The 225,311-nt window shown below is 68.4% G+C and carries 203 protein-coding genes and 3 tRNA genes (2 of these 206 only partly in view); 103 read left to right on the top strand and 103 right to left on the bottom strand.

From position 1 onward, the window contains the following. Positions 1-208: the 5' end (the start) of an NAD(P)-binding domain-containing protein gene (locus ABUE11_RS09690; protein WP_367065189.1), read on the bottom strand. It extends 1,208 nt beyond the left edge of the window; only the first 208 of its 1,416 coding nucleotides appear in the window; it begins with the start codon at positions 206-208; its stop codon lies beyond the left edge, outside the window. A gap of 188 nt (positions 209-396) precedes the next feature. Between ABUE11_RS09690 and ABUE11_RS09685 the strand changes: the two genes are divergently transcribed. Next, positions 397-2,103, top strand: coding sequence for an amidohydrolase family protein (locus ABUE11_RS09685; RefSeq protein ID WP_367065188.1), 1,707 nt, complete (start codon positions 397-399; stop codon positions 2,101-2,103). A gap of 295 nt (positions 2,104-2,398) precedes the next feature. Here ABUE11_RS09685 and ABUE11_RS09680 read toward each other — a convergent pair whose 3' ends face one another. The 7 genes from ABUE11_RS09680 to ABUE11_RS09650 all read right to left on the bottom strand — a co-directional run bounded on the left by ABUE11_RS09680 (position 2,399) and on the right by ABUE11_RS09650 (position 14,551). Next, complete coding sequence (locus ABUE11_RS09680; RefSeq protein WP_367065187.1) at positions 2,399-3,670, bottom strand: alpha/beta hydrolase fold domain-containing protein; 1,272 nt, start codon at positions 3,668-3,670, stop codon at positions 2,399-2,401. Next, positions 3,671-6,088 carry an acyl-CoA dehydrogenase gene (locus tag ABUE11_RS09675; protein WP_367065186.1) on the bottom strand — a complete coding sequence of 806 codons (2,418 nt, stop codon included), beginning with the start codon at positions 6,086-6,088 and terminating at the stop codon, positions 3,671-3,673. Positions 6,089-6,108: 20 nt separating this feature from the next. Next, positions 6,109-7,755, bottom strand: a complete 1,647-nt coding sequence (locus tag ABUE11_RS09670) for a GMC family oxidoreductase N-terminal domain-containing protein (RefSeq protein ID WP_367065185.1) — start codon at positions 7,753-7,755, stop codon at positions 6,109-6,111. Between the two features lie 179 nt (positions 7,756-7,934). Then, on the bottom strand, positions 7,935-10,391 hold the full coding sequence (locus tag ABUE11_RS09665; protein WP_367065184.1) for a glycoside hydrolase family 3 C-terminal domain-containing protein: 2,457 nt from the start codon (positions 10,389-10,391) through the stop codon (positions 7,935-7,937). A 37-nt stretch (positions 10,392-10,428) separates the two neighbouring features. After that, positions 10,429-12,576 carry a 3-hydroxyacyl-CoA dehydrogenase NAD-binding domain-containing protein gene (locus ABUE11_RS09660; RefSeq protein ID WP_367068795.1) on the bottom strand — a complete coding sequence of 716 codons (2,148 nt, stop codon included), beginning with the start codon at positions 12,574-12,576 and terminating at the stop codon, positions 10,429-10,431. Between the two features lie 32 nt (positions 12,577-12,608). Further along, positions 12,609-13,814, bottom strand: a complete 1,206-nt coding sequence (locus ABUE11_RS09655) for an acetyl-CoA C-acetyltransferase (RefSeq protein ID WP_367065183.1) — start codon at positions 13,812-13,814, stop codon at positions 12,609-12,611. 188 nt (positions 13,815-14,002) lie between these two features. Beyond that, the gene (locus ABUE11_RS09650) at positions 14,003-14,551 is read right to left on the bottom strand and encodes a hypothetical protein (RefSeq protein ID WP_367065182.1); all 549 of its coding nucleotides are present in this window, start codon (positions 14,549-14,551) and stop codon (positions 14,003-14,005) included. A gap of 146 nt (positions 14,552-14,697) precedes the next feature. Between ABUE11_RS09650 and ABUE11_RS09645 the strand changes: the two genes are divergently transcribed. Continuing rightward, positions 14,698-15,864 (top strand): CaiB/BaiF CoA-transferase family protein, encoded by a 1,167-nt coding sequence (locus ABUE11_RS09645; RefSeq protein WP_367065181.1) that lies wholly within the window; start codon positions 14,698-14,700, stop codon positions 15,862-15,864. Between the two features lie 39 nt (positions 15,865-15,903). On the opposite strand, the gene ABUE11_RS09640 is transcribed toward ABUE11_RS09645, so the two are convergent. The 8 genes from ABUE11_RS09640 to ABUE11_RS09605 all read right to left on the bottom strand — a co-directional run bounded on the left by ABUE11_RS09640 (position 15,904) and on the right by ABUE11_RS09605 (position 24,829). After that, entirely contained in the window at positions 15,904-16,344 is a 441-nt protein-coding gene (locus tag ABUE11_RS09640; protein WP_367065180.1) for a nuclear transport factor 2 family protein, read from the bottom strand. Between the two features lie 10 nt (positions 16,345-16,354). Next, the gene (locus tag ABUE11_RS09635) at positions 16,355-17,254 is read right to left on the bottom strand and encodes an SDR family NAD(P)-dependent oxidoreductase (RefSeq protein ID WP_367065179.1); all 900 of its coding nucleotides are present in this window, start codon (positions 17,252-17,254) and stop codon (positions 16,355-16,357) included. A 35-nt stretch (positions 17,255-17,289) separates the two neighbouring features. After that, positions 17,290-18,090, bottom strand: coding sequence for an SDR family oxidoreductase (locus tag ABUE11_RS09630; protein WP_367065178.1), 801 nt, complete (start codon positions 18,088-18,090; stop codon positions 17,290-17,292). A gap of 113 nt (positions 18,091-18,203) precedes the next feature. Further along, positions 18,204-19,862 carry a FadD3 family acyl-CoA ligase gene (locus ABUE11_RS09625; protein WP_367065177.1) on the bottom strand — a complete coding sequence of 553 codons (1,659 nt, stop codon included), beginning with the start codon at positions 19,860-19,862 and terminating at the stop codon, positions 18,204-18,206. Between the two features lie 13 nt (positions 19,863-19,875). Beyond that, positions 19,876-20,925: a ferredoxin--NADP reductase gene (locus ABUE11_RS09620; RefSeq protein ID WP_367065176.1), complete on the bottom strand. Its 1,050-nt coding sequence runs from the start codon at positions 20,923-20,925 to the stop codon at positions 19,876-19,878. 3 nt (positions 20,926-20,928) lie between these two features. Next, a complete protein-coding gene (locus ABUE11_RS09615; RefSeq protein WP_367065175.1) occupies positions 20,929-21,687 on the bottom strand; it encodes an SDR family oxidoreductase in 759 nt (252 codons plus the stop codon). A gap of 27 nt (positions 21,688-21,714) precedes the next feature. Beyond that, positions 21,715-23,463, bottom strand: coding sequence for an FAD-binding protein (locus ABUE11_RS09610; protein WP_367065174.1), 1,749 nt, complete (start codon positions 23,461-23,463; stop codon positions 21,715-21,717). Between the two features lie 169 nt (positions 23,464-23,632). After that, complete coding sequence (locus ABUE11_RS09605) at positions 23,633-24,829, bottom strand: acyl-CoA dehydrogenase family protein (RefSeq protein ID WP_367065173.1); 1,197 nt, start codon at positions 24,827-24,829, stop codon at positions 23,633-23,635. 208 nt (positions 24,830-25,037) lie between these two features. On the opposite strand from ABUE11_RS09605, the gene ABUE11_RS09600 reads away from it, so the two are divergent. From ABUE11_RS09600 to dmpG, 5 genes are read left to right on the top strand one after another with little or no spacing between them, the layout of a single operon-like run. After that, the gene (locus tag ABUE11_RS09600) at positions 25,038-26,024 is read left to right on the top strand and encodes a flavin reductase (protein ID WP_367065172.1); all 987 of its coding nucleotides are present in this window, start codon (positions 25,038-25,040) and stop codon (positions 26,022-26,024) included. A 34-nt stretch (positions 26,025-26,058) separates the two neighbouring features. Beyond that, positions 26,059-26,898, top strand: a complete 840-nt coding sequence (locus tag ABUE11_RS09595; RefSeq protein ID WP_367065171.1) for an alpha/beta hydrolase — start codon at positions 26,059-26,061, stop codon at positions 26,896-26,898. 4 nt (positions 26,899-26,902) lie between these two features. Next, entirely contained in the window at positions 26,903-27,691 is a 789-nt protein-coding gene (locus ABUE11_RS09590; protein ID WP_367065170.1) for a fumarylacetoacetate hydrolase family protein, read from the top strand. Positions 27,692-27,707: 16 nt separating this feature from the next. Further along, on the top strand, positions 27,708-28,616 hold the full coding sequence (locus ABUE11_RS09585; protein WP_367065169.1) for an acetaldehyde dehydrogenase (acetylating): 909 nt from the start codon (positions 27,708-27,710) through the stop codon (positions 28,614-28,616). Between the two features lie 15 nt (positions 28,617-28,631). Next, on the top strand, positions 28,632-29,657 hold the full coding sequence (gene dmpG, locus ABUE11_RS09580; RefSeq protein ID WP_367065168.1) for a 4-hydroxy-2-oxovalerate aldolase: 1,026 nt from the start codon (positions 28,632-28,634) through the stop codon (positions 29,655-29,657). A gap of 249 nt (positions 29,658-29,906) precedes the next feature. Here dmpG and ABUE11_RS09575 read toward each other — a convergent pair whose 3' ends face one another. From ABUE11_RS09575 to ABUE11_RS09545, 7 genes are all read right to left on the bottom strand, one after another. Continuing rightward, the gene (locus ABUE11_RS09575; protein ID WP_367065167.1) at positions 29,907-31,058 is read right to left on the bottom strand and encodes an MFS transporter; all 1,152 of its coding nucleotides are present in this window, start codon (positions 31,056-31,058) and stop codon (positions 29,907-29,909) included. A gap of 172 nt (positions 31,059-31,230) precedes the next feature. Then, positions 31,231-32,175 carry an OB-fold domain-containing protein gene (locus tag ABUE11_RS09570; protein WP_367065166.1) on the bottom strand — a complete coding sequence of 315 codons (945 nt, stop codon included), beginning with the start codon at positions 32,173-32,175 and terminating at the stop codon, positions 31,231-31,233. Positions 32,176-32,177: 2 nt separating this feature from the next. Then, complete coding sequence (locus ABUE11_RS09565; RefSeq protein WP_367065165.1) at positions 32,178-33,392, bottom strand: thiolase family protein; 1,215 nt, start codon at positions 33,390-33,392, stop codon at positions 32,178-32,180. An 84-nt stretch (positions 33,393-33,476) separates the two neighbouring features. Further along, positions 33,477-34,240 (bottom strand): IS5 family transposase gene (locus ABUE11_RS09560; RefSeq protein WP_367065164.1). Its coding sequence is split into 2 segments (ribosomal slippage): positions 33,477-33,925 and positions 33,925-34,240, totalling 765 coding nucleotides; the frame shifts between segments, so codons are not numbered across the junction. 126 nt (positions 34,241-34,366) lie between these two features. Beyond that, complete coding sequence (locus ABUE11_RS09555) at positions 34,367-34,534, bottom strand: hypothetical protein (RefSeq protein WP_367065163.1); 168 nt, start codon at positions 34,532-34,534, stop codon at positions 34,367-34,369. A gap of 11 nt (positions 34,535-34,545) precedes the next feature. After that, positions 34,546-35,310, bottom strand: a complete 765-nt coding sequence (locus tag ABUE11_RS09550) for a glucose 1-dehydrogenase (RefSeq protein WP_367065162.1) — start codon at positions 35,308-35,310, stop codon at positions 34,546-34,548. 34 nt (positions 35,311-35,344) lie between these two features. Then, positions 35,345-36,772: a coniferyl aldehyde dehydrogenase gene (locus ABUE11_RS09545; protein ID WP_367065161.1), complete on the bottom strand. Its 1,428-nt coding sequence runs from the start codon at positions 36,770-36,772 to the stop codon at positions 35,345-35,347. 110 nt (positions 36,773-36,882) lie between these two features. Here ABUE11_RS09545 and ABUE11_RS09540 point away from each other — a divergent pair, with 110 nt between their 5' ends. The 3 genes from ABUE11_RS09540 (at position 36,883) to ABUE11_RS09530 (ending at position 40,269) form a co-directional block, all read left to right on the top strand. After that, entirely contained in the window at positions 36,883-38,214 is a 1,332-nt protein-coding gene (locus ABUE11_RS09540) for an MFS transporter (protein ID WP_367065160.1), read from the top strand. Between the two features lie 17 nt (positions 38,215-38,231). Next, positions 38,232-39,101 (top strand): SDR family oxidoreductase, encoded by an 870-nt coding sequence (locus tag ABUE11_RS09535; protein WP_367065159.1) that lies wholly within the window; start codon positions 38,232-38,234, stop codon positions 39,099-39,101. 67 nt (positions 39,102-39,168) lie between these two features. Beyond that, a complete protein-coding gene (locus ABUE11_RS09530; RefSeq protein WP_367065158.1) occupies positions 39,169-40,269 on the top strand; it encodes a Rieske 2Fe-2S domain-containing protein in 1,101 nt (366 codons plus the stop codon). 261 nt (positions 40,270-40,530) lie between these two features. Here ABUE11_RS09530 and ABUE11_RS09525 read toward each other — a convergent pair whose 3' ends face one another. The 3 genes from ABUE11_RS09525 to ABUE11_RS09515 form a co-directional block, all read right to left on the bottom strand. Then, entirely contained in the window at positions 40,531-41,331 is an 801-nt protein-coding gene (locus tag ABUE11_RS09525; protein WP_367065157.1) for a THxN family PEP-CTERM protein, read from the bottom strand. Positions 41,332-41,527: 196 nt separating this feature from the next. Continuing rightward, positions 41,528-42,973 carry a hypothetical protein gene (locus ABUE11_RS09520; RefSeq protein WP_367065156.1) on the bottom strand — a complete coding sequence of 482 codons (1,446 nt, stop codon included), beginning with the start codon at positions 42,971-42,973 and terminating at the stop codon, positions 41,528-41,530. Positions 42,974-42,979: 6 nt separating this feature from the next. Next, positions 42,980-43,717 (bottom strand): PEP-CTERM/exosortase system-associated acyltransferase, encoded by a 738-nt coding sequence (locus tag ABUE11_RS09515; protein WP_367065155.1) that lies wholly within the window; start codon positions 43,715-43,717, stop codon positions 42,980-42,982. Positions 43,718-44,269: 552 nt separating this feature from the next. On the opposite strand from ABUE11_RS09515, the gene prsT reads away from it, so the two are divergent. From prsT to egtB, 3 genes are all read left to right on the top strand, one after another. Then, positions 44,270-45,910, top strand: a complete 1,641-nt coding sequence (gene prsT, locus ABUE11_RS09510; RefSeq protein WP_367065154.1) for an XrtA/PEP-CTERM system TPR-repeat protein PrsT — start codon at positions 44,270-44,272, stop codon at positions 45,908-45,910. Between the two features lie 126 nt (positions 45,911-46,036). Next, positions 46,037-47,032: an L-histidine N(alpha)-methyltransferase gene (egtD, locus tag ABUE11_RS09505; protein WP_367065153.1), complete on the top strand. Its 996-nt coding sequence runs from the start codon at positions 46,037-46,039 to the stop codon at positions 47,030-47,032. Between the two features lie 12 nt (positions 47,033-47,044). Beyond that, positions 47,045-48,277, top strand: a complete 1,233-nt coding sequence (egtB, locus tag ABUE11_RS09500; RefSeq protein ID WP_367065152.1) for an ergothioneine biosynthesis protein EgtB — start codon at positions 47,045-47,047, stop codon at positions 48,275-48,277. Positions 48,278-48,326: 49 nt separating this feature from the next. Here egtB and ABUE11_RS09495 read toward each other — a convergent pair whose 3' ends face one another. Together ABUE11_RS09495 and ABUE11_RS09490 are read right to left on the bottom strand one after the other, a co-directional pair. Then, positions 48,327-49,607 (bottom strand): aminotransferase class I/II-fold pyridoxal phosphate-dependent enzyme, encoded by a 1,281-nt coding sequence (locus ABUE11_RS09495; protein WP_367065151.1) that lies wholly within the window; start codon positions 49,605-49,607, stop codon positions 48,327-48,329. A gap of 345 nt (positions 49,608-49,952) precedes the next feature. Continuing rightward, entirely contained in the window at positions 49,953-51,929 is a 1,977-nt protein-coding gene (locus ABUE11_RS09490; protein WP_367065150.1) for a U32 family peptidase, read from the bottom strand. Positions 51,930-52,030: 101 nt separating this feature from the next. Here ABUE11_RS09490 and ABUE11_RS09485 point away from each other — a divergent pair, with 101 nt between their 5' ends. From ABUE11_RS09485 to ABUE11_RS09470, 4 genes are all read left to right on the top strand, one after another. Then, on the top strand, positions 52,031-52,261 hold the full coding sequence (locus ABUE11_RS09485) for a hypothetical protein (RefSeq protein ID WP_367065149.1): 231 nt from the start codon (positions 52,031-52,033) through the stop codon (positions 52,259-52,261). Positions 52,262-52,302: 41 nt separating this feature from the next. After that, complete coding sequence (tadA, locus tag ABUE11_RS09480; RefSeq protein ID WP_367065148.1) at positions 52,303-53,433, top strand: tRNA adenosine(34) deaminase TadA; 1,131 nt, start codon at positions 52,303-52,305, stop codon at positions 53,431-53,433. Positions 53,434-53,499: 66 nt separating this feature from the next. Then, positions 53,500-54,477, top strand: coding sequence for an LD-carboxypeptidase (locus tag ABUE11_RS09475; protein ID WP_367065147.1), 978 nt, complete (start codon positions 53,500-53,502; stop codon positions 54,475-54,477). 218 nt (positions 54,478-54,695) lie between these two features. After that, the gene (locus ABUE11_RS09470) at positions 54,696-55,628 is read left to right on the top strand and encodes an adenylate/guanylate cyclase domain-containing protein (RefSeq protein ID WP_367065146.1); all 933 of its coding nucleotides are present in this window, start codon (positions 54,696-54,698) and stop codon (positions 55,626-55,628) included. A 66-nt stretch (positions 55,629-55,694) separates the two neighbouring features. Here ABUE11_RS09470 and ABUE11_RS09465 read toward each other — a convergent pair whose 3' ends face one another. The 3 genes from ABUE11_RS09465 to ABUE11_RS09455 form a co-directional block, all read right to left on the bottom strand. Then, positions 55,695-56,546 carry a MinD/ParA family protein gene (locus tag ABUE11_RS09465; protein ID WP_367065145.1) on the bottom strand — a complete coding sequence of 284 codons (852 nt, stop codon included), beginning with the start codon at positions 56,544-56,546 and terminating at the stop codon, positions 55,695-55,697. Between the two features lie 10 nt (positions 56,547-56,556). Next, positions 56,557-57,330 (bottom strand): GGDEF domain-containing protein, encoded by a 774-nt coding sequence (locus ABUE11_RS09460; RefSeq protein WP_367065144.1) that lies wholly within the window; start codon positions 57,328-57,330, stop codon positions 56,557-56,559. 97 nt (positions 57,331-57,427) lie between these two features. Beyond that, positions 57,428-59,104: a SulP family inorganic anion transporter gene (locus ABUE11_RS09455; RefSeq protein WP_367065143.1), complete on the bottom strand. Its 1,677-nt coding sequence runs from the start codon at positions 59,102-59,104 to the stop codon at positions 57,428-57,430. A 108-nt stretch (positions 59,105-59,212) separates the two neighbouring features. Between ABUE11_RS09455 and ABUE11_RS09450 the strand changes: the two genes are divergently transcribed. Together ABUE11_RS09450 and ABUE11_RS09445 are read left to right on the top strand one after the other, a co-directional pair. Then, the gene (locus tag ABUE11_RS09450; protein ID WP_367065142.1) at positions 59,213-60,442 is read left to right on the top strand and encodes a PLP-dependent transferase; all 1,230 of its coding nucleotides are present in this window, start codon (positions 59,213-59,215) and stop codon (positions 60,440-60,442) included. A 277-nt stretch (positions 60,443-60,719) separates the two neighbouring features. Further along, positions 60,720-61,529 carry a DUF2189 domain-containing protein gene (locus ABUE11_RS09445; protein ID WP_367065141.1) on the top strand — a complete coding sequence of 270 codons (810 nt, stop codon included), beginning with the start codon at positions 60,720-60,722 and terminating at the stop codon, positions 61,527-61,529. 10 nt (positions 61,530-61,539) lie between these two features. Here ABUE11_RS09445 and ABUE11_RS09440 read toward each other — a convergent pair whose 3' ends face one another. After that, positions 61,540-62,190, bottom strand: a complete 651-nt coding sequence (locus ABUE11_RS09440; protein WP_367065140.1) for an arylesterase — start codon at positions 62,188-62,190, stop codon at positions 61,540-61,542. A gap of 24 nt (positions 62,191-62,214) precedes the next feature. Between ABUE11_RS09440 and ABUE11_RS09435 the strand changes: the two genes are divergently transcribed. After that, on the top strand, positions 62,215-62,931 hold the full coding sequence (locus ABUE11_RS09435) for an ABC transporter ATP-binding protein (RefSeq protein WP_367065139.1): 717 nt from the start codon (positions 62,215-62,217) through the stop codon (positions 62,929-62,931). A gap of 93 nt (positions 62,932-63,024) precedes the next feature. On the opposite strand, the gene sstT is transcribed toward ABUE11_RS09435, so the two are convergent. Next, positions 63,025-64,236, bottom strand: coding sequence for a serine/threonine transporter SstT (gene sstT, locus ABUE11_RS09430; protein WP_367065138.1), 1,212 nt, complete (start codon positions 64,234-64,236; stop codon positions 63,025-63,027). A 168-nt stretch (positions 64,237-64,404) separates the two neighbouring features. Between sstT and rlmB the strand changes: the two genes are divergently transcribed. Further along, positions 64,405-65,151: a 23S rRNA (guanosine(2251)-2'-O)-methyltransferase RlmB gene (gene rlmB, locus ABUE11_RS09425; protein ID WP_367065137.1), complete on the top strand. Its 747-nt coding sequence runs from the start codon at positions 64,405-64,407 to the stop codon at positions 65,149-65,151. 45 nt (positions 65,152-65,196) lie between these two features. On the opposite strand, the gene ABUE11_RS09420 is transcribed toward rlmB, so the two are convergent. Genes ABUE11_RS09420 through ABUE11_RS09395 form a run of 6 tightly spaced genes read right to left on the bottom strand, consistent with a single transcriptional unit; the run spans position 65,197 to position 67,855 of the window. After that, positions 65,197-65,583 (bottom strand): VOC family protein, encoded by a 387-nt coding sequence (locus ABUE11_RS09420; protein ID WP_367065136.1) that lies wholly within the window; start codon positions 65,581-65,583, stop codon positions 65,197-65,199. Positions 65,584-65,640: 57 nt separating this feature from the next. Then, the gene (locus tag ABUE11_RS09415; RefSeq protein ID WP_367065135.1) at positions 65,641-66,126 is read right to left on the bottom strand and encodes a VOC family protein; all 486 of its coding nucleotides are present in this window, start codon (positions 66,124-66,126) and stop codon (positions 65,641-65,643) included. Positions 66,127-66,154: 28 nt separating this feature from the next. Continuing rightward, a complete protein-coding gene (locus ABUE11_RS09410) occupies positions 66,155-66,601 on the bottom strand; it encodes an SRPBCC family protein (protein ID WP_367065134.1) in 447 nt (148 codons plus the stop codon). Between the two features lie 25 nt (positions 66,602-66,626). Next, the gene (locus ABUE11_RS09405) at positions 66,627-67,076 is read right to left on the bottom strand and encodes a VOC family protein (RefSeq protein WP_367065133.1); all 450 of its coding nucleotides are present in this window, start codon (positions 67,074-67,076) and stop codon (positions 66,627-66,629) included. A 35-nt stretch (positions 67,077-67,111) separates the two neighbouring features. After that, positions 67,112-67,459, bottom strand: coding sequence for a GFA family protein (locus ABUE11_RS09400; RefSeq protein ID WP_367065132.1), 348 nt, complete (start codon positions 67,457-67,459; stop codon positions 67,112-67,114). A gap of 42 nt (positions 67,460-67,501) precedes the next feature. Then, complete coding sequence (locus ABUE11_RS09395) at positions 67,502-67,855, bottom strand: DUF1428 domain-containing protein (protein WP_367065131.1); 354 nt, start codon at positions 67,853-67,855, stop codon at positions 67,502-67,504. Positions 67,856-67,940: 85 nt separating this feature from the next. Here ABUE11_RS09395 and ABUE11_RS09390 point away from each other — a divergent pair, with 85 nt between their 5' ends. Further along, positions 67,941-68,648: a TetR/AcrR family transcriptional regulator gene (locus tag ABUE11_RS09390; protein ID WP_367065130.1), complete on the top strand. Its 708-nt coding sequence runs from the start codon at positions 67,941-67,943 to the stop codon at positions 68,646-68,648. Here the strand turns inward: ABUE11_RS09390 and ABUE11_RS09385 are convergent. The 3 genes from ABUE11_RS09385 to ABUE11_RS09375 form a co-directional block, all read right to left on the bottom strand. After that, complete coding sequence (locus ABUE11_RS09385; RefSeq protein WP_367068794.1) at positions 68,625-69,218, bottom strand: chromate transporter; 594 nt, start codon at positions 69,216-69,218, stop codon at positions 68,625-68,627. The genes ABUE11_RS09390 and ABUE11_RS09385 overlap by 24 nt on opposite strands. Positions 69,219-69,238: 20 nt before the next feature. Continuing rightward, entirely contained in the window at positions 69,239-70,186 is a 948-nt protein-coding gene (locus ABUE11_RS09380) for an IS481 family transposase (protein ID WP_367065129.1), read from the bottom strand. An 84-nt stretch (positions 70,187-70,270) separates the two neighbouring features. Beyond that, on the bottom strand, positions 70,271-70,867 hold the full coding sequence (locus ABUE11_RS09375; protein WP_367065128.1) for a chromate transporter: 597 nt from the start codon (positions 70,865-70,867) through the stop codon (positions 70,271-70,273). A gap of 152 nt (positions 70,868-71,019) precedes the next feature. Between ABUE11_RS09375 and ABUE11_RS09370 the strand changes: the two genes are divergently transcribed. From ABUE11_RS09370 to ABUE11_RS09355, 4 genes are all read left to right on the top strand, one after another. Further along, positions 71,020-71,865: a fumarylacetoacetate hydrolase family protein gene (locus ABUE11_RS09370; RefSeq protein ID WP_367065127.1), complete on the top strand. Its 846-nt coding sequence runs from the start codon at positions 71,020-71,022 to the stop codon at positions 71,863-71,865. Between the two features lie 93 nt (positions 71,866-71,958). Continuing rightward, on the top strand, positions 71,959-72,291 hold the full coding sequence (locus ABUE11_RS09365) for an SMR family transporter (protein ID WP_367065126.1): 333 nt from the start codon (positions 71,959-71,961) through the stop codon (positions 72,289-72,291). 304 nt (positions 72,292-72,595) lie between these two features. Then, entirely contained in the window at positions 72,596-73,948 is a 1,353-nt protein-coding gene (locus tag ABUE11_RS09360) for a D-serine ammonia-lyase (RefSeq protein ID WP_367065125.1), read from the top strand. Next, the gene (locus ABUE11_RS09355; RefSeq protein WP_367065124.1) at positions 73,945-75,072 is read left to right on the top strand and encodes an FAD-dependent oxidoreductase; all 1,128 of its coding nucleotides are present in this window, start codon (positions 73,945-73,947) and stop codon (positions 75,070-75,072) included. The genes ABUE11_RS09360 and ABUE11_RS09355 overlap by 4 nt, the downstream gene beginning before the upstream one ends. A 27-nt stretch (positions 75,073-75,099) precedes the next feature. On the opposite strand, the gene ABUE11_RS09350 is transcribed toward ABUE11_RS09355, so the two are convergent. Together ABUE11_RS09350 and ABUE11_RS09345 are read right to left on the bottom strand one after the other, a co-directional pair. Next, entirely contained in the window at positions 75,100-75,312 is a 213-nt protein-coding gene (locus ABUE11_RS09350) for a YjfB family protein (RefSeq protein ID WP_367065123.1), read from the bottom strand. A 69-nt stretch (positions 75,313-75,381) separates the two neighbouring features. Then, complete coding sequence (locus tag ABUE11_RS09345; protein ID WP_367065122.1) at positions 75,382-75,972, bottom strand: YigZ family protein; 591 nt, start codon at positions 75,970-75,972, stop codon at positions 75,382-75,384. Positions 75,973-76,075: 103 nt separating this feature from the next. Here ABUE11_RS09345 and ABUE11_RS09340 point away from each other — a divergent pair, with 103 nt between their 5' ends. Further along, a complete protein-coding gene (locus ABUE11_RS09340) occupies positions 76,076-78,493 on the top strand; it encodes a YgiQ family radical SAM protein (protein ID WP_367065121.1) in 2,418 nt (805 codons plus the stop codon). Positions 78,494-78,634: 141 nt separating this feature from the next. Here the strand turns inward: ABUE11_RS09340 and ABUE11_RS09335 are convergent, their stop codons facing one another. Then, positions 78,635-79,831, bottom strand: coding sequence for an amino acid aminotransferase (locus tag ABUE11_RS09335; RefSeq protein WP_367065120.1), 1,197 nt, complete (start codon positions 79,829-79,831; stop codon positions 78,635-78,637). Between the two features lie 111 nt (positions 79,832-79,942). Between ABUE11_RS09335 and uvrB the strand changes: the two genes are divergently transcribed. The 15 genes from uvrB (at position 79,943) to ABUE11_RS09260 (ending at position 91,163) form a co-directional block, all read left to right on the top strand. Then, on the top strand, positions 79,943-82,030 hold the full coding sequence (uvrB, locus tag ABUE11_RS09330) for an excinuclease ABC subunit UvrB (protein WP_367065119.1): 2,088 nt from the start codon (positions 79,943-79,945) through the stop codon (positions 82,028-82,030). A gap of 231 nt (positions 82,031-82,261) precedes the next feature. Further along, a complete protein-coding gene (gene iscR, locus ABUE11_RS09325; protein WP_367065118.1) occupies positions 82,262-82,798 on the top strand; it encodes a Fe-S cluster assembly transcriptional regulator IscR in 537 nt (178 codons plus the stop codon). Between the two features lie 79 nt (positions 82,799-82,877). Then, the gene (locus tag ABUE11_RS09320; RefSeq protein ID WP_367065117.1) at positions 82,878-84,098 is read left to right on the top strand and encodes an IscS subfamily cysteine desulfurase; all 1,221 of its coding nucleotides are present in this window, start codon (positions 82,878-82,880) and stop codon (positions 84,096-84,098) included. 70 nt (positions 84,099-84,168) lie between these two features. Then, entirely contained in the window at positions 84,169-84,570 is a 402-nt protein-coding gene (gene iscU, locus ABUE11_RS09315) for a Fe-S cluster assembly scaffold IscU (protein ID WP_367065116.1), read from the top strand. Positions 84,571-84,577: 7 nt separating this feature from the next. After that, the gene (gene iscA, locus ABUE11_RS09310) at positions 84,578-84,901 is read left to right on the top strand and encodes an iron-sulfur cluster assembly protein IscA (RefSeq protein WP_367065115.1); all 324 of its coding nucleotides are present in this window, start codon (positions 84,578-84,580) and stop codon (positions 84,899-84,901) included. A gap of 71 nt (positions 84,902-84,972) precedes the next feature. Further along, complete coding sequence (gene hscB, locus ABUE11_RS09305; protein ID WP_367065114.1) at positions 84,973-85,491, top strand: Fe-S protein assembly co-chaperone HscB; 519 nt, start codon at positions 84,973-84,975, stop codon at positions 85,489-85,491. Positions 85,492-85,526: 35 nt separating this feature from the next. Beyond that, positions 85,527-87,395, top strand: coding sequence for a Fe-S protein assembly chaperone HscA (gene hscA / locus ABUE11_RS09300; protein WP_367065113.1), 1,869 nt, complete (start codon positions 85,527-85,529; stop codon positions 87,393-87,395). 26 nt (positions 87,396-87,421) lie between these two features. Continuing rightward, positions 87,422-87,760: an ISC system 2Fe-2S type ferredoxin gene (gene fdx / locus ABUE11_RS09295; RefSeq protein ID WP_367065112.1), complete on the top strand. Its 339-nt coding sequence runs from the start codon at positions 87,422-87,424 to the stop codon at positions 87,758-87,760. 94 nt (positions 87,761-87,854) lie between these two features. Continuing rightward, positions 87,855-88,583 carry a DNA polymerase III subunit epsilon gene (dnaQ, locus tag ABUE11_RS09290; RefSeq protein WP_367065111.1) on the top strand — a complete coding sequence of 243 codons (729 nt, stop codon included), beginning with the start codon at positions 87,855-87,857 and terminating at the stop codon, positions 88,581-88,583. Positions 88,584-88,609: 26 nt separating this feature from the next. Then, a tRNA-Val gene (locus tag ABUE11_RS09285) sits at positions 88,610-88,684 on the top strand. A gap of 36 nt (positions 88,685-88,720) precedes the next feature. Then, positions 88,721-88,795: transfer RNA gene (locus tag ABUE11_RS09280), tRNA-Val, on the top strand. 73 nt (positions 88,796-88,868) lie between these two features. Next, positions 88,869-89,972 carry an NAD(P)/FAD-dependent oxidoreductase gene (locus tag ABUE11_RS09275; protein WP_367065110.1) on the top strand — a complete coding sequence of 368 codons (1,104 nt, stop codon included), beginning with the start codon at positions 88,869-88,871 and terminating at the stop codon, positions 89,970-89,972. A gap of 155 nt (positions 89,973-90,127) precedes the next feature. After that, positions 90,128-90,436: a DUF883 family protein gene (locus tag ABUE11_RS09270; RefSeq protein WP_367065109.1), complete on the top strand. Its 309-nt coding sequence runs from the start codon at positions 90,128-90,130 to the stop codon at positions 90,434-90,436. A gap of 29 nt (positions 90,437-90,465) precedes the next feature. Beyond that, entirely contained in the window at positions 90,466-90,861 is a 396-nt protein-coding gene (locus tag ABUE11_RS09265) for a phage holin family protein (RefSeq protein WP_367068793.1), read from the top strand. Then, a complete protein-coding gene (locus ABUE11_RS09260) occupies positions 90,861-91,163 on the top strand; it encodes a hypothetical protein (RefSeq protein WP_367065108.1) in 303 nt (100 codons plus the stop codon). The genes ABUE11_RS09265 and ABUE11_RS09260 overlap by 1 nt, the downstream gene beginning before the upstream one ends. Positions 91,164-91,239: 76 nt before the next feature. On the opposite strand, the gene ABUE11_RS09255 is transcribed toward ABUE11_RS09260, so the two are convergent. Continuing rightward, on the bottom strand, positions 91,240-92,286 hold the full coding sequence (locus ABUE11_RS09255) for a quinone-dependent dihydroorotate dehydrogenase (protein WP_367065107.1): 1,047 nt from the start codon (positions 92,284-92,286) through the stop codon (positions 91,240-91,242). Positions 92,287-92,321: 35 nt separating this feature from the next. Between ABUE11_RS09255 and rpiA the strand changes: the two genes are divergently transcribed. Further along, positions 92,322-93,011, top strand: a complete 690-nt coding sequence (gene rpiA / locus ABUE11_RS09250) for a ribose-5-phosphate isomerase RpiA (RefSeq protein ID WP_367065106.1) — start codon at positions 92,322-92,324, stop codon at positions 93,009-93,011. 30 nt (positions 93,012-93,041) lie between these two features. Here the strand turns inward: rpiA and ABUE11_RS09245 are convergent, their stop codons facing one another. The 5 genes from ABUE11_RS09245 to ABUE11_RS09225 form a co-directional block, all read right to left on the bottom strand. After that, the gene (locus ABUE11_RS09245; RefSeq protein ID WP_367065105.1) at positions 93,042-93,674 is read right to left on the bottom strand and encodes a glutaredoxin family protein; all 633 of its coding nucleotides are present in this window, start codon (positions 93,672-93,674) and stop codon (positions 93,042-93,044) included. Between the two features lie 121 nt (positions 93,675-93,795). Then, positions 93,796-95,826 carry a M3 family metallopeptidase gene (locus ABUE11_RS09240; protein ID WP_367065104.1) on the bottom strand — a complete coding sequence of 677 codons (2,031 nt, stop codon included), beginning with the start codon at positions 95,824-95,826 and terminating at the stop codon, positions 93,796-93,798. A gap of 43 nt (positions 95,827-95,869) precedes the next feature. Further along, complete coding sequence (gene folD / locus ABUE11_RS09235) at positions 95,870-96,718, bottom strand: bifunctional methylenetetrahydrofolate dehydrogenase/methenyltetrahydrofolate cyclohydrolase FolD (protein WP_367065103.1); 849 nt, start codon at positions 96,716-96,718, stop codon at positions 95,870-95,872. Between the two features lie 82 nt (positions 96,719-96,800). Then, positions 96,801-97,427, bottom strand: a complete 627-nt coding sequence (locus tag ABUE11_RS09230; RefSeq protein ID WP_367065102.1) for a response regulator transcription factor — start codon at positions 97,425-97,427, stop codon at positions 96,801-96,803. Next, complete coding sequence (locus ABUE11_RS09225) at positions 97,424-99,967, bottom strand: PAS domain S-box protein (protein WP_367065101.1); 2,544 nt, start codon at positions 99,965-99,967, stop codon at positions 97,424-97,426. The genes ABUE11_RS09230 and ABUE11_RS09225 overlap by 4 nt, the downstream gene beginning before the upstream one ends. Before the next feature lie 168 nt (positions 99,968-100,135). Here ABUE11_RS09225 and aceE point away from each other — a divergent pair, with 168 nt between their 5' ends. The 6 genes from aceE (at position 100,136) to ABUE11_RS09195 (ending at position 108,153) form a co-directional block, all read left to right on the top strand. Continuing rightward, positions 100,136-102,832 (top strand): pyruvate dehydrogenase (acetyl-transferring), homodimeric type, encoded by a 2,697-nt coding sequence (gene aceE, locus ABUE11_RS09220; protein WP_367065100.1) that lies wholly within the window; start codon positions 100,136-100,138, stop codon positions 102,830-102,832. Between the two features lie 18 nt (positions 102,833-102,850). Then, positions 102,851-104,521, top strand: a complete 1,671-nt coding sequence (gene aceF / locus ABUE11_RS09215; RefSeq protein WP_367065099.1) for a dihydrolipoyllysine-residue acetyltransferase — start codon at positions 102,851-102,853, stop codon at positions 104,519-104,521. Positions 104,522-104,534: 13 nt separating this feature from the next. Continuing rightward, a complete protein-coding gene (lpdA, locus tag ABUE11_RS09210; RefSeq protein ID WP_367065098.1) occupies positions 104,535-106,361 on the top strand; it encodes a dihydrolipoyl dehydrogenase in 1,827 nt (608 codons plus the stop codon). A gap of 112 nt (positions 106,362-106,473) precedes the next feature. Continuing rightward, entirely contained in the window at positions 106,474-106,761 is a 288-nt protein-coding gene (locus tag ABUE11_RS09205; RefSeq protein WP_367065097.1) for a putative quinol monooxygenase, read from the top strand. Between the two features lie 63 nt (positions 106,762-106,824). Continuing rightward, positions 106,825-107,103 carry a hypothetical protein gene (locus ABUE11_RS09200; RefSeq protein WP_367065096.1) on the top strand — a complete coding sequence of 93 codons (279 nt, stop codon included), beginning with the start codon at positions 106,825-106,827 and terminating at the stop codon, positions 107,101-107,103. Between the two features lie 105 nt (positions 107,104-107,208). Next, complete coding sequence (locus tag ABUE11_RS09195; protein WP_367065095.1) at positions 107,209-108,153, top strand: class I SAM-dependent methyltransferase; 945 nt, start codon at positions 107,209-107,211, stop codon at positions 108,151-108,153. 80 nt (positions 108,154-108,233) lie between these two features. On the opposite strand, the gene ABUE11_RS09190 is transcribed toward ABUE11_RS09195, so the two are convergent. The 3 genes from ABUE11_RS09190 to ABUE11_RS09180 all read right to left on the bottom strand — a co-directional run bounded on the left by ABUE11_RS09190 (position 108,234) and on the right by ABUE11_RS09180 (position 109,677). Continuing rightward, on the bottom strand, positions 108,234-108,725 hold the full coding sequence (locus ABUE11_RS09190) for an EVE domain-containing protein (protein WP_367065094.1): 492 nt from the start codon (positions 108,723-108,725) through the stop codon (positions 108,234-108,236). After that, complete coding sequence (locus tag ABUE11_RS09185) at positions 108,722-108,970, bottom strand: GlsB/YeaQ/YmgE family stress response membrane protein (protein WP_367065093.1); 249 nt, start codon at positions 108,968-108,970, stop codon at positions 108,722-108,724. Before ABUE11_RS09185 ends, ABUE11_RS09190 begins: the two co-directional genes overlap by 4 nt. 155 nt (positions 108,971-109,125) lie before the next feature. Continuing rightward, positions 109,126-109,677, bottom strand: a complete 552-nt coding sequence (locus tag ABUE11_RS09180; RefSeq protein ID WP_367065092.1) for a C40 family peptidase — start codon at positions 109,675-109,677, stop codon at positions 109,126-109,128. Between the two features lie 184 nt (positions 109,678-109,861). Between ABUE11_RS09180 and mdtD the strand changes: the two genes are divergently transcribed. Beyond that, positions 109,862-111,259, top strand: coding sequence for a multidrug transporter subunit MdtD (mdtD, locus tag ABUE11_RS09175; protein WP_367065091.1), 1,398 nt, complete (start codon positions 109,862-109,864; stop codon positions 111,257-111,259). A gap of 95 nt (positions 111,260-111,354) precedes the next feature. Here mdtD and ABUE11_RS09170 read toward each other — a convergent pair whose 3' ends face one another. Next, positions 111,355-112,023 (bottom strand): cistern family PEP-CTERM protein, encoded by a 669-nt coding sequence (locus ABUE11_RS09170; RefSeq protein ID WP_367065090.1) that lies wholly within the window; start codon positions 112,021-112,023, stop codon positions 111,355-111,357. Between the two features lie 299 nt (positions 112,024-112,322). Between ABUE11_RS09170 and smc the strand changes: the two genes are divergently transcribed. Genes smc through ABUE11_RS09145 form a run of 5 tightly spaced genes read left to right on the top strand, consistent with a single transcriptional unit; the run spans position 112,323 to position 120,409 of the window. Then, positions 112,323-115,847 carry a chromosome segregation protein SMC gene (gene smc, locus ABUE11_RS09165; protein ID WP_367065089.1) on the top strand — a complete coding sequence of 1,175 codons (3,525 nt, stop codon included), beginning with the start codon at positions 112,323-112,325 and terminating at the stop codon, positions 115,845-115,847. 11 nt (positions 115,848-115,858) lie between these two features. Further along, on the top strand, positions 115,859-116,950 hold the full coding sequence (locus ABUE11_RS09160; protein ID WP_367065088.1) for a cell division protein FtsZ: 1,092 nt from the start codon (positions 115,859-115,861) through the stop codon (positions 116,948-116,950). An 8-nt stretch (positions 116,951-116,958) separates the two neighbouring features. Beyond that, complete coding sequence (locus ABUE11_RS09155; protein WP_367065087.1) at positions 116,959-117,333, top strand: hypothetical protein; 375 nt, start codon at positions 116,959-116,961, stop codon at positions 117,331-117,333. Between the two features lie 11 nt (positions 117,334-117,344). Beyond that, positions 117,345-119,456, top strand: a complete 2,112-nt coding sequence (gene ligA / locus ABUE11_RS09150) for an NAD-dependent DNA ligase LigA (RefSeq protein ID WP_367065086.1) — start codon at positions 117,345-117,347, stop codon at positions 119,454-119,456. A gap of 2 nt (positions 119,457-119,458) precedes the next feature. Beyond that, positions 119,459-120,409, top strand: coding sequence for a patatin-like phospholipase family protein (locus ABUE11_RS09145; protein WP_367065085.1), 951 nt, complete (start codon positions 119,459-119,461; stop codon positions 120,407-120,409). 151 nt (positions 120,410-120,560) lie between these two features. Here the strand turns inward: ABUE11_RS09145 and ABUE11_RS09140 are convergent, their stop codons facing one another. After that, the gene (locus tag ABUE11_RS09140; RefSeq protein WP_367065084.1) at positions 120,561-121,598 is read right to left on the bottom strand and encodes an Ldh family oxidoreductase; all 1,038 of its coding nucleotides are present in this window, start codon (positions 121,596-121,598) and stop codon (positions 120,561-120,563) included. Positions 121,599-121,716: 118 nt separating this feature from the next. Here ABUE11_RS09140 and alaS point away from each other — a divergent pair, with 118 nt between their 5' ends. Next, positions 121,717-124,338, top strand: a complete 2,622-nt coding sequence (gene alaS / locus ABUE11_RS09135) for an alanine--tRNA ligase (protein ID WP_367065083.1) — start codon at positions 121,717-121,719, stop codon at positions 124,336-124,338. Positions 124,339-124,406: 68 nt separating this feature from the next. Here the strand turns inward: alaS and trmB are convergent, their stop codons facing one another. The 4 genes from trmB to ABUE11_RS09115 form a co-directional block, all read right to left on the bottom strand. After that, entirely contained in the window at positions 124,407-125,135 is a 729-nt protein-coding gene (gene trmB, locus ABUE11_RS09130; protein ID WP_367065082.1) for a tRNA (guanosine(46)-N7)-methyltransferase TrmB, read from the bottom strand. Beyond that, complete coding sequence (gene gluQRS, locus ABUE11_RS09125) at positions 125,128-126,102, bottom strand: tRNA glutamyl-Q(34) synthetase GluQRS (protein ID WP_367065081.1); 975 nt, start codon at positions 126,100-126,102, stop codon at positions 125,128-125,130. Before gluQRS ends, trmB begins: the two co-directional genes overlap by 8 nt. Continuing rightward, positions 126,099-127,193, bottom strand: a complete 1,095-nt coding sequence (locus ABUE11_RS09120; RefSeq protein WP_367065080.1) for an FAD-dependent oxidoreductase — start codon at positions 127,191-127,193, stop codon at positions 126,099-126,101. The genes gluQRS and ABUE11_RS09120 overlap by 4 nt, the downstream gene beginning before the upstream one ends. Positions 127,194-127,266: 73 nt before the next feature. Continuing rightward, the gene (locus ABUE11_RS09115) at positions 127,267-128,205 is read right to left on the bottom strand and encodes a LysR family transcriptional regulator (RefSeq protein ID WP_367065079.1); all 939 of its coding nucleotides are present in this window, start codon (positions 128,203-128,205) and stop codon (positions 127,267-127,269) included. 116 nt (positions 128,206-128,321) lie between these two features. Here ABUE11_RS09115 and ABUE11_RS09110 point away from each other — a divergent pair, with 116 nt between their 5' ends. The 3 genes from ABUE11_RS09110 to ABUE11_RS09100 are packed head-to-tail and all read left to right on the top strand — an operon-like array spanning position 128,322 to position 129,473. Further along, complete coding sequence (locus ABUE11_RS09110; protein WP_367065078.1) at positions 128,322-129,023, top strand: pirin family protein; 702 nt, start codon at positions 128,322-128,324, stop codon at positions 129,021-129,023. Between the two features lie 35 nt (positions 129,024-129,058). Then, complete coding sequence (locus ABUE11_RS09105) at positions 129,059-129,349, top strand: DoxX family protein (RefSeq protein WP_367065077.1); 291 nt, start codon at positions 129,059-129,061, stop codon at positions 129,347-129,349. A 10-nt stretch (positions 129,350-129,359) separates the two neighbouring features. After that, complete coding sequence (locus tag ABUE11_RS09100) at positions 129,360-129,473, top strand: hypothetical protein (RefSeq protein ID WP_367065076.1); 114 nt, start codon at positions 129,360-129,362, stop codon at positions 129,471-129,473. 70 nt (positions 129,474-129,543) lie between these two features. Here ABUE11_RS09100 and ABUE11_RS09095 read toward each other — a convergent pair whose 3' ends face one another. Genes ABUE11_RS09095 through trpB form a run of 4 tightly spaced genes read right to left on the bottom strand, consistent with a single transcriptional unit; the run spans position 129,544 to position 132,628 of the window. Then, complete coding sequence (locus tag ABUE11_RS09095) at positions 129,544-130,284, bottom strand: arginyltransferase (protein WP_367065075.1); 741 nt, start codon at positions 130,282-130,284, stop codon at positions 129,544-129,546. Next, positions 130,281-131,033, bottom strand: a complete 753-nt coding sequence (gene aat, locus ABUE11_RS09090) for a leucyl/phenylalanyl-tRNA--protein transferase (protein ID WP_367065074.1) — start codon at positions 131,031-131,033, stop codon at positions 130,281-130,283. The genes ABUE11_RS09095 and aat overlap by 4 nt, the downstream gene beginning before the upstream one ends. A gap of 26 nt (positions 131,034-131,059) precedes the next feature. Beyond that, positions 131,060-131,398, bottom strand: coding sequence for a YggL family protein (locus tag ABUE11_RS09085; RefSeq protein WP_367065073.1), 339 nt, complete (start codon positions 131,396-131,398; stop codon positions 131,060-131,062). 21 nt (positions 131,399-131,419) lie between these two features. Then, the gene (trpB, locus tag ABUE11_RS09080) at positions 131,420-132,628 is read right to left on the bottom strand and encodes a tryptophan synthase subunit beta (RefSeq protein WP_367065072.1); all 1,209 of its coding nucleotides are present in this window, start codon (positions 132,626-132,628) and stop codon (positions 131,420-131,422) included. A gap of 209 nt (positions 132,629-132,837) precedes the next feature. Here trpB and ABUE11_RS09075 point away from each other — a divergent pair, with 209 nt between their 5' ends. Next, the gene (locus ABUE11_RS09075; protein WP_367065071.1) at positions 132,838-133,230 is read left to right on the top strand and encodes a hypothetical protein; all 393 of its coding nucleotides are present in this window, start codon (positions 132,838-132,840) and stop codon (positions 133,228-133,230) included. Positions 133,231-133,276: 46 nt separating this feature from the next. Here ABUE11_RS09075 and mmsB read toward each other — a convergent pair whose 3' ends face one another. The 4 genes from mmsB to ABUE11_RS09055 all read right to left on the bottom strand — a co-directional run bounded on the left by mmsB (position 133,277) and on the right by ABUE11_RS09055 (position 137,659). Continuing rightward, positions 133,277-134,173: a 3-hydroxyisobutyrate dehydrogenase gene (gene mmsB, locus ABUE11_RS09070; RefSeq protein ID WP_367065070.1), complete on the bottom strand. Its 897-nt coding sequence runs from the start codon at positions 134,171-134,173 to the stop codon at positions 133,277-133,279. Positions 134,174-134,238: 65 nt separating this feature from the next. Beyond that, entirely contained in the window at positions 134,239-134,658 is a 420-nt protein-coding gene (locus ABUE11_RS09065) for a TfoX/Sxy family protein (RefSeq protein ID WP_367065069.1), read from the bottom strand. Positions 134,659-134,725: 67 nt separating this feature from the next. Next, a complete protein-coding gene (locus tag ABUE11_RS09060; protein WP_367065068.1) occupies positions 134,726-135,886 on the bottom strand; it encodes an acyl-CoA dehydrogenase family protein in 1,161 nt (386 codons plus the stop codon). Positions 135,887-136,141: 255 nt separating this feature from the next. After that, positions 136,142-137,659 (bottom strand): CoA-acylating methylmalonate-semialdehyde dehydrogenase, encoded by a 1,518-nt coding sequence (locus ABUE11_RS09055; RefSeq protein WP_367068714.1) that lies wholly within the window; start codon positions 137,657-137,659, stop codon positions 136,142-136,144. Positions 137,660-137,777: 118 nt separating this feature from the next. Here ABUE11_RS09055 and ABUE11_RS09050 point away from each other — a divergent pair, with 118 nt between their 5' ends. From ABUE11_RS09050 to ABUE11_RS09035, 4 genes are all read left to right on the top strand, one after another. After that, a complete protein-coding gene (locus tag ABUE11_RS09050) occupies positions 137,778-138,713 on the top strand; it encodes a LysR family transcriptional regulator (protein WP_367068713.1) in 936 nt (311 codons plus the stop codon). Positions 138,714-138,799: 86 nt separating this feature from the next. Further along, the gene (locus tag ABUE11_RS09045) at positions 138,800-139,915 is read left to right on the top strand and encodes a PQQ-dependent sugar dehydrogenase (protein WP_367068792.1); all 1,116 of its coding nucleotides are present in this window, start codon (positions 138,800-138,802) and stop codon (positions 139,913-139,915) included. A gap of 32 nt (positions 139,916-139,947) precedes the next feature. Further along, positions 139,948-140,559: an isochorismatase family protein gene (locus ABUE11_RS09040; RefSeq protein ID WP_367068712.1), complete on the top strand. Its 612-nt coding sequence runs from the start codon at positions 139,948-139,950 to the stop codon at positions 140,557-140,559. Positions 140,560-140,720: 161 nt separating this feature from the next. Further along, positions 140,721-142,616, top strand: a complete 1,896-nt coding sequence (locus tag ABUE11_RS09035; RefSeq protein WP_367068711.1) for a propionate--CoA ligase — start codon at positions 140,721-140,723, stop codon at positions 142,614-142,616. 235 nt (positions 142,617-142,851) lie between these two features. On the opposite strand, the gene ABUE11_RS09030 is transcribed toward ABUE11_RS09035, so the two are convergent. From ABUE11_RS09030 to ABUE11_RS09020, 3 genes are all read right to left on the bottom strand, one after another. Beyond that, positions 142,852-143,391 (bottom strand): methylated-DNA--[protein]-cysteine S-methyltransferase, encoded by a 540-nt coding sequence (locus ABUE11_RS09030; protein ID WP_367068710.1) that lies wholly within the window; start codon positions 143,389-143,391, stop codon positions 142,852-142,854. A 59-nt stretch (positions 143,392-143,450) separates the two neighbouring features. Then, entirely contained in the window at positions 143,451-144,947 is a 1,497-nt protein-coding gene (locus ABUE11_RS09025; RefSeq protein ID WP_367068709.1) for an AlkA N-terminal domain-containing protein, read from the bottom strand. A 62-nt stretch (positions 144,948-145,009) separates the two neighbouring features. After that, positions 145,010-145,882, bottom strand: a complete 873-nt coding sequence (locus tag ABUE11_RS09020) for a MurR/RpiR family transcriptional regulator (RefSeq protein WP_367068708.1) — start codon at positions 145,880-145,882, stop codon at positions 145,010-145,012. Between the two features lie 92 nt (positions 145,883-145,974). Between ABUE11_RS09020 and iolC the strand changes: the two genes are divergently transcribed. The 7 genes from iolC (at position 145,975) to ABUE11_RS08985 (ending at position 156,423) form a co-directional block, all read left to right on the top strand. Beyond that, entirely contained in the window at positions 145,975-147,936 is a 1,962-nt protein-coding gene (gene iolC, locus ABUE11_RS09015) for a 5-dehydro-2-deoxygluconokinase (RefSeq protein WP_367068707.1), read from the top strand. Next, entirely contained in the window at positions 147,933-148,739 is an 807-nt protein-coding gene (gene iolB, locus ABUE11_RS09010; protein WP_367068706.1) for a 5-deoxy-glucuronate isomerase, read from the top strand. The genes iolC and iolB overlap by 4 nt, the downstream gene beginning before the upstream one ends. A gap of 96 nt (positions 148,740-148,835) precedes the next feature. After that, entirely contained in the window at positions 148,836-149,810 is a 975-nt protein-coding gene (locus ABUE11_RS09005; protein WP_367068705.1) for a tripartite tricarboxylate transporter substrate binding protein, read from the top strand. A 13-nt stretch (positions 149,811-149,823) separates the two neighbouring features. Further along, the gene (locus tag ABUE11_RS09000) at positions 149,824-150,795 is read left to right on the top strand and encodes a tripartite tricarboxylate transporter substrate binding protein (protein ID WP_367068704.1); all 972 of its coding nucleotides are present in this window, start codon (positions 149,824-149,826) and stop codon (positions 150,793-150,795) included. 79 nt (positions 150,796-150,874) lie between these two features. Further along, on the top strand, positions 150,875-152,263 hold the full coding sequence (locus tag ABUE11_RS08995) for a phosphomannomutase/phosphoglucomutase (RefSeq protein ID WP_367068703.1): 1,389 nt from the start codon (positions 150,875-150,877) through the stop codon (positions 152,261-152,263). 29 nt (positions 152,264-152,292) lie between these two features. Continuing rightward, a complete protein-coding gene (locus ABUE11_RS08990) occupies positions 152,293-153,657 on the top strand; it encodes a 3-deoxy-D-manno-octulosonic acid transferase (protein ID WP_367068702.1) in 1,365 nt (454 codons plus the stop codon). A 57-nt stretch (positions 153,658-153,714) separates the two neighbouring features. Beyond that, positions 153,715-156,423, top strand: coding sequence for a bifunctional acetate--CoA ligase family protein/GNAT family N-acetyltransferase (locus ABUE11_RS08985; protein WP_367068701.1), 2,709 nt, complete (start codon positions 153,715-153,717; stop codon positions 156,421-156,423). 49 nt (positions 156,424-156,472) lie between these two features. Here the strand turns inward: ABUE11_RS08985 and ABUE11_RS08980 are convergent, their stop codons facing one another. The 4 genes from ABUE11_RS08980 to ABUE11_RS08965 form a co-directional block, all read right to left on the bottom strand. Next, complete coding sequence (locus ABUE11_RS08980) at positions 156,473-157,831, bottom strand: TolC family outer membrane protein (RefSeq protein ID WP_367068700.1); 1,359 nt, start codon at positions 157,829-157,831, stop codon at positions 156,473-156,475. 66 nt (positions 157,832-157,897) lie between these two features. Next, a complete protein-coding gene (locus ABUE11_RS08975; RefSeq protein ID WP_367068699.1) occupies positions 157,898-158,236 on the bottom strand; it encodes a rhodanese-like domain-containing protein in 339 nt (112 codons plus the stop codon). A gap of 23 nt (positions 158,237-158,259) precedes the next feature. Continuing rightward, complete coding sequence (locus ABUE11_RS08970; protein ID WP_367068698.1) at positions 158,260-158,970, bottom strand: protein-L-isoaspartate O-methyltransferase; 711 nt, start codon at positions 158,968-158,970, stop codon at positions 158,260-158,262. A 47-nt stretch (positions 158,971-159,017) separates the two neighbouring features. Then, positions 159,018-159,677 (bottom strand): TetR/AcrR family transcriptional regulator, encoded by a 660-nt coding sequence (locus ABUE11_RS08965; RefSeq protein WP_367068697.1) that lies wholly within the window; start codon positions 159,675-159,677, stop codon positions 159,018-159,020. A 132-nt stretch (positions 159,678-159,809) separates the two neighbouring features. Here ABUE11_RS08965 and msrA point away from each other — a divergent pair, with 132 nt between their 5' ends. The 3 genes from msrA to ABUE11_RS08950 all read left to right on the top strand — a co-directional run bounded on the left by msrA (position 159,810) and on the right by ABUE11_RS08950 (position 163,063). Next, positions 159,810-160,358, top strand: coding sequence for a peptide-methionine (S)-S-oxide reductase MsrA (gene msrA / locus ABUE11_RS08960; RefSeq protein WP_367068696.1), 549 nt, complete (start codon positions 159,810-159,812; stop codon positions 160,356-160,358). Between the two features lie 36 nt (positions 160,359-160,394). Next, positions 160,395-160,784, top strand: coding sequence for a hypothetical protein (locus ABUE11_RS08955; protein ID WP_367068695.1), 390 nt, complete (start codon positions 160,395-160,397; stop codon positions 160,782-160,784). Positions 160,785-161,011: 227 nt separating this feature from the next. Next, entirely contained in the window at positions 161,012-163,063 is a 2,052-nt protein-coding gene (locus tag ABUE11_RS08950; protein ID WP_367068694.1) for a TonB-dependent receptor, read from the top strand. 25 nt (positions 163,064-163,088) lie between these two features. On the opposite strand, the gene pdxH is transcribed toward ABUE11_RS08950, so the two are convergent. Both pdxH and ABUE11_RS08940 read right to left on the bottom strand, forming a co-directional pair. Then, entirely contained in the window at positions 163,089-163,757 is a 669-nt protein-coding gene (gene pdxH / locus ABUE11_RS08945) for a pyridoxamine 5'-phosphate oxidase (RefSeq protein WP_367068791.1), read from the bottom strand. A 16-nt stretch (positions 163,758-163,773) separates the two neighbouring features. Further along, complete coding sequence (locus tag ABUE11_RS08940; RefSeq protein WP_367068693.1) at positions 163,774-164,367, bottom strand: gamma-glutamylcyclotransferase; 594 nt, start codon at positions 164,365-164,367, stop codon at positions 163,774-163,776. A 66-nt stretch (positions 164,368-164,433) separates the two neighbouring features. On the opposite strand from ABUE11_RS08940, the gene ABUE11_RS08935 reads away from it, so the two are divergent. Beyond that, on the top strand, positions 164,434-164,970 hold the full coding sequence (locus tag ABUE11_RS08935; RefSeq protein WP_367068692.1) for an OmpA family protein: 537 nt from the start codon (positions 164,434-164,436) through the stop codon (positions 164,968-164,970). Between the two features lie 63 nt (positions 164,971-165,033). Here ABUE11_RS08935 and gloA read toward each other — a convergent pair whose 3' ends face one another. The 10 genes from gloA to hemC all read right to left on the bottom strand — a co-directional run bounded on the left by gloA (position 165,034) and on the right by hemC (position 174,135). Then, complete coding sequence (gene gloA / locus ABUE11_RS08930) at positions 165,034-165,447, bottom strand: lactoylglutathione lyase (protein WP_367068691.1); 414 nt, start codon at positions 165,445-165,447, stop codon at positions 165,034-165,036. Between the two features lie 111 nt (positions 165,448-165,558). Beyond that, a complete protein-coding gene (locus ABUE11_RS08925; RefSeq protein ID WP_367068790.1) occupies positions 165,559-166,173 on the bottom strand; it encodes a hypothetical protein in 615 nt (204 codons plus the stop codon). Then, a complete protein-coding gene (locus tag ABUE11_RS08920; RefSeq protein ID WP_367068690.1) occupies positions 166,173-166,808 on the bottom strand; it encodes an SCO family protein in 636 nt (211 codons plus the stop codon). The genes ABUE11_RS08925 and ABUE11_RS08920 overlap by 1 nt, the downstream gene beginning before the upstream one ends. A 7-nt stretch (positions 166,809-166,815) precedes the next feature. Further along, a complete protein-coding gene (locus ABUE11_RS08915; RefSeq protein WP_367068689.1) occupies positions 166,816-167,412 on the bottom strand; it encodes a cytochrome c in 597 nt (198 codons plus the stop codon). Positions 167,413-167,425: 13 nt separating this feature from the next. Then, positions 167,426-168,073, bottom strand: coding sequence for a cbb3-type cytochrome c oxidase subunit II (locus tag ABUE11_RS08910; RefSeq protein WP_367068688.1), 648 nt, complete (start codon positions 168,071-168,073; stop codon positions 167,426-167,428). Then, positions 168,063-169,718: a cbb3-type cytochrome c oxidase subunit I gene (locus ABUE11_RS08905; RefSeq protein ID WP_367068687.1), complete on the bottom strand. Its 1,656-nt coding sequence runs from the start codon at positions 169,716-169,718 to the stop codon at positions 168,063-168,065. The genes ABUE11_RS08910 and ABUE11_RS08905 overlap by 11 nt, the downstream gene beginning before the upstream one ends. Positions 169,719-170,032: 314 nt before the next feature. Next, positions 170,033-171,295: a heme biosynthesis HemY N-terminal domain-containing protein gene (locus ABUE11_RS08900; RefSeq protein ID WP_367068686.1), complete on the bottom strand. Its 1,263-nt coding sequence runs from the start codon at positions 171,293-171,295 to the stop codon at positions 170,033-170,035. A gap of 20 nt (positions 171,296-171,315) precedes the next feature. After that, positions 171,316-172,398, bottom strand: a complete 1,083-nt coding sequence (locus ABUE11_RS08895; protein ID WP_367068685.1) for a uroporphyrinogen-III C-methyltransferase — start codon at positions 172,396-172,398, stop codon at positions 171,316-171,318. Further along, a complete protein-coding gene (locus tag ABUE11_RS08890; protein WP_367068684.1) occupies positions 172,388-173,212 on the bottom strand; it encodes a uroporphyrinogen-III synthase in 825 nt (274 codons plus the stop codon). Before ABUE11_RS08890 ends, ABUE11_RS08895 begins: the two co-directional genes overlap by 11 nt. Further along, positions 173,206-174,135, bottom strand: coding sequence for a hydroxymethylbilane synthase (hemC, locus tag ABUE11_RS08885; RefSeq protein WP_367068683.1), 930 nt, complete (start codon positions 174,133-174,135; stop codon positions 173,206-173,208). Before hemC ends, ABUE11_RS08890 begins: the two co-directional genes overlap by 7 nt. A gap of 115 nt (positions 174,136-174,250) precedes the next feature. On the opposite strand from hemC, the gene ppc reads away from it, so the two are divergent. Then, positions 174,251-177,100, top strand: a complete 2,850-nt coding sequence (gene ppc, locus ABUE11_RS08880; RefSeq protein ID WP_367068682.1) for a phosphoenolpyruvate carboxylase — start codon at positions 174,251-174,253, stop codon at positions 177,098-177,100. A 9-nt stretch (positions 177,101-177,109) separates the two neighbouring features. On the opposite strand, the gene flhC is transcribed toward ppc, so the two are convergent. From flhC to ABUE11_RS08860, 4 genes are all read right to left on the bottom strand, one after another. Continuing rightward, positions 177,110-177,649: a flagellar transcriptional regulator FlhC gene (gene flhC, locus ABUE11_RS08875; RefSeq protein WP_367068681.1), complete on the bottom strand. Its 540-nt coding sequence runs from the start codon at positions 177,647-177,649 to the stop codon at positions 177,110-177,112. A gap of 51 nt (positions 177,650-177,700) precedes the next feature. Next, entirely contained in the window at positions 177,701-178,030 is a 330-nt protein-coding gene (gene flhD, locus ABUE11_RS08870; protein WP_367068680.1) for a flagellar transcriptional regulator FlhD, read from the bottom strand. Between the two features lie 207 nt (positions 178,031-178,237). Further along, on the bottom strand, positions 178,238-179,014 hold the full coding sequence (gene xth / locus ABUE11_RS08865) for an exodeoxyribonuclease III (RefSeq protein WP_367068679.1): 777 nt from the start codon (positions 179,012-179,014) through the stop codon (positions 178,238-178,240). Between the two features lie 20 nt (positions 179,015-179,034). Then, the gene (locus tag ABUE11_RS08860; RefSeq protein ID WP_367068678.1) at positions 179,035-180,633 is read right to left on the bottom strand and encodes a PLP-dependent aminotransferase family protein; all 1,599 of its coding nucleotides are present in this window, start codon (positions 180,631-180,633) and stop codon (positions 179,035-179,037) included. 182 nt (positions 180,634-180,815) lie between these two features. Here ABUE11_RS08860 and gabT point away from each other — a divergent pair, with 182 nt between their 5' ends. From gabT to ABUE11_RS08845, 3 genes are all read left to right on the top strand, one after another. Beyond that, positions 180,816-182,114, top strand: a complete 1,299-nt coding sequence (gabT, locus tag ABUE11_RS08855; RefSeq protein WP_367068677.1) for a 4-aminobutyrate--2-oxoglutarate transaminase — start codon at positions 180,816-180,818, stop codon at positions 182,112-182,114. Positions 182,115-182,260: 146 nt separating this feature from the next. Beyond that, entirely contained in the window at positions 182,261-183,718 is a 1,458-nt protein-coding gene (locus ABUE11_RS08850) for an amino acid permease (RefSeq protein ID WP_367068676.1), read from the top strand. Positions 183,719-183,822: 104 nt separating this feature from the next. Then, a complete protein-coding gene (locus ABUE11_RS08845; RefSeq protein WP_367068675.1) occupies positions 183,823-185,295 on the top strand; it encodes an NAD-dependent succinate-semialdehyde dehydrogenase in 1,473 nt (490 codons plus the stop codon). A gap of 137 nt (positions 185,296-185,432) precedes the next feature. Here ABUE11_RS08845 and bfr read toward each other — a convergent pair whose 3' ends face one another. Continuing rightward, positions 185,433-185,909: a bacterioferritin gene (gene bfr, locus ABUE11_RS08840; protein ID WP_367068674.1), complete on the bottom strand. Its 477-nt coding sequence runs from the start codon at positions 185,907-185,909 to the stop codon at positions 185,433-185,435. Positions 185,910-186,108: 199 nt separating this feature from the next. On the opposite strand from bfr, the gene ahpC reads away from it, so the two are divergent. Then, positions 186,109-186,684: an alkyl hydroperoxide reductase subunit C gene (gene ahpC / locus ABUE11_RS08835; RefSeq protein WP_367068673.1), complete on the top strand. Its 576-nt coding sequence runs from the start codon at positions 186,109-186,111 to the stop codon at positions 186,682-186,684. A gap of 93 nt (positions 186,685-186,777) precedes the next feature. After that, complete coding sequence (gene ahpF / locus ABUE11_RS08830; RefSeq protein WP_367068672.1) at positions 186,778-188,346, top strand: alkyl hydroperoxide reductase subunit F; 1,569 nt, start codon at positions 186,778-186,780, stop codon at positions 188,344-188,346. Between the two features lie 34 nt (positions 188,347-188,380). On the opposite strand, the gene ABUE11_RS08825 is transcribed toward ahpF, so the two are convergent. Next, a complete protein-coding gene (locus tag ABUE11_RS08825) occupies positions 188,381-190,087 on the bottom strand; it encodes a SulP family inorganic anion transporter (protein ID WP_367068671.1) in 1,707 nt (568 codons plus the stop codon). Between the two features lie 106 nt (positions 190,088-190,193). Here ABUE11_RS08825 and ABUE11_RS08820 point away from each other — a divergent pair, with 106 nt between their 5' ends. From ABUE11_RS08820 to ABUE11_RS08790, 7 genes are all read left to right on the top strand, one after another. Further along, the gene (locus tag ABUE11_RS08820) at positions 190,194-190,541 is read left to right on the top strand and encodes a hypothetical protein (RefSeq protein ID WP_367068670.1); all 348 of its coding nucleotides are present in this window, start codon (positions 190,194-190,196) and stop codon (positions 190,539-190,541) included. A 309-nt stretch (positions 190,542-190,850) separates the two neighbouring features. After that, a complete protein-coding gene (locus ABUE11_RS08815; protein WP_367068669.1) occupies positions 190,851-192,110 on the top strand; it encodes a TolC family protein in 1,260 nt (419 codons plus the stop codon). Positions 192,111-192,248: 138 nt separating this feature from the next. Continuing rightward, positions 192,249-192,839 carry a hypothetical protein gene (locus tag ABUE11_RS08810; protein ID WP_367068668.1) on the top strand — a complete coding sequence of 197 codons (591 nt, stop codon included), beginning with the start codon at positions 192,249-192,251 and terminating at the stop codon, positions 192,837-192,839. Continuing rightward, positions 192,836-193,957 (top strand): HlyD family efflux transporter periplasmic adaptor subunit, encoded by a 1,122-nt coding sequence (locus ABUE11_RS08805; protein ID WP_367068667.1) that lies wholly within the window; start codon positions 192,836-192,838, stop codon positions 193,955-193,957. Before ABUE11_RS08810 ends, ABUE11_RS08805 begins: the two co-directional genes overlap by 4 nt. Before the next feature lie 10 nt (positions 193,958-193,967). Next, a complete protein-coding gene (locus ABUE11_RS08800) occupies positions 193,968-197,087 on the top strand; it encodes an efflux RND transporter permease subunit (protein WP_367068666.1) in 3,120 nt (1,039 codons plus the stop codon). A gap of 35 nt (positions 197,088-197,122) precedes the next feature. Further along, on the top strand, positions 197,123-197,539 hold the full coding sequence (locus ABUE11_RS08795; protein ID WP_367068665.1) for a hypothetical protein: 417 nt from the start codon (positions 197,123-197,125) through the stop codon (positions 197,537-197,539). 125 nt (positions 197,540-197,664) lie between these two features. Continuing rightward, the gene (locus ABUE11_RS08790) at positions 197,665-198,597 is read left to right on the top strand and encodes a hypothetical protein (RefSeq protein WP_367068664.1); all 933 of its coding nucleotides are present in this window, start codon (positions 197,665-197,667) and stop codon (positions 198,595-198,597) included. Positions 198,598-198,752: 155 nt separating this feature from the next. Here ABUE11_RS08790 and ABUE11_RS08785 read toward each other — a convergent pair. From ABUE11_RS08785 to ABUE11_RS08775, 3 genes are all read right to left on the bottom strand, one after another. After that, positions 198,753-198,843: transfer RNA gene (locus ABUE11_RS08785), tRNA-Ser, on the bottom strand. A gap of 89 nt (positions 198,844-198,932) precedes the next feature. After that, a complete protein-coding gene (locus ABUE11_RS08780; protein ID WP_367068663.1) occupies positions 198,933-200,618 on the bottom strand; it encodes a thiamine pyrophosphate-binding protein in 1,686 nt (561 codons plus the stop codon). An 18-nt stretch (positions 200,619-200,636) separates the two neighbouring features. Beyond that, a complete protein-coding gene (locus ABUE11_RS08775; protein WP_367068662.1) occupies positions 200,637-201,557 on the bottom strand; it encodes an amino acid ABC transporter substrate-binding protein in 921 nt (306 codons plus the stop codon). 220 nt (positions 201,558-201,777) lie between these two features. Between ABUE11_RS08775 and ABUE11_RS08770 the strand changes: the two genes are divergently transcribed. Continuing rightward, on the top strand, positions 201,778-202,680 hold the full coding sequence (locus ABUE11_RS08770) for a LysR family transcriptional regulator (protein WP_367068661.1): 903 nt from the start codon (positions 201,778-201,780) through the stop codon (positions 202,678-202,680). 219 nt (positions 202,681-202,899) lie between these two features. Here the strand turns inward: ABUE11_RS08770 and ABUE11_RS08765 are convergent, their stop codons facing one another. Then, positions 202,900-203,814, bottom strand: a complete 915-nt coding sequence (locus tag ABUE11_RS08765) for a stomatin-like protein (RefSeq protein WP_367068660.1) — start codon at positions 203,812-203,814, stop codon at positions 202,900-202,902. A gap of 33 nt (positions 203,815-203,847) precedes the next feature. After that, positions 203,848-204,279 carry an NfeD family protein gene (locus ABUE11_RS08760; protein WP_367068659.1) on the bottom strand — a complete coding sequence of 144 codons (432 nt, stop codon included), beginning with the start codon at positions 204,277-204,279 and terminating at the stop codon, positions 203,848-203,850. Positions 204,280-204,426: 147 nt separating this feature from the next. On the opposite strand from ABUE11_RS08760, the gene ABUE11_RS08755 reads away from it, so the two are divergent. Beyond that, entirely contained in the window at positions 204,427-206,706 is a 2,280-nt protein-coding gene (locus ABUE11_RS08755; protein WP_367068658.1) for an arginine/lysine/ornithine decarboxylase, read from the top strand. Positions 206,707-206,837: 131 nt separating this feature from the next. Here the strand turns inward: ABUE11_RS08755 and ABUE11_RS08750 are convergent, their stop codons facing one another. Beyond that, positions 206,838-208,118: an MFS transporter gene (locus tag ABUE11_RS08750; RefSeq protein WP_367068789.1), complete on the bottom strand. Its 1,281-nt coding sequence runs from the start codon at positions 208,116-208,118 to the stop codon at positions 206,838-206,840. Between the two features lie 176 nt (positions 208,119-208,294). Here ABUE11_RS08750 and ABUE11_RS08745 point away from each other — a divergent pair, with 176 nt between their 5' ends. The 5 genes from ABUE11_RS08745 to ABUE11_RS08725 all read left to right on the top strand — a co-directional run bounded on the left by ABUE11_RS08745 (position 208,295) and on the right by ABUE11_RS08725 (position 212,769). Beyond that, the gene (locus ABUE11_RS08745) at positions 208,295-209,086 is read left to right on the top strand and encodes an SDR family oxidoreductase (RefSeq protein WP_367068657.1); all 792 of its coding nucleotides are present in this window, start codon (positions 208,295-208,297) and stop codon (positions 209,084-209,086) included. Between the two features lie 90 nt (positions 209,087-209,176). Beyond that, positions 209,177-209,596, top strand: coding sequence for a PaaI family thioesterase (locus ABUE11_RS08740; RefSeq protein ID WP_367068656.1), 420 nt, complete (start codon positions 209,177-209,179; stop codon positions 209,594-209,596). 238 nt (positions 209,597-209,834) lie between these two features. After that, the gene (locus ABUE11_RS08735) at positions 209,835-210,851 is read left to right on the top strand and encodes an NADP-dependent oxidoreductase (protein ID WP_367068655.1); all 1,017 of its coding nucleotides are present in this window, start codon (positions 209,835-209,837) and stop codon (positions 210,849-210,851) included. A gap of 56 nt (positions 210,852-210,907) precedes the next feature. Further along, on the top strand, positions 210,908-211,852 hold the full coding sequence (locus ABUE11_RS08730) for a glutathione S-transferase family protein (RefSeq protein WP_367068654.1): 945 nt from the start codon (positions 210,908-210,910) through the stop codon (positions 211,850-211,852). 2 nt (positions 211,853-211,854) lie between these two features. Beyond that, complete coding sequence (locus tag ABUE11_RS08725; protein ID WP_367068653.1) at positions 211,855-212,769, top strand: SDR family oxidoreductase; 915 nt, start codon at positions 211,855-211,857, stop codon at positions 212,767-212,769. Between the two features lie 28 nt (positions 212,770-212,797). Here the strand turns inward: ABUE11_RS08725 and ABUE11_RS08720 are convergent, their stop codons facing one another. Further along, complete coding sequence (locus ABUE11_RS08720; RefSeq protein WP_367068652.1) at positions 212,798-213,445, bottom strand: DUF1566 domain-containing protein; 648 nt, start codon at positions 213,443-213,445, stop codon at positions 212,798-212,800. Between the two features lie 187 nt (positions 213,446-213,632). Here ABUE11_RS08720 and ABUE11_RS08715 point away from each other — a divergent pair, with 187 nt between their 5' ends. Then, positions 213,633-215,066, top strand: a complete 1,434-nt coding sequence (locus tag ABUE11_RS08715; protein ID WP_367068651.1) for an MFS transporter — start codon at positions 213,633-213,635, stop codon at positions 215,064-215,066. Between the two features lie 37 nt (positions 215,067-215,103). Here ABUE11_RS08715 and ABUE11_RS08710 read toward each other — a convergent pair whose 3' ends face one another. Next, entirely contained in the window at positions 215,104-216,183 is a 1,080-nt protein-coding gene (locus tag ABUE11_RS08710; RefSeq protein ID WP_367068650.1) for a DUF72 domain-containing protein, read from the bottom strand. Next, a complete protein-coding gene (locus ABUE11_RS08705) occupies positions 216,184-216,591 on the bottom strand; it encodes a hypothetical protein (RefSeq protein ID WP_367068649.1) in 408 nt (135 codons plus the stop codon). 101 nt (positions 216,592-216,692) lie between these two features. Between ABUE11_RS08705 and ABUE11_RS08700 the strand changes: the two genes are divergently transcribed. From ABUE11_RS08700 to ABUE11_RS08680, 5 genes are all read left to right on the top strand, one after another. After that, positions 216,693-219,077, top strand: coding sequence for a Tex family protein (locus ABUE11_RS08700; RefSeq protein WP_367068648.1), 2,385 nt, complete (start codon positions 216,693-216,695; stop codon positions 219,075-219,077). Between the two features lie 86 nt (positions 219,078-219,163). Next, entirely contained in the window at positions 219,164-219,976 is an 813-nt protein-coding gene (locus ABUE11_RS08695; protein WP_367068647.1) for an HDOD domain-containing protein, read from the top strand. 32 nt (positions 219,977-220,008) lie between these two features. Next, a complete protein-coding gene (locus ABUE11_RS08690; protein ID WP_367068646.1) occupies positions 220,009-220,878 on the top strand; it encodes a fumarylacetoacetate hydrolase in 870 nt (289 codons plus the stop codon). Positions 220,879-220,956: 78 nt separating this feature from the next. Next, positions 220,957-221,877, top strand: a complete 921-nt coding sequence (locus ABUE11_RS08685; RefSeq protein WP_367068788.1) for an alpha/beta hydrolase — start codon at positions 220,957-220,959, stop codon at positions 221,875-221,877. A 20-nt stretch (positions 221,878-221,897) separates the two neighbouring features. Continuing rightward, positions 221,898-222,758: a YbgC/FadM family acyl-CoA thioesterase gene (locus ABUE11_RS08680; RefSeq protein ID WP_367068645.1), complete on the top strand. Its 861-nt coding sequence runs from the start codon at positions 221,898-221,900 to the stop codon at positions 222,756-222,758. 204 nt (positions 222,759-222,962) lie between these two features. Here the strand turns inward: ABUE11_RS08680 and ABUE11_RS08675 are convergent, their stop codons facing one another. Then, positions 222,963-223,901 (bottom strand): folate-binding protein, encoded by a 939-nt coding sequence (locus ABUE11_RS08675; protein ID WP_367068644.1) that lies wholly within the window; start codon positions 223,899-223,901, stop codon positions 222,963-222,965. A 46-nt stretch (positions 223,902-223,947) separates the two neighbouring features. On the opposite strand from ABUE11_RS08675, the gene mltG reads away from it, so the two are divergent. Together mltG and tmk are read left to right on the top strand one after the other, a co-directional pair. Then, the gene (gene mltG, locus ABUE11_RS08670; RefSeq protein ID WP_367068643.1) at positions 223,948-224,949 is read left to right on the top strand and encodes an endolytic transglycosylase MltG; all 1,002 of its coding nucleotides are present in this window, start codon (positions 223,948-223,950) and stop codon (positions 224,947-224,949) included. Further along, positions 224,946-225,311, top strand: partial view of a dTMP kinase gene (tmk, locus tag ABUE11_RS08665; protein WP_367068642.1) — the 5' portion only. 288 nt of this gene lie beyond the right edge of the window; only the first 366 of its 654 coding nucleotides appear in the window; the start codon lies at positions 224,946-224,948; its stop codon lies beyond the right edge, outside the window. The genes mltG and tmk overlap by 4 nt, the downstream gene beginning before the upstream one ends.

The following is a 225,311-nucleotide window of genomic DNA, read 5'->3' as shown; positions in this document are numbered from 1 at the left end:
TGTTGATGTGCAGCGAGCGGTAGATGGAGCTCATGCCGTTGTCGTTGCCGAAGCGCCAGAGCCCGCCCACATAGCTGCCCTTCTCGAACACCTGCACCTCGAGGCCATGCTGGCGCAGCACCTTGGCGCAGACCACGCCGCTGGTGCCGGCGCCAATGATGGCGATGCTGTGGGGGGATCCCGTCCGGGACGGCCTGGGCCTGCTCATAGCCTTGTCTCCATTTATTCGGGGCGCCGCACGGCATGCCATGCGCCCATCGCTTTTGTATGAGGCGCATTCTTTGGTGGCCGGTGGAGGCGGACATCGTCCACAAGGACGATGCCCGGCGGCGCGCCGAATTCGTAGAGTCGCCCATCACAGGACACAGGCGGCCCAGGCGCCGACAGGAGACACAGATGCCCGACTTCGACCTCGTCATCCGCGCCGGCACCATCGTTGACGGCAGCGGCGGCCCGTCACGGCAGGCCGATGTCGGCATCGTCGGCGATCGCATCGTCGCCGTCGGCACGCGGCTGGCAGCGGGGCGCGAGGAGATCGACGCGCGCGGCCTGCTCGTGACGCCGGGCTTTGTCGACGTTCACACCCATTTCGACGGCCAGGCCACCTGGGACGCGCGCCTGTGGCCGGCCTCGCAGCATGGCGTGACCACGGCCGTGATGGGCAATTGCGGCGTGGGCTTTGCGCCATGCCGGCCTGCGGACCGGGAGACGCTGATCGAACTCATGGAGGGCGTGGAGGACATTCCCGGCAGCGCCCTGGCCGAGGGCCTGGCCTGGGACTGGGAGAGTTTTCCGCAGTACCTCGACGCGCTCGCGCGCCGGCCGCGCGACATCGACATTGCCGCGCTGCTGCCGCATGGCCCACTGCGCGTGTACGCCATGGGCGAGCGCGCCGTGCGCCGCGAGGCGGCCAGCGCCGAGGAGCTCGCCGCCATGCAGCGCCTGGTGCGCGAGGGCCTGGCGGCCGGTGCCGTGGGCCTGTCGACCTCGCGCACCATGGCGCACCGCACCAAGCGGGGCGAGCACACGCCGACCTTCGAGGCCGCGCGCGAGGAGCTCGTGGGGCTGGGCCGGGCGCTGGCCGGCCACCCGAGCGCCGTGTTCCAGATGATCTCGGACTTCGACGAGCCCGAGGCCGAGTTCGACATCCTGCGCCGCGTCTGCCGCGAGACCGGCTGCGCCGGCACGCTCACCGTGGTGCAGTACGACCACAAGCCGCGGTTTCACGAGCAGCTGCTGGACATGATTGCCCGCGCCAACGCCGACGGCGAGCGCATCACGGGCCAGGTGATAGGCCGGCCCGTGGGCGTGCTGCTCGGCTTCGACACCTCGCTGAATCCGTTCTCCTGCCGGCCCGCCTATGTGCCGCTGGCGGATCTGCCCATCGCCGAGCGCATCGCCCGGCTGCGCCGGCCCGAGGTGCGCGAGGCCATCCTGAGCCAGGCCGACCATGAGCCCCATGTCTTCATGCAGTACTACGGTCAGGCCTTTGGGCGCATGTTTCCGCTCGACGGCGACCAGCCCGACTACCTGCCGCCGCCCTCGGCCTCGGTGGCTGCCCGCGCCGAGCGCGCGGGGCGCGAGCCCGCCGAGTGGCTGTACGACTACCTGCTCGAGGGCGACGGCACGGCCCTGGTCTACCTGCCCATGGCCAACTACAGCGACAGCGACGGCAGCGCCATAGAGACGCTGCTCTCGCACCCGCACACCGTGCCCGCGCTCGGCGACGGTGGCGCCCATGTCGGGACGATCTGTGACGCGAGCGCCACCACCTTTCTGCTGACCGAATGGGTGCGCAGGCGCCGCGTCTTCACGCTCGAGCAGGCGGTGCACATGCTCACGCAGCGCCCGGCCGCGCTCTACGGCCTGCATGACCGCGGCCGCATCGCCCCGGGCCTCAAGGCGGACATCAACCTGATCGACTTCGACGCGCTGGCGCTCGGCCGGCCGACCATGGTGCGCGACCTGCCCGCCGGTGGCCGGCGCTTTCTGCAGGCTGCGCGCGGCTACCGCGCGACGCTGGTGAGCGGGCACCTCACCTACCGCGACGGCGTAGCGGGCGCGGCCTTGCCCGGGCGCCTGGTGCGGGGTGTGGCCGGCTGAGTTGCGGGCCTGGGCTGGCACGCAGAGGTCGAGTCCCTCATCGCCCGTGACTGCGGGAACCCACAGGTGCGCCAGCCCGCCGGAGCGCGGTGCGTCCTCTCGTCATCCCCGCCTTCGCGGGGATGACGGTAGCTTGTCGATGTCGCGGAAATGGCGGCGACCGTTGTTGCCGGGACGGCGGCAGATTCCCGGTTTGGGGATGCCGACGCGCCGTGGATGACCAGCATCATTTGTGAGCCAAAACCGCCTCTGGCGCCCAAGGGAAGGGCGTAACAAGCTATCAAAAAAAATAGTTTCATGCCTGCGCTCCGGCCCCATGCGATGCGCCGCCGCGCCGCTGCCAGACCTCGTGCTGGCGCTGCAGATGGCGCTGCAGCGCCTCGACGGTCAGGTCGCTGCGCAGTGAGTGCGGCACGTCCCAGGCATGCTGGGCATGGGGCAGCTCGGCATAGAGCACGGGCTGGCGCGACACGGCGCGCAGCCGCTGGGCAAACCACTGCGCCTCCTCGGGCGGGATCAGCGCATCGTGGCTGCCGTGCAGCAGCAGAAACGGTGGCGCGTCGGCATGGACCTGGCTGGCCGGGTCCATGGCGCGCCAGAGCGCCCCGTGGCTGGCTGGGGGGCCCGGCATGATGCTCTTGTCGAGCATGAAGCGCTCGAACACGGCATCGGCCTGGCGCTGGCCCAGAAAATCGTACTTGCCGTACAGGGGCAGGGCGGCCTGCACGGTGGTGTCCACCTCCTCGAAGCCGGGCTGGAATTCGGGGCGGTTGGCGGTCAGTGCGGCCAGTGCCGCGAGGTGGCCGCCCGCCGACCCGCCCGTGATGACAAGATAGTCCGGGTTGCCGCCATGCTCGGCCGCGTGGCGGCGGGCCCAGGCGATGACGCGCTTGACGTCGATCAGGTGTTCGGGCATGGCCACCTTGGGGCTCAGGCGGTAGTCGGCATCGATCACCAGCCAGCCGCAGCGTGCCATGTGCATGAGCAGCGGCATGGACTGCGTGCCCTTGTTGCCGATGATCCAGCCGCCGCCGTGGATGTTGATGAGCACCGGCCTTGGCCTGTCCGCCGGCGTGCGGGGCTTGATGACATCGAGGCGCTGCAGCGGATCGCTCCCATCTATGCCTTCCGCTCCTTCCACGTAGGGCAGGTCGCGCAGCCATTGCACGCGGCGGTCGGCAAACCGCATGGGGCTGAGCCAATGCGCGGGGTCGAGCTTGCGCGGGCCGGCGGGGGTCGTCACACCGGTCACGGCATCGATGCGGTGGCCCGCGCCCAGGCCCCGCAGCCAGGCCCAGGCCAGGCCCGCCACGGCCACGCCATGCAGCAGCAGGGCGAACTGGCCCGCGGGATGACGGGCCGCGCCCAGCAGCCAGAACAGGCCCGCCAGAACCAGGGCGCCCGCGGCCAGCACCACGGCCAGCTCGCTGCCCATGAGCGAGACGATCATGTACAGCCCCGAGCGTGCATCCAGGCTGCCCCGGCGGCGCAGCAGCGCAGCCAGCGTCCAGCACATGCCGATGGCCGCACTCAGCCCTGCGGCCGCCGCCGCCCAAGCGCCCGGCATTTACCGCCCCAGCTGGTTGAAGGGCACGCCCTTGTCGGTGCGCGGCTCGGGCGCCAGGCCCAGCACGCGCTCGCCAATGCTGTTCTTGACGATCTCGTCCGTGCCGCCCGCGATGCGCATGCCGGCCGCGCCGAACCACAGCCGCTCCACGAGGGCGAAGCGCTCGCCGAGCTCGCTGGCCGCGAGCACGCCGCGCTCGCCCTGCAGGTCGATGGCGAAGTAGCTGAAGCCCTGCAGCGTGTGCGCGGCCACGTTCTTGGCGCCGCTCATCTCGGGGCCGGGCTCCTTGCCCTTGCTCAAGGCGGTGAGCGCGCGGCATTGCAGCAGCCACAGCGCCTGGGCATTGAGGTAGAGGTCGGCCAGGCGCTCGCGCATGCGGCCGTCGCGCAGCGCGCTGGCGCCGAGGAAGGGCGTCTCGCGCAGCATCTCGGCCGTGGTGCGCCAGAGCTCGGCGGGCATCACGCCGCCGATCGCCAGGCGCTCGCTCATGAGGCCGGTGAGCGTGACCTTCCAGCCGCCGCCGGGCTGGCCCACCATCTGGCTGTCGGGCACGAACACGTCCTCGAGGAACACCTCGTTGAACTCGGACTCGCCCCCGGCCTGGCGGATCGGTCGCACCGTGACGCCCGGGCTCTTCATGTCGATGAAGAAGGTGGTCAGGCCCTCGAACTTCGGCAGATCGGGGTTGGTGCGCGCGAGCACCAGCCCGTATTGTGCGAACTGTGCGAGCGAGGTCCAGACCTTCTGGCCGTTGAGGCGCCAGCCGCTCTGGCCGCTGGCGTCGTCGACGCAGCGTTCGGCGCGTGTGCGCACCATGCCCAGGTCCGATCCGGCGCCGGGCTCGCTGAGCAGCTGGCACCACAGGTGCTGGCCCGACAGCGCGGGCGCGATGTGGGCGGCGCGCACAGCATCGCTCGCGTGCGCCATGACCGACGGGATCACCATGCCCAGGCTGACGTTGAAGAAGCCCGTGGGCACGTTGTAGCGGCCCTCTTCCTGGCGCCAGATCAGCTCCTGCATGGGCGTGCCGCCGCGCCCGCCCAGGGCGCGCGGCCAGGTGATGGCGCCAAAGCCCGCGGCCGCCTTGCGCGCCTGCCAGTCGCGCGCCGCCTGCATGCGGGCCTCGGGCCTTTGCCCCGCGCCAAAGAAGTCGTCGGGGCGGGTTTTGAGCGTGGCGTTGGCGTCCAGCCAGGCGCGGCATTCGGCGCGAAACGCGGCCTCGGCGGGCGAGTCGTCGAAGTCCATCGAGCCCTCGGTGGCCGGGCCGCGCGTGCTGGTGCTGGCGCCGCCCGCGGGCGCATCGAGCCGGGCCTCGAGCTCGGCCGCGATGCGCTCGCGCCAGACATGCTGGTTGCCCAGCAGCACGGCCTGCTGGCGCGCGCGCCTGTAGAACAGGTGGCAGTCGAGCTCCCAGGTGTAGCCCATGCCGCCGTGGGTCTGGATGTTCTCCTGCGCCGCGAGGCCGTAGGCCAGCGTGGCCGCCACGCGGGCGCTGGCGGCGGCCAGTGCGAGCTCGGGCGCGGGCTCTGCCGGGTTGGCCGCGTCGGCCGCGAGCGCCCAGGCGCCGTAGTAGCAATGCGCGCGCGCCATCTGGTTGGCGGTGTAGATGTCGGCCAGCTTGTGCTTGATGCCCTGGTAGGAGCCTATGGTGCGGCCGAAGGCCTTGCGCTCGCGCGCGTAGGCGGCGGCCATCTCCAGCGCGGCGTCGGCACCGCCGAGTTGCTCGAAGGCCAGCAAAATGGCCGCGCGGTCGCGCACGCGCGCCAGCAGCGCGAGGGCGTCGGCGCCGGCGTCCAGCGCCTCGGCCGGCGTGGCGTCGAACGTCAGCTCGGCAAAGGGCTTGGACGGGTCCAGCGTGGCCAGCGCACGCCGCGCGACGCCCGAGGCGAGCGCGCTGAGCACCAGCACCGGCCTGTGGGCCGCGTCCACGGCCAGCACCACCGCCCATTGGGCGATCAGGCCGTCGGCCACCAGGGCCGCCTTGCCGCTGAGCGTGCTGCCGTCAAAGCGCGGCAGCGCCGTCAGGTCCGGCGCGCCATCGAGGGGCGCGGCCAGCGTGCCGGCCGCGCCATCGGCCACGCGCGGGAGCCAGCGTTGCTGCTGCTCTGCGCTCGCGCCCAGCAGCACGGCCTGCGTGGCCAGGTACAGCGTGGAGGCCAGCGGCACCGGGCTCAGCTGGCGGCCTATCTCCTCGGCCGCCACGCACAGCTCCATGGCGCCGAGCCCGGCGCCGCCGCATGGCTCGGGCAGCATCAGCGCCGTCACGCCCAGGCTGGCGAGACCGGCCCAGACCGCGTCCGCATGCGTGCCCTTGTGCTCCATCACCTGGCGCGCGAGCGCGACGGGCGATTCCTTGGCGAGAAACTTGCGCAGCTGCTCGCGCAGCGCGTTCTGGTCGTCTGAAAAGTCAAAGTTCATGGTTCGGCTTTCTCAAGAATTCAGTCGTTCAGCGGCTCCAGGGCGGGGCGGCCGAGCACCAGGTCGGACCCCTTGTCGCCAATCACCACGGCGGTGGCGTTGGTGTTGCCGCAGATCACGTTGGGCATGACCGAGGCGTCGATCACGCGCAGGCCCTGGACGCCGCGCACCTTGAGGTCGGGCGTGCAGACGGCCAGCGGGTCGTCGGCGCGGCCCATGCGGCAGGTGCCGACCGGGTGGTAGCCCGTGGTCAGGTGCGGGGCCAGCCAGTCCAGCCATTCGGCATCGGTGCGCACCTCGGGGCCGGGGCGTATCTCGGCCTCGACCAGCGCGGCCAGCGCCGGTTGCCGGGCCATGTCGCGCAAGAATCGCAGCGCCCACAGCAGGGCGCGGCGGTCGCGCTCGTCGGCCAGATAGTTCATGCGCAGGGCCGGGTGCACGGCGGCGTCGGCGCTCTTGAGCCGCACCGAGCCGCGCGAGAACGGCCGCACCTGATAGGGCGCGAGCGTCATGCCCGAGAAGGCGTCGGGCTGGGGTGACTTGCTCTTGTCGGTCTGGGCCTCGGCGTTGCCCGTGACCGGCAGGCCGAAGACCTGGATGTCGTTGTAGGGCAGGGCCGGGTCGCTCTTGAGGTAGGCGCCAAACTCGGCCGGCGGGCTGGTCATGGGCCCGCCGCGCGTGAACATGTAGCGCAGCACCGACCCGGCCAGGCCCAGGCCGCGAAAGTTGCCGTTCATGCTCGGCACGCCCGGCTTCATGCGCCAGGACAGCGGCACGCAGGCATGGTCCTGCAGGTTCTCGCCCACGCCCGGCAGGTCGGCCACGACGGTGATGCCGAAGTCGCGCAGCTGCGCGGCCGGGCCCAGGCCCGAGACCATGAGCAGCTGCGGCGACTGGATGGCGCCCGCGCACAGCAGCACCTCGGCGCCCGCGCGCGCGGTCTGCACGGCGCCGCCGGGCAGCTGGTACTCGACGCCCGTGGCGCGCTGGCCCTCGATGACGATGCGGCGCACGAAGGCCTTGGTCACGAGTTTCAGGTTGGGGCGCTGCAGCGCCGGCTCGATCGCGTTGCGGGCGATGGAGGAGCGCCGGCCGCCCAGCATGTTCACCTGGAACACGCCCGCGCCCTTGGCCTCGCCGTCGTTGAAGTCGTCCACCAGCTCGAGGCCGGCCTGGTTCGCTGCCTCCAGCATGGCCTTGGTGGTCGGGTGGATGGAGGGCAGGTCGGCCACCGTGAGCACGCCGCCCTGTCCGTGCAGCCGGTTGCGTATGCGCTGGTTGTCCTCGGTGCGTATGAAGTAGGGCAGCAGCTCGGCCCAGCTCCAGCCCGTGGCGCCGGCGGCCACCCAGTCTGCGTAGTCGTGGCGGTGGCCGCGGATGTAGATCATGCCGTTGATCGACGACGAGCCGCCGACCCGCTTGCCGCGCGGCATCATCAGGCGGCGCCCGCCGGCCCAGGCCTCGGGCTCGGTCTCGTGCATCCAGGAGAAGGCCGGGTTGTAGGTCATCGCGCCCCAGCCGGCCGGCATGTCCACCATCATCGACTTGTGGCTGTCGCCGGCTTCGAGCAGCAGCACGCGCCGCTGGCCGTCCTCGCTCAGGCGCGCGGCCAGCGTGCCACCGGCCGAACCGGAGCCGATGACGATGTAGTCGTACAGCTCGCTCATGGCAGAAGCTCCCGCAGTCCGCTGGCCTGGAGAACCTGCGGCGTGCCGATGGTGCCGGGATCGGGTGGGGTGATGGTCATGGGTTGTGTCTCCTGCGAATGATGGTGTGGTCTGTTGCGCATGTGCCGGCGGGGCCGCGGTGAGATGCCTGGTCGTCGCGTGGCGGGTCTGCTCCTGTGCTATCTCGTGAACGCCACCGTGCTCAGGTTCCTCGACGAGTTGCCTACGTGGAAGCTGTAGTTGCCGCTCGGCGTGACCCACCGGTTGGCGGCCTGGCTCCAGACGCTCAGCGGATGGTTCGACGCGGCGGGGTCGACGGTGATCGTGACCTCACGGGAGGCGCCTGGTGCCAGCTCCACCTTTCTGAAGCCCACGAGGCGCCTGGGCGGCTGCGGGGCTCCGAGGCCATCGGCCTGCGCGGGCAGGCTGACGTAGACCTGCACGACCTCCTGCCCCTTGCGGCGGCCCGTGTTGCGGACCGTCGCCTTCACCTCGTACCCGTCGCCCTTGGCGACCACGCGCGCATGGCTCACGCTGAATGTGGTGTAGGACAGACCATGGCCGAAGGGGAAGGCGGGAGTGACCTGGTTGGCGTCGTACCAGCGGTAGCCGATGTGCAGCCTCTCGGCGTATTCGACGGTGTTCGTCCCCCCGTCGGCCGACACCGTGCCGGGGTACTGAGCCGCGGAAACGTTGTCGAGAAAGCCCTGGCCGACGAACGGGAAGGTCACCGGCAGCTTGCCCGACGGATTTTTCACGCCGAACAGCAGGTCGGCGACGATGTGGCCGTCCTCCTGGCCGGGAAACCAGACTTCGAGGATGGCTGGCCCGCCCGGTCCGACGAGGGCAGGGTCCATGGCCACGCCCGCGTTGTCCTTGAGGACCAGGGCCGTCCTGGTCGGTGCCGCGGCCTGGATGGCCTTGATCATGGCCACGGTCTGGCTGTTCTTCGCGGGGTTGCTGGCCTGCAGTGTCGTGGCAATGCTGCTCGGGCGATCCGCGTACCAGTCGAGGCCGCTGCCCTCGGCCGCGCTGCCCGCGAGCGTCCGGCCGGCCGTGCTCGTGAAGGTCGCGCGGTCGGCGCCCTCCTCGGAGATGGTGCCGGCCATCACGATCACGGCATCGGCGTCCCGGGCCGCGGCGACGGCCGCGGCCAGGTCGCTGTTGTCGTCCTCGACGGTCACCAGCGTCACCGTGGCGCTGGTGTTGCCGAGCGAGCGCAGCACGTTTTGCAGCCCCTGGACCGGGGAGACGGTGTAGTGCGGCACCACGTCGGAGCTGCCGCCGCCGGCGCCCATGGTCTTGCCGACCATGGAGCCACCCGCGACCGCCTGTTGTGCGTAGACCTGGGTGGCCTTGCCGATCACCACCACCTTTTGCACGGCCCGGCTGAACGGCAGCGCTCCGTTGTTCTGCAGCAGCACGGCCGATTGCGTGCCAATGTCGCGCGCCACCCTGCCATTGGCGACGAAGTCGATCGGTGTCGCCTTGACGGGCCGGTCGAAGATGCCGTACTTGAACATCTGCGTGTAGCGCCGCTCGAGCGCCTGGTCGATCCGTGCCTGGACTGTCGTGCCGTCGGCGAGGGCCGCACGCAGTGCGTCCGGCGTCCATTGCTGCGGGGTCGGCATCATGAAGTCCATGCCCGCGTTCATGGAACCGAGCATGGTCTTGGTGGCGAAGAAGTCGGATTGGACATAGCCCGTGAAGCCCCAGTCGCTGCGCAGAATGTCGGTCAGGAGCTCCCGGCTCTCGCACGAGGGCAGGCCGTTGACATAGTTGTAGGCGCACATGACCGAGGCCACCCTGCCGTCCTTGACCGACATCTCGAAGGGCAGCAGGTAGAGCTCGCGCAGCACCTGGCGATCGATGGATTCCTGGATCGTGGTGCGGTTGGTTTCCTGCTCGTTGGCGAGGAAATGCTTGGCCATGGCGATCAGCCCCTTGGACTGGATGGCCTTGATCTCGGCGACCGACATTCTGCCGGTCAGGTAGGGGTCTTCGCCGAAGTATTCGAAGTTGCGGCCCAGTATGGGCAGGCGCGCGAGGTTCATGCCGGGGGCCTCGAACTCGTGCAGTGCGAGGTTCAGCATCTCCGTGCCTATGAGCTCGCCATAGGCGGCCGCCACGGATTCGTCGAACGAGGCGGCCGCGGCCATGGCCGATGGCAGCGCGGTCGCCTTGGCCGAAGAGGGATGGGAGTATGAGGAATGGTCGACCTCCTCGCCCGTGGGCAGGGTCACGAGCACCGGGGGGATGGACGCCGACACGCAGTCGTTCTGGCCCAGACCGACCGGGCCGTTGGTGACGCGAAACGTCGGGATGCCCAGCGCGGCGATGGCCTGCACGTGGCGGCCGCCCTTGCACTCGGGCAGCTCGGGAACGATCTCGGGGACCGAGCCCGTCAGTTGCTGCAGCTTCTGCGCGAGTGTCATCGCGGCGATCAGCTTTCTGGCGCGCTCTCTGGCGATGGCCTCCCGTGCGGCATCCGAGCTTGCCGCGGCCTGCGCCGCGATGATGGAGGCGCTCATCCACGGGTGGACCGGGGCCCGGGGGGCTTCGGTCCCCCCCTGGGCGCCCGTCGCGAAGGCCATGCCGACCGCGAGGGCCAGGGTGCATTGGCGTAGCTTGGGCATGGTCTTCCTCATTCTCGACGCGTTGCGTTCATCGGCCTCAGGCGCGTGCCATGCGGCCGTAGAAGGTCTGGCCCTTGGCGGCCATGTCGCGCAGCAGCTGTGGCGGGCGCAGCTGTTCGCCGAACAGGTCGGCCAGGCGGTCGGCCTCGGCGACGAAGGCCGGCAGGCCTATGCCGTCGATGAAGCAGAACGGGCCGCCGGTGTAGGCCGGGAAGCCCACGCCCAGGATGGAGCCCACGTCGCCGTCGGCGGGGTTGAGCAGCACGCCGTCCTCCATGGCGCGCGCCGCCTCCACGGCCTGCACATAGAGAATGCGCTGCTTCAGGTCGTGGGGATCGGGCTGCTGTGCGGCCAGCGGGTAGATCTCGGCCAGGCCCTTCCAGATGCGCTTGCCGGCCTCGTCGTACTCGTAGAAGCCCTTGCCGACCTTCTTGCCCAGCCGGCCCAGGTCGTACAGCCGCTTGAGCACAGGTACCGAGCGCCCCGCCTTGTAGGTCTCGGGGAAGTCGCGCGCCTGCGCCTGGCCGGCGTGCACGGCCAGCTCGATGGACAGCTCGTCGGTGATGGCCAGTGGCCCCACGGGCATGCCCGCGTGCCTGGCGCAGTTCTCGATGAGCGCCGGGGTGATGCCCTCGGCCACCATGCCGATGGCGTCGTCGACGAAGGCGCCAATGAAGCGGCTCGTGAAAAAGCCCTGGTGGTCGTTGACCACGATGGGGGTCTTCCTGAGCTGGGCGATGAAGTCCAGCGCCTGCGCCAGGGTGGCGTCCGAGGTCTTGCGGCCGCGGATCACCTCGACCAGCGGCATGCGGTCCGCGGGCGAGAAGAAATGCAGGCCGATGAAGCGCTCGGGCCGGCTGCTGGCCTGGGCCAGCAGCGTGATCGGTATGGCCGAGGTGTTGCTGGCCAGCACGCATTGCTCGGGCAGCACGGCGTCGAGCTTCTTCGTGACCTCGGCCTTGACGGCGCGGTCCTCGAACACGGCCTCGACCACCATGTCGGCGTCGCGCAGCAGCTCGTAGTCGGTGGTCGGGGTGATGCGCGCGAGGATGGCGTCGGCCTTTTCCTGCGTGGAGCGGCCCTTCTCGACGAGGCGCCGGAGCGCCTTCTCGGCATAGCCTTTGCCCCGCGCGGCGCTCTCCTGGTCACGGTCGATCAGCACCACATCGATGCCGCGCTGCGCGGCGTTGAGCGCGATGCCGCCGCCCATCATGCCGGCGCCTATCATGCCGAGCTTGCGGCAGCGGAAGGGGGCAAGGCCGGCGGGGCGGTGCAGACCCTTCTCGGCCTTGGTCTTGCTGACGAACAGCGTGCGCACCATGGCGCGCGAGACCTGGCTGCGCGTGAGGGTGGACAGGTATTTGCTCTCGATGCGCAGGGCCTTGTCCATGGGCAGCAGGCTGCCCTCGTACAGGCAGCTCTGGATGGCGTGCGGTGCCGGCAGGTTGTGGTAGGTGTTGGCCTGCACCATGGCGTTGCCGACCACGAAGCTCGGCGCCACGCGCGGGTCGAGCGCGTTGCCGCCGGGAATCCGGAAGCCCTTGGCATCCCAGGGCTGGACGCAGTTGGGCGACTCGAGCAGCCACTTTTTGGCCGTGGCCAGCAGCTCGCCGGCTGGCGCCACGGCGTGGATGATGCCGAGCTCCTTGGCCTTGGCGGCGCTGGCGTGCTTGCCCTCCATGAGGTAGGGTATGGCGCCCATGATGCCGAGCAGGCGCATCAGGCGCTGCGTGCCGCCGGCGCCCGGCAGCAGGCCGACCTGCACCTCGGGCAGGCCCAGCATCAGGCCGGGCGCGTCGGAGGCCACGCGGTAGTGGCAGGCCAGGCAGATCTCCAGGCCGCCGCCCATGGCCACGCCGTTGATGGCGGCGGCGAAGGGCTTGCCGCAGGTCTCCATGCGGCGCAGCAGGCGGGAGAGGGAGGCACATTTGTCGAACAGCTCGTCGGCCGGGATGTCGGCCATGCTGTCGATGTTCTGCTCCATGGTGATCAGGTCGGCGCCGGCGACGAAGGCGTCCTTGCCCGAGGTCACGATGGCGCCCTTGACGCCTGCGTCGGCCGTGATGCGGTCTATGCAGGCCGACAGGCTGTCCATGAACGCCTGGTCGATGACGTTCATGGTCTTGCCCGGATAGTCGATGGTGAGCGTGGCGATGCCGTCGGCGTCGACGGCGTAGCGGATGATGTCTTGCATATCGTCTCTCTTGTTTCGCTGCGTCAGACGCGTTCGATGATCATGGCCGAGCCCATGCCCGCGGCCACGCACAGGGACACGAGCGCGGTCTTCTTGCCGGTGCGCTCGAGCTCGTCCAGGACCGTGCCCAGAATCATGGCGCCGGTCGCGCCCAGCGGGTGGCCCATGGCGATGGCGCCGCCGTTGACGTTCATGCGCTCGTGCGGAATGTGCAGCTCTTCCATCATGGTCAGCACCACGGTGGCGAAGGCCTCGTTGAGCTCCCACAGGTCGATGTCGGAGGGCTGCATGCCGGCGCGCGCCAGCGCCTTGCGCGCCGCGTGGCTCGGGCCGTCGAGCATCAGCGTGGGCTCGGAGCCGATGGCGGCGAAGGAGACGATGCGCGCGCGCGGCTTGATGCCCATGCGGCGCCCGGCCTCGGCATTGCCCACGAGCACGGCGGCGGCGCCGTCGACGATGCCCGAGCTGTTGCCCGCGTGGTGAATGTGCTGGATCTTCTCGACCTGCGGGTAGCGCTGCATGGCCACGCTGTCGTAGCCGTATTTCTCGCCCATCTCGGTGAACGCGGGCTTGAGCTCGGCCAGCGATTCGGCGCTGGTCTGCGGGCGCACGGTCTCGTCGCGCTCGAGCAGTGTGAGGCCCAGGAAGTCCTTGACCGGCACGACCGAGCGGTCGAAGCGCCCCTCGGCCCAGGCCTGGGCGGCGCGGCGGTGGCTTTCGGCGGCGTAGGCATCGACGTCGGCGCGGCTGTGGCCGCGCAGCGCGGCGAGCAGGTCGGCCGAGATGCCCTGCATCACGAAGCGGGTCTTGAACGCCATCTGCGGGTCCTGCGCCCAGGCGCCGCCGTCGGCGCCCATGGGCACGCGCGACATCATCTCTATGCCGCCGCCTATGGTCAGATCGGCCTGGCCGCCCATGACCTTGGCGGCGGCAAACGCCACGGCCTCCAGTCCCGAGCCGCAGTAGCGATTGAGCTGCAGCGCCGGCACGCACTGGTCATAGTCGGCCTGCAGCACGGCCATGCGGGCGATGTTGCCGCCTTGCTCGCCCACGGGCACGACGCAGCCCAGCACCACGTCGTCGACAGCGGCCGTGTCCAGGCCATTGCGCTCGCGCAGCGCCACCAGCGGCCGGCTGGCCAGCCACACGGGCGTCACTTCATGCAGGCTGCCGTCGGGCTTGCCCTTGCCGCGCGGGGTGCGCACATGGTCAAAAATGTAGGTTTCCATCTGAGGTTCCCGAGTCAGGGGTTGGGTTTCACAAAGGCTGGGCGTGGGCCTTGAGCCTATGGGGGCGATTCATCGCGCAGGCGCGATTGCGGGATCTAGTCTGGTGCAGAACGGCCGGTTCTGCGAAGGGGAAAACCCAATTTGGGTACTTTGGTCGGCGCGGCCCGGGCGCATGTTCGAAGTGCATTTCAGTCCTGCTCCTCGTCGTCGGCCGCGAGCAGGGCCTGCAGCTTGGCCGCGAGTTCGAGAATGTCCCGCGCGGCCTCGGCGTTGCGCTTGGTGAACCCGGCATTGACCCCCTGGCGCACCACGAGGCGCTTGCGTTCGTCGCGGTAGAGCCAGCCCTTCTCGATCAGCTGGGCCACCTTGCGCCGCACGGTCTCGCGCGGGATTCCCGTGGCCTGGCTGATGGACAGCGCGTTGCACGGACTCATGAGCTGGCCGCGGCGCTCCATGTCGTCGAGCAGCTTTTCCGGTGCGTCGGCGCCGCTCTTGCGGAAGAACTGCGAGACGTTGTGCAGCGAGATCTCGCCGAGCACGATGATCTGCACCATGTCGCCATCGAACTGGCGGTAAAGGTTTCTCATCAAGGGAACGGTGAAGCCCGCGATCAGGTGCGATATCTGATAGGCATGGCGCTCCATGCGCGCGGCCTTGTCGGACGCGGTCTTGACGGCGCGGGCGGTGCGGCGGCCTGATGTGCTGGGGGACGCGCCGGGGGACGAGGCTGTGGCCATGTTGCCTCCAGGTGAATACATGCTGCGAGCGCAGTATTTCTGCGCCCTGGGCGGCCCGCATACTACAAACGGAGGAGGCGGGCAGCGGGGCGCCTCGTCAGCATCTGCTCCATCGCGCGCCAGGCGCTCCTCCTCCGGTTCCTCTCATGACAGACCCCTCCCCCCATCCAGCTTCGCGCGGCCCCTTGCATGGTGTGCGCGTGATCGAGTTCGCCGGCATAGGCCCCGGACCGTTCGCCGGCATGATGCTGGCCGACATGGGTGCCGACGTGATCGTGATCGACCGCGCGGACCAGGCGGCCGCCGCCGCTCGCTACCCGCGCGCGGCCACGAACCGGGGCAAGCGCTCGGTGGCGCTGGATCTCAAGTCCGAGGCCGGGCGCGATGCCGCATGGGCGCTGATCGCATCGGCCGACGCGCTGATCGAGGGTTTTCGCCCCGGCGTGATGGAGCGCCTGGGCTTTGGCCCCGAGGCCGCGGCCGCGCGCCGGCCCAGCCTGGTCTATGGCCGCGTGACCGGCTGGGGCCAGAGCGGCCCGCTGGCACAGGCGGCCGGCCATGACATCAATTACGTGGCGCTGACCGGCGTGCTCTCCACCTCGCGCCGCGAAGGTCAGGCGCCCGTGGTACCCCCGACCATCGTCGGCGACATGGCGGGCGGCGCGATGTTTCTGGCCTTTGGTCTGGTCTGCGCCCTGCATGAGGCCAGGGCCTCGGGCAAGGGCCAGGTGGTGGATGCGGCCATGATCGACGGCGTGGCCGCCATGAGCACCCTGGTGCACCAGATGCGCTTCAACGGCTTCTGGAGCGACGACGCGCGGCGCAACCTGTTTGCCAACAGCTCGCCCTTCTACGAGGTGTTCGAATGTGCCGACCGCGAGCACATCACGCTGGGCGCGATCGAGCCGCAGTTCTATGCCGAGTTGCTCCGGCGCCTGGGCCTGGACGACGTGAACCCGGCCGGCCAGTACGACCATCGCAGCTGGCCCGCGCTCAAGCAGCGGGTCGCGGCGCGGATCAAGTCGCGCAGCCGCGCCGAATGGCAGGCACTGCTCGAGGGTACGGATGTCTGCTTCGCGCCCGTGCTGAGCCTGGCCGAGGCCGCCGAGCATCCGCACAACGCCGCGCGCGGCCTGTTCGTCGATGTTGAGGGCCAGCGCCAGCCGGCGCCCGCGCCGCGCCTGTCGCGCACCCCGGCCAGGGCGCCGTCGCTGGGCGCGCGCTGCGGCGAGCATACCGACGAGGTGCTGGCCGAACTCGGGCTGGACGGCGAGGCCCTGGCCCGCCTGCGGGCCCAGGGCGCCTGCGCCTGAAGGCCGCGCGCGGCCTGCGCCGCGCCGCGCGGTCGACATTCAGCCGTTCTGGCCCACGACCTCGGCCAGGATGGTCGAGCGCGTGGCGACGATCTTCCACCGGCCGGCGATGCGGCGGTAGGCGTCGTGGTACATCACGCCCAGGCGGCGCGTGGCGCCGGTGTCGGCGTCCAGGTTGAAGTAGGACAGGGCCCAGCGGCCGCGCGCGTTGTCGGCGTCGATCAGCTCAATCTCGGGGTTGGCCCCATGGTGGCTATCGCGCACGCGCGGCTGGCAGGCCAGGCTTTGGTAGAGCGCGATGAAGCTGTCGCGGTCGTGGTAGATGCCCAGCGGGCCGTAGTCGATGGTGATGGGGCCGGTGGCAAAGCAGTCGCGAATCGTCTCGACTTCTTTCAGGTCGCAGGCGTTCAGGTAGCGATGCTTGAGCTGGCGTATGGCCTCCAGGGCCTCCAGGCGCGCGATGCGTTGTTCGATGTCCATGGCAGATCCTTCAGCTCACGCGGGCGGGGTGGAAGGGGCGGGGCGCGCCGAGGAACTCGCGCCAGCTCGGCGGGCTGCGCTCGCCCTCGTCGCGCAGGCCGTATTCCTGCGCGAGCTCGGCCACGATCAGCGTCTGGCCGCTGCGCTGCGCGAGCTGCGGGTCGCGCCAGAGCGCATGGATGGTGCGGCCGACGAACTGTGGGCTTTCGCTGCGTGCCATGAAGTCGCCATAGGCGTCGCTGCGCGCGCGCGCGGCGATCTCGGTGCGCTCGGTGCGCTGCACACCCAGCCACAGCGACAGCGCGGCCACGCCCTGGCCCTCGAAGTCCACGGCCATGTCAAAGGCCATCTTGTCGCAGCCGGCCTTTTGCGCGCCGTAGGCCGGGCCGTGCATGTAGCAGCCCGCGCCGAACGACGAGGTGAACACCACGAGCGCGCCGCCATCGCGCCCCGCGGCCAGCAAGAGCGGCGCGGCGTGGTAGCTCGCGACATAGTGCGAGCGCAGGCCGACGTTGAGCATCTCTGCCTGGGCCAGGGGTTTTTGCCAGAACGGGCCGGGCGCGATCAGGCTGTCGTCGATCGCCAGGGCGTTGTTCACAAGGATGTCGATGCGCCCCTGCTCGGCGGCGATGCGGTCGAACAGGGCGGCTACCTGGTCGTCGTCGCCATGGTCGCAGGCCACGGCAATGCCGCGCCCGCCGGCTGCCGTGACGGCGGCGGCGCTGCTGTGGATGGTGCCGTGCAGCGGCGCGTCGCCGAGCCGGCGCTCGCCCTCACGGGTGCTGCGCCCGGTCACGTACACCGTCATGCCCGCGGCGCCCAGCGCCTGGGCAATGCCCTGGCCTACGCCGCGGCTGGCGCCGGTGACGACGGCGACGCCGCCTGCATTGCCTGGTGGGGTGAATGGCATGGGGATTCCCTTGTCGGTTGAGGTCGGTTGTTGCGTCACGCCTTGGTCTGGGGCAGCCAGGGCACGCCGTTGATGTGGCTGCCGCCATCGACGAACAAGGTGTTGCCCGTGAGGTAGCGGCAATCGTCGCTGGCCAGGAACAGCGCCACGCTGCCGATGTCGTTCTCGGGGTCGCCCATGCGGCCCATGGGGTTCAGGCGCAGCAGCTGGGCGGCGTTGTCGGGGTTGGCCTTGGCGAACTGGCGGTAGGCCTCGGTCGCGGCGCCGGGGCAGATGGCGTTGCAGCAGATGCCGTCGGCCGCCCATTCGCGCGCCGCCGTGCGCGTGAGCGTGCGCAGCGCCTCCTTGGCCATGTTGTAGTCACCCGTGTAGGGGTGGGCGTTGACGCCGTTGAGCGAGCACATGTTGATGATGCGCCCCCAGCCGCGCGCGCGCATGCCGGGCTGGACGGCCTGCATGGCCCACAGTGCGGCCTTGGGCGCCATGTCCATGGCCCAGTCGACGTCCTCGGTCTGCAGGTCCTGCACCGCGGCATAGCCGCGCTGGCCGGGGCGCCGACCCCAGGCGTTGTTGACCAGGATGTCAACGCGGCCAAAGTGGGCAATGGCGGCCTGCACCGTGGCCAGCACCTGGTCCTGGACGGTCACGTCGCAGGCGCTGGTCTGCACCGCCACGCCATGGCTGTGGTGCAGCGCGTCGGCCAGCGCCGCGCAGGCGGCGCCGTCGATGTCGCACAGCCACAGGCTCGCGCCCTCGCGCGCAAAGCGCCGCGCCACTCCGGCGCCTATGCCGGCCGCGGCGCCGGTGATCAGGGCCACTCTGTCGTGCAATCGCATGTCTGTCTCCTCTGGTGTCTCGCCTGCCCGTGCTGTGGATGCTATTGATTGAATAGCTGTCTACGCTTGACTGGCGGGTGCTGGAGGCTGTTTTGGCTTGAAGTTTTCCAGGCCTACGCGGTCTGGCTGGTCTGGCATTGCGCGCGTGCCTGCTGCTGCAGCTCGCGCTTGACCACCTTGTTCGAGGCGTTGACCGGGAACTGCGAAAAGCTCAGCACATGGCGCGGGACCTTGTAGTTGGCCATGTGGGCGCGCGCCCAGGCGATCAGGGCCTGCGGGTCCATGGGCTGGCCGCTGCGCGTGATGACGCAGGCGCAGCCGACCTCGCCCATGCGCTCGTCGGGCACGCCGACCACGGCCACCTGGGCGATGTCGGGGTGGGCCGAGAGCAGGCGCTCTATCTCCGCCGGGTAGCAGTTGAAGCCGCCGACGATGAACATGTCCTTGAGCCGGTCGGTGATGCGCAGGTAGCCGCGCGCGTCCAGCACGCCCACGTCGCCCGTGTGCAGCCAGCCGTCCGCGTCTATGGCCTCGCGCGTGGCGGCCTCGTCCTCGAAGTAGCCCTGCATCACGTGGTAGCCGCGCAGCAGCACCTCACCGGCCTCGCCCGCGGGTACGTCGCGGCCCTGGTCGTCGACGCAGCGCACCTCGGTGCCGGGCAGGGCGTGGCCACAGGTGCTGGCCACGGTCTCGGCGCTGTCGCTGGGCTCGCACAGCGTGGCGCAGCCGCCGCATTCCGTGAGGCCGTAGGCGGTGGTGACGTTGGCGATGCCGAGCTCGCCGCGCATGCGCTCGATGAGCACGGGCGGCACGGTGGCCGCGCCCGTGACCGAGGAGCGCAGCGAGGACAGGTCGTAGCTCTTGAGCTGGGGGTGGGCCAGCATGGTCAGGAACAGCGTGGGCGGGCCGGGCAGAAAGCTGATGCGGTCGCGCGCGATGCGGCCGAGCACGGCGTCGGCGTCGAACACCTGCTCGGGGTAGACCGTGGCGCCGCGCACAAAGGCCGCGACCCAGCCTGCCTTGTAGCCAAAGGTGTGAAAGAACGGGTTGACGATGAGGTAGCGATCGTCCTCACCGAGCTCGACCACGCGCGACCATTCGTCGAACGCGCGGATGGTGGGCCCATGCGCGGCCATCACGCCCTTGGGGCGGCCCGTCGTGCCCGAGGTGAACATCAGGTCGGCCGTGCTTTGCGGCGTCAGGGCCGCCTCGCGTGCCTGCACGGCGTCGGCGGGCACATCCCGGCCGAGCGCGAGGAAGTCCGCCCAGGCGTGGTCACCCGGGCCGCTGACGCCCGCGCGCGTCGTGCCGCGCAGCACCACCACATGGGCCAGGGTCGCGGGCCGGCAGTTCTGCAGCAGGGCGGGGTAGTACTGGTTCAGGAAGTCGCCGATGGAGAACAGCAGGCGCGCGCCGCTGCGCTCGAGGATGTCGGCGGCCTCCGCCCCCTTCATGCGCGTGTTGAGCGGCACCAGAATGGCGCCCGCCGCATGCACGCCGCAGGCCGCGACGATCCACTCGTGCAGGTTGGGCGCCCACAGCGCCACGCGGTCGCCGGCTGCAATGCCCAGGGCGATGAGGCTGCGCGCGACCTGCTCGCTGGCCTGCAGCAGCTGGGCATAGCTCAGCGTGGTGTCGCCATCGACGATGGCGGCCTTGGCGCCATGCTGCGCCGCGGCGCGGCGGATCAGCGCCGGCAGGTGCGGCGGCAGGTGGGCGGGATGGGGTTCGGGCCGGTAGGAGGACGGGCGTAGGGTGGCGGGCGCGGACATGGGGCTTGGGGGATTATTCGGGGAACTGGATACGCAGCTTCTTGCTGGTGGGCACGGACTGGCAGGCCAGGGTCCAGGCCTTGGCCAGGTCCTTCTTGTCCAGGGCCTCGTTGTGGCGCAGGTGCACGCTGCCCTCCTTGACCTGGCACATGCATGAGGCACACATGCCGGCCTGGCAGGAATAGGGCGCGTTGATGCCGGCGCGCAGCGCGGCGTCGAGCAGGGTCTCGGTGCCGGCGCAGCGCAGGTGGTAGGTCTGGCCATCGAGGCGCAGCTCGACCTCGGCCTCGTCCACCGCGTCGGGTACGGGCGCGGCGGCAGGTGCCGGTGCGCCGGCGTCGGCCTCCTCGGGCAGGGAGGCAAAGCGCTCCACGTGGATGCGCTCCTGCGGCATCTCCACGGCCTGCAGCGCGGCCACGGCGGCGTCCATATAGGGGCCGGGGCCGCAGATGAAGGCCTGTGCGCCGCGGCTGTGGCGCGCGAGCTCGGCCAGCTGCGCCACCGAGGGCACGCCCTGCACCGAGTCGAGCCAGTGGATCACGGTCAGGCGCGTGGGGTAGGCCGCGGCCAGGGCGTTGAGCTCGTTCTTGAAAATCACCGAGCGCTCATCGCGGTTGGCGTAGAGCAGCGTGATGCGTCCGCTGCCGCCCTGCAGCGCGCTGCGCAGGATGGAGAACACCGGCGTGATGCCGCTGCCACCGGCGAGCAGCAGAAAGTCGCCGTCGAGTGCCTTGGGCGTGAACACGCCCGCAGGGGGCATGACCTCGATGCTGTCGCCCACGCGCACGTTGTCGCAGACCCAGTTGGAACCGCGCCCGTCCTGCACGCGCTTGATGGTCACACGCGGCGCCTCGTCCACCCCCGGCGCGCTGGACATGGAGTAGCAGCGCGGCAGCCAGTGTCCGCCCACGGGCAGGCGCAGCGTGAGGAACTGGCCCGGCCTGTAGCGGAAGGCCTGCGCGAGCTCGGGCGGCACGGCAAACACCAGGGATTTGGTATCCGGCGTTTCCTCCACCACGGCCTGCACCGTGAGGGCGTGATAGCGCGAGGGGGTGGTGGTCATGATTCAGAGTCCCATGCCGAGGATGGCGCTGTCGGCGCGGATCTCGGCGCCGTTGATGGCGCTGGCCGCGTCGCTGGCGAGGAACACCATGACCTGCGCGATCTTGTCGGGCATGGTGGCGCGGCCCTTGGGGTTGTTCTTGGGGTCGTACAGCAGGAACTTGGCAGGCACGCCCGGGGCGCTGGCCTGCATCATCGGGGTGTAGATGCCGTCCGGGTGCACCGAGTTGATGCGGATCGCCAGGCCATGGTTCCGGCAATACAGCGCCGTGCCACGCGTGATCGAGGCCACGGCGGCCTTGGAGGCGCTGTAGGCGAGGTAGTTCTCGACCGGAAGCCACGACGAGACCGAGGCCATGTTGACGATGCTGCCCCCGCGCTCCTTCATCGCCGCCACGCCGTAGTGGCAGCCGAGGAACACCGAGGCCGCGTTGACCTGCATGAGCTGCTGGAACTGCGCCAGCGTCGCCGTCTCCACATTGCCGGGGATCAGGATGCCGGCGTTGTTCACCAATATGTCGAGCGCGCCAAAGCGCTGCTGGGCGAGCGCGACGGCGGCCTGCCAGTCGGCCTCCTGCGTCACGTCGTGGCGCACGAAGACGGCGCGCTCGCCGCACTCCGCGGCCAGCGCCTGGCCCGCGGCCTCGTTCACGTCGCTGATGACCACGCGCGCGCCCTCACGCACCATGAGCAGCACCACTTCACGACCCACGCCGCTGGCACCACCGGTGACCAGGGCGACCTTGTTCTCAACTTGTCCCATGTGATATGTCCTTGTGGTCGAATGTGTTCATGCCGGCTCCGCGAGCGCAGCGCGTTCGAGCAGCTCGGTGTGCTCCAGCGCAATCGGCTGGCCCGTGATGTGGGCGACGGCGCGGAAGGCAAAGGTCATGGACGGGCCCAGGGTCGAGCCCGCGCCGGGGTAGGACGGCCCCATGACCGAGGCGCTGTTGTTGCCCACGCAGTACAGGCCCGCTATGGGCTGGCCGTCCTCGCCGAGCACGCGCGCGTCGCGGTCGGTGAGCAGGCCGCCCTTGGTGCCGATGTCGCCGGGGTAGAGCCGCATGGCGTAGAACGGACCCTTCTCGATGGGCGCGAGGTTGGGGTTGGGCTTGACGTTGACGTCGCCGTAGTAGCGGTCGAACACGTTGTCGCCACGGCCAAAATCCAGGTCCTTGCCGGTCTTGGCGAACTCGGTCATGCGTTGGGCACTGGCCACCAGGCCCTGGGGGTCGACGCCGATCTGCCGCGCCAGGTCTTCGAGGGTGTCGGCCTTCCAGTACACGGTGTTCAGCCAGCTCTTGCGCAGCTTGCTGTCGGGCACGGCCATGCCGGGCATGATGGGGCCGATGGGGTAGTTGGCGCGGAAGGTGGCGTCGAACACGATCCAGGCCGGCACGGCTCCGCCGGTCTTGGCGTGGTTGGCGTACATGGCCTGCTGGAACTCGGGGTAGGGGCCCGACTCGTTCAGAAAGCGCTCGCCGCGCGCGTTCACCACCATGCAGCCCGGCATGGAGCGCTCGACGAACATGGCGCGGTGCTTTTCCTCGTTGGGCACGAAGATGGTGGGCGCGCCCCAGGTGTGGGCCATGAGGTGCAGCGCGCCGCCCACGGCGGCACCGGCGCGGATGGCGTCGCCGGTATTGCCCTCGGGCGGGGTGGCCACCCAGGCCTGGTTGGTCGGCTGGGGCAGGTATTGCTCGCGCATCTGCTGGTTGCGCTCGAAGCCGCCCGCGCCCAGCACGACGGCGCGGCGCGCGGTCACCGTGACGTCCTGGCCATTGCGGCGCACCACCACGCCGGTCACGCGTCCGTCCTTCTCGGTCAGCGACTGCAGGGGGGACTCCAGCCACAGCGTGATGCCGCGCTTGCGCAGCGCCGTGAACAGGCCGCCCACGAGCGCCTGGCCGCCGGTCAGGCGCCTGTCACGCTTGGTCTTGCTGCGCCAGGGGTAGTCGAGGAAGTAGCGCGCCATCATCCACATCAGCACAAACTTGGCCTTGCGCTCGCGCGCCAGCATGGTGCGCGCCTCGAAGGCGTTGATGTGCATGCGGCCCAGGATCAGCTGGCCCGGGCTGGTGGGGCGCAGCAGCTCCAGGTCCTTCACGCCGAGCTGGGCGGCATTGAAGTCCAGCGGGTCCATGGTGCGCCCGCCGGGCATGGCGCCCTCGAGCGTGGGGTAGTAGTCGGCGTAGGAGGGCACGCAGCGGTAGGGCACGCCGATCTCGCCCAGGTAGCGCGCCATGTGGCGCGCCGTCTCCACATAGGCCAGGATGCGGTCGTCGCTCGCCAGGCCGCGCGCGCAGGTCTTCACGTACTTGAACGCCGCCTGCACGCTGTCGCGCAGGCCGGCCTTCGGCATGTCGTGGTTGTCGGGAATCCAGATGCCGCCACCGCTGATGGCCGAGGTGCCGCCCACCAGGGGCATTTTTTCCACCACCAGGGTTTTCAGCCCCTGGTCCGTCGCGCGGATCGCGGCCAGCAGCGCACCGGCGCCCGAGCCGACCACGACGACGTCATATTCGTTCTGTTCCACCATGTCTCCTTGCGTTGGTTCTCTTGGGGCAGGTTCCCCAACTCCCTCTCCCCGCGGGGGAGAGGGCGGGGGTGAGGGGCGTTTGCACGTGGCTTGGCTCCGGTCCAGCACCCTCACCCCGACCCTCTCCCGCTTGCGGGAGAGGGAGGTATTGCCAGCGGCGTGTCCGGGCTCAGATATACGGATCCGAATTGGGCAGGCCCAGCATCACCGCGCCATGGGCGCGCACATAGGCGTCGGTGTTGTTGGCGATATGGCCGCGGCCGGTGGCGATGTCGCGCAGCACGCGCTCGATCGGGTTGGTCTTGAAGGTGCCGGATGCGGCGCAGGCGCGCAGCAGCTCGTTGACGCAGTCGAACGTGACCTTGGGCACGCTGGCGGCCTGGGCGCGCTGCAGCAGACGCTCTTCCACGGGCATCTTCTCGCCCGTCTTGGCGCAGTGCACGATGCGCGCGTAGTTGCGAAACAGCACCAGCTTGAGCTGATCGCTGGCCATCATGGCCTCGGTCACGGCCTGCTGGGCGTTCACGTCCTCGGCCATCTTGATGCCATGCTTGCCGATGTGCGCGAGCGAGCGCTGGCGGAAGCTCTCGATCGCGCCGTCGAGCGCGCCTATGCACGAGGATGACACTGCGCGCTGGAACACCTGGGTGAACGGAATGCGGTAGAGCCAGCCGGGGTTGGTCTCGCGGCCGGGGCAGCCGGCGTCGCTGTGGTCGTTGGTGCGCTGGGTGCGGTATTCGGGAACGAACACGTCCTCGACCACGATGTCGTGGCTACCCGTGCCGCGCAGGCCGATCACGTCCCAGTTTTGCTCGATGCGGTAGTCCGACTTCGGCACCAGGAAGGTGGTGTGCTCGAGCTGGCCCGAGCCATCCTTCTTGGGCAGCAGGCCGCCCAGGAAGACCCAGTCGCAATGCTCGGAGCCCGTGGAAAAGCCCCAGCGGCCGCTGAAGCGGTAGCCGCCCTCGACGGGCGTGGCCTTGCCCGTGGGCATGTAGGTGGAGGCAATGCGCGTGCCCGTGTCCTTGGCCCAGACGTCCTGCTGGGCCTGCTCGGGGAACAGCGCCAGCTGCCAGGGGTGAACGCCCAGCACGCCATACATCCAGGCGGTGGACATGCAGCCCTCGGCCAGTGTCATCTGGATGGTGTAGAAGACGCGCGGGTCGAGCTCGTAGCCGCCGAAGCGCTTGGCCTGCAGCACGCGGTACAGCCCGGCGTCGGCGATCGCCTTGATGGTCTCGGGCAGCACGCGGCCGTCGCGGTCGGCGGCGTAGGCGCGCTCGGCCAGCATGGGCACGAGCGCGCGGGCGCGGTCGATCAGGGTCAGTGCGTCATGGGTCAGGTAGTCGTCTTGGGCGTTGCTCATGCGGATGTCTCCAGGTGGGTGGTGCCACGGCAACCCAGCATTGCCATGGTGTGCCCGCATCGTCCGCGCATGGCGGGCTTTGTTCATCGTCCGTACGGACTAACGGAAATCACCCCGGAAATCCCGGTTTGCCGCGGCTAGTCCAAGTGGAGGATTCGCGCGCTTGCCATAGGGCGCATGCTGCGTTGGCATTGGTCAAGGAGCGCATATGGAAACAGCACAGAAATTCGACCCCAGGGACTTTCGCCAGGCGCTGGGCATGTTTGCCACCGGCGTCACCATCGTCACCACGCGCGCTGCCGACGGATCGCCCGTGGGCGTGACCGCCAACAGTTTCAACTCCGTCTCCATCGACCCGCCGCTGGTGCTCTGGAGCCTGGCCAAGAACGCGCGCAGCCGGGATGCCTTCACCACCGGGCAGCACTGGAACGTGCACATCCTGTCGCAGGAGCAGGAGGCGCTGTCCAACCTGTTTGCACGCGCGGGCGAGGACAAATTTGGCCAGCAGCAGCTCGAACAGGGTGTGAGCGACGCCCCCCTGCTGCCCGACTGCAGCGCGCGCTTTCAGTGCAAGACCATGTTCCAGTACGACGGGGGTGACCACATCATCTTCGTGGGCGAGGTGCTGCAGTACGACCGCAGCCAGCGCCCGCCGCTGCTCTACGTCACGGGCCAGTATGCGCTGGCCTCGCGCAAGGCGCAGGCCGTCTCCACCGAGGCGCAGGCCGACACGGCCGCCAGCCTGTATTCGGAGAACCTGCTCGGCTATCTGCTGGGTCGCGCGCATTACCAGTTCCTGGGCGGCATCCGCGCGCTGCTCAACGAGCGCGGCCTGTCCGATGCGGACTTTTTCGTGCTCTCGCTCCTGAGCGTGCGCGACGCCATGGCGGGTGCCGACATTGCCGAGCACATTGCCTACACCGGCATCGATGTGGGCGCCGTACTGCTGCAGCAGCTGTGCGACCGCGATTTGCTTCAAAAAGACGAGCATGCAGCGTATACCCTGACTGCGTCAGGCCGCGATTCGATACTGCATGTAATCGCCGCTGCCAAGGCCGAGGAGGCCGATGTGCTGGAGCAGCTCGGAGAGGCAGAGGCGGCGCTGCTGCGCAACCTGCTCAAGCAGTTCATCCGTGCCACCGATCCCGGCCTGCCCAAGCTGTGGACGGCCTCCGCCCCATCCTCTTCCTCCTGATGTATTGCAACCCCTTCCCCGACCAAGGATTCCCATGACACAGAACAGCCCCATCCCCGTCGGCAAGTTTGCCGAGATCGCCCCCGTCGCCGGCAGCGCCCAGACCATCCACTACCACGACCAGGGCGAGGGCGAGGTCGTGATCTTCCTGCACGGTGCGGGCGGTGGCGCCAGCGGCTACAGCAACTTCAAGGGCAACTACCCGGTGTTCGCCGAGGCGGGCTACCGCAGCATCGTGCCCGACCTGCTGGGCTATGGCCTGTCGAGCAAGCCCGACATCGCGCAGTACGACCTGGATTTCTTCGTCGCGGGCGTCAAGGGCCTGGTCGATGCCCTGGGCCTCAAGAACATCACGCTGCTGGGCAATTCGCTCGGTGGCGCCGTGGCCCTCGGCTATGCGCTGGCCTATCCCGACGAGGTCAAGCGCCTGATCCTCATGGCCCCGGGCGGCGTGGAAGACCTGGAGACGTATCTCGCCATGCCCGGCATCGCCAACATGTTCAAGATCTACCAGTCGGGCAAGACCGGCCCCGAGGCCATGCGTGACGTGATGAGCATGCAGCTCTACGACCCCTCGCTGCTGACCGAGGAGATCATCAACGAGCGCGCCCCGATTGCCGCGACGCAGACCCAGGCCGCGCGCTCCATCCTCAAGGTGCCCAACATGACGGCTCGCCTGCACGAGCTCAAATGCCCGGTGTTCGGCTTCTGGGGCGTGAACGACCAGTTCAACCCCGTGAGCGGCACGAACAAGCTCGTGGAGAACTGCCCCCAGGCGCGCATGGTGCTCCTCAACCGCTGCGGCCACTGGGTGCAGGTGGAGCACCGCGACATGTTCAACCGCGCCTGTATCGACTTCTTGAAGAACGGCTGAGCCCATGACCACGACATTGACCGAACAACTGGGCGACGCGCTGTACGAGGCACTGCGCGCACGCCGCACGCTGGCGCCCTTGAGCGACCAGCATGATCTGACCGTGGAGGACGCCTACCGCATCTCGCTGCGCTTTCTGGCGCGGCGCGAGCAGGACGGCGAGCGCGTCATCGGCAAGAAGATAGGCGTGACCTCCAAGCCCGTGCAGGACATGCTGGGCGTGCACCAGCCGGACTTTGGCTTCCTCACCGACCGCATGCAGTACGAGGATGGCGCCAGCGTGTCGCTGTCCGCGGCCGGCCTGATCCAGCCGCGCGCCGAGGGCGAGATCGCCTTCATGCTCAAAAGCGACCTCCAGGGCCCGGGCGTGACGCGCGACGACGTCATGGCCGCCACGGCCTGGGTCGCGCCCTGCTTCGAGATCGTCGATTCGCGCATCAACGACTGGAAGATCAAGATCCAGGACACCGTGGCCGACAACGCCTCCTGCGGCGTCTTCGTCGTGGGCCGCCAGCACACCGACCCGCGCAGCCTGGACCTGGCCGCCGCCTCCATGCAGATGTGGAAGAACGGCGCGCCCGCGGGCAGCGGCCTGGGCAGCGCCGTGCAGGGCCATCCGGCCGAGGCCGTGGCTTGGCTGGCCAACACCCTGGGGGCCTTCGGCATCCCGTTCAAGGCGGGCGAGCTGATCCTGTCGGGCTCGCTCGCGCCGCTCGTGCCCGCGCAGGCGGGTGACCGCTTCACCATGGCCATAGAGGGCCTGGGCGAATGCTCCATCGCCTTCACCGAATGACACAGAAAGGAAATTCATGACCCGCAAGATCAAATGCGCCCTGATAGGCCCGGGCAACATCGGCACCGACCTGCTGGCCAAGCTGCAGAGAAGCCCCGTGCTCGAGCCCGTATGGATGGTGGGCATAGACCCCGAGTCGGATGGCTTGAAGCGCGCGCGCGAGATGGGCATCAAGACCACGCATGAAGGCGTGGACGGCCTCGTGCCCCACATGAAGGCGGACGGCGTGCAAATCGTCTTCGACGCCACCAGCGCCTACGTGCACGCCGAGAACTCGCGCAAGGTCAACGAACAGGGCGCGATGATGATCGACCTCACGCCCGCGGCCATCGGCCCCTACTGCGTGCCGCCGGTGAACCTGCCCGAACATGTGGGCCGGCGCGAGATGAACGTCAACATGGTCACCTGCGGCGGCCAGGCCACCATCCCTATGGTGGCGGCCGTCTCGCGCGTGCAGGCCGTCTCCTACGCCGAAATCGTCGCCACGGTATCGAGCCGCTCGGCCGGCCCCGGCACCAGGAAGAACATCGACGAATTCACCCGCACCACGGCCGGCGCCATCGAGCGCGTGGGCGGCGCCAAAAAGGGCAAGGCCATCATCATCATCAACCCGGCCGAGCCCCCGCTCATCATGCGCGACACCGTGCACTGCCTGGTCGAGGGCGAGCCCGACCAGGCCGCCATCACCGAGAGCATTCACGCCATGCTGCGTGAGGTGCAGAAATACGTGCCCGGCTACAAACTCGTCAACGGCCCGGTGTTCGACGGCCAGCGCGTCAGCGTGTACCTGGAGGTCGAAGGCCTGGGCGACTACCTGCCCAAGTACGCCGGCAACCTGGACATCATGACGGCCGCCGCCGCCCGCACCGCCGAGATGTTTGCCGAGGAAATCCTCGCCGGCAAGCTCACCCTGCAAGCCGCCTGAGCAAGGACACACACCATGACAAAGACAATCACCCTGCACGACATGACGCTGCGCGACGGCATGCACCCCAAGCGCCACCTCATGACGCTCGAGCAAATGAAGTCCGTGGCCCAGGGCCTCGACCAAGCGGGCATGCCGCTGATCGAGGTCACCCACGGCGACGGCCTGGGCGGCAGCTCGGTCAACTACGGCTTTCCGGCCCACAGCGACGAGGAATACCTGGGCGCCGTGATTCCGCTGATGAAGCAGGCCAAGGTCTCGGCCCTGCTGCTGCCGGGCATAGGCACCGTGGATCACCTCAAGATGGCCCACGAGCTCGGCGTCGCCACCATCCGCGTGGCCACGCACTGCACCGAGGCGGACGTCTCCGAGCAGCACATCACCATGGCCCGCAAGCTGAACATGGACACCGTCGGCTTCCTCATGATGGCGCACATGAACAACGCCGAGGGCCTGGTGAAACAGGCCAAGCTGATGGAAGGCTACGGCGCCAACTGCATCTACGTCACCGACTCGGCCGGCTACCTGCTGCCCGACCAGGTCAAGGAGCGCATCGCCGCCGTGCGTGCAGCGCTCAAGCCCGAGACGGAGCTGGGCTTTCATGGCCACCACAACCTGGCCATGGGCGTGGCCAACAGCGTGGCGGCGATTGAGGCCGGCGCCAACCGCATCGACGCCGCGGCCGCGGGCCTGGGCGCGGGCGCGGGCAACACGCCCATGGAGGTGCTGGTGGCCGTGCTCGACCGCATGGGCATTCAAACCGGCGTGGATGTCTGGAAGATCCAGGACGTGGCCGAGGACCTGGTGGTGCCGCTGATGGACTTCCCGATTCGCATCGACCGCGACGCGCTCACCCTGGGCTACGCCGGGGTGTACGGCAGCTTCCTGCTGTTTGCCAAGCGCGCCGAGAAGAAGTACGGCGTGCCCGCGCGCGAGCTGCTGCTGGAGCTGGGCCGGCGCGGCATGGTCGGCGGCCAGGAGGACATGATCGAGGACACGGCCATCACCATGGCGCGTGCGCGTGGGCTGAACGTCGCCTGACGTCGGCCTTGCTCCCCAGAGGCGCCGGGGTGGCTTGCTGCCCCGGCGCTTTTTTTTTGTTGTGGTGAGACGGGGTGTTGGATGCCGCCCGTCACCCTGGTTGTGCATCAGGCCGCAAAACCAGAACCGTCACCCCGGCGAAGGCCGGGGTCCAGGGGCAGGCCCGCGCTGCACATGGGAAGCGACACTACAAAACTGATAGCTGTCTGCGCTTGCCAGTCATGCGCAAACCCCGAAAATCGCTTGAACTCACGCCATCTGCGGCCGGCGCATGGGCCGCAGCCAGCGCACCGCGACGGGCACGCAGGATGACAACAGGGCCAGCACCAGCACCTGGCCGTAGGCGCCATCGGCGCCCATGAGCCTGCCGGCCAGGCCGGGACCTACCATGGAGCCCAGGGCAAAGGCCGCGGGCACCAGCACCACGGCGCGGCCGCTGGCGTCGCTGCGGGCGATGTGGGCGGTCTGCAGCACGCAGCCGCAGGTGAAGGCAAATTCCCACAGCCAGGCACCGGCCGCATAGGGCACAAAGCCCTGGGCCGTGGCCAGCAGGGCCAGGCCCCCCGCCAGGCCGGCCAGCGTCAGCGCCCAGGCGGTGCCCGCCGCCACGCGCGCGCCCAGCGCGGCGACGAAGAAGGCCGCCACGCTGCCCAGGAGCTTGAGCACGGCGAACACCAGGCCCATCTCGCCCGCGCCCACCTTGAGTGCCACGCCGATGCGCTCCAGGAATGCCCACAGGCCGATGTTGCCGACCAGGAACAGCCAGAACACGGCCAGCGCCGCCCAGGCGGCCGCGGGCATGCGGCCGGTCGGCGTGTCGGCGTCGTTCTGGCCCTGGGCGCCGCGCGGCACGCCCCATGCCGACAGGCCCAGCACGGCCACCAGGGCCGCCAGCGCCCAGGCCGCGCCGGGGTAGTGAAACCGCGCGATGACCAGCGGCGGCAGCGCAAACAGCGCGGCCGCGGTGACGGAGAGCTCCACCCCCTGGCGCACGCCGAAGGCGCGCTCCTTGTGCGGCAGATCGACGAGCACGCGCATCCCCAGGCAGGTCATGGTGGAGGCAAAAAAGCCTATGGCCGCCCAGACCACATACATGAGATGGAGCGCCTGCACCTGCGCGCTCAGCGCAAAGCAGGTGGCCGTGGCGGCGGCGCTCAGCGCTGTGAGCCAGCGCCAGTTGAGCCGGTTCATCCATATGGGTGCGCCCAGCGTGCCCATCAAGTAACCGGCAAAGCAGACCGAGCCGAGCAGGCCCACGTCTGCGGGCGCGAGGTGAAAGCTGTCGGCGAGGCTGCCCAGCAGCACCGGCAGGGTGTTGAACGGCAGGCCACCGATGGTGGAGGCCAGGCTGGCCGCGAGCATGAGCGTGACCAGGGAGCGTTGGGTGGAGGATGTGCTCATGCGGTGAGGGCTTTCTCTTGGCTCAAAGGGGGTCGTCATCCCCGCGAAGGCGGGGATCCAGGTGTTGCCCGGCCCATGGCGGCAGTGGATCCCCGCCTTCGCGGGGATGACGCGGGGGCGGGGATGACGCAGTGGGGGGCTGACGGACGGCGAGCGCGGCTTGCGCCTGCTCTTACATGTAGAGCATGACCAGGTCGTTGATGACCGAGGGCCTGTCCTGGCCGACGACGTGGATGTTGATCTCCATGGTCACCTGCGTGCCGCTCTTGACCTGCTCCACGGCCTTGATGCGGTAGCGCGCGCGGATGCGGCAGCCGGACGGAACGGGCGACGGAAAGCGCAGCCGGTCCGAGCCGTAGTTGACCATGTTGTTGAAGCCCGTGACCTCGAACGCCATGGGGAGCTTGAGGCGGCTGATCAGCACCTGCACCAGCGCGCCATGAGCGATGGTGGTGCCGAAGGGGCTTTCGCGCCGTGCGCGCTCGGGGTCGGTGTGTATCCAGTAGTCGTCGCCCGAGAGCTGCGCGAACTGGTCGATGAGCTCCTGTGTCACGGTGATCTCGTTGGACCAGTCGGAATAGCTCTCCGACACCAGGGCGCGCATGGCGTCCAGGTCCTTGCAGTCGATCTTCGGCAGGTTCTGTGCGGGCGCTGCCGGTGCGGCGGGCTCGGCATCCTGGGCTGCGTCGCCCTTGATGACGTCGGGGTGCTTGGACTCCACGGGCGCAAAGCGCAGCAGCGTGGCGTCGCCGGGGCGCTCGTCGAACACCGGGCGCAGGCGCTGGCCCACGCGCAGCTGCTCGGGCGCGGCACCGACCAGCGTGGTGTTGATGTGCACGCCCTCGTCGAGCTCGACCACGGCCAGGAGCTGCGGCATCTCGTCCGTGAACTCGGGCAGCGTGGGCACGCGTGCCACGGTGTAGCTGTAGAGCTGGCCCTGGCCGCTGACCTTGCGCCACGCCAGCTGGCGCGAGCCGCAATGCGGGCAATGCGTGCGCGGGAAGAACAGCCAGTGGCCCTGGTCGCATTGCTGCAGCCGCACCTCGTGCGCCTGCAGGCCGGCCCAGTAGGGGGCGGAGATTTCGGTGGGGTGGGGCAGGGGTTTGTTCCAGGCCATGTTCATGCTCCCTTCAGAATCAATGCGCCTTGTTCGCTCATCACGCCGCCCGTGCCCGAGACATAGGCCAGGTCGTGGCGCGCGAGCTGGCGTGCACCCGCGCGGCCCTGGATCTGCTGCATGGCCTCGATCACCTGGGTCATGCCGCCGGCGCTGCCGGTCTGGCCAAAGCTCAGCTGGCCGCCATGCGTGTTCATGGGGAAGTTGCCCTTGAAGGTGAAGTCGTGCTCGCGCACAAAGTCCAGGCCCTTGCCCTTTTCGGCAAAGCCTGCGTCCTCCAGGGTCAGCAGCACGGTGATGGTGTAGCAGTCGTAGATCTGCGCCATGTGCATGTCGCGCGGCGTGTAGCCGGCCATGGAAAAGGCCTTGCGCGAGGCCGGGCCGATCGGCGTGGCCAGCATGTCGGGCGCGTAGGTGGGCGACTTGGTCTGGATATGCTCGCCGCAGCCCACGATCTGCACCGGGCGGTGCCTGCAGGCCTTGGCCTTGTCTGCGCGCGTGACAACCATGGCGCCGCCGCCGGCCACGGGCATGACGATCTCCAGCATGCGCAGCGGCTCGGCCACCATGCGGGACTGCAGCACATCGTCCACGGTGATGGGCTGGCCGTAGAACATGGCGTCGGGGTTGTGGCAGGCGTTGAAGCGCTGGTCCACGGCGATGCGCGCCAGCGCCGCGGCGTCGTAGCCGTGGATGGCGGCGTAGCGCTGGGCGATCATGGCGTAGCCTGTGTTCTGCGCCATGTGGCCGTAGGGCAGGTCCATCTCGGCCTCGGGCGCGCCAAAGCGTGTGCTGTGGCCGCCAAAGCGCGAGGCCTTCATGACCTCAGCCATGTGGTCGTCATGCGCGGACATGGGCGTCATGCGCGCCGGGATCACGCAGACCACGGTGTCGCACAGGCCAAGCTCGATGGCCGCAGCCGCGCGCCAGACCATGCCCACCGAGCTCGCGCCCCCTAAGTCCACGACCTCGGCAAAGTTCAGGCGCACGCCCAGGTATTCGCCGGCCATGGCGGGCACGAAGCTGCTCGCCTCGTGGAAATGCGGGCCGGTGGTGATCAGGCCGTCCACGTCGGCGAGCGACAGGCCGGCGTCTTCGAGCGCCTGCAACGCCAGGTCGGCCACCTGCTCGAGGTGGAACATGCGCGGGGCCGTGCCGTACTTTTCGGGTTTGTATTGCGCGGCGCCCACCAGCGCCGCCTTGCCTTGGAGTCCCATGCGAAATCCTCTGTGTGTGGATAGTCGATGGGCATTGTCAGCAAGGATGGGGGCGTGCCCATCGTCAAAGTGGACTAGGGCCTGTTAACACATCCGAAGCCCATCAGCGACGAGTACAAAGCTGATGAAGCCGAGGAACATGATGTCGAGTTTCTCGAACCGCGTGAAGATGCGCCGGAAGCCCTTGAGGCGGCGGAATAGACGCTCAACCTCGTTGCGGCGCTTGTACATCTCGCGGTCGTACTCCCAAGGCTCGACGCGGGTACGCAGCGGTGGCACGACGGGGATGTAGCCCAAATCGAGCGCCAACTGGCGCGTCTCGTTGCCCTCGTAGGCCTTGTCCATGAGCAGGTGCAGCGGCCGGTTCGGGGCGCCCAGGCTGGCGAGCAGTTCGCGCCCTTGTGGGGCATCGCCGGCCTGGCCCGGCGACAGTGAGAACGTTATGGCCGTTCGAGCATCCGCGGCAACCATATGAATCTTGGTTGTCCATCCACCTCGAGACTTGCCGATGGATTGGGGGCCGTTTTTTTTAGCGCGCCCGTGCCGTCTGGGTGCACCTTGATGCTTGTGGAGTCCAGTGACACCGCCTCGATCTTGATGCGCACAACCTGAGCCTTCTGCAGTTCCTCGAACATTCTGTCGAGGACCCCAGCCTTGGTCCAGCGGTTCATGCGCGTGTAGATCGTGTGCCAGTTACCGAAGCGCTTGGGCAGTCCACGCCACTTGCAGCCATGCTCGGCTACGTAGAGGATGGCGTTGACGACCTGCAAGTTGCTCAGGCTGACGTTTCCTCGCTGCGTGGGAAGGCAGTGCTCGATCTTGGCGAATTGTTCTGGCGTTATCTCCATGGCTGCCAGTCTGTGCCATGGCGGGCGCAAAAACAATTAGTGTTAACACGCCCTAGAGGGCCCAAAAGAAAAGCGGCGGCATGAATGCCGCCGCGATGAGTGGGCCCGGAGGGGCTTGGTGGGCGCCTACCAGCGCAGCTCGCTGACGGCCCAGCGCGCGGTCTGGGAGCGGTCGCCTTCCTTTGTCTGTGCCGACACGGCCTCGCCACCGGCAAGGTAGCTGTACAGCCGCTCGCCTGTGGTGCCAAGCCAGGACACCAGCGCAACCAGGGCAATGATTTTGGTGATCAACATGGCCATGCCTCCTAGAAGTTGGGCGCTTCCACGCCGCCGTCCACACCCAGAATCTTTCCCGTGATCCAGCTCGCTGCCGGCGATGCCAGGAACAGAGCCGCAGCCGCGATGTCCTCAGCCTGACCCAGCCGCGCCAGCGGTGTGGTGCTGATCATGCGCTCCTTGCGCTCCGGTGTCAAAAACGGCGCCAGTGCGTCGGTCATGATGGTGCCGGGTTCGATGGCGTTGATGCGCACATGCGGGCCGAAGTCCTGCGCCAGGTTGCGCGTGAGTTGGTTGAGCGCCGCCTTGGCCGCGCCGTAGACGCTGAAGTGCTTTTGCGCGTAGCGCGCCGCCACAGAGCTGATGTTGACCACGGCGCCGCCGCCTGCGTCACGCATGGCGGGCACGCATTTCTGGATCATCAGGTAGGCAGGCGTCACGTTCCACACCAGTGCCGCGCTGAATTCGGCGCCGCCCATCTTCATGGGATGGTTGGGGCCGCTGCCGCCCGCGTTGTTGATGAGGATGTTGACCTTGCCGAGCTCGGACACCGTTCGGCTCACCAGGCGGTCCATGGTGGCCTCGTCGCTGATGTCGCCGGCCACCGTGATGGCGCGCCGGCCCAGGGCGGTGATCTCCTGCGCCACGGCGTCAAGGTCTGCCTGGGTGCGCGCGGCCAGGGCGACGTCGGCGCCCGCCTGTGCCAGCGTCAGCGCGCAGGCCTTGCCAATGCCTTTGCCGGCGCCCGTGACGATGGCCACCTGGCCCGCGAGAGAGAACAAGGGATGTGCCATAGGTATTGCTTTCGTGGGTTGTGTGGGACGGTTGTCAGGGGGTCAGCGCGGCGCGCAGCATCTGCTCGAACTGCGGCTGGTAGGGTGGCAACATGCCCCACTCGCGGCGCGGGTCGTGTGCGCCCGCGCTGTACACCGCGCGCTGGTGGCTGAACTCCAGAAAGCCCTCGCGTCCGTGGTAATGGCCCATGCCCGAGGCGCCCACGCCGCCAAACGGTGCGTCGTGCAGTGCCGGGTGCATGGCCACGTCGTTGATCGATACTCCGCCCGAGAGCGTGTGGTCCAGCACCCATTGCTGTTCGGCCGCGTCCTGGCCGAAGTAGTAGAGCGCGAGCGGTCGTTCGCCCTGGTTGATCTCGTGCACCGCATCGGCCATCTGCTCGAAGGTGCGCAGCACCATGGCCGGGCCGAAGATCTCGTGGCGTGCGATCTCGCTGTCGGCGGCGGGGTTGATCACCAGGCGCAGCGGCATCTTGCGCCGGGCCGCACCCTCGGCGCTGGGCCAGTCACCCGCCATGACCACGCGTGCGCCGCGCGCGCCGGCGTCGGCCACGTAGGACTCGACGCGGGCAAAGTGATGGGCGTTGACGACGGGTGTCACGTCGGCATTCGTCGCCAGGTCGGGGTAGAGGCCGCTGTAGACCTCCTGCAGCGCGGCGATCAGGGGTTCGAGCTGCGTGCGGTGCACCCACACCGTGTCGGGCGAGACGCACAGCTGGCCCGAGTTCTGGCTCTTGCCGACGGCGATGCGCTCTGCGGCGTTGCGGATGTCGGCGCTCTGGCCGATGAGCACGGGCGACTTGCCGCCGAGCTCCAGGGTCACGGGCACGAGGTTCTTGGCGGCCGCCTCCATGACCTTCTTGCCGACGGTGGTGGAGCCGGTGAACACCAGGTGGTTCCAGGGCTGGGCGGAGAAGTCGGCGGCCACGGCCGCGTCGCCCGTGACCACGGCCACCACGGTGGGGTCCAGGCAGTCGCGCGCGGCGGCGGCCAGCACCTCGGCGGTGCTGGGGGCCACCTCCGAGGGCTTGAGCACCGCGCGGTTGCCCGCGGCCAGCACACTGGCCAGGGGCGAGAGCAGTGTGAACAGCGGCGCGTTCCAGGTGCCGACGATGCCGACCACGCCCTTGGGCTGATAGCGCACCCAGGCGGTGGCGCCGAAGTTGTCGAACGGGGCGACGCTGGGGCGGGCGTCGTCGCCCATCCAGCCCTCCAGGTGGTCGCGCGCGTGCTTGAGCGAGGCCAAAGAGCCAAGGATGTCGTTGCTCAGGGTAAATACCGGGGGGCGGCCACCAAAATCCTCGCCAATGGCGGCGCACAGGGCATCCGTGTGCTTGAGCAGCATGTCGATCACGGCTTGCAGGCGCTCGCGGCGCACGCTGGCAGGCACCGGGCCCTCGGCACGGAACGCGGCCTGCTGGGCGGCCAGATGCCGTGCAGCGGGGGAGGGAGGAGTGGTCATCGGGAATGTCTCCGTGTGTTGGTATGGGCGCCACGGTAACGGACAGCCGGGGTGCTCCCATCGTCCAAAAAGACGATGCCAGGGAAGATCCCTATCCGGACCATTGCGCCATGCCTGCTTCCTCCACACCTGCCGTGACCTGGCGCGCGCACCTGAGTCTGCTGCTCCTGGCCTTGGTCTACATTTTTTCCTTCATTGACCGGCAGGTCATCGCCGTGCTGATCGAGCCGATCAAGCATGAGTTCGGCGCCAGCGACACGCAGATGGGCCTGCTCAGCGGCCTGGCCTTTGGCCTGCTGTATGCGGTGCTCGGCGTACCCGTGGGCAAGCTCGCGGACAGGTACAACCGGCGCAACATCGTCGCCATCTGCTGCGGCCTGTGGAGCCTGGCGACGCTGGCCTGCGGCGTGGCGGCGCAGTTCTGGCAGCTGCTGCTGGCGCGCATGTCGGTGGCCGTGGGTGAGGCCGGGGGCATGGCGCCGTCGATCTCGGTGGTGTCCGACCTGTATCCCAAGGAGCGGCGCTCGCTCGCCATCAGCCTGTTCATGATGGGCCCGCACTTTGGTGTGCTCATCGGCCTGGCGCTCGGCGCCTGGATTGCCCAGCACTACGGCTGGCGTCATACCTTTGCGGCCTTTGGCATACCGGGCATGGTGCTGGCGCTTCTGGTGTGGCTCCTGGTGATCGAGCCGCGCCGTGGTGCGTTCGAAACCGAGTCGGCGCAGCCTGTGGCGCCGGTGCGCGAGTCGCTGGCCCAGCAGGTGGGGCGGCTGCTGAAGATGGCTGCCTTTCGCCGTCTGGCATTGGCCTGCGGCCTGGCCGGCCTGGCAGGCTATGGCTATGGCGTGTGGATACCGAGCTTTCTCGTGCGCACCCATGGCCTGACGTTGGCCCAGGCGGGCCTGCTGTTTGGTGTGGCCAGCGGTGTGGGTGCGGTGCTCGGGTCGCTGTTTGCGGGCTGGTTGTGCGACCTGTTGGTGCGCCGCAGCGAGCGCTGGCAGATCGGCCTGCCGGCACTGGGCATGCTGCTGGCCGTGCCCTGCGCGCTGGGTTTCATCCTCTGGCCCGAGGGTGGGTACTGGATGCTGGGCAGCCTGCGCGTGCCGCACGCCATGGTGTTCGCTCCCATCTTTGCGTTTTTTGCCAGCTGGTGGCCCTCGCTGTCCTACAGCGCCATCAGCCAGATGGTGGGCGCCGGTGAGCGCGCTGTGGCCGTGGCGCTGCTGAATTTCTTCATCACCCTGTTTGGCAGCGGCTTTGGTCCGCTCGTGACGGGCGTGCTCAGCGATCTGCTGCTGCCCAGTCTGGGCGACAGCGCCCTGCGCTGGGCCCTGGTGTGTCTGATGAGCCTGATGCTGCCCGGTGCCCTGTGGGCATGGGGTGCGATGAGGCCGTATATCGAGAGGCGCGCGGCCCTGGCGGCGCAGCCCATGGTGGCATGAGCGAGAGATACCCATACATGACTGAAACAATGCAGCAACCCGTGGTCTTGATCACCGGCGCCAGCCGGGGCATTGGTGCGGCGACGGCCGTAGCGTTTGGCCGGGCGGGCTGGCGCGTGGCCATTACGGCGCGCACGCAGACGGAGGGCCAGCAGCTCGACCATCAGCTGCGCCGGCCGGACGGGGCCTTGCTCGGCGGCAGTCTGGCCACCACGGCCCAGGCCGTGCAGGCGGTGGGGGCGCAGGTCTTCGCGCATGCCATGGACCTGATGGACAGCGCCTCACTCGACCGCGCGCTCGATGCCGTGCTTGCGCACTACGGGCGCATCGACCTGCTGATCAACAACGCCGTCTACCAGGACCGCGAGATGAACGCGCTGCTGCTTGACCTCGAAGACGACATGCTCGAGCGCACGCTTCAGGGCAATGTGCTGGCGCCGTTCCACCTCACGCGCCGGCTGCTGCCGCGCATGCTGGCCCAGGGTGGGGGGCAGGTCATCAACGTCTGTTCGGGTGCGGGTCAGTACGACCCACCGCTGCCTGCCGACCAGGGCGGTTGGGGCTTTGCCTACGGCGCGTCCAAGGCCGGGCTGATCCGTCTGGCGGGCTGTATCAACCGCGAACTGGGCAAGCAGCGCGTGCGTGCCTACAGCGTCAATCCGGGCGTGGTGACCACCGAGGCCGTCACCGCCACGCTGGGCGATGACGGCATGCTGGCCCAGCGCTACGGTGCCGTCACGCCCGAGGCCATTGCCCAGGCCCTGCTCTGGCTGGCCACCGACCCTGGCGCGCCGGCCTATGCCAGGGGCAAGGGCATGCTGGAGTTGCAGCAGATTGCGCGCGAGCAGGGCTTTGCGCCCGTCGCGAGCGTTTCATCGTCCAAATAGGGTATGCGAAGTTCCACTTTGCTGCCGATGATCACCCCACCCACCCATTCACAAGGAGACAGTTGATATGGCCACTACGAAAGACTATCGCCTGGGCGAGTTCACCTTCCCGCGCGGCTGGTTCATGATTGCGGAGTCCACGGAGCTCGACACCTACAAGCCCCTGGCGGTGCGCTTTTTCGGCAAGGACTTTGCGCTGTACCGCGGCCGCGCCTCGGGTCGCGTGATCCTGCTGGATGCCTATTGCCCGCACATGAAGACGCATCTGGCCGCGCCCAATACCACGAGCTATGTGGTGATCGACGGTCAGGGCACGAATATCGACGGCGACGGCCTGCGCTGCCCGTATCACGCCTGGCGCTTCGGCCCCGATGGCAAGTGCGACGACATTCCCTACCACGAGGGCACCATCCCGGCCTCGGCCTGCGTGAAGAGCTGGACCGTGGTGGAGAGCCTGGGCGCGGTCTGGGTCTGGCATGACCCCGAGGGCGGCGAGCCCGAGTGGGATCACCCGAGCCTGCCCGTGTGGAACGATCCGGCCTGGGTTCAACCCAAGTGGGACCACCTGGGCATGCTGAACCAGCACCCGCAGGAGGTCGTGGACAACATCGGCGACTACGGCCACCTGAGCCCCATCCACGGCTCCACCGTCGTGCGCTATGAAAACGAGTTCAAGGGCATCCACGCCATCCAGCGCCAGTGCGGCGGCCACCGCACCCTGGTCAACGAGAGCGGCGTGAGCCCGGACCTGCACACCATCACCTCCTACCATGGACCCGGGTTGCTGATGTCGCATCTGACGGGCATGGAAGAGTCCTACATGCTGATCGCCCACACCCCCGTGGACGATGGCACGATGAAGGTCTGGCATTGCGTCGTGGTCAAGTCACCCAGCGGCTCGGCCGTGGCCACCAAGACCGACCAGATCGCCGCGGCGCAGTTCCAGAATACGGTGCTGCAGTCCTTCCTGCAGGACATGGAGGTGTGGAACCACAAGGCACCCTGCCTGAACGGCCTGTTCATCCCCAGCGACGGCGCCTTCATGAAGGCACGCATCTGGTACAAGCAGTTCTACAACCCGCGCGCCAAGAAGCAGGAATACCTCGACCAGTGCGAGGGCGTGTATGTGCCCAAGGGCGCCACGCCCTATACGCAGACGGCGGATTGATTCGGTTGCGTGAGTTCATTTCCAAGGTTTTGCCGACATGGCCTGTGAGGGCCATGTCGGTTTTTTGTTTGGCGGTTCGAACCGCGTGGGTTCTGACGGCAGATTCCTTTTTGCTCAGCTGGACATGGTGCGAATACGACGGCATGACCAAGCCAACGAAAAACCGCCCGAGGCCTCACCCGGCGTCGGGCGGTTGATTGCGGCACTGGGAGTCTTTATGTCGCTGTCTTGAGCGTGCAGTGACTCGCAGGCATCAGACCATCAGGCGCTGCGGCGCCGACGGCCAGCATAGCCCAGGCCTGCAAGTGCCAGACCGACGAGGGCGAGGGAACCGGGCTCGGGGACTTGCAGGGGCTGCGACGAGATCGTGATGCCAAAGGGCAGAGAGGTGGACTGTCGCTCCGGTGTCGTAAAGCCCATGCAACCAGCGCCAAGGCCTGCAGCGGCACATGCGGCGTTGGACAGCACGTTCAAGGTTCCTCCGCTGGTCGGGAACGCATTCACAAAATACGTATAGCCGTCGTAGTCAAACGTGTCATTCAAGAAGCCGCTAACCTGCACAAAAATGTCGTTGCAGGGATTGCCCGGAGGGCTTGCTGCAGCACAGCCGCCTGGCCCAGGATTGTTGGGTGTTTCAACGAACCTGATGTCATAACTGATCGTTGGCAAGTTTTGCGCAGGCCCCGCGGGATTGGTCGGGGTCAGCGTCATGGTCACCGTGAGTGTTGCATCCGTCAGGCTTGTGCCGGTGATCGGTCGATTGTTGTGCGTCAGACTCACGCCGGGGGCAATATAGCCGGCCGGCGGGGTGCCGCCACCCCACCAAGTGGGGATATTGGAATCGGCCGCATTGGTGATGACCAGAGAGCTTCGCCCGAATCCGGTGCTGTTTCCCCAAGTCAGTGTTTTTCCAGCATTGGACAGAGTGACACCGGGGTTGGGGGCGTAACTGGTCCAGACGCCCGCACTGTGGACATTCCAGTTGTTGACGGGATCGGCGCTGGCAAATGCGCTGAGGGTTAGGGCGCCTGCGGCGAGAGCGACCTTGCTAAGGGGTTTCATTGTGACTCCTGGTAAGTTGGCTTGAGAGGCGGCCTGATTGCCGCGACAGCACCGTGTGGGGGCATTTCAAACAGCCTCAATCCTCATATGGCAGGAGTCGTGCCAAATCGTTGGTTTTGTCTAAGCTATTGAAATTAAACAAGTTTCAAATTTGTTTGTTGTTCTCCGTGAAAGTGGATGTCAAAAAGTCCGACGGTCACAATGTTCCGACGTAGTCAAACTTGCGCTCGAAGTCCAGCATGGGCCGCCAGGGAAATGCATCGCGTCCGAGCACTTCAATCTCAATGGCAGGAAATCCATGTTGGCTGGACAGTGCACGCAGTTGCTCCAGCAAACCCTGGGCATCGGGCTCCGTGGCGTTGGCCTGTACCCTGAGGCGGACAAGGCCACTGTCAGCCTTTTCGATACGGAATGCACCGCTGAGCCGATTGGCGATGGCGTGGTCCAGGTAGAGCAGTTCCTTGATGCTTTCGACCGATGGCATGCCGGTCGCGCGATCCTTGATACGCCCCTGAACCAGCACCATGGGTAGCCAGGGGGGCTCCATGCCGAGCAGTGCCGCGGCCTGTCTGGCGTCCTGCTCGGGCACGAGACGGACCAGATCGCCTGTGGCATAGCGCGGCAGCGGGATGACGGCATGTGGGTCCAGCATGGTGACGCACAGCTCGCCGAATCCGCTGGCATCCGGGTTGAGGACTTCCAGATGGCTGCGCAGCGGGTTGTAGCAAAAGACGGATGGCACGGCATCGATGGTGCCTGTGGCGCCTGGACCGCAGAGCAGTTGGGCCAGCCCAGCGTTTCTGCGCATGGCGCGGCGCATGCGGATGGTCTCGCGGGTCTCGAACAACAGGTTCAGGCCCAGTTCGCCCACGCCGAACGAGCTGCCGACCACGCGCTCCGGGTCGCTGTCGATGTCGATGCCCATGCGCGCCGCGATGTAGTCGCGCTGAGCCTCCACCAGCACTTCCTCGCCCATGATGACGCTGGTGCGCAGCGCCGGCCAGTCCACGCCGGCCCTTTGTCCTTCATCGAGCAGCCGGCGAATGAACAAGGGGTCAGCGCATAGCAGCGTCTGGGCAAAGCTCGGGCCCACGTCGCGCAGGATGGAGCAGGCCATGTCTTCGCGCACGCTCACATTGGCCACGGCGACCGCGCGCGAGCGAAACACCACGCCCATGGGCAGGCAGTTGACGAGCAGGGTGGGCTTGTCGTCCACGCCAAACATGTCCTGCAGGCCGAGGTCTATGGGGAACCAGCCTTCCTCATGCTGGGCGCGCGCCGTCAGGCGAAAGCCGTAGCTGCGCCCACCACGGCCCGAACTGGTCAGCACATCGGCCAGCATGGAGGCGGGCAGGGGGCGCGAGAGCTGGTTCAGCGCAAAGCGCGCGAAGGTGTTGGTCTTGGTCAGTACGGGCAGGCTGTGCCAGTCGATGTCGGGGCCGATCCGCTGTGGGTCAATGCCGTGCTCCTGCAGCAGTGTCCCGTAGGCCGGACTGTGTCTGGCCGCATCCATGGCAATGCGCAGGGCACGGGCCTGTGCCGCCCCGAGCATGCGCGCGCCACCCATGCGCCTGCCCTGGCGCAGCATGAGCCAGCGCAAGCCGCGCAGCGCGAACGAGGGCAGTAGGGAGAGTAAACCCATCAATGCTCAGGTGTCGGCCAGCGGTTGGCGCATCCAGGCATATAGAGCGGGGTCTCGTTGGCTGAGTTGGTATTCGAGGACTCTGAGGTCGGCGACATAGGGTGCTACCGGGCCGTAGTAGTCGGTGAAGGGCCCGATTTGTTGGAATCCAAAGTTCATGCGCGTAAGTATCCGTGCCAGGGAGCGCTCCATGGCCGCATACCAATACCGAATGTTGTTTTTTACGCTGTAGTGGTACATCTCTCGGTACAGCGTGAGCAGGATTTGCGGCGATGGATTGCGCTTTTCCTGCACTTCCGGTGGCTCTGGCCGCGGTTGGTAGTCAGGAGACAGCATGCCTGCCGGCGGTTTTTCGCCCTGACGGCGGCGGTAGGTATTGTGGACCATGAGCCGGCTGATTTCCGCGGACTGCGCCGCAGGCGGCAGGATGATGTTGTCCAGTACCGATACGCAGTGCGTCTGGAATGGAAATGCCTGAAGCGCATCGGGGAACACCAGACGCACATAGCCGACCAGCTGGTCGGTCTGGTTCAAGGCCGCGAAATGTGCCGAGTTGGCGTCGTACTCGTCGGTTTCCCGCTGTTCGGGATAGTCGCTCGCGGGCAGGAACTCGCATTCCTCGCAGTAGACCTGATAGCGCAACTGCTCGATGGATCGAAAAAGCGCTTTGTCCTGCTGTGGTGATACTGCTTGACCCGTGAAATGGACCGAGAAACCTTGTTGTGGTTGCAATACGGCACTCATGCGGCGTCCTCCTGTTGGGTAGGGATGTCTGACCTGTACTGTGGTGGGGTTGAGATGCGGGGCTTCTGACGAAGCGTGCATGTCGACCAGAACGAGGGAGACCCCTCGTCAATCTGTCAGTCCGGATATTCCCTCAGGATGCCAGCCTTGTCGAAACAATGGATGACATCCGTGTCTTGATGATTCTTGTGAGCACTCCCAACCTCCCTCGTGTCTGCGTTCTCTGGCCTTACCATCGTGAGCCGCATTGTTGGCAACCAGTGTAGGTGCATGCTGGTGCAGCAGCCCCATGGGTTTTGTTCAAGTCGGCTTCGCTGGACATAGGTTGCGCCTATTCAGATGGGGCAGATGGCGCGCGTTCGCGGCCCGCTCGCGCTTGCATATCCTTAGCGAAACCTGACAACTGGCAACATTTGGCTGATGCATGGGTTTGTGGCGTGTACCGGGCGCGGCAGACTATCATTGTCATAGCGTCGCACCTGATTCGAGCGGGTGGATCGGGCCGGGCGAGTGGCCCGAATTCTGGTTGATGCATCACCTTGGAGGACGATCATGAAGGCTGTTTTGTCACGTTCCATGGCTGTCGCCGTGCCGGCGGCCCTGGCCTTGTGGGTGCTGGCGACGGGTGCGCAGGCGCAACAGAGTCCGGTGCAACTCGCGTCCCTGGCTGCGGACAAACCCGCGGTGCCCGCGGAGTTTCACGGCATCACTGCCCCGGATGAGGGAGTGGTGGGAGACATGGCGCAGATAGCCACATTGCTCAATCAGGGCAAGGTCGATCGCGCGCTGAAGGCCATCGATGAACTGCAGAAGAAGCGTCCCGCGGACGTCGTGCCCGTTGTCCTGCGGGGGCGCGCGCTGCTGCAGAAGGGCGACCGTGCAGGCGCGCGACAGGCCCTGGAGCAGGCGCTGCAAATGGATGCCAACTATTTCCCGGCCATCGCCATGCTTGCGGGACTGGACAATGCCGAGAAGCGTCCCGACGCGGCTCGTGCGCGCCTCGAGGGGGCGATCGAGCGTCAGCCCGCCAACGTGTTGGCCTACCGTGCGCTGGCGGAACTGCGCGCGGCCCAGGGTGCCGGCAAGACGGAATTGATCGGCCTGCTGCGCCGGGCCGTCGATGCCGCGCCCAGGAACCCAATGGCGCACCAACTGCTTGCGGAGTTCTTCCTGCGCGTGGGTGATCCCAAGGAGGCGCTGGCCGTGGCGCAGAAGGCGAACACGGCCCTGCCGGACAGTCCGCCGTTGCTCGATGCCTTGGGACGCGCGCAGTCCGCCACGGGCGACTACGGACAGGCCCAGGCCAGCTTTGCCCGCATGGCGGAGCTGTTGCCCAAGTCTCCCTTGCCTTACCTGCGCATGGCCAGCGCCCATCTGCTCGCGGGCGATCGGGCCGCGGCCGAACAGAACCTGCACAAGGCGCTGGAGCTCGATCCACGCTCACTGGAGGCGCAGCAGGGCTTGGCCAGCCTGGCGATGGCGACACAGCAGCCGGCGCAGGCGCTGACCATCAGCCGCAATATCCAGAAGCAAAGGCCCAAGGAGCAGGTGGGCTATGTGCTGGAGGGGCAGATCCACGCGGCAGCCAAGGACTGGGACAAGGCCATCCAGGCCTACCGCACGGGCCTGAAGCAGACGGACAACCCGGCGTTGGCGATACGCCTGCATGACGTGATGATGGCTGCCGGCAAGACCAAGGAGGCCGAGCAATGGGCCACCCAATGGGAGCGCAGCCATGCCAAGGATGCGGCGTTTCCCCTCTACCTGGGCAACCGCTCCATGAGCACCAAGGACCTGCCGGCCAGCCTGGTGCAGTTCGATCGTGTGCTGGCGCTGCAACCGGACAACGCCGTCGTGCTCAACAACCGCGCCTGGGTCAAGGGGCAGCTCGGCCGTGAGGACGCCCTGGCCGATGCCGAGCGCGCCAATGCCCTGGCGCCGAACCAGCCGGCGTTCATGGACACCTGGGCCATGCTGCTGTCCGGCGCGCGGCAGCACGACAAGGCCGTGGAAATACAGAAGAAGGTGGTGCAGCTGCAGCCGCAGGTACTGGTCTACAAGCTCAACCTGGCCAAGGTCTACATCAATGCGGGACAGAAGGAGGCGGCCAAGCCGCTGCTGGATGAACTGGCTCAGGCGGGCGAGGGCTTCCCCGCGCATGCGGAGGTGGAGCAGCTCAGAAAGGGGCTGTGACCTGATCTCTGCCACAGTCGGCGCGGCGCGGCAATAGCGCGGGGGCGGTTTGCGCCCCTGTCCTACCCGCGATGCGCGCCTTGGCCGGCTGTGCGCTGGGGCTGGCGGGTTCTACGCTGCGGCGCTATGCCCCCAGCCGACGTTACGAGTGCAGCGCATGCCGCCAGCCCCCATGGGCTTCGCGCGGTGCAGCGCGTGGCGCTGGCCGGGCCCGCTGCCAGGCAGGAGATCGAGGACGGCCTGTTGGCGCCGCAGGCCCGCATCAGCCCCAAGTACTTCTATGACCGGCGTGGTTCGGAACTCTTCGAGGCCATCACACGCCTGCCGGAGTACTACCTCACGCGCACCGAACGGGCACTCATGCGCGCGCATGGCCGAGCCATTGCCGGCGCCGTGGGGCTTGGCCGCGTGGTCATTGAGCCCGGGGCCGGCAGTTGCGACAAGGCGCGCACCCTGTGCCGCAGACTCGCGGCCACGCATTTCGTGGGCGTGGACATCTCGGCAGATTTCCTGCAGGGGGCTGTGCTGCGCCTGCGTGCCGCGCTGCCGGCGCTCGATGCGCGCGCCGTGGCGGGTGACATCACAGCAGGCCTGCAGCTGCCTGCCGACATACCGCCCGAGCGGCGCCTCGTGTTCTACCCAGGCTCGTCCATAGGCAACTTCGATCCCGCCGACGCCCTGGCATTGCTTGCGCGCATGCGTGCGCTGGCCGGCCCTGGCGGGGGCCTGCTGATAGGCATAGACCTGCCAAAGGACAGGGCCGTGCTGGAGGCGGCCTATGACGATGCGGCCGGCGTGACCGCGGCCTTCAACCGCAATGTGCTCGCGCATGTCAATCGCCTGATCGGCAGTGACTTCGATCCGTGCCGATGGCAGCACAGGGCGTTCTTCAACTGGGCGGCCTCGCGCGTGGAAATGCACCTGGAGGCCCGGGGCCCGCAGCGCGTGCGCTGGCCCGGTGGCGGGCGGGACTTTGCCTCGGGCGAGTGCATCCACACGGAGAACAGCTACAAGCATTCGCTGCCCGCGTTCGAGGCGCTGCTCGCCAAGGCGGGGTTCTGCCGCTGCCAGAGCTGGACCGATGCCCGCGGCTGGTATGCCGTGCTGCATGCGCGTGCATGAAGGCGGTGCGCGATGAACCTGACCGGCGTCGTGCCTTCTGCCACCGATATCGACGGCGATGGCGCCGCCGCGGCGCGGCGCTACGAGGCCGTGCGTGCCGCGAGCCTGGCGCTCGCGCAACCGCTGTCGGCCGAGGATTGCTGTGTGCAGTCCATGCCCGACGCCAGCCCTACCAAATGGCATCTGGCACACACCACCTGGTTCTTCGAGACCTTCATCCTGGAGACGCATGAGCCGGGCTTTCGCCCGTTCGACCCGGCCTTTCGTGAGCTTTTCAACTCCTACTACCAGGGCGTGGGGCCGCAGTATCCGCGGCCCAGGCGCGGCCTGCTCACGCGGCCATCGCTGGCCACCGTGCTCGACTACCGCGCCGCCGTCGATGAGCGCATGCGGCGCCTGCTCGCGCGCGGCCTCCCGCCGGCGCCACTGGCGGCCTTGCTGGAGCTGGGCCTGCAGCACGAGCAGCAGCACCAGGAGCTGATGCTGACCGACATCAAGCATCTGCTGTCCTGCCACCCCCTGTGGCCCGCGTACCGTGATGCGCCGGCGGTGGACGCGCCCGCTGCCTCGGCCGGCCCCGAGTGGCTCGATTGCGCGGGGGGGCTCGTGGAGGTCGGCCACCAGGGCGCGAGCTTTGCATTCGACAACGAGTTGCCGCGGCACAAGGTCTTTCTGCGGCCCTACGCGCTGGCCACATGCCTGGTGAGCAACGGCCGCTATCTGGCCTTCATGGCCGATGGCGGCTATCACAATCCCGCGCACTGGCTGGCCGAGGGCTGGGACTGGTGCCGCGCGCAGCAGCTCGAGCACCCCCTGTACTGGCGCCGCGATGCTGGCGGCTGGAGCGAGTTCACGCTGGCCGGCGCGCGGCCGCTGGCAGCAGACGCGCCCGTCGCGCATCTGTCCTACTACGAGGCCGATGCCTTCGCGCGCTGGGCCGGCGCGCGCCTGCCCACCGAGGCCGAGTGGGAGGGCGCCTGTACCGGGCCGGACCGCGGCGCTCTGCGGCAGATGTTCGGCGTGCTCTGGCAGTGGACGCAGTCGAGCTACGCGCCATACCCCGGCTTTGCCCCCGCGCCCGGCGCCGTGGGCGAGTACAACGGCAAGTTTATGGTCAACCAATACGTGTTGCGGGGCAGCTCCTGCGCCACGCCCGAGGGCCATGCGCGCGTGAGCTACCGCAACTTCTTCCCGACGCCCGCGCGCTGGCAGTTCACCGGGCTGAGGCTCGCCAAGGACTCCTGAAACGATAGCTGCCAGCGCTTGTCCACCAAGCGCTGGAGGCAAAAATCGTTCAAACCGCGTCCAGCGCCTGGTGCAGGTCGGCGAGCAGGTCGTCGATATGCTCGATGCCGACCGACAGGCGCACCATGCCCTCGGTCACGCCGGCCTTGGCCAGTTCGTCGGCGCTGAGCTGGCGGTGCGTGGTCGAGGCCGGGTGCGTGGCCAGCGACTTGGCGTCGCCAATGTTCACGAGGCGTGTGAACAGCTTGAGGGCATCGAGGAAGCGGGCCCCCGCGGCACGCGGGTCGCCATCGGCCCTGAGGCTGAACGACAGAATGCCCGAGGCGCGGCCGCCGAGCTGGCGCTGCACCAGTGCGTGGTCCGGGTGGTCGGGCAGGCCGGCGTAGCGTACCCATTCCACCTTGGGGTGGGCCTGGAGCGCCTCGGCGATCTTTTGCGTGTTCTCGCAGATGCGGTCCATGCGCAGAGCCAGGGTTTCAATGCCCTGCAGGATCAGGAAGGCGTTGTGCGGCGAGATCGCCGCGCCCGTGTTGCGCAGCGGCACCACGCGCACGCGGCCGATGTAGGCGGCCGGGCCCAGGGCCTCGGTGTAGACCACGCCGTGGTAGCTCACGTCGGGCTCGTTCAGGCGCTTGAAGCGCTCCTTGTGCTGGGCCCAGGGGAATTTGCCGCTGTCCACGATGGCGCCGCCCATGCTGTTGCCGTGGCCGGCCAGGTACTTGGTCAGGGCATGCACAACGATGTCGGCGCCATGCTCGATGGGGCGCAGCAGGTAGGGACTGGGCACGGTGTTGTCCACGATCAGCGGCACGCCATGGGCATGCGCCACGTCGGCGAGCGCCCGGATGTCGGTCACGTTGCCCAGCGGGTTGCCGATGGACTCGCAGAACACGGCCTTGGTGCGCGCGTCGATCAACTTGGCAAAGCTGGCCGGGTCGCGCGGGTCGGCAAAGCGCACCTCCAGGCCCTGCTGCGGGAAGGTGTGGGCGAACAGGTTATAGGTGCCGCCATAGAGCGTGCTGGCCGAGACGATGTTGTCGCCGGCCTCGGCGATCGCCTGGATGGCATAGGTGATGGCCGACATGCCTGAGGCCACGGCCACGGCGGCAATGCCACCCTCGAGCGCCGCGACGCGTTTTTCCAGCACGTCGGTCGTCGGGTTCATGATGCGCGTGTAGATGTTGCCCGGCACCTTGAGGTCGAACAGGTCGGCGCCATGCTGGGCGCTGTCGAAGGCGTAGGCCACGGTCTGGTAGATGGGCACGGCCACGGACTTGGTGGTCGGGTCGGGCGAATAGCCTGCGTGGACGGCCAGGGTTTCAATGCGCATCGCTGTCTTCCTTTGCTTGGGGTTGTGATGACCGTGCATTGTCGGTCAAGCAAAGGGGCAATTCCGGTCACTTGCGCGATGGCCGCCATGGTGGGGTGGCAGGCCGCGTGGATCCCCGCCTGCGCGGGGATGACGAGGGCGTGGATGGGGTGGCGTTGCACCACCTCCGTCATTCCCGCGAAAGCGGGAATCCAAGGATGCGATGAGCACCATGGTGGGGTGGCAGGCCGCGTGGATCCCCGCTTTCGCGGGGATGACGATGGGGACGGAAGGGGGTAGAACCACCTCCGTCATTCCCGCGAACGCGGGAATCCAGGGGTGCGATGGCCGCCCTGGGCTGCGGGCCTACACCGGCCGCGTGCGGTAGAACTGCAGCGGGTGCTCCCGCATCTCGCGCTGGTGCTGGGCGATGACGGATTTCTTCATCCTGCCCACCACGTGCATCTCGCAGGGCTTGCAGTCGAAGACGAGCTTCAGTTTTTCCTTGCCGTTGATGAGCTGCAGCGGCTCCGCGCGGATCGTGCCCTTGACGCCGATCACCCCCTTGGCCTGCTTGGGGCACAGGCTCATGCTGTAGCGCACGCAGTGCTTGGTGATCATCAGGCTGACCTCGCCTTCCTCTTCCTTGGCCTCGTAGGCCGCGGCGATCACCTTCACGCCGTGCTTCAGATAGAAGTCATGGGCCTTGTGGTTGAACACGTTGGCGAGATACGTGAGTGTGTCCTCGGGGAAGGGCACGGGCGGCTCCACGGGCGCGGCGCGCTGCAGGCGCACAAAGCCCTTGGCGCGCGCGTCCTCGAGCGCGGCCACGGCGTCTCGGCGCAGCTGGTTCAGGGCCGAGGCGGGCACGAACCAGGGCTGGGTGAGCGTCAGCGCGATGTCGTTCACGGCGAAGATCGTGGCGCCAAAGCGGGCCAGCTGCTCGCGCAGCTGGCCTTGCGCGCGGGCGGCGTCGCTCGCCGGCTGGTGCGGCTGCACGATGGCGGCGCTGCCGATGAAGCCGTCCTCGTCGGTGAGCGTGAGCGCAAAGCCGTCGGCCGTCTCGGCAAGCTCGGCCCACAGGCCTATGCGGCGCTCGCTGGATTTCTTGTCCAGCGTACGCACCCAGTCCATGTCGCGGTTGCGGTTGATCTCCAGGCCCTTGCGCAGATCCTTGAAGCCGTGGACGTCGTCCTTGGGGAAGACGCGCCAGATGCCTTTCTTCGGCGCCACGCATTCGGCGCGGTTGATGTGCACGCCGACGAGCTCCTTTTGCAGATCCCAGTAGCACAGGCCGTCGCCGTTGTGCAGCACCGTGGACTTGTCGCCGACCTCGAGCTCGAACCATTTGTCGCCCAGCTGCGTGACCCAGCCTATGGCCCGGCCCGGTTGCTTGGGTGTGTCGAAGGCGCCTATGTCCTGCTGGCGGCCATTGACGAAGTAGTCGGTGAACTCGCGGTTGAAGTTCTGGTCCGGGTCGGGCGTGAAGCTGAACGTGGTGCGGCCGCTCGATGCGCGGGTGTATGTGCCTTCTTCGACGATCTCGTCGAGCAGCTTGCGGTAATGGGCCGTGATGTTCTTCACATAGCCCAAGTCCTTGTAGCGGCCCTCGATCTTGAAGCTGCGCACGCCGGCGTCGATCAGGGCGCGCAGGTTGTCCGACTGGTTGTTGTCCTTCATCGAGAGCACATGCTTTTCGTGCGCGATGATGCGGCCCGCGCCATCGAGCACCTCGTAGGGCAGGCGGCAGGCCTGGTTGCAGTCGCCGCGGTTGGCGCTGCGGCCCGTGTGGGCGTGGCTGATGAAGCATTGGCCCGAGTAGGCCACGCACAGCGCGCCATGCACGAAGAACTCTATGGTGGTGCGCGCCGGGTCGGTGGCGGCGCGGATGGCTGCGATCTGCTTCAGGTCCAGCTCGCGCGCGATGACGATCTGCGACAGGCCCGCATCCTGCAGAAAGCGCGCCTTCTCGGGCGTGCGGATGTCGGTCTGGGTGCTGGCGTGCAGCTGGATGGGCGGCAGGTCGATCTCCAGCAGCCCCATGTCCTGGATGATGAGCGCGTCGGCCCCGGCCTCGTACACCTGCCAGGCCATGCCGCGCGCGTCCTCGAGCTCATCGTCGCGCAGTATGGTATTGAGCGTGACGAAGATGCGGCTGCCAAAGCGGTGCGCGTGGGCGATGAGCCGCTCCAGATCGCGGATGTCGTTGCCCGCAGAGGCGCGCGCGCCAAAGGCCGGGCCGCCGATGTAGACGGCGTCGGCGCCATGGTCGATGGCGGCGATGCCGATGTCGGCGTCGCGCGCGGGCGAGAGCAATTCGAGCTGGTGGGGCAGAAGAGACATAGGGCGCGGATTATCCCAGGGCGCCTTTTCGGGCGCTCGGGCGCGGGAAATCGCCGCTACAGTCGGCGGCTTCAGGGTTGAACGGGGAGGGTGGTATGCGCATGGGGTTTGGTTTGGTGGGGCTGTTGCTCGCCCTGGCCGTCGTGGCCGTGCTGGTCAAGAAGCAGACGGGCGCCACGCGCATGGCCCAGCCGCCGGCGGTGCAAGGTCAGCCCGCGGACGGTGCGCTGCCCTCGGTGCGTACCCAGGGCCGGCAGCTGCAGCAGGATGTGAAGCAGCAGCTCGATGGCCTGATGCAGCAGCCGCGGGTTCTGATTGATGAGGAAAAATGATGCTTGGCGCTTTTCATATAAGCGCAGGAAGCTATCAAAACATGAGTGAACATGACGACGCCCACTGGATGCGCGAGGCACTGGCCCAGGCGCAGGCCGCCATGCAGGCGGGCGAGGTGCCCGTGGGCGCGGTGCTGGTGCGGGGCGGCCGGGTGATTGCCACCGGGCGCAATGCCCCGATTGCCGGCCACGACCCCACGGCCCATGCCGAGATGGTGGCGCTGCGCGATGCGGCGCGGCGGCTGGCCAACTATCGCCTGGACGACTGCACGCTGTACGTGACGCTCGAGCCCTGCGCCATGTGCAGCGGCGCCATGCTGCACGCCCGCCTGCCGCGCGTGGTCTATGGCGCGGCCGACCCCAAGACGGGCGCGGCGGGCTCGGTGGTGAATCTGTTTGCCGAGCCGCGGCTCAATCACCAGACGCAGATCGAGGGTGGCGTGCTGGCCGAGGACTGCGGCGCGCTGCTCAGCGACTTTTTTCGCGCGCGCCGGCGCGAGCAGCGCGCGCGCGAGCTCGCAGCCCACCCGCTGCGCCAGGATGCGCTGCGCACGCCCGATGGCGCCTTTGCCGGCCTGCCCGACTACCCCTGGGCGCCGCAGTATGTGAGCGACCTGCCGGCGCTGGCCGGCCTGCGCCTGCATTACCTCGACGAAGGCCCGCGCGATGCGTCGCGCAGCTGGCTGCTGCTGCATGGCTGCGAGGGCTGGAGCTACGAATGGCGCCACCTGCTCGCGGCGCTGTGCGCGGCGGGCGAGCGCGTGCTGGCGCCGGACCTGATCGGCTTTGGCAAGAGCGACAAGCCCAAGAAGACCGCCGCGCACGACGTGGCCTGGCACAGGCAGGTGTTGCTGGAACTGCTCGACCGCCTGGACCTGCGCCATGTGGTGCTGGTGACGCGCGCGGGCGGCTGGGAGCCGCTGGCGCTCGACGCCGCCGGGCGCTTTGCCGGCCTGCTTGAGCTGCACGCGCCGGTGCCCCATGGCCCGGCCTATGAGGCGCCATTCCCGGACGCCGGCCACCGCGCCGGGCCGCGCGCCTGTGTGCTGTGGGGGCAGGGCGCAGGCCCTGGGCGCGTGCCCCTGCGCGCGCTCACCGAGCGCTGCAGGCTGGACGACCCGCAGTCGGCCCGCCAGGTGGCGGCGCGCGCTGTGGAATACTTTCGGCTTTGACCCCCGGCGCCGCAAGCGGCGCCCTCACTGCACGGAGCGCGCCCGCCTGGGGCGCGAGACAGCGCCTTGTCCCACGATCACGATCACGCCCATTGCGGCCACGACCACGGCCCGCGCCACATCTACATCTACTCCCCCTCGGGCGCCGTGCGCGACAAGGCGGCCTTCCGGCGCGGCATCAAGCGCCTTCAGGCCATGGGCCACGAGGTCGAGGTGGACCCCGACGCGCTCGCCAGCCACCAACGCTTTGCCGGCGACGACGACACGCGCCTGGCCGCCATCCACCGCGCGGCGGCCAGCGGCGCCGACGTGGCGCTGATCAGCCGCGGCGGCTATGGCCTCACGCGCATCCTGCCGCGCATCCAGTACAAGGCCGTGGCCAAGGCCGTGCAGCGCGGCACGCAGTTTGTCGGGGTGAGCGACTTCACGGCCTTCCAGTGCGCGCTGCTGGCCCAGACCGGCGCCACCACCTGGGCCGGCCCGGCGCTGGTGGGCGACCTGGGCGTGGCGGGCGAGCCCGACGACATCATGCTCGCCTGCCTTGACGATTTGTTCACCGGCCACGGCGAGGGCAGCGGCTGGCGCATGCATGCCGAAAAGCCCCTGGCCGATGGCCGGCCCGCCGTGCGCGACTTCTATGTGAAGAAGGCCCGGCTCTGGGGCGGCAACCTGGCCACGCTGTGCTCGCTCGTGGGCACGCCCTACCTGCCGCAGGTCAAGGGCGGTGTGTTGTTCCTCGAGGATGTGGGCGAGCATCCCTACCGCATCGAGCGCCTGCTCACCCAACTGCTGCATGCCGGGGTGCTGGCGCAGCAAAAGGCCGTCGTCCTGGGCCAGTTCAACGAGTACAAGCTGACGCCGCACGACAAGGGCTTCAGGCTGCAGTCGGTGGTGGACTGGCTGCGCACGCAGATCAAGGCCCCCGTGCTCACCAATCTGCCGTTCGGCCATGTGCCCACCAAGGTGCTGCTGCCCGTGGGTGCCGAGGTGTCGCTCTCCGTCGAAGGACGCGACGCGCTCATCTATTGGGGGCATGGTCACTGACTGCTATGCTTTGAGGAGCTGTTGACGCAGCCTGCATGGGCCACGGAGCCCAATTTGTCCAAAAATCCGCCAGCCCTTGCCGAAGGGCATGGGTCTTGCGTTCGCCCGCGGCCGTGCACAGGCATCTGTAATATGATTGCGTATCGTATTTTGTGTAACCAATAATTTCATGATGCGGCGCCGGATCACGGACTGGCGCGCTGCCGCAAGACAGGAGCATGAACGTGACCCCCTGCACCACGGTGGTGTTTGCAGACCTGGCTGGAAGCACGGCGCTGTTCGAGGCCCTGGGCAACGAAGAGGCCGCCGCACTGGTGACCCGGTTGACGAGCGATATCGCTGCCTGCGTGGTCGAGCATCGCGGGCGGGTGGTGAAAAAGCTGGGCGATGGCGTGCTCGGTGTCTTTCAAGGTGCCGAAGACGCGCTGGCGGCCTCGGTCGCATTGATGCGCCGGCATCAACTGTGGCTGCAAGCCCGCTCCAGTGAGCCGCAGGTGGCCATCCATGTGGGGTTGGCCAGCGGCGAGGTGGTCGAAATGGATGGGGACTGCTATGGCGACGCGGTGAACCTGGCGGCCCGGCTCTGTGATCTGGCCGGCGAGGGCGAGGTCTGGGCGACCGAGGCTGTGGTGGCCGGTCAGCGCGAGGCGCATGGCATGGGCTTTGTTCGCCTGGGGCATGTCGAAGTCCGGGGCAAGGCCGAGCCACAGCTCATGTACCAGGTCGAGTGGCGCGAGGGCGAGCGGGACGGCTCCACCATTCACGCCGATCTGATCAGTGAACTCAACGGGGCCGCTGTGGACGGAGCCCAGGTTCACCTGCAGGGGCCCGACGGCAGCACGCTGCCCGTCACCAGCATGGTGCCCGTGCAGCTGGGGCGTGCGCCGGAGTCCGATCTGTACCTGTCCGACCCGCGCGTCTCGCGCGTACATGCGCGCGTGCAGTGGCGCCAGGGGGCCTTTGTGCTCACCGATCTGAGCAGCTATGGCACCTGGGTGCGCTTCGACGGCAGTGAGACGCCCGTACAGCTGCGCCGTGACAATTGCCTGCTGCATGGCGCAGGCGAGATCGCGCTGGGCGTGCCATTCACCGAAAGCACGGCGCCCGTTGTGAGCTTTCAGGTGTGCGACGCCTCTGCGCGCACCGCGTGACGGGCCGGCCAGCGCCGGCACCCGGCCGGACCTGCAAACCTGTTTTGCGGACCGGCCAGTGGCTCGCTATGCCACGGGCCTCAGCACCGTGGTCTCGATCTTGTTGGCGAGCTGCGCCACGGCCAGGGCGGCGGGCGTGCCGGGCATCTGCTGCAGGAGCAGCTGGCGGCGCATGACGGCCTCGCGCACCGCGGTGTCGGCCGGAATGTCCCCCATGTGGATCAGGCGCACGGGGCGTCCCGTGTCCGTCGCCACAAAGCGGTCGAGCACCTGCTGGAGCTGGCCCGTGATGGCGCGGCCGTCGCCGGGGCGCGCTGCCTGGTTGACCACCAGCCGCACCTGCTGGCGCCGTTGCTGGGTGGCCAGCACCTTGATCGCGGCATAGGCGTCGGTCAGAGAGGTGGGCTCGGGGGTGGCCACGACCAGCACCTCCTGGGCCAGCGACACCGAATACAGCACGACATCGGAGATGCCCGCGCCCGTGTCCAGAAGCACCACGTCGTACTGCGGCGCCAGGGCCTGGATGACGTTGAGAAGCTCGCTGCGCACCTCGGGCGTCAGGCGCGAATACTCGACCATGCCCGATCCGGCCAGCACCACGGAGAAGCCGCCAGGCGCCTTGACCACCGCCTGGTCCAGCGTGGCCTTGCCCGTGAACACATCGTGCAGCGTGACCTTGGGGTGGAGGTTCAGCACCACGTCCAGGTTGGCGAGCCCGAGATCCGCGTCCAGCACGAGCACGCGCAGGCCGCGGCGGGTCAGGGCGGCTGCCAGGTTGGCCGAAACAAAGGTCTTGCCCACGCCACCCTTGCCACTGGTGATGGCAATGATGCGCGAATCCGTCGGGCCGCCGGCCGCGGGTGCAGCGGCGTCTGCCGATGCCGGCGTCTTGGGGCGGGAGTACAGCGCGTCGTTCATCGTCTTGCTTTCATATGGCGCTGCGGGTGGATGGGTCCAGGAGCGAGGGCAGGTCGCCCCATCCCGAGGGCGTGTACAGGGGGCCAAACAGCAAACTCTTCTCCTCTGCGCTGACACTGCTGTCGGGTTGATCTTCGATGCTGATACGGTTGCGTCCGGCGAGCTTGGCCTTGTACAGCTCGGCATCGGCGCGGTCTATCCACAGCGAGGTGGTGCTGCGTATCCATTGCAGAGCAAATGCCCCGCCTATGCTGACCGTGACGTTCAATGCCAGCGAGGGCGAGACACGCACGGGCGTGGACTCGACCGCGTGGCGCACCCGTTCGGCCACCGCGCGCCCGAAGCCGAACTGGCACGCCGGCAGCACGATGGCGAACTCTTCGCCGCCGAAACGGGCCACGGTGTCCATGGGGCGCACGCAGGATTCGAGCGTGCGCGCCACCGACTGGAGCACGACGTCGCCGGCCAGATGACCATGGCTGTCGTTGACCTTCTTGAAATGGTCGATATCCAGTATCAGCAGCAATGCGGCCTCGCCGGATCGGGCCACGCGATCGATCTCGCGCTCGAGCACCGCCCCGATATGGCGACGATTGGGAAGCCCTGTCAGCGGGTCCTTCAACGAGAGCTCACAGAGCCCGTCGATGAGGTCTTGCAGGTATTCCAGCGGCGACTGCTCTTGCAGGGGCTGCTCGGAACCCAGGGATTGAGCTACCAGCGCGTGCGCGGTGGCCAGTCGCAGGTCACGCAGACGGACGGTTGCAGGATGCGCGGTATCAGTCACAAAATGAAACAAATAAAGATGGCAGTGTAGCAGCCCTGAGCGGCCTGGCGGGACTCTTCCCATGGTTCCCTGGGCCGCGGTGCATCCACCCGAGATTTTATGGTGTGCGTGATGTGTCTTCGAGCGCAGCAACCGCTTCCGCATCGGTGCGGTAGGTGGTGAAGTTGGGCCCTGGCGCCAGGGCACCCGCGGCTTCCAGGCGGCGTTGCACGGGCAGCTTGATGCCGGTCACGTGCAACATGCCGCCATGGCTTTGCAGCAGGGCGCGCAGGCGCAGAAACACCTCCACGCCTGTCACGTCGATGCGGTTGATGGGCTGGGCGAACAGGCACAGGTGGCGTGTCTCGGGGTGGCTTGCCAGCTCGTCGGCGACGCGCCGCTCCAGCGCGTTGGCGGAGGCGAAGTCCAGTTCCGCGTCCATGCGCAGCGCCAGCACCTGGGGCGCCAGCGGGGGCAGGCGCCACAGATGGCGATCGCGCAGGCTGCCGTCCGGGTGCAGGCCCACCTCGATGATGCGCGGATGCAGCCGCTGGTAGAGAAAATGGCTCAGATTCATCACGATGCCCGCGAGCACCCCCCAGTACAGGCGCGGGGCGGTGGCCAGCGTCAGCGCAAAGGTGGCAAGGCCTATGACCGTCTCCACGCGCGCGATGCGCCACAACGCCAGCATGCTGCGCGGCTTGATCAGGTTGGTGACGGCGGCCACCACCACCGCCGCGAGCACCGACTGCGGCACGTGGTAGAGCGCGGGCGTGAGCCACAGCAGCGTGGCCAGCACGAGCACCAGCGCAAACAGCGTCGCCCAGCCGGTCCTGGCGCCCGCGTAGAGGTTGATGGCCGAGCGCGAGAACGAGGCGCTGGTGGCGAAGCTGCCGCACAGGCCCGAGCTCATCTTGGCCAGGCCGTGGGCGATCAGGTCCTGGTTCTCGTTCCAGCGCGTGCCGCCCTGCTGGTGCTCGACCTTGGCGCTGGACGCCGTCTCCAGAAAGCTCACCAGGGTCACCACCAGCACCGGCATAACCAGGCCGCCGAGCTCGTCCCAGGACAGCCAGCCCGGCCAATAGGGCGAGGGCAGCCCCGAGGGCAGGTGGCCTATCACCGCGCCATGGGCGTCGGCATAGTCCATGGCCCAGCTGATGAAGGCCGCCACGGCGATCAGGACGATGGCCGCCGGAAAGCCCGAGCGCCAGCGCTTGGCCAGCACCAGAAACGCCCAGCTGCCCAGGCCAAAGGTCAGCGCCGTCAGGTCGAAATGCTGCACCGACGGGCTCACGGCCAGTGCATGCCAGCCGGTGCGCAGGCCGAGCAGGGCAGGGAGCTGCGAGGTGAAGATCAGCAGCGCCGCCGCCTGGGTGAAGCCGCCGAGCACGGGTGATGTGACCAGATTGAGCAGCCAGCCAAAGCGCACCACGCCCAGCAGCAGCTGCAGCAACCCCGAGAGCAAGGCCATCCACGCCGCGAGCGCCACCCACTGCGCGCTGCCGGGCTCGGCCATGCCCGTGAGCGAAGCGCCTATGAGCAGGCTGGTGAGGGCCGTGGGGCCCACGCCCAGGCGTGTGGAGGAGCTCCAGAGCACGGCGACCAGCGCCGGGACTAAAGAGGCGTAGATGCCCGTCACCAGCGGCATGCCGGCCAGTGCCGCATAGGCCACGCCCTGGGGCACGAGCATCAGGCCCACCGTCATGCCGGCCCAGAACTCTCCTCTCAGCAGTTCCCCGGTCGGGCGCGGCCAGGCGAGAAAGGGCAGATAGCGGTGCAGCATCGGTATAGGCATGGGGCATGGATTGTTACATCAGCGCCATGCCCATGCCCGTCTTCCTGCTCGGCCTGCGATGGCCGCGGTTTCTGACATCCCGGCGCGCGCGGCCGCTACCATTGCCGCATGACTGATACCGTCCCCGCCGATCTGGCCACCCGACTGATACACCACGCATACACGCCGCCTGCGGGCTTCGAGGCGCCGCAGCCGGCCGTGCACAAGGCGTCCACCGTCATCTTCCCCAACGTGGCTGCCGTGCGCGCGCGTGAGTGGAAGGACAAGACCAGCTACACCTACGGCCTGCATGGCACGCCCACCACCTATCAGCTCGAGGAGCGCCTGGCCACGCTGGAAGGGGGCGTGCAATGCCTGCTCGCGCCCAGCGGCCTGGCGGCGATCGCCACCGTGTCACTGTCGCTGCTGCGCCAGGGCGACGAGGTGCTGATTCCCGACAACGCCTACGGCCCCAATCTGGCCCTGGCCGAGGTGGAGCTGCGCCACTACGGCATACGCCACCAGGTCTATGACCCGCTGGACCCGGCCGACCTGGCCGCGCGCATCAGCGACGCCACGCGGCTCGTGTGGCTGGAGGCACCGGGCTCGGTGACGCTGGAGTTCCCCGACCTTGCCGAGCAGCTGCGCATCTGCCGCGCACGCGGCGTGACCACGGTGCTGGACAACACCTGGGGCGCGGGCCTGGCCTTTGCGCCGTTCGACCTGCTCGGCGATGGCAGCCTGGGCGTGGACATCAGCGTGCATGCGCTGACCAAGTACCCGAGCGGCGGCGGCGACGTGCTCATGGGCAGCATCATCACGCGCGACGAGGCACTGCACCTCAGGCTCAAGCTCACCCACATGCGCCTGGGCCTGGGCGTGGGCGCCAACGATGTCGAGGCGGTGCTGCGCTCCCTGCCCAGCCTGGCGCTGCGCTACCGGGCGCACGATGCGGCCGCGCGCGAGCTCGCTAGCTGGATGGGCACGCAGGCGCCCGTGGCCCAGGTGCTGCATCCGGCACTGGCAGGCAGCCCGGGCCATGCGCACTGGCGCGCGCTGTGCGGCCAGGCCGGCGGCCCGCAGGGGGCGGCGGCGGGCCTGTTCAGCGTGGTCATCGACGCGCGTCACGGCCAGGACGAGGTCGATGCGTTCTGCGACGCCCTGCGCCTGTTTCGCCTGGGCTACAGCTGGGGCGGCCCCATGAGCCTGGTCATGCCCTACGACCTGCCGAGCATGCGCCAGCGCGCCACGCCTCAGCTACGGCCCGGCACGGTGGTGCGTTTTGCCGTGGGGCTGGAGGCCGTCGAGGACCTGCGCCAGGACCTGGCCCAGGCCATGGCGCAGGCCTTTTCGCGCTAAGAGGCTGTGCGTTTTTCCCCTGTGCCCGCCCTGCACGCCAAAACACCCCCGCTCGTCGTTGCAAATACTCGCCATAGCTCGGGCTATGTCTGCGTTTTTCGCCTCGATCGGGTGCGTTGTGGCGCGCCTTTCGGGCACGAGGGAAACACCCACAGCCTCTGACGGGCTTCACCGCCCGTCCGTGGAGCGGGCGGGGTGGTAGTTTCCTTGATGTTCGACAAGCGCACCCGTGGCTATGGTGGCTGCAACGCCACCACCGAGCCGACGAGACCGCGCCATGTCCGACACCTCCGCTCCCGCATCCGCCCGGCCCGCCACCGCACCCCTGGTGCTCAACCCCCTGGGCTGGCGCGATCCTTTCCTCTGGCTTGCACGCGGCGTGCAGGACCTGCGCGCCGCCCCCGGCATTGCCTTGTTCTACGGCCTGTGCTTCTGGGCCATGGCGCTGCTGCTGGGCTGGGTGTTCAGGGCGCAGCCCGAATACACCATGTCGCTGGCCAGCGGCTGCCTGCTCGTGGGGCCGTTTCTGGCCATGGGCCTGTACGAAACCAGCCGCCGGCGCGAGGCGGGCCTGCCGCCCGAGCTCGGCCAGTCCATCACCTGCTGGGACAGTCACATGGGCAGCATGGGCATGCTGGTGCTGGTGCTCATCGTGTTGGAGCTGCTCTGGGGCCGGGCCTCGCTGGTCGTGTTTGCGGTGTTCTTCAACACCGGCATGCCCTCGACCACGGGCGTCATACAGGCCGTGTTCAACCCGCAGAACTGGCAGTTCGTGCTCGTCTACGCGTTGGTCGGTGGGGTGTTTGCCGTGTTGGTGTTCTGCACCACGGTGGTGTCCATCCCCATGATTCTTGACCGCGACACCGATGCGCTGACGGCCGGCATCACCAGCATCCGCGTGGTGCTGGAGAACCCCGGCGTCATGCTGCTGTGGGGGGCGCTGATCACGCTGCTCGTGGCCCTGTCGCTGTGGGCCTGGGGGGCGGGCCTGATCGTCGTCGGGCCGCTGCTGGGCCATGCCAGTTGGCATGCCTATCGCGCGGCCGTGGCGCGGCCCGCACCGGCGCCGCAGGCCGAGGGCGCCTGAGCTGCTTGACCTACTTGAGCAGCTTGCGCAGCTCGGGCCAGACGTTGTCCAGCATGCGCGGCTGGGCCTGGGCGTTGGGGTGGATGCGGTCGGGCTGGAACAGCGCCGTGGGGTTGGGCGCGTCGGCCACGCCCTGGAGCAGAAACGGCACCAGGGCGGCCTTGCGCTCCCTGGCCACCGTCTCGAACAGGCCGGCAAAGCGCCGTCCATAGTCCGCGCCATAGTTGGGCGGCACCTGCATGCCCACAAGCAGCACGCGCGCTCCTGCGGCCTGGGCCTGGGCGGTCATGGCGCTCAGGTTGTCCTGGGTGTTGGCCAGGGGCAGGCCGCGCAGCGCGTCGTTGCCGCCGAGCTCGATCACCACCGTGGTAGGCTGATGCGCCTTGAGCAGCGCCGCCAGCCTGGCTCGGCCACCGGCCGTGGTGTCGCCGCTGACGCTGGCGTTGACCACCGTGGCGTCGATCTTCTCCTGTGTGAGGCGCTGCTCCAGCAACCTGACCCAGCCGCTGCCGCGCGCCAGGCCATATTCGGCACTGAGCGAGTCGCCCACGATCAGGATCACGGCCGGCCGCCGGGCGGGTCGCCCGCTGCCGGCCTGTGCCCGCGCCGCGCCCAGAACGAGGGAGGCCGCGCCTGCCACGATAAAGTCACGCCTTGCCATTGAATTCACTGCCGAGAACCTTTCATGTCCGAAACCCTTGCCGCCGCCCTTGACCAGACGCCGGCGTCTGCGCTGCCCGAGCCCATCATTGCCGTGCAGCATGTGTGCAAATCCGTCACCGACTCCACGGGCACGCTGGAGATTCTGCGCGACATCGACTTCACGCTCGCGCCCCGGGAGACGGTGGCCATTGTCGGCGCCTCCGGCTCGGGCAAGAGCACGCTGCTGTCCATCATTGCCGGGCTGGACACGCCCACGCGCGGCACTGTGCGCCTGGCCGGACAGGACCTGTTTGCGCTCGATGAGGACGAGCGCGCGGCGCTGCGTGCGCGCAGGCTCGGCTTTGTGTTTCAGAGCTTTCAGCTGCTGGGCAACCTCACGGCGCTGGAGAACGTCATGCTGCCGCTGGAGCTCGCGGGCAGCCGCGACGCGCGCCGGCGCGCGGCCGACATGCTCGAGCGCGTGGGCCTCGGCCAGCGGCTCGGGCATTACCCCAAGCTGCTCTCGGGCGGCGAGCAGCAGCGCGTGGCGCTGGCCCGAGCCTTCGTCGTCGAGCCCGCCGTGCTGCTGGCCGACGAGCCCACGGGCAGCCTGGACTTTGCCACCGGCGAGACCATCATGGAGCTGATGTTTGCCTTGAACCGCGAGCAGGGCACGACCCTGGTGCTGGTGACGCACGACCGCGCCATCGCCGCGCGCTGCGACCGGCGCATCACCATCGAGGCGGGGAGAATCAAGTAAAAACGATAGCTGCCAACGCTCATGCAACAAGGGGTTCATGGTTTTTTGACCATGAACCCCTTGTCCATCAAGCGCGAGCAGCTATGAAATTATTTATGACTGTTCCTTGGCCAGGCAGGCCGTGGCGGTGAACAGCACGTCGGTGGAGGAGTTCAGCGCGGTCTCGGTCGAGTCCTGCAGCACACCGATGATGAAGCCCACGCCGACCACCTGCATGGCCACGTCGTTGCCTATGCCGAACAGGCTGCAGGCCAGCGGAATCAGCAGCAGCGAGCCACCGGCCACGCCCGAGGCGCCGCAGGCGCAGACCGAGGCCACCACGCACAGCAGCAGCGCCGTCGGCATGTCCACGTGGACGCCCAGCGTATGCGCGGCCGCCAGCGACAGCACGCTGATGGTGATGGCCGCGCCCGCCATGTTGATGGTCGCGCCCAGTGGAATGGCGATGCTGTACGTCTCCTCATTGAGGTTCAGTCGTTTGCACAGCGCCAGATTGATCGGGATGTTGGCGGCCGAGCTGCGCGTGAAGAAGGCCGTCACGCCGCTCTCGCGCAGGCAGGTGAAGACCAGCGGATAGGGGTTGCGGCGGAGGACGAGAAAGACGATCAGCGGGTTGACCACCAGCGCCACGAAGAGCATGCAGCCCAGCAGCACGGTCAGCAGCCGGGCATAGCCCCAGAGCGCCTGGGTGCCGGCCTCGGCAAAGGTGGCGGCGACCAGGCCCATGATGCCCAGCGGCGCGCAGCGGATCACCCACTGGATGACCTGCGTGACGGCCTGGGCGCCGTCCTGCAGCGCCGTGCGCGTGCCGTCGCTGGCGTGGCGCAGCGCGATGCCCAGCGCAATGGCCCAGGCCAGAATGCCGATGTAGTTGGCCTCCAGCAGCGACTTCACCGGGTTGGCCGTGATGCTTTGCACCACGTTGAGCAGCACCTCGGACACCGCGCCGGGGGGGGTCGTGCCCTGGGCCTGGGTCTGCAGCACCAGCGTGGAGGGAAACAGCATGCTCGCCGTCACCCCCACCGTGGCCGCGGCCAGCGTGCCCACGGCGTAGAGCATGAGCACGGGGCGCATATGGGTGGTCTCTCCGGGGCGGTGGTTGCTGATGGCGGCCATGACCAGCACGAACACCAGCACCGGCGCAATGGCCTTGAGCGCCGCGATGAACAGATTGCCCAGAAAGGCCACGGACGGCGTGGCCGAAGGCAACAGCACAGCCAGTGCGACGCCGGCCACCAGGCCGATCATGATCTGGGCGACAAGACTGGTGCGCTGGAGCCAGCGCAGCAAGGGAGAGAACAACATGGCGAGCAGGGTATGAAGCCCCCTGGCCGCCGGGCCGGTAAGCCACGGTGCGGCGCCACCGCGGCGCATGGCCGCGGGCAGGGGGAGAGGGCGAACAGGGTAAACGGCGGATTTTAGGTGAACGTGCCAATGGCCCTGCGCGGCGCGGCCAGACCGGATAATCGCCGCATGTCCTCCCCCAAAGTCCTGTTCGGCTTTCATGCCGTGGGCGTGCGTCTGAAGACGGCGCCGCAATCCATCATCGAGGTGTATTACGAGGCCACGCGCCGCGACGCGCGCATGCGCCAGTTCCTCGCGCGCGCCAAGGAGGCGGGCGTGCGCCTGATCGAGGCCGACGGCCTGCGCCTGGCCAAGCTGGCCGGCAGCCATGGCCACCAGGGCGTGGCCGCGCGCGTGGAGGCCGTCGCGCAGATGCAGTCGCTCGACGAGCTGCTCGACCGGCTGGAGGAGGGCGGCGTGGCGAACCCGCTGCTCTTGGTGCTCGACGGCGTGACCGACCCGCACAACCTGGGCGCCTGCCTGCGCTGTGCGGACGGCGCCGGCGCCCACGCCGTGATCGCGCCCAAGGACCATGCGGTGGGCGTCAACGCCACCGTGGCCAAGGTGGCCAGCGGCGCGGCCGAGACCGTGCCCTACTTCATGGTCACGAACCTGGCGCGCACCCTGAACGAGCTCAAGGAGCGGGGCATCTGGGTCGTGGGCACCAGCGGCGACGCCGACAAGACGCTCTACCAGGTGGACTTGAAGGGCCCCGTGGCCCTGGTGCTGGGCGCCGAGGGCCCGGGCATGCGCCAGCTCACGCGCAAGACCTGCGATGAGCTGGTGCGCATTCCCATGCAGGGCGCGGTCGAGAGCCTGAACGTCTCGGTGGCCAGCGCCCTCTGCCTGTACGAGGCGCTGCGCCAGCGCGGCTGAGGCGGGGCGGGCCGCCCGCCGCAGGGGCCGCGCCGGATGCCTGCCTCAATCCATCGAGTGCAGGCCAATGCAGTTGCCCTCGCTGTCCGCGACGAGGGCGATGTGGCCGTGTGGCGCGATGGAAAACTTGGGCCTGAGCACCTGACCGCCGGCCGCCGCGACGCGGCCTTGCTCCACGGCGCAATCGGCACAGGCGAAATAGACCAGGGTGCCGCCCCCGCCCGAGGGCATGCCATCCATGCGCACCAGGGTGCCGGTGGCGCCCATGGCGCCCATGTCGGCGGGAAAGCTCAGCATCTGCATGCCGCCGTCCAGCCCATCTGGCGTGGCCAGTGGCGTGAGCGTGCACTGGAACACCGTCTCGTAGAAGCGCTGCGCGCGCGCCATGTCCTGGACATAGATCTCGAACCAGACGACCGGGTTGGGTTTCATGGATGTCTCCTGAGGGGGATGGTGGGCCCGGCCTTCGGGCCCGGACGGTGCGCCGCGCTAACCGCGGCGCGCCGCTTCGATGGCGGCGATGTCGATCTTGCGCATCTGCATCATGGCCGCGAAGACGCGGCCGGCCACGGCCGGGTCCGGGTCGGCCACGCCTTCGAGCAGGATGCGCGGCGTGATCTGCCAACTGATGCCCCAGCGGTCCCTGCACCAGCCGCATTCGCTCTCGCTGCCACCATTTCCGACGATGGCGTTCCAGTAGCGGTCGGTCTCCTGCTGGTCGGCGGTGCTGACCTGGAACGAGAACGCCTCGCAATGCCTGAATGCCGGCCCGCCATTGAGGCCGACGCAGGGGATGCCGAGCACGGTGAACTCCACCGTGAGCACGTCGCCCCGCCGGCCCGATGGATAGTCGGCGGGCGCGCGCAGGATGGCGCCCACGGACGAGTCGGGGAAGGTCTGGGCGTAGAACCGCGCGGCCTGCTCGGCCTCGCCGTCGTACCACAGGCAGATGGTGTTTCTTGCGGCGCCGGCCATGGTGTTGCTCCTTGCGGTGGGTGTGGTGTCAGCCGCGAATCTCGGGCTCCACGAGCGCGGCGAGCTGGGTGAGCGACTCCTGCCAGCCCAGATAGCACATCTCCAGCGGTATGGCCTGCGGTATGCCGGCCTGGGTGATATGCAGCTCGGTGCCGCACAGCACCGGCGTGAGGCGCACGGTGACCTCCAGCGTGCCAGGCAGCTGAGGGTCGTCAAACCGGTCGGTGTAGCGGATCAGCGCGTCCGGCACGAGCTCCAGGTACTCGCCGCCAAAACTGTGACCGTGGCCCGTGCCGAAGTTGTGAAACGCCATGTGAAAGCTGCCGCCGGCGCGCGCCTCCAGATGCTGCACCCGGCAGGTGAAGCCATGGGGCGGCAGCCACTTGGTCAGGGCGTCGGCCTCGAGAAAGGCGCGGTAGAGCTTGTGCGGCGCGCAGCGCAGCACGCGGTGCAGATGGACGGTGCGCTCGGACATATTGCCTCCTCAATGGTGCCTGGCGTCAGGCCTGGGGCTGCACGTTCACCATCCACGGCGTGCCGAAACGGTCGCGCGCCATGCCAAAGCCGGGAGACCAGAAGGTGGCGGCAAACGGCATCGCGATCTGCCCGCCCTGGCTCAGGGCGTCGAACAGGCGCCGTCCCTCGGCCACGTCGGCCGCCTGGATCGACACCCACAGGCCCTGGGGTCGCTCGTAGCCGCCGCAGCTCGCTGGGTCCTGGCCGGGCGCGACGGGAAGGGCGTCCGAGCCCATGAGCGACTGCCCGTTGAACTGAAGGTGCACATGCATGATGCGGCTTCTGGCCGTTTCGGGCAGCGGTGGCATGCCCGCGTCGGCGGGTGCCTCGCCAAAGCTGCTCTGGTGCACGATGGTGCCGCCAAACACCTGGGCGTAGAAGGCAAAGGCCTCGGCGCAGTTGCCGTCAAAGTTGAGGTAGGGGGTGAGCTGCATGCTTGTCTCCTGGGCTTGTGGTTGGGGTAGAAGGGTCACAGCGCGCGCCCGTCAAAGTGCCTGACGGTGAGGCCGTCGATGTCCAGGCCCTGAACGCAGCGCACGTTGATGGCCGCCACCGTTCTGCCCTTGGGATCGATACCCTCGGCATAGGGGTGAATGCCGCAGGTCGGACAGAAGCGATGGCGTATCTGGTGCTTGTGGAACTGGTAGGTCGCCGCCGCGTCGTCCGGCGTCAGGCGGGTGAGCGCCTCCAGCGGCAGAAACCACAACAGCGAGCCCTTGCGGCTGCAAATCGAGCAGTTGCACGACACCACTTCCTGGATCTCACCTTCGAACTCCACCGCCACGTTTCCGCAGTGGCAACTGGCCTGGTACTTCATGGCATTTCCTTTGGGGTTGTTGAGGTTGAGCGGCAGCGGGCGCTACGCTGCCACGAGCACGCGAAAGCCGCCATAGATCAGGCGCTTGCCGTCAAACGGCATCTCCTTGGGGCAGCGCGGGTCGTCCATGAAGGCCTTCATGCCGGCGTCACGCGCCTGCCGCGAGGGCCAGATGATCCAGGAGAACACCACGGTCTCGTCCTCCTGGCGCTGCACGGCCATGGGCATGGAGGTGAGCTTGCCCTCGGGCACATCGTCGCCCCAGCACTCGACGACCTCGGTGGCGCCATGCGCCTTGAAGAGCGCTGCGGTCTCCAGGGCAAGTTGGCGGTATGCCTCCTTGTTGGCGTTGGGCACCGCGAGCAGAAATCCCTCGACGTAACTGTCGGATTGCATGACCAAACTCCTTTGTGGACGGTGTACACTTTTATACGCGCCTTGCCCATGGGATGGTGGGGTGCAGATGTAAGACCCTGTAAAGATGTCGGACGAGAACTCGGTTCCCGTGCGCCGCACCTATCGGCATGGCGACCTGCGGCGCGCCTTGCTGGACGCTGCCGTGGCGCAGGCGCGCGAGGGCGGGCCCGCGGCCATCGTGCTGCGCGAGGCCACGCGCCGCGCCGGCGTGGTGCCGAATGCGGCCTACCGGCATTTTCAGAACCACCAGATGCTGCTGGAGGCGGTGCGCGCCGTTGCGCTGTCGGAGCTGGCGCGCGCCATTGAGGTCGAGATCGACGCCAGCCGGCGGCTGCCCGACCCTTGCCGGCGCGCGCGCGCGGCGTTCTGCGGCGTGGGTCTGGGCTATCTGCGCTTTGCGCGGCGGGAGCCGGGCCTGTTTCGCACCGCGTTCGCGGCGCGCCCGTTCACCGTGCACGAACGCGCCCCCGATGACCGCGCGGCGCGAGGGGACAGCGGCATGGACCCGTTCGAGCTGCTGTGCCACACCCTCGACGGTATGGTCGCTGCCGGATTGCTGCCGCCCGAGCGGCGCCCGGGCGCCGAGTTCATGGCATGGTCGGCCGTGCATGGCATGGCCCTGCTGGTGCTCGACGGCCCGCTGCGCGGCCTGGGCGAGGACCAGTACCAGGCGCTGGCCGAGCGGCTGGTCGCCATGGTCGAGCAGGGGCTGCTGGCCGAGGGGCGCCCGGGCCAGGGCAGGGCGCCGTCAGACCCAGCCCAGCGCGCCTAGCAGCGCGCCCGCGCCGAGCAGCCACAGCAGGTGTATGCGCGTGCGCCACACCAGCAGCGTGGTGATGGCCGAGAGCAGCCACAGCGGCCAGTCGCGCGCCGCCTCGCCCTGGGCGCCTGCCAGCACCCAGGCCGTGGCCAGGATCAGGCCGATGACGATGGGCGCCATACCCTGGCGGAAGGCGCGCACGCCGCGCCGCTCGCGGTTGCGGTGCGCCCAGCGCGTGGCGGCCCAGGTCAGCAGGCTGCTGGGCAGCATGATGCCCAGCATGCACAGGGCCGCGCCCAGTGCCCCCGCGGGCCAGGCCAGGTAGCTGCCGTTGCCGGTGTTCAGCCCCAGGTTCCAGCCCAGCAGCGCGATGAACAGCACATTGGGCCCGGGCGCGGACTGGGCCAGCACGATGGAGGCGCTGAACTGCGCGTCGCTCAGCCAGCCCTGCTGCTGCACGAGAAAGCGGTGCATGTCCGGCGCCGTGGCGAGCGCCCCGCCCACGGCCAGCAGCGACACCGACAGAAAGTAGAAGAACAGATTCAGCCAGTCCAGGGGCTGCATCGTCAGCACCGGGGCCATGCCTGTGGTCACGTCCATGGCTAGGTGTAGTTTCTCACCACGTTGTTTCCATCGAAGCCGAGGCGTGTGATGGGCGGTTTGCCGGAAGTAGCAGAGTGTGGCCGGTTGAAGTTGTAGTGGTACATCCAAGGAGCCAACTCACGGGCGCGCAGCTCTGAGCTGGGATAGACGAACGCATAGGCCCATTCGCGCAGCAGAGTCTGGATGAAGCGCTCAGCCTTGCCGTTGGTGCGTGGCGTGTACGGGCGGGTGCGGATATGCCGGATGCCCAGGCGGCGCAGCAGTTTGGCAAAGCGGCGCGAGTTGTAGGCCGAGCCGTTGTCCGTCATCACCTGCTCGATCTTCACGCCCAGGCTCTTGTAGTAGCGCAGCGCCGCCAGCACGAAGGTGCACGCACTCTTGGCCGTCTCATCGGCCAGCACCAGGCTGAAGCCCACACGCGAGTGATCGTCGATGGCCACATGCAGCGCTTGCCAGCCCGCATGTGGCGTGTTCTGGGTGCGGTCACCCGTGACGCGGTGCCCCGGTCTGTCGAAACGAGCGAGTTTCTTGGTGTCCAGATGCAGCAGCTCACCAGGCGCTGCGCGCTCGTAGCGCCGCACAGGCACCGCCTGCTGCAGGGCAGGCAGATGGGTAACGCCGGCAGCCTTGCAGGCACGCGCCACCGTGCTGCGCGACAAGCCCACGCGCTCGGCAATGCGCTCATAGGTCAATCGCTGGATTCGTCGCAGCGCCACGGCACGCTCGAGCTTGCTCGCCAGGCTGCGTCGGGGGCTGCGCCGGGGCCGCGAGCTACGATCGATCAGACCGGCAGCGCCCTCGGCCGCGTAGCGACGTAGCCACTTGCGGGCCGTGTGCGTGCTGATGCCGGCGGCCGCGGCCGCCGGCATCAGGCCAATGCGATCGATCTCTTGCATCAAGTGTGCTCGCCCTTTGGGCGTCAATGAGGCATTCTTGTGGATGTTCATCCGGGGAGTCCTGAAGAAAGCTGGTTGGCGTGAGAACCGCCATCTTCCTTCACCTCGGGTGAACAACCTCTTGGGAAACGACAGCTAGGCCGCGTCCGGCAGCTTGCGCCAGGTGAGCGCGCAGGCCAGGCCGCCGAGCACCGGCAGCACCCAGGCCAGCGGCAGGCGCAGCACGCTCATGGCGGCAAAGGTGGCGGCGACGATGAGCGCGCAGGGCAGGGTGCCCAGCGGGTGACGGGCGAGCGCGGCCGCCAGCTTGCAGCCGGTGCCGGCCACCAGCCCCGCGGCCACCGCGCCCATGCCGCGCAGCGCGCCCACCACCATGGGCTGGGCCGCAAAGGCGGCGTACAAGGCCGCCAGGCCGACCACGAGCAGCGTGGGCAGCAGCAGCATGCCGGCCAGGGCCGTCAGGGCGCCGCGCGCGCCAAAGTAGCGGTCGCCCACCATGATGGACAGATTCACCACGTTGGGGCCGGGCAGGATCTGCGCCGCGGCCCAGTCCTCCACGAATTCCTCGTTCGTCATCCAGCGCCGGCGTTCCACGAGCTCGCGCTGCACCACGGCCATCACGCCGCCAAAGCCCTGCAGTGCGAGCCAGGTGAAGGCCCAGAACAGTGCGGCCAGGCTGTGCGGGCGCGGACGTTCGGCGGTGGGGGCGGCGGTGGCAGCGGCGGTGGTCATGGCGGGCGCGGCAAAGCGCATGATCGTATGCCTTTGGCCTTGGCTGTGCAGCGCGGCGGGCCATCGCCGAATGCGATGCGGGCATCAGCCGCAGCGATTGTGCCTGCGCCTATAGACTCGGCCGGCTTGAGCCAACCACAGGGAGACCTTGCATGAAACTCATACGCCACGGACAGGCCGGCGCCGAGCGCGCGGGCATGGTGGACGCCCAGGGCGTGCCGCGCGACCTGTCCATGCTGCTGCCCGACATCACCCCGGCGCAGCTCTCGCCGCGCACGCTCTCCGCGCTGGCGGCCATCAACGCCACGCGCCTGCCGGCGATAGCCCCCGGCACGCGCCTGGGCTGCCCCGTGGCGGGCATAGGCAAGATCGTCTGCGTGGGCCTCAACTACGCCGACCATGCGGCCGAGGCCGGCCTGCCGCCGCCGGCCGAGCCCGTGCTGTTCATGAAGGCCACCAGCGCGCTCTGCGGGCCCGAGGATGAAGTACGCATCCCGAGCGGCGCGCTCAAGACCGACTGGGAGGTGGAGCTGGGCGTGGTGATAGGCACGCGCATGCGCCGGGTGGCCCGGGCCGACGCGCTGGCCCATGTGGCCGGCTATGTGCTGGCCAACGATGTATCCGAGCGCGGATACCAGATGGAGCGCGGCGGCCAGTGGGACAAGGGCAAGGGCTGCGACAGCTTCGCACCCGTGGGCCCATGGCTGGTCACGCCCGACGAGCTGCCCGACCCGCACGCCATCGCCCTGTGGCTGGAGGTCAACGGCCAGCGCATGCAGGACGGCAACACGCGCAACTTCATCTTCGATCTGCCCACGGTGCTGGCCTACATCAGCCAGTTCATGACGCTCGAGCCCGGCGACCTGGTGCTCACCGGCACGCCTGCCGGCGTGGGCCTGGGCCAGAAGCCCACGCCGCGCTTTCTGCGTGCGGGCGACGTGATGCGCCTGGGCGCCACGGGCCTGGGCGAGCAGCGTCTGACCTGCGTGGGTGGCTGAATATTTGAGGCAAATTGGCCTTTTGCGCCCGTCCAACAAGCGCAAGCAGCTATCATTTTTATATTTCTGTCGCCCGCGGCAACCCGGTTCCCCATGCACCCCTACATCCTGCTCGGCATCTCCATCGTGGCCGAGGTCGTCGCCACCTCGGCCCTCAAATCCTCCCAAGGCCTCACGCGCGTGGGGCCGGCGGCGCTGGCCGTGCTCGGCTACTGCCTGGCGTTCTATCTGGTCTCCAAGGTCATGAACCACATGCCCACGGGCGTGGTCAATGCCGTGTGGTCGGGGCTGGGCATCGTGCTGATCTCGCTCGTGGGCTGGATTGTGTACGGGCAGAAGCTGGACCTGCCGGCCATGTTGGGCATGGCCATGATTGTTGGGGGCGTGCTGGTGATGCAGCTCTTTTCCAAGACCGCGGGGCATTGAAGAGATTGGCCTCCAAGGCTTGTCCATAAAGCGCGACAAGCTATTGATTTGAACCTAAAAACGGCAGTTGACCGCTTGCCATCTTCACGAGAGCCGCATGGACATTGACTTTGGCTGCTTCGCTGATGCTCACCTGCGGGGTGAACACGCTACGCACTCGCCAGCACCGCGCTCGACGCGCCATGCGGCGTTGCTCCTCCTTGCGGGCAGGAGCCCGCTGCGTCGTCGCGCCTTGCCTGGCACGCCGATCACGGCACTGACAAGCGCGTCCAACTGCCGTTTTTAGGTTGAAAGCGAGCCAGCCATGACCGAAGCCACCACACATGATGCTCAGGCCGCGCTGCTGCGCCGGGCAGTTCCCTGCCTGTGGCTCAACCCCGGGCGGAAGGCGCAGCCGCCCGAGGGCCTGGCCGTCGCCGGCCGCCAGATTGGTGCAGGCGACATACAGGCGGCCGCGGCGCGGATGGCGCGCTTTGCGCCGCTGCTCGCGCGCCTGTTTCCCGAGCTGCATGAGGCGGGCGGCGTAATCGAGTCGCCGCTGCTGCCCGCGCCCACGCTGGCGCCGGCCCTGGGCCTGGGCCTGGTTGCAGAACAGGGACGGCTGTGGATCAAGGCCGACCATCTGCTGCCCGTGGCCGGTTCGGTCAAGGCGCGCGGCGGCATCCACGAGGTGCTCGAGCATGCCGAGGCCCTGGCCCTGGGCCATGGCCTGCTCACGCCGGCGTCGGGCCCCGAGGACTACCAGGCCCTGGCCGGCCCGGCCGCGCGCGCGCTGTTTGCGCGCCACACGGTGGCCGTGGGCTCCACCGGTAACCTGGGGCTGAGCATAGGCGTGGCCGCCTCGGCCCTGGGTTTTCGCGCCGTGGTGCATATGTCACTCGAGGCCAAGGAATGGAAGAAGCAGCGCCTGCGCCAGCGCGGCGTGCAGGTGGTGGAGCATGCGGGCGACTACGAGGCCGCCGTGGCCGCGGGCCGCACCCAGGCCGGCGCCGACCCGTACAGCCATTTTGTCGATGACGAGCGCTCGCTGTCGCTGCTGCTGGGCTACAGCGCCGCCGCGCCGCACTTGAAGCGCCAGCTGCACGCGGCAGGCATCGCGGTGGACGCCGCGCACCCGCTGTTCGTCTACCTGCCCTGCGGCGTGGGAGGCGCGCCCGCGGGCATCACGTTTGGCCTGCGCCAGGTGCTGGGCCCGCATGTGCACTGCTTTTTTGCCGAGCCCGTGCAGTCGCCCTGCTTCATGCTGCAGATGTTGGCGGGGCAGGGTGCCCACCCTTCGGTGTACGACTGGGGCCTCACAAACCAGACCGAGGCGGACGGCCTGGCCGTACCGCGCGCCTCGCAGCCCGCGGCCGAACTGATGGCGCCGCTGCTCTCGGGCTGCCTCACGGTGCCTGACGACGAGCTGTTTCGCCATCTGGTGCGGGTGCTGGACGCGACTGGCGAGCGCATCGAGCCCTCGGCCGCCGCGGGCTTTGCCGGCCCGGCCATGCTGCTGGGCACGGATGCGGGTCGCGCCTGGCTGGCCGCGCAGGGGCTGGCCGCGCAGCTGCCGCAGGCCACGCACCTGGTCTGGACCACGGGCGGGCTGTTCGTGCCCGACGAGGAATACCAGCGCTTTGTGCAACGCGGCCGCGCCCTGAAGGAACACTCATGAATGGATACGACTTCGTCATCATCGGCGCGGGCATTGCCGGCGCCTCCATGGGCTGGGAGCTGGCCGGGGAGCGCCGCGTGCTGCTGCTCGAGCGCGAATCCCAGCCCGGCTACCACACCACCGGGCGCTCGGCGGCGCTGTATTCGGCCACCTACGGCACGCCCCAGATCCGGGCGCTCACGCGTGCGAGCCGCGCGCTCTACGACGCGCCGCCGCCCGAGTTCGCAAGCGGCCCCATCCTCACGCCGCGCGGCGTGGTCTACCTGGCCGGCCCGCATCAGCTGGACCTTCTGGAGGCCGCCTACCGCGAGGCCCTGGCGCTGGACCCCGACGTGCGCCGCCTGACGCGGGAGGAGATGCTGCAGCTACTGCCCTGCCTGCGCCCCGAGGCCGTGGCCGCGGGCATGAGCGAGCCCGGCGCCGCCGACATCGACGTGCATGCGCTGCACCAGGGCTTTCTGCGCGGCCTGCGCCAGCGCGGCGGCGAGATCCGCACGAGCGCCGAGGTCACGGGCCTCGTGCGCGCGGCCGACGGCTGGAAGATCACGCTGGCCGACGGCACGCTCTTCACCGCCGGCGCCGTGGTCAACGCAGCGGGCGCCTGGGCCGATGTGGTGGCGGGCCTGGCCGGCGTGCCGCCCATTGGGCTCGAGCCGCGCCGGCGCACGGCCTTCACCTTCGCGGTGCCCGCGGGCATGGATGCGGCCCGCTGGCCGGCCGTGATCGGCATTGCCGAGGACTATTACTTCAAGCCCGATGCGGGCCAGCTGCTGGGCTCACCGGCCAACGCCGACCCCGTGGCGCCACACGACGTGGTGCCCGAGGAGCTGGACGTGGCGCTGGGCATTCACCGCATCGAGGAGGTGAGCCGCTTCGAGATCCGCCGGCCCACGCACACCTGGGCCGGGCTGCGCTCCTTCGTCGCCGATGGCGACCTGGTGATTGGCTGGGACAACCATGTGCCCGGCTTCTTCTGGCTGGCCGCTCAGGGCGGCTATGGCATACAGAGCGCGGCGGGCGCGGCGCTGCTGGCGCGCAATCTGGCGTTGGGCGAGCCGCTCAACGTGCGGCTGGCGCAGGAGGGCGTCACGCCCGCGGCGCTCTCGCCCGCGCGCCTGCGTTGAGGTTGCCCTGGAGGGTGCCCTGGCCGATCAGGCGTAGGTGTTGAGCTGCGTGCCCAGCGTGCCGCTGCTGGCCAGCGCCGGGGCGGCCGGGGGCTGCACGCCCTCGAGCAGCGTGCTGACGGCGGCCGCCTGCGCGTTCATGGACTTCTTGAGCACGGAGACCTGCACGGCCTGCGCGGCCTCCTGGTTGGACATGGCAGTAGCGGTGTTGACGATGGCGGAGGTGAGGGTGATGTCCATGGCTTGTGCGTGAAAGGGGAACAACCCGGTATCGGCACGGCCCGCGCGCACTTGAGGGGCGGCGCTGGACTATCGGGGGTCGAGCCAGGCCACGCGCCCGTGGCACAGCTCGCCCAGCCGCGCCATGAAGGCATCGGCGCCCGCCTCGGGCAGGCGCAGTCGCAGCTGCACCTGGGCGCCATGGGCCACGTCGAGCAGCTCGGCGCCGGCGGCCTCGATCTCGCGGCGCAGCAGGCCCTCGAGCGCATAGGGCACGCTGCAGCACAGCGTCTGCATGCGCCGCAGCGCCACCTTGTCGGCCTGCAGCAGGGCCTGGGCCACGGTGTCGGTGTAGGCGCGCACCAGGCCGCCCGCGCCGAGCTTGACGCCGCCGAAGTAGCGCACCACGGTGGCGAGTACCCCCTCCAGGTCCTGGTGGCGCAGCACGTCCAGCATGGGCCGGCCGGCCGTGCCGCCGGGCTCGCCGTCGTCCACCGCGGCCGACTGCCCCCCGGCCAGCAGCGCCCAGCAGACATGGGCCGCGCCCGGGTGCTGCTGGCGCAGCGCGTCCACCACCGCCTGGGCGCTGGCGCGGTCCGCCATGGGCTGCACGCAGCCGATGAAGCGGCTCTTCTTGATGATGAGTTCGCTGTGGACGGGGGTGCTCAGGGTGGATGGCATGGGGGCGGCAAGCTTACCCTATGGGCGTGCCCGCTCTGGGGCCATCACCACGGCGGCGGCGCAAGACCTCTAAAATGCCCGGCCCCGTCCCGCAGGCCCGCCGATGAACGCCCCAATCGATGTCTCCTTTTTCCCGCGCAACGCCAAGCCCCTGAGCAGCTACCGCCCGTTCTGGGCCAAGCGCTTTGGCCCCGCGCCCTTCCTGCCCATGAGCCGCGAGGAGATGGCGCAGCTCGGCTGGGACAGCTGCGACGTCATCCTCGTGACCGGCGACGCCTATGTGGATCACCCGAGCTTCGGCATGGCCGTGATCGGGCGCACGCTCGAGGCCCAGGGCTTTCGCGTGGGCATCATCGCCCAGCCCGACTGGCAGAGCGCCGAGCCCTTCAAGGTGCTGGGCAAGCCCAATCTGTTCTGGGGCGTGACGGCGGGCAACATGGATTCCATGATCAACCGCTACACGGCCGATCGCAAGATTCGCAGTGACGACGCCTACACCCCCGGCGCCGAGGGCAACCGCCGCCCGGACCGCGCCGCCATCGTCTACAGCCAGCGCTGCCGCGAGGCGTACAAGGACGTGCCCATCATCCTGGGCGGCATGGAGGGCAGCTTGCGCCGCATCGCCCACTACGACTACTGGAGCGACAAGGTGCGCCGCTCCATCGTCGTGGACAGCAAGTGCGACCTGCTGCTCTACGGCAATGCCGAGCGCGCCCTGGTCGACATCGCCCACCGCCTGGCGCGGCGCGAGCCTGTGGAGAGCATCACGGACCTGCGCGGCACGGCCTTCATCCGCCGCCCGGGCGACGAGACCAGCCGGGGCTGGATGGAGGTCGACTCCACCGAGGTGGACCGGCCCGGCCCGGTGGAGGCGCACATCAACCCCTACCAGACCACCAGCGAGCAGGCGGCCAGCCAGGGCGCGAGCTGCGCCAAGGAGAATGCTCCTGATTCAGTAGCTTCTGACGCTTGCTCCACGGGTGCTACGGGCCAAAACCATGCTGAAAAACCGCTGCAGTTCGTGCCCAACCCGGCGCTGGTGAGCAAGAAGGCCCTGCAGCGCGAGAAGACCGTGATCCGCCTGCCGAGCTACGAGCAGGTGAAAAGCGACCCCGTGCTCTACGCCCACGCCAGCCGCGTCTTCCACCTGGAGACCAACCCCGGCAACGCCCGCGCCCTGGTGCAGGCGCATGGCGAGGGCGCGACTGCGCGCGACGTGTGGCTCAACCCCCCGCCGATACCGCTGACCACGGCGGAGATGGACCATATCTTCGACCTGCCGTACGCGCGCAGCCCGCACCCGCGCTACGCCGACGAGCATGGCCGCCATGACGGCCCAACCAAGATCCCGGCCTGGGAGGTGATCCGCTTCTCCATCAACATCATGCGCGGCTGCTTTGGCGGCTGCACGTTTTGTTCGATCACCGAGCACGAGGGGCGCATCATCCAGAGCCGCTCAGAAGATTCCATCCTGCGCGAGATCGAGGACGTGCGCGACAAGGTCCAGGGCTTCACCGGCACCATCTCCGACCTGGGCGGCCCCACGGCCAACATGTACCGCCTGGGCTGCCGCACGCCCGAGATCGAGGCCTCCTGCCGCAAGCCGAGCTGCGTCTACCCCGGCATCTGCCAGAACCTGACGACCAACCACGACCCGCTGATCTCCATCTACAAAAAGGGCCGCGCCATCAAGGGCATCAAGAAGATCTTGATCGGCTCGGGCCTGCGCTACGACCTGGCGATCCAGTCGCCCGAGTACGTCAAGGAGCTGGTGCAGCACCATGTGGGCGGCTACCTCAAGATCGCGCCCGAGCACACCGAGTCCGGGCCGCTGACCAAGATGATGAAGCCGGGCATTGGCAACTACGACAAGTTCAAGGTGCTGTTCGAGAAGTACACCCAGGAGGCCGGCAAGAAGCAATACCTGATCCCGTACTTCATCGCCGCCCACCCCGGCACCAGCGACGAGGACATGATGAACCTCGCCATCTGGCTCAAGAAAAACGGCTTTCGCGCCGACCAGGTGCAGACCTTCTACCCCAGCACCATGGCCACGGCCACGGCCATGTACCACACGGGCATCAATACGCTCAAGGGCGTTCACAGGGATGAGCGCGGCGAGAAGGTGGACGTGGTGCGTGGCGAGAAGCGCCGGCGCCTGCACAAGGCGTTTCTGCGCTACCACGACCCGAAGAACTGGCCGCTGCTGCGCGACGCCCTCAAGGCCATGGGCCGCGCCGACCTGATCGGCAACGGCAAGCATCACCTGATACCCACCTTCCAGCCGCTGCCCGGCCAATGTGGCAAGGCCGACAAGGCCAAGTACCACGTGATCCCGACCATGGCGCTCGACAGCGCGCGCCAGTCGGCCGCGCAGGCCAAACAGGCCGGCGGCAAGGTGGGCGCACGGCCGGCGGGCAAGACGGCGGGGCAGGGCGGGGCCAGGCCGGCCGGCGGCCAGCCCCGGCGCGGCCAGATGCTGACCCAGCACACGGGCCTGCCGCCGCGCAGGCAGCGCTGAGGGCTGCAGGGCTGGCCGGCCCATGTCGCACGCTTTCTGCAAATTTGATAGCTTGATGCGCCCGTCAGACGGGCGCTGGAGGCCAAAAAGACAAAAAAGAAGACCGCCCGAGGGCGGTCTTCTTTGGCTTGCCGGTGAGGCTTAGATCACCTTGGCGATCGACTGGCAGACATAGTCGATGTTCTTGCTGTTGAGCGCGGCCACGCAGATGCGGCCGGTGTCGGTGCCGTAGACGCCGAACTCGCTGCGCAGGCGCACCATCTGCTCCTTGGACAGGCCCGAGTAGCTGAACATGCCGATCTGCTGCGTCATGAAGCTCATGTCCTGCTTCACGCCGGCGGCCTTGAGGCCGTCGACGAGCTTTTGGCGCATGGCCTTGATGCGCACGCGCATCTCGCCGAGTTCCTTCTCCCACAGCGCGCGCAGCTCGGGGTTGTTCAGCACCGCGGCCACCACGGCGCCGCCATGCGTGGGTGGGTTGCTGTAGTTGGTGCGGATGGCGATCTTGAGCTGGCTGAGCACGCGTGCGGCCTCTTCCTTGTCCGTGCACAGCACCGACAGGGCGCCCACGCGCTCGCCGTACAGGGAAAAGCTCTTGGAGAACGAGGTCGAGACGAAGAACGTGAGGCCCGCGGCGACGAACTTCTGGATCACGGCGCCGTCTTCGGCGATGCCGTTGCCGAAGCCCTGGTAGGCCATGTCGAGGAAGGCCGTGAGGCCCTTGGCCTTGACGACGGCGACGACCTGGTCCCACTGCGCGGGCGTGATGTCGTAGCCCGTGGGGTTGTGGCAGCAGGCGTGCAGCACGACGATGGTGCCGGGCGCCGCTGCGTTCAGGCTGGCGAGCATGCCGTCGAAGTTCACGCCGCGCTTGGCAGCGTCGTAGTAGGCATAGGTTTCGACCGTGAAGCCTGCATTGGTGAACAGGGCGCGGTGGTTTTCCCAGCTCGGGTCGGAGATCAGCACCTTGGCATCGGGGCTGACCTTCTTGAGGAAGTCGGCGCCGATCTTCAGGCCGCCCGTGCCGCCGATGGCCTGCACGGTGGCCACGCGGCCGTTGGTGACGGGCTCGGAGTCGGCGCCGAAGACCAGGCCCTTGACGGCGCTGTCATAGGCGGCAATGCCGTCGATGGGCAGGTAGCCGCGTGCGGCGGGCTTGTCCATCATGGCCTTCTCGGCGACCTGGACGCATTGGAGCAGGGGCAGCTTGCCGTTGTCGTCGAAATACACGCCCACGCCCAGGTTGACCTTGTTGGGGTTGGTGTCGGCATTGAATTGCTCGTTCAGACCCAGGATGGGGTCGCGGGGGGCCATTTCGACGGCGGAAAACAGAGACATGAAGATTCCTTGAGGGGGGTGGAAATCGCGCGGTGTGACCCCAGCTGCAGTAGGCTTTCGGGCCAACCCGCAATTTTAACGACGCGCGAGCCGGTGTCGTTGACCTCTACCATGCAATCAGCCGCCACCGCCGCGCCCGCATCCACCGGGCAGTTTGTCGAGTTTCCCGACTCGCCGTTCCAGTTGTTCCAGCCCTATCCCCCCGCGGGCGACCAGCCCGAGGCGATTGCCAGGCTGGTCGAGGGCGTGAGGGACGGCGAGGTGTTCCAGACCCTGCTGGGTGTCACGGGTTCGGGCAAGACCTTCACCATGGCCAACGTGATCGCGCGCCTGGGGCGGCCGGCCATCGTGTTTGCGCCCAACAAGACGCTGGCGGCGCAGCTGTACTCGGAGTTTCGCGAGTTCTTCCCGAAGAACGCGGTGGAGTACTTCGTCAGCTACTACGACTACTACCAGCCCGAGGCCTATGTGCCCCAGCGCGACCTGTTCATCGAGAAGGACAGCGCCATCAACGAGCACATCGAGCAGATGCGCCTGTCCTGCACCAAGAGCCTGCTTGAGCGCCGCGACGTGGTCATCGTGGCCACCGTCTCGGCCATCTACGGCATTGGCAACCCCGAGAGCTACCACCGCATGGTGATGACGCTGCGCGTGGGCGACAGGCTGGGCCAGCGCGACGCGATCGCGCAGCTGATTCGCATGCAGTACCAGCGCAACGACCAGGACTTCACGCGCGGCAAGTTCCGCGTGCGCGGCGACACCATAGACGTGTTCCCGGCCGAGCATTCGGAGCTGGCCGTGCGCATAGAGCTGTTCGACGACGAGGTCGAGAGCCTGCAGCTGTTCGACCCGCTCACCGGCCGCATCCAGCAGAAGATCCCGCGCTTCACGGTCTACCCCAGCAGCCACTATGTGACGCCGCGCGACGTGGTGCTGGCGGCCGTGGAGACCATCAAGGAGGAGCTGCGCGAGCGCCTGGCGTTCTTTGCGCGTGAGGGCAAGCTCGTCGAGGCCCAGCGCCTGGAGCAGCGCACGCGCTTCGACCTCGAGATGCTGACCGAGGTGGGCCACTGCAAGGGCATCGAGAACTACTCGCGCCACCTCTCGGGCGCGGCGCCGGGCGAGCCGCCGTCGACGCTTACCGACTACCTGCCGGCGGACGCGCTGATGTTCCTCGACGAGAGTCACCAGATGATCGGCCAGCTCAACGCCATGTACAACGGCGACCGCTCGCGCAAGACCACGCTGGTGGACTATGGCTTTCGCCTGCCCTCGGCGCTCGATAACCGGCCGCTCAAGTTCGAGGAATTCGAGCGCCGCATGCGCCAGGTGATCTTTGTCTCGGCCACGCCCGCGGACTACGAGAAGGAGCATTCGGGCCAGGTGGTCGACCAGGTGGTGCGCCCCACGGGCCTGGTGGACCCGGAGGTCGAGGTGCGCCCCGCCACGCATCAGGTGGACGATGTGCTGCAGGAGATCCGCCTGCGCGTGGAGAGGAACGAGCGCGTGCTCATCACCACCTTGACCAAGCGCATGGCCGAGCAGCTCACCGACTACCTGGACGAGAACGGCGTCAAGGTGCGCTATCTGCACTCCGACGTGGACACCGTGGAGCGCGTGGAGATCATCCGCGACCTGCGCCTGGGCGCATTCGACGTGCTCGTCGGCATCAACCTGCTGAGGGAAGGGCTGGACATCCCGGAGGTCTCGCTCGTGGCCATTCTGGATGCCGACAAGGAGGGCTTTCTGCGTGCCGAGCGCAGCCTGATCCAGACCATAGGCCGCGCGGCGCGCAACCTGCACGGCAAGGCCATCCTGTACGCCGACCGCGTGACCGACTCGATGAAGAAGGCCATCGATGAGACCGAGCGCCGCCGCGCCCGGCAGATCGCCCACAACGAGGCGGAGGGGATCACGCCGCGCAGCATTGTCAAGCAGGTAAGAGACCTGATTGACGGCGTCTACAGCGAGAAGGCCGGGCAAGAGGCGCAGCGCCTGGAGCAGGAGGCGGCGCGCCATGCCGAGCTCGACGAGATGTCGGAAAAGGACATTGCGCGCGAGATCAAGCGGCTGGAGAAGCGCATGCTGGAACTTGCGCGCAATCTGGAGTTCGAACAGGCCGCACGCGTGCGCGACGAGCTCGCCGACCTCAAGGATCGGGTGTTGGGCGCGCACGGAGGCGACCATGTCGCAAGATGAACTGGTGGGGTGAAAACGCGACCGGTCGGTATCTGTACCCGACCAAATCGCTTGGGATTTGTGCTATACTCACACCACTTACTCAACTATTCGGCCTTTGCAGAGAACAAGGGCTCGAGCAGCCGGCAAACGCTGCCACGCTCCGTGGAAAGGGCGGAGACGGTGCCGGGTATGGCGCAAACCATTGCCACGGCTTTCTGACAACGATCTAGCCAATACAAGGAGCTCACGATGCGCCTCACGACCAAAGGCCGCTTTGCGGTCACCGCCATGATCGATTTGGCATTGCGCCAGAATAACGGCCCCGTCACGCTGGCGGCGATCAGCCAGCGTCAGCAGATCTCGCTGTCCTATCTGGAGCAACTGTTCGGCAAGCTGCGTCGCCACGAACTCGTCGAGTCCACCCGCGGCCCCGGTGGCGGTTACACGCTGGCGCGCAAGGCGGGGGACATCACCGTCGCCGACATCATCGTCTCCGTGGACGAGCCCATCGACGCCACGCAATGCGGCGGCAAGGAAAACTGCCTGGGCGATGCCGGCCGCTGCATGACGCATGAGCTCTGGGCCACGCTGAACCAGCGCATGGTGGAGTTTCTCGATTCCGTCACGCTGCAAAAGCTCGTGGACGACCAGCTCGCCAAGGGCGTGCAGATCGAGGACAAGCCCGTCACGCGGCGCGCCATTTCCACCACGCCGGTGGTCAAGCCCATCCGCGTGAATGCGCCCAACTCGGTGTTCGCGCTGGGCAACGCCTTTGCCAAGTCCTGAGAGGCTCCGAGCCTGGGCGTTTTTCTCCGTTTGATCTTTGTTTTTTCTGCCAGCCAGAGTGCCTGAACCTGAGCCAGCCATGGACATGACCCCGCATTTCCCCATTTATCTCGACTATGGCGCCACCACCCCGGTAGATCCGCGCGTGGTGGATGCCATGGTGCCCTGGCTGCGTGAGCATTTCGGCAACGCCGCATCGCGCAGCCACGCCTGGGGCTGGGAGGCGGAGGAAGCCATCGAGAAGGCGCGCGGCCATGTGGCCGACCTGATTGGCGCCGATCCGCGCGAGATCGTCTGGACCAGCGGCGCCACCGAGTCGATCAACCTGGCCCTCAAGGGTGCGGCGCATTTCTACCAGGGCAAGGGCAAGCACCTCATCACGCTCAAGACCGAGCACAAGGCCGTGCTCGACACCATGCGCGAGCTCGAGCGCCAGGGCTTCGAGGTGACCTACATGGACGTGCAGCCCGATGGCCTGCTCGACCTCGAGGCCTTCAAGGCCGCGCTGCGCCCGGACACCATATTGGTGAGCGTGCTGTTCGTGAACAACGAGATCGGCGTGATCCAGGACATCCCCGCGATTGGCGCCATCTGCCGCGAAAAGGGCATCCTGCTGCATGTGGATGCCGCCCAGGCCACGGGCCGTGTCGAGATCGACATGAAGACCCTGCCCATAGACCTCATGAGCATGACGGCGCACAAGACCTACGGCCCCAAGGGCGTGGGTGCGCTGTATGTGCGCCGCAAGCCGCGCGTGCGCCTGGAGGCGCAGATGCACGGCGGCGGCCATGAGCGCGGCATGCGCTCGGGCACGCTGCCCACGCACCAGATCGTCGGCATGGGCGAGGCCTTCCGCATCATCAAGGCCGAGATGCACGAGGTGAACGCCAAGGCCAGGGCCCTGCAGCAGCGTCTGCTCGACGGCCTGAAGGACATCGAGCAGGTGTTCATCAACGGCAGCATGGAGCACCGCGTGCCGCAGAACCTGAACATGAGCTTCAATTTCGTCGAGGGCGAATCGCTCATCATGGGCATCAAGGGCCTGGCGGTATCGAGCGGCTCGGCCTGCACCTCGGCCAGCCTCGAACCCAGCTACGTGCTGCGCGCCCTGGGCCGCAGCGACGAGCTCGCGCACAGCAGCCTGCGCATGACCATTGGGCGCTTCACCACCGAGGAAGAGATCGACTACGCGATCAGCACCATTCGCCACAACGTGGCCAAGCTGCGCGAGCTGAGCCCACTGTGGGAGATGTACCAGGACGGTGTGGACCTGAGCACCATCCAGTGGGCGGCGCACTGAAAAATAGTATTGAATTGGCCTCTAGCCCTTATCCATTGAGCGCTGGAAGCTATTGAAACAGGAGTAAATTGTGGCCTATTCCGACAAAGTCATTGACCATTACGAAAATCCCCGCAACGTCGGCTCCTTCGACAAGGGTGACGACTCGGTGGGCACCGGCATGGTGGGCGCGCCCGCCTGCGGCGACGTGATGAAGCTGCAGATCAAGGTGAACCCGGCCACGGGCGTGATCGAGGACGCACGTTTCAAGACCTACGGCTGCGGCTCGGCCATTGCCTCCTCGTCCCTCGTGACCGAATGGGTCAAGGGCAAGACGCTGGACGAGGCCGCGCAGCTCAAGAACAGCCAGATCGCCGAAGAGCTGGCCCTGCCGCCTGTGAAGATCCACTGCTCCATCCTGGCCGAGGATGCGATCAAGGCGGCCGTCAACGACTACAAGGCCAAGCACGCAGTGGCCACCGAAGCTGCCTGACAAGACCATGGCCATCACGCTGACAGAAGCCGCCGCCCGGCATGTGACCCGCTACCTTGCCCGCCGCGGCAAGGGCGTGGGCGTGCGCCTGGGCGTCAAGACCACGGGATGCTCGGGCCTGGCCTACAAGCTCGAATATGTGGACGAACAGGCGCCCGAGGACATCGTCTTCGAGGCCCATGGCGTCAAGGTCATGATCGACCCCAAGAGCCTGGCCTACATCGACGGCACGGAGCTCGACTTCGTGCGCGAGGGCCTCAACGAGGGCTTTCGCTTCATCAACCCCAACGAGCGCGACCGCTGCGGCTGCGGGGAGAGCTTCCGCGTTTGAAGCCCCCCTTGCCGCCCGCTTGGCGCCCCAGTCAACCGCCACCGCAGCCGTGCTGGCGGTTTTTTGTTGCCATGAATCTGCAGTCCGACGACTTTGAACTCTTTGGCGTTGCGCGCCGCTTTGCGCAGGACCGTGCCGTGCTCGACGCGCGCTGGAAGGACCTGCAGCGCGAGGCCCATCCCGACGGCTTTGCCGTTCAAGGCGCGGCGGCCCAGCGCGTGGCCATGCAATGGTCGGTGCGCATCAACGAGGCCTACCAGCGCCTGAAGGATCCGCTCAGGCGCGCCGCCTATCTGTGCGAGCTGCATGGCGCGCCGATACGGGCCGAGGACAACACGGCCATGCCCGCGGCCTTTCTGATGCAGCAGATGCAGTGGCGCGAGGCGCTCGAAGAAGCGGCCAGCGCCGCCGAGCTCGATGCCCTGGACGACGAGACGCAGGCCGCGCGCGGTGCGGCGCTGGCGCGCTGCGCGGATCTGATCGACGAGCGCCAGGACTGGATGGGCGCCGCGCGCGAGGTCAGATCCCTCATGTTCATTGCGCGATTTGCGCGCGACATCGATTTGCGCCGCGAGCAACTGGGACAATAGCCGGTTGCCCCATCACTTTGCCCTTGCTTGACCCCATGGCGCTTCTGCAGATATCCGAGCCCGGCCAGTCCCCCGACCCGCACCAGCGGCGCATTGCCGTGGGCATAGACCTGGGCACCACGCATTCGCTGGTGGCCGCCATGCGCAACGGCGTGGCCGAATGCCTGCCCGATGCCGAGGGCAGGGTGCTGCTGCCCTCCGTGGTGCGTTATTTGGAGGGCGGCGCGCGCCACATCGGCTACCAGGCCGCGGCCGCGCGCACGCAGGATGCGGGCAACACGGTGGCATCGGCCAAGCGTTTCATGGGGCGGGGCCTGACCGACATTGCCGACCGTGAGAAGCTGCCCTATGACTTCGTGGCCGCCCCGCAGGCGGGCGGCATGCTGAGCCTGCGCACGGCCGCGGGCGTGAAGTCCCCCGTGGAGGTCAGCGCCGAGATCCTGGCCACGCTGCGCCAGCGCGCCGAGGACAGCTTCGACAGCGACATCTACGGCGCCGTGATCACCGTGCCGGCCTATTTCGACGATGCCCAGCGCCAGGCCACCAAGGACGCCGCGCGCCTGGCGGGGCTGAACCTGCTGCGCCTGATCAACGAGCCCACCGCGGCCGCCATTGCCTATGGCCTGGACAACGCCGCCGAGGGCGTCTACGCCGTCTACGACCTGGGCGGCGGCACCTTCGACATTTCCGTACTGCGGCTGACCCAGGGCGTGTTCGAGGTCATCGCCACGGGCGGCGACTCGGCCCTGGGCGGCGACGACTACGACGCGCTGCTCGCCGACTGGGTGCTCGGGCAGCTCGGCCTGCAGGCGCAAACGCCCGAGGACAAGGCCGCGGTGCGCCTGGCGGCGCGGGCCTGCAAGGAAGGCTTGACTACTACAGAAACAGTAGCTTTCAGCGCCCGTGTATCGGGCGTTGAGGCCCGATTTGACGTCAAACGTTCCGACTTCGCCGCGGCCACGGCGGCGCTCACCCAGCGCTCGCTCGCGGCCGTGCGCCGTGCGCTGCGCGACGCGCAGATCACACGCGACGAGGTGCAGGGCGTGGTGCTCGTCGGCGGCTCCACGCGCATGCCCCAGGTGCGTGCGGCCGTGGCCGATTTCTTCGGCCGCGAACCGCTGACCAACCTCAACCCCGACGAGGTGGTTGCGCTCGGTGCGGCGATCCAGGCCAACCAGCTCGCCGGCAATGATGCCGCGGGTGACCTGCTGCTGCTCGACGTCATTCCGCTGTCGCTGGGCCTGGAGACCATGGGCGGCCTGGTCGAGCGCATCGTCGGCCGCAACGAGACCATTCCCACGGCCAAGGCGCAGGACTTCACCACCTACAAGGACGGCCAGACGGCGCTGGCGCTGCACGTGGTGCAGGGCGAGCGCGACCTGGTGCAGGACTGCCGCAGCCTGGCGCGCTTTGAGCTGCGCGGCATCCCGCCCATGGCCGCGGGCGCGGCGCGCATTCGCGTGACCTTCACCGTGGACGCCGACGGCCTGCTCAGCGTGAGCGCGCGCGAGCAGACCAGCGGCGTCGAGGCGCGCATCGACGTCAAGCCGTCGTACGGCCTGACGGATGACCAGATCGCGCAGATGCTGCAGGATGGCTTTTCCACGGCGCAGCAGGACATGCAGGCGCGTGCCCTGGTCGAGGCGCGCGTCGATGCCGACCGCCTGCTGATCGCCACGCAGGGCGCGCTGGCGGCCGATGGCGACCTGCTCGCCGCGCCGGAGCGTGCCGCCATCGACGCCCTGATGCAGTCGCTGCGCACCGCTCTGGAGGCGGGCCATGACGCGGCCGCCATCGAGGCCGCCACGAGCGCCCTGGCCAAGGGCACCGAGGCCTTCGCCGCCGAGCGCATGAATCGCGGCATACGCGACGCGCTCGCCGGCCGGAACGTCGGCTCGCTTTGAACACCCATCCGAGACAACAGGCCCACATGCCCGTCATCACCATCCTGCCCCACCACGAATACTGCCCCGAGGGCGCCCAGATCACGGCGCCCGCCGGCACCTCGATCTGCGAGGCGCTGCTGGACAACGGCATCAAGATCGAACATGCCTGCGACATGAGCTGCGCCTGCACCACCTGCCACGTCATCGTGCGCCAGGGCCTGGCATCGCTCAACGAGGCCGAGGAGGAGGAGGAAGACCTGCTTGACCGCGCCTGGGGCCTCACGCCGCAGTCGCGCCTGTCCTGCCAGGCCATCCTCGCGCAGAGCGACCTGACCGTGGAGATACCCAAATACACCATCAACCACGCCAAGGAGAACCACTGATGAGTGCCATGAGCGCAGTGCTGGGCTGCACCAAGCGAGCTCGCGCGCCCTTGGCGGCCAGCGAGGACATGAAGTGCCGCGCGTGGGGGCAGTCATGACGCGCCAGATCGTGCTGGACACCGAGACCACGGGCCTGTCCGCCGCCACGGGTGATCGCATCATCGAGCTCGGCTGCGTGGAGTTGGTGAACCGCAAGCTCAGCGGCAACAACCTGCACCTGTACTTCAACCCCGGGCGCGACAGCCATGAGGACGCGCTCAAGGTGCACGGCATCAGCAACGAGTTCCTCAAGGACAAGCCCAGGTTTGCCGACTGCGTCAAGGACATCCTGGAGTATCTGCGGGGCGCCGAGCTCATCATCCACAACGCGAGCTTCGACGTCGGCTTTCTCGACAAGGAGCTCGAGCTCGCCGGCCTGCCGCCGCTGGCCACGCATGTGGAGAGCATCACCGACACCCTGGCCATGGCCAAGGAGATGTTTCCGGGCAAGCGCAATTCGCTCGATGCGCTGTGCGACAGGCTGGAGGTGGACAACTCCGGCCGGACGCTGCACGGTGCGCTGCTCGATGCCGAACTGCTGGCCGACGTCTACATCAACATGACGCGCGGCCAGGATGCCTTGCTCATCATCGACGAGGCGCCCGAAACTGAGGGTGGCGTGAAGGTGGCGGCCGTTGACTTGCGCGCTCTCGCGCTGCCCGTGCTCGCGGCCAATGACCAGGAGCTGGCCGAGCACGAAGACCTGCTCGCACAGATCGACAAGTCGAGTGACGGCAAAACAATTTGGCGAACTCTCTCGAGCGAGCCAAAAGCTATGCCATAATTGCGGGCTGTCGCAATCGCGGCAACGGGTGATTAGCTCAGCGGTAGAGCACTGCCTTCACACGGCAGGGGTCACATGTTCGATCCATGTATCACCCACCAGTTTTCAAGGCCATGACCGATCAAGGTTGCGGCTTTGGGCGATTAGCTCAGCGGTAGAGCACTGCCTTCACACGGCAGGGGTCACATGTTCGATCCATGTATCGCCCACCAGTCAAAACCCCTTGCGAGGCCTGCCTGCAAGGGGTTTTTTGCGTATGCAGGTACGAAGAGCCGGGGGTGAACCATGGGTGATGTGGTCGATTGCGTCGTTGTCGGCGCCGGTGTGGTGGGGCTGGCCGTGGCGCGTGCTCTGGCGCTCGATGGCCGTGAGGTCCTGGTGCTCGAGGCCGAGGCCGCCATCGGCACGCAGACCAGCTCGCGCAACAGCGAGGTGATCCACGCCGGCATCTATTACCCCCAGGGCTCGCTCAAGGCCCGGCTGTGCGTGCAGGGCAAGCACATGCTGTACGACTACTGCGAGCAGCGCAACCTGCCGTTTCGGCGCTGCGGCAAGCTCATCGTGGCGACGTCGGAGGGGCAGCTCGCGCGCCTCGCGGACATCAGGCGCCATGCGGAGGCCAACGGGGTGGATGACCTTGCCTGGCTCACGCGCGACGAGGCCCGCGCGCTTGAGCCCGAGCTCGAATGCGTGGCCGCGTTGCTGTCGCCCAGCACGGGCATCGTGGACAGCCATGCGCTGATGCTGGCGCTGCTTGGTGACCTCGAGCATGCCGGTGGTCTCCTGGCGCTCAATTCGCCTCTGGCCCGGGCGCAATGCGCGCCTGATGGCATTGAACTTGAGGCACGCGATGGCACACGCATCACGGCCCGTACGGTGGTGAACGCGGCCGGGTTGCATGCGGTCGATCTTGCGCGGGGCTTTGCCGGGCTGGATGCGGCCCACATCCCCCAGGCCGCCTACGCCAAGGGCAACTATTTCACGCTGTCGGGCCGTGCCCCGTTCGAGCATCTGATCTATCCGGTGCCCGAGGCGGCGGGCCTGGGTGTGCACCTGACGCTGGACCTGGGCGGGCAGGCCAAGTTCGGGCCGGACGTGCAATGGGTGGATGGTCCGGACGACCTGGTGGTGGACGCGGGGCGCGCCCAGGCCTTTTACGCCGAGGTGCGCAAGTACTGGCCGGGTCTGCGCGATGGCGCCCTGGCCGCGGGCTATGCCGGCATTCGTCCCAAGATCCACGGCCCGAACGAGCCGGCGGCAGACTTCGTGATCGAAGGTCCGCGCCAGCATGGCGTGGCGGGTCTGGTCAATCTGTTCGGCATCGAGTCACCGGGACTGACGAGTGCACTGGCCATTGGCGCCCATGTGCGGGACATGTTGGCACAGTAAAAGCGGGGCGTGGTGGGTGCGACATGTGTCAAACATTCTGTTTGAGGTCATGTTCTTGATTACAAGTCGCCCGCCTGGGCTAAGATGAAGCGTCCGCCTGCATGACTGCCATGGCTGGCGTCTCGCCGTTGTTTTCTGCTATGAAAGGCTTGTCTATGACCTCCGTATCCGAAACCACCACCGTCACCCAGGGTGAGCTCGAGAAGCTCGTCGGCGATCTGCGCGGCCTGCTCGCCAGTCGCGATCTGGACGGCATTCCCGAAATCAAGCAGCTGCGCCAACGCCTCGACGATGGCATCCAGACCGTGCGCGATGCGACCGTGCGCGCCGCCCAGCAGGCGGCCGACCAGGCGCGCGAGGCCGCCCGTGTGGCGGACCGCTACGCCCACGACGAGCCCTGGCGCGTGGCCAGCGCCGCATTGGCCGTGGGTGCGCTGGTGGGCTTCTTGCTGGCGCGTCGCTGAGTGCCGCGCGTAGTCCATCCATGGCACGTCTGAACTGGACCTCGCTGCTCAACCTGCAGCGCCTGGCCGGGCGCTGGCGTGCCGTCATGGCCGAAGGCAGCATGGCGGTCGAAGACCGCCTGGAGCTGGCGCGCCTGGAATGGGCACAGCACAAGCGCCGCCTTGCGCTGCTGGCGCTGCTGCTGGTGCTGTTCGGGGTGCTGGCCGTGGTGTTTCTGCTGCTGCTGTCGGCGGCCGTGCTGGTGCAGTTCTGGGATACGCCGCAGCGCGCGCTCGTGGCCTGGCTGCTGGCGGGTCTGTGGCTGCTGGCCTGCGCGGGGGTGTTCGCGGCGCTGCTGTCGCTGGCGCGCCAGTCACGCAGTGCCTTTGTGCTGACGCGGCGCGAGCTGGTGCAGGACTGGCGTGCCATCAAGGAGCAACTCTGATGCCTGGCAGTACCCCACGACCGACGCCCGAGCAGCAGCAGGTGCTCGATCGCATCCTGGCCCAGCGCGAGCGCCTGCGCGCGCGCCGCGATGCGCTGCGCCAGGCGCGCGCTGCGGCCATCGCGCAGGGCGTGCGTGTGAACCCCGCGGACCCGCTCCTCACGCGGCTGGCCAGCTTTGCGCGGCTGCACCCGCTGGCCGTTGCCGCCGTGCTGGGCGCCGCGGCCCTGGCCGGCCCCGGCCGCGTGCTGCGCCTGGCGGGCGCGGTGCTGCCCGCCATCCTGCGCATGCGGCGTGGCTGACCCAACGCGCCAGCCACCCAGGCGCCAACGCAGCGCAACAAAAGGGCCGCCTTGCGCGGCCCTTGGTTTTTGCGGCTCAGACCGTGGCCTTGATGGCGCGGGCGGCGCGCCCGACCAGGGCAGGGCCCTCGTAGATCAGGCCGGTGTAGATCTGCACCACGTCGGCGCCCGCGCGGATCTTGCTTACGGCATCCTCGGCGCTCAGGATGCCGCCCACGCCGATGATGGGGAACTGCGGGCCGAGCGCGGCGCGCAGCTGGCGGATCACGGCATTGCTGGCCGCGAGCACCGGCGCGCCGCTCAGGCCGCCGGTCTCGCCCGCGTGGGCCAGGCCCTGGACGGCGTCGCGCGCGATGGTGGTGTTGGTGGCGATCACACCGTCCATGCCGTGGCGCGTGAGGGTGGCGGCAATCACGGCCACCTGCTCCTCGGTCAGGTCGGGCGCGATCTTCACGAAGATGGGCACCCGCCGACCCTGGGCGCTGGCCAGCTGCTCGCGGCGCTCGGCAATCGCCGAGAGCAGTGCATCGAGCGCCTCGTCGCTCTGCAGCGCGCGCAGGTTCTGGGTGTTGGGCGAGCTGATGTTCACCGTCACATAGTCGGCGTGCGGGTACACGCCCTCCAGGCAGGTGAGGTAGTCGCTCGTCGCCTGTTCGATCGGCGTGCTCGCGTTCTTGCCGATGTTCAGGCCCAGCAGCAGCGGCTTGCCCTGGGCGCGCACCCGGGATTTCTGCACGTTGGCGATGAAGGCATCGAGCCCCTCGTTGTTGAAGCCCAGGCGGTTGATGAGCGCGCGCGCCTCGGGCAGGCGGAACATGCGCGGCCTGGGGTTGCCGGGCTGGCCCTTGGGTGTGACGGTGCCCACCTCGACGAAGCCAAAGCCCATGGCGGCCAGCGCGTCGATGCAGCGTGCGTTCTTGTCCAGCCCCGCGGCTAGGCCCACGCGGTTGGGGAACGTGAGGCCCGCGAGCTGCACCGGGTCGCTCACGGTTTCGTTGCACCAGGCCCACTGCAGCGGCGTGCGCTGGCCGCGCGCGAGCATGTCCATGGTCATTTCGTGGGCGGCTTCGGCATCCATGCCGAAGAGCAGGGGGCGGGCGAGTGCGTAGGGAAGTAGCGACATGAGGATAATTGACGGTTTACACGCAATTTTCGCCCATGACAGCTCCTGCATCTCTCTCACAAGACGAACTCAAGACCCTGGTGGGCCGCGCCGCGCTCGACCATGTGGTGGCCGGCGAGGTGGTCGGCGTGGGCACGGGCTCCACGGTGAACAAGTTCATCGACGCCCTGGGCACGGTCAAGGAGCGCATCGCCGGCGCGGTGTCGAGCTCCGAGGCCAGCACGGCGCGCCTGAAGGCGCTGGGCATCCGCGTGCTGGACGCCAACGAGGTGACCTCGCTGTCGGTCTACATCGACGGGGCCGACGAGATCGACGGCCGCGGCTACATGGTCAAGGGCGGTGGCGCGGCGCTCACGCGCGAGAAGATTGTGGCGGCGCTGGCCGAGCGCTTTGTCTGCATCGCCGATGAATCCAAGCTGGTGCAGACGCTGGGCGCCTTCCCGCTGCCGGTGGAGGTGATCCCCATGGCCGCGGCACAGATTGCGCGCCGCTTTGGCGCCATGGGCGGGCAGGCCACGCTGCGCCTCAAGGACGGCCAGCCGCTCGTGACCGACAACGGCCAGCACATCCTGGACGTGCGCGGCCTGTCGATTGCCGATCCGCTGGCCTTCGAGAGCGAGGTGAACCAGTGGCCCGGCGTGGTCACCGTGGGCGTGTTCGCGCACCAGAAGGCCCGCGTGTGCCTGCTGGGCACGGCGCAGGGCGTGCGCACGCTGACGTTCTGAATCTTCGTATCGGGGCGACGCCGCCGGGTGTCAGAAGATGATGCCGGCGGGGTTGCTCGGCGTGCGGCCATTGGCGGCTGGGGCAGGGCGCGCCGCGGGTGCGGGGGCCTCGTCAGCCGACGCTGCGGCTGGCTGGACCGCCACCGCGACCAGCGGCGTCGCCGCCGGGCGACGGTAGCCGGGGGGCAGCTGTGACTGTGCGGGATAGCCGGCCGCGTTCAGGTACTGGGTCCATTCGCTGTCGGAAAAGCCCTTGAGCTGCTGCCCGCCTATGGTGCCGAAGGGCAGGCTGGATTCGCCGCTGAGGCGCTTGAGCGCGTCGATGTCCTCGTTGGTCGTGACCGTGCGCTCGACAAACGGTATGCCGCGCTGGATCAGCAGATTGCGCGCGCTGTTGCAGGGGGCGCAGTCGCTGCCGGTGTAGAGCGTGACGGGAAAGCGCGCCGCCGTCTGGCGCAGCTGGTAGGGCAGGGCGTCATTGGCCGAAGCGGCGGTGCGGGCGCCGCTGCTGCTCTGGGTCACTTCGGCGGCGCCCGTCGGCGGGCGATCGGAGAAGGTGACCTTGCCGTCCGGCCCGACGATGCGGTAGACCTGCTGGGCCTGGGCGGTCAGGGCCAGCAAGGCCACGGTGGCGGCACTGGCGATGAGGCGGATGCGTGTCATGCGGAAACTCCCTCGGCGGTTGGCTCTTCAAAAATAGTAGCTGTTCGCGCCCTGTTGGCAATGGTTTCAATCAATAAAACCATCAAAACCGTTGCATGACAGGCGTCGACAGCTATTGTTTTTATGACATACCCTGGTGGCGCAGCAGCGCATCGAGCTCGGGCTCGCGGCCGCGGAAGGCCTTGAAGGACTCCATGGCGGGGCGGCTGCCGCCGACTTCCAGGATGTTCTGGCGGTAGCGCCGGCCGGTCTCCAGGCTGGGCATGCCGTCCGCGTCCATGGTCTCCTCGAAGGCCGCATAGGCGTCGGCCGACAGCACTTCGGCCCATTTGTAGCTGTAGTAGCCCGCGGCGTAGCCGCCCGCGAAGATGTGGCTGAAGCTGTGGGGCATGCGGTTGAACGGGGGCTGGGCGAGCACGGCCACTTCCTCGCGCACGCGTGCGAGCAGGGGCAGCGGGCTGTCCTTGGGGTCATGCTCGGTGTGCAGCAGCATGTCGAACAGCGCAAACTCGATCTGGCGCAGCGTCTGCATGCCGGCCTGGAAATTCCTGGCCGCGATCATCTTGTCATAGAGCGCGCGCGGCAGGGGCTCGCCCGTATCCACATGGGCGGTCATGTGGCGCAGCACCTCCCACTCCCAGCAGAAGTTCTCCATGAACTGGCTGGGCAGCTCCACGGCGTCCCATTCCACGCCGCTGATGCCCGACACGTCGTGCTCGTTCACCTGGGTGAGCATGTGGTGCAGGCCGTGGCCGAATTCGTGGAACAGCGTGATCACGTCGTCGTGCGTGAGCAGTGCGGGCTTGCCATCGACGCCCGCGGCGAAGTTGCACACCAGGTAGGCCACGGGCGTCTGCAGCAGGCCGTTGTCGGGGCGCAGCCAGCGTGCGCGCGCGTCGTCCATCCAGGCGCCGCCGCGCTTGCCGGCGCGCGCCGGCTTGTCCAGGTAGAACTGACCTACCAGTTGCCCGGCGCGTTCGATGCGGTAGAACTCCACGGCGTCGTTCCACACGGGCGCCTGGTCGCGGCGGATGGAGACCTCGAACAATGTCTCGACGATCTTGAACAGGCCCGCGAGCACCTTGGGCGCTGGGAAGTATTGCTTGAGCTCCTGCTCGCTGAATGCGTAGCGCGCCTCCTTGAGCTGCTCGGAGATATAGGGCCAGTCCCAGGCCTGCGGGTCGGTCAGGCCAAGCCGCTCGGCGGCGAAGGCGCGCAGGTCGGCGACGTCCTTCTTCGCGTAGGGGCGGGCGCGTGCGGCCAGGTCGCGCAGGAAATGCGTGACCTGCTCGGGCGTGTGCGCCATCTTGGGAACGAGCGAGACTTGGCCGAAGTTGTCGTAGCCCAGGAGCCGCGCCTCCTCCTGGCGCAGCGCCAGGATCTCGGCCATCACGGCGCTGTTGTCGAACCGCGTGGCGTCGCCCGCGGCCTGGTCGGAGGCGCGCGTGACGTAGGCGCGGTAGAGCGTCTCGCGCAGCGCGCTGCTTTTGGCGAACTGCATCACGGGCAGGTAGCAGGGCATCTTGAGCGTGAGCCTGTAGCCCGGCTTGCCCTCGGCCTCGGCCGCGGCGCGGGCCGTCTGAATGACGTCGGCGGGCAGGCCTTCGAGATCGCTCTCGCTCGCGTAATGGGCGTAGGCGTCGGTCGCGTCGAGCACGTTCTCGCTGAACTTCTGCTGCAGTTCGGCCAGCCGCTCCTGGATGGCGGCAAAACGCTCGCGCGCGGCGCCCTGCAGCTCGGCGCCCGAGAGCACGAAGTTGCGCAGCGCGTTGCCGTGCGCCTGGCGCTGCTCGGCGTTGAGCGTCGCCGGGTCGATGGCCTTGTACTTGGCGTAGAGCCGCTCGTCGGCGCCCAGGCGCGTCCAGAACGCGGTCACGCGCGGCAGCGCGGCGTTGTAGGCGGCGCGCAGCTCGGGCGTGTCGGCCACGCTGCTCAGGTGGCCCACCACACCGAAGGCGCGGCCGAGTTCCTCCGTGGCCACGTCGAGCACGCGGGCTATTGCGCCCCAGTCGGCGGGAAAGTCGGGCGCGGTCACGGTCTGCAGCGCCGCGTCGGCGCGCTCGAGCAGTTGGTCCACGGCCGGCGCGACGTCGGCCGGGGTGATGCGATCGAAGGGGATGTGGCCTGAGAAGTCGAGCAGGGGATTGGTCATGCGCGTTTAGATGGCGTTGCCGCGTGGCGGTTCAAGGGAATGCTTACAGCCGCTCGGCCGCTTCCAGCGTGTTGACCAGCAGCATGGTGATGGTCATGGGGCCCACGCCGCCGGGCACGGGCGTGATGTGGCCTGCCACTTTCTTCACGCCGTCGAAGTCCACGTCGCCGCAGAGCTTGCCCTCGTCGTTGCGGTTCATGCCCACGTCGATGACCACGGCGCCGGGTTTGACCATATCGGCCGTGAGCACGTTGCGCTTGCCGACTGCGGCCACCACGATGTCGGCCTGGCGCGTCATGGCGGCCAGGTCGGCCGTGCCGCTGTGGCACACGGTGACGGTGGCGTTGGCGGCGAGCAGCATCATGGCCATGGGCTTGCCGACGATGTTGCTGCGGCCGATCACCACGGCATGCTTGCCGCGCAGGTCGGCCATGCCGATGGATTCGAGCATCTTCATGCAGCCATAGGGCGTGCAGGCCTTGAAGCCGACCTCGCCCACCATGAGCGCGCCGGCGCTGGCCACATGGAACCCGTCCACGTCCTTGGCGGGCGAGATGGCTTCGATGACCTTGTGGTCGTCGATGTGCTTGGGCAATGGCAGCTGCACCAGGATGCCGTGGATGCTGGGGTCGTTGTTCAGCGCCTCGACGCGTGCGAGCAGCTCGGCCTCGGTCATGCTGGCGTCGTATTTTTCGAGCACGGAGTGAAAACCCACGTCCTCGCAGGCCTTGACCTTGTTGCGCACGTAGACCTGGCTTGCGGGGTTGTCGCCGACGAGCACCACGGCCAGGCCTGGGGTGATGCCGCGGGCCTTCAGGGCCTGGGTGCGCTCGGCAACCTGGGTGCGCAGCTGGCGCGAGAGGGCGTTGCCGTCAATCAGTTGGGCGGTCATGTGAGGAATCCGTGAGATACAAATTAAAAAGCTGCCTAGCGCTTGTGTGGTATGCGCTGGCAGCTATGTAAGTGATAGTGATTTATGCCTTGGCAGTCTGCTGCCCCAGGGCAATCTTGAGCAGGTCCGCCACGGTGTTGGCGTTGAGCTTTTCCATGATGTTGGCGCGGTGCGCCTCCACGGTCTTGATGCTGATGCCAAGGTCGTCGGCGATCTGCTTGTTCAAACGGCCGGCGACGATGCGCTCCAAGACCTGCGCCTCGCGGCCCGTGAGCTTGGACAGCAGGGCGTCGCGGCTGGCGGCCTGCTGGTGGCCGGCAAAGGCCTCGCGCGCGTGGTCCAGCATGCGCTCGACCAGGCCGAGCAGTTCCTGCTCGTCAAAGGGCTTCTGGATGAAGTCCAGTGCACCCTTCTTCATGGTGTTCACAGCCATGGGCACATCGCCATGGCCGGTGATGAACACGATGGGCAGGGGCGACTTGCGCTCGACCAGACGGTCCTGCAGTTCCAGCCCGGTCATGCCGCCCATGCGGATGTCCACGATCAGGCAGGCCACCTCGCGCGGGTCATAGCGTGTGAGGAAGGACTCTGCCGAATCAAAACAGCGAACGCGGTAATCCTTGCCTTCGAGCAGCCACTGAAGCGAGTCGCGCACGGCCTCGTCGTCATCGACCACATAGACGGTGCCTTTTTTCGGAATCAAACTCATGCAATAGTCCCAGGGGTTGGTGATGCTGCGGAATTGATAGTGGCCTCGGCCGTGTTGGCAAGCGGCAACCAGAAGGAGAACCTGCAACCGATGACCTCTGCGGCATTGTAGAGGTTCTCGGCATGCATCCTGCCGTGGTGCGATTCGACAATGCTGCGGCACAGATTCAGGCCGATTCCCATGCCCTCGTTCTTGGTCGAGAAGAAGGCCTCGAACAGATGCGCGAGCACCTCGGGCGCCAGGCCCCGGCCCGTGTCCTGCACGGTGAACTCGATGACGTCGTTGCCCTCCACCTGGCGCGGCACCACGCGCAGTTCCACGGCGCGCAGCGCCGGCGGGCGCTGTGCCTGGGCAATGGATTCGGCGCCGTTCTTCATCAGGTTGATGAGCACCTGCTCGATCAGAATGGTGTCGGCCATGACGGGCGGCAGGCGCGCCGCCACATAGTGGGTCAGGCGCACGTTGTGGCGGCGCAGTTCGATCTCGGCGAGCTCGAGCGCCTCGCCCACCATCTGGTGCACGTCGGCCAGCGTGCGGTTGGGCTCGCTCTTCTTCACGAAGGCGCGGATGCGCTGGATGATCTGGCCCGCGCGCTGCGCCTGGTGCGCGGTCTTCTCCAGGGCCGACAGCAGCGCCTCCTCCGAGAGCTGGCCGCCCTTGATGCGCGAGACCATGCCACTGCAGTAGTTGCTGATCGCGGTCAGCGGCTGGTTCAGTTCGTGTGCGACGCTCGAGGCCATCTCGCCCATGGTGATGAGCCGGCTCACCGACTGCGCCCGTTCGGCCTGGCGCGCGGCCTGTTCCTCGGCCATGCGGCGCGGCGTGATGTCGGTGGCAATCACCATCTGCGCGATGCGCCCGTCGACCCAGTTGAGGTAGCGCGAGCGCACCTCCAGCCACTTGCCCAGGTCGGGGCGGTAGATCTCGGCGTTCTCCGAGCGGGTGCGCGTCAGCGGATCGAGCGGAAGGTCCATGAGCTCGTCGCCATCGCCCACGGCGCCGGCCCTGGACTGCTGCGGTACGCCGGCCTGGGCCACCATGTCCAGATGGCCCGTAGTCTGCGAGCCAAACCACTGGCGGTACAGGCGGTTGGCGTAGAGCAGCTCCTGGCTGCCCAGCGGCGCGACGGAGACCGACGCGTCCAGCGCCTCCATGACGATGGTGAAGCGCTCGTGCGATGCCGTGAGCTGCTCGCGCACACGGTTGGGCTCGGTGATGTCGGTCATCGACGTCATCCAGCCCGTCTGCTCGCCGCTGGCATCGACCAGTGGCGAGACATACAGGCGCGCATCGAACAGCGCCCCGTTCTTGCGCCGCACCCGCACCTGAAAGCCGCCGGGCACGCTCTTGCCCGACAGCTCCTCGCGCAGATTGGCGTGCAGCTTTTCGTATTCGCCCTCGGGCCAGTAGCTGTAGGGCGGGGTCTGGCCGACGAGTTCGGCCTCGGTCCAGCCCGTCATCTGGCAGAACGCGGCATTCACATAGGTGATGCGGCCCTGAAGGTCGAGCGCACGCATGCCGGTGAGGACGGAGTTCTCCATGGCGCGGCGGAAGTTGGTCTCCGCCACCAGCGCACGCTGGGCCTGCTGGCGCCTGCGCGTGTGGCGCCAGGTGGCGATCAAGAGCCAGGAGGTCATCACGCTCAGCGTGCCCACGAGCCAGAACAGGCCGCTGCCCACCACGCCCAGCGACGTGCGATAGGCCTGCACGCGCAGCACCAGCCCGCCGCCGACCGGCGATACGGGAATGGCGTAGGCATTGGCCTTGGTCGTCCATGGCAGCAGGCCGCTGTGCCGTGGCGCCAGGGGCGTGCCGGCGAGCACATGGCCCTTTCCATCCACGAGCGTGACCGCGTAGCGCGCGAGTACCTCGATGGGCGTGCCGTAGCGCAGCAGATGGTCGACGGAGTATTCGGCCAGCACCACGCCGCCGAACCTGCCCTGTGGCGTGAGTGGCACCTGCAGCTGCAGCAGCGGCGTGGCCTCACCGGCGTTGACCGCGGGCAGCGAATACACGGGCTGCTGCAGCTGGCGCGCGAGCCGGAACAGGTCTGCCGTCTCGCCCGACCTGAGCACCTCGCCGTTGATGCGCAGCTGGCCGCTGGTGAGGGTGGGCGCGGACTGGGTCGCGCGAATGCTGCGGTGTTCGTCAATCCAGGTGATGGACTGCAACTCGGGATACTGGCTGATCAGCGCGTCGGCGCGGCTGATGAAGTCGGTGCGCTCGAGCTCTTCGTTGGAGAGGTCGCGCGCAATGCGCATGATCTGTTCCTGGCGCTCGAGCAGGCGCAGGCGCACGCGCTGCTGCGCATATTCGGCGTCGCGCTTGAGGGCCTCCTTCTCGCGCTCGATTTCCTCGGAGCGCAAGTACCAGAACGACGCAATGATGGCCGCCAGGAACATCAGCACCGAGGCCAGCGGGGCGAGGGCGGCAAAACGATCCTGCCGGCCGGGCGAGAGGCTGCGCCACCATGAACGCCACCAACGTGCCGGTGTTTTCACGGCGGACACGGCGGCGGAAGGAGCTGGGGATGGGGCCATGGGCGAAGTTTAAGCCTGCGCCAGAGCGCATCCGGGGCCATCACAGAATGTGCGACCGCAGCAAAATTTCATAATAAAAAATTGATGTCCGTAATTTGAAAAATTGCAAAACTGTGCGAAACTTGCACCATATCCCCCCATTGCCATGATTTCCAAAGGAGACAGCGTATGTCCGATCTGAGCAAAGTCCTGACCGCAGTAGACGCCGACCAGGAAGAAACCCGAGAATGGCTGGAGGCGTTGTCCGCCGTCATCGAGAAGGAGGGGCCCGAGCGTGCGCACTTCCTGCTCGAGCAACTGCTGGAACAGGCGCGCCAGAGCAGCATCGACCTGCCGTTCTCGGCCAATACCGGCTATGTGAACACCATCGAGCCCGAGCAGGAGGCACGCTGCCCCGGCAACATCGCGATCGAAAAGCGCCTGCGCGCCTACATGCGCTGGAACGCCATGGCCATGGTGGTGCGCGCCAACCGCCTGCATCCCGAGGACGGCGGTGACCTGGGCGGGCATATCGGCTCCTTCGCGTCGCTGGCGTCCATGTGGGGCGCCGGCTTCAACCATTTCTGGCACGCCGAGAGCGAGAACCACGGCGGCGACTGCATCTACTTCCAGGGCCACAGCGCGCCCGGCATTTACGCCCGCGCCTTCCTGGAAGGGCGCATCAGCGAGGAGCAGCTCGAGAACTTCCGCCAGGAAGTCGGCGGCAACGGCCTGTCGAGCTATCCCCACCCCAAGCTCATGCCGGGCTTTTGGCAATTCCCGACGGTGTCCATGGGCCTGGGCCCGATGATGGCCATCTACCAGGCGCGCTTCCTCAAGTACCTGCACGCGCGCGGCATTGCCAAGACCGACAACCGCCGCGTCTGGGTGTTCCTCGGTGACGGCGAGATGGACGAGCCCGAGAGCAAGGGCGCCATCAGCCTGGCCGCGCGCGAAAACCTGGACAACCTCATCTTCGTCATCAACTGCAACCTCCAGCGCCTCGATGGCCCGGTGCGCGGCAACGGCAAGATCATTCAGGAGCTCGAAGGCGACTTCCGTGGTGCCGGCTGGCATGTCATCAAGCTGCTCTGGGGCAAGGGCTGGGACGACCTGCTCGCACGCGACAAGAGCGGCAAGCTCAAGCAGGTCATGATGGAGACGCTGGATGGCGACTACCAGACCTATCGCGCCATGGATGGCGCCTACATCCGCAAGCATTTCTTCGGCAAGTACCCCGAGACGCTCAAGCTCGTCGAGCATCTTTCGGACGACGAGATCTGGGAGCTGCGCCGCGGCGGTCACGAGCCCGAGAAGGTCTACGCGGCCTTCCACGCGGCCAATGAACACAAGGGCCAGCCCACGGTGCTCCTGGTCAAGACCGTCAAGGGCTACGGCATGGGCAAGGCCGGCGAGGCCAAGAACACCGTGCACCAGACCAAGAAGCTCGATGACGAGGACATCCGCTACATCCGCGACCGCTTCAACATCCCGATTCCCGACAGCGAGCTCGACAAGCTGCCCTACTACAAGCCGGCCGACGACACGCCGGAGATGAAATATCTGCACGAGCGCCGCAAGGCCCTGGGCGGCTATCTGCCGCACCGCCGCACGCATGCGGACGAGAGCTTCACGGTGCCCGCGCTCGAGACCTTCAAGGCGATTCTGGAGCCCACGGCCGAGGGCCGCGAGATCTCCACCACCCAGGCCTATGTGCGCTTCCTCACGCAGCTCTTGCGCGACAAGGCGCTCGGCCCGCGCGTCGTGCCCATCCTCGTCGATGAGGCGCGCACCTTCGGCATGGAGGGGCTGTTCCGTCAGATCGGCATCTACAACCCCCTGGGCCAGCAGTACACGCCGGTCGACCGCGACCAGGTCATGTACTACAAGGAGCAGGAGAACGGCCAGATCCTGCAGGAAGGCATCAACGAGGCGGGCGGCATGTGCTCGTGGATCGCGGCGGCCACGTCGTATTCGACGAACAACCGCATCATGATCCCGTTCTTCGTCTACTACTCGATGTTCGGCTTCCAGCGCTTTGGCGACTTCGCCTGGGCCGCCGGCGACATGCAGGCGCGCGGCTTCATCCTCGGCGGCACCAGCGGGCGCACCACCCTGAACGGCGAGGGCCTGCAGCACGAGGACGGCCACAGCCACATCCTCTCGGCCACGATTCCCAACTGCGTGAGCTACGACCCGACCTTCGCGCACGAAGTGGCGGTGATCATGCACCGGGGCCTCAAGCGCATGGTGGAGAAGCAGGAAAACGTCTTCTACTACATCACGCTGCTGAACGAGAACTACGCCATGCCGGGCCTGGCCGCAGGCACCGAGGAGCAGATCCTCAAGGGCATGTACCAGTGCAAGGCCGGTGCGCCGGGCGAGCTGCGCGTGCAGCTGCTGGGCTCGGGCTCCATCCTGCGCGAGTCGCTCGAGGCGCAGAAGCTGCTCGCCGCCGACTGGGGCGTGCAGGCCGATGTGTGGAGCTGCACCAGCTTCACCGAGCTCGCCCGCGAAGGCCAGGACACGGCGCGCTGGAACCTGCTGCACCCGCTGGAGCAACCACGCCAGTCCTTCGTGGCGCAGCAGCTTGCGGGCAGCACCGGGCCCGTGATCGCGTCCACCGACTACATGAAGGCCTTTGCCGAGCAGATCCGCGCCTTCATCCCGGCCGGCCGCTCCTACACGGTGCTGGGCACGGACGGCTTTGGCCGCAGCGATTTCCGCTACCGCCTGCGCGAGCATTTCGAGGTCAACCGCCACTACATCACCGTCGCCGCGCTCAAGAGCCTGGCCGACGAGGGCAAGCTGCCCGCCGCCAAGGTGGCCGAGGCCATCACCAAGTACGGCATCAACGCCGAGAAGATCAACCCGCTGCACGCCTGAGGACCAGGGAGAGACACCATGGCATTGATTCAAATCCAGGTACCCGATATCGGGGACTTCGACGAAGTGGGCGTGATCGAACTGCTGGTCAAGCCCGGCGATACCGTCGCGGTCGAGCAATCCTTGATCACCGTCGAGTCCGACAAGGCCTCGATGGAGATCCCCTCCAGCCATGCCGGCGTGGTCAAGTCGCTCGCCGTGAAGCTGGGCGACAAGGTCAAGCAGGGCACTGTGATCTGCGAACTCGAAACCGCGGATGCGGGTGGTGAAGTGCAAAAACCGGCCGCAGCGCCCGCTGCACAAGCGCCGGCAGCTTCTGAAAATGTAGCATCTGCGCCCGTTGCCGCACCGGCTGCTGCACCTGCCCCGACCGGCAGCATCGAGGTGCGCCTGCCCGACATCGGCGACTTCAAGGACGTGGCCGTCATCGAGCTGCTCGCCAAGGTGGGCGACAGCATCCGCGTCGAGCAGTCGCTGTTCACCGTCGAGTCCGACAAGGCCTCGATGGAGATCCCGTCCCCCGTGGCCGGTGTGCTCAAGGAGCTCAAGGTCCAGCTGGGTGACAAGGTCAACATCGGCGACCTGGTGGCCGTGATCGAGGGCAGTGCGCCTGCCTCCGCGCCCGCACCGGCGCCGGCACCTGCTGCAGCGCCCGCCGCCGCTCCCGTGGCCGCCACTCCCGCGACCGCGGCTCCCGTGGCCGCAGCGCCTGTGCAGGGCGCCCCGGCCCACAACCCCACGGTCGCCCCCACGGGCCAGCTGCCGCACGCCAGCCCCAGCGTGCGCAAGTTTGCGCGCGAGCTCGGCGTGCCGCTGGCCGAGGTCAAGGGCACGGGTGCCAAGGGCCGCATCACGGCCGAGGACGTGCAGGCCTTCACCCGCGCCGTGATGGCCGGCACGGCCCAGACCCAGGCCCAGGCCGCCAAGGCGCCGGCCGGTGGCGGCACGGGTGTGGGGCTGGACCTGCTGCCCTGGCCCAAGGTGGACTTCGCCAAGTTCGGTGCGGTGGAGCGCAAGGACCTCAGCCGCATCAAGAAGATCAGCGGCGCCAACCTGCACCGCAACTGGGTGATGATTCCCCACGTCACCAACAACGACGAGGCCGACATCACCGAGCTGGAAGCCTTCCGTGTGCAGACCAACAAGGAGAACGAGAAGAGCGGCGTGAAGGTGACCATGCTGGCCTTCGTCATCAAGGCCGTGGTGGCGGCTCTGAAGAAGTTCCCCGAGTTCAATGCCAGCCTGGACGGCGATGCGCTGGTCTACAAGCAGTACTTCCACATCGGGTTTGCGGCCGACACGCCCAATGGCCTGGTGGTGCCGGTGCTCAAGGACGCCGACAAGAAGGGCATCCTGCAAATCAGCGCCGAGATGAGCGAGCTCGCCAAAAAGGCGCGCGACGGCAAGCTGGGCGCAGCCGACATGCAGGGCGGATGCTTCTCCATCAGCTCGCTGGGCGGCATTGGCGGCACGCATTTCACGCCCATCATCAACGCGCCCGAGGTGGCCATCCTGGGTCTGTCCAAGAGCGCGATGAAGCCCGTGTGGGATGGCAAACAGTTCGTGCCACGCCTGACGCTGCCGTTGTCGCTGTCGTATGACCACCGCGTCATCGACGGAGCCGCTGCCGCACGTTTCAACGCCTATCTGGGCCAAGTGCTGGCGGACTACCGCCGCATCCTGCTGTAAAGGAGAAACCGCTATGGCAGTGATAGACATCAAGGTACCCGACATCGGCGACTTCGCCGAGGTCGGCGTGATCGAAGTGCTGGTGCAGCCCGGCGACCGCATCGCCGTGGAGCAAAGCCTCATCACCGTGGAGTCCGACAAGGCATCGATGGAAATTCCGTCGAGCCACGCCGGCGTGGTCAAGGAGCTCAAGGTCAAGCTCGGCGACAAGGTGAGCGAGGGCTCCGTGGTGCTGACGCTGGAGACCGCAGACGCCGCTTCCGCTCCGGCTGCGGCATCCGAGGCAAAACCGGCTCCAACGCCCGCCGCACAAGCGCCGGCAGCTCCTGTTCCGATAGCAAGCAGCTTTGCCGGCACGGCCGATCTGGACTGCGACGTGCTCGTCCTGGGCGGCGGCCCCGGCGGCTACTCGGCGGCCTTTCGCGCGGCCGACCTGGGCCTGAAGGTGGTACTGGTCGAGCGCTACGCCACGCTCGGCGGCGTGTGCCTCAACGTAGGCTGCATCCCCTCCAAGGCGCTCTTGCACGTCGCCGCCGTGGTCGATGAGGTCAAACACCTCGAGGCCGCGGGCGTGAGCTTCGGTGCGCCCCAGGTCAACGTGGACACCCTGCGCGGCCACAAGGAAAAGGTCATCGCCAAGCTGACCGGCGGCCTGGCCGCCATGGCCAAGATGCGCAAGGTGACCGTGGTGCGCGGCTACGGCAGCTTCGTGGGCAGCAACCACCTGGAGGTGGAGGAAACCACGGGCAGCGGCCAGGACAAGACCGGCGGCAAAAAGGTCGTCGCTTTCCAGCGCGCCATCATCGCCGCGGGCAGCCAGGCCGTGCGCCTGCCCTTCATGCCCGACGACCCGCGCGTGGTGGACAGCACGGGCGCGCTGGCCCTCGCGGGTGTTCCGAAGCGCATGCTGATCCTGGGCGGCGGCATCATCGGCCTGGAGATGGGCACGGTGTATTCCACGCTGGGCGCGCGCCTGGACGTGGTCGAAATGCTCGACGGCCTGATGCAGGGCGCGGACCGCGACCTCGTCAAGGTCTGGCAGAAGATGAACGCGCACCGCTTCGACCACATCATGCTCAAGACCAAGACCGTCGCCGCCGAGGCCACGCCCGAGGGCATCAAGGTCACGTTCGCGCCAGCCGAGGAGGGCGGCACGGCCCCCGAGCCGCAGACCTACGACCTGGTGCTGCAGGCCGTGGGCCGCAGCCCCAACGGCAAGAAGATAGGCGCGGACAAGGCCGGCGTGGCCGTGACGGACCGCGGCTTCATCAACGTCGACATCCAGATGCGCACCAACGTGCCGCACATCTTCGCCATCGGCGACATCGTCGGCCAGCCCATGCTGGCGCACAAGGCGGTGCACGAGGCGCATGTGGCGGCCGAGGTCATCGCCGGTGAACTCAAGGGAGACAAGGCCCTGGCGGCGAGCGCCTTCAACGCCCGCGTGATCCCGAGCGTGGCCTACACCGACCCCGAGGTCGCCTGGGTGGGCCTGACCGAGGACCAGGCCAAGGCCCAGGGCATCAAGGTGAAGAAGGGCCTGTTCCCCTGGACCGCCTCGGGCCGCGCCATTGCCAACGGCCGCGACGAGGGCTACACCAAGCTGCTGTTTGACGACAGCCCCGAGGCGCACGGCCACGGCAAGATCCTGGGCGGCGGCATCGTGGGCACGCACGCGGGCGACATGATCGGCGAGATTGCCCTGGCCATCGAGATGGGCGCCGACGCCGTGGACATCGGCAAGACCATCCACCCGCACCCGACGCTGGGCGAGAGCATTGGCATGGCCGCCGAGATCGCCCACGGCAGCTGCACGGACGTGCCGCCGCAGCGCAAGTAAACTACATTTACTGTAGCTGGCCGCGCAGTGCTGAAAGGGCTGCGCGGCCTTTTTTGCAATAACCCCCTGGGTTTGCCTTGACCCGTGAAAGGTCGCCATGTCCCATCAGCCCATGTCCACGCCCGTCTGCAAACTGGTGCGCATCAAGGCCCAACCCGGGCTCGCTGATCGGCTGCATCAAGCGTTGATGGTGCTGGAGACGGCGACCCGGCGCGAGGTCGGGTGCGTCGAATTCGCCTTCTTTCGGGCGCTTTCCGACCAGGAGTCCTTCGTGCTGCTGGAGCATTTCGTCGACGAGGCGGCGCTGGCGTTCCACATGGCGCAGCCCCACACGCGTGAATTCTTCGCGGCACAGCTCGTGGCCTCGGTCAAGGCCATTGATGTGTCTGCCGTGACGTGATGAGGGCGTGTCGCAGGACTATGGTCTGAGAAGGGCTGGAACGGGAGTTCCACGGGGTGATCCATGCTGAGTGCCCACCATGTCAACGTCTACCTGGCTTTCGGCGGGGATATCGACGGCTGGGTGCGCGCCGGCGGCGGGCGTGGCATGACCGATGTGCATTGGGCGCTGATTGAAGACCTGCGCCTGGCATTGAGGGCCTGTGCAAAGGGGTGGGCCACCGAGGACTTTGTCGCTCGGACGCATGCACTGCTCATGGAAAATACGAGCGATGAAGAAGTACGCAACATGCTCAGGGCGCTGGCCATCGACACGGACGGCCCGCCCGCGGGTGATGTCTGATGGTGGTGCCCTTGCCCCCTGTGCGTCGACCGGTGTCATGACCGGTTTTGCTGCGGCCGCCGGGGATTGCTCCGTCAGTCAGTCCCACGCCTCGGTCGATTGAGCATGCAGGCCCTGCTGGACGCCATTGCCGCCATGCCCGCACCCGTGGATGCCTGTCGCATCTTCCACGGCCGGGGCGGGCGCTTTCCCGGTTGCGAGCAGTGGACGCTGGACGTCTACCCACCCGTGTTCGTGCTGACCAGCTTTGCGCCTGCAGATGAGGCGCAGTTGGCGGCGGTCGATGCGGCGCTGACGGTGCGCTGGAAGCAGATCGCGCCGGGTGAGCCGCTCAACTGGGTATTCCAGCACCGCGGCGAGGCGCTGCGCCTGGAGGGTCGCAGCGACACGCGCCTGATGGCGGGGCAGGTGCCCGATCCGCATGTCGTCACCGAGGATGGCGCACGCTTTCGCGTACATGTGCTCAAGGGGCAGAACCATGGCCTGTTTCTGGACATGGCCGAAGGCCGGCGCTGGGTGCGCGAGTTCGCCGCGGCCTTTCGGTTGCGCGAAGGGCGGGGCGCCCGGGTGCTGAACCTGTTTGCCTACACCTGCGCGTTCTCGGTGGCGGCGCTGCGGGGCGGGGCGGCACAGGTGGTCAATGTGGACATGGGGCGCGGCGCCATCGCCACGGGGCAGCAGAACCACCGGCTCAACGGCCTGGAGTCGGGCGCGAGCTTTCTGGCGCACGACATCTTCGCCTCCTGGGGCAAGATCACACGCGGCGGGCCGTACGACCTGGTGATTGCCGACCCGCCGAGCTACCAGAAGGGCAGCTTTGTCGCCACCAAGGACTATGCGCGGGTGCTGCGCCGCCTGCCCGATCTGCTGGCGCCAGGGGGCCACGCGCTGCTGTGCCTGAACGCGCCCGAACTGGACACGGCCTTCTTGCGCGGCCAGGTGCAGGCACAGGCGCCTTCGCTGGTCTTTGCGGGGCGGGTGCCCAATCCGGCGGTGTTTGCCGATGTGGATGATGAAAGAGCGCTCAAGGTGCTGGTGTTCCGGGCCTGAGAGCCGCCATGCGCGGGGCGCAGGAGTTAAGTGAAAACCGGCCTTGACCCTTGGTGGTCAAGCGTCAGCAGCTATATTGTTCATAGCTTCATGCCCAGACAATCACGCAGCACGCAGTCCCATTCCTGGGGTTCGACGGGGGTGATCGACAGGCGGTTGCCACGCTGCAGCACGCGCATGGCGGCCAGGGCCGGATGCGCGCGCAGCTCAGAGAGGCCGACCAGACGCGTCTTGCGGATGGCCTGCACGTCCAGCAGCAGCCAGCGCGGCTTGTCGGGATTGGCCTTGGGATCGTGGTAGGGCGATGCGGGGTCGAACTGCGTCGGATCCGCCCGCACGCCCGAGGCCACGCGTGCAATGCCGGCGATGCCGGGCTGGGCGCAGCTCGAGTGGTAGAACAGCACGCCGTCGCCCACGCGCATCTCGTCGCGCATGAAGTTGCGCGCCTGGTAATTGCGCACGCCGGTCCAGGCCACCGTGGCGTTCGGTGCTGCCAATGCATCGTCGATCGAGCATTCCTCGGGCTCGGACTTCATCAGCCAGTAGCGAGCCGGTCGTTCGGACACCGTCATGCCTTGCGCCGCAACATGCCCCAGAGCACCAGCAGCACGATGGCGCCGATGACCGATGCGATCCAGCCGGCGGTATCACCCGCGCGGTACCAATCCATGGCGATGCCCACATAGGTGGCGATGAAGGATCCCGCTATGCCGAGCAGCGTGGTCATGATCCAGCCGAGCTTGTCGTCGCCTGGTTTGATGGCGCGGGCCAGCAGTCCGATCACGAATCCGATCACGATGGTGCCAAGGATGCTCATGCGGAGGTCCTCCAACAAGTCAGTGGAGTTTGTGATTGTGCAGCAGGCGACGGCAGGCGCTGCTCCGCGTGCATTGTGAACAATGTGCAGGTGGCGGCGAACGCAAAAACGGCCGCAACAAGGCGGCCGATGTGGGGTGGTGTGCGTGGCGGCGCTCAGGGATTCGCCGTCGCCGCGATCGTCGGCATGTCGTCTTGGCCTTGCTCCACGCGGCGTGCGCCGTTGAAGCGCTTGGCCCAGTACGAGCCGCCCATGTCTTCGATGCGCACATGAGCGCCGGTACGCGGAGCGTGGATGAACTTGCCATCGCCCAGGTAGATGCCCACATGACTGAAGGCACGGCGCATGGTGTTGAAGAACACCAGATCGCCGGGCTGCAGGTCCTTCTTGTCGATGACTTCGGTGGCCTGGGCCTGTTCGATCGCACGGCGCGGCAGGGCCAATCCCTTGGCCTGCTCGTAGATGGCTCGCACAAAGCCGCTGCAGTCGAATCCGGTTTCCGCGCTGTTGCCGCCGCGACGATAGGGTACGCCAATGAAGCCCATGGCGGTGGAAACCAAATCCGAGGTGCGGTCGGCAACGTCATGGCGCATATCCTGCAAATGCGCGATCAGGCCTCGTTCGGCCAGCATGCGTTCCATGTCGTCGGCGGGAGATGCGTAAGCATTCCCGCAAAGAAGTAACAAAACGAAAAGACGACGAAACATAGCGTCGGAGGGTAACACGTTATTAATGACTCACATCCCATCATTATGTATCAAAGTGTGTTTTGAATGTGATTTCGTCACAGAATAGTGATTAATGAGCATTCGCCAATGGCCGGCGCGCTTTCACGCCTTGCGGATGCCGATGGCACACTCGCGGCTCGTTCGCACGTCCTTGCTATTGGTGATGTCCATCTCTAACACCTCGGCCTCCCGTCGCGCGCTGCTGTGGCTGGTGGCGCTGGGTTTCTTCATGCAGACGCTGGACGCCACCATTGTCAACACGGCCTTGCCAGCCATGGCGCATGACCTCGACGAGAGTCCGTTGCGGATGCATTCGGTGATCGTGGCCTATTCGCTGGCCATGGCGGTGCTGATTCCCGCGTCGGGCTGGCTCGCAGACCGCTTTGGCACGCGGCGCGTGTTCATGTCGGCCATTGCCCTGTTCGTCGCGGGTTCGGTGCTGTGTGCGCTGGCGCCCAGCCTGTCCATGCTGGTCGGGGCGCGGGTGGTGCAGGGCCTGGGCGGTGCCTTGCTGCTGCCGGTGGGGCGTCTGGCGGTATTGCGCGCCTTCCCGCGTGAGGAGTTCATCCACGCCATGAGTCTGGTCGCCATTCCCGGATTGCTCGGTCCCTTGATCGGCCCCACGCTGGGCGGCTGGATGGTGGAATACGCATCCTGGCACTGGATCTTCTGGGTGAATGTGCCCGTGGGCCTGCTGGGCCTCGTCATGGCGCGGCGTTTCATGCCGATGACGGAGGAACTGATCGCCCGCCGTCTCGATGTGGCTGGCTATGGTCTTCTGGCCTTTGGCATGGCGGCCGTGTCCCTGGCGGTCGAGGGCATGGCCGGTGGCGGCTTTCGCGGCGCGTCCGCGCTGGTGATGCTGGTGTTTGGCGTCGCCAGTCTGGCCGCGTACTGGCTCCATGCGTCACGCAGCGCGAATCCGCTGTTCGTGCCCGGCCTGTTCCAGGTGCGCACCCTGCGCGTGGGCCTGCTGGGCAATCTGTTCTCGCGTCTGGGCAGTTCCTGCATGCCGTTCATGATTCCGCTGGTGTTGCAGGTCAGTCTGGACTACACGCCCATGCAGGCCGGCATGATGATGCTGCCCACGGTGCTGGGCAGCATGGTGGCCAAGCCGTTGGTCACCCGCCTCGTGCGACGCTGGGGTTTTCGCCGCGTGTTGGTGAGCAATACCTGTACGCTTGCCCTCCTGATTGCCAGTCTCGGCGTGCTCTCGCCCGCTCTGTCGCCTTACCTCCTGATCGTTCAGCTCACGCTGTTCGGCGCCGCCAATTCCATGCAGTTCTCCGCCATGAACACGGTCACCCTCAAGGATCTGGACATATCGCAGGCAAGCAGCGGCAACAGTCTGCTGTCCATGGTGCAAATGCTGGCTCTGGGCATGGGCGTGGCCGCGGCCGGGGCGGTGCTGTCCAGCTTTGAAGGCTACTTTGGCCCCGCGCAGCAGGCGCTCAACGCGTTTCGTGCGACCTTTGTCTGCATGGGTCTGCTGACGCTGGCGGCAACGGCGCTCTTCCTGCAACTGCCGGCCCATGAGTCACCGGATCCGGGCGATTCCTAACCCGCGCCGACTGGCGGGCATGAAAAAGGCGCTCATGGAGCGCCTTCTTGTTGAGGGGTGAGCCGGTCCAGGGTGGACGGGGCTGGATGCGGCGATCAGGCGCTGCGGCGGCGGGCGACGACTGCGCCCAGCAGGCCCAGACCCATGAGTGCGAGCGAGGCGGGCTCGGGAACCTGAGACGTGCCGCCACCCGGGGCAGTCACAATGGTCCCGGCAATGGACGCGGAATCGCCCCAAAAGCCAACGCCTTGGAATCTCGCGGCATAAGGGCTGGCAAACGAAATCCCGTCCGTGAGGAAGTTCCCATTGGTCTTGAGGGTCAGATTAAAGGATTCGGACGCTCCTTCACCCACGCCGCCAAAAAAGCCCCCGCCCGAGCAGTTGCTCCCGTCCCAAACGCAGAGATCGACCTTCCCGAATCCCGGGAGTGTGGAGTTGAGAGAAGCATCCCACCCACTGTTGGCGGAGGCGGACTTCAGCTTCGGGGTCACGACATCGATCGCGAGCGACATCAGTCGGTTGCTGCCCAGGCCTGAGGAATTGTTCGAAACCTTCACACCAAATACCGCTTGCGAGGACGTCAGGGAGTTGAGTGTGAACTCCACCAGTGCCGACAACGAGACGCCACCACCAATGCTCGCCGAATACTGGATCGAGCCCTTGTCGCTCACGCTGTCAAACAGCATGACTGCGGCGTGGCTGCTGCCAAATCCCACCAGTCCGCAGCAAAGGGCGATGGTTCTAAGTGCCTTGTTGAATTTCACTGGGCCTCCCTCAGGGGTGATCGGTTGATTGATTGTTTGCGCTACAGATGTAAGCAGTATTTGTGCCAGACTCGCGCAGTATATATAAATCAACGGGTTAGATGAGTCTTGCAGTCTCGGGATGATTGAAGTGTAAAAAATTACGACACATTATTCTGATTGTACGGACCGGGCGGCTGGTGTACCGCAACCGGCCTGCTTGCTCATGTGTCATGGCCGCGGCCGCGCCACCTGCCTCGGGTAACATTCGTTTCCTTGAACCGCGGGGCATCCCGGCGGGGCGGTGTTACAGGTCATTCGTGCGTCTCAACTCGATCAAACTCGCGGGCTTCAAGTCATTTGCCGAGCCCACCAATTTCATGCTCCCGGGGCAGCTGGTGGGGGTGGTGGGCCCCAACGGCTGCGGCAAGTCCAACATCATGGATGCCGTGCGCTGGGTGCTGGGCGAGTCCAAGGCCAGCGAGCTGCGTGGCGAGTCCATGCAGGACGTGATCTTCAACGGCACAACCAGCCGCAAGCCCGCCAGCCGCGCCAGCGTGGAGCTGATCTTCGACAACCAGGATCACCGCGCGGGCGGGCAGTGGAACCAGTTCACCGAGATCGCCGTCAAGCGCGTGCTCACGCGCGACGGCAATTCCAGCTACTACATCAACAACCAGCCCGTGCGCCGGCGCGACGTGCAGGACGTGTTCCTGGGCACGGGCCTGGGGCCGCGCGCCTACGCCATCATCGGCCAGGGCACGATCAGCCGCATCATCGAAAGCCGGCCCGAGGAGCTGCGCCTGTTCCTCGAGGAGGCCGCGGGTGTCTCCAAGTACAAGGAGCGCCGGCGCGAGACCGAGAACCGCCTGGCCGACACGCGCGAGAACCTCACGCGCGTCGAGGACATCCTGCGCGAGCTCAATGCCAACCTCGAGAAGCTCGAGAAACAGGCCGAGGTCGCGGCGCGCTACCACGCGCTGCAGCAGGATGTGACGCTCAAGCAGCACCAGCTGTGGTTTTTCAAGCGCGCCGACGCCGAAGCCGAGCAGACCCGCGTGCGCACCGAGGGCCTGCAGGCCGTCAACGACCTCGAATCGCGCATGGCCGACCTGCGCCATGTGGAGGCCGAGCTGGAGTCCGTGCGCCAGTCGCACTACGAGGCCGGCGACCAGGTCAACCAGGCCCAGGGCCGGCTCTACGAGGCCACGGCCGAGGTCGGCAAGCTCGAGGCCGAGATCCGCTACGTGGTCGAGGGCCGCCAGCGCGTGCAGCTGCGCCTCACGCAACTGGCCGAGCAGATCGAGCAATGGTCCGCGCGCAAGCAGGAGGCCGAGGCCGAGGCCGAGCAGCTCGCCGGTGCGGGCGAGGGCGCCGAGGAGCAGGCCGAGCTGCTTGCCGCCCAGCTCGAGGAGCAGGCTCTGCAGTTGCCAGACCTCGAGGACGCGCTGCGCCAGAGCCAGCAGCGCAGCGAGCAGCAGCGCGCCGCCGTGGTGCAGGTGCAGCAGCAGATCCAGGTGCTGGCCGCCGAGCAGCGCAGCATCGACGAGCAAAGCCGCCAGCTCGAGGCCCGCCACGAGCGCTTGCGCGGTGACAGGAATGCCCTGGCGGCACCAGACGAATCGCGCCTGGAACAGCTGCGCGCGCAGCTCGCCGAGGCGGAAGAAACCGCCGAGCTCGCGGACGCGCGCCAGGTCGAGCTGCAGGACAGCGTGCCCCAGCTCGACGAAGAGCGGCGCGCGCGCCAGCAGGCGGTGAATGCCGAGACGGCGCGCCAGGCCGACCTGTCCGCGCGCCTGGAGGCCCTCAAGGCGCTGCAGGAAAAGCTCAAGGTGGACGGCAAGCTCCAGCCCTGGCTGGCCAGGCATGGCCTCGACGGCCTGCAGGGCCTGTGGAGCCGCATCCATGTCGAGCAGGGCTGGGAAAGCGCCCTCGAGGCCGCGCTGCGCGAGCGCCTGGCGGCCCTGCCCGTGGGGCGGCTGGACATGGTGCGCGGCTTTCTGGGCACGGGCGGCGCCGATGCGCCCCCCGCGCGCCTGGCCTTCTACAGCGCGCCCGCCCAGGCGCAGGCCAGGCCCGCGGGTGGCGGGCCGCGCCTGTCCGACCTGCTGCGCGTGGACGGCGACGGCCTGCGCGCCGTGCTCGTCGATTGGCTCGAGGGCTGCCAGACCGCGCCGTCGCTCGACGAGGCCCTGGCGCGGCGCAGCGAGCTGGCGCCCGGCGAAGCCATTTACGTGCCCGGCGGCCACGCCGTCACGGCGCACAGTCTGAGCTTTTATGCCCAGGACTCCGAGCAGTCCGGCCTGCTCGCGCGTGCGCAGGAGATCGAACACCTCGAAAAGGAGCTGCGTGCCCAGGCCCTGATCGCCGAGGAGGCGCGCACGGCCCTGGTGCGTGCCGAAAGCCAGTATGCCGACGCGTCGCAGCGTCTGGTGGCCGCGCGGCGCGAGGCCGGCGAGGCACAGGCGCGCTTTCACGCGGTGCAGGTCGAGACGCTGCGGCTGACGCAGCTGGCCGAGCAGGCACGCGCGCGCAGCGCGCAGATCGACAGCGACCTGGCCGAGGTCGAGGCCCAGCTGTCGGACCTGCAGGAGCGCCGCGTGGCCTCCGAGGCGCGTTTTGAAGAGCTCGACATGCAGCTGGCCGACAGCCAGGAGCGCCATGCCCAGCTCGGCGACCATGTCATCGAGGCCGAGCGCCGCCTGCAGGAGAGCCGCGAGCAGCAGCGCCAGCTCGAGCGCCGCGTGCAGGAGGCGCAGTTCTCGCACCGCAGCCTGCAGGCGCGCCGCGCCGAACTCTCGCGCACCATGGACACGGCGGCCAGCCAGGCACGTACCCTGCAGGACGAGCGCCTGCGCGCGCAGGACGAGCTCGCGCGCCTGTCCGACGCCGCGGCCCAGGGCGGGCTGCAGCAGGCGCTGGAACTGAAGATGGAGCGCGAGCAGCAGCTGGCGGCGCAGCGCAGCCAGTACGACGAGCTCACGGCGCGGCTGCGCGCCAGCGACGAGCGGCGCATGCAGTACGAGCGCCAGCTTGAACCGCTGCGCGCGCGCATCACCGAATTCCAGCTCAAGGAACAGGCCGCGCGCCTGGGCCTGGAGCAGTACAGCCAGCTGCTGCAGGACGCCGAGGCCGACCTGGAGGCCGTGGCCCGCTCCATCGAGGAGGGCGGCGTGCGCCAGACGGGTCTGGCCGGCGAGATCGAGCGCCTGCAGCGCGAGATCACGGCCCTGGGCGCGGTGAACCTGGCCGCGCTCGACGAGCTCACGCTCGCGCGCGAGCGCAAGACCTTCCTCGACGCGCAGACCGAGGACCTGCAGCTGGCCATGACCACGCTCGAGGACGCCATCCGCAAGATCGACGGCGAGACGCGCACCCTGCTGTCGGGCACCTTCGAGACCGTCAACGGCCATTTCGGCCGCATGTTCCCCGAGCTCTTCGGCGGCGGCCAGGCGCGATTGATCATGACCGGCGACGAGATTCTGGACTCCGGCGTGCAGGTCATGGCCCAGCCGCCGGGCAAGAAGAACCAGACCATCCACCTGCTCTCGGGCGGCGAGAAGGCGCTCACGGCCATCGCGCTGGTGTTCGCCATCTTCCAGCTCAACCCCGCGCCGTTCTGCCTGCTCGACGAGGTGGACGCGCCGCTGGACGACGCCAACACCGAGCGCTACGCCAAGCTGGTCAGCAGCATGGCGCGCGGCACGCAGTTTCTCTTCATCAGCCACAACAAGATCGCCATGGAAATGGCCGAGCAGCTGATCGGCGTGACCATGCAGGAGCAGGGCGTCTCGCGCATCGTGGCCGTGGACATGGAGTCCGCGCTGTCGATGGCCGAGGCCTGAAGCATTTCATCATGAGCAACTTTCAACTTGGACTCATCATCGCCGGCGGCCTCGTGCTGATCGTCGTCATTGCCTACAACAGCTGGATCACCCGGCGCAACACGCCCAAGCGCGCCAGCCCGCTCGCGGGCGAGGCCGCCCAGCCCGAACCCGCCATGCGCCAGGAGCCCGTGTTCGACGGCGCGGGTCTGGCCGGTGCGGCGGCGGCCGAGCCGCACCTCGAAGGCCATGCGGTGGACCCGACCGACGCGCTGGAGATGCCCGTACCCCCGGCCGAACGCCGCGGCGGGCTTGATCCGCTGATCGACGTGATCGCACCGATAGCCGCCGAACAGCTGGTTTCGGGCGACGCCGCCCTGGCGGCCATGCCGTCCACCCGTCGCGCGGGCAGCAAGCCGTTTGCCATCGAGGGCTTCAACGAGGTGCGCCAGCAGTGGGAGGCTCCGCAGCCCGGCCAGCGCTACCAGCAGTTCCAGGCCGGCGTGCAGCTTGCCAACCGCGTGGGCGCGCTCAACGAGATCGAGTACTCCGAGTTCGTCATGAAGGCCCAGGCCTTTGCCGACGCCATCAACGCCACGCCCGACTTCCCCGAGATGCTGCACGAGGTGGCGCGCGCACGCGAGCTCGACCAGTTCGCCAGCGACCATGACGCGCAGCTCAGCTTCATGCTGCGCGCGCGCCAGGCGGCCTGGAGCCCCGGCTACGTGCAGCAGAACGCCGCGCGCTCGGGCTTTGTGCCAGGGGCCATGCCCGGGCGCCTGGTGCTGCCCGCGGGCGGCGCGGGCCTGCCGCCGCTGTTGACCCTGTCCTTCGACGCCCAGGCCGCCATGTCCGACGACCCTGAGCAGTCCGCCGTGCGCGACATCCTGCTGACCCTGGACATTCCCCAGGTGCACCGCAGCGAGCAGCCCTTTGCGCGCCTGCGCGAGGTGGCCGCAGCCCTCGGCGAGGCCATGGACGGCGTGCTCTGCGACCAGAACGGCACGCCGCTGCCGGCCATGACCATGGAGCCCATCGCCGCCGACCTCGAAAAGCTCTACGACATGCTCGACAGCCGCGAGCTGTCGGCCGGCTCGGTGCTGGCGCGACGGCTGTTCAGCTAGGAGCCTGCATGATTGACCTGCGCGCCCGTGATGTGCGCTCCTTCCTTCCGGCTCGGGACTTCGCGCTGTCCAAGGCGTTCTACGCGGCCCTGGGCTGCACCCTGGAGTGGTCGGACGATGACCTGGCGCTGTTCCAACTGGGCGGGACGCGGTTCTACCTGCAGCGCTACTACGTGAAGGAATGGGCGGACAACTGCATGTTGCACATTTCCGTGCAGGACGCGGCCCAGTGCTTCGCGGACGTCTCGCAGCTCATCGGCACGGGCAGCTTCCCCGGCGCCCGCGTTGCCGCGCCGAAGCAGGAACCCTATGGTGCGTGCGTGACCTACGTCTGGGACCCGTCGGGCGTGCTGCTGCACCTAGCCCAGTGGGACCGGGCCTGACCCTTCCTGGCATGTCTGAACAATCTGACCTTTTTTCGGCCCCAGCGCCTGCTGCGCCTGCGGCAGTAGCTAGCAAAGTTGAAGCATTGCGTGCCCAGTTGAACCGCTGGGCGCACGAGTACTACGTGCAGGACGCGCCCAGCGTGCCCGATGCCGAGTACGACCGCGTGTTCCAGCAGCTGCAGGCGCTCGAGGGTGCCTACCCCGGGCTGGTTACGCCCGACTCGCCCACGCAGCGCGTGATCGGCGCGGTCATGGAGGGCCTGGCCAGCGTGCGCCACGCCGTGCCCATGCTCAGCATCCAGACCGAGACCGACACCGAGGCCAGCGGCGCTGAAGGCTTTGACGCGCGCGTGCGCCGCGAGCTCGGTCTCTCGGAGGCCGACCCGGCCGTGGAATATGTGGCCGAGCCCAAGTTCGATGGCCTGGCCATGAGCCTGCGCTACGAGGGGGGCAGATTGGTGCAGGCGGCCACGCGCGGCGATGGCGAGGTGGGCGAGGATGTGACGCACAACATCCGCACCATCCGCCAGATACCGCTCGTCCTGCCTGCCGGCGTGCCGCCGGTGCTCGAGGTGCGCGGCGAGGTCTATATGCGCCGCGCCGACTTCGAGCGGCTCAACGAGCGCCAGCGCGAGAAGGGCGACAAGACCTTCGTCAACCCGCGCAACGCCGCCGCCGGCGCCGTGCGCCAGCTGGACTCCGCCATCACCGCGCAGCGCCCGCTGTCCTTTTTTGCCTATGGCCTGGGCGAGGTCACGGCCGCCGACCAGGGCGGGCCGGATTTCGGTACGCATTACGCGCTCTTGCAGCAGCTGAAAACATGGGGATTTCCGGTCGCGCCGCAGGTCAGCATTGCGCAAGGTGCTTCTGAATTGGTAGCGTTTCACCAGCGCCTGGGCGCCGAGCGCGACCGGCTGCCCTACGACATCGACGGCGTGGTCTACAAGGTCAACCGCCTCGATCTGCAGCGCCAGCTGGGCTTCAAGACGCGCGAGCCGCGCTGGGCCGTGGCGCACAAATACCCGGCGCAGGAGATGCTGACCCGCTGCGAGGCCATCGACGTGCAGGTGGGCCGCACCGGCAAGCTCACGCCCGTGGCGCGGCTGGCGCCGGTGTTCGTGGGCGGCGTGACCGTGACCAACGCCACGCTGCACAACCTGTTCGAGATCCGCAAGAAGGGTGTGCGCGTGGGCGACCAGGTCATCGTGCGCCGCGCGGGCGACGTGATTCCCGAGGTCGTGGGCTGTGTGCCCGCGGCCGCCGACGCCGCGGGCCGGGCCCTGCCGCGCAGCCCCTATGTGGCCAACTTCCGCATGCCGCGCGCCTGCCCGGTCTGCGGCAGCAGCGTGGTGCGCGAGGCCGGCGAGATGAACCACCGCTGCACGGGCGGCCTGTTTTGCCCGGCGCAGCGCAAGCAGGCCGTGCTGCATTTTGCCCAGCGCCGCGCGCTCGATATCGAAGGCCTGGGCGAGAAGCTCGTCGACCAACTGGTCGACAGCGGCCGCATCACCGCGCTGCCGGACCTGTACCGCCTGACGCTGGCCGATCTGGCGGGGCTCGATCGCATGGGCGAGAAGTCCGCGCAAAACCTGCTCGACGCGCTGCAGCAGTCCAGGCGCACCACGCTGGCGCGCTTTCTCTACGGCCTGGGCATACGCCATGTGGGCGAGGCCACGGCCAAGGACCTGGCGCGCCACTTTGGCAGCCTGGACGCACTCATGGACGCGGGCCTGCAAGAGCTGCTGCAGGTGGCCGATGTGGGCCCCATCGTCGCCGAGTCCATCCACCGCTTTTTTGCCCAGCCGCACAACCGCGAGGTGGTGCAGGCGCTGCGCGCTGCGGGCCTGAGTTGGGAGGAGGGCGCGCCCACCGAGGCCGCCGCCCAGCCGCTGGCCGGCAAGACCGTGGTGCTGACCGGCACGCTGCCCACGCTTTCGCGTGACGCGGCCAAGGAGCTGCTCGAGGCCGCGGGCGCCAAGGTCTCGGGCTCGGTGAGCAAGAAGACCGACTACGTCGTCGCCGGCGCCGAGGCCGGCAGCAAGCTCGCCAAGGCGCAGGAACTCGGCGTGCCGGTGCTCGACGAGGCGGGCATGCAGGCGCTCCTGCGCGGGGAGGGCTAGTCATGGCACTCGCGCGTCGCACCCCCGTCGTGGGCCTTGCGCTGGGCAGCGGCTCGGCGCGCGGCTGGGCGCATATCGGTGTGCTGCAGGTGCTGCGCGACGAGGGCGTGCGGCTGGACATGGTGTGCGGCTCGTCCATTGGCGCGCTCGTCGGCGCCGTGTATGCGGCGGGCGAGCTCGAGCGCTTTGCCACCTGGGTGCAAAGCCTGGGTCTGCGCGACGTGTTCGGCTTCATGGACTTCAACCTCGCGGGCGGCATGCTCAAGGGCGAGAAGCTGATCGCCTTCTGGCGCCGAAACTTCGCGGACTTCGACATCGAGGACTCGCCGCTGCCCTTTGGCGCCGTGGCCACCGACCTGCATTCGGGCGCCGAGGTCTGGCTGCGCGAGGGCTCGATCGCCGACGCCGTGCGCGCCTCCATCGCGCTACCGGGGCTGTTCACGCCCGTGTTGCAGGAGGGGGGGCGGCTGCTCGTCGATGGCGGCCTGGTCAACCCCGTGCCCACGTCGCTCGCGCGCGCCATGGGGGCGGACATCGTCATCGGCGTCGACCTGAACGCCGACATCGTGCAGCGCCACATGCATCCCCTGGCTGTGATGCATGAGAGCGCCATGGGAGCGCAGGAGGGCGAGGGCGCAGCCGAGCCGCCCATGCCCGAGCATGTGCCCGCGCGCAATGGCGACTGGGCCAGGCGCCTGAAGTTCTGGGCCAGCGCCCCAGGCAAGCCCGCCTTCAAGCCGCCCTCTCTGCTGGACGTGATGATGACCAGCGTCAACATCATGCAAATGCGCATCACCAGAAGCCGCATGGCCGGCGACCCGCCCGAGGTGGTGATTGCGCCGCGCCTGTCGCACCTGGGCCAGCTCGACTTTCACCGCGCCAGGGAGGCCATCGAGGAGGGCCGCCGCGCGGCCCAGGCCAGCCTGCCGCAGTTGCGCGAGTTCATGGGTTGAACGCCTGCGTCTGCATCAAGCGATTCTTGGCTCAAGCAGCGTTACCTATTGACTCCGTCATCCCCGCGTTCGCGGGGATGACGGTGGGTTCTGCAAGCATCGCGTGCCATCCACACTGCCTTTGTGGCTGGCGATGGTGAGAACCCGCCCTTCAGCCCAGCAGCGCCAGCACCTCCTCATACAGCGCACGCGGCACGGCCACGCCCCGCTCCTGGCTGCGCGCACGCGCGGCATAGCGCCGCTCCGAGGGCAGGCGTGCGCCCTGGTCAGTGATGGCGGCGAACAGCGCCTCGGCCTGGCGCTGCTGCGCGGTTAGGTCGCCCGTGCCCAGGCGCGCGGGGTCGAAGGCCAGGATGAGCTCGCCATGGCAGGGAATGGCGCCCGCGCCCGCGTCAAAGGCCAGCGACTCCTGGCTCGTCCACTCGCCGATCAGGGCGCCGGCCATGAGCTCCACCATGGCCGCCAGGGCCGAACCCTTGTGGCCGCCAAAGGCCAGCATCGCCCCCTGGGCCACGGCCAGCGGGTCGGTGCTGGGCCGGCCCTCGCCATCCACGCCGCAGCCCTCGGGCAGGGGCGTGCCGGCGCGGCGGTGCAGCTCCAGGTCGCCGCGCGCAATGGCGCTGGTCGCAAAGTCGAACACGAATGGATTGGCGCCGGGCCGCGGCCAGCCAAAGGCGATGGGGTTGGTGCCGAACACCGGCCTGCGCCCGCCCGCGGGCGCCACCCAGGCATGGCTGGGCGTGAGGGCCAGGGCCGCGAGCCCATGGGCGGTGATGGCCTCGATCTCGGGCCACAGGGCCGAGAAATGAAAGCAGCGGCCTATGACCAGCGCCCCCAGGCCCTGGGCACGCGTGGCCTCGACCAGCGCGGGCAGGCCGCGCTCAAACGCCAGCGGCGAGAAGGCGTAACCGGCATCCACGCGCACCACGGCACCTTGGGTGGGGGCCAGCGCCGGCTCGGCGCGCAGCGCGACCTTGCCCGCGGCAATGGTCTGCGCGCACGACAGGATGCGGTACAGCCCGTGCGACTGGCAGTCGTCGCGCTGGCCCGCGACCACGGTGCGCGCCATGGCCTGGGCGTGGGCGCGCGACAGGCCCATGTGCTCGAACACGCGGCAGGCCGTGGCCAGCAGTTCGTCCGCGGGCAGATAGAGAGTGTCGGCGGGGGCGTGAGAGGGGTCTTGCTTCATGGCCAGTGATGATGCCCCGGGCGGCGGCCGTTCGCGGGAAAGCCCCTAAAATGCCCGGTTCGCCCGGCGCTGTTGCTGGACAGCGTCCCGGGCCCTTCATTTGCCAGAGCACAACCCCATGACCACCCGCTTTTCCGTTGCCGACATCCGCAAGACCTTTCTGGATTTCTTTGCCACCAAGGGCCACACCGTGGTCGCATCCAGCCCGCTGGTGCCGGGCAACGACCCGACGCTGATGTTCACCAACTCGGGCATGGTGCAGTTCAAGGACGTGTTCCTCGGCACGGACAAGCGCCCCTATGTGCGCGCGGCCAGCGTGCAGACCTGCCTGCGCGCGGGCGGCAAGCACAACGACCTGGAGAACGTGGGCTACACGGCGCGCCATCACACCTTCTTCGAGATGCTGGGCAACTGGTCGTTTGGCGACTACTTCAAGCGCGAATCCATCCAATGGGGCTGGGAGCTCTTGACCCAGGTCTACAAGCTGCCGCCCGAGCGCCTGCTGGCCACGGTGTACGCCGAGGACGACGAGGCCTACGACATCTGGACCAAGGAAATCGGCCTGCCGCCCGAGCGCGTGATCCGCATCGGCGACAACAAGGGCGGGCGCTACAAGAGCGACAACTTCTGGATGATGGCCGACACCGGCCCCTGCGGCCCCTGCTCGGAAATCTTCTACGACCACGGCCCCGAGATCCCCGGCGGCCCTCCGGGCAGCCCCGACGAGGACGGCGACCGCTTCATCGAGATCTGGAACCACGTGTTCATGCAGTTCGACATGAAGGAGGACGGCTCCGTCGTGCCGCTGCCTGCGCCCTGCGTGGACACCGGCATGGGCCTGGAGCGCCTGGCCGCCATCCTGCAGCATGTGCACAGCAACTACGAGATCGACCTGTTCGACGCCCTCATCAAGGCCGCCGCGCGCGAGACCGGCTGCCAGGATCTGGCCAACCCCTCGCTCAAGGTGATTGCCGACCATATCCGCGCCACCGCCTTCCTCGTGGCCGATGGCGTGATCCCGAGCAACGAGGGCCGCGGCTATGTGCAGCGGCGCATCGTGCGCCGGGCCATCCGCCACGGCTACAAGCTGGGACAGAAGACGCCGTTCTTCCACAAGCTGGTGAATGACCTGGTCGCGCAGATGGGCGAGGCCTATCCCAAGCTGCGCGAGCAGCAGCAGCGCATCACCGAGGTGCTGCGGGTGGAGGAGGAGCGCTTCTTCGAGACCCTGGCCCACGGCATGGAGATCCTGGACGGGGCCCTGGCCGGTGGCGCCAAGGTTCTGCCCGGCGACGTGGCCTTCAAGCTGCACGACACCTACGGCTTCCCGCTCGATCTGACGAACGATGTCTGCCGCGAGCGTGGCCTGAGTGTGGACGAGGCCGGCTTTGCCGCCGCCATGGAGCACCAGAAGAGCCAGGCGCGCGCGGCCGGCAAGTTCAAGATGGACAAGGTGCTCGAATACGGCGGCGCGGCCAACCAGTTCACGGGCTACGAGCATCTGGCAGGTACTGCAAAAATCGTAGCACTCTACGCGGACGGGGTGAGCGTTGCGGCCCTCAAGGCTGGTCAGAACGGCGTGGTCGTGCTCGACAGCACGCCGTTCTACGCCGAGAGCGGCGGCCAGGTCGGTGACCAGGGCCTGATCACGGCCGGCAGCGCGCGCTTTGCCGTGGAGGACACGCAGAAGATCAAGGCCGACGTCTACGGCCACCATGGCCGGTTGGCCGAGGGCACTTTGAGCGTGGGCGACACGGTGCTGGCCCAGGTCGACGGCGGCCAGCGCGCCGCCACCATGCGCAACCACAGCGCCACCCACCTCATGCACAAGGCGCTGCGCGAGGTGCTGGGCGAGCATGTGCAGCAAAAGGGCAGCCTGGTGAACGCCGAGCGCACGCGCTTTGACTTTGCCCACAATGCACCCGTGACCGGCGCGCAGATCCGCGAGATCGAGCGCCGGGTGAACGCCGAGGTGCTGGCCAATGCCGCCACCCAGGCGCGCGTGATGGACATCGAGAGCGCGCAGAAGACCGGCGCCATGATGCTGTTTGGCGAGAAGTACGGCGAGACCGTGCGCGTGCTCGACATCGGCAGCAGCCGCGAGCTCTGCGGCGGCACCCATGTGCAGCGCACGGGCGACATCGGCCTGTTCAAGGTCGTGGCCGAGGGCGGCGTCGCCGCGGGCGTGCGCCGCATCGAGGCCGTGACGGGCGAGAACGCGCTGGCCTACCTGCAGTCGCTCGAGACCACGGTGGACGAGGCCGCCGCCGCGCTCAAGGCGCCGACCGCCGAGCTCACGGGCCGCATCGCCGGCGCGCTCGAGCAGATCCGCGCGCTGGAGAAGGAGCTGGCCGCACTCAAGGGCAAGCTCGCATCCAGCCAGGGCGATGAGCTCGCGGGCCAGGCCGTGGATGTGAAGGGCCTCAAGGTGCTCGCGGCGCGGCTCGACGGCGCCGACGCCAAGCAGCTGCGCGAGACCATGGACAAGCTCAAGGACAAGCTCAAGACGGCCGCCATCGTGCTCGCCGCCGTCGACGGCGACAAGGTGCAGCTGGCCGCGGGCGTGACGGCCGACAGCGTGGGCCGCATCAAGGCCGGCGAGCTGGTGAACTTCGTCGCCAGCCAGGTCGGCGGCAAGGGCGGCGGCAAGCCCGACATGGCCATGGCCGGCGGCACCAATGCCGCGGCCCTGCCGGCCGCACTGGCCTCGGTGACGGGCTGGGTGGGCGAGCGCGTCTGAGGGCCTCCCACCGGAAGCAAAACACCCGCCTGGCAGGCGGGTGTTTTGCTTTCAGGGTCAGGTGGTTTTCAGCGGCGCGTGAAGACCAGGTCCCACACGCCATGGCCCAGGCGCAGGCCGCGGTTTTCGAACTTGGTCAGCGGCCGGTATTCGGGCTTGGGGGCGTAGTTGGCGGCGGTGTTGGCCAGCAGGGGCTCGGCCGATAGCACCTCCAGCATCTGCTCGGCATAGGGCTGCCAGTCGGTCGCGCAGTGGATGTAGCCGCCGATCTTGAGCCGCGCGGCCAGCTTGGCCACAAGCGGCGCCTGGATCAGGCGGCGCTTGTTGTGGCGCTTCTTGTGCCAGGGGTCGGGAAAGAAGATGTGCACGCCGTCCAGGCTGCCCTCGGCCAGCATGTGGTCCAGCACCTCCACGGCGTCGTGCTGCAGGATGCGGATGTTCTGAAGGCCCTGCTCGCCGATGCGCTTGAGCAGTGCGCCCACGCCGGGCTCGTGCACCTCGCAGCACAGGAAGTTGTCGCTCTCGCGCAGGCTCGCGATATGGGCCGTGGCCTCGCCCATGCCGAAGCCGATCTCCAGGATCAGCGGCGCGCTGCGGCCAAACGCCGCCGCAGCGTCGAGCGGGGTGGGGGCGTAGTCGAGCACGAAGCGCGGGCCCAGGTCTTCCAGGGCCTTGGCCTGGCCCGTGGTGGTGCGGCCGGCGCGGCGCACATAGCTCTTGATGCCCTTGGGGTGGGCGACGCCGGCGGGCGCGCCGGTCGATGTGTCTTGGGGGGGAAGCGTTTGGGTGTCAGTCACGCCGCGGATTGTAGATTCCCGCCCAGGCCCGCACCCACAGCGCCAACGCCGCAGCCACTCCGGCGCCGGCATCGATCGGGGGCAGGCCCAGCACGTGGGCCGCGGCGGCCAGCGCGGCCATGGGGTCGCGCTCGTCCATGGGTGGCGCACCATGCTGCTTGGAAAGCTTCTCGCCGTCGGCCGCGCGCACCAGCGGCGTGTGCAGGTAGGAGGGCGTGGCCAGGCCCAGGGCCGACTGCAGCAGGATCTGGCGCGCGGTGTTGTCCGTGAGGTCCTCGCCGCGCACCACATGGGTCACGCCCTGGTCGGCATCGTCCACCACCACGGCCAGCTGGTAGGCCCACAGGCCATCGGCGCGGCGCAGCACGAAGTCGCCCACCTGGGTGGCGACGTTCTGCGACTGCGGGCCCAGGCGCCGGTCGCACCAGTGGATGCCGTCATTCACTATCAATAAAGGAGCGTCTTGCGCTTGATGAGCGGGCGCTGGAGGCAGATTTGACTGGTAATCCGTGGCGTTGAAACGCCAGGCACGCGGCGCGCGGCCCTGCAGGCCGGCGCGGCAGGTGCCGGGGTAGGGGCGCTCCACATGGCGCTCGTGCTGCAGGCCCAGGGCGGCCTGGGCGGCCTCGATGTCGCGCCGCGTGCAGGCGCAGGGGTAGGCCAGATGTTCGGCCACGAGCGCGTCGAGCGCCTGCTGGTAGCGCGCGCCGCGCGTGGATTGGTACAGCGGCGCCTCGTCGGGCGCAAGGCCGCAGGCCGCGAGCTGGGCCAGGATGCGCTCGGCCGCGCCGCTCTGGCAGCGCGGCAGGTCCACGTCCTCGATGCGCACCAGCCAGCGGCCGCCGGCCGCGCGCGCGTCCAGCCAGCTCGCGAGCGCGGCGACGAGCGAGCCCGCATGCAGCGGCCCGGTGGGCGAGGGGGCGAAGCGCCCGACGTAGGGCTGCGGGCCGGCGCGGCCCGCGCTCATGCGGCGGCCAGGGCCAGCTCCAGGCCGGAGACGAAGGCGTCCTCCAGCCTGTGGCCCAGGCACCAGTCGCCGCAGGCGCCCAGGCCCGCGGCGGCGTCCCACAGATGGCTCTGGCCCAGGGGCTTTTGCGTCTGGGCGTGGCGCCAGCGGCGCAGCTCGGCATGGGTGGGCGTGGCGCGTATGCCCGTGACCTCGGCAAAGGCCTTGATGAGCTTGGCCTGCACGCGGTCGATGTCGTCGTTCAGGTGCTCAAGCGACCAGGCGGGGCTGGCCTGCACGGTCCAGCGCTCGATCTGCTTGCGCCCGGGCTTGCTCGATTCGCGCGCGAGCCAGGCGATGCGGTGGTGCGTGCTGCGCGCCGCGTTCCACTGCGGGCCCAGCGTGGTCAGGCCCGGGCGCACGGCGTGGGCGAAGGCCAGCATCAGCGTCCAGCAGGGGGCGATGTCCACGCCCGCCAGCGCGTCGCCCCAGGCCGGCGTGACGCCCGACTGCTGCAGCAGTGCCTGGCCGAGCGGCGCCGGCTGGGCCAGCATCACGGCGTCGAAGCCGCCGTGCAGATGGGTGTCGCCGCCCAGGGTCTCGCAGTGCAGCTGCCAGGTGCCGGGGTGGGCCGGGTCGCGCTCGATGCGCGTGACGCTGGTGTGCGTGTGCAGCCGCCCCTCGCCCGCCAGCGGCTGGGCCCAGGCCTGCACGAGTGCGTCCATGGTCGGGATGGCGACCCAATGCGCCTCGCCCGGCGTGCGCGAGGCCGCGGCCACGCGACCGGCGGCGTCCAGTACGCGGATGGTGGTCGCGCTCCAGGCGCGGCACAGGCCGGGCACGGTGTCCAGCGCCAGCTGAAACCGTGCGTCGCGCACGGTGAAGTACTGCGCACCGCAATCGAAGCTGCCAAAGGGCGAGGCCAGCGCCGTCGTGCGCCCGCCGCAATGCGGCGCCTTCTCGAACACCGTCACGGTGTGGCCGGCCTGCGCCAGCGTGCGCGCGCAGGCCACACCGGCCATGCCCGCGCCGATGACGGCAAAGCGCCTGGCGGGGCCTGCGGGCGGGCTGTGTTTCAGGCGAGTGCTGGAACGGGTGCGTGATGTGGTCATGGCGCGCCTCTGTGTAGCTGGATCATGCGATGTGCAACAGCATTCACTCTACACGCGCCAAAGCGCCTGCGGGTCAGAAATGGTGGTGATTTTCCAGCAGCGCCTGGCGCGTGGTGGGGCTTTTGAGCTGCGCCAGCCACCATTGCAGCGCACGCCCCGGTGCGCTGGCGCTGGGCCCGCCCCACTGGTAGGCCAGGGGGATGGCGCGTGTGGGCCGCTGCACGGCGCGCACCACGAGGTGGCCGGCCTCGACATAGGGCCGCACCATGGGCTCGGGCAGAAAGCCGCCGCCCAGGCCGCGCAGCTGGGCCTGGATCTTGGCGCGCATGTTGTCCACGGTGAACACGTCCTGGCCCGGCAGAATGCCCACGGTCATGCTGCCGCGCCGGGCCGAGTCGGCCACGGCGATGGCGCGGTGCATGCGCAGCAGGCTGTCGCCGAGCGGCTCGGGCGCCTTGGCCAGCGGATGGTGCGGCGCCACCACGAAGACAAAGCGCAGGTTGCCCAGCGGCGCCGACTGCAGCCCGGGCATGGTGCTCGCGGCCTCGGTCACGCCAATGGCGAGATCGGCCTCTCCGGAGGTCAGCGCCTCGGCCGTGCCGCTCAGGATGCCGTCGCGCCACTTGAGGCGCGTGGGCGGTGCGAGCGCGTAGAAGGCCTCGACCAGCTCCAGCATGGTGGTGGGCGAGATCACGCCATCGACCGACAGGGTCAGCTGCGGCTCCCAGCCCGTGGCCACGCGGCGCACGCGGTGGGCGATGGCGTCCATGTCCTCGAGCAGGCGCCGGCCCTCGCGCAGCAGCTCCAGGCCCGCATCGGTGGGGCGGGCCTGGCGTGCGCTGCGGTCGAACAGCAGCACGTCGAGCGCGTCCTCGATCTGGCGCACGCGATAGGTCAGCGCGCTGGGTACCAGACCCAGCTGGCGCGCGGCCGCGGCAAAGCTGCCGGTCTCGGCAATGCTTTGCAGCATGGCGAGGTTGTCCGGCGTCAGCACATTGCGCATGATTTGCATGATTGGCGCGAGGTTTGTTGAAGATGTTTGAATGATGCCTTCAAGTCGGCAGCCGCCGCTGCTCCGTCGGCAGGCATACAGTGAGGGGCATTCAACAATGCTTCGGGGTGCACTCCATGGTGACCATTCGCAAATCCCAGGACCGCGGCCATGCCGACCATGGCTGGCTCCATTCGTATCACAGCTTCTCGTTTGCCGGCTACTACGACCCGCGCCACATGGGCTGGGGCAATCTGCGCGTCATCAACGAGGACCGCATCGCCCCCGGCACGGGCTTTGGCACGCATGGCCATCGCGACATGGAGATCATCAGCTACGTGCTGTCGGGCGAGCTCGCGCACCAGGACAGCATGGGCAACGTCAAGGCCATTCCCGCGGGCGACGTGCAGCGCATGAGCGCGGGCTCGGGCGTGATGCACAGCGAGTTCAACCATGCAGAGGGCCAGACCACGCATTTCCTGCAGATCTGGATAGAGCCCGATGTGCGCGGCGTGGCGCCCAGCTACGAGCAAGTCACCGTGCCCGATGCCGACAAGCGCGGCCGGCCGCGCCTCGTGGCCTCGCCCACGGGTGCGGCGGGCGCCGTGCGCATCCATGCCGATGCGTCGGTCTATGCGGGCTTGTTCGATGGTGCGCAGGCTGCCACACTGGCCGTGGATCCGCGGCGCAAGGCCTATGTGCACCTGATCCGGGGGGCGCTGGACGTCAATGGGCTGCACCTGAGCGGCGGCGACGCGGCGCTGCTCGAGGGTGAGCGCAGCGTGGCCCTGTCCGGCGGCCGCGACGCCGAGGTGCTGGTCTTCGACCTTGCCGCGTGAGGCCTGCCCAGTTTGTCAACCACGGGAGTTCCACCATGTCCGCTGCCCTGCAGAACGCCTTGATTCTTTTGGGCCGCATTCTCATTGCGCCGTTGTTTGTGCCATCGGGCATCGGAAAGATCACCGACTTTGCTGGGACCGTGGGTTATGCCACGGCCATGGGCCTGCCGTTGCCCACCGTGGGCATCGCCATTGCGATCGTGATCGAACTGCTCGGCAGTCTGGCCTTGGTCCTGGGCTTTGGGGCGCGCATCGCGGCGCTGGCACTGGCGGTGTTTTCTCTCACTGCCGCCTATTTTCTTCCATGCCTATTGGGCTGTCCCTGAGCCGCAGCAGATGATCCAGCAAATCATGTTCTTCAAGAACCTGGCAATCGCAGGCGGCCTACTCGCCCTCGTGGCCTTCGGCCCCGGCGCCTGGAGCGTCGACGGCGCACGATCGAGGCGTTGAATCATTAAAAAGAATAGCTGTCAGCGCTTGACTGGCGGGCGCTGGAGGCTGTTTTTATCCGATTCTTTGGTCAGCCCGCCGAGCGCTGCCAGCGGCCGTTGATGCGCAGCTCGTGCGGCAGGAAGCGCGCCTTGTAGCTCATCTTGGGGCTTTGCTCTATCCAGTAGCCCAGGTACACATGGGGCAGGCCCAGCGCGCGCGCCTGCTGTATCTGCCACAGCACGTTGTAGGTGCCATAGCTTGCGTTGTCCTCGGGCTCGTAGAAGGTGTAGACGGCGGAGATGCCGTCCTCCAGCACGTCGAGTATGGACACCATCTTGAGCGCGCCCGGCTGGCCGTCGGGCCCGGGCTCGCGAAACTCCACCAGGCGCGAGTTGACCCTGCTTTGCAGCAGGAACTGCGTGTACTGGTCGATGCTGTCATGGTCCATGCCGCCACCCGCGTGGCGGGCATTCTGGTAGCGCAGGTAGAGCTGGTAGTGCTCAGGGATGAAGCACAGCTGCAGCACGCGCGCGTGCAGGTCGGCATGGCGCTTTCCGGCGCGGCGCTGGCTCCGGTCGGGGCGAAACGACTCGGCCAGCACGCGCAGCGGAATGCAGGCCTGGCAGCCTTCGCAATAGGGGCGATAGGTGAACATGCCGCTGCGGCGAAAGCCGCGTGCCACCAGGTCCGAATACACGTCGTTCTGGATCAGGTGGCTCGGTGTGGCCACCTGCGAGCGCGCCTGCCGTCCGGCCAGATAGCTGCACGGGTAGGGCGCCGTGGCATAGAACTGCAGGCTTTGTAGCGGAAGATCGTTGAGCTGGGTCACGCCGCGGGACGTTCGGGAAGAAGTTCGTCCCAGTATACGGAGTCGAAGTGCCAGTTGCAGTCGGGCAGGCTTTGGGCCTGATCCACGTGGCGCAGAAACGCGGCCCTGTCCATCTCGCGCGCGCCCAGCGACGCCAGGTGGCCGGTGTTCTGCTGGCAGTCGATCATCTGTACGCCCTCGCGCCGGCACAGGCAGACGAGCGCGGCGAGCGCGATCTTCGAGGCATCGGTGGCATGGGCGAACATCGATTCGCCAAACACCGCGCGCCCGAGCGCCACGCAGTACAGACCGCCGACGAGCCGGCCATCGACCCAGGTCTCCACGCTGTGCGCGTGGCCCGCGGCGTGCAGCGCCTCGTAGGCCGCGACCATGGGCGGCACGATCCAGGTGCCGGACTGGCCCGCGCGTGGCGTCTGGCTGCAGGCGCGGATCACGGCGGCAAAGTCGCTGTCCACGCGCAGCTCGCAGCCCGGCGTGGCGCGAAAGCGCTGCAGCGTGCGGCGCAGCGAGCGGTGCAGGCGGAACTCCTGCACCTGCAGCACCATGCGCGGGTCGGGGCTCCACCAGAGGATGGGCTGGCCGGCGCTGAACCAGGGGAAGATGCCCCGTGCGTAGGCCTGCTTCAGGCGCTGCACATCGAGTGCACCGCCCGCCGCGAGCAAACCCGGTGCGGGCGAATCCGGACCCCAGGCGTTGCCGGTGGGTGGGAACGGATCATCGGGCCCGAGCCAGGGCAGCGGCAGGGTCATGCGTCCTATGGGCGCGCACGTGCGCCTCAATCCTCCACGTACCACGCATCCTTGAGCGCGCTGACCGTGGCCTCGCCCACCTCGGGCTGGGCGGCCAGCCAGGCCTGTGTGGCCTGGCGGTCTTCCTCGGTGGCGGAGCCGCGGCCGAAGGCCGTGACGAAGCCCTCGCGCACCCAGCCGGCGGCGGCCAGGTTGCGCGGAACGAGCAGCTCGCGCACGAATCGGTCCATGAGCGACTCTTCCTGCTCGGGCTCGAGCGCCTGCCTCACCTTCAGCTCGTACTCGAAGCCCAGCTCCTGGAACTCGCCCACGCGCATCTTCTTGCGCAGGCGGCGGCTGCGCTGCTTCTTCGGTGGCAATGGCATGTCAATACTCCAACGTGAAACTCACAGGCCCAGCACCTTGGCCACGTAGTCCGCGTCCTTGTCGCCGCGGCCCGAGAGATTGACCAGGATGTGCTGATCCTTTGGCAGGCCGGGCGCCACGCGCATGGCCCAGGCGACGGCGTGTGCGCTCTCGAGCGCGGGGATGATGCCCTCCACGCGCGACAGCTGCATGAAGGCGTCCAGGCATTCCTTGTCGGTCACGGCCTCGTACTGCACGCGGCCGATGTCCTTGAGGTAGCTGTGCTGCGGGCCCACGCCGGGGTAGTCCAGGCCCGAGGCGATGCTGTGCACGGCGGCGGGCTGGCCCTCGGCGTCCTCGAGCACATAGCACTTCATGCCGTGGAGCTCGCCGGGCTTGCCCATGGTCAGCGTCGCGGCGTGGCGGCCGGGCTTGTCGGTGCCTTCGCCCGAGGGCTCGACGCCGACGAGCTTCACGCCGCCATCGTTCAGGAAGGCCGTGAAGATGCCCATGGCGTTGCTGCCGCCGCCCACGCAGGCGGCCACGTAGTCGGGCAGTCGGCCGTGTTTGGCCTGAAACTGCTCGCGCGCCTCGCGGCCGACGATGCTCTGAAAGTCGCGCACCATCATCGGGAAGGGGTGGGGGCCGACCACCGAGCCGATCGCGTACAGGTATTCGGTGGGGTTGGTCAGGTACTCTTCAAAGGCGCTGTCCACGGCCTCCTTGAGCGTGGCGGCGCCGCGCGTCACGGGCACGAGCTTGCAGCCCAGGATGCGCATCTTGGTGACGTTGGGGTGCTCCTTCTCAATGTCCACCTGGCCCATGTGGATCTCGCAGGGAATGCCCACGAGGGCGCAGGCCGTGGCCAGCGCCACGCCATGCTGGCCGGCGCCGGTCTCTGCGATGACCTTCTTCTTGCCCATGAACTTGGCGAGCAGCGCCTCGCCCAGGCAATGGTTGATCTTGTGCGCGCCCGTGTGGTTGAGGTCCTCGCGCTTGAGGTGGATCTGCGCACCGCCGAGCTGCTCGGACAGGCGCCGCGCGTGAAAGATGGGGCTGGGCCGGCCCACGTAGTCGGCGAACAACTGCGCGAGCTCGTCCTGGAAGTCCTGGCGCTTGGTGATCTCGGCGTAGGCCAGGTTGATGTCGTCCATGGCCTGCTTCAGGTGCGGGGGCACCAGCTGGCCGCCGTAGGGGCCAAAGAAACCGGCGGCATCGGGCATGGGGGCGAAGTTGGTGGAGGCAGTCATCACGTGCGAGGAAGAGGGTTGATGTTGCAGGATTGATAGCTGTTGCCGCTTGTCTGGCTTGCGTCGCCGGCCGTTTTGGTACCCAAACCTGGCCGCGGGCCCGTGGCCCGGTATCGGCGGCACGGCGCAATATACGCGCAGATGGGGGCCGCGGCGGTGCGCGCGCCGTCAGGGTTGTCCCGTGCGGGGTGTCGGCGCCAGAATGTGCCATGCACCTCACACCCTATGCCGCCGTCAACGGCATGCCGTTCACCGCCACGCGCGCGGACGTCATCCGCGCCCGCGGTCAGCCGTGCAGCGAAGAGCGCAACGAGGTGGGTCTGACAGCGCTGGACTACGGCGCCGTGGTCTTTCGCTTTCAGGACTGCGGCCGACTGGAGGAGGTCACGGCGCGCGCCGAGGTCTTGCATCTGGGCGCCGTTGCCGTGCCGTTTCGCAGCCTGGCCGCGTTTGTCAGGCATTGCGATGGCAAGGCCTTCGAACGCGCGGGCTTTCTCGTGAGTCCGCGCTACGGCATTGCCTTCGTGCCCACGCAGCCCTGCTGGGTGACGGCGCTGGCGCGCCACTGCCTGGCGCAGTGGCAAGCGCTTGGGGCGTCCTGAAGGCGGCGTTCCGTGCCGGAGCCGCCGGGTGATGCCGGCAGGCAGTTCAGCCGTTCTTCTGCAGCAGCTTGATGACGCTGGAGAAATCCTCGCCGCCATGGCCGGCGATGCTGTGCGCGGCATAGAGCGCGCGCGCCAGGCCGCCGAGCGGGGTGCTGGCCTTGACGGCGGTGGCGTTCTCCTGCGACAGGCCCAGGTCCTTGAGCATCAAATCGGTGCCAAAGCCGCCCGCGTAGCCCTTGCTGGCCGGGGCGTTCTCGTGCACGCCGGGGTAGGGGTTGTACTTCTCCAGCGCCCAGTTGCCCCCCGAGCTGCGGCGCATGATCTCGGACAGCACCTTGGGGTCGAGCCCGTTGGCCACGCCCAGGGCGATGGCCTCGCTGGTGCCGATCATGAGGATGCCCAGCAGCATGTTGTTGCAGATCTTGGCCGTCTGGCCCGCGCCCACGGCGCCCGCGTGGAAGATGTTGGCACCCATCTTCTCGAGCACCGGGCGCGCACGTTCGAGCTGCGCGTCGCTGCCGCCGACCATGAAGGTCAGCGTGCCGGCGATGGCGCCGCCCGTGCCGCCCGAGACCGGTGCGTCGATGAAGTCCACGCCCGCGGCGGTCGCGGCCTGGGCCACCTTCTGGCTGGTGGCAGCAGCGATCGTGGAGCTGTCGATCACCAGCGCACCCTTGGCGATGTGCGGCAGCAGGGCGGGGGCGCGGTCGCTGCCCAGGTACAGGCCTTCGACATGCTGGCTTGCGGGCAGCATGCTGATGACGACCTCGGCGCCCTGCACGGCGTCCTGGGCGCTCGTGGCGACGGTGAGGCCCTGGGCCTTGACCTGGGCACAGGCGTCCGGGCTCAGGTCGAAGGCGCGGACGCTGTGACCGGCCTTGTGCAGGTTGATGGCCATGGGGGCGCCCATGTGGCCCAGTCCGATGAATGCGATTTGCATGCTGAGGTCTCCTCTGGTGAGTTGATTGGTGCGGGTAGCTGATAAAGATCGAGGGGGGAAGGCCCTCACCCCGGCCCTCTCCCAGAGGGAGAGGGAGGAAGTCCGGTGGCGCTGCTTTTGGCCCGTCGCGGCGTGGCCCTGGCCTGGGGGTTGTAGGCCAGGGCCGCGTCTATCCAGTGGCGCCACTGCGCGCGCGTGGCGTAGGCCGCGGGGCTGACCCAGAAGTAGCCGGCCATGCCGCCCTGCGGCGCCAGCGGGCGCAGGCCCGGGGTTTCGGCCAGGGCGGCGTGCTCTGGCGGCGGCAGGCGCACGAGCAGCTCGTCGTCCCTGACGGCCAGGCAGAGCTTGCCGTCCACCATGAAGGCGTGGCTGCCGAACAGCGGGCGCTCCTGCACGTCCACGTCGGCGCCCAGGCGCTCGGCGAGCGCGTCCTGCACCGCGGCGATCAGCCGCAGGGCCTCATGGGACAGGGGGCGGGCCGGCATGGTGATTGATGAAGAAAATGGCCTGCAGCGCCCGTGGGTCAAGCGCGAGCAGCTCTGTTTTTGATAGTCATCGAATGGCGTCCGGCGCGTCGCCGTCGAGCATGCGCCGGCCGATGATGACGCGCATGATCTCGTTCGTGCCCTCCAGAATCTGGTGCACGCGCGCGTCGCGCAGCAGGCGCTCGAGCGGGTATTCGCGGATGTAGCCATAGCCGCCGTGCAGCTGCAGCGCGTCGTTGATCACGCCAAAGCCCGCGTCGGTGGCAAAGCGCTTGGCCATGGCGCAGTAGGTGCTGGCGTCCGGCGCGCCGGCGTCGAGTTTGCTCGCCGCCAGGCGCACCATCTGGCGTGCGGCGACGAGGTCGGTCGCCATGTCGGCCAGCTTGAACTGCAGCGCCTGAAAGCTCGCCAAGGTCTTGCCGAACTGCTTGCGCTCCTGCATGTAGCGCTGCGCATGCGTGAGCGCGCCCTGGGCCGCGCCCACCGAGCAGGTGGCGATGTTGATGCGCCCGCCGTCCAGCCCCTTCATGGCGATCTTGAAGCCTTCGCCCTCGCGGCCGAGCAGGTGGCTTGCGGGAATGCGCACGTTGTCAAAGCTGATCTGGCGCGTGGGCTGGCTGTTCCAGCCCATTTTTTCTTCCTTCTTGCCGTAGGCAATGCCCGGCAGATGCGCGGGCACGGCAAAGGCGCTGATGCCGCCCGCGCCCGCATCACCGGTGCGCGCCATGAGCACCAGCACGTCGGTGGAGCCGGCGCCGCTGATGAAGGCCTTGCTGCCGTTGATGACGTACTCGTTGCCCACGAGCTCGGCGCGGGTCTTGATGCTGGCCGCGTCCGAGCCGCTGCCCGGCTCCGTCAGGCAGTAGCTGGCGAGCTTTTGCCCGCTGGTGAGCTGCTCGCCCCATTCGGCGCGTACCGCGTCCTGGGCCCAGGTGCCCAGCATCCAGGTCGCCATGTTGTGGATGGTGATGAAGGCGGTCGTCGATGGATCGACCGCGGCCAGTTCTTCAAAGACCAGTGTCGCATCCAGACGCGGCAAGGCCAGGCCGCCGATGGACTCGGGCGCGTACAGGCCGCAAAAGCCCAGCTCGCCCGCCTTGGCAATGGCATCCACCGGAAACGTGGCCGTGGCGTCCCATTCGGCCGCATGGGGTGCCAGCTCCGCCTGGGCGAACTGCCGCGCGGTGTCGGCAAAGGCGCGTTGATCTTCGCTGAGTTCAAAGTCCATGGGCTGGTGCCTCCTTCGATGCTTCTTGTTTTGTAGCTGTCTGCGCTGTAGGGACGGGCACAAACGGCAAAAATCATTCAAATCAAGCGTTGGCCATATCAGCAAAGGCTTGAAACTGGCGCGGCCCAGGCCAGCAGACGCCGTGCAAGGGCCGCCAATATCGACCAAACAGGCGCTGGTGGCGTCCCCCCTCCCGGAGCGCGTAGCGCGCAGAGAGAGGGGGGAAGGCGCGCAGCGCCTCAGGGGGATGCTCCCTTACTTCAGGCTGATGGTCGTGTTCACGCCATGGTGCAGCGTGCTGTCGTCGAACCAGCGCGCCGTCACGGTCTTGGTCTGCGTGTAGAACAGCACGACCTGCTTGCCGTAGGGGCCCAGGTCGCCGAGCTTGGAGGCGCGGCTGCCCGTGAACGAGAACAGCGGCACCGGCACCGGCACCGGCAGGTTGATGCCGACCTGGCCCACGTCGATGTCCTCCTGGAACATGCGCGCGGCCGCGCCCGACTGCGTGAAGATGGCCGTGCCGTTGCCGTTGGGGTTGGCGTTGATGAAGTCGATGGCCTGCTCCAGGTCGTCGGCGCCGACGATGCACAGCACGGGGCCGAAGATCTCCTGGTCGTAGATGCTCATGCCGGGCTTGACGCCGCTGAAGATCGTGGGCGCGACGAAGTTGCCCTTCTCGAAGCCGGCAATGGTGGGCTTGCGGCCGTCGAGCTCGAGCTTCGCGCCTTCCTGCACGCCGCGCTCGATCAGGCCTTCCACGCGCTCGAGGGCGGCGCAGGAGATGACCGGGCCGAGGTCGGCGCCGGGCGTCGTGCCGGCCGACACCTTCAGCCCCTTGGCCTTTTCGACGAACTCGGGGATCCACTTCTGCGCCTCGCCCACCAGCACGGCGACCGAGATCGCCATGCAGCGCTGGCCGGCCGCGCCGAACGACGCGCCGAGGATGGCGTTGATCGACTGCTCCTTGTTCGCGTCGGGCATGACGATGGCGTGGTTCTTCGCGCCCATCATGCATTGCACGCGCTTGCCGGCGAGGCTGGCGCGGTTGTACACATGGGTGCCGACGCGGGTGCTGCCCACGAAGGAAATCGCCTTGATGTCCGGGTGGTCACAGATGGCGTTGACCACGTCCTCGCCGCCATGCACCACGTTGAGCACGCCGGGGGGGATGCCGGCCTCGAGCGCCAGCTCGCACAGGCGCATGGTGACCATGGGATCCTGCTCGGAGGGCTTCAAGACAAAGGTGTTGCCCGTGGCAATGGCCATGGGGAACATCCACAGCGGAATCATGGCGGGGAAGTTGAACGGCGTGATGCCCGCGCACACGCCCAGGGGCTGGAGCACGGTGTAGGTGTCCACGCCGCTGGCCACGTTGTTGGCCAGCTCGCCGAGCTGCAGGTTGCCGATGGCGCTCGCATGCTCGACCACCTCCAGGCCGCGGAACACGTCGCCCTCGGCGTCGGGCAGGGTCTTGCCCTGTTCGGCCGTGAGCAGTGCGGCCAGCTCCTTCATGTTCTCGCGGATGAGCTGCTGCAGCTTCAGGAAGATGCGCGCACGCGTGCCAATGGGGGTCTTGCGCCAGGTCTTGAAGGCCTCCTTGGCGTTGGCCACGGCGGCGTTCACCTCGTCGGGCGTGGCAAAGGGCACGCGCGCCAGCACTTCCTGCGTGGCGGGGTTGACCACATTGCGCCACTGGGTGGTCTTGGACTCGACCATCTGGCCGTTGATGAGCAGCTTGACGGTGGGGGCTTGTACGGCGGTGGATGCGTCCATGGCGCGGGTCTCCTGAGATAGTGGTGGAAGGAATGGGCGCAATGGTAGTTGTGCGAAATTCATCATGCAATGCACAATCACGCACCTTGGTTTTGCAAATTTGCACATAGGGCCGGCCATGGACTGGGACAACCTGCGCTACTTTCTCGAGCTCGCGCGCGTGGGCACGCTGGCCGCGGCCGCGCGCCGCATGGGGGTGGAGCACACCACGGTGGCGCGGCGCATCCAGGCGCTGGAAAAGCAGATGGGCGCGCCCCTGTTCGCGCGCGACGCCGCGGGCCACCGCCTCTCCGAGGCCGGCCGTCAGCTGCTGCCGGCCGTCGAGGCCATGGAAACCGCCTGCCTGGGCGTGGAGCGCGCCTCGCCCGCCAACTCGGCCAGCGCGGGCCCCACGGGCCTGGTGCGCGTGGGCGTGACCGAGGGCTTCGGCACGCTGATCCTCGCGCCGCATCTGGCGCGGCTCACGCAGCGCCACCCGCATCTGTCGATCGACCTGCTGGCGCTGCCGCGCATGCTGCACCTGTCGCGGCGCGAGGCGGACATCGTGATCTCGCTCGAGCGCCCCAAGCGCGGCTCGGTCATCGTCACCAAGCTGGCCGACTATCGCCTCTACCTGTACGGCCAGCGCGAATACCTCGCGCGCCGGCCACTCGTGGCGCGGCGCGAGGACCTGCGCCACCACGACTTCATCAGCTACGTGGACGACCTGCTGTTCACCAAGGAGCTGCAGTTCATCGACGAGCTTTGGCCGCCCGAGCGCTTTGCGCTGCGCAGCACCAGCGTCACCGCCCAGTACGAGGCCGTGCGCGCCGGCGCGGGCCTTGCAGTGCTGCCGGCCTTCATCGCCGACCGCGACCCCATCCTGGCGCGCGTGCTGCCGCAGGAGGCGGTCTTCACGCGCACCTTCTGGATGAGCATGCCCGCCGAGGCCAAGCCGCTGGCGCGCATGCAGGCCGTTTGGGCCTTTTTGAAGGAAGTGGGGCAGATCGAGGCCACGCGGCTCGTGCCGGGGGGCGCGCACAATGCCCCAAGCACTGGCGCAGGAGTTTCATGATGAATTCAAGCAAAAAATCGGCTGTAGCACCCGCCTACAAAGCGCGGACAGCTATGGCATTCATAGCGATTGCGGCGCTTGCCAGCATGGGCATCGGCGGAGGTGTTTCGGCGCAGCAGGCACCACGCTCGGCGCCGCCGGTCGCGCCCGTGGCCGCGCGCAGCCAGGCGTCGGTGCAGGTCATTGCCTCGGGCCTGGAGCATCCCTGGGGTCTGGCGTTTCTGCCCGCGGGGCGCTTTCTGGTCAGCGAGCGGCCCGGCCGCCTGCGCGTGATCGAGCCCGACGGCCGCCTGGGCCCGGCGCTCGCCGGTCTGCCGCGGGTGGCGGCGGGTGGGCAGGGCGGGCTGCTCGACGTGATCGCCGACGCCGACTTCGCGCGCAACCGGCGCATCTTCTTCTGCTACAGCGAGCCGGCGGCAGAGGGCGGTGCCAACGGCACGGCCCTGGCCAGCGCCACGCTGGCGCCCGACATGGCGGCGCTGCAGGGCGTGCAGGTGCTGTTTCGCCAGAGCCCGACGGTGGCCAGCCGCCTGCACTTTGGCTGCCGCATCGTGCAGGCGCCGGGCGGCGCACTGTTCCTCACGCTGGGCGAGCGCTACAGCCGCAGCGACGATGCCCAGCGCCTGGACAACCACCTGGGCAAGGTAGTGCGCCTGGCGCCCACGGGCGGCGCCGCGCCCGGCAACCCGCTGGCAGGCCGCGAGGGTGCGCTGCCCGAGATCTGGAGCTGGGGCCACCGCAACCCACAGGGCGCCGCCTGGGGGCCGGACGGGCGCCTGTGGATTCACGAGCATGGCCCGCAGGGCGGTGACGAGATCAACCGCCCCGAGCCCGGGCGCAACTACGGCTGGCCCGTCATCACCTACGGCGAGAACTATGGCGGCGGCAGGATAGGCGAGGGTGTGGCCAAGGCCGGCATGGAGCAGCCGCTGCACTACTGGCTGCCGTCGATTGCACCCTCGGGCATGGCGTTTCTCACCAGCGACAACTACGGCGCGGACTGGCGCGGCAGCCTGTTCGTGGGCTCGCTCAAGTTCGCGCGCCTGCACAGGCTGCAGCTGCAGGATGGGCGCGTGGTGCGCGACGAATACCTGCTCGCCGGCCTGGGCGCGCGCATCCGCGATGTGCGCCAGGGGCCCGACGGCTGGCTCTACCTGCTCACCGACAGCGCCGATGGGCAGCTGCTGCGCCTGCGACAATGACCCCTTGATTTGTATGTAGAACTTCGATCGCCATGCTGCTTGACGCAACCGAATCCCAACTCGTGCTCGTGGACTACCAGGAGCGCCTGATGCCCGCCATCTTCGAGGGCCAGGCCGCGCTGGCCAACGCCATCCGGCTCGCGCAGATCGCCCAAATGGTCGAGGTGCCCGTCTGGGGCACGGAGCAAAACCCCACGCGCCTGGGGCCCAACGATGCCGCGCTGCGCGCCCTGTGCGACCGCACCCTCTCCAAGATGCACTTCAGCGCCGCGGCCGACGGCCTGGGCGCATGGCTGCGCCCGCCCGCCAGGCCCCAGGGCGGCAACGCGCGCAGCATGCCGCGGCATCTGCAGAAGGCGCGCGCGCAGGAGCAGCAGGGCGCCGAGCGCCCGAGCATCGTCATCGCCGGCTGCGAGGCCCATGTCTGCCTGCTGCAGACGGCGCTCGAGCTCATCGAGGAAGAGTTCGAGGTCTGGGTGGTGACCGATGCCTGCAGCTCGCGCACCGAGCGAAGCCGCGACGCCGCGTTCGACCGCCTGGCCGGCGCGGGCGCCGAGCTCGTGACGACCGAGATGGTGGCCTTCGAGTGGCTGCGCAGCTGCGAGCACTCGGCCTTCAAGGACATGCTGGCCCTTGTCAAATAGCCTGCCAGCGCCCGTTGGGCAAGCGCCAGCAGCTATTGTTTTTGGTATTCCAATGCGCCTGCTGCGTCAGCTTCCCGCAAGCGCGGCATGAATAATTAAGAATTTTGTGCAGCTACCCTTCTGCGCCCGGCGGGCGCAGGGCATCCAAAGGAGACCCGACCATGGCAGCCAACTACGCCGACTTCTACCGTCGCTCCATCGACGAGCGCGATGCCTTCTGGGCCGAGCAGGCCCGCCTGATCGACTGGCAGCAGCAGCCGCAGCAGATCTGCCAGTACGACAACCCGCCGTTTGCCAAGTGGTTCGTGGGCGGCACGACCAACCTGTGCCACAACGCCGTGGACCGCCATGTGGCCACGCGCGGCCAGCAGAACGCGCTCGTGGCCATCTCCACCGAGACCAATACCGAGCGCGCCTACAGCTATGCCGAGCTGCACCAGGAGGTGCAACGCATGGCGGCCGTGCTGCAGTCGCTGGGCGTCAAGCAGGGCGACCGCGTGCTCATCTACATGCCCATGATCGCCGAGGCCGCCTTTGCCATGCTGGCCTGCACGCGCATCGGCGCCATCCACTCGGTGGTGTTCGGGGGCTTCGCCTCGTCGTCACTGGCCTCGCGCATCGAGGATGCCGAGCCCGTGGTCGTCGTGAGCGCCGACGCCGGTTCGCGCGGCGGCAAGGTCGTGCCCTACAAGCCGCTGCTCGATGAGGCCATCGAGCTCTCCAAGCACAAGCCCGCCGCCGTGCTGCTCGTGGACCGCGGCCTGGCCCCGGCCGCCATGCGCGCCGGGCGCGACCATGACTGGGCCGCGCTGCGCGCCCAGCATGTCGATGCCCAGGTGCCCTGCGTGTGGGTGGAGTCCAACGAGCCCAGCTACACCCTCTACACCAGCGGCACCACCGGCAAGCCCAAGGGCGTGCAGCGCGACACCGGCGGCTACGCCGTGGCCCTGGCGGCCAGCATGCGCCACATCTTCGACGCCAAGGCCGGCGAGGTCTACTTCAGCACCAGCGACATCGGCTGGGTCGTGGGCCACAGCTACATCGTCTACGGCCCGCTGCTCGCCGGCATGACCACCATCTTCTACGAGGGCCTGCCGATTCGCCCCGACGCCGGCATCTGGTGGAGCATCGTCGAAAAGTACAAGGTCACGCACATGTTCTCGGCGCCCACGGCCGTGCGCGTGCTCAAGAAGCAGGACCCCGAATACCTCACCAAGTACGACATCAAGAGCCTCAAGGCCCTGTGGCTGGCCGGCGAGCCGCTCGACGAGCCCACGGCCCAGTGGATCAGCGGCGCGCTCAACGTGCCCATCATCGACAACTACTGGCAGACCGAGACCGGCTGGCCCATCCTCACGCTGTGCAACGGTGTCGAGAAGCAGAACGCGCGCTTCGGCAGCCCCGGCAAGGCGGTCTACGGCTACAACGTCAAGCTCATCGACGAGAACACGGGCGAGGAGCTCACCACCCCCAACCAGAAGGGCGTGGTCGCCATCGAAGGCCCGCTGCCCCCGGGGTGCCTGCAGACCGTGTGGCGCGACGATGCGCGCTTCGTCAACACCTACTGGAACAGCGTTCCCGGCCGCATGGTCTACAGCACCTTCGACTGGGGCATTCGCGACGCCGACGGCTACTACTTCATCCTGGGCCGCACCGACGACGTGATCAACGTCGCCGGCCACCGCCTGGGCACGCGCGAGATCGAGGAATGCATCGCCAGCCACGCCAACATCGCCGAGGTGGCCGTGGTCGGTGTGGCCGACCAGCTCAAGGGCCAGGTGGCCATGGCCTTCGCCGTGCCGCGCGATTCGTCGGCCCTGGTCGATGATGCAGCGCGCCTCAAATTCGAGGGCGAGGTCATGAAGCAGGTGGACGCCCAGCTCGGCGCCGTGGCCCGCCCGGCGCGCGTGATCTTCGTCAACATGCTGCCCAAGACGCGCAGCGGCAAGCTGCTGCGCCGCGCCCTGCAGGCCGTGGCCGAGCGCCGCGACACGGGCGACCTGACGACCATGGAAGACCCCGTGGCGCTGCAGCAGATCAAGGAGCTGCTGGGCTGAGAGGCTGTGAGTTTTTCCCCTATGCCCGCCTTGCACGCCCAAACACCCCCGCTCGTCGTTGCAAATACTCGCCATAGCCCGAGCTATGGCTGCGTTTTGCGCCTCGATCGGGCGCGTTTGGGCGCGCCTTTCGGGCACGAGGGAAATACTCACAGCCTCTGATCCGGCCCCGTCAGCGTTCAGACTCCAGTGCCCCAGTGCCCGTTCTCAGGGTGCCGGGGCTTTTTTTGTGCGATCAGCCGCCTGTCGCAGGGGAAGCCATGGACGCCGGCGACACCCCCTCCAGCCGCAGCAGCGCCTTTTTGCGTTCGATGCCGCCCGCGTATCCCGTGAGGCCGCCGTCGCCGCCCAGCACGCGGTGGCAGGGCACAACCACGCTGATTGGGTTGCGTCCCACGGCCGCACCCACGGCGCGCACGGCCGAGGGCATGCCGATCTGGCGTGCGAGCGCGCCGTAGCTCGTCGTCGCGCCCGGCGGGATGTCCAGCAGCGCGCGCCACACGGACTGCTGAAACGGCGTGCCGCCCGAGAGGTCCAGCGGCAGCTCAAAGCGCGTGCGGGCGCCGGCCAGGTATTGGCGCAGCTGCTCGGCCGCGGCGCGCAGCACGGGGTGGGCGTCGTCCGTGGCCCAGGCCTGCACGCCGGCAAGGCGCGCCGGCAGGTGGCACTGGCCGGCAAACCACAGGCCGACCAGGCCGCGCGGGGTCGCGGCCAGATACACGTCGCCCAGGGCCGTGGTGATGCGGCATTGCACCGTGTCATCGGGGTATTGCATGCTCATCCTCCGATTGGAATAAAAATCGGCTCCATCGCCCATCCAGCAAGCGCTGCAAGCTACTGATTCGATAGTGAATTCGATAGTGAATGCCAGGCCCGCATGACGCCATAGCTGCGCCAGGGGCGCCAGGCCTGGGCGGCCTCGGCGGCGGCGCGCGCGGCCTGGGGCTGGCCCTGCACGCCCAGCGCCTTGTGCAGCGCCACGTCGCCCGCGGGGAAGGCGTCGGGCCAGCGCAGCGCGCGCATGGCGATGTACTGGGCCGTCCAGTCGCCCACGCCGGGCAGCGCGCGCAGCGCGGCGATGGTGGCCTCCACGTCGCTCGTCGCATGCAGCTGGATCTGGCCCTGGTCCACGGCGCGCGCCAGCGCCACGATGGCCGCCTGGCGCTGGCGCACTATGCCCAGCCGGCCCAGCGCATCGCCGTCGGCAGCAGCCAGCGCGGCGGCACTCGGAAACAGGCGATCGAGCCCCGGCCAGGGCGTGGCAATCGGCTCGCCCAGCGCGGCCACGAGTCGGCCCGCGAGCGTGCGCGCCGCGGCCACCGTGACCTGCTGGCCGAGCACGGCGCGCACCGCGAGCTCGAAGCCGTCGAGCGCGCCGGGCACGCGCAGGCCCTCGCCCGGGCCGAAGAAGGGCTGGAGCACGGCGTCGATGGGCTCGGGGTCGGCGTCCAGGTCGAGCAGGGCGCGCACGCGCGCTATGAGGGGCGCGAGCACCGGCTGCAGGCTGTCGCTGGTGCGCAGCAGCAGCTGGTTGTGTGCGGGCTCGAAGCGCGCCTCCAGCCAGCCCGCGCAGGTCTGCTCGGCGCCGGCCCAGCGCACTGTGCGGCGCAGCGTCAGCCCGTCGACCTGCTCGAGGCCGGGGATGCTGCGCGCCGCAAAAAAGCCGAGCAGCGCCGCCGCGTCGAGCGGTGGGCGGTAGCCCAGCCGCACAGGGTGGCTGCCGCCATCGGCGGCCGCACCCTCGCGCCGCAGTTGGCTGGGCTGCATGCCGTAGTGCGCGCTGAAGGCGGCGTTGAAGCGCCGCACGCTCGCAAACCCGCTGGCCAGCGCCACCTGGGTGACGGGCAGGCGCGTGTCCGTCAGCAGCTGCTTGGCCGTGAGCAGCCGGCGCGTCTGCAGATACTGCAGCGGCGATATGCCCAGCGTGGCCTCGAAGATGCGGCGCAGGTGGCGGTCGCTCACGCCCAGGCGCACGGCCAGCCAGGCCATGAGCGGGCCGCCACCGGGCGCGCACCAGGCCTCGGGTGCGTCCAGCAGCCGCAGCGCGTGGCGCACCAGAATGCCCGAGGCGTCCTGCAGCGTCCACGGCGCGGCCTGGGGCGCCAGCTCCGGCCGGCAGCGCAGACAGGGGCGAAAGCCCGCGCTCTCGGCCTGGGCCGCGAGCGCGAAGAAGCGGCAGTTCTCGCGCCTGGGCGTGCGCACGGCGCAGACCGGGCGGCAGTAGATGCCGGTGGAGGTCACGCCCGTGAAGAAGCGTCCGTCAAAGCGCGCATCGCGTGCCTTGAGCGCCAGATAGCGTGCGTCGTCGTCGGTCAAGTCCTCGGTGGCCATGCCGGGATGATATGCGGCGCGAAGGGGGCTGCTGGCCGTTTCCGGACATGCGCTTCAGCCGCTCATGCCGACACCAGCTCCATGCGGTAGGCGAGGGCGATGAACAGCGACTGCGCCAGGCACAACGTGCCCGTGAGCGAGCGAAAGCCGAAGGTGGCGCTGTCCTGTGCCACAAGGGTGACGCTGGCGCGCGCCGCCAGAGGCGAGAGCGGGCTGTCGGTGAGGGCCAGCAGGCGCGCGCCGCGTTCCAGCGCCGCCTCGGCGAGCTCCAGCGTCTCGCTCGCATAGGGCTCGAACGACACGGCCACGATCACGTCGCCCGGCGCCATGGCGCGCAATTCGCCCATCTGCATCGCGCCCAGGCCGTGCAGCCAGTGCACGGGCTTGGACGTGTGCTGCAGCGCATAGGCCAGGTAGGCGCCCACGGGAAACGCGCGCCGCGCGGCCGCGAGCCAGAGCGCGGGAGCTTGAGCGAGAAGATCCACGGCGGCGTCTATGGGCGCGTCCGCCAGACCGGTCTGCAACGCCCGCAGGCTGGCCAGACCACCTTCGACGACCTCATGCGCAATCTGCGCGCCCGACATCGGCCCGGTGCCGGCGTCGATCAGGCCGCGGATGCGGTCCTGGTAGTCGCGCTGGGGCGCGAGCTGGCGCGCCGCACCGGCGCGAAACAGCTGCTGCAGCTGCGTGTAGCCATGAAAGCCGAAATGCTTGGCGAAGCGCACGACGGCCGAGGGCTGCACGCCGCAATGCCGCGCCACATCCTGTATGCCCTGCAGCGCGATGTGCGCGCCGCTGTGCTCCACATGGCGCGCGATGGCCTGCAACTGGCGGCTCAGCTGCGGATAGCGGGCGCGCAGATCGGCAAGAAAGGCGTCCGCGTTCGCGTAGGAAAGGATTGCCTCCTGGGACGACTTTAATTTTCTATTTGTCATGTGTATGGAAATAAATTTCTATTTTCAGTATCATAGGCCCATTATCTGGCGCGCCCCGGGGCCGGGGCGACCGCCGCACACCAAGGAGACCCATGCCCACCACGCTGAACTTTCCCCCGGGCCGCACGCATGACGTGGCCTGTCTCGGCCGCCTGGCCGTGGATCTCTACGCGCAGCAGATCGGCTGCAGCCTGGAGGACGCGACCAGCTTCGGTAAATACCTGGGCGGCTCCTCGGCCAACATCGCCTTCGGCACGGCGCGCCTGGGCCTGCGTTCGGCCATGATCTCGCGCGTCGGCGACGAGCAGAACGGCCGCTTTCTGCTGAACACGCTCAAGACCGAGGGCTGTGACGTGAGCCAGGTGCAGATCGACCCGGAGCGCCTCACGGGCATGGTGCTGCTCGGCATCAAGGACCAGGAGACCTTCCCGCTGCTGTTCGCGCGCGAGAACTGCGCCGACATGGCACTTGACGCCGCCGCTATCGACGAGGACTTCATCGCCGGCTGCCGCAGCCTGCTGGTCACCGGCACCCACCTGAGCACGCCCACGGTGCTCGCGGCCAGCCGCCGCGCGCTGGAGCTGGCGGGCCGGCATGGGGCCGTGCGCGTGCTCGACATTGACTACCGCCCGGTGCTCTGGGGCCTCACGGGCAGGGGCGACGGCGAGACCCGTTACATCGGCAGCGAGGCGGTGAGCCGCCACCTGCAGGCGCAACTGCCGCTGTTCGATCTCATCATCGGTACCGAGGAGGAATGGCTGATCGCGGGCGGCGAGGACGAGCTGATGGCCGCGCTGCGCAGCGCGCGCCGGCACACGCGGGCGGTGTTCGTGGTCAAGCGCGGCGCGCTGGGCTGCAGCATCGTCGAGGGCGAGGTGCCCGCGCGCATCGATGACGCGCTCACCGTGCTCGGCGAGCGCATCGAGGTGCTCAACGTGCTCGGCGCGGGCGACGCCTTCGCCTCGGGCCTGCTCTCGGGCCTGCTTACCGGCAAGGGCTGGGAAGAGTCGGCGCGCATCGCCAATGCCTGCGGTGCCATCGTCGTCTCGCGCCACGGCTGCGCGCCGGCCATGCCCACCCAGGCCGAGCTGGCGCATTGGTTCGCGAGCGAGCGCCATGTGCGGCCCGACCAGGACCCGCAGCTGGCCCACCTGCACCGCGTGAGCGTGCCGCGCAGCCCATGGCCCGAGCTCTACGTGCTGGCCTACGACCACCGCGCCCAGTTCGAGGACATGGCGCGCGAGGCGGGCGCCGACGTGGCGCGTATCCCCGCGCTCAAGAAGCTCATGAACCGCGTGGTGGCCGACATCGAGGCCCAGGACAGCGGCGTGCGCGGCCGGCTCGGCGTGCTCGTCGACGGCCGCCTGGGCGAGGCCGCGCTGCACCATGCCACGGGCCGCGGCTGGTGGCTGGGCCGCCCCATAGAGCGGCCGGGCTCGCGCCCACTGCGCTTCGATGGCACGCATTCGCTGGGCTCCGAGCTCGTGCGCTGGCCGCGCGAGCAGGTCGTGAAATGTCTGGTGTTCTACCACCCCGACGACCCCGAGGCGTTGCGCGCCGAGCAGGAGGAATGGCTGCTGCAGGTCTGGGAGGCCACGCGCGCGAGCGGCCATGAGCTGCTGCTCGAGGTGATCCCGCCGCGCGAGCTGCCCGGCGACCCCGGCGAGGCCACGGTGCGCGCGATTAGCCGCCTCTACGACCTGGGCCTGCGCCCCGAATGGTGGAAGGTGGGCGCGATGGCCGCGCGCCACTGGCAGGCGCTCGACGCGCTGGTGGCCGAGCGCGATCCGTACTGCCGCGGCGCCGTGATCCTGGGCCTGTCGCAGCCGCTCGACGAGCTGCTCACGGGCTTTGCGCAGGCCAGGGACAGCCGCATCGTGCGCGGCTTCATGATTGGCCGTAGCGTCTGGGTCGACGCCAGCCGCGACTGGCTCGCCGGGCGCATCGGCGACGCCGAGTTCCAGGCCCGCGTGGCGGCCAATTTCCGCCGCCTGATCGACGGCTGGCGCGCGAGCCGTGCCGCCGTGCCCCAGGCCGCCAAGGAGTTCGCATGACCATCAGCCCGCTGTTGATCAAGGCCGCGCCCGTGGGGCGCGTGGTGGCCGACATCACGCCCGAATCGGCCGGATGGCGCCACGTGGGCTTTCGCGCGCTGCGCCTGAAGGCCGGCGAGGTGGAGGCGTTCGACCTGAGCGCCAGCCGCGAGCTGTGCATCACCATCCTCACGGGCCAGGCCGACGTGCAGGTGGACGATGCGCGCTACAGCGCGCTGGGCGGCCGCGCCTCGGTGTTCGACGATGCCGCGCCCGCCGCCGTCTACGTGCCGCCGGGGCGGCGCGTGCGCATCACGGCGCGCGGCGATGCTGAGGTGGCGCTGTCGACCGCGCCCGCCGAGGGGCGCTTGCCCGCGCGCGTGATCGAGCCCGGCCAGATGCGGCGCAGCGTGCGCGGGCAGGGCAGCAACACGCGCTATGTGTGCGACATCCTGCCCGAGACCGAGCCGGCCGAGGGCCTGCTCGTGGTCGAGGTGGTCACGCCCGCGGGCCATTCGTCGAGCTACCCGCCGCACAAGCACGACACGGCGCGCGAGGGCGAGACGACCCTGGAGGAAACCTACTACCACATGCTGCGGCCCGAACAGGGCTTTGCGTTCCAGCGCGTCTACACCGACGACCGCAGCCTGGACGAGGCCATGGCCGTCGAGCACCGCGACACCGTGCTCGTGCCGCGCGGCTACCACCCCTGCGTGGCGCCCCATGCCTACGACCTGTACTACCTCAACACCATGGCCGGTCCGCAGCGCCGCTGGGCCTTCTGGAACGACCCGCAGCACGCCTGGATGCTCGAACCCCGTTGAATGGATCGCTAACTATTGAATAGCTTCCAGCGCTTGATGGGTAAGCGCTGGAGGCCTGAAACACCCTGAAAACCCAAACCCAGGAGACAAAAAGCCATGAAACGCAAGACCTTTTGCCTGCTTGCCGCCACCACGCTGCTGGCCGCCGGCATGAACGCGCACGCCCAGGGCGGCTATCCGACCCAGCCCGTGAAATGGGTAGTGCCCTACGCGCCGGGCGGCACCACCGACGTGATCGCGCGCAACCTCGCCACGCGCATGGGGCCGGAAATGGGCCAGCCCGTCATCGTGGACAACAAGCCCGGTGCGGCCAGCATCATCGGCGCGACCTTCATCGCGCGCTCGCAGCCCGACGGCTACACCGTGGGCACGGCCGACTCTGGCACGCTGGCCTTCAACCCGGCCATGTACTCCACGCTGAGCTACGACGCGGGCAAGGACTTCAGCTTCATCGGCGGTCTGGGCAAGATGCCGCTAGTGCTGGCCGTGGCGCCGGGCTTTCCGGCCAAGAACGTGCAGGAGCTGCTGGCGCTGGCGAAGAGGTCGCCGGGCAGCGTCTCCAGTGCCTCGTCGGGGCCTGGTTCGCCACTGCACGTGGCGCTGGAGCTGTTCAAGCAGCGCACGGGCACCGACCTGATGCACGTGCCCTACAAGGGCTCGGCCCCCGCGCTGCAGGACCTGATGGCCGGCCAGGTGCAGACCATGTTCGTCGACCTGCCGCCCAGCCTGTCCATGATCAAGGGCGGCAAGATCCGTGTGCTGGCCGTCGCCACGCCGCAGCGCCTGTCCATCCTGCCCGACGTGCCCACGATGGCCGAGGCCGGCGTGCCCGGTTTCGAAGCCTATGCGTGGCAGGGCTTTGTCGGCCCGGCCAAGTTGCCCGATGCGGTGGTGAGCCGGCTCAATGCCAGCCTGGTGGCAGCCCTCAAACACCCCGAGACGCGCGCTCGCCTCGAGGAGCTGGGCATACAGCCCATGCCGATGACGCCAGCGGAGTTCGGCGATTTCGTGCGCTCCGAGCAAAAGCTCTGGAGCGGCGTCATCAAGGCCGCCAACATCCGTCTCGACTGATCGGGAGCCAGCCATGACCATACGCATCGACCGCCGCCGCGCCGTTCAATCCCTTACCGCCCTGGCCGCCGCGGGCGTGCTGCCCGCGCGCGCCCAGGCCTACCCGGCCAAACCCATCGAACTCATCGTGCCCTTCGCGGCCGGTGGCGGCACCGACGTGCTGGCCCGCGCGCTGGCCGAGCAGGCGCGCGCCCACCTGCCGCAGAACCTCATCGTCATCAACCGTGCCGGCGCCAGCGGCGGCATAGGCTGGGGCGAGCTCGTGAACGCCAGGCCCGATGGCTACAAGCTCGCCATCATCACGGTGGAGATCACGATGATCCCGCACATGGGCCTGGTGAAGTTCACCGGCGCCGACGTCGAGCCCATCGCGCGGCTCAATGCCGACCCGGCCACGATTGCCGTGCGTGCGGATTCGCCTCATCGCAGCATCGAGGAACTGCTCGCCGCGGCCCGCAAGAGTGCCGGCGCGGTGCGCGTGGGCAATGCCGGGCCGGGTTCGCTCGGCCATCTGGCCGCCGCCGCGCTCGAAGACAAGGCCGGGGTCCAGTTCAACCACGCGCCGTACCGGGGCGCGAACCCGGCCGTGCTCGACCTGCTGGGTGGCCATATCGAGGCCGTGGCCGTGACCCCCGTGGAGGTCGCAACCTATGTGGCGGCCGGAAAGCTGCGCCCGTTGGCCGTGATGGCCGACCAACGCATAGGCGCGGGCTGGGAGCAGGTGCCCACGCTCAAGGAGCGCCAGATCGATCTCTCCATAGGCGGCTGGCGCGGTCTGGCCGCACCCAAGGGCACGCCGCCCGACGTCGTGGCCACACTGCGCGCGGCCATGGCCAGGACGCTGCAGGAGCCCGCGCTGCGTGACACCATGGCCAAGCAGAACATGGGTGAGGGCTACCTCGACGCGCCCGAGTTCAAGGCCTTGATCGCACGCGACAACGCGTTCTTCAAGCAGCTCATAGAGCGCCTGAACATCAGGGTCTGAAGCGCGGCAGGGGCTCTGGCCGAGCCGGGGCAAGCCTACAATCCGCGGCTTCCTCTCACTCCCCAAGGCAGGTCATCCCGTGCAGCTTTCCCCCGCCATCTTCAAGGCCTACGACATTCGCGGCATTGTGCCGAGCACGCTCAACGAGGACGTGGCGCGCGCCCTGGGCCGCGCCTTTGGCACGGCGGCGCGGGCGCAGGGCGAGCGCGTGGTGGCCGTGGGGCGCGACGGGCGCCTGTCGGGCCCGGCCCTGTCCCAGGCGCTGATCGCGGGTCTGGTCGACGCCGGCATCGAGGTCATCGACGTGGGCATGTGCACCACGCCCATGCTGTACTTTGCCGCCAGCACGCTGTGCACGAGCGGCATCCAGGTCACGGGCAGCCACAATCCCAAGGACTACAACGGCTTCAAGATGGTGCTGGCCGGCCGCGCCATCTACGGCGACGAGATCCAGGGCCTGCGCCGCACCATGGAGCAGGGCAGCTGGCAGCCGCAGGACGGCGGCAGCGTGCGCCACGCCGACGTGCTGCCCGCCTACGTGGCGCGCATCACGGGCGACGTGCAGCTCGCGCGGCCCATGAAGATCGTCGTGGACAGCGGCAACGGCGTCGCCGGCGCCTCGGCCCCGGCCATCTTCCGTGCGCTCGGTTGCGAGGTGATCGAGCTTTTTTCCGAGGTCGACGGCAACTTTCCCAACCACCACCCCGACCCCTCCAAGCCCGAGAACCTGCGCGACGTGATCGCGGCGCTCAAGAGCAGCGACGCCGAGCTGGGCCTGGCCTTTGATGGCGACGGCGACCGCTTGGGCATCGTGACCAAGGACGGCCAGAACATCTTCCCCGACCGCCAGATGATGCTGTTCGCGCAGGACGTGCTCGCGCGCGTGCCCGGCGCGCCGATTCTGTTCGACGTGAAGTGCACGCAGCGCCTGGCGCCGGCCATTGCCGCCGCGGGCGGCGAGCCCGTGATGTACAAGACCGGCCACTCGCTGATCAAGGCACGCATGAAGGAGCTGGACGCGCCCCTGGGCGGCGAGATGAGCGGCCACATCTTCTTCAAGGAGCGCTGGTATGGCTTTGACGACGGCACCTACGCCGGCTGCCGTCTGCTGGAGATTTTGAGCCGCGACGCCGACCCGAGCGCGCGCCTCAATGCCCTGCCCACCAGCCACAGCACGCCCGAGCTCAACGTGAGCTGCGAGGAGGGCGAGCCCCATCGCCTGACGGCCGAGCTGCAGGCGCTGGCGCCCGCCGTGTTCACCGCGCCGGCGCGTATCAGCATCATCGACGGCCTGCGCGTGGACTGGCCCGACGGCTTTGGCCTGATCCGCGCGAGCAACACCACGCCGGTGCTGGTGCTGCGCTTCGAGGGCCATACGCCCGAGGCGCTGACGCGCATCGAGGCCGACATGCGCGCGCTGCTCGAGCGCGTCAAGCCCGGCGCCCAGGTGGGCGGCGCGGCGCACTGAGCCGTTTGCAGCCTGCGCCCACCCGCGCCATGCAGCGCCTGGCCCTCGCGCTCTACAGCCTGGCCCTGCGGCTGGCCCGGCCACTGCTCTTGCGCAAGCTGCGCCGGCGTGCGCGCACCGAGCCCGGCTACGCCCTGGCCGTGCCCGAGCGCTTTGGCCACTACCAACAGGCCCAACTGCGGCAGGACGAAGAAGGCGGGCAGGGCGGGCTGCTGGTGTGGATTCATGCCGTGTCGTTGGGCGAGACGCGCGCCGCGGCCATCTTGCTGCGCGAGCTGCGCGCGCAGCTGCCCGGCATGCGCCTCTTGCTCACCAACGGCACGGCCACGGGCCGCGCCGAGGGGGCCAAGCTGCTGCAGGGCGGCGACATCCAGGTCTGGCAGCCCTGGGACACGCCGGGCGCCGTGCGGCGCTTTCTGCGCCGGTTTCGCCCGGCGATCGGCATCCTCATGGAGACCGAGATCTGGCCGAATCTGGTGGCCGGCTGCCGCGCCCAGGGTGTGCCGCTGGTGCTCGCGAATGCGCGCCTGAACGCCAAGTCCCACGCGGGCGCGCGGCGCCTGGCATGGCTGTCGCGCCCGGCCTATGCGGGCCTGGCGGCCGTCTGGGCGCAGACCGAGCAGGATGCGCAGCGCCTGCGCGACCTGGGCGCACCCGTGGCCGGGGTGTTCGGCAACCTCAAGTTCGACGTGCAGCCATCGCCCGAGCTGCTGGCCCATGGCCGCGCCTGGCGCGACGCCACGCCCCGGCCCGTGGTGCTGCTGGCCAGCACGCGCGAGGGCGAGGAGGCGATGTGGCTCGAGGTTATCAAGCAAAAAATGCCTCCAGCGCCCGCCAGTCAAGCGCAACAAGCTATAAAAAATGAAGTGAACGCGCCCGTGCAATGGCTGCTCGTTCCGCGCCACCCGCAACGCTTTGACGAGGTCGAGCGCCTGTGCCGCGCCGCGGGCCTCTCCGTCTCCCGGCGCAGCCAGTGGACGGGCACGCCGCAGCCGGCCGATGTCTGGCTCGGCGACTCCATGGGCGAGATGACGCTGTACTACGGCCTGGCCCATGTGGCGTTGCTGGGCGGCAGCTTTGCGCCGCTGGGCGGGCAAAACCTGATCGAGGCCGCGGCCTGCGGTTGTCCTGTGGTCATGGGGCCACACACCTTCAACTTTGCCGAGGCCGCATGCCTGGCCGAGGAGGCCGGCGCGGCCGAGCGCGTGGCCGACATGGCCGAGGGCGTGGCCGCGGCAACGCGGCTGGCCCAGGACGCGCCGCGTCGCGCCGCATCGGCCGGGCGCTGTCTGGCCTTCGGTCAGGCGCACCGCGGTGCGGCCCGGGCGACGGCCGGGGCGGTGCGGCAGCTGCTGCAGGCGACGTCCGTTGTCGCGAATGCGTCATCGTCTTGACGTGGCGCAAGCCTTTGCGTGACAAGACGTAAGGGAATACCCGAGAATCTGCCCATCATGATGGACAAGCACTACCTCACGTCCCTGTTCTCGCCCGGCTCCGTCATCGTGCTGGCCGGTGACCCCGATGCGCCCGAGGCCCAGACGCCCCAGGCGCGCGCGCTGTGCGAGGCGATCAAGGCCCAGCGCTTCACGGGGCAGCTGCAGTTCTTCGACATCCACACGAGCGGCACGCTGGCCGACCTCGCGCAGACGCGCGCCGACCTGGCCATCATCGCCCAGCCCGCGCACGACCTGCCCGCGGCCCTGGAGGTGGCGGGGCGCATGAACTGCCGCTCGGCCCTGGTGCTTTCCAACGGCGTCGACGCCGCGCTCGCCGAGCAGCTGCGCAAGATCGCGCGGCGCGAGGGCATGCATCTGCTCGGCCCCAATTCGCTGGGCATGCAGCGCCCGTACCTGCAACTCAACGCCAGCGCGGCGGGCCCGATGGCGCGCGATGGCTCGCTGGCGCTGGTGTGCCAGTCGGGGGCGCTCACGGCCTCCATCCTCGACTGGGCGGCCAACAACGCCGTGGGTTTCTCCAGCGTGATCTCGCTCGGCCCCCATACCGATCTGGGCCTGAGCGAGGCGCTCGATTTCCTGGCCAACGATGCGCGCACGCAGAGCATCGTGGTCTACATGGAGGGCATTCAGGACGCGCGCCGCTTCATGAGCGCCGTGCGCTCGGCCGCCTTCGCCAAGCCGGTGGTCGTGCTCAAGGCCGGGCGCAAGCCCGCGGGCAACCAGGCGGCGCTCACGCACAGCGGCGCCATCGTCGGCAGTGACGATGTGTTCGATGCCGTGCTGCGCCGCGCCGGCGCCGTGCGCGTGCGCTCGTTCGTGGAGCTGTTCTCCGCCGCCAAATGCCTGGCCTCGCGCTACCGGCCCGTGGGCAGGCGGCTGGCCGTGGTCACCAATGGCGGTGGCCCGGGCGTGCTCGCGGCGGACTGGGAGAACGAGATCGGGCTCGACCTGGGGCGCCTGACCCCGCAGTCCTGCGCGGCCCTGGCGCCCAAGCTGCCGGCCCAGGCGTCGCTCGCGGACCTGATCGACGTGAGCGAGGAGGCCGGCCCCGAGCATTTCACGCTCGCGCTCAACGCGGCCTTCTCCGACCCGCAGGTCGACGGCGTGCTCGCCATCTTCTCGCCCAAGCCCGGCGGAGATCCCGACGCCATCGCCACGGCGCTGGCCGAGGCCAAGCGCCTGGCGCCCAAGCCGCTGCTGTCCTGCTGCATGGGCGACGCCAGCGTCGCTCAGGCGCGCAAGATCCTGCGCGAGGCGCAGATCCCCACGTTCCGCACACCCGAGGCGGCCGTGGGCGCGTTCGGCAACATCGCGTCCTTCTATCAGAACCAGCAGCTCTTGCAGCAGACGCCGCCGTCGCTCACCACGCTGGTCAAGCCCGACATCGAGGGGGCGCGCCTGGTGATCGAGAGCGTGCTGGCCGAGCGCCGCAACGTGCTCACCGAGATGGAGTCCAAGACGCTGCTCGCGGCCTTCCACATCCCGGTCACCAAGACGCTGCTGGCGCGCAACGCCCATGAGGCGATGATGATCGCCACGCAGCTCGGCTTTCCCGTGGCGCTGAAGATCCATTCCCCCGACATCGCGCACAAGTCCGATGTCGGTGGCGTGGCGCTCAACGTGCAGAACGGCGCCGCGGTGCGCGATGCCTACAACGACATGGTGCAGCGCGTGGCGCGCCTGCAGCCCGATGCGCGCATCGACGGCGTGACGGTGCAGAAGATGGCCCGGGCCCGCCGCGGGCGCGAGATCTGCATCGGCCTCGTGAGCGACGATCCGTTCGGCCCTGTCATCACCTTTGGCGCGGGCGGCACGATGATCGAGCTCATCAACGACCGCGCCATGGAGCTGCCGCCACTCAACCAGTTCCTCGCACGCAGCCTGATCGACCGCTCGCGCGTGGCCGAGACCCTGGGCGAATGGCGCGGCGCTTCGGCCGTGGACATGCAGGCGCTCGAGCAGGTGCTGCTGCGCGTCTCGGAGATGGTCTGCGCGCTGCCCCAGCTGCGCGAGATGGACATCAACCCGCTCATCGTCGACGAGCAGGGCGCCGTGGCCGTGGATGCGCGCATCGCGCTGCACGAGGCGGCCCATGCCAGCGGCGGCCGTGTCGAGAGCACGGGTTCGGGCCATTTCAGCCACCTGTCCATACACCCGTACCCGGCGCGCTACGAGCAGGTCTGGCCCCTGCGCGGCGGCGGCGAATGCCTGGTGCGCCCGATCCGCCCCGACGATGCGCAGATGGTGCAGCGCCTGGTCAAGGAGCTGTCGCCCGAGAGCCGCTATTTCCGCTTCGTCTCGCAGATCGCCGAGCTGCCGCCGACCATGCTCTCGCGCTTCACGCTCATCGACTACGACCGTGAGATGGCCCTCGTGGCGCTGCTGCGCGAGCGCGAGGTGGACGAGGAGGGCGAAGTCAGCCACAAGGAGCGCATCATCGGCGTGTCGCGCTACGTGACCAACCCCGATCACACGAGCTGCGAATTCGCGCTGCTCGTGGCCGACGACTTCGCGGGCAAGGGGCTGGGGTCCAGGCTGATGCACAGCATCATGGAGGTGGCACGCGACCGGGGCCTTGCAGAAATCCAGGGGCTGGTGCTGGCCAACAACCCGACCATGCTCAAGCTCATGCGCCGGCTGGGATTCGAGGTGCGTGCTTTCGACGAGGATCCGGACTTCAGGCTGGTCGTGCACCAGCTTTGAAGTGCTGTGAAGCGGGGCGACCGGCCCCGGCCAGCCCGGCAGGGGCTGGTCAGCGGGCCAGCAGCGCGTCCACGGCGGCCACGTCGGCCGGCGTCAGGGTGCCGGCCACCTGCTTCAGGCGCAGCGTGCCGACGAGGACGTTGTAGCGCGCACTCGCGAGGTCGCGCTTGGTCTGGAAGAGTTGGGTCTGGGCGTTGAGCACGTCGATGTTGATGCGCACGCCGACCTGGTAGCCGAGCTGGTTGGCATCGAGGGCGCTTTGGCTCGACGCCTCGGCCGCCTGCAGCGCCGCGACCTGGCTCAGGCCTGATTGCACGCCGAAGAACGCCGATCGTGCCGCCTGGGCCACGCTGCGGCGCGCGTTGTCGAGATCGGCCCTGGCCTTCTCCTCGAGCGACAGGGTTTCCTTCACGCGGTTCTGCACGGCAAAGCCGGCAAACAGCGGCAGGTTGAGCGCCACGCCCACGCTGGCGGAGTTCACGCGCCCGTGCATGCCGGGCATGGTGAGCGAGCCGTTGGGCGTGCGCTGCACGTTGTAGCCAGCCTGCAGATCCACCGTGGGCAGGTGTCCGGTCTCGGCCTTGCGCGTCTCGAGCCGGGCCATGTCCAGCGCCACCTGGGCCTGCTGCACCTGGGGCTGGTGGTCCTGCGCCGCGCGCACCCAGCTGTCGACATCCGGCGGCGCAACCGCGGGCAGCTGCACCGGCTGCGCGAGGGGCAGGGGGGCGACGCCCGAGCGTCCCACGAGCTGGTCGAGCGCCAGGCGCTTGACGCGCAGATCGTTGTCGGCGGCGATTTCCTGGGCCGTCACGAGGTCATGGCGCGCACGGGCCTCGCGTTCGTCGGTGATGGTGGCCGTGCCCACCTCGAAGTTGCGCCGCGCGAACGCGAGCTGCTCGGCCACCGCGGCCTTCTGTGCGCGCACGAAGCCCAGCGTGTCCTGCGCGGCCAGCACGTCGAAATAGGCCTGGGCCACGCGAACGATCAAATCCTGCTCGGCACCCTCGAGCTGGGCCTGGGCCAGATCCACGCCGCGCTGCCCCTGCTCGAAGCCTATGCGGTTCGCGGGGCGATAGAGCGGCTGGGCGGCCTGCACGCCCACGGTCTGGGTGGGGCCATGGACGTTCACCTGCGGCAGGGCGGGCGAGGACAGCTCGGAGCGCGCGTAGTTCACCTCGCCCACCAGGGCCGCGCTGGGCAGCAGCCCGGCACGGGCCTGTTCGGCACGGTTGCCAGCGGCCTGCAACTGCGCCTTGGCCGCGAGCCATGCGGCGTCGTAGCCGCGGGCCTGCTCCAGCAGTTCCGACAGGCTTTGCGCCTGCACCGAACCGGCCGCCAGCAGCGCGCACATGGCGCTTACGGCGCTCATGCCCAGGTGGGAGGAGAAAAGCCTCTGCAATGCTTTCATGGCGCTGTGGTGGTGCGGTGGTTGAATGGGCCGGAGTGCTGTGCTGGGTTGCGCGGCGCCTGTGGGTCAGTAGCGGGGAACGCCGGGATCGCGTTCCTGCGACCAGGCGTCGATTCCGCCCGAGATGTTGGCCACGCAGGCAAAGCCGCGCTGCACCAGAAATGCCGCCACGTGAAGGCTGCGCATGCCGTGGTGGCACAGGCAGGCCACGGGGCGGCTCGGGTCGAGCTCATCGAGCCGGGCGGGCAGCTCGCCCATGGGGATGGTGGCCAGCTCGAAGCCGTCGGCCGAGACGCTCGCCACCCGCAGCTCCCAGGGCTCGCGCACGTCGAGTACCAGGGGCTGCCTGGGTCCGTGCGCGATGAGCCAATCGGCGAGCTCGGCGGGACGCAACTGTTCCATCATGCGCGTGCGGGCGGGGCCGAGGCTCAGAACTTGAATGAGGAGGGTTCGGGGAAGTGGCGCAGGCGCGGCACGACCACATCCCAGGGCTGCGTGGTCTCGAAGCGCTCACCCTGGCGGCGCACGATGGTGGCACGCATCATGGGCGCCTGGCCCACGTATGCGCCCAGGCGCCCGCCGTCACGCAGCAGCGAGAGCAGCTTTTGCGGCACCTCGGCCACGGAGCCGCTGAGCACGATGACATCGAAGGGGCCGTCGGGAATCGGGTCGCGCGCGCCATCGGCCTGACGCACGTCGGCATTGGCGACACCGGCGCTGCGCAGGTTCTCGCGCGCGAACTCGACCAGGTCGGGGTCGATCTCCAGCGTCACCACGCGCTCGGCGCAGGCGGCCAGCAGGGCGGCCATGTAGCCCGAGCCGGCGCCGATCTCCAGCACGCGATCCGTGGGCTTGACCTGCAGGTCCTGCAGCATGCGCGCGTCCACACGCGGCGCGAGCATGACCTGGCCCAGGCGTTCGGCCTGCTGCGCGTCGGGGTTGAGCGGGATTTCGGTGTCGATGAAGGCCAGCCCCTGGTAGACGGGGGGCACGAAGTCCTCACGACGCACGCGGGCGAGCAGATCCAGCACACCGGCATCGAGCACGTTCCACGGACGGATCTGCTGCTCCACCATGTTGTAGCGGGCCTGCTCGACGGGGTCGTGGATGTCGGCGGACGTGTTCAGAGGCATGTTCATGGAGTACTCCGGGGGGGCGGTCACTGTGATCGGATAAACCCGTAATTCTAGGCCGAGCGAACGCTCAGCCCCTGTAAAACGTTGTCCGCCTGCAGGCGGATGTATTCCTCGGCCGAGAAGCGCGTGCCTTCGGGAATGCACAGGGACGGAACGGGCTGCGCAAACATCAGGAACATCAGCGGGGCGAGCACCAGGTAGACGGCATGGTCGGGGTCGATGCGGCGCAGCTCGCCGCGCTCCATGCCACGCTCGAGCACGCGGCGGATGAGCCTGTGGCCGGGCTCGACCACCTCCTGGCGATAAAACGTCGCGATCTCGGGGAAATTCTTTGCCTCGGCAAGCATGAGCTTGCCCAGGCCCACGGCCTTGGTCGATCCCACGCGCTCCCACCAGCTCTGAAAGCAGTAGCGCAGCAGATCGTCGGTGCTGCCCTCGTAGCTGTCGATCTCCAGGTCCCATTCGGGCATGCGGCCCGCGATGTTCTGCCGCACCACGGCCTTGAAGAGCTCCTGCTTGCTCGGGAAGTACAGGAACAGGGTGCCCTTGGAGACGCCGGCGCGCGCCGCGACATCTTCCACATGGGTGGCGGCGTAGCCTCTTTCGACAAACAGTTCCAGGGCCGCATCGAGCAGCTCGCCCGGACGCGCCTCCTTGCGGCGCCCGCGCCGGGTGGCGTCGGCGGCGGTGGTGGAGAGTTGATGTGACATTGATTACTGACCGTACGGTTAGTAATCCTAGCAACGGCCTCGGGGCGGTGTCAACGGCGGGCCGTCGCCTCACGCCCATCCGGACATCGCCATGTTTTCTATGATGTGCGCCTCTCTACAAGGAGCATGTCCATGTCCGACGGATTGCAGAGCATCACCCTCGCGGGAGGCTGTTTCTGGTGCACCGAGGCCGTATTCGACCGCGTGCGTGGCGTGATCGATGTGCAAAGCGGCTACGCCAATGGCCACACGGCCGCCCCCACCTACGAGCAGGTGTGCACGGGCAACACGGGCCATGCGGAGGTCGTGCGCGTGCGCTTCGACCCGACCCAGATCGGCCTGCGGCAGATCCTGGAGATCTTTTTTGCCACGCATGACCCGACCACGCTCAACCGCCAGGGCAACGACGTGGGCACGCAGTACCGCAGCGGCATCTACTACACCGACCCGGCGCACCGGCAGGTCGCGCAGGACATGCTGGACGAACTCGAGCGCGACGGGCAACTGGGCGCTCCCGTGGTGACCGAGCTCGCCGAGTTGCGCAGCTACTGGCCGGCCGAGGACTATCACCAGGACTACTTCGCCAACCACCCCGGGCAGGGCTACTGCGCCTTTGTCGTGGGGCCCAAGGTGGCCAAGTTTCGCAAGACCTTTTCCGAGCACCTGAAGCCCGGGGCCTGATTTTCGCGTTACCCTCGCGGGCCCATGCCACACCCAGTGCCATCCTCAACGCATTGCCCGCCGCTGACGCTGCTGCGTCGGCGTGCGGCGTTGGTGTGGCTGCTCCTGGCCCTGGTGCTCGCACCCGCGCTAGCGCGCATGCACCAGGTGCTGCACCTGCCCGGCGCGGGTGGCGCACCGGCGCTCGCGCACCCGCACGGGGCGGGAGGGCAGGCGCTCGACGCGCTGCATGCGCTGTTCGCCAACCATGGCGATGCCGGCTGCCAGGTGCTGGACCAGCAGACGCTGGTGGGCCCGGCGCTGGGCCAGGGCCCGGCGCTGGTGCAGGCCGAGCCGCAGCGGCCGCCCGCCGCGCCACCGGCGGCGACGCCCGCCCAACGCAGGGCGGCGCCATTTCATGCACGTGCCCCGCCCGTGAGTGCCTGAGAGGCTGAAAGCCTTTGCCTGAGGGCCCATCGCCCCGGCCCGCCGCAACAGTGGCGGGAAACTCTCGTTTTGATAGCTACCCGCGCTTGCTCAGCAAGCGCTGAAGCCGTTTTTCATTCAAATTTCAGTGCGGCTGCGCGCGGCCCGCGCACGCATGGGCGCGCGCGCTGTCGCCTTGTCACGGAACAAATCCAACCATGTATTCCCTTGTTTTTTCTGATCCTTCCATGCGCCATCCCCTGGCCTGGGCCGCCTGGCTGTGTCTGACGGCCGCGGCACCGCAGGTCCTTGCGCAGGACGCGTCCAGCCTGCCTGCGGTGACCGTGTCGGCGAGTGGCCTGTCGCTCGGCGTTGCCGAGATGACGCAGCCCGTCGCCGTGCTCGAGGGCGACGAGCTCGTGCGCCGGCGCGAGGCCACGCTGGGCGAGACGCTGGAGGGCGAGCCCGGCATCACCGCCAGCCATTTCGGCGCGGGGGCCAGCCGCCCCGTGATCCGCGGCATGGACGGCGCACGCGTGCGTGTGCTGTCCGATGGCTCGCCGCTGCAGGACGCCTCCACCGTCAGCCCCGACCACGCGGTGGTGGCCGAGCCGCTGCTGGCCACGCAGATCGAGGTGTTGCGCGGCCCCTCCGCGCTGGTCTATGGCGCGGGCGCTGTGGGCGGAGTGGTCAACGTGCTCGATGCCCGCGTGCCCACCGCCGTGCCCGAGCAGGGCTACACGGGCAGTGCCGAGCTGCGTGCCGGCAGCGCGGCACGCGAGACGGCCGGGGCCCTGGCGCTGACCGGCGGCGCAGGCCAGGTGGCCGTGCATGTCGAGGCCGCAGCGCGCGACGCGGGAGACTACCGCGTGGGCGGCGGCTGGGACGGCGGCCGCCATGTGCGCGGCAGCTTCAACCGCACCGAGGCGGGCAGCGTGGGCCTGTCATGGGTGGGCAGCCGCGGCTATCTGGGCATGGCCCTCACGCGCCAGACCGCCCGCTACGGCCTGCCGGGCCACAGCCACGGTTACGAGGGCTGCCACAGCCATGGCGACCATCTGCACTGCGGCAGCCATGGGGGCAACGATGACCACGACCACGATCACGATCACGATCACGATCACCTTGACAGCGTCCCCGTGGTGGACATGCGCAGCGAGCGCATGGACATCCGTGGCGAGCTGCGCGACCCCTTCGCGGGCTTTTCCGCGCTGCGCCTGCGCGCGGGGCTGACGGACTACCGGCATGACGAAGTGGAGGACGGCGCCGCCTCCACCCGCTTCAGCAACCGCGCGCACGACCTGCGTGTGGAACTGCAGCACGCCAGCGTCGCGGGCCTGCGCGGCCTGGTCGGCGTGCAGACGGCGCAGCGCAAGTTCAGCGCCGTGGGCGAGGAGGCCTATGTGCCGCCGACGCGCACCCGCCAGTGGGGCGTCTTTGCCCTGGAGGAATACCGCATCGGCGACTGGCACGGAGACTGGCGCATCGAGGCCGCGCTGCGCCACGACTGGCAGCACGCCGAGCTCGAGGACGGCACGGCCCGGCGCACGCACAAAGGCGCCTCGGCATCGCTGGGCGCCGTGTGGCGCTTCGCTCCCGGCTACGCGGCGGGCATCAGCCTCACGCACGCGCGGCGCGCGCCCACGGCGGAGGAGCTGTATGCGCGCGGCCTGCACCTGGCCACGTCCACCTATGAGCAGGGCGACGCCGACCTGCGCGCCGAACGCTCGCGCAACATCGACCTGAGCCTGCGCAAGACCAGCGGCGACACCACCTTCGACGTGAGCGTGTTCCGCAACCGCATCGGCAACTACATCCACGGCCGCACGCTTGACGAGCACGAGGGCCTGCAGCTGCTGCAGTACAGCCAGGCCGATGCCACGTTCACGGGCATCGAAGGCCGCGTGCGCCAGCAGCTGTCGCGCCAACTCGCGCTGACGCTGTCGGGCGACAGCGTGCGCCCGCATCTGGACGGCGGTGGCAGGCTGCCACGCATTGCGCCCGCGCGCGTGGCCCTGCGGCTGGACGCGCGCTGGCAGTCCTGGGAGGCGGACCTCGCGTGGGTGCAGGTGGCGCGTCAGCACCGCGTCGCGCAGTTCGAGACCGCCACCCCCGGCTACGGCATGCTGCACATGGGCCTGGCCTACAACGGGCGCACCAGCGCCGGCACGCCCTGGCAGCTGTACCTCAAGGGGCGCAATCTGACCGATCGCCTGGCCTACGCCCACACCTCGTTCATCAAGCATGCCGCGCCGCTGGCCGGGCGCAATCTGACGCTGGGCGTGCGCGTGTCGTTCTGAGGCAGCGGGAATGTGGGGCAGTCGCTCAGGGTGCCAGCCGTTCGCGCACCCAGGCGCCTGCCTCCAGACGGTAGCTCAGCCGGTCGTGCAGCCGGCTCTTGCGGCCCTGCCAGAACTCCCACCGGTCGGGCCGCAGGCGATACCCGCCCCAGTGCGGCGGGCGTGGAGGGTGCAGCAGAAACTGCGCGCCGTACTTGGCGGCATTGGTCACCAGCACGCTGCGGCCCGGGATGACCTGGCTCTGCGGGCTGGCCCAGGCGCCGATGCGCGAGTCCAGCGGGCGGCTCTGGAAGTACTGGTCGCTCTCCTCGGCGCTGACCTTCTCCACCACGCCCTCGATGCGCACCACGCGCTCGAGCTCCACCCAGTGAAACTGCAGTGCTGCAAAGGGGTTGCCCGCGAGCTGGCGTCCCTTGCGGCTGTCGTAGTTGGTGTACCAGACGATGCCCGCGGCGTCGTAGCCCTTGATGAGCACGACACGCGTGCTCGGGCGCAGGTCGCTGCCCACGGTGGCCAGGGTCATGGCGTTGGGTTCCTGCACCTGGGCCGCCATGGCCTCGTGCAGCCATTGGTCGAACTGTTGCAGCGGGTCGGCGTGGGAGGCGTCTTCGCTCAACTCGGCGCGTTCATAGCTCTTGCGCAGGTCGGCGATGGAGGAGGAAAGGGGGCTTTTGCTCATGGCGCCATTGTGCAGCCGCTTATGCCGTCGCTCAGTCGGCCGCGCGTGTCAAGGCGATCAGGCGCGCCAGTGCGCGGTCGCGTATGCCCATGCGCTGCAGCTCGGCATGCGTGGCCTCGGCATAGTCGCGCGTGCTGCCATAGATGCCGCTGGCCTGGGCAAAGATGCGGCGGTACTCCTCGTCGGCCAGCACGCCCGTGTAGCTCGGGCTGCGCCGCGACAGGGTGAAGGCGAGGGCGCGCACCTGGCCGTGCGGCGTCTGGCAGGGCAGCCAGCGCGGGTCGTAGACGCCCAGCACCATCTCGCGCTGCCACAGATTCACCATTACCTGGCGCGCGTGGCCGCACGCCACGCGAAACACCATGCCACGGCAGCTGCCACCGGGCAGCATGCCGAACACGAGACCCGGGCAGTCGGGCGTGCCACGGTTGACGCGGCTCCACATCTTCAGCGCACGGTGCCAGCCATGCACCTTGCCGGGCCGGCGCTCGACGAAGTCGAAATCCGGGCGCCAGATCAGCGAGCCATAGCCAAAGATCCACAGGTCTTCGTGTCCGCCCCATTCATCGAGCGTGCGCTCGAGCATGGGGGCGGGGTCGCGCAGGGGGGCGGCAAGCGGGGGCATGGCGAGACTCTACAATCCACGGGTTTTGTCCAACGCGTCCATTATTCATTCACGGGAGTACTCACCATGTCCTTCAGCAGTTCCGACGACGACAGCCAGCAACGCTTCGCACTCGGGTTCCTCTTTGCCCTGATTGCCCTGGTGGTCTCCACCGTGGTCGGTGTGGTGGTCTACAAGCGCGGCATCGCCCATGCCCCCACGGCACCTGCGGCCGCGGCGGCCGGCGCGGGCGCGGCCGCAGCTCCTGGCTCGGTGGTCGTGGTCGATGACGCGGCAACGGTGGTCGTCGAGGGTGGTGTGGTGAAGTTCTACTTCGCCACCGGCAAGGCCGATCTGGCCGCCGGTGCCAACGAGGCCCTGGCCGAGATCGTCAAGGGCGTGGTCGAGGGCGGCAAGACGGCCGTGGTCTCGGGCTTTCACGATGCCACGGGCGACGCCGCGTTCAATGAGGAGCTGGCCAAGCAACGCGCGCTGGCCGTGCGCGAGGCACTCACGGCGCTGGGTGTGGCCGAAGACAGAATCGAGCTGAAGAAGCCCGAAGTCACCCAGGGCAGCGGCAGCAATGCCGAGGCGCGTCGCGTGGAAGTCGTGCTGGCGCCCTGACGCGGCCCCTACGCGAGAAAGACTAGAAAGCCCGGGATGCCCGGGCTTTTTTGTGCTCAGCGTTCAGCGAAGACCGCCTCCGGCCGCGTCGCTGGCGCGCTGTATCAGTTCGATCTTGTAGCCATCGGGGTCGGTCACGAACGCGATCACCGTGGTGCCGCCCATCACGGGGCCTGCCTCGCGCGTGACCTGGCCGCCGGCCGCCTTGATCCGTTCACAGGCCGCATAGGCGTCCGGCACGCCTATGGCGATATGACCGTAGGCCGTGCCGAGCTCGTAGCTCTCGACGCCCCAGTTGTAGGTCAGCTCGATCTCGGCCTGGCCGGGGTTGCCGCCCTCGAAGCCGACAAAGGCCAGCGAGTACTTGTACTCGGGGTTGTCCGACGTGCGCAGCAGCTGCATGCCGAGCACTTGGGTGTAGAAGTCGATGGAGCGCTGGAGATTGCCAACGCGCAACATGGTGTGCAGAACTCTCATGGCCGCCATTGTGCCGGACACGGCTATGGCTTCGGCCGTGCCGCCCATGGCAACTCGGGCGCTTGGGGCGCCGGCTTCGGGCTCATCGAGGTTGGCGCCGTGGCGATGCGATCACTGCGGCGTCGCGTCCGTCAGCCGACCATCCTCGCGCCGAATCAACTGCCAGGCGACATGGGCCAGCCAGGCGATGCCAACCAGGGCCGCCAGGCCAATGAGCCAATGACCCAGGCGTATCTGGTCGTCCTGCAGATAGGCGTTGCACAGGCGCAGGGGCGAGTCGACGTAGAGCTGGCCGACGACCACCATCATGGGCAGCTGCATGCCCAGGAAGAAGGCCTGCACCACCATTCCCGCGGCGCGCCAGGACAGGCGCAGCAGCCCGCCTGCCAGAAGCAATGCCATGCACTTGGCCACCTCTATGCCTGCGTCACGCAGCGCGAGGTCGAGCACGCGCGGCACCATGAGCACCGACAGCACCACACCGAGCGCCACCAGACCGGCGATGCCATGGGCGTTGCAGCGGGCAATGCCGCCACGCAAGCGCGGCGGCAGCGCGGCGGCCAGAAGCGCGCCCGTGAGCAGCCACAGCGGGAACTGCAGCAGCATGTGGCGCCACATGCTGGCCTGCAGCCAGTCGCGCAAGGCCGGGATGGCCAGCAGCGCCGCCAGCAGCAGGCCCGCCAGGGCCTGCCTGGCGGGTGTGGCGCATGCGCGCGGCGGCAGCATCACGGTGCGCTCCGTGCGAGGTGGCGCGCATAGTCCAGCGCCAGCTGCTGCTCTGCCAGATCGAAGATGCGCACCATGCGGCCGTGCCGGTCGAAGATGAGCAGCGCCGCATTGTGTTCATAGTCGCCCCGGCCGTCGGGTATCACGACCACGCCCAGGCTGCGCAGCAGGGCCTGCTGCTGCCGGGGATCGGGTACGCGGACAAAGCGCCACAGGTCGCCGTCGGCGCGCAGGCCCGCGGCGTAGGCGGCCAGTTGGGCGCGGTCATCGCGTGCGCCGTCAAAGCTGATGGAGAGCAGCCGCACGCCCGATGGTTTCCCCTCCGCCCGATCGGCCTGCAAGGCCGCCTGCAGTTGCTGAAAGCTGCTGCCGAGCGACAGGCAGACGGTCTCGCAATGCGTGTAGAAGAAGTCGACGATGGTGACCGCGCCACCGTCGGTCAGCAGCGAGGGCAGCGGTGCGGCCTGCATCTGCGGACCCTCGACGCGCACGTCCGGCGCCGGCACGGGCCGCAGCGCGACCTCCAGGCGACGCGCGCCTTCGTCGGTCCAGACCTGGAAGTCATAGGTGAGCCAGCGCGCCGTGGCCACGCCGCCGAGCACCAGCAGGGCGCTCAACAGGGCGGTGCGCCACATGGCCGGGTCACTGGGTCAGGGCCTTGAGTGCCGCCTCGCCTTCGAACGGGGTCTTGCGGTCTGCTCCGGCCTTGCGCTCGTCCTCGAACAGCTTCGCATCCAGCGGATCCCCCTTGTTGGACCAGCTGCTGCGGATATAGCTGGCCACGCCGGCGAGCTCGGCGTCGGACAGCTGGGCGAAGCTGGGCATGGCGCCCTGGTATTTGTTGCCCTTGACGGTGATGTCGCCCGTGATGCCGTGCAGCAGGATGTTGGCCAGCACGCGTGGCTCGCCCTGCACCCATTCCGACCCGTCCAGCGGCGGGAACACCCCTGGCAGGCCCGCGCCCGTGGCCTGGTGGCAGGCCGCGCACTGGGCCGCAAAGATGGCCTTGCCGTCCACGGCCGCGCCGGCGGCGGGTGCGGCCGGGCCGGAGAGCTCGGCCCGTGTGCGCTGATCGCCATACTGGGAGAGCGTGAGGGGCTCGGTGTTCAGGATGTAGATCACCGCCCAGACCACCATGGCCGCCGCAATCAGCAGGGCCACGAGGGGCATGGGGCGGACGGCCTCTTCGGGGTCTTCGTTCTCGCGCTGTTGTGCGCGTGTGACCGGGTCTTGGCTCATGGTCACAGTCCTTTCAAGAAGCGGGCGTGGGCTGGGGCGCCGGCGTCGCGGAGGAGGTCTTGGCGCCCGAGGCCTCGTGCGGCTCGGGTGGCAACACCGGATAGTCGCGCTTGAGTGCCTGCAGGTACTTCACGAGGTCGAGCGCCTCGGGCGTGGGCACCACGACCTTGCCCGCGGGCGTGTAGCCGGGCGGCAGCTTGATGGGCTCCTCGCCGGGTTCGGCCTTGTCCTTGATGTCGAAGAGATAGGGGTAGGAGGGCATGATGGAGCCCGGCACATAGGCGCGCGGCTGGTACAGATGGCCCAGGTGCCAGTCCTTGCTGGGCTGGCGCACGCCGATGTTGAACAGGTCCGGGCCCGTGCGCATGCTGCCCAGCAGATGCGGCTTGTCGTAGAAATAGTCACCCGGCACCGAGGCACGGCCCCAGCCGCGCTTGGCGTCGGGGGCGAAGCTCTCCGAGCGCGGCTGCTGGCTGTGGCAGTAGACGCAGCCGTTGGCGATGTAGGTCGCGCGTCCGCGCAGCTCGGCGCTGGTATAGGGCTTGAGGCCCTCGGGGGGCTTCACATCGCGCACCTGCGCATAGGGCAGGATCACCAGGGCAGAGACGGCGATGGCAAAGGTCACCATGGCCCCTGCGGTCAGTTTGCTTTCATTCTCCATGAGCGAGCTCCACCGCCTTGGGTTGGTTAGAGAACAGTGCGGCGCCGGCACGATCGGGGCCGAAGCGCAGCGCCATGGCCAGGAAGTGGAAGACGAACACCAGATGGCTTGCGACCATCAGGCCGCCGCCGACGCTGCGCCATTGCAGCCACGGAATCGTCACCGCCACGGAGTCCATGAATGGGCGCGACTCGTCGAGCATGGCCAGGCCCTGCAACCAGCCGCCGTAGGTCAGGCCCACGAAATAAATCATGATGCCGATCGCGGCGAGCCAGAAATGCCAGGAGATCAGCCTGGGGAAGGGCCATTCCCAATGCATGATGCGCGGCATGATGAAGTAGATGGCGCCAAACAGCACCATGGTCACGAAGCCATAGGCACCGAGGTGCGCGTGGGCCACGGTGAAATGCGTGAAGTGGGCCACCTGCTGCACCGAGCGCAACGCCTCGAACGAGCCCTGCAGCGACGACAGCAGGTACATGAGCCCGCCGAACATCATGAAGCGCAGCGTGGGCGAATATTTCGCCAGGCGCATGCGGCCCCTCATCGTCAGCCCCATGTTGATGGAGAAGGCGAGCACCGGGATGATCATCATCATGCTCTGCACGATGGACAGCGTGATGAGCCAGCCGGGCACCGGCCCACCCACGAGGTGGTGGCCGCCCACCTGGGCGTAGAAGAAGGCCAGCGTCCAGAAACCCAGGATGGACAGGTTGTACGAGCGTATGGGCCGCGCGATGATCTTGGGCAGAAAGTAGTAGATGGCGCCGACGGCCACGGGCGTGAACCACAGGCCCAGCACGTTGTGGCCGTACCACCAGTTCATGGCGGCCTGCTGCACGCCAAAGTGCACACCCGGCATCTTGCCGACGATGAACAGCAAGGTGATCCACAGCAGGCCGGCCGTGTGGTACCAGGTCGTGACATACAGCGATTCGACCTTGCGGTTGGCCATGGTGTACATCACCGGGCCGATGATGCAGACCATGCCGGCTGCAAAGAAGATGCCGATCTGCCAGGGCATTTCCAGGTATTCGAGGCCGTCGGTCCAGCCCGCGCCGATGGCGCCTATGCCGCTGGCAATTGCGGTGTTGACAAGGGCTCCGCCCATCATGATCCACATCGAGCCGATCAGCGGCCGGCGCAGCAGACGCGGCATGAGCCAGATGATGATGGCGAGTTCGGCGTTGGTGATCCAGCCATAGAGCACGGCGGTCAGGTGCACGGTGCGGATGCGGCCAAACGTCATCCAGGCCTCGCTCACCAGCCAGTCGGGCCAGTGCAGCTTGAGGGAGGCCGTCAGGCCCGCGATGCCGCCAAACAGCAGCCACATGCAGGCGAAGGCAATGAACATGAAGACCGGAAAGGCGCTGGAGCGGTCGGCGGCGACGCGGTCCTCGATCTCGGCCGCATCGGGCAGATGCGTGGAATCTCCGGGCTCGGTGGCCGCGGCCTGAAAGTGCTGCTGCCCGGCGGCGCCCAGCGCGGGGTCGTCGATGTGACCGATCTCACCCTTGGCGAAGATGGCCGAGGCGGCCTTGGGGTTCTCGACGAGAAGGCCCTTGCGCAGCGACCAGATGAAGACGAACAGCCCAATGATGGACAGAAGGAAGGCGCCCAAAAGGCTCAAAACGGCACTGTCCATGGTGGGGTCCTTTTTACTTCGGTCGACATGTTTTACGCCCCTCGGTTGATGTGACGCAACAGTCTTGTTGTGACATCGTGCTAGCGAGGGAGGGCGCCATCTTAATGTTCATTCGCAACGAATGTTTGTTTGCGTACAAACCCATGCCTGCAGCGTTGGTTCAGTCCGTGACGCGAGGCGATGCCGCGGGCTCAGGCCGTGGGGGAGGTGGTGGCGCAGCCACGCGGGGCACGCGGCAGGGGCGCGCCCAGGACGGACACTGTGATGTCGACGATCGAGGCCCGCGGGGGGGCCGGCGAGGGGCGGCGCCCCGGCTACTGCTGGGCCGCCTGTTTCCAGGCGTCGGCTGCGGCCGCGGCATCGCCGCGCTGCTCGGCCAGCTGCGCCAGGTGGCGCCATGCATCGGCGCGCAAGGCCGTGTCGGTAAGTCGCTGCGTGGCCTGGCTCAGCTGCTGCTGCGCCTTGCCCCAGAGCTCGCGCTCGAGGCAGGCCATGGCCGAGAGGTACTGCAGCCGTGCATTGCGGGGATCGGACTTCTGCGCCGACTCGATGCGTGCCAGCCACTGCGCGTCCAGGCCCCGCAGGCTGGCGGCAAGCGCGCGCACCACGCGCAGCTGCTGGGTGTCGGGCAACTCGCGCATGCGCTCCCACACGGGCAGCAGCCAGGCGCGCACCTGACCTGCGTCACCGCCGAGCAGCACCAGGCGCTGGGCCGCGTGCACGGCGACTTCGGGCATGGCGCGTTCGCTGTTTTCCAGGTCCAGCCAGATGCGCTGCAACTGCGCGGGATCATGGGCGCCGTTGATCAGCTCGATGATCAGGCCGCGCACGATGCTCTCGGCCGCGGCGGGCGTGAATGCGCGGTGCTTGCCCAGCAGGCGAGCGGTTTCCAGGGCCTGCTGCGTCTGGTGCGACAGGCGCGCCGCCTTGAGCCGCGCACGCAGCGCCAGCGTGCGCCGCGCCGTGCCCGCGGGCAGGGTGGACAGGCGCTCGAGCGCCGTATCCGCATCGCGCTCGTCGAGCGACCAGCGCGCGGCGCGCAGCTGCGCGCCTTCGCGCAACTCCAGCATGGAGGCCGGCAGACGTTCGGGGAGGCTGTCCATCGCCTGTTGCAGATGCTCCTCGCGTATGGTGCGGTCCTGCAGCGCATGCGAGCTCTCGGCGGCCACCAGATGGGCCAGGGTACGCAGCTGGCGCCCATAGGGCAGGGCGTGGCTGGCCTCTTCGAGCGCCTGTTCCTGGGTGATGGCGGACTCGGCCGCCTTGCGCGCGCGCAGGAAACGTCCGGCCAGCATCTGCGAGAGCGCATCGAGCAACGCGCCATGCATGGCGCGCTCCTTCTGCAGCAATCGCCAGCGGCGCGCCTGCACCGGCAGCTGCAGCAGCGTGGACATGCCGCGCAGCGCCCCGTACAGCAGGGTGAAGCCACCCACGAGCAGCACCAGCACGAGATTGAGCGATAGATCGACGCGGTAGGGCGGCCAGAACACCGTGACCGTGCCCTGGTTGTTGCCCACGAAGAGCGCGACCGCGACGGCCGCGCCAAACAATGCCAGAAACCAGAGTGCTGCACGCATGGTTGGTGTCCTGCTGCCGGTCAGCGCCCGGCCGCGGCCGTGGCCAAGGCGGCAAAGCTGTCTTCGAGCTGCGGCATCTCGGCGGTCTTGACATGGGCCTGCAGCTGCTGGAGCTCCGTCGCGGCCTTCTGGGTTCGACGTGACGCGGGGTCGAAATAGCGGTTCAACGCGCCGGTCACGGCGGCCAGATCGGTGCGGGCCGAATCCGTGCGTCGCGCGAGCAGGGCGAGGCGCACGTTGAGCAGCCTGAGCTTGAGGTTCTCGCGCAGGAAGAACGCCTGGTCGGGCGCGAGCAGCATGGCGTCGGGCTGGTCCACGCGGCTGATGCGCACCAGGCCGCGCGCCTCGTCGCGCACGGCCTCCCAGCCGCGACGCAGCGTGCCCCGCCAGCGGGACTCATCGGCCGGGGCCGATGGCGCGGCGGACTCCTCCTTGTCCGTCTGGCGGCGCATGAGGGCGGCCTGCGCCACATGGTTGATGAGCGGCAGATCGTCCACCTGGCGCACCAGGTCGTCGATGCGCGCGAGCTGACCGTCCGTGTCGGTGACGGAGACCTGCTCCAGCCGCTCAAGGTCCTGCGCCATGGCGCGCTGCACCGGGGCCAGCCGCGGTTGGGCCGCGCGTTCTATGCGCTGGCTGGCACTCTTGAGCGCGGCAACGAGCGGCTGCAGGCTGCCCGTCAGCTGCGCCTGCTGCTGGGCCATGCGCAGGCCGGCCTCGATGTCTATGACCAGGTTCTCATCGCGTGTGCGCGACAGGCTCTGGATGAGTTCCTCGAGCTGCGTGCGCTGCACGGTGACCTCGCCCAGGCGTGCCTCGGCCACGGCCAGGCGCGCGGCGGTCTCGCGCGAGAGGTCTTGTGCCTGCTGTGCCATGGTGCGGGCCTCGACGGCCTGGGCGCCCGAGTCGGCCGACTGGCGCGCGAGCTGTTCCTGAATCGAGGTCAGGCGCTGCCACAGCAGTACCGAGCTCACGAGTGCGGCGATCATGACGATGGCCAGCGCGTAGAGCGCCGCGCCGCCCCCGCTGTGACTGGCGGGTGGGGCAGTCCTGGCCGCGGACGGCATGCCTGCGGAAGGCTCGGGAACAGACTCAGTGCTCATGCGGCGATTCTATCGACGCGGCCACCTCGTTGAAGGCTGGCCGGCATTGCATCACCTGGCCAAAACCGGCCTCGCGCGCGGCCTGGGCAATGCGCGGGTGGGTGGCCAGGGCGCGCGCGCGGCTCCAGTCCTGCCCGGGCAGCGCGGCGGCCAGATGCGCCACGGCCTCCGAGCTGCTCAGCAGCCAGATGGAGCCGTCGCCCGCGGCGCCGCGCGCCAGCGCCAGCTGGTCGGCATCGAGGGTGGGCGCGCGGCGCTCGTAGGCGGCGACGAAGTCCACGGCCCCGCCTGCGGCGCCGATCTGCGCCGCGAGCCAGTCGCGGCCCGTGCCGCCCGCGGCGCCGGGCTCGCTGGTGCCGCGCACGATGAGCACGCGGTCGCCCGGGCCTATCTGCCCGGCCACGACCTGCCACAGCGCCTCGGAGTCGTACTGCGCCGCGTCGGCGCCGGGGGCGTCGATGCGCTCGCCGGGCACCCCCGCATCGCGCAGCATGGCCACCGTGCCGGGGCCGGGCGCCCATACTCTCGTATTGATAGCTGTCAGCGCTTGCTGGCAAAGCGCGGGAACCTGATTTGACTCAAAGAAATGCTGGGCCGCATTGCCGCTCACAAACATCACCGCACGGTAGCGTCCCATCTGCTCGCGCGCCTGCTCCAGGGCCTGGCGCAGCGCCGGGCTGTGCACCGCCGTGATGGCGATCAGCGGCAGCGCGCTGGCGGCAATGCCGCGCGCCTGCAGGCGGGCCACCCATTGCGCGGCCTCGCGCTCGGGGCGCGTGACGATGGCGCGCGGCGGCTTGCTGCCCATCAGCATGCGGCGACGGCGCCGGCCTCGCGCAGCCTTGCGGCCACGGCCAGGCCCAGGGCGTCGGCCTCGTCCAGAGTGGCAACGCGGGCCGCGCCTTCGGCGCGCACCAGGGGCAGCCGGCCCTCGATGTCGCCCCAGGCGGCCTCAAGGCGCAGCTCGTCGCCGCTCCACTGTCCGTGTGCGGCCAGGGGCATGGAGCAGCTGCCGCCCATGGCGCGGCTCACGGCGCGTTCGGCCGTCACCGTGAGCCAGGTGCGCTCGTGCGCGAGCGGCGCCAGCGCCGCGCGCAGGTCGTCGCGCTGGCTGCGGATCTCTATGCCCAGGGCGCCCTGGCCCGCGGCGGGCAGCATTTGCGTGGGCTCGAAGATGCTGCGGATGCGTTCGTGCAGGCCCAGGCGCTTCAAGCCGGCGGCGGCGAGCACGATGGCGGCGTACTGCCCCTCGTCGAGCTTGCGCAGCCGCGTCTGCACGTTGCCGCGCAGCGGCTCTATCCTGAGGTCCGGGCGCAGCGCCTGCAGCAGCACCTGGCGGCGCAGGCTGGATGTGCCGACGACCGCACCCTGCGGCAGCTCGTCCAGCGTGGCGTAGCGCGGCGAGACGAAGGCGTCGCGCGGATCCTCGCGCTCCATGACGCAGGCCAGGGCAAAGCCGCCCGGCAGCTCCATGGGCACGTCCTTGAGCGAGTGCACGGCGATGTCGGCGCGGCCTTCTTCGAGCGCGACCTCGAGCTCCTTGACGAACAGGCCCTTGCCGCCCACCTTGGACAGGGTGCGGTCCAGGATCTGGTCGCCGCGCGTGGTCATGCCCAGGAGCGACACGCTGTGCCCGCGCGCGGCGAGCAGGGCCTGCACATGCTGGGCCTGCCACAGGGCAAGCTGGCTTTCGCGGGTGGCGATGACGATGGGGGGGAGGGCGCTATCGTGGGTCATGTCGGCAGTCTTGCGGGCCCCGTGAAGTCTGGGTCAGGGCAACCGGGGATGCTAGCATGCTGCACTGCAACACCCGCTGATGAAACCATTGTTCGGCACCAGGAGACCTGTACGCATGACCGCCCCCGCCCGCAAGACGGACCCCGCATCGGCCACCCCGAGCGTTCGCAAGACCGACAAGGACTATCCGCTGATCCAGGACATTCGCCTGCTGGGCCGCATTCTGGGTGACGTGATCCGCGAGCAGGAGGGCGTGGCGGCCTATGAGGTGGTCGAGCAGATCCGCCAGCTGTCCGTGTCCTTTCGCCGTGATGCCGACCAGGAGGCCGACCGCGCGCTCAAGAAGCTGCTCAAGGGTCTGACGGGGGATCAGACGGTGAGCGTGATCCGCGCCTTCACCTACTTCAGTCACCTCGCCAACCTGGCGGAAGACCGGCACCACATCCGTCGCCGCGCCGTGCATGAGCGCGCGGGCAGCGCGCAGGAGGGCAGCATCGAGGTGGCCCTGGCGCGCCTGCGCTGGGCCGGCATCGCACCGGGTACCGTGGCCCAGACCCTGGCCACGAGCTATGTCGCGCCCGTGCTCACGGCCCACCCCACCGAGGTGCAGCGCAAGAGCATCCTGGACGCCGAGCGCGAGATCGCGCAGCTCTTGACCGAGCGCGACGACATCCTGGCGCGTGCCCAGCTCTACAACAGCGCCAAGGACATCCTCACGCCGCGCGAGCTCGCGGCCAACGAGGCGCAGCTGCGCGCCCGCGTTGCCCAGCTGTGGCAGACCCGGCTGCTGCGCTACTCCAAGCTGACCGTGGCCGACGAGATAGAGAACGCGCTGTCCTACTACGAATCGACCTTTCTGCAGGAGATCCCGAAGATCTACGCCGAGCTCGAGAGCGAGCTCGGCGGCGAACACGCCGTAGCCAGCTTTTTGCGCATGGGGCAGTGGATTGGCGGCGACCGCGACGGCAACCCCAACGTCACCGCGTCCACGCTGCAGCTGGCGCTGCGCCGCCAGGCCGAGGTGGCGCTGCGCCGCTATCTGACCGAGGTGCATCTGCTCGGCCGCGAGCTGTCGCTGTCGAGCAACCTGGTGCATGTCTCGCCCGAGATGCGCGCGCTCGCCGAGCGCTCGCCCGACACCAGCGAACACCGCAAGGACGAGCCCTACCGCCGCGCGCTCACGGGCATCTATGCGCGCCTGGCCGCGAGCCTGCGCGAGCTCACCGGCGGCGAGGCCGCGCTGCACGCCGTGGCGCCGCAGAATCCCTACGCCAGCGCCGATGAGTTTCTGGCCGACCTGCGCACCATAGAGGCCTCGCTGCACTCGCACCGTGGCGCGGCGCTGGCGGGCGAGCGCCTGCATCCGCTGATACGCGCCGTGCAGGTGTTCGGCTTTCACCTGGCCACGGTCGACCTGCGCCAGAGCTCGGACCAGCACGAGCGCGTGGTCGCAGAGCTGCTGGCCACGGCGCGCGTGCATGCCGACTATGCGGCGCTGCCCGAGGCCGAGCGCCGCACGCTGCTGCTGGGCCTGCTGTGTGACGCACGGCCGCTGCGCGTGGTGGGTGCGCAATATTCGGAGCTGGCCACGAGCGAGCTCGCCATCTTCGAGACCGCGCGCCTCATGCGCGAGCGCTACGGTCGCGACGCCATACGCCACTACATCATCAGCCACACCGAGACCGTGAGCGACCTGCTCGAGGTGCTGCTGCTGCAAAAGGAAGTGGGGCTGATGCAGGGGCAGCTCGATGCCGGCGCGCGTGCCGACCTGATCGTCGTGCCGCTGTTCGAGACCATAGAGGACCTGCGCAATGCCGCGCCCATCATGCGCGAGTTCTATGCGCTGCCGGGCATCGAGCAGTTGGTGCGCGCCGGCGGGGGCGAGCAGGACATCATGCTGGGCTACAGCGACAGCAACAAGGACGGCGGCATCTTCACGAGCAACTGGGAGCTCTACCGCGCCGAGATCGCCCTGGTGGCACTGTTCGACGAGCTCAACGCCGCCAAGGCCGGCACGCCCATACGCCTGCGCATGTTCCATGGCCGTGGCGGCACCGTGGGGCGCGGCGGCGGACCGAGCTACCAGGCCATCCTGGCCCAGCCGCCGGGCACGGTGCGCGGGCAGATTCGCCTGACCGAGCAGGGCGAGGTCATCGCCTCCAAGTACGCCAATCCCGAGATCGGCCGGCGCAACCTCGAGACCCTGGTGGCCGCCACGCTGGAGGCCACGCTGCTGCAGCCCACCAAGCCCGCGACCAAGGCCTTTCTGGAGACGGCCGAGCAGCTCTCGCGGGCCAGCATGGCCGCCTACCGCGCGCTGGTGTACGAGACGCCGGGCTTTACCGATTACTTCTTCAATTCAACCCCGATCCGCGAGATTGCGCAGCTCAACATCGGCTCGCGCCCCGCATCGCGCAAGGCCACGCAGAAGATCGAGGATCTGCGCGCCATTCCCTGGGGCTTCAGCTGGGGCCAGTGCCGGCTGACACTGCCGGGCTGGTTCGGCTTTGGCGCGGCCGTGCAGGGCTTCATCAACGCGCCGGGCAAGGAGCCCAAGGCGCAGCTGGCGCTGCTGCAGAAGATGTACCGGCAGTGGCCGTTCTTTCGCACCCTGCTGTCGAACATGGACATGGTGCTGGCCAAGAGCGACCTGGCCCTGGCCTCGCGCTACAGCGAGCTCGTGCCCGATGCGCGCCTGCGCAAGAAGGTGTTCGCTGCCATCGAGCAGGAATGGCTGCGTACGACAGAGGCGCTCACGCGCATCACGGGCGAGAAGCAGCGGCTGGCGGCCAACACCGCGCTCGCGCGCTCCATACGCCACCGCTTTCCCTACATCGACCCGCTGCACCACCTGCAGGTGGAGCTCGTGCGCCGCTGGCGTGCCGGGCAGGGCGACGAGCGCGTGCAGACCGGCATCCACATCTGCATCAACGGCATTGCGGCGGGGCTGCGCAATACCGGCTGACGACGCGCCTCAGTGCAGGGTGAGCGCGCCTGCGCTCTTGCTCTTGCCCGCACGCGCCGGCGGGTTGCACAGGCCGCAGGTGTAGTGGCGGTTCTCGTACAGCTCGCTGACGAAATGGCCGCCGCACTGCGAGCATTTGGTGCGCGTGAGCATGCCGGCATCGACGAACTTCACCAGGCGCCAGGCGCGGGTGAAGGACAGCAGCGGTTCGATCTCTGCGGCGGCGATCTGTTCGTTGTAGAGCCGATAGGCCTTGGTGAGCAGTTCCACGCTGTCCAGGCTCACGCCCTTGGACAGATATTCGTAGATGTTGAGGAACAGCGAGCTGTGAATGTTCTCCTGCCAGGTCAGGAACCAGTCGGTGGAGAACGGCAGCTGGCCCTTGGAGGGTGACTTGCCCGCGATCTCCTTGTACAGGCGGATCAGGCGCTCATAGGACAGCGTGGTCTCCGATTCCAGCACCTGCATGCGGGCGCCCATCTGGATCAGCATGGCGGCGCGTTCGATCTGTTTGGACTCATTGAGGACGCTTTTGGCGGGTGCGGACATGGCAGGCTTTCGGTCGGTGGCGTGAGGGTGTGTCGGGGTAGGGGGCTTGCTTCAGAGCACCTCGGATACGCGGCTGGCCATGAGGATGTTGGCGTGCAGGGCGTTCGTGGCCTCGTTGACCGACTTGCGCGGTGTGTTGTGGTTGGTCAGCAGGCTCCACACGAGTTCGTCGTCGACGCGGAAGTTGCACAGCAGCGTGTTGCGCGATGCGAGCTTGAGCACCTGTGCGGCGGACAGCGACGCGAGGATGTCGGCCGCGTCCTCGTTGATGCCCAGACGGAACACCGCCTCGGCCTTGTCCTGGCGGATCAGGGTCTGCGCCAGCATCAGATAGGTCAGGTTGGCTTCGCGGATCTCGGCCAGCAGTTGTTCGGAGGTCATCGGTCAATCCTTTCCAGTAGGGATCACGCGGTTTGCAGGTTGTTGCAGTTGTTGCGTGATTTGTTGAAATGGATTGTGAAACCTGGCCAAAAGGAAATTAAGTCGGGGTTCGGCGCTGCGTGCTGTCTGGCTTGCTGACGCGGCTTGTAGGAAGTTGCCTTACAGAGCTGTCGGGCGGCGCGTGCGGCCGCCCCGGTCGGCGCGTGTTCAGCCCAGCGTCACGACCACGGGCGCATGGTCGCTGGGCTGCGGGTTCTTGCGTGGCGCGCGGTCGACATGGCAGGCTACAACGCCCGCGCGCAGCGCCTCGCTCACGAGGATGTGGTCTATGCGCAGACCGCGGTTCTTCTGAAAGCCGAGCTGCCGATAGTCCCACCACGAATAGCTCTTCTCGGGTTGCTCGAACAGTCGGAAGGCGTCCGTGAGGCCGAGCGCAAGCAGCTCGCGAAAATGCGCGCGCTCCTCCACCGTGTGGTGGATGGTGTCCTTCAGGCCCACAGGATCGTAGGAGTCGCGATCCTCGGGCGCCACGTTGAAGTCGCCGAGCAGCACCAGGCGCGGGTGTGCGGCCAGTTCCTCGCGCAGCCAGTCATGCAGCGCAGCCAGCCACTGCATCTTGTAGGCGAACTTGTCCGTGCCGGGCGCCTGGCCGTTGACGAAGTAACAGTTGATCAGGCGCAGCGGCCCGTCCGCGGTGTCGAGCGTGGCTGCGATCACGCGCGCCTGTTCGTCGGTGTGACCCGGAATGTTGCGCACCACGTCGCGCGCCGGGGCGCGGCTGATGATGGCCACGCCGTTGTAGGTCTTCTGACCGAAGCACACGGCGTGGTAGCCCGCAGCCTCGAAGGCGGCATGCGGAAACTTCTCGTCCACCAGCTTGAGTTCCTGCAGCCCCATGGCATCGACGGGGTTGGCGGCCAGCCAGGCCAGCACCTGGGGCAGGCGCACGGAAAGGGAGTTGACGTTCCAGGTGGCAATTCGCATATGGCTTGAATCTTGTTGGCTCAAAGGGGCTTTCGAACCCCTTGTTGTTCGTTGGCGTCGCAGGACCCGTGCCCCAATGGGGAGGCTGGATCGGGCGCCTCGTGGGCTCCGGACCCGGTTGGTTCGGTGGTCGGTCGCCCGGCGCACGGAACGGTCTTTGTATTCCGCCCAGCCCGCGGCACTTGCGATCCTGCGGGATCTGGCCCATCGCCATCCACGGCGTCTCGAACGTTGTCGAGCTCCAGCCGCAGGTAGTCGAACACCGCCTCGTCCTCGCAGAACGCGACATTAAAGCGCAGCCACGGACTGGGCTCGAGCCCCGGTGAAAACAAATGCCCCGGTCCGAGCAGAATGTCGTGCTCCGTCGCCCTGAGCGCGAGCGCGTTGGCATCCGCAATGCGCGGATGGCGCACCCACAGGAACATGCCGGCCTTGGGCTCGGTGAACAGCTCGAAGCCCAGCGCGAGAAAGCGTGCCGCGACCTTCTCGTGCGCCGCGGTGAGCCGATCGCGAAGCGTCTTGGCATGCTTGCGCCAGCGCCCGTCGATCAAGGCGCCGTAGACAATCCGCTCCGACAGCTCGGCCGATGTCAGGCCCGCAATCATCTTGAGCTGGGCCATGTCCTCGATGAGCTCCGGATTGCCCGCCATGTAACCCACTCGAAGGTTGGGGGAGATGGTCTTGGAAAAGCTGCTGATGTAGACCACGCGGTTGAGCTGGTCCAGGCTGGCAAAGGACGGGTAGGGGCGCGGATCGAGATCGCTGTAGATGTCGTTCTCGACCAGCGTCACGTCGTATTTTTCCGCGAGCTGGAGCACACGGTACATGTGCGCGAGCGTGGCCGATACGCCCGTGGGACAGTGCAGCCTTGGCTGGGTGAAGAACACCTTGGGGCGATGCGTCTCGAGCAGGCGCTCGAGCAAGGCCAGGTCGTAACCCTCGGGCGTGCGTGTCACGCCGAGCAGCTCGCAGCCCAGCAGGCGCAGGCCGAAGCACAGGTTGGCGTAGCTCGGGTCATCAATCAGCACGGGAGCGCCCGCATGCACCAGACGGCGTGCGATGAGGTCGAGCGCATGGCTGGAGCCCTGCGTGAGCAGGATCTGCTCGCTGGTCAGCGCCACCTCATGCTCGGTCAGCAGGTCTCGTATCAGTTGCCGCAGCGGCGCAAAGCCCTTGGGCTCGCCATAGCCGCTGATGCTGATCTCGCCCGATGCGAGCGTGCGCAGCGCGCGGCGCACACCATCGCCGAACAGCCAGTCCTCGGGCAGCCAGCCACAGCCGGGTTTGCGGCTGAGGCCCCGATGCTCGAAGATGCGCCGCATGTAGTACAGGGAGTCGAAGTCGTAGCGCATCCCGGCGTTCGATACCTCTCCATCGTCCTGCCGGCGTCGCCGCACGAAAAAGCCGAGATGCGGGCGCGAAACGAAATAGCCCTGTGCCACCAGTCGGTCATACGCATCCACGACGGTATAGACGCTGACCCCATGCGTATGGGCAAACTGCCGGATCGACGGCAGCTTGGAGCCCGAGCGCAGCGATCCCTCTTCGATCATGCGACTGAAACCGTCCACGATCTGCTGGATCAGGGACACGGAAGAGGAGGAATCGAGCACGAACATGGCAAAAGGAGGCCCCTGCACCCGCTGCAGGTTGTATCTAGGGTTACTACCAATAGGGTTTGTTTGTACAGCACCGGCGGCCTGCACAGTACCAGACAACGCGGGCACGGGCTGTATATGTTAGTGGGCCGGGCTGGTCGATAGAGTCGCCTCCACTGTCACACCCCATAGAGAAGGAAGCCATGCTCGACACCACCAGGATCACCAACGCCAGCCTGTATGCACGCCGCGAGGCGGCCATTCCGCGCGGCGTGGGCCATACCCACCAGATCTTCATCGACCGTGGGGAGAACGCCGAAATTTGGGATGTGGAAGGCAAGCGCTACATCGACTTCGCGGGCGGTATCGCCGTGCTCAACACGGGTCACCGCCATCCGCAGATCATGGAGGCCGTGCAGGCACAGCTGCAGCGTTTCACCCACACCTGCTTTCAGGTGCTGGCCTACGAGAGCTATGTCGAACTGGCCGAACGGCTCAACGACAAGGCCCCCGGCGACTTTGCCAAGAAGACCGTGTTCCTGTCGACCGGCGCCGAAGCGGTGGAGAACGCCGTCAAGATCGCACGCTGCCACACCCGTCGCAGCGGCGTGATCGCCTTCAGCGGTGCCTACCACGGCCGCACTTCGCTGACCATGGCGCTGACGGGCAAGGTCGTTCCCTACAAGGCTGGGTTCGGCCCCTTCCCCGGTGAGATCTTCCACGCGCGCTTCCCCAATCCCCGCCGCGGGGTGACGGTGGAAGACTCGATCGAGTCCATCGAACAGATCTTCAAGAACGACATCGAGCCCAGCCGCGTCGCGGCCATCATCATCGAGCCGGTGCAGGGCGAAGGCGGCTTCAATCCCGCACCACGGGCACTGCTGGAGCACATCCGCGCGCTGTGCGATCAGCACGGCATCGTGATGATCGTGGACGAGGTGCAGACCGGCGCAGGCCGCACCGGCACCTGGTATGCCATCGAGCAAAGCGGCGTGGTGCCGGACATGATCACCCTGGCCAAATCCATGGCGGGAGGCTTCCCGATCTCGGCCGTCACCGGCCGCGCCGAGATCATGGACGCCCCCGCTCCCGGCGGCCTGGGTGGCACCTACGCGGGCAACCCGATAGCGTGCGCCGCGGCACTGGCCGTCATGGACACCTTCGAGCAGGACAACCTGCTGGAGCGCTCGCGCAGCGTGGGCCAGCGCATGGTCAGCAAGCTCGAGGCCATCGCCGCCCAGCATCCCGAGCTCGCCGACATCCGCGGCCTGGGCGCCATGGTGGCCGTGGAGCTGTGCAAGGGGGGAGACATGCAGCAACCCGCGCCGGAACTGGCCAAGGCCGTCAGCGCCGAGGCCGCGCGCCGCGGCCTGATCCTGCTGACCTGCGGCACCTACGGCAACGTGCTGCGCATTCTGGTGCCGCTGACGGCCAGCGACGCGCTGCTGGACGAGGGCCTGGACATCCTGGCCGCCAGCGTCGCCGCGGCCAAGCAGGCCTGATCCGGTGCTTCCCGGGGGGCATCGCCCCCCCTGACGCGGGTGCGCGGTGATTCCCCGCGCATGCCAGCCCACGGCAAGGCCCTGTACGCCGGCGCCATTCCAGGCTTCGGGGCTTGCCCTGTATGAAGAGTGACCAAGGAGACAGTATGACGACACAAGCCTGTGGGGGCCAAGGCAAGGGTGCGCTGCAAAACGGATTGCGTTCGCGCCACCTGACCATGATTTCGATCGCCGGCGTGATTGGCGCCGCGTTGTTCATCGGCTCCGGCAAGGTGATAGCCAATGCGGGCCCGGCGGCCGTCCTGGCCTACATCGTGGGTGGCATCGTCGTGGTGCTGGCCATGCGCATGCTCGGCGAGATGGCCGTGGCCCAGCCCGATACCGGCTCGTTCTCCACCTATGCCGACCGCGCCATCGGCCGCTGGGCGGGCTTTACCATTGGTTGGCTGTACTGGTATTTCTGGGCGCTGCTCATGGGCTGGGAAGCCTTTGTGGCGGGCAAGATCCTGCACGAGTGGTTCCCCATGATTCCCATCTGGGGCTACATGCTCATCGTCACCATCGCGCTGGTGCTGGTGAACCTGATGAAGGTGAAGAGCTACGGAGAGTTCGAGTTCTGGTTTGCACTCATCAAGGTCACGGCCATCGTCGTCTTCCTGGTCATCGGCCTGCTCGCCCTGACCCACCTCTGGCCCTGGGGGCAGCCCGACGCCGTGGGCTTCACCCACCTGACCGACAGGGGCTTCATGCCCAACGGTTGGGGCGCCGTGGTCACCGCCATGCTCGGCGTCATGTTTGCCTTCATCGGTGCGGAAATCGTGACCGTGGCCGCCGCCGAATCCGACAACCCCAGCAAGGAAATCATCAAGACCACCAAGTCCGTGGTGTGGCGCATCATTCTGTTCTACGTCGGCTCCATCTTCATCGCCGTGTGCCTGGTGCCCTTTGACGACCCGTTGCTGCAGGACGCCACGCACGGCACCTATACCGTCACGCTGACCCGCCTGGGCATCCCCGAAGCGCGCCACATCGTCAACTTCGTGGTGCTGACCTCGGTGTGCAGCTGCTTCAACTCGGCCCTGTACACCTGCTCGCGCATGCTGTATTCGCTCTCGCGCCGTGGCGATGCCCATCGCATCATGCAGATCACGGGCAAGAGCAGCGGCAGCCCCTGGGTGGGCGTGCTGATCTCCAGCGTGTTCGCCTTCGTGGCCATCTACCTGACGGCCACCGAGAAGATGGACATCTACGACGTGCTGATGTCCGCCACTGGCACCGTGGCCATGTACGTGTACCTGTGCATCGCCATCTCCCAGCTCAGGATGCGCCTGAAGCTGGAGGCCGCCAACACGCCCATAGGCTTCAAGATGTGGCTGTTCCCCTGGCTCACCTATGCCGTGATCTTCGCCATTCCCGCCGCGCTGGTCGTGATGGTGATGGAAGGCACCTACCGTACCGAGGTGATCTACACCTCGATGCTGGCGGCCGTCATCGTGCTCATGGGAGTGATTGCCCAGAAGTTCAACATCGGCGGGCAGCAGAGCCATGCCATGCCCAGGATGGACCTGCAGCCAGCCACCACTGTGACCGCCAGCGCCACCTGATGCGAACGGGGCGCACGCACCGACCGGGTGCGGCGCCCAACCATCCCCGCCGGCCCATCGGTGGCTGCGGGACTGACTACTGAGAACCTGCCACCGAGGCCAGCATGACCACCCACCTCTCTCCGCTCCAACAACTCAACGACCCCAGTTTGCTCCAGCGCGCCGGCTACATCGACGGCGCCTGGGTGGACAGTGAAGACCGCTTTGCCGTGACCGATCCCGCCACCGGCCAGCTGTTGGCCGAGGTGGCCAACCTCACGGCGGCCCACACGCAGCAGGCCATCGACGCCGCCGAGGCCGCCTTGCCGGCCTGGCGTGGGCGCACGCACAAGCAGCGCAGCCAGTTGCTGCGCCAGTGGTTCGAGTTGATGGTCGCGCACCAGGACGACCTGGCGCGCATCATGACCGCCGAGCAGGGCAAGCCCCTGGCCGAGGCCACCGGCGAGGTCATCTACGGCGCCAGCTTCGTCGAGTGGTACGCCGAAGAGGCCAAGCGCACCTATGGCGAAACCATGCCCAGCTTTGCGCCGGACCGCCGCGCCATCGTGCTGCGCCAGCCCATCGGCGTCTGCGCGGCGATCACGCCCTGGAACTTCCCCGTAGCCATGATCACGCGCAAGGTCGCCCCAGCCATCGCCGCGGGCTGCACCGTGGTCGTCAAGCCGGCCGAACTCACCCCGCTGTGCGCCCTGGCCCTGGCGGAGCTCGCACACCGCGCCGGCATTCCCAAGGGCGTCATCAATGTCGTGCCCAGCGAACATGCCGCTGCCGTGGGCAAGGTGCTGTGCGACAGCCCCGTGGTGCGCCACCTGAGCTTTACCGGCTCCACCGAAGTGGGCCGCATCCTGATGGCCCAATGCGCACCGACCATCAAGAAGCTGGCGCTGGAGCTGGGCGGCAACGCCCCCTTCATCGTCTTCGACGACGCCGACATCGACAGCGCCGTCGAGGGTGCCATGGTCAGCAAATACCGCAATGCCGGCCAGACCTGCGTCTGCGCCAACCGCCTCTATGTGCAGGACGGTGTCTACGACGCCTTCGTCGCCAAGCTGGCCGAGCGCGTCAAGGGCCTGAAGGTGGGCAATGGCTTCGAACCCGGCGTGACGCAAGGCCCGCTGATCGAGCCCGCGGCGCTGGACAAGGTGCAGGAACACATTGCCGACGCCGTCGCCAAGGGCGGCCGCATCGCCGCCGGTGGCGAGCCGCTGCAGGGCCAGTTCTTTGCGCCCACGGTGATCGCCAACGCCACCCAGGACATGCGCGTGGCGCGCGAGGAGACCTTCGGCCCATTGGCGCCGGTGTTCCGCTTCCATACCGAGCAGGAGGCCATTGACGCCGCCAACGCCACCGAGTTCGGCCTGGCCAGCTATCTGTACAGCCGCGACATCGGCCGCATCATCCGCGTCAGCGAGGCGCTGGAATACGGCATGGTCGGCGTCAACGTCGGCCTGCTGGGCAGCGAGCAAGTGCCGTTTGGCGGTGTCAAGCAGTCCGGCCTGGGCCGCGAGGGCTCACGCCACGGCATGGACGAATACCTCGAGATGAAGTACCTCAGCCTGGGCGACTTGCTGAAGTAGGCGCATGGTGCTCCGGCACCATGTGCATGGCGTGCCCTCGCAATTCGGGGGAGCACTGCGGGGAGCGGGTCGCGGCTCCGTTCGGCGGAGCTGGAGCCTCCCCGCAGCGCGGGTGATTCCAACTGCGGACGAGCGAGTCAGTCCGCGTCGCCCATCTGCGACTGCAGGTAGTTCTGCAGGCCCATCTTGTCCACGAGGTCGATCTGGGTCTCCAGGAAGTCGATATGCTCCTCGGTGTCCTCGAGGATGTCCTGCAGCAGATCGCGCGAGACATAGTCCCGCACCGATTCGCAATAGGCAATGCCTTCCTTGATCGTGGCCTGCGCGTTCTGTTCGGCGCGCAGGTCGCAGGCCAGGATCTCGGGCACGTCCTCGCCGATCTGCAGCTTGCCCAGATCCTGCAGATTGGGCAGGCCGTCGAGCATGAAGATGCGCTCCATGAGCTTGTCGGCGTGCTTCATCTCGCCGATGGATTCCTCGTACTCCGTCTTGGCCAGGCGGTCGAAGCCCCAGTGCTTGAGCATGCGGTAGTGCACGTAGTACTGGTTGATGGCCGTGAGTTCGTTCTTGAGTTGCGCCTGCAGGTGGGCAATGGCTTGTGCGTCGCCTTTCATGGGGTGCTCCTGATGGATCGGGGGGAGACCTGCATTGTCGGCCAGTTCACGCGGCACCGTGCACATTTGCCGAGTACCCGGGAACTTTTATAGTTTGTATAAATCAATCCAATGCATTCAATTGATTGGATTGATGATGTGCATGGCACTAAACTTCCATCCGTCATCACTTCCACAACGCAACTGAAAGGAAACGACAGTGTCCCTGATCAATACCCAAGTCCAGCCCTTCAAGACCACCGCTTTCGTCAACCGCGGCGGCAAGGGCGAGTTCATCGAAGTGACCGAACAGACCCTCAAGGGCAAGTGGTCCGTGCTGATCTTCATGCCGGCCGCCTTCACCTTCAACTGCCCGACCGAGATCGAAGACGCCGCCGAGCACTATGCCGAGTTCCAGAAGGCCGGTGCCGAGGTCTACATCGTGACCACCGACACGCATTTCTCGCACAAGGTGTGGCACGAGACCTCCGCCGCCGTGGGCAAGGCCAAGTTCCCGCTGGTGGGTGACCCCACGCACCAGCTGACCAATGCCTTTGGCGTGCACATCCCCGAAGAGGGCCTGGCCCTGCGCGGCACCTTTGTGATCAACCCCGATGGCGTGATCAAGACGCTGGAAATCCACTCCAACGAAATCGCCCGCGACGTGTCGGAAACCCTGCGCAAGCTCAAGGCCGCCCAGTTCACGGCAGCTCATCCTGACCAAGTGTGCCCCGCCAAGTGGAAGGAAGGCGCCAAGACGCTGACGCCTTCGCTGGACCTGGTCGGCAAGATCTAAGCGCCAGACGCCACGCAACCGGACAGACGCGGGGCGTGTGTGCCCTGCCGTCCGGTTTTTTTACGCCCCTACTTTCAGAACAAGGAATCCACCATGCTCGACGATCAACTCAAATCCCAACTCGCCGCCTACCTGGAGCGCGTGACGCAACCCTTCGAGATGGTGGCCTCCCTGGACGATAGCGAGACCTCCGCGCAGATGCGCGAGCTGCTCACCACCATTCAACAGCTGCGCAGCGACATGATCACGCTGCGCACCGATGGGCAGGACGCCCGCAAGCCCTCGTTCACGCTGCAGCGCGTGGGCACCCAGACGCAGCTGCGCTTTGCCGGCCTGCCGCTGGGCCATGAATTCACCTCGCTGGTGCTGGCCCTGTTGTGGACGGGCGGCCATCCGCCGAAGTTCGAGCAGGACCTGCTCGACCAGGTCAAGGCACTCGATGGTGACTACGACTTCGAGGTCTACATGAGCCTGTCCTGCAACAGCTGCCCGGACGTCGTGCAGGCACTGTCGCTCATGGCCATCCTCAACCCGCGCATCAAGACCACGGTGATCGAGGGCAGCGCGTTCCAGGATGAGGTCACGGCGCGCGAGATCATGGCGGTGCCCATGGTCTACCTGAACGGCCAGGAATTTGCCGCCGGCCACATGGAGCTGGCCAAGATCGTCGCCAAGCTCGACACCGGCGCCGCCGCACGCGAGGCAGACAAGCTCTCGGCCAAGGACGCGTTTGACGTGCTCATCGTCGGCGGTGGTCCGGCAGGTGCCGCCGCCGCCGTGTACGCCGCGCGCAAGGGCATACGCACGGGCGTGGCGGCCGAACGCTTCGGCGGCCAGGTCAACGACACACTGGACATCGACAACTACATCGCCATCCCCCACACCGAGGGGCCGCAGTTCGCCGCCGCGCTCGAGCGCCATGTGCGCGACTACGAGGTCGATGTGATGAACCTGCAGCGCGCCAAGGCCCTCAGGCCCGCGGCCGGGCCCGGTGGCCTGATCGAGGTGGAGCTGGACAACGGCGGCGTGCTCAAGGCCAGAACCGTCATCCTCTCGACCGGCGCGCGCTGGCGCAACATGAACGTGCCCGGCGAGGACAAGTACCGCACCAAGGGCGTGGCCTACTGCCCGCACTGCGACGGTCCGCTGTACAAGGGCAAGCGCGTGGCTGTGATCGGCGGCGGCAACTCGGGCGTGGAGGCAGCCATCGACCTGGCCGGCATCGTCGAGCATGTGACCGTGTTCGAGTTCATGCCCCAGCTCAAGGCCGACGCCGTGCTGCAGAAAAAGCTGGCCAGCCTGCCCAACGTGGAAGTGATCCTCAACGCCCAGAGCACCGAGGTGCTGGGCGACGGCAGCAAGGTCACGGGCCTGGCCTACAAGGACCGCGACAGCGGCGAGGCCCGGCAGGTGGAGCTCGCCGGCATCTTCGTGCAGATCGGGTTGCTGCCCAACACCGACTGGCTCAAGGGCTCGGTGGAGCTGTCCACGTTTGGCGAGATCGTCATCGACGCCAAGGGCCAGACCAACGTGCCCGGCGTGTTCGCCGCGGGCGACTGCACCACGGTGCCGTACAAGCAGATCGTGATCGCCGCGGGCGCCGGTGCCACGGCCGCGCTGAGCGCCTTCGATCACCTGATCCGCACCAGCGCGCCGCAGTGATGGCGCGGCCCGGCGCATCTGCCGGACCAGACTCTCAGGGCGATTGCGGCTCCGTCGGTCCCGACGCCGGCCGCGTGCCCGCAATGGCCACGGCCAGGGCCTGCGCGAGGTCCGGCTGCACATCGTCGGGCGAGAGCGCGCGCAGCTGCGCCAGCAGGCCCGTGCGGCCCACGATGTCGAGCGGCTGGTCGCTCAGGCCCGAGACGATCAGTCGAACACGCTGCTCGCGGCAGCGCCGGATCAACGCCTCGAGCGCCTCGGCGCCCGTGGAATCGACGTAGATCAGATTCTTCGCATCGAGTACCAGCGTGCCCGGTGGCAGCCGGTCATGCAGCTCCTCGACGAGGCGCGTGGCGCCGAAGAAGAGGGCGCCGTACAGCCGCCAGGCCTGCACGCGCTCCTCGTGGCCCGCGAGCTCGGGGCGATCGGCGGCGGTGAGCCGCACCGCGCGCGACAGGCTGGCAATGCGGTAGATGAATACCACGCAGGCCGCGAGGATGCCGAACTCCACCGCCACCGTGAGGTCGAACACCACGGTCAGAAAGAACACCGTGAGCAGCGTGGCGCGATAGGTTGCGCGGTAGTTCTTGAGCAGCACGAACTCGCGCCATTCACCCATGTTCCAGGCCACATGCATGAGGATGGCCGCCAGGCAGGCCAGCGGAATGGAGCTGGCCAGCGGCGCCGCCACGAGGATCACCACCAGCAGCACCAGCGCATGCGTCATGCCCGCGACGGGGCTGGTCGCGCCGTTCTTCACGTTGGTGACGGTGCGCGCAATCGTGCCCGTGGCCGGCATGCCGCCGAAGAACGGCGTGATGAAGTTGGCCACGCCCTGGGCCATCAGTTCCTGGTTGGGGTCGTGCCGGTCGCCGATCATGCCGTCGGCCACGCGCGCGCACAGCAGCGACTCGATGGCACCCAGCAGCGCCAGCGTGACCGTGGGCATGAGCAGAAAGCGCGCCGACTCCCAGCTGAACGCCGGCCATTCCAAGGCCGGCAGCGCGCCCGGAATGCCGCCAAAGCGGCTGCCAATGGTCTCGACCGGCAGCTCGAACAGCGCCACCGCGGCCGTGGCCAGCACCAGTGCCACGATGGAGCCGGGCACCACGCTGAGCCTGCCCGAGAACTGCACGCGCGGCCCGAGCGCGGGTAGCCAGCGCTGCCAGACCACGATGACGGCGAGCGATGCCACCGCCACGCCCAGCGCCCAGGGGTTGAAGCTGTGCAGATGGCCCCACAGCGCACCCAGGATGCCGAAGAAATCGCCAGGCATCTTCGCAATCGACAGGCCCAGAAAATCCTTGACCTGCGACAGCGCGATCAGCACCGCAATGCCGTTGGTGAAGCCGATGATCACCGACACCGGAATGAAGCGCACCAGCGTGCCCAGGCGCAGGAGGCCCATGACGAACAGCAGCACGCCCGACAGGGCGGTGGCAATGATCAGATTGGCCACGCCATAGCGCTCGACGATGCCGTAGACGATGACGATGAAGGCGCCCGCCGGCCCACCAATCTGCACCCGGCTGCCGCCCAACCCCGCGATCAGAAAGCCCGCGATGATGGCAGTGAAGATGCCGGCCTCGGGCTTGAGCCCGCTCGCGATCGCGAACGCCATCGCCAGCGGCAGCGCCACCACGGCCACCGTGAGGCCAGCGGCCAGATCCTTGACAAAGCGCGCACGGTCGTAGCCGACGAGCGCATCGAGCAGGCGGGGGCGAAACATCCAGGAGGACATGGACAGGGCAGCAGGGTTGGTGGATCGCGGGGCAGGGACACAGCCAATGATCCCATGACGGTTCATTCTAGAATGCACGCCTTCCATGCGCCGCCTGCTATTGATCTTGATACTGGTTTGCCTGCCGCTGCAGTCCATCTGGGCCGCGGCCGCCAGCTATTGCGGCCACGAGTCGGCGGCATCCACGCATTTCGGCCACCACCAGCATCTCGCGCACGATCACGTGGCCCAGACCACCGATGACGGCAAGCACGATGGCGCCGCCGGCGCGCGCGGCGCCGGTGTGGACATGGACTGCCATGTCTGCCACGGCATTGGAACGGGTCTGCATGGCGGGCCCGCCGCCACGGCCCTGAGCGCGGCCCGCATGGCCCCCGCCCCCTTTGTGCTGCCGCTGCTGCGCGCACCCACGCCCCTGCGGCCCGAACGCCCCAACTGGCCTGCGCTTGCCTGAGCGGCAAGGCAGGGGCAGGGCGCCCCTAGGAGGCTGTCGGACTTGGAGCGCCGAAAGCGTTCTCGAAGAGTGGCGTAGCCAAAATCGGCCCCAGCGAGACCAGTTTTTGCCGGGTTTGCAGCCCAATAGCCGAGCTATTGGGCAAAAAGCCAGTGAAAAATGGGCCGCTGCGGTCGATTTGCAGCCGGCGATTTCCAAGTCCGACAGCCTCCCAGCATCTTTCATCGACGCCGCGGCGGCCCGGCCGATCGCGCGCGCCATGCCTTGCCGATGTCTCCCCCCATGGCCTTGCCAATGGAGAAATATCGGATGCCACTTGACTGGAAAACCTCCGGGGCCCGCCTGCTGGGCCTCACCTGCGGCCTGATCTGGGCCGCGCCCGCCTGGGCGCAGACGCCGCCCGCCGCCTCGCCGCTGCACGCCTTGTTCGCTCAGGCCTGGCAGCGCCAGCCCGAGGCCCAGGCGCTGCCGCTGCTGCGCCAGGCCGCGCAGGCCGTTCGCGCCAGCGCCGACGCCTGGACGCCCGAGCCCGCGGCCATCGAGCTGCAGACCAAGACCGACCGCCCCGGCAGCCGCCTGGGCGCGCGCGAGCACACCGTGGGCCTGGCCCTGCCGCTGTGGCTGCCCGGCGAGCGCGCACGCCGCGCCGCGCTGGGCGACGCCGAACTGCAGGCCGTGCACAGCCGCGCCCAGGCCGCGCAGCTGGAGCTGGCAGCGCGCGTGCGCGAAGCCTGGTGGGGCTGGCAGCGCGCCTGCAGCGACCAGGCGCTGGCCCAGGCCCAGCTGACGGGCGCCCGCGCCCTGGCCGCCGATGTGGCGCGGCGCCTTGCCGCGGGCGACCTGGCGCGCGCCGACGACTACCAGGCCCGAGCCGTCGTCGCCCAGGCCGAGGCCGCGCAGGCCCAGGCCCAGGGCGCATGCGATGCCGCCCGCCAGGCCCTGGCCGTCTGGGCCCCGGGCCAGAACCTGCCGGCCGCGGGCGAGCCGCTGGGCGCCGAGCCACCGCCCGCGGCGGGCGATGCGCTGGCCCTGGCCCAGGCCCACCCGGCCCTGGTGGCCGGCGAGCGCCAGGCCGCCCTGGCCAGGCGCCAGGCCGAGCTGGTGGCGCTGCAAACGCGTGCCAACCCGGAGCTGACGCTGTCCGCCGCCACCGAGCGCGGCCAGAGCGGCGAGCGCTACCAGCAGTCCATCACCCTGGGCCTGCGCCTGCCCCTGGGCGCGGGCGTGCGTGCCCAGGCCCGCGAGGCCGCGGCCCTTGCCCAGGCGCTGGAGCTCGAGACCCGCGCCGAGCGCGAGCGCGAACGCCTGGCCGCCGACATCCGCGCCGCCCAGGCCCAGGCCAGCGCCGCCGCCGCGCAGCAGCAGGCCATGGCGCGCAATGCCGAGCTGGCCGTGGCCACGCGCGGCTTTGTCGCCAAGGCGTTTGCGCTTGGCGAGGCCGACTGGCCCACACGCCTGCGCGTGGAGCAGGACGCCTTGCTCGCCGAGCGCCAGGCGCTGCGCGCCCGGCTGGACGCCGCCGCCGCCATCTCCGCCCTGCGCCAGGCGCAGGGCCTGCTGCCCGAATAGGCCCGCCGCAGGCGCAGCCGCGGCAAGGTGCAGAGACCTGATATTTCAAGCAAAAAAGGCCTCCAGCGCCCTGCAGACAAGCGCAAGCAGCTATCGAAACAGTAGTAATTCAACCCCTCTGCGATGCAAGCCAGAACCATGCACAGCCCCCGTTTTTTCCTCCCCGTCCTCGCGCTCATGCTGGCCGCGCAGCTGGCGGCGCTTGGCACCGCCGCCCAGGCCCATGAAGGCCATGAGGGCCACGACGATGCTCCCGCCCTGCAGACCAGCGCCGCGCCGCGCTTTGCGCTCGCGTCCGAGCAGTTCGAGCTGGTCGGCGTCATCGACGGCCAGCACCTGACCCTCTACCTGGACCATGCCGGCGACAACAGCCCCGTGCACGACGCGCGGCTGGAGCTGGACGTGGGCGGCCAGAGCCTGGCCGTGACCGCCGTGGGCGAGGGCCTGTTCCAGGCCGAACTCGCCCAGCCCCTGGCCGATGGCGAGACGCCCGTGACGGCCACCGTGATGGCCGGCGCCGCCAGCGACCTGCTGGCCGGCGACATCGACTGGCATGCCCCGGCCGAGAGCGTGCCGCCCGCCCGCTGGGGCGCAAGGCCGCTGCTGGCGGCGGGCGCGGCGCTGCTCGCCGCCCTGGCCATCGGGGCAGTCCTTGCGCGCCACCGCAAGGCCGCCGCGCAACCCGCAGACCGCGCAGACAGCGCAGACCGCACAGGAGGTGCAGCATGATCCGCCGCAGCCACAGCCTGACCAACCTGGCCCTGGCATGGGCCCTGGCCATGCCCCTGACGGGCATCGCCCACGAGGGCCATGACGACGCGCCCCCCGCCGCCAGCGGCGAGAGCCCGCGCCGCAAGAGCGATGGCAGCGTCTTCATCCCGAAATCGGCCCAGCGCCAGCTCGGCCTGCGCACCCTGTCCGTGACCGCGGGCGAGCATCCGCGCTCGTTCGAGCTTGCCGGCACCGTGGTCATGGACCCGAACGCCGGCGGCAAGGTGCAGGCGCTGCTGGCCGGGCGCGTGGAGCCCGGTCCCCAGGGCCTGCCCGGCGTGGGCCAGCATGTGAGCAAGGGCCAGATCCTGGCCTATGTCGTGCCCACGGCCGGCGCGCTCGAGCAGTCCAGCCAGCTGGCCCAGCAGGCCGAGCTGCGTGCCGCCCATGCCCTGGCCGAGCGGCGCGTGGCGCGCCTGCACGAGCTCGCCGACACCGTGGCGCGCAAGGACATCGAGGCCGCCGAGAGCGAGCTGCAAAGCCTCAATGCGCGCCTGGCCGCCGTGGGCGCGGGCCTGGCGCGGCGCGATGCGCTGCGCGCGCCCGTGTCGGGCGTCATCGCCTCGGCCAATGCCGTGGCCGGCCAGGTGGTGGACGCGCGCGAGCAGCTCTTCGAGGTGGTGGACCCGAGCCGCCTGCGCATCGAGGCCCTGGCCTACGACCCAGCGCAGGCCCAGGATGTGGCCTCGGCCAGCCTGGCTGTCCCGGGCGCGGAGGGAGGGCAGGCCGTGCCGCTGCGCTTTATCGGCGCGGCGCGCAGCCTGCGCGAGCAGGCCCTGCCGCTGTCGTTCGCGGGCAATGCCCAGGCCCTGGCGCGGCTGGCGCTGGGGCAGGGCGTGCGCCTGGTGGTGCAGACGCGCTCGCGCGTGGCCGGGCTGCGCGTGCCGCTGGCGGCGCTGCAGAAGAGCCCGTCCAACCAGTCCATCGTCTGGGTCAAGACCGCGCCCGAGCAGTACGCGCCGCGCGTGGTGCAGTACCAGCCGCTCGACGGCGTGCATGCCGTCGTGACCGAGGGGCTCGCAAGCGGTGAGCGCGTGGCCACGCAGGGCGCGCAGCTCCTCAACCAGATCCGCTGAAGGGGCCGCAATGTTCAAGTGGCTTCTGGAAAAAAGCCTGACGCACAGGCTGCTGGTGCTGGTCGCGGCCGCCGCGCTGATGGCCTATGGCGCGTACACGCTGTCGCGCATGCCCGTGGACGTGTTCCCGGACCTGAACAAGCCCACGGTCACGGTAATGACCGAGGCCGGCGGCATGGCCGCCGAGGAGGTGGAGCAGCTCATCACCTTCCCGCTCGAGACCAGCATGAACGGCCTGCCCGGCGTGGAGAGCGTGCGCTCCACATCCAGCGCCGGCCTGTCCTTTCTCTACGTCACCTTCGACTGGAGCGTGGACATCTTCCGCGCGCGCCAGATGGTGTCCGAGCGCCTGTCGGCGATGGAGGAGGGGCTGCCGCCCGGCATCACGCCGCGCATGGGGCCGGTGAGCTCCATCATGGGCGAGATCATGATGATCGCCATCCCCATCGATAGCGCGCGCACCACGCCCATGGCCGTGCGCGAATACGCCGACTGGGTGCTGCGCCCGCGTCTGCTGGCCATACCCGGCGTGGCCCAGGTGATACCGATTGGTGGCGAGGTGCGCCAGTTCCAGGTGCAGCCCGACACGGCGCGCATGGCGCAGCTCGGGATCACGCACGAGCAGCTGTCCAACGCGCTCAAGGGCTTTGCGGCCAACACCTCGGGCGGCTTTCTCGAGGTCAACGGGCGCGAGCTGCTGATCCGCCACCTGGGGCGTACGGCGCGGCTCGAGGATTTGCAGAACCTAGCGCTCACCGCGCGCAATGGCCAGGCCATCTTGCTGCGCCAGGTCGCGCAGGTGAGCTTTGCCGCGGCCACCCGGCGGGGCGATGCGGGCTTCGAAGGCCGACCCGCCGTCATCCTCGGCATACAAAAGCAGCCCACGGCCGACACCATCGCGCTCACCGCGCGCATCGAGTCCGCGCTGCAGGACCTGGCCCAGAGCCTGCCCGCGGGCATGGACAGGCCGCGCGTCACCTTCCGCCAGGCCAGCTTCATCGAGGCCTCGGTCACCACGCTGCAGGGCAAGCTCATCGGGGCCTCGGTGTTCGTGGCGGTGGTGCTGTTCGTCTTCCTGGGCACGATCAGGCCCACGGTGATCGCGCTCACGGCCATCCCCGTGTCCATCTTTCTCACGGCGCTGGTGTTTCGCTACTTCGGCCTGTCCATCAACACCATGACGCTGGGTGGCCTGGCGATCGCCATCGGCGGCCTGGTGGACGACGCCGTGGTGGACGTGGAGAACGTGCTGCGCCGCCTGAAGATGGACCGGCAAAGGCATGGTGGCCCGCGCCTGCACCCGCTGGAGATCGTCAAGCACGCCTCGCTCGAGGTGCGCTCGGGCATCGTCTACGCCACGGCCATCATCGTGCTCGTCTTCCTGCCGCTGTTTGCGCTGCCGGGCATGGAGGGGCGGCTGTTCGTGCCGCTGGGCGTGGCCTTCATCGTCTCCACCCTGGCGTCGCTCCTGGTGTCGGTCACGGTCACGCCGGTGCTGGCGCTGTACCTGCTGCCGCGCATGAAGCACCTCGAGCATGGCGACACGCGCCTGCTGGCCTGGCTCAAGCGCCGCTACCGCGCGGGCCTGGCGCGCGTGCTCGAGCATCCGCGCCAGGCCGTGGTCGTGGGCGCGCTGGCCGTGCTGCTGGCGGCAACGGCGGTCCCGCTGTTTCCGACCACGTTTCTGCCTCCCTTCAACGAGGGCACGCTGCTAGTCGGCATGCGCCTGAACCCGGGTGTGACGCTCAGTGAATCGACGCAGCTCGCCAGCCAGGCAGAACGACTGGTGCGCCAGGTGCCCGAGGTCACGCATGTGGGCCGGCGCAGTGGCCGCGCCGAGCTCGACGAGCATGCCGAGGGGGTGCACGTGAGCGAGCTCGACGTCGGCCTGCTGCCCGCGTCCGAGATGCGCCGCAGCATGGCCGAGGTGCAGGCCGACATACGCGCGCGCCTGGCGCCGCTGCCGGCCGCCATCTCCATGGGCCAGCCGATCTCGCACCGCATAGACCACATGCTCTCGGGCGTGCGCTCGCAGATCGCCATCAAGCTCTTTGGCGAAGACCTGGACACGCTGCGCGGCCAGGCCGAGGCCCTGCGCGCGCGCCTTGCCGGCATCGAGGGCCTGGCCGATCTGGAGGTGGAAAAGCAGGTGCTCGCGCCGCAGATCACCGTGCGCGTGGACTACGCGGCCGCCGCGCAATACGGCGTGCCCGTGCCGCAGGTGCTGGCCACGCTGCAGTCCCTGGTGGAGGGCGAGAAGGTCGCGCAGATCGTCGAGGGCGGGCGCCGCTTTGCCCTGGTGCTGCGCCTGCCCGACAGCGCGCGCGGCATCGAGGGGCTGTCAGAGCTGCTGCTCGATACACCCCAGGGCCGCGTGCCGCTGTCGCGCCTGGCGCGCATCGAGGAGGGCGACGGCCCCAACCAGATCAGCCGCGACGACGGGCGCCGGCGCATCGTGCTCTCGGCCAACGCCCAGGGCCGGCCGCTGTCGGATGTGGTGGCCGACATCCGCAAGGCCGTCGCCGAGCAGCGCCTGCCCGAGGGCTACTTCATCACCCTGGGCGGGCAGTTCCAGGCGCAGGAGGAGGCCAGCCGCCTCGTCGGCATGCTGTCCGTGGTGTCGCTTGCGCTGATGTTCGTCGTGCTCTACACGCGCTATCAGTCGGCGCGGCTTTCGCTCCTGATCATGGCCAACATTCCGCTGGCGCTGGTGGGTGCGGTGCTGGGCCTGTGGATGTCGGGCCAGCCGCTGTCGGTGGCCGCGCTCATCGGCTTCATCACGCTGGCCGGCATCTCGGTGCGCAACGGCATCCTGAAGGTCAGCCACTACCTGAACCTGATGCGCGCCGAAGGCGAGAACTTCGACCACGCCATGATTCTGCGCGGCAGCCTGGAGCGGCTCTCGCCCGTACTCATGACGGCGCTGGTCACGGCCTTTGCGCTCGCCCCGCTGCTGCTGGAGGCCGAACGCCCCGGCACCGAGATCCTGCACCCGGTGGCGGTGGTCATCTTCAGCGGCCTGATCAGCTCCACGCTGCTCGACACCTTTCTCACCCCGGCACTGTTCTGGCTCTTCGGCCGCCGCGACGCCGAGCGGCTGCTCGGCGCCGACAGCACCGAGGCCTTCTGACCTTCTGATCGTTACACCAAGCAAGGAGAACCACCATGAACCACGCAACGATTCGCGCCGCCCGCACTGCCTTTGCCACCCTGGCGCTGGCCCTGGGAACGGTCCTGGGAACGGCCCTGCCGGCCCACGCCCATGGCGACAACCATTCCCATGAGCCCCAGCACGGTGGCATGGTCACCGAGGTGGGTGACATCGACTACGAGCTTGTGCTGCGCCCCGACGTCGCCACCCTGCACGTGCGCGACCATGGCCGAATCGCCAACACCGAGGGCGCGAGCGCAAGGCTCACGCTGCTGAGCGGCAGCACCAAGACCGAGGCCTCGCTCACCCCCGCAGGCGCGGGCATGCTGCAGGCCAAGGGCAGCTTCCCCGTGGCCGCAGGCACCAAGGCCGTGGTGCTGGTCAATCTGCCGGGCAGGAAGGCTGCGAATATGAGGTTTGCGGTGAAGTGAGGGGGCGCGCCGCCAGGTTGCCGGCAACGTGGCGGCGTCGCGCTGTGCTACCACCCATGGCGCCGGGTGTTCGTCGTCAATGCCTGCGGCTATATTTCCAACTACACCACCGAGAGGGATGATTCATGTATGGCAAACGACATGCGCTGTGGGGCCTCATGGGCTTGCTGCTTGCGCAGCCGCTGTTGATGCAGGGCGCACAGGCTCAGCAAAGCCGCCCCGTGCCGGCCTATGACAAGGCACAGACACGAACTGTGCTGGATCGCAGCGTCTTCTATCTGCCGATGTTTGGCGCCGTCTATCGGGACAAGTTCACGGCACTGTTGCCCCGTCATCCCAACCTGCGGGGGCTCATCATCCACAACCACGGCTGCGGTGGCATGTGGGGCTGGGAGACCACGGTGGCACAGTTCTACTACCGAGAAGGATTTGCCGTCATCACGCCAGAGTTCGTTACCCGAGATGGAAACAAGCTCGGCTGCCCAGGGGGCTCACAGGAAGAAATGCTCAAGCGCGCAGGCGAGCGCGTGCGAGAAGGTATCTACACCGCCGTCAACCCTGCACGACTGGAGGCGCGTGGTGATGACATTGCGGAAATCATCCGCTGGTTCAAGGCGTACTCAAGCCTGCCCATTTTTCTCAGCGGTCATAGCGAAGGGTGCCGCACCACCTACCACTGGAATCGGAGCGACCCGCAGGTCGTGGGTGGCATCTGCCACAAGCAGAGTGTGAACAAGCAGTATGAACACTTGTGGAGGTGGGACACGCGTCTGCCAATGTGGTCGTCGATTGAGGACGAAGATCCGTGGGCGGGAGGAAGCAAGCACCGGCCTGCCGTCGGTTTTCAGGAGAAATTCAAAGACCACCCCGAAAACCTCACGGAGTTCAGATACCCCGGTGACAGCCACAATCCACTGGTGCGTCCCGGCGAAGGGCAGAGTCTGCGTGACTGGCTCAACAAACAGGTCAGCACCCCGCTGCAAAAGACGCAGAACGGCTTCAACTACGAAGATGTACTTCCGGCAGTGCAAGAGGCCGTGAATCGGCCGATGCGTTGAAAGCGAAGGGCTTCATGTGTGGACTTGCCCATCAGGGGGTAGTCTCGTGGCCGCGGGTTCAGCGGCGGATTGCCCACTACGGTACGGCATCGCCCTCGGGGTCTGATGGTCAAGAAGCAAAAAGCCCAAGTAGATCATCTACTTGGGCTTCCAACTGGCGGAGAGGGCGGGATTCGAACCCGCGGTGGGCTATTAACCCACACACGCTTTCCAGGCGTGCGACTTAAACCGCTCATCCACCTCTCCGAAGCCCGCCATTATAGACATGAATTCGGGCGCATTTTCCGAATTGGGAATGTCTGTGCGCGCGCCGCTCCTGGACCCCGGCGGACCCGTCAACCCTTGGCCTGGGCCGCGCTGCGGATGCTCTGCAGCGTGCCGGTCGGGGTAATGGCCTCGGGGTCGATCAGGCAGTGCAGCAGCGCGGGCAGGCCGCTCGCGCGTGCGCGGGCCAGGGCGGGGGCGAAGTCCTCGGTGCACTCGACGCGCTCGCCGTGGCCGCCAAAGGCCTGGGCGTAGGCCTTGAAGTCGGGGTTCTTGAGCGTGGTGGCGCTGATGCGGCCCGGGTATTCGCGCTCCTGGTGCATGCGGATGGTGCCGTACATGGCGTTGTCCAGCAGCACGACGATGAGGGGCAGTCCGTACTGCACGGCGGTGGCAAATTCCTGACCGTGCATCAGAAAGTCGCCGTCGCCCGCAAACACGACGACCTCGCGCCCGGGCCACAGGCGCTTGGCGCCCACGCCGGCCGGCAGGCCGTAGCCCATGGAGCCGCTGGTCGGGGCGAGCTGGCTGGCGTAATGGGTGAAGGGCCAGAAGCGGTGCACCCAGGTGGCGAAGTTGCCCGCGCCGTTGCAGAAGATGGTGTCGGCGGGCAGCACGCTTTTGAGGTGCTGCATGACCTCGCCCATCTGCAGCGGGCCGGGGATGCGGATGGGCGCCGGGTCGCTCCAGGCCAGGTATTCGGCGCGCGCGGCCTGGGTGTGGGCAGCCCAGCGCGGCGCGGCTGCGGGGCGCAGCCGGGCCAGCGCCGCGGCCATGGCCTGGGGTGTGGCGTGGATGGCCTGGGTGGGGCGGTACAGGCTGCCGAGCTCGTTGGCGTCGGCATGCACATGCACCATGGGCTGTGCAGGGTTGGGTATGGCAAACAGCTCATAGCCCTGCGAGGGCACTTCGGACAGGCGGCCGCCGAGCACGAGCACGAGGTCGCTCCCGCGTATGCGCGCCAGCAGCCTGGGGTTCACGCCCAGGCCCAGGTCGCCCGCGTAGCTGGCGTGGCTCGCCGCAAACAGCATTTGCCGGCGGAACGAGCAGTACACAGGCAGTTGCCAGGTCTCGGCAAACGCCGTCACATCCTGCACGGCCTGGGCGGACCAGCGGCTGCCGCCGAGGATGACGACAGGCCGCTCGGCGGCCTGCAGGCGCTCTTGCAGTTCCTGAAGCGCCGCCGCGCCGGGATCGGTCTCGGTGACCTGGTAGGGCAGGGCGTCGGCCACGGCGGCGGTCTGCGTCAGCATGTCCTCGGGCAGGGCGATGACCACGGGGCCGGGGCGGCCCGAGGTGGCGACGTGGAAGGCGCGCGAGATGAGCTCGGGCAGGCGTGCGGGGTCGTCGATGTCCACCACCCACTTGGCCATGGTGCCGAAGACGGCGCGGTAGTCGAGCTCCTGAAACGCCTCGCGCCCCTTGGCGCCGCGCGCCACCTGGCCCACGAACAGGATCATGGGAGTGGAGTCCTGGTGCGCGATGTGCACGCCGGCCGCGGCATTGGTGGCGCCCGGCCCGCGCGTGACGAAGCAGATGCCGGGCCGGCCCGTGAGCTTGCCCTGGGCCTCGGCCATCATGGCCGCGCCGCCCTCCTGGCGGCAGACGGTGACGGCGATGTCGGCGTCGTGCAGCGCATCGAGCACGGCGAGGTAGCTCTCGCCGGGCACGCAGAAGAGCTGCGTCACGCCATGGGTGATGAGCTGCTGCACCAGGATCTGGCCGCCGGTGCGCGGGGGAGGGGTCTTGTCGGGCATGGTGGTTCCGGGGTGGGCTTATTGCTGATAGCTTTCGAGCGGCTTGTCGTTGGGGTTGGCAAACAGCGCGCGCAGCGTGCTGCCCAGGGGCAGGTTCAGGCTCACGTTCTTGGGCGGGATGGAGTCGACGAACCACTTGGTGTAGATCTTCTCGGCCTCGCCCGACTGCATCAGGCGTGTGAGCACGCCATCGACGGCGGCCTTGAAGCCCGGGTCATCCTTGCGAAACAGCAGGGCGATGGGCTCGGCGCCCAGCGGCTCGCCGACGATGCGGAAGGCGCCTGGGTCCTTGGAGCTGGCGATCACGCCGGCAAGGATGTTGTCATCGAGCACAAAGGCATCGACCCGGCCCGACTCGAGCAGCATGAAGCTCTCGTGATGGTCCTTGCCCAGCACGGTCTTGATGGGGGCGCCCACCACGCGCTCCTGCCGGCGCAGCAGCTGTACGGCCGTGGTGCCCGTGGAGGCGGACACCGTGCGCCCGCCCAGCTGGCTGATGGACTTCAGGTCAGAGTCCTTGCGCACGGCCATGCGCACCTCGCTCACATAGCTGGTCACGGCAAAGGACACCTGCTGCTGGCGCGCCAGGTTGTTGGTCGTGGGGCCGCAACCTATGTCCACCGTGCCGTTGCTCACCAGCGGCATGGTGCTTTGCGCCGTGATGGCAATGTACTCCAGCCTTGCGGTCGGCACGATTTCCTTGAGCACGCGCTCGCACAGCTCCACGTGGTAGCCCACGTATTTCTCGTTAGCCCCCAGCGCGTAGGCCATGGGCGGGGAGGATTCGCGCACGCCCAGCACCACCTTGCCCGTGGCCTTGATCTTGTCGAGCGTGGGTGAGGGCACCTGGGTCTGGGCCTGGGCCGCGGGCAGGGCGGCGCACCACAGGGCCACGGTTGCGCTCATGATCAGGCCCAGTTTTCTGCATGCATATGCCATGGGTTGTCTCCTTCAAATTGGTATTCGCTGCACCAGGGTGCACTATCCACGGCGCGCGGCCCGGTGCATAGCGAAAAATTGGAAGGAGTTGATGCGGTTTATGAATGAAGTGCCGGACAATCGGATGGCCCCGGTCATGCCCTGGCGCGCACCGACAAAGCGCGACGGGGCTGCGCAGGCGTGAGCCATGGGGCCCGATTCATTCCCTCATAGCATGACCATGCTGCGCAAGACCTTTCTGCCACCGATTGCCGACCTGCTGGCGTTCGAGGCCGCGGCGCGCCACGCCAGCATCTCGCGCGCGGCCGAGGAGCTGCACCTGACGCAAAGCGCCGTGTCGCGCCAGATCCGCCAGCTGGAGGAGCAACTGGGCATGGCGCTGTTTCACCGCGTGCGCCAGCGCGTCGTGCTCACCGACGCGGGCCGCGTCTATGCCGCCGACGTGCGCGCCGCGCTGCAGCAGCTGTCGGCCTGCACGCAGAAGGCCATGGCGTTCTCGCACGCGGGCGGGTTGCTCAACCTGGCCGTGCTGCCCACGCTGGGCACGCGCTGGCTGATTCCGCGCCTGGCGGGCTTCACTGAGCGGCACCCCGATGTCACGGTGAATCTTGCCGCCCGCACCGAGCCCTTCGACTTTGCCGGCACGCCGCTCGATGCCGCCATCCACTTCGGCGCACCCACCTGGGCCGGGGCGGTGTGCGAGTTCTTGATGCGCGAGGAGGTCGTTCCCGTGGCCAGCCCGGACTTTTGCGCGCGCCATGGCATTGCGCTGCGCGAGGACCTGACGCGCGTGCTTCTCCTGCAGCAGAGCACGCGCCCGACGCAATGGGCCGAGTGGTTCGAGCAGGTGGGCGTGGCCACCACCGTGGCCCTGCGCGGCCCGCGGCTCGAGCATTTCGCGATGATTGCCCAGGCGGCCGCCTGCGGCCAGGGCGTGGCGCTGCTGCCGCGCTTTCTGATTGGGCAGGAACTCGGTGCCGGCACCCTGGTGCAGCTGTTCGACGATGCCGTGGTGAGCGCCGACGCCTACTACCTCGTCTACCCCGAGGCCAGGGCGCGGTCGCCCCTGCTGCAGGCGTTCAGGGACTGGTTGCTGGCGCAATGCGCGGCCGATGGCGGTTGATTGCGCGCTCGATGGGCGCCACCTGTGTTGCAAAAAACCATGGTCACCTCTACACCGTCGTTCCCGCGCAAGCGGGAATCCATGGCCGTGCCTGGCGCGCTGGATCCCCGCCTGCGCGGGGATGACGAGAGGTGTTGCCACAGGGGGAAGTCTGGCCCCTCGCATGGAGAGTCCTGGGCCCGCGATCCCCTGCGTCGCGGCCCCCGCTACGCACGGCTCTCAGCTGCGCTGCTGGGTCTGGATCATCTTCATGGCCGATGACACCAGGGCCGAGACCTCGGTCATGTTGCTCGGCACGATGAGGGTGGTGGTGGCGTCGGATGCGACCTTGCCGTAGGCCTCGACGGCCTTTTCGGCCACCTTGAGCTGTACGGCCTGCTCGCCACCCGGCTGGCGGATGGCGGCGGCGATGCGCTCGATGGCACCGGCCGTGGCGTCGGCCACTGCGGTGATGGCGGCGGCCTCGCCCTGGGCGTTGTTGATGGCGGCCTGCTTCTCGCCCTCGGACTTGGCGATGAAGGCCTGGCGCTCACCCTCGGCCAGGTTGATCTGCTCCTGGCGCCGGCCCTCGGAGGCGGCGATCAGCGCGCGCTTCTCGCGCTCGGCCGTGATCTGCGCCTGCATGGCGCGCAGGATCTCGGCCGGCGGCGTCAGGTCCTTGATCTCGTAGCGCAGCACCTTCACGCCCCAGTTGAGCGCCGCCTCGTCGATGGCGGCCACCACCTGAGCGTTGATCATGTCGCGCTCCTCGAAGGTCTTGTCGAGCTCCAGCCGGCCGATGACGGAGCGCAGCGAGGTCTGCGCGAGCTGCGTCACGGCCGAGATGTAGTTGGACGAGCCATAGCTCGCGCGCATCGGGTCTGTGACCTGGAAGTACAGAATGCCGTCCACCTGCAGCTGGGTGTTGTCCTTGGTGATGCAGATCTGGCTCGGCACATCGAGCGGGATCTCCTTGAGGCTGTGCTTGTAGGCGATGCGGTCGATGAAGGGGATGATGAACTTGGGGCCGGGCGAGAGCGTGCCCGCGTACTTGCCCAGGCGCTCCTTCACCCAGGCATGCTGCTGGGGGACGATCTTGACGGCGCGCGCGATGAAGATGACGGCGATGACGAAGAGGACGATGGCGACTTCCATGGATGCGGTCTTTCTTGTTGGCGGGGAGGGGTTTCAGAGGGGATCGACCAGCAGGCGGTTGCCGACGAGCTCGGCCACGCGATGCGCGCCCGTGGTCGGCGTGACTTCGGGGCGGTGGATGGCCGTCCAGTTGGCACCGCGGTACTTGACCTGGGCCGTGCCGTCGGCGTCCCAGGCGTCGATGAAGACGGTCTCGCCCACATCCAGGTTCACGCTGCGTTCGGCGCGGGGGCTGGGCTCGCCGGGGCGCGTGCGGCGCCTGAAATAGGCCACGAGCACGGTGCAGGCGCCGACGACCGCGCAGGTCAGGATCTGCATGGTCAGGCCCAGGCCCATGTGGGCCGCCACGGCGCCCGCGGCCATGCCGATGGCCACCATGAGCAGATAGAAGGTGCCACTCAAAAGCTCTATGGCCACCGTGACGCCTGCCATGAGCCACCACAGGGTGGCGGGATCCAGGTTCATAAGCTTCCTCCTTGGCTCATTGTGTGGTTTTTTGTGTCAGAACCATTGAATTCTGGGGCAATTGTCAATGTCGTCATAGGGTTAGCACTGATTTTTCTTACACTGCGCGCCTATTTCGTTTTTTGACCCGGTTGCCGGAGGCCGCGCATGAAATTCCGCTTTCCCATCGTCATCATCGACGAGGACTATCGTTCCGAGAACACCTCGGGTCTGGGCATACGTGCGCTCGCCCAGGCCATTCAGGAGGAAGGCTTCGAGGTGCTGGGCGTGACCAGCTACGGCGACCTGTCACAGTTTGCCCAGCAGCAAAGCCGCGCCAGCGCCTTCATCCTCTCCATCGACGACGAGGAATTCACGCTGGGCGCGGGGCAGGACCCGATCATCCACAGCCTGCGCAGCTTCATCGGCGAGGTGCGGCGCAAGAACGCCGACGTGCCCATCTACATCTATGGCGAGACCAAGACCGCGCGCCACCTGCCCAACGACATCCTGCGCGAGCTGCACGGCTTCATCCACATGTTCGAGGACACGCCGGAGTTCGTCGCCAAGCACATCATCCGCGAGGCCAAGAGCTACCTGGAGGGCGTGCAGCCGCCGTTCTTCAAGGCGCTCCTGGACTATGCCGAGGACGGCTCGTACAGCTGGCATTGCCCGGGCCACTCGGGCGGCGTGGCATTCCTCAAGAGCCCCGTGGGCCAGATGTACCACCAGTTCTACGGCGAGAACATGCTGCGCGCCGATGTGTGCAACGCCGTGGAGGAGCTCGGCCAGCTGCTCGACCACAACGGGGCCATCGGCGAATCGGAGCGCAACGCCGCGCGCATCTTCAACGCCGACCATTGCTTCTTCGTCACCAACGGCACGAGCACGTCCAACAAGATCGTCTGGCACCACACGGTGGCGCCCGGCGATGTGGTGGTGGTGGACCGCAACTGCCACAAGTCCATCCTGCACAGCATCATCATGACGGGTGCGGTGCCGGTGTTCTTGAAGCCCACGCGCAACCACTTCGGCATCATCGGGCCCATCCCGCAAAGCGAGTTCGAGCCCGAGACCATACGCGCCAAGATTGCCGCCAACCCACTGCTCAAGGGCGTGGACGCCAAGACCGTCAAGCCGCGCGTGCTGACCCTCACGCAGTCGACCTACGACGGCGTGCTCTACAACACCGAGACCATCAAGGGCCTGCTCGACGGCTACGTGGACAACCTGCACTTCGACGAGGCCTGGCTGCCGCACGCGGCCTTCCACCCGTTCTACGGCAGCTACCACGCCATGGGCAAGAAGCGCGCGCGCCCCAGGCATTCCGTGGTCTATGCCACGCAGTCCATCCACAAGCTGCTGGCCGGCATCAGCCAGGCCAGCCATGTGCTGGTGCAGGACTCGCAGAGCGAGAAGCTCGACCGCCACCTGTTCAACGAGGCGTATCTGATGCACACCTCGACGAGCCCGCAGTACAGCATCATCGCCAGCTGCGACGTGGCCGCGGCCATGATGGAGCCGCCCGGCGGCACGGCGCTGGTCGAGGAAAGCATCGTCGAGGCCCTGGACTTCCGCCGCGCCATGCGCCAGGTGGAGGAAGAGTTCGGCAAGGATGACTGGTGGTTCAAGGTCTGGGGCCCACACGAGCTCGTCGAGGAGGGCCTGGGCACGGCCGAGAACTGGGTCTTCCGCAACAAGGGCAAGAAGAAGAACGGCGCCTCCAAGTGGCACGGCTTTGGTGATCTGGCCGACGGCTTCAACATGCTCGACCCGATCAAGTCGACCATCGTCACGCCGGGCCTGAACCTGGACGGCAAGTTCGACGCCACGGGCATCCCGGCCTCCATCGTCACCAAGTACCTGGCCGAGCATGGCGTGGTGGTCGAGAAGACGGGTCTGTACAGCTTCTTCATCATGTTCACCATCGGCATCACCAAGGGCCGCTGGAACACACTCTTGGCCGCGCTGCAGCAGTTCAAGGACGACTACGAGAAGAACCAGCCCATGTGGCGCATCCTTCCGGAGTTCTGCCAGGAGCACAAGCGCTACGAGCGCATGGGACTCAAGGACCTGTGCCAGCATGTGCACGAGCTGTACGCCAAGTACGACATCGCGCGCCTGACCACCGAGATGTACCTCTCCGACCTCACGCCCGCGATGAAGCCCAGCGACGCCTACGCCCACATCGCCCAGCGCAAGACCGAGCGCGTGGCCATCGACGAGCTCGAGGGCCGCATCACCACCAGCCTGATCACGCCGTACCCGCCGGGCATTCCGCTGCTCATTCCGGGCGAGGTGTTCAACAGGAAGATCGTGGACTACCTCAAGTTCGCGCGCGAGTTCTCCAAGGTCTGCCCGGGCTTCGAGACCGACATCCACGGCCTGGTGGAGATAGAGGACGACGCCGGCAACGTGAGCTACTACGCCGACTGCGTGGCCCGCTGACTTCGCACCCTGGGCGCGCCAGCACATGGCGCGCCCATGCTTTTTGATAGCTGCCTGCACTTGCCTGGCGCGGGCTAGGTGCCGTTTTGACCTGAAATTGAGGGCGCCGGGCGCAGGCTGCGGGCCAACGCTCAGGCCACCGACGGGCGCGCAGGCATCCTGGGCGCCTGGCCCGGCAGCAGCAGCACCACGGCCGCGGCCAGCATCAGCAGCGCGCCCGCGAGGCCAAAGGCGACCCAGTGCGTGCCCAGGTGCTCGTAGCCCCAGCCCCCGAGCCAGGAGCTGACCATGGCCCCCACCTGGTGGCCCACATAGGCCCAGCCGTAGAGCACGCCCACCAGCCGCACGCCGTAGACATCGGCCAGGATGGCCGACGACAGCGCGATGCTGCCTGCCCAGGCCAGGCCGCCAATGACGGCCGTGCCGTAGAGCTCCAGTGTGCTGCCCGCAAGCACCAGGCCGAAGAAGCCCAGACCGCGCACGCCGTAGATGGCCGCGAGCAGCTTGCGCCGTGGCACGCGATCGGCCAGGCGCCCGAGCAGCACCGTGCCGGGAATGGCCACCAGGCCGATCAGGCCGATGCCGAAGGCGCTGCTGGTGGCGTCGAAGCCATGGTCCATGAGCATGGGCATGCCATGCGTGCCCAGCAAGTTCATGCTGAAGCCGCAGGCGAACAGGCCCAGCGTGAGCTTGAGAAACGTGCCCGTGCGCATGGCCTGCAGCACCGTGTATTGCTGGCCCGCGGGCGCCGCGGGGTTGGCGGCGGGGGCCGCGCCGGGCAGCGGCGCGTCGCCATCGGGCGGGGCGGCATCGCGCACCACCCACAGCGCCGTGGGCACGGTGATGGCCGCAAACAGCGCGGCAAAGGCGAGCAGGGTCGTCTGCCAGCTCGCATGCTGCAGGGCCATGCCCAGGGTGGGCGTCATGATGGCGATGCCGGCCATGGAGCCCGTGGACAGAAAGAACAGCGCCATGCCGCGGCGGCGCTGGAACCAGCGGCTGATCACGGGCGTGAGCGCCACGGGGCTCGTGAAGGCCGCGCCCACGGACATCAGAATGCCGAAGCTCAGCAGCATCTGCAGCGGCGTGCGCGCGTTCACCGCCCACAGCGTGGACGCCACGAGCATGGCCGTGCCCGACAGCAGCACGAAGCGCGTGCCCCGGCGCGCCGCCAGCCAGCCGGCCAGCGGCATGGCCACGCCATAGCACAGCATGCCCGCGGCGACGATGGAGGCGAGCAGGCTGCGCGAGAAGCCCAGGTCCTGCGCCATGGGCAGGAACAGCGGGCCCAGCCCCAGACGCATGCCCACCGTGAGGGCGGTGAGCACGGTGGCCGCGGCCACGATGTTCCAGCCAAAGTACCAGCCGAAGTACGAGCCGGGTTTCCGGGGCGGGGCGTTGCGGGAGGGCATGTTCACGGGCGGTCGCGGGAGTGGGGCAATCCGCCTTTGTACGCCATCCGCCGCCCGAGCGTCATCGTCAATGGCGCTGGCCGCGCTCGCGCCCCGCACGCATCGCCTTGGCGACAGCTGCGGCGCCGCCGCCGCGCCACAATGTCCGTTTGCCGAAATCACAGGAGACACCCACCATGGCACGCACCGTGCAACAGCTTTTTGACCTCTCGGGCAAGACCGCCCTGGTGACGGGCGGATCGCGCGGCCTGGGGCTGCAGATGGCGCATGCGCTGGGCGAGGCGGGCGCGCGCATCATGCTCAGCTCGCGCAAGGCCGAAGACCTGGAGCAGGCCTGCGCCACGCTGCAGGACGCGGGCATTGACGCGCGCTGGATCGCCGCCGACTGCGCGCGCGAGGACGACATCGCCCGCCTGGCGCGCGAGACGCTCGAGCGCATGGGCGATGTGGACATTCTGGTCAACAACGCCGGCGCGAGCTGGGGCGCCCCGGCAGAGGAGCACCCGCTGGCTGCCTGGGACAAGGTGATGAACCTCAACGTGCGCGGCTACTTCCTGCTTTCCCAGGCCATTGCCAAGCACAGCATGATCGCGCGGCGCAGCGGGCGCATCATCAACGTGGCCTCCATCGCCGGCCTGGCGGGCAACGCCGCCGGCATGAAGACCATCGCCTACAACACCTCCAAGGGCGCGGTGATCAACTTCACACGCGCGCTCGCGGGCGAGTGGGGCGCCTATGGCATCGGCGTGAACGCCATCTGCCCGGGCTTCTTCAAGACCAAGATGGCCACCGTGCTCATAGAGACCATGGGCGAGGAGAAGATGGCCGCCCAGGCACCACTGCGCCGCCTGGGCGACGACGAGGACTTGAAGGGCATCACGCTGCTCTATGCGAGCGACGCGGGCAAGCACATCACGGGCCAGTGGCTGGCCGTGGACGGCGGCGTGAGCGCCATCCTGGGTGGCTGACGCGCTCACCAGCCCATTCGCAGAGCGGGCCGCTGCAGGCCTCGCCACCCGCGGCTATTCTTGCCGCCTCGACTTTTTCAGGAGCTGACCGTGCTGGACTTTGGAGCCGACATTCCCTTCGTCAAGGAACTGGGCTTTGCCCTTCATCGCATGCATGGCGGCGAGTCCGAGCTGCGCTACGAGGCGCGGCCGCAGCACACCAACTCCTACGGCGTGATGCATGGTGGTGCCGTCATGACGCTGCTGGACGTGGCCATGGCCACGGCCGCGCGCAGCGACGAACCCGACATGGGCGTGGTCACCATAGAGATGAAGACCAGCTTCATGCGCCCCGCGCGCGGCCCCATGGTGGCGCGCGGCAAGCTGATCCAGCGCACGCGCTCCATGGCCTTTGCCGAGGCCTGGGTGTACGACGCCGATGGCCAGCTGTGCAGTCAGTCCACGGGCACCTTCAAGTACGTGCCCAAGGCCCAGCCGGGGGCGGGGCAGGGCGGCATCTCCACCGATTGATTCGGCTCCAATGTGCTTCCATCCATTGACTGACAAGCGCGAGCAGCTATCAAGTTTGAAGTTTCAAGCATGTGCCAACCAGGCCGTCATCCCCGCGAAAGCGGCGATCCAGCCGCCACCCAAGCCATGCATTCGTCGCCGCCGTCGATCCCCTTTCGCGGAGATGACGGTGGTTTCCTCTTCAACAGAACCTGATATTTGAGCCCCATCGGCTCACCCCATCCGGAGCCCAACCGCCATGCCACGCAACCAGCAGATCCTGCTCGACAACCGCCCACGCGGCGAGGCCAGCGCCGACAACTTCCGCCTGGTCACCGGCGACACCCCCGCGCTGCGGGACGGCCAGGTGCTGGTGCGCCACCATTACCTGAGCCTGGACCCCTACATGCGCGGGCGCATGAACGACAGCAAGAGCTACGCCGCCTGCCAGCCCCTGGGCGAGGTGATGATCGGCGGCACCGTGGGCGAGGTGGTCGAGAGCCGCCACGGCGCCTTTGCCGTGGGCGATGCGGTCGTGGGCATGGGCGGCTGGCAGGAATACAGCGTCGTCGACGGCGACGCGCCGGGCATGCTGCGCAAGGTCGATACCCGCCAGGTCCCGCTGTCGTACTACCTGGGCGCCGTGGGCATGCCGGGTGTGACGGCCTGGTATGGGCTGGTGAAGATCATCGACCCCAAGCCGGGGCAGACCTTGGTCGTGAGCGCCGCCAGCGGCGCCGTGGGCAGCGCCTTCGGCGCGCTGGCCAGGGCGCGCGGCTGCCGCGTGGTGGGCATTGCCGGCGGGCCGGACAAATGCCGCTACGTGACCGAGGAGCTGGGCTTCGATGCCTGCATAGACCACCGCGCGCATGGCGACCCCAAGGCCATGTCCCAGGCGCTCAAGGCCGCCTGCCCCGATGGCATCGACGGCCATTTCGAGAACGTGGGCGGCTACATCCTCGACGCCGTGCTGCTGCGCGCCAACGCGTTCGCGCGCGTGGCGCTGTGCGGCATGATCGCGGGCTACGACGGCCAGCCGCTGCCCCTCGTGAACCCGGCGCTGCTGCTCATCAACCGCATGAAGATCGAGGGCTTCATCGTGAGCGAGCACATGGAGGTCTGGCCCGAGGCGCTCAGGGAGCTCGCCGGCCTCGTCGCCAGCGGCCGGCTGCGCCCGCGCGAGAGCATCGCCCAGGGCCTGGCCGCCGCGCCCCAGGCGTTTCTCGACCTGCTCAAGGGGCGCAACTTCGGCAAGCAGCTCGTCAAGCTGGTCTGACGTGCTGATTTGACGCGCTGGTTCATCATTGGCGGCCAGTCCGCCGGAGTCGCACCATGACCGAACTCATACTGCACCACTACCCCGCGTCGCCGTTCGCGCACAAGGCACGCAGTGTGCTCGGCTTCAAGCAGCTGGCGTGGAAGTCGGTCATCGTGCCCAGCGTCATGCCCAAACCCGACGTGGTGGCGCTCACCGGCGGCTACCGGCGCACGCCCTTCCTGCAGATCGGCGCCGACATCTATTGCGACACGGCGCTGATCTGCGACGTGCTCGAGCATCTGCGGCCCGAGCCCACGCTCTACCCACCGCACCTCAAGGGCGTCTCGCGCGTGTTCGCGCAATGGGCCGACACCACGCTGTTTGGCGCCGCCATGGCCTACAACCTGCAGCCGCGCGCGGCCGAGGCGCTGTTTGCCGGCTACCCCGCGGGCACGGCCCAGGCCTTCACGGCCGACCGGCGCGCCATGGGGGGCAACCACCTGGCGCCCGAGGACGCGGCCGCGGCCTACCGCTCCTACCTGCGGCGCATCGCCAACATGGTCGAGGAGCACGACTTCCTGTTCGGTGCCGAGCCCTGCGTGGCCGACTTTGCCGCCTACCACCCGCTGTGGTTCACGCGCCACTGCGTGCCGGTGATGGCGGACATCCTGAATGCCACGCCCGCCGTGCTCGAATGGATGGACCGCCTGGCCGAGCTCGGCCAGGGCCGGCCCGAGAAGTTCGGCGCCCAGGACGCCATCACGGTCGCCGCGGGTGCCGAGCCCGAGCCGCTGCCGGCCGAGACCTTCCAGGACGAGCATGGCATCGCCCTGGGCAGCGAGGTCACCATCGCCGCGGAGAGCTTCGGCACCGAGCCTACGGCGGGCCGGCTGATCGCCGCCACGCGCACGCGCTACACGCTGGCGCGCAGCGACGCGCGCGCGGGCGCGCTGCATGTGCACTTTCCGCGCATCGGCTATGTGCTGCGCCGCGCGAACCACAGCCAAGGGGAGGGATGAGGATGATCGACGACTTCGCCGGCAAGACCGCCGTGCTCACCGGTGCGGGCTCCGGCTTTGGCCTCGAATGCGCACGCCTGGCCGCGCAGCGGGGCATGAACCTGGTGCTCGTGGACGTGCAGCAGGACGCGCTGGACGCCGCCGCCGCCGAACTGGCCGCCACGGGCGCTGCGGTGCTGGCGCGCCGCGTGGACGTGGCCAGCGCCGCGCAGATGGAGCAGCTTGCCGAGCAGGTGCAGGAGCGCTTCGGCGCGCCGCATCTGGTGTTCAACAACGCCGGCGTGGGCGCGGGCGGGCTGGTCTGGGAGAGCTCGGTACGCGACTGGGAATGGGTGCTCGGCGTCAACCTCATGGGCGTGGTGCACGGCGTGCGCCTGTTCACCCCGATGATGCTCGACGCCGCGCGCCGCGACCCCGCCTGGCGCGGCCACATCGTCAACACCGCCAGCATGGCGGGCCTGCTGGCCCCGCCCAACATGGGCGTGTACAACGTCAGCAAGCATGCCGTGGTGGCGCTGACCGAGACGCTCTACCAGGACCTGGCCCTGGTCACCACCCAGGTGGGCGCGAGCGTGCTCTGCCCGTACTTCGTGCCCACGGGCATAGACAGGAGCGAGCGCAACCGCCCGCAGGCCCTGGCCCAGGCCCAGGCAGATCCGCAGCCCACCAGGAGCCAGCGCATCAACCAGGCCACCGTGTCCCATGCCGTCGCGGGCGGCAAGGTGTCTGCGGCCGAGGTGGCGCGGCTGGTCTTCGACGGCGTGGCCGCCGGGCGCTTCTACCTGTTCAGCCATCCCCACGCCCTGGGCGCGGCGCGCACGCGCATGGAGGATGTGCTGCAGGCGCGCAACCCCACGGACGCCTTTGCCGAGCGCCCCGAGCTCGGCGCGCAGCTGCGCGCGGCGCTGGCAGGCTGAGGTTGCGCTGTCCCCGCGGTCCTTGCAGTCAGGGCGCGGGCCGCACGAGCTGCACATGCAGCCGCGTGGCGCGGCCCACCTCGCCGCTGGCCTCGCCCGTGGCCATGTGCACGGCCCAGCTCTGCTGCACCGACAGGCTGCTCTCGCCCGCGCCGCCGCGCGCCACGTTGCCATAGGCGTAGGGGTTGACGGCGGTCGCGTTGACGCTGGCCGTGCCGGTCCAGAGCCAGTCACGCGGCATGGCCGGAAACAGCTGCCGGTCCACCGAGGGCGGCCGGGTGCTGCGGTTGACCAGGCGGCGCAGCTCGTTCACGCGCGGCAGGCGCCAGCGCACGCCCTCGGCCTTCCAGCGGCTGCGCACCAGGGCCTGAGCCTCGCCATACGTGAAGAGCCGGGGCACGCCGCGGCAGGCGTTGCCGGTCCAGGTCATGCCCTCGACGCAGCGCGGCCAGGCCAGACGGGCGCGCAGGTCGATCACGAGGCTGCCGTCGGGCGACAGGGTCCAGACCGGTGCCTGGGACTGACCCGCGGGCGCCGGAGCAGCGCCGCCATCGTCCGGCGAGCGCCCCTGCGCGCCGGCCGCCGGCGGCAGGGCCAGCACGGCGGCGCACAGGGCCAGGGCGGCGCACCGGATCTGGAGGGGGGAGGGGAGTATGGCGGGGGGGACTGCGGGCATCATCGACGGGCATTGTGTGCGTGCGCGCGCCTGGGCAATGGGCCGAACAGCACGGGTTTGAGGGCCTTGATGCGCGCCTCGGGCAGGTCGGCGTGAGTCTGGCGACAATCGGCCGAATGCCTCGTCCCACCCCCAGCCGCAGCCTTTTCGACAGCCCTGGCCACCGCGGCCCGCATGGGGGCCTGCGATGAACGACCGCGCGCAGACCGGCTCCATCCCCGCGACCACCGATGGCCTGCCGCAGCCCGCGCGGCGCCAGGCCATGCTGGTCATCATCCTGGGCCTGACGCTGGCCGTGCTGGACACCAGCCTCGTCAATCTGGCCCTGCCCGACATCGCGCGCGAGCTCCAGTCCGACTCGGCACGTTCGATTTGGGTGGTCAACGCCTACCAGCTCGCCACGCTCATCGTGCTGCTGCCGCTGTCCGCGCTGGGCGAGCGCGTGGGCTACCGGCGCGTGTATCTGGTGGGCATGGCGCTGTTTTCCGTGGCCTCGCTCGGGGCCATGCTGGCCGCCTCCATGCCGGCGCTGATTGCAGCGCGCGCGCTGCAGGGGCTGGGCGCGGCCGGCGTCATGGCCGTCAACGCGGCCCTGGTGCGGCTGATCTACCCTCGCGCCCAACTGGGCCAGGGCATGGCCATCAACTCCATGGTGGTGGCCACGGCCTCCATGGCCGGGCCGTCGGTGGCGGCGGCCGTGCTGTCGGTGGCCTCCTGGCCCTGGCTGTTTGCCGTGAACCTGCCGCTGGGCCTGTTCATTTGGCAGCTGGGGCGGCGTGCGCTGCCGGCCAACCCGCCGTCCGCCCATGTGGGGCCGCGCTTTGCCGCCATCGACGTGCTGCTCAACGGCGCCATGTTCACGCTCATATTCCTTGGCGGCTCGCAGCTGGGCGTGCGCGCCGCCGCCACGGGCGCCAATGGCGCCAACGGTGGCTTGGGCGCCGCGCTGCTGCTGGCGGGCCTGGCCGTGGGCGCGGTGTATCTGCGGCGCCAGTGGCACCGCGCGGCGCCGCTGTTTCCGATCGATCTGCTGCGCATTCCCGTATTCGCGCTCTCCATGGGTTCGTCCGTGGGCGCGTTCTGCGCGCAGATGCTGGGCTTTCTGGCGCTGCCGTTTCTGCTGCTCGAGGCGCAGGGCCGCAGCCATCTGGAGGCCGGCCTGCTCATCACCGCCTGGCCGCTGGCCACGGCCCTGGTGGCGCCGCTGGCCGGGCGCCTGATCGGCCGCTACCCGGACGGGCTGCTGGGCGGCATAGGGATGGCGGTGTTCGCGGCCGGCCTGCTGGCCCTGGGCCTGCTGCCCGCGCATCCGGCCGACTGGGACCTGCTCTGGCGCCTGGGGCTGTGCGGCGCGGGCTTTGCGCTGTTTCAGTCGCCCAACAACCACACCATCGTCACCACGGCCCCGCTGCACCGCAGCGGCGCGGCCAGCGGCATGCTGGGTACGGCGCGCCTGACGGGCCAGACCCTCGGCGCCGTGCTGCTCGCGGCCATCTTCGCGCTGCGCCCGGGCCATGACGGCACGGCCGAGTCGCTCGCGCTGCTGCTGGCCGCGGCCTGCGCGGTGGCGGCGGGCGTGTGCAGCTCGCTGCGCGTGCGGCAGGCTGACAAATTTAAGTAAAAACGGCATCCGGCGCTTGTCCAGCAAGCGCAAGCAGCTATTGATGTGATAGCTGCTGCGCCACCACCTGCTCGGCCAGGCGGCGCACCGTCAGCGGCGCGCAGCCCTCGGCGTGGTTGCTGATGGTGACGAACGCGTTCTGCCCGCGGCCGCACACGCCGGCCAGCGTGCGCGCGAGCAGCGCATGGGTGTCGGGGTCGGGGTCGTGGATGCGGTCGTAGGGGGCGTACAGCCTTTGCGCGTCGGCATAGCCCTGGGGGCCGTGCACGGCGTGCAGGTTCCAGCGGCAGACCAACGGGCCGGGCCAGAGCAGGCGCAGGAGCGGCAGCTGGTCAAGCAGCGGCGGCAGGCGCGGGTGCAGGCCCAGGCAGTAGGTGGCTCCCGCGCTCTTGAGCACGTCGGCGAAATGGGCGACATGCTCGGGCGCGAGCCAGGCGCCGTCGCGCACCTCCACGGCCAGCACGGCGTCGGGCTGATTCAGGGCGGGTTGCGCCCGCAGCAGGGCGCGCAGGCGCTCAAGCACCTCGGGCAGGCGGTCTAACAGGCGCCAGGGCAGGGGGCTCAGTTGAAAGATCAGCGCCCCCGTGGCCGCGCCCAGGCCCTCGAGCGCGGGCGCGACGAACTCCTGCGTGGCCAGGCCCGGGTCGAGGAAGGCCGGGTTGCTCTCGCGCGCGCGGCCGTCGTCGCCGCGCACGAGCGCGTCGGTCACGAGGCTGGGCGCCTTGACCACGAAGCGAAAGCCCTCGGGCACCTGGGCCGCGTAGCGCGCATAGTCGCTGGCCGACAGCGGCCGGTAAAAGCCCCGGTCAATGCTCACCGTGCGCAGCAGCGGGTGCCCTGCGTAGACGGCCAGGCCCTTTTTGGCCAGCAGCTGCTCGGAATGCGCGCCCTGCCACAGCAGGCCCTGCCAGCCCGGGTAGCTCCAGGACGAGGTGCCCAGGCGCAGCGTGGCCGGCAGCCGCGCGGCCAGGGCCTGCAAGTCCTCGCCCCAGGCGGCGGGGTGGATGCCGCCGCGCTGACGGGCGGGTGGCTCGGACGATGCGGGTGACTCGCTTGCAGCCTTGGCCGGCCTGGGCGACGGGGCGCCGAAAAGATCGCCGAACAGGTCGTCGTGCACCTACATCCCCTCGAACAGCCCGCCCTCGTCGAGCAGGTCATAGGCGATCTGCGGCCGCTGCTCCATGGCCTTCTTGATGGCCTCGGGAATGGCCTTGCGCGTCTTGCGGCACAGGCCGGGCTGCTCGTGCACGAGGATGGCCAGGCCGCGCAGGCTGCGCACCTCGCGCGGGCCCGGGGTGATCGTCAGGCGCACGCCGAGCTGCTCGAACAGTCGCCGCTCCATATGGCGCAGGTCGGCCAGGCTGGTGATGCCCTCGAGCCGCTGCACCAGCCGCCTTTCCTCCTCGCGCGTGAGCCGCAGGATGCGCACATCGCCCCCTGGCGCCTGCATCAGCGCGTCGCGCTCGCACACGCAGCTGCCCGGCGGGCATTCGGTGCGGATGGGGAAGGGCGGGGCTGCGGTCATGGCTCGGCGCATTCTAGGTTTCTCCAGCTTGCTTCACCGCAGGGGCCGCCGGCCCTGTGGCAAACTCCCGCGCTTCGTTTTCCCTCCTGATTTTTAGGTACATGCAGCAAATCGTCCGGCAGTTGGCCGCAGAAATCAAAATCACCGAAACCCAGGTCCGCGCCGCCGTGGAGCTGCTCGATGGCGGCGCCACCGTGCCCTTCATCGCGCGCTACCGCAAGGAGGCGACGGGCGGGCTCGACGATGTGCAGCTGCGCGAGCTCGAAGCCCGCCTGGCCTATCTGCGCGAGCTCGAGGACCGGCGCGTGGCCGTGCTCAAGGCCATCGACGAGCAGGGCAAGCTGACCGATGCCTTGCGTGCCCAGATCGCTGCCGCGCCGACCAAGCAGGAGCTCGAGGACATCTACCTGCCGTTCAAGCAAAAGCGCCGCACCAAGGGCCAGATCGCCAAGGAATTCGGCATAGAGCCGCTGGCCGACAAGCTGTTTGCCGACCCCACGCTGGACCCGCACGAGGAGGCGCGCGCCTTCTGCCAGCCCGCGACGACCCTGGACGACGGCAAGCCGGGGCCGGATTTCTCGACCACCTTTGCCGTGCTCGACGGCGTGCGCGACATCCTCTCCGAGCGCTGGGCCGAGGACGCGCAGCTCGTGCAGGGCCTGCGCGAATGGCTGTGGGAGGAGGGCCTCTTGCGCAGCAAGAAGGTTGAGGGCAAGAACGAGAACGACCCCGAGGTGGCGAAGTTTCGCGACTACTTCGACTACGACGAGCCCATTGGCCGCGTGCCCTCGCACCGGGCGCTGGCGGTGTTCCGCGGCCGGGCGCTGGAGATTCTGGAGGCCAAGCTGGTGCAGCCCGTCGAGGCCGAGGCCGGCCAGCCCAGCCTGGCAGAGGGCAAGATTGCCCTGCACCTGGGCTGGAGCCACGCGGGCCGAAAGAGCGACGACCTGATCCGCAAATGCGTGGCCTGGACCTGGCGCGTGAAACTGAGCCTGTCGACCGAGCGCGACCTCTTCTCGCGCCTGCGCGAGGAGGCCGAGAAGGTGGCCATCAAGGTCTTTGCCGACAACCTGCGTGACCTGCTGCTGGCCGCGCCCGCTGGCCCGCGCGCCGTCATGGGGCTGGACCCGGGCATTCGCACGGGCGTCAAGGTGGCCGTGGTGGACGCCACGGGCAAGCTGGTCGAGACCGCCACCGTCTACCCGCACGAGCCGCGCCGCGACTGGGACGGGAGCCTGGCCACGCTGGGCCGCCTGGTGCAAAAGCATGGCGTGCAGCTCATCGCCATTGGCAACGGCACGGCCAGCCGCGAGACCGACAAGCTTGCCGCCGAGCTCATTCGTTTGATACAAAAATCGGCTCAAGCGCAAGCGGGGCAAGCGCAAGCAGCTATTGAAAAGATAGTTGTAAGCGAGGCCGGTGCCTCGGTCTACAGCGCAAGCGAATACGCCAGCCAGGAGATGCCCGACGTGGACGTGAGCCTGCGCGGCGCGGCCAGCATCGCGCGGCGCCTGCAGGACCCGCTGGCCGAGCTGGTGAAGATCGAGCCCAAGAGCATTGGCGTGGGCCAGTACCAGCATGACGTGAACCAGAGCGAGCTCGCGCGCACCCTGGGCGCCGTGGTCGAGGACTGCGTGAACTCGGTCGGCGTGGACCTGAACACGGCCAGCGTGCCACTGCTCAGCCGCGTCTCGGGTCTGTCGGCCAGCGTGGCCAAGGCGGTGGTGCGCTGGCGCGAGCAGCATGGCGCCTTCCAGAACCGCAAGCAGCTCATGGAGGTGAGCGGCCTGGGCGCCAAGACCTTCGAGCAGGCGGCGGGGTTCCTGCGCATCCGCGGCGGCGACAACCCGCTTGACATGACGGGCGTGCATCCCGAGACCTACCCAGTGGTCGAGCAAATCATGGAGAAGACCGGCAAGAGCGTGGCCGAGCTCATGGGCCGCGCCGAGATGCTCAAGACCTTGAAGCCCGAGCTGTTCGCCAACGAAAAATTCGGCGTCATCACCGTGAAAGACATCCTCGGCGAGCTCGAAAAACCCGGCCGCGACCCGCGCCCGGATTTCCAGGTGGCGCGCTTCAACGACGGCGTGGAAGAGATCTCGGACCTGAAGGAGGGCATGATCCTCGAGGGCACGGTGAGCAACGTGGCCCAGTTCGGTGCCTTCGTCGACCTGGGCGTGCACCAGGACGGGCTGGTCCATGTAAGCCAGCTGGCCAACCGCTTCGTGAGCGACGCGCGCGAGGTGGTCAAGACCGGCCAGATCGTGAAAGTGAAGGTGCTCGAGGTGGACGTGGCGCGTGGGCGCATCAGCCTGACCATGAAGCTCGACGCCGCCCCGGCCCGGCGCGACGGCCCGCGCGAGAACCGCTTCGAGGGCGCGGGCCGCGCCGGCCGTGGCTATGCCCAGCCGCAGCGCGGCGGCAACGACAGCGCGCCGCAGTCGGCCATGGCCTCGGCCTTTGCCAAGCTGCAGGGGCGCCGCTGACGACCGGGACCGGGACCGGCCCCCATGCCGGCCCTCCGTGCAGCGCACATAATCGGCGCGTCGTCCTTTCCAAGCCTGCCATCCCTATGGAGCTTCAAGCCCTGCTGGCGCGGCCCATCGTGCTGCCCAGCCAGCCACGCGCCGTGGCACTACTGTTGAACGAGCTTGGCAGCGCCCAGCCCAGCCTGAGGCGGCTCAACCAGTTCTTCGGCACCGACCCGGCGCTGGCGGCGCGCCTGCTGCAGGCGGCCAATGCGCCGGCCCTTGGCGCCGAGCGTCAGATCTGCGGTATTCCCGAGGCGCTGGCGCTGCTGGGCATGGGCGAGCTGCGCAAGCTGGTGCAGGCGGCGCCGCTGGGCGCGAGCTCGCGCACCGTGCCGGGCGTGAACCTGCAGAACTTCTGGCGCTACAGCCTCAACACGGCCAAGCTGGCGCGCTCCTTCGCGGGCCTGGTGCACCACAACCAGATGGCGGCCTTCACGGCCGGGCTGCTCCACGGCCTGGGCGAACTCGTGCTGCATCTGGCCGACCCCGATGGCATGCAGGCCGTCGATGCGCAGCTCGCGCCGCTCGATCCGCGGCGCGCCAAGGTCGAGCGGCGGCAGCTCGGTTACTGCTACGGCCAGGTCAGCGCCGAGCTGGCCGCGCGCTGGCGGCTGCCCGACGAGGTGGTCGATGCCCTGCGCCACCACGACGCCCCCTTCAAGAACGAGGCCTACGAGCCGCTGGCGGGCGTGCTGCACCTGGCGGCCTGGCGCGCCCGCGCGCGCGAGGCCGGCCTGGGCGAGCGCGAACTGGCCGTATCCTTCCCCGGCGAAGTGGGCGTCACGCTGGGCATGGACATCGACATGGTGCTGCAGCAGGACCCCTTCGACTGGACGGCACAGCCAGAGTATTGAGCGCATTCCATTCCAACCAAGAGGAGACTTGCATGAACATGAGGAACGGCCTGATGGCACTCGCAGTGGGCGTGGCGGCGAGCCTGGGCGCGCAGGCGCAATGCCTGAGCGACGGCGACGTGGGCGTGATGGCCTCGCACTATGCGACCAAGACGCCGGCGCCCAACTTCCCGGCCATGTCCGACGCCGACGGCGCCTGCACGCGCGCCAAGCTCAACGTGCTGCTGGCCTCCAGCATGGGCAAGGTGGTGGGCTACAAGGCGGGCCTCACCAACCCCGCGGTGCAAAAGCGCTTTCACACCGACAAGCCCGTCTGGGGCAAGCTCTACGAGGGCATGATCCAGCCAAGCGGTGCCACCGTGCCCGCGGCCTTCGGCGCGCGTCCGCTCTACGAGGCCGACATGCTCGTGCGCGTGAAGGACGCCGGCATCCACGAGGCGCGCACGCCCTACGAGGTGCTGCAGCACATCGACCAGATCATTCCCTTCATCGAGCTGCCCGACCTCATCGTGCAGGCACCCCCGCAGCTCAACGGCCCGGGCGTCGCGGCCATCAACGTCGGCGCGCGCCTGGGCGTGGCCGGCCAGCCCATCGCCGTGCCCGCCACGCGCGGCGAGCGCTACGCGCTGCTGGGTGCGCTCGAGCGCATGCAGGTGCAGCTCACCAACGACAAGGGCGAGCTGCTCGCCAGCGGCCAGGGCAGCGACATCCTGGGCCAGCCGCTCAACGCCGTGCTCTGGATTGCCCAGGCGCTGCGCCAGGAGAACATCACGCTGCAGGCGGGCGACCTGATCAGCCTGGGCTCGTTCTCGCCGCTGCTGCCGCCGCGTGCGGGCCTGGGCGTGACGGCCACCTATGTGGGCCTGCCGGGCGCGCAGCCCGTGCAGGTGCACTTCAAGTAAACGGAAAGACAGCCATTGACCACCACAGTCCCCGATAGTGCAGCAGGCGCGCTCGTCCATGCGCGCCTCACGCCGCAGATGCGCGGCGTCGTCCAGGGCATGCAGCGCGCCGGCCGGCCGCCGCTGCACAGCCTGTCGCCCGCGCGCGCCCGCGCCGCCTACGAGGCCGGCGCCGAGGTGCTCGAGGTGCCGCGCGCGCAGCTCGCGCGCGTGGAGGACTTCGCCATCCCCGCGCGCGACGGCGCCCGGCTGCCCGCGCGCCTCTATGCGCCCACCGGCGCCAGCGGACTGCCGCTGCTGCTGTACCTGCACGGCGGCGGCTTCACCATAGGCAGCATCGCCACGCATGACGTGCTGTGCCGCGAGCTCTCACGCCTGGCCGGCTGCATGGTGGTGTCGCTCGATTACCGCCTCGCGCCCGAGCATGCCTTCCCCACGGCCAGCAACGACGCCTGGGACGCGCTCGCCTGGCTGGCCCAGGAGGCCCGCAGCCTGGGCGCCGACCATGCTCGCCTGGCCGTGGGCGGCGACAGCGCGGGCGGCACGCTGGCCGCCGTGAACGCCATCATGGCGCGCGACGCCGGCCTGCCTCTCGCGCTGCAGCTCTTGATCTACCCCGGCACCACGGCGCACCAGGACACGCCCTCGCACACCGAGTTCGCTCATGGCCCGGTGCTCGACCGCGCGGCAATCGGCTGGTTCTTCGACCAGTACATCCCGAGCCGCACCGAGCGCGAGGACTGGCGCTTTGCCCCGCTGCTCGCGCCCGACGTGGACGATGTGGCACCGGCCTGGATAGGCCTGGCCGAATGCGACCCGCTGGTGGACGAGGGCATAGCCTACGGCGACCGGCTGCGCGCCGCGGGCGTGGCCGTGGATCTCGAGATCTACCGCGGCGTGACGCATGAATTCATCAAGATGGGCCGCGCCATCCCCGAGGCGCGCCAGGCCCACCAGGACGCGGCGCGCGCGCTGCGCGGCGCCTTCGGGCTCGATTGAGAGGTTGTGAGGGAGGCACCATGCAACGCCAAGACTTCCGCTGCCTGCACCGCCTGCGCGTGCGCTGGTCCGAGGTGGACATCCAGAAGATCGTCTTCAACGCCCATTACCTGACCTATGCCGACTGCGCCATGACCGAATACTGGCGCGCCCTGGCCATGCCCTACGAGGCCGGCATGCAGGCCCTGGGCGGCGAGCAGTATCTGAAGAAGGCCAGCGTCGAATACCACGCCTCGGCGCGCCTCGACGATCTGCTGGATGTGGGCCTGCGCTGCGCGCGCATCGGCACGACCTCGCTGGTGTTCGAATGCGGCGTGTTCGCGGGCGAGCGACTGCTCGCCAGCATAGAGCTCATCTACGTGTTCGCCGACCCGGCCACGCAGACCAAGCGCGCCGTGCCGCCGCAGCTGCGCGCCATGATCGAGCATTACGAGGCCGGCGGCGAAATGGTGGAGCTGCGCGTGGGCGACTGGGCCACGCTGGGCCGTGACGCCACGCGGCTGCGCATGGCGGTGTTCGTCGACGAACAGGGCATAGACCCGGCGATAGAGCTGGACGCGCACGACGCCACGGCCTTGCACGCCGTGGCCTACAACCGCCTGGCCCAGCCCGTGGCCACGGGCCGATTGCTGTACGAGGCGCCCGGCGACGCGCGCATAGGCCGCATGGCCGTCGAGCGCGTGGTGCGCGGCCAGCGCTGGGGCCGTATGGTGCTCGACGCCCTGGTGCACGCGGCCCGCGAACGCGGCGACGCCCAGGTCACGCTGCACGCCCAGCGCAGCGCCGAGGGCTTTTACCTGCGTGCGGGCTTCGAGGCGGTGGGTGAGCCCTTCGAGGAGGCGGGCATACCCCACATCACCATGCGGCGGGTGCTTTCCTGAGCCTGCTTTCGATGCTTGTTCCGGCCCGGGCGGCCGCTGCCGTCCAAGCGCCAACCACCGTCATCCCCGCGAACGCGGGGATCCAGGCAATACCCGAACCGTTGCTGCGTCTCTGCCGTGGATCCCCGCGTTCGCGGGGATGACGGCCTACTCAATTTCATAGCTTTCGGCACTTGACTGGCAAGCGCTGCAGCCCGATTTGACTCAAATATCCTCGAGCAGCGCATAGGGCAACGGCAGCAGCGCAAGCGGCACGCCGTCCGCCGCGCCCACGCGCAGCGCGCCGCCCGCGGCCGCGATCTGCAGCGATACCAGCGCATCCACGCCCCCCGTGGGCGCGGCGGCGGCCTGGACCACGGTGCCCACGGGCTGCTCGGCGTCGCCCTCGGCAAACACCTCGGCGCCTGCGGCGATGGCGGCGGGGGCATGCACCAGATAGGTTCGGCGCTTGAGCGTGCCGCGGAACTGGCTGCGCGCGACGACCTCCTGGCCAGGGTAGCAGCCCTTCTTGAAGTTCACGCCGCCCACGGACTCGTAGTTGAGCATCTGCGGCACAAAGGCCTCGACCACGGGGGCCCTGAGCGTCGCGACGCCGCTGCGCACCTCGGTCCACAGCCACAGCGCCTCGTCGAGCGGCGCGCCCTGCGGCGCGGCGGCCGTCACGGGCGCCAGCCACAGGGCACGCGGCTGGCCGTCTGCCGGGTAGAGCCGCACCACGCTGGCCTCGCCCAGCTCGACCTTGGCCCAGGGCTCGGCGTCCGTGGGCAGCAGGGCGCGGGCCGCGTCGCCCAGCAGGCCGTAGAGCGCGTAGTCGCCGCTGGCGTCGCTCAATTTGGCCTTGGCGCGCAGCACGAACATGGACAGGCGCTTGAGCGTGGGCGCGAGCAGCTCGCGCGCGCAGACCAGCAGCACCTCGGCATCGCTGCGCTTGAAGGCGATGCAGCTCGCGAGCATGCGGCCCTTGGCGGTCAGAAAGGCGGCCAGGCGCGCATGCTGCATGTCGAGCAGGGCAAAGTCCTGCGTGAGCTGGCCGTGGAGGAATTTGGCGGCGTCTTCACCGGCTACGCGGATCACGCCGAGTTGGGTCAAACGGGCTGCGCCGCCCGCGGGCAGGGGCGGCGCTACTGGCTTGGGGTCGATCATGGCTGAATTATGATGCCCGGCTTTCCTTCTTACGGGCTGCAGGGTTGTGCGCAGGTTGCTTGTCTTGGTATTGCTGATCGCGGTGGCCGTCGGTGCCGGCGCGGCCTGGTGGCTGCGCGCACCCATGGCGCTGCGCGCGGGGCTGGACGCCACGCAGCCGCTCGAGCTCGAGATAGAGCCCGGCACCACGCCGCGCGGCGTGGCCCAGGCCGTGGTGCAGGCGGGCTTCGACACCGACGCGCGCCTGTTGTACTGGTGGTTTCGCCTCTCGGGCCAGGACCGCGGCATCAAGGCCGGCAACTACGAAATCCCGCCCGGTACCAGCCCCGAGGCGCTGCTGCACAAGCTCGTGCGCGGCGAGGAGGCGCTGCGCGCCGTGACCCTGGTCGAGGGCTGGACCTTTCGCCAGCTGCGCGCGGCGCTCGCGCGTGCCGAGCAGCTCAAGCCCGATACGGCCGGCCTGAGCGAGGCCGAGATCATGACCCGCCTGGACCGCGCCGGCCTGCCTGCCGAGGGGCGCTTCTTTCCAGACACCTATACCTATGCCAAGGGCAGCAGCGACCTTGCCGTGCTGCGCCGCGCGCTGCACGCCATGGACCGGCGCCTGGAGGCCGCCTGGGCCCTGCGCGCGAGCGACACGCCGCTCAAGTCGCCCGAGCAGGCGCTGATACTGGCCAGCATCGTGGAGAAGGAAACCGGCCGCGCCGAAGACCGCGCGCAGATCGCCGGCGTGTTCACCAACCGCCTGCGCGTGGGCATGCTGCTGCAGACCGACCCCACGGTGATCTACGGCCTGGGCGAGAAGTTCGACGGCAACCTGCGCCGGCGCGACCTGCAGACCGACACCCCCTACAACACCTACACGCGCCCGGGCCTGCCGCCCACGCCGATCGCCATGCCGGGGCGCGCCGCGCTGCTGGCCGCGGTGCAGCCGGCGGCTACGCGCGCCCTGTACTTTGTGGCGCGCGGCGACGGCAGCAGCCATTTCAGCAACACGCTGGACGAGCACAACCGCGCCGTCAACAAATACCAGCGAGGCGGCAAATGACCCAGGGCCTGTTCATCACCTTCGAGGGCATAGACGGCGCGGGCAAGTCGTCGCACATCGACGCGCTGGCCCAGGCCCTGCGCGACGCGGGGCACACCGTGACGCTGACGCGCGAGCCCGGCGGCACGCCGCTGGCCGAGAAGCTGCGCGAGCTGCTGCTGCATGAGGCCATGGACGCGCTGACCGAGACCCTGCTGGTGTTCGCCGCCCGGCGCGACCATCTGCGCTGTGTGATCGAGCCGGCGCTCGCACGCGGCGAGGTCGTGCTCTGCGACCGCTTCACCGACGCCACCTTTGCCTACCAGGGCGCGGGGCGCGGCTTTGATCTTGGCGTGCTCTCTTATATGGAGCGGCTTGCGCAG

Origin of the sequence: Oryzisolibacter sp. LB2S (assembly GCF_040732315.1) — a bacterium.
Lineage (GTDB): Bacteria > Pseudomonadota > Gammaproteobacteria > Burkholderiales > Burkholderiaceae_C > Alicycliphilus > Alicycliphilus soli.
The sequence above is the reverse complement of the archived record's forward strand: the minus strand, read 5'-3'. Positions and strand labels throughout refer to the sequence as shown.

Coding starts and splice junctions, on each gene's coding strand:
- ABUE11_RS09345 (WP_367065122.1), bottom strand. CDS start 75,972: ATGCCATCCACCCTGAGCACCCCCGTCCACAGCGAACTCATCATCAAG.
- gloA (WP_367068691.1), bottom strand. CDS start 165,447: ATGAGAGTTCTGCACACCATGTTGCGCGTTGGCAATCTCCAGCGCTCC.
- ABUE11_RS09625 (WP_367065177.1), bottom strand. CDS start 19,862: ATGTCCGCGCCCGCCACCCTACGCCCGTCCTCCTACCGGCCCGAACCC.
- ABUE11_RS09565 (WP_367065165.1), bottom strand. CDS start 33,392: ATGGGACTCCAAGGCAAGGCGGCGCTGGTGGGCGCCGCGCAATACAAA.
- ABUE11_RS08695 (WP_367068647.1), top strand. CDS start 219,164: ATGGAGCTTCAAGCCCTGCTGGCGCGGCCCATCGTGCTGCCCAGCCAG.
- ABUE11_RS09180 (WP_367065092.1), bottom strand. CDS start 109,677: ATGTTTCGTCGTCTTTTCGTTTTGTTACTTCTTTGCGGGAATGCTTAC.
- rpiA (WP_367065106.1), top strand. CDS start 92,322: ATGACAGCTCCTGCATCTCTCTCACAAGACGAACTCAAGACCCTGGTG.
- gabT (WP_367068677.1), top strand. CDS start 180,816: ATGCTCGACACCACCAGGATCACCAACGCCAGCCTGTATGCACGCCGC.
- aceF (WP_367065099.1), top strand. CDS start 102,851: ATGGCATTGATTCAAATCCAGGTACCCGATATCGGGGACTTCGACGAA.
- ABUE11_RS09495 (WP_367065151.1), bottom strand. CDS start 49,607: ATGCGCATTGAAACCCTGGCCGTCCACGCAGGCTATTCGCCCGACCCG.
- ABUE11_RS08935 (WP_367068692.1), top strand. CDS start 164,434: ATGTCCTTCAGCAGTTCCGACGACGACAGCCAGCAACGCTTCGCACTC.
- ABUE11_RS09655 (WP_367065183.1), bottom strand. CDS start 13,814: ATGGAAACCTACATTTTTGACCATGTGCGCACCCCGCGCGGCAAGGGC.
- ppc (WP_367068682.1), top strand. CDS start 174,251: ATGACCGCCCCCGCCCGCAAGACGGACCCCGCATCGGCCACCCCGAGC.
- ABUE11_RS09390 (WP_367065130.1), top strand. CDS start 67,941: ATGTCGGACGAGAACTCGGTTCCCGTGCGCCGCACCTATCGGCATGGC.
- dmpG (WP_367065168.1), top strand. CDS start 28,632: ATGACAAAGACAATCACCCTGCACGACATGACGCTGCGCGACGGCATG.
- ABUE11_RS09240 (WP_367065104.1), bottom strand. CDS start 95,826: ATGACCAATCCCCTGCTCGACTTCTCAGGCCACATCCCCTTCGATCGC.
- ABUE11_RS08775 (WP_367068662.1), bottom strand. CDS start 201,557: ATGGCATATGCATGCAGAAAACTGGGCCTGATCATGAGCGCAACCGTG.
- ABUE11_RS08800 (WP_367068666.1), top strand. CDS start 193,968: ATGTTCAAGTGGCTTCTGGAAAAAAGCCTGACGCACAGGCTGCTGGTG.
- ABUE11_RS09575 (WP_367065167.1), bottom strand. CDS start 31,058: ATGAGCACATCCTCCACCCAACGCTCCCTGGTCACGCTCATGCTCGCG.
- uvrB (WP_367065119.1), top strand. CDS start 79,943: ATGCAATCAGCCGCCACCGCCGCGCCCGCATCCACCGGGCAGTTTGTC.
- ABUE11_RS09065 (WP_367065069.1), bottom strand. CDS start 134,658: ATGCCGGCCCGCCCCCTGTCCCATGAGGCCCTGCGGCTGATCGCCGCG.
- ABUE11_RS09105 (WP_367065077.1), top strand. CDS start 129,059: ATGTCCGCTGCCCTGCAGAACGCCTTGATTCTTTTGGGCCGCATTCTC.
- ABUE11_RS09145 (WP_367065085.1), top strand. CDS start 119,459: ATGGCACTCGCGCGTCGCACCCCCGTCGTGGGCCTTGCGCTGGGCAGC.
- ABUE11_RS09320 (WP_367065117.1), top strand. CDS start 82,878: ATGGACATGACCCCGCATTTCCCCATTTATCTCGACTATGGCGCCACC.
- ABUE11_RS09225 (WP_367065101.1), bottom strand. CDS start 99,967: ATGGCCCCATCCCCAGCTCCTTCCGCCGCCGTGTCCGCCGTGAAAACA.
- ABUE11_RS09115 (WP_367065079.1), bottom strand. CDS start 128,205: ATGCAAATCATGCGCAATGTGCTGACGCCGGACAACCTCGCCATGCTG.
- ABUE11_RS09610 (WP_367065174.1), bottom strand. CDS start 23,463: ATGGTGGAACAGAACGAATATGACGTCGTCGTGGTCGGCTCGGGCGCC.
- ABUE11_RS09020 (WP_367068708.1), bottom strand. CDS start 145,882: ATGACAAATAGAAAATTAAAGTCGTCCCAGGAGGCAATCCTTTCCTAC.
- ABUE11_RS08795 (WP_367068665.1), top strand. CDS start 197,123: ATGAACCACGCAACGATTCGCGCCGCCCGCACTGCCTTTGCCACCCTG.
- ABUE11_RS08910 (WP_367068688.1), bottom strand. CDS start 168,073: ATGGAGAATGAAAGCAAACTGACCGCAGGGGCCATGGTGACCTTTGCC.
- ABUE11_RS09060 (WP_367065068.1), bottom strand. CDS start 135,886: ATGGACTTTGAACTCAGCGAAGATCAACGCGCCTTTGCCGACACCGCG.
- ABUE11_RS09400 (WP_367065132.1), bottom strand. CDS start 67,459: ATGAAGTACCAGGCCAGTTGCCACTGCGGAAACGTGGCGGTGGAGTTC.
- ABUE11_RS09685 (WP_367065188.1), top strand. CDS start 397: ATGCCCGACTTCGACCTCGTCATCCGCGCCGGCACCATCGTTGACGGC.
- ABUE11_RS09045 (WP_367068792.1), top strand. CDS start 138,800: ATGGGCATCGGCGGAGGTGTTTCGGCGCAGCAGGCACCACGCTCGGCG.
- ABUE11_RS09640 (WP_367065180.1), bottom strand. CDS start 16,344: ATGGACATCGAACAACGCATCGCGCGCCTGGAGGCCCTGGAGGCCATA.
- ABUE11_RS09000 (WP_367068704.1), top strand. CDS start 149,824: ATGACCATACGCATCGACCGCCGCCGCGCCGTTCAATCCCTTACCGCC.
- ABUE11_RS09530 (WP_367065158.1), top strand. CDS start 39,169: ATGGCCACTACGAAAGACTATCGCCTGGGCGAGTTCACCTTCCCGCGC.
- ABUE11_RS09110 (WP_367065078.1), top strand. CDS start 128,322: ATGGTGACCATTCGCAAATCCCAGGACCGCGGCCATGCCGACCATGGC.
- mdtD (WP_367065091.1), top strand. CDS start 109,862: ATGTCCATCTCTAACACCTCGGCCTCCCGTCGCGCGCTGCTGTGGCTG.
- ABUE11_RS08780 (WP_367068663.1), bottom strand. CDS start 200,618: ATGCCCGACAAGACCCCTCCCCCGCGCACCGGCGGCCAGATCCTGGTG.
- ABUE11_RS08745 (WP_367068657.1), top strand. CDS start 208,295: ATGGCACGCACCGTGCAACAGCTTTTTGACCTCTCGGGCAAGACCGCC.
- ABUE11_RS09375 (WP_367065128.1), bottom strand. CDS start 70,867: ATGACCACCGCCGCTGCCACCGCCGCCCCCACCGCCGAACGTCCGCGC.
- ABUE11_RS09185 (WP_367065093.1), bottom strand. CDS start 108,970: ATGAGCATCCTTGGCACCATCGTGATCGGATTCGTGATCGGACTGCTG.
- ABUE11_RS08760 (WP_367068659.1), bottom strand. CDS start 204,279: ATGAACCTGGATCCCGCCACCCTGTGGTGGCTCATGGCAGGCGTCACG.
- ABUE11_RS09670 (WP_367065185.1), bottom strand. CDS start 7,755: ATGAGCGAGCTGTACGACTACATCGTCATCGGCTCCGGTTCGGCCGGT.
- mmsB (WP_367065070.1), bottom strand. CDS start 134,173: ATGCAAATCGCATTCATCGGACTGGGCCACATGGGCGCCCCCATGGCC.
- ABUE11_RS08900 (WP_367068686.1), bottom strand. CDS start 171,295: ATGCGTGCAGCACTCTGGTTTCTGGCATTGTTTGGCGCGGCCGTCGCG.
- ABUE11_RS09350 (WP_367065123.1), bottom strand. CDS start 75,312: ATGGACATCACCCTCACCTCCGCCATCGTCAACACCGCTACTGCCATG.
- ABUE11_RS09075 (WP_367065071.1), top strand. CDS start 132,838: ATGCACCTCACACCCTATGCCGCCGTCAACGGCATGCCGTTCACCGCC.
- ABUE11_RS09485 (WP_367065149.1), top strand. CDS start 52,031: ATGGGGTTTGGTTTGGTGGGGCTGTTGCTCGCCCTGGCCGTCGTGGCC.
- ABUE11_RS09490 (WP_367065150.1), bottom strand. CDS start 51,929: ATGTCTCTTCTGCCCCACCAGCTCGAATTGCTCTCGCCCGCGCGCGAC.
- ABUE11_RS08950 (WP_367068694.1), top strand. CDS start 161,012: ATGCGCCATCCCCTGGCCTGGGCCGCCTGGCTGTGTCTGACGGCCGCG.
- ABUE11_RS09025 (WP_367068709.1), bottom strand. CDS start 144,947: ATGGCCACCGAGGACTTGACCGACGACGACGCACGCTATCTGGCGCTC.
- ABUE11_RS09535 (WP_367065159.1), top strand. CDS start 38,232: ATGACTGAAACAATGCAGCAACCCGTGGTCTTGATCACCGGCGCCAGC.
- aat (WP_367065074.1), bottom strand. CDS start 131,033: ATGACCCTGCCGCTGCCCTGGCTCGGGCCCGATGATCCGTTCCCACCC.
- ABUE11_RS09650 (WP_367065182.1), bottom strand. CDS start 14,551: ATGGCCACAGCCTCGTCCCCCGGCGCGTCCCCCAGCACATCAGGCCGC.
- ABUE11_RS08905 (WP_367068687.1), bottom strand. CDS start 169,718: ATGGACAGTGCCGTTTTGAGCCTTTTGGGCGCCTTCCTTCTGTCCATC.
- ABUE11_RS09380 (WP_367065129.1), bottom strand. CDS start 70,186: ATGAACATCCACAAGAATGCCTCATTGACGCCCAAAGGGCGAGCACAC.
- ABUE11_RS09255 (WP_367065107.1), bottom strand. CDS start 92,286: ATGTCGCTACTTCCCTACGCACTCGCCCGCCCCCTGCTCTTCGGCATG.
- ABUE11_RS08715 (WP_367068651.1), top strand. CDS start 213,633: ATGAACGACCGCGCGCAGACCGGCTCCATCCCCGCGACCACCGATGGC.
- ligA (WP_367065086.1), top strand. CDS start 117,345: ATGTCTGAACAATCTGACCTTTTTTCGGCCCCAGCGCCTGCTGCGCCT.
- flhC (WP_367068681.1), bottom strand. CDS start 177,649: ATGTCCGCACCCGCCAAAAGCGTCCTCAATGAGTCCAAACAGATCGAA.
- ABUE11_RS08750 (WP_367068789.1), bottom strand. CDS start 208,118: ATGCCCTCCCGCAACGCCCCGCCCCGGAAACCCGGCTCGTACTTCGGC.
- ABUE11_RS09140 (WP_367065084.1), bottom strand. CDS start 121,598: ATGAAGCAAGACCCCTCTCACGCCCCCGCCGACACTCTCTATCTGCCC.
- ABUE11_RS09465 (WP_367065145.1), bottom strand. CDS start 56,546: ATGAACGACGCGCTGTACTCCCGCCCCAAGACGCCGGCATCGGCAGAC.
- ABUE11_RS08700 (WP_367068648.1), top strand. CDS start 216,693: ATGCAGCAAATCGTCCGGCAGTTGGCCGCAGAAATCAAAATCACCGAA.
- trpB (WP_367065072.1), bottom strand. CDS start 132,628: ATGACTGCCTCCACCAACTTCGCCCCCATGCCCGATGCCGCCGGTTTC.
- ABUE11_RS08895 (WP_367068685.1), bottom strand. CDS start 172,398: ATGAGCACTGAGTCTGTTCCCGAGCCTTCCGCAGGCATGCCGTCCGCG.
- ABUE11_RS09405 (WP_367065133.1), bottom strand. CDS start 67,076: ATGCAGCTCACCCCCTACCTCAACTTTGACGGCAACTGCGCCGAGGCC.
- ABUE11_RS09245 (WP_367065105.1), bottom strand. CDS start 93,674: ATGACACGCATCCGCCTCATCGCCAGTGCCGCCACCGTGGCCTTGCTG.
- ABUE11_RS09590 (WP_367065170.1), top strand. CDS start 26,903: ATGACCACGACATTGACCGAACAACTGGGCGACGCGCTGTACGAGGCA.
- egtD (WP_367065153.1), top strand. CDS start 46,037: ATGCCCCCAGCCGACGTTACGAGTGCAGCGCATGCCGCCAGCCCCCAT.
- ABUE11_RS08790 (WP_367068664.1), top strand. CDS start 197,665: ATGTATGGCAAACGACATGCGCTGTGGGGCCTCATGGGCTTGCTGCTT.
- ABUE11_RS09415 (WP_367065135.1), bottom strand. CDS start 66,126: ATGGCCGGCGCCGCAAGAAACACCATCTGCCTGTGGTACGACGGCGAG.
- ABUE11_RS08925 (WP_367068790.1), bottom strand. CDS start 166,173: ATGCTGCCGCCGCGCGCATGCGCCACACCCGCCAGGCAGGCCCTGGCG.
- ABUE11_RS09675 (WP_367065186.1), bottom strand. CDS start 6,088: ATGAACTTTGACTTTTCAGACGACCAGAACGCGCTGCGCGAGCAGCTG.
- ABUE11_RS09100 (WP_367065076.1), top strand. CDS start 129,360: ATGATCCAGCAAATCATGTTCTTCAAGAACCTGGCAATCGCAGGCGGC.
- ABUE11_RS08805 (WP_367068667.1), top strand. CDS start 192,836: ATGATCCGCCGCAGCCACAGCCTGACCAACCTGGCCCTGGCATGGGCC.
- ABUE11_RS09595 (WP_367065171.1), top strand. CDS start 26,059: ATGACACAGAACAGCCCCATCCCCGTCGGCAAGTTTGCCGAGATCGCC.
- ABUE11_RS08915 (WP_367068689.1), bottom strand. CDS start 167,412: ATGAGCCAAGACCCGGTCACACGCGCACAACAGCGCGAGAACGAAGAC.
- ABUE11_RS09085 (WP_367065073.1), bottom strand. CDS start 131,398: ATGCCATTGCCACCGAAGAAGCAGCGCAGCCGCCGCCTGCGCAAGAAG.
- lpdA (WP_367065098.1), top strand. CDS start 104,535: ATGGCAGTGATAGACATCAAGGTACCCGACATCGGCGACTTCGCCGAG.
- ABUE11_RS09355 (WP_367065124.1), top strand. CDS start 73,945: ATGAATGGATACGACTTCGTCATCATCGGCGCGGGCATTGCCGGCGCC.
- ABUE11_RS09340 (WP_367065121.1), top strand. CDS start 76,076: ATGAACGCCCCAATCGATGTCTCCTTTTTCCCGCGCAACGCCAAGCCC.
- ABUE11_RS09260 (WP_367065108.1), top strand. CDS start 90,861: ATGCCTGGCAGTACCCCACGACCGACGCCCGAGCAGCAGCAGGTGCTC.
- ABUE11_RS09435 (WP_367065139.1), top strand. CDS start 62,215: ATGTCCGAAACCCTTGCCGCCGCCCTTGACCAGACGCCGGCGTCTGCG.
- ahpF (WP_367068672.1), top strand. CDS start 186,778: ATGCTCGACGATCAACTCAAATCCCAACTCGCCGCCTACCTGGAGCGC.
- ABUE11_RS09515 (WP_367065155.1), bottom strand. CDS start 43,717: ATGAGTGCCGTATTGCAACCACAACAAGGTTTCTCGGTCCATTTCACG.
- ABUE11_RS08940 (WP_367068693.1), bottom strand. CDS start 164,367: ATGCCCCCGCTTGCCGCCCCCCTGCGCGACCCCGCCCCCATGCTCGAG.
- xth (WP_367068679.1), bottom strand. CDS start 179,014: ATGCGAATTGCCACCTGGAACGTCAACTCCCTTTCCGTGCGCCTGCCC.
- ABUE11_RS09420 (WP_367065136.1), bottom strand. CDS start 65,583: ATGAAACCCAACCCGGTCGTCTGGTTCGAGATCTATGTCCAGGACATG.
- ABUE11_RS09335 (WP_367065120.1), bottom strand. CDS start 79,831: ATGTCTCTGTTTTCCGCCGTCGAAATGGCCCCCCGCGACCCCATCCTG.
- bfr (WP_367068674.1), bottom strand. CDS start 185,909: ATGAAAGGCGACGCACAAGCCATTGCCCACCTGCAGGCGCAACTCAAG.
- ABUE11_RS09055 (WP_367068714.1), bottom strand. CDS start 137,659: ATGGACGCATCCACCGCCGTACAAGCCCCCACCGTCAAGCTGCTCATC.
- ABUE11_RS09520 (WP_367065156.1), bottom strand. CDS start 42,973: ATGGGTTTACTCTCCCTACTGCCCTCGTTCGCGCTGCGCGGCTTGCGC.
- ABUE11_RS09270 (WP_367065109.1), top strand. CDS start 90,128: ATGACCTCCGTATCCGAAACCACCACCGTCACCCAGGGTGAGCTCGAG.
- ABUE11_RS09190 (WP_367065094.1), bottom strand. CDS start 108,725: ATGACGGTGTCCGAACGACCGGCTCGCTACTGGCTGATGAAGTCCGAG.
- ABUE11_RS09030 (WP_367068710.1), bottom strand. CDS start 143,391: ATGCAATACCCCGATGACACGGTGCAATGCCGCATCACCACGGCCCTG.
- ABUE11_RS08730 (WP_367068654.1), top strand. CDS start 210,908: ATGACCGAACTCATACTGCACCACTACCCCGCGTCGCCGTTCGCGCAC.
- ABUE11_RS08755 (WP_367068658.1), top strand. CDS start 204,427: ATGAAATTCCGCTTTCCCATCGTCATCATCGACGAGGACTATCGTTCC.
- aceE (WP_367065100.1), top strand. CDS start 100,136: ATGTCCGATCTGAGCAAAGTCCTGACCGCAGTAGACGCCGACCAGGAA.
- ABUE11_RS09120 (WP_367065080.1), bottom strand. CDS start 127,193: ATGACCACATCACGCACCCGTTCCAGCACTCGCCTGAAACACAGCCCG.
- iolB (WP_367068706.1), top strand. CDS start 147,933: ATGACCATCAGCCCGCTGTTGATCAAGGCCGCGCCCGTGGGGCGCGTG.
- ABUE11_RS09230 (WP_367065102.1), bottom strand. CDS start 97,427: ATGAGTTTGATTCCGAAAAAAGGCACCGTCTATGTGGTCGATGACGAC.
- hscB (WP_367065114.1), top strand. CDS start 84,973: ATGAATCTGCAGTCCGACGACTTTGAACTCTTTGGCGTTGCGCGCCGC.
- ABUE11_RS08675 (WP_367068644.1), bottom strand. CDS start 223,901: ATGATCGACCCCAAGCCAGTAGCGCCGCCCCTGCCCGCGGGCGGCGCA.
- ABUE11_RS08720 (WP_367068652.1), bottom strand. CDS start 213,445: ATGCCCGCAGTCCCCCCCGCCATACTCCCCTCCCCCCTCCAGATCCGG.
- ABUE11_RS08975 (WP_367068699.1), bottom strand. CDS start 158,236: ATGATGGAACAGTTGCGTCCCGCCGAGCTCGCCGATTGGCTCATCGCG.
- prsT (WP_367065154.1), top strand. CDS start 44,270: ATGAAGGCTGTTTTGTCACGTTCCATGGCTGTCGCCGTGCCGGCGGCC.
- msrA (WP_367068696.1), top strand. CDS start 159,810: ATGTCCGACGGATTGCAGAGCATCACCCTCGCGGGAGGCTGTTTCTGG.
- ABUE11_RS09635 (WP_367065179.1), bottom strand. CDS start 17,254: ATGCCATTCACCCCACCAGGCAATGCAGGCGGCGTCGCCGTCGTCACC.
- ABUE11_RS09195 (WP_367065095.1), top strand. CDS start 107,209: ATGCAGGCCCTGCTGGACGCCATTGCCGCCATGCCCGCACCCGTGGAT.
- ABUE11_RS08845 (WP_367068675.1), top strand. CDS start 183,823: ATGACCACCCACCTCTCTCCGCTCCAACAACTCAACGACCCCAGTTTG.
- ABUE11_RS09205 (WP_367065097.1), top strand. CDS start 106,474: ATGTCCACGCCCGTCTGCAAACTGGTGCGCATCAAGGCCCAACCCGGG.
- ABUE11_RS09050 (WP_367068713.1), top strand. CDS start 137,778: ATGGACTGGGACAACCTGCGCTACTTTCTCGAGCTCGCGCGCGTGGGC.
- ABUE11_RS09445 (WP_367065141.1), top strand. CDS start 60,720: ATGTCCGACACCTCCGCTCCCGCATCCGCCCGGCCCGCCACCGCACCC.
- dnaQ (WP_367065111.1), top strand. CDS start 87,855: ATGACGCGCCAGATCGTGCTGGACACCGAGACCACGGGCCTGTCCGCC.
- ABUE11_RS08980 (WP_367068700.1), bottom strand. CDS start 157,831: ATGAAAGCATTGCAGAGGCTTTTCTCCTCCCACCTGGGCATGAGCGCC.
- ABUE11_RS08985 (WP_367068701.1), top strand. CDS start 153,715: ATGATGGACAAGCACTACCTCACGTCCCTGTTCTCGCCCGGCTCCGTC.
- ABUE11_RS09155 (WP_367065087.1), top strand. CDS start 116,959: ATGATTGACCTGCGCGCCCGTGATGTGCGCTCCTTCCTTCCGGCTCGG.
- ABUE11_RS09385 (WP_367068794.1), bottom strand. CDS start 69,218: ATGGCCCCGGTGCTGACGATGCAGCCCCTGGACTGGCTGAATCTGTTC.
- flhD (WP_367068680.1), bottom strand. CDS start 178,030: ATGACCTCCGAACAACTGCTGGCCGAGATCCGCGAAGCCAACCTGACC.
- ABUE11_RS09005 (WP_367068705.1), top strand. CDS start 148,836: ATGAAACGCAAGACCTTTTGCCTGCTTGCCGCCACCACGCTGCTGGCC.
- hemC (WP_367068683.1), bottom strand. CDS start 174,135: ATGACCCACGATAGCGCCCTCCCCCCCATCGTCATCGCCACCCGCGAA.
- ABUE11_RS08705 (WP_367068649.1), bottom strand. CDS start 216,591: ATGACCGCAGCCCCGCCCTTCCCCATCCGCACCGAATGCCCGCCGGGC.
- ABUE11_RS09540 (WP_367065160.1), top strand. CDS start 36,883: ATGCCTGCTTCCTCCACACCTGCCGTGACCTGGCGCGCGCACCTGAGT.
- ABUE11_RS09525 (WP_367065157.1), bottom strand. CDS start 41,331: ATGAAACCCCTTAGCAAGGTCGCTCTCGCCGCAGGCGCCCTAACCCTC.
- ABUE11_RS09035 (WP_367068711.1), top strand. CDS start 140,721: ATGGCAGCCAACTACGCCGACTTCTACCGTCGCTCCATCGACGAGCGC.
- ABUE11_RS09630 (WP_367065178.1), bottom strand. CDS start 18,090: ATGCGATTGCACGACAGAGTGGCCCTGATCACCGGCGCCGCGGCCGGC.
- egtB (WP_367065152.1), top strand. CDS start 47,045: ATGAACCTGACCGGCGTCGTGCCTTCTGCCACCGATATCGACGGCGAT.
- ABUE11_RS08815 (WP_367068669.1), top strand. CDS start 190,851: ATGCCACTTGACTGGAAAACCTCCGGGGCCCGCCTGCTGGGCCTCACC.
- ABUE11_RS08770 (WP_367068661.1), top strand. CDS start 201,778: ATGCTGCGCAAGACCTTTCTGCCACCGATTGCCGACCTGCTGGCGTTC.
- iscA (WP_367065115.1), top strand. CDS start 84,578: ATGGCCATCACGCTGACAGAAGCCGCCGCCCGGCATGTGACCCGCTAC.
- ABUE11_RS09620 (WP_367065176.1), bottom strand. CDS start 20,925: ATGACCACCACCCCCTCGCGCTATCACGCCCTCACGGTGCAGGCCGTG.
- sstT (WP_367065138.1), bottom strand. CDS start 64,236: ATGTTGTTCTCTCCCTTGCTGCGCTGGCTCCAGCGCACCAGTCTTGTC.
- ABUE11_RS08990 (WP_367068702.1), top strand. CDS start 152,293: ATGCAGCGCCTGGCCCTCGCGCTCTACAGCCTGGCCCTGCGGCTGGCC.
- ABUE11_RS09665 (WP_367065184.1), bottom strand. CDS start 10,391: ATGCCCAAGCTACGCCAATGCACCCTGGCCCTCGCGGTCGGCATGGCC.
- ABUE11_RS09470 (WP_367065146.1), top strand. CDS start 54,696: ATGAACGTGACCCCCTGCACCACGGTGGTGTTTGCAGACCTGGCTGGA.
- ABUE11_RS08725 (WP_367068653.1), top strand. CDS start 211,855: ATGATCGACGACTTCGCCGGCAAGACCGCCGTGCTCACCGGTGCGGGC.
- ABUE11_RS08685 (WP_367068788.1), top strand. CDS start 220,957: ATGCGCGGCGTCGTCCAGGGCATGCAGCGCGCCGGCCGGCCGCCGCTG.
- ABUE11_RS08970 (WP_367068698.1), bottom strand. CDS start 158,970: ATGAACATGCCTCTGAACACGTCCGCCGACATCCACGACCCCGTCGAG.
- ABUE11_RS09410 (WP_367065134.1), bottom strand. CDS start 66,601: ATGTCCGAGCGCACCGTCCATCTGCACCGCGTGCTGCGCTGCGCGCCG.
- folD (WP_367065103.1), bottom strand. CDS start 96,718: ATGACCGCCCAACTGATTGACGGCAACGCCCTCTCGCGCCAGCTGCGC.
- ABUE11_RS09440 (WP_367065140.1), bottom strand. CDS start 62,190: ATGGCAAGGCGTGACTTTATCGTGGCAGGCGCGGCCTCCCTCGTTCTG.
- ABUE11_RS09585 (WP_367065169.1), top strand. CDS start 27,708: ATGACCCGCAAGATCAAATGCGCCCTGATAGGCCCGGGCAACATCGGC.
- ABUE11_RS08920 (WP_367068690.1), bottom strand. CDS start 166,808: ATGTGGCGCACCGCCCTGTTGAGCGCCCTGCTGGTGCTCGGCGGCGTG.
- ABUE11_RS09370 (WP_367065127.1), top strand. CDS start 71,020: ATGAAACTCATACGCCACGGACAGGCCGGCGCCGAGCGCGCGGGCATG.
- ABUE11_RS08680 (WP_367068645.1), top strand. CDS start 221,898: ATGCAACGCCAAGACTTCCGCTGCCTGCACCGCCTGCGCGTGCGCTGG.
- ABUE11_RS08690 (WP_367068646.1), top strand. CDS start 220,009: ATGAACATGAGGAACGGCCTGATGGCACTCGCAGTGGGCGTGGCGGCG.
- ABUE11_RS09605 (WP_367065173.1), bottom strand. CDS start 24,829: ATGAGCAACGCCCAAGACGACTACCTGACCCATGACGCACTGACCCTG.
- ABUE11_RS09160 (WP_367065088.1), top strand. CDS start 115,859: ATGAGCAACTTTCAACTTGGACTCATCATCGCCGGCGGCCTCGTGCTG.
- ABUE11_RS08860 (WP_367068678.1), bottom strand. CDS start 180,633: ATGTTCGTGCTCGATTCCTCCTCTTCCGTGTCCCTGATCCAGCAGATC.
- hscA (WP_367065113.1), top strand. CDS start 85,527: ATGGCGCTTCTGCAGATATCCGAGCCCGGCCAGTCCCCCGACCCGCAC.
- ABUE11_RS09360 (WP_367065125.1), top strand. CDS start 72,596: ATGACCGAAGCCACCACACATGATGCTCAGGCCGCGCTGCTGCGCCGG.
- iscR (WP_367065118.1), top strand. CDS start 82,262: ATGCGCCTCACGACCAAAGGCCGCTTTGCGGTCACCGCCATGATCGAT.
- iolC (WP_367068707.1), top strand. CDS start 145,975: ATGCCCACCACGCTGAACTTTCCCCCGGGCCGCACGCATGACGTGGCC.
- ABUE11_RS09365 (WP_367065126.1), top strand. CDS start 71,959: ATGCACCCCTACATCCTGCTCGGCATCTCCATCGTGGCCGAGGTCGTC.
- ABUE11_RS08765 (WP_367068660.1), bottom strand. CDS start 203,814: ATGGAAGTCGCCATCGTCCTCTTCGTCATCGCCGTCATCTTCATCGCG.
- ABUE11_RS09645 (WP_367065181.1), top strand. CDS start 14,698: ATGACAGACCCCTCCCCCCATCCAGCTTCGCGCGGCCCCTTGCATGGT.
- ABUE11_RS09545 (WP_367065161.1), bottom strand. CDS start 36,772: ATGACCACTCCTCCCTCCCCCGCTGCACGGCATCTGGCCGCCCAGCAG.
- ABUE11_RS09615 (WP_367065175.1), bottom strand. CDS start 21,687: ATGGGACAAGTTGAGAACAAGGTCGCCCTGGTCACCGGTGGTGCCAGC.
- ABUE11_RS09680 (WP_367065187.1), bottom strand. CDS start 3,670: ATGCCGGGCGCTTGGGCGGCGGCGGCCGCAGGGCTGAGTGCGGCCATC.
- ABUE11_RS08810 (WP_367068668.1), top strand. CDS start 192,249: ATGCACAGCCCCCGTTTTTTCCTCCCCGTCCTCGCGCTCATGCTGGCC.
- ABUE11_RS08735 (WP_367068655.1), top strand. CDS start 209,835: ATGCCACGCAACCAGCAGATCCTGCTCGACAACCGCCCACGCGGCGAG.
- ABUE11_RS08890 (WP_367068684.1), bottom strand. CDS start 173,212: ATGCTGATGGGCAGCAAGCCGCCGCGCGCCATCGTCACGCGCCCCGAG.
- fdx (WP_367065112.1), top strand. CDS start 87,422: ATGCCCGTCATCACCATCCTGCCCCACCACGAATACTGCCCCGAGGGC.
- rlmB (WP_367065137.1), top strand. CDS start 64,405: ATGTCCTCCCCCAAAGTCCTGTTCGGCTTTCATGCCGTGGGCGTGCGT.
- ABUE11_RS09040 (WP_367068712.1), top strand. CDS start 139,948: ATGCTGCTTGACGCAACCGAATCCCAACTCGTGCTCGTGGACTACCAG.
- ABUE11_RS08825 (WP_367068671.1), bottom strand. CDS start 190,087: ATGTCCTCCTGGATGTTTCGCCCCCGCCTGCTCGATGCGCTCGTCGGC.
- ABUE11_RS08850 (WP_367068676.1), top strand. CDS start 182,261: ATGACGACACAAGCCTGTGGGGGCCAAGGCAAGGGTGCGCTGCAAAAC.
- ABUE11_RS09550 (WP_367065162.1), bottom strand. CDS start 35,310: ATGGCACATCCCTTGTTCTCTCTCGCGGGCCAGGTGGCCATCGTCACG.
- ABUE11_RS08965 (WP_367068697.1), bottom strand. CDS start 159,677: ATGTCACATCAACTCTCCACCACCGCCGCCGACGCCACCCGGCGCGGG.
- ABUE11_RS09275 (WP_367065110.1), top strand. CDS start 88,869: ATGGGTGATGTGGTCGATTGCGTCGTTGTCGGCGCCGGTGTGGTGGGG.
- tadA (WP_367065148.1), top strand. CDS start 52,303: ATGAGTGAACATGACGACGCCCACTGGATGCGCGAGGCACTGGCCCAG.
- alaS (WP_367065083.1), top strand. CDS start 121,717: ATGACCACCCGCTTTTCCGTTGCCGACATCCGCAAGACCTTTCTGGAT.
- ABUE11_RS09555 (WP_367065163.1), bottom strand. CDS start 34,534: ATGTTGATCACCAAAATCATTGCCCTGGTTGCGCTGGTGTCCTGGCTT.
- ABUE11_RS09395 (WP_367065131.1), bottom strand. CDS start 67,855: ATGCAATCCGACAGTTACGTCGAGGGATTTCTGCTCGCGGTGCCCAAC.
- ABUE11_RS09450 (WP_367065142.1), top strand. CDS start 59,213: ATGACTGATACCGTCCCCGCCGATCTGGCCACCCGACTGATACACCAC.
- ABUE11_RS09600 (WP_367065172.1), top strand. CDS start 25,038: ATGGAAACAGCACAGAAATTCGACCCCAGGGACTTTCGCCAGGCGCTG.
- gluQRS (WP_367065081.1), bottom strand. CDS start 126,102: ATGAGCGCGGGCCGCGCCGGCCCGCAGCCCTACGTCGGGCGCTTCGCC.
- ABUE11_RS09570 (WP_367065166.1), bottom strand. CDS start 32,175: ATGGCCTGGAACAAACCCCTGCCCCACCCCACCGAAATCTCCGCCCCC.
- ABUE11_RS09455 (WP_367065143.1), bottom strand. CDS start 59,104: ATGCCTATACCGATGCTGCACCGCTATCTGCCCTTTCTCGCCTGGCCG.
- ABUE11_RS09200 (WP_367065096.1), top strand. CDS start 106,825: ATGCTGAGTGCCCACCATGTCAACGTCTACCTGGCTTTCGGCGGGGAT.